The organism is Rhodococcus sp. NS-SX18 (assembly GCF_057367935.1).
Map to the genome: position 1 here is coordinate 1,307,269 of NZ_CM170633.1, position 225,481 is coordinate 1,532,749.

Consider the following 225,481-nt stretch of genomic DNA (forward strand, 5'->3'; position numbering starts at 1 on the left):
AGTACGTGCTCGTCCGCACGCTCGTCGGCGGGGCGGACGACACCGTGTCGGACGACGCGGTCGCGCCGGCGGAACTGTGTGTCGTCGGCGATGCCGACCAGTCCATCTATGCGTTCCGTGGCGCGACGATCCGCAACATCGAGGAGTTCGAACGCGACTATCCCGAGGCTCGCACGATCCTGCTCGAGCAGAACTACCGTTCCACCCAGACCATCCTCTCGGCGGCGAACGCGGTGATCGCCCGCAACACCGGGCGGCGGGAGAAGCGGCTGTGGACGGACTCCGGTGCGGGGGAGCCGATCACCGGGTACGTCGCCGACAACGAGCACGACGAGGCACAGTTCGTCGCCGCGGAGATCGACCGGCTCGTCGACGCCGGTGAAGCGAAGTTTGCCGACATCGCGGTCTTCTACCGCACCAACAATTCCTCGCGCGCCCTCGAGGACGTGTTCATCCGGCACGGCGTGCCCTACCGGGTGGTCGGCGGCGTGCGCTTCTACGAGCGCAAGGAGGTTCGTGACCTCGTCGCGTACCTGCGGGTGCTCGCCAACCCGGACGACACGGTCAGCCTGCGCCGGATTCTCAACACGCCCCGTCGCGGCATCGGTGACCGCGCGGAGGCGTGCGTGGCGGTGCACGCCGAACGCACGGGCGTCGGGTTCGGCCGAGCGCTGCGCGACGCCGCCGAGGGGACCGTGCCGCTCCTGAACTCCCGTTCGCAGAAGGCCGTCGCCGCGTTCGTCGACCTCATGGACGAACTGCGGGCGATGCTCACCGAGACCGACGCCGACGGCAACGACCTCGTCGACGTCGGCGACGTCGTCGAAGCAGTGCTCGATCGCACCGGATACCGCGCCGAGGTCGAGGCCAGCGACGACCCCCAGGACGGCACGAGGCTCGACAACCTCAACGAATTAGTCAGCGTGGCAAGAGAATTCAGTTCGGATGCGCGCAACGCCGCGGGCCTCGAGGATGAACGTGAGGTGCCGGAAGGGGAGCCCGAGCCCGGTTCGCTGGCGGCATTCCTCGAGCGGGTGTCCCTGGTAGCCGACGCCGATCAGATCCCCGAGGAGGGCGACGGGGTCGTCACTTTGATGACGCTGCACACCGCCAAGGGTCTCGAATTTCCGGTGGTATTCGTCACCGGGTGGGAGGACGGGCAGTTCCCGCACATGCGCGCCCTCGGCGACCCGGCCGAGCTCTCGGAGGAACGGCGCCTGGCCTACGTCGGACTCACCCGCGCGCGGCAGCGCCTGTATCTGAGCCGCGCGGTGCTGCGCTCGGCCTGGGGGCAGCCGGTGACCAATCCGGAATCACGCTTCCTCCAGGAGATCCCGCAGGAACTCGTGGAATGGCGCCGGGAGGATCCGGGAGTGACCGGGGGGCACGCCATCGGGGCCGGCCGCGGGCGGGGCGGCTACGGCGGGATCGGTTCCGGTTTCGGGGGTGGAACTTCCCGGTTCGGCGGCGACCGGCAGCCGAGCTCCGGGCGTTCGCGCAACAACCATCTCGTGCTCGCCGTCGGCGATCGGGTCAGTCACGACAAGTACGGCCTCGGCACGGTTCTCGAAACCCGCGGCTCCGGGCCGACCGCGACGGTGGTCGTCGACTTCGGCAGCGCCGGGAAGGTGCGGTTGATGCTCGTCGGCGGCGTGCCGATGGTCAAGCTCTGAGCCGGACGCGGCAAGGGCCCCGCACCGGCTGGTGCGGGGCCCTTGCCGCGAATGCGGTCGGCGGTCAGTCGTTCCGGATGCCGAGGGAGATGCCGCGAGTCGCGAGCCAGGGCAGCGGATCGATCTTGTCGATGCCGTTGAGGTGGACCTCGAAGTGCAGGTGCGGGCCGGTGGACTGGCCCCGGTTACCCATGGTGGCGATCTGGTCACCCGCCATGACCTGCTGACCGACCGTCACCATGGACTGATCGATGTGGCCGTAGACGGTGACGGTGCCGTCGGCGTGGCGCAGACGCACCCACATGCCGAACCCGGACGCCGGACCGGAGTCGATGACGGTGCCGTCGGCGACTGCGAGGATCGGGGTCCCGATGGGGCCGGCGATGTCCACACCGGCGTGCAGGGTTCCCCAGCGGGCACCGTAGCTGGAGGTGAAGACGCCGGCTGCCGGCAGGACGAACAGCGGGCGACGGGCGGCGGCTTCGCGGGCGGCGCGCTCCTCGCTGAATCGCTGGCCCTTGGCGAGCAGATTGGAGAACTGCGACAGGTCGTTCGGGTCCGCGATGTTGAGGACCTGCGGGGCCTGGGAGGGGGCCGCGCTCTCGGACTCGGTCTCCGCGGCGAACTGGGCGGCCTGCGGCACCGCGGTGGCGGTGATGACGTTCGAGCCGGTGGTGTCGGCGGCGAGGGCGACCTCGGAATGCCCGGAATCCTGAGCGGGACCGCTGGTGGCCGCCTGGCCCGCGGCGACGACAGCGCCGGCGGCGACCGCGAGAACCGCGGCACGGCCCTTGAGGGCGGCGGGGGGAGTGGGAACGCGGTGGGCGCCGCCGCGACGAGGCGGGGCGGCCGGATCACCGTCGGATACCGTGGGGGCGGTGAGCGGCCGGGCCGGCTCGTCGCCGTAGAATTCGTACTCTTCGGTGGTGCTGGTGTTACGGAAATTCACAATGCTCGAGACGTCCGGATCGTCCGCAGTGCCCTCGTCGAAGTAGTGCTCCTGCGGCTGCCAGTGGCCCGGGTAGAGGCGGTCGGTCGCCCCTACGAAGTCGACATCGTCGAACTCGTAGTCGGGACGGCTGTCGGCGCGTGGAGTGCAAGTGTGCATCGACTGCCGTCCTCCGTTCGTGACCTGACCGTTACTCGGACCGAAGCGACGGTAACGAAACGATCGCAAGCGTGGCAACCTAAACGGGCAGGAAAACGGACCTTGTGACTGGCATCACAGTTTGAGCTGGGCGAATCGGGAAACATTTTCCTGGTTACGGCGCGATACCGAAGACTTACGGTGTGTCACGCCGGGATGTACCGGAACGCCGTCGTAGCGTCGGGTCGTGCCGAGTCGTCCGCCCGTACTTGTCGCCGCGCTCGTCCTGGCCGCGCTCGGAGCCACGGCGGTGGCGGTCGCCCCCATCCTTCCGGTGGTCGGCGCCGACGAGGGACCGATCGGTGCCGCTTCGGGCGCCGCAGCCCTCGTTTCCGCCGTCGCCGCGCTGGCGGTTCCCGTCGGTGCGGTGAGTCTCGCCCGCCGGCGCGGCGCCCTCGCCGCCGTCCGGGCCGCCGCGCTTCTCTCGGGCGCAGGGTTCGTCGCACTCGGCGCAGTCCTGCTCGACGTCGCGCTGTTCACCGATGCCCTGGACGCGGACCGCCTCGAGTTGTTCCGGCCCGTCACCGCCGCGGGACTCGCGGCGGGCCCCGGCGCCGGCGTCGTCCTCGCCGGTCACCTCGCCTCGGTCGTCGCCGGAGTCCTCGGGGCCGTCGCGGTCCGGCAACTCGAAGCCGCCCGCCTCCCGGTCGAGGAACGGCCCGTCGGTGCCCGTGCCGCGACGCCGGTCGCAGCCGGCGTCGCGGTAGCTGCGCTGGTCACGGCCGGCGCGCTGCTCGCCCCGCCCTTCGTGTCGAACGATCCGGTACTGCTCGGTTCCGGCGTCCTCGATGCGACGCCGGCTGCCGCGCTCGGTGCCCTGCTGGCGGCGGTCGCGGTGGTGCTGGCAGCAACGTGGGCGCTGGTGACGCCGTCGTCGGCCGCCGCGACGGGCGTGCTCGCAGGTGCGGGACTCGGTGCGCTGGCCATCCTGGGGCCGCGGCTGGCGGCAGGGCTGACCGGTGCGCGGCTGGCGCCGTCGCCCGGGGTCGCCGTCGGCGTGCTCGCCGCCGTCCTGCTCGTCGCGTCCGCGGTCGCGCTGCCTCGTCTCGTCGCGCGGTCGGACCGTGCCGCACCGCGGGTGCGCAGGGCGGTCCCGCCCGCTCCGGCGAAGCGGCATCGGCAAGCGGGTGTCGCGGGGATCGTCACCGGCGTCGTCGCGACGGTGGGGTCGCTGCTGCCGGTGCTGTCGGTGCCCGCCGGTGCGACGGCGCCCGAACTGTCTGCTGCGCGCATGCTGTTCGCGGCGGGCCTGCTCGTGCTGGCGCTGAGCTTCTGGTTGCTGCTGTCCGAGTTCGCCGCTCCGCTGCGACCCGCCGTCGCGGTGCCGGCCGCCGGGATGGTCGCCGCCGCCGGGGCGGTGCTGCAGTCCTGGGTGCTCGCCGCGGGCCTGCCCGGTGTCGGCGCCGGGCCGGGCACCTGGCTGGCCGGGGCCGCGATCCCGGGGGCGGCGGTGACGGGCGTGCTCGTCGTCCTCGCGGGAGGTGCGGAACGCGACGGCATCGACACCTCCGTCGAACGCACCGCCGGGCCCGTAAGGCGCGCGGTGGGCGCGGCTGCGGCTCTCACTGCCGGTATCGGGGTGCTGCTGCCGTTGCAGCCCGGCGCCGGCTCGGTGCTGAGCTACCCCTGGGGTTACGACGTGTGGGGGCGGGCGGTGCTGGCCGTCGCAGTGGTAGCGGCGGTGCTGGTCGCAGGGCGTGCGCGGCCGGCCCGAGGCACTGCGCTGTTGCTCGGCGCGGCGGCCTCGGTGGCCCTGTACGCGGCCTCGTGGGCGCTCGTACGGACCTCGGAGCAGGAGCCGGTGAACGGAGTCCTCACGCTGCCTGCAATCCTGGGGGTGGTGCTCCTCCTGGCTGCGGCGTGGCTCACAATCCGGGAGGAAAATCCGTGAGGTACCCCCGGGGGTCCTCACTCCGGTGACATGCGACACATACCAGGAGTGCGGGCGTTTGGTGGGACTTCCGACTAGTTACAGTCCGAACGGACCCGCTCATACCCCTCGAGCGGGCGTCAACGCAGACGAGACGGTGAGCAGATGGATCTCTTCGAATACCAGGCGAAGGAACTCTTCGCCAAGCATGGTGTGCCGACGTCGCTGGGTCGTGTGACCGACACGGCCGACGATGCCAAGGCTATCGCCGAGGAAATCGGTAAGCCTGTGATGGTCAAGGCCCAGGTCAAGACCGGTGGTCGTGGCAAGGCCGGCGGCGTGAAGTACGCCGCCACCCCCGAGGATGCGAAGACCCACGCCGAGAACATCCTCGGCCTCGACATCAAGGGTCACATCGTCAAGAAGCTGCTGGTCGCCGAGGCCAGCGACATCGCGGAGGAGTACTACATCTCCTTCCTGCTCGACCGTGCCAACCGCACCTACCTGGCCATGTGCTCGGTCGAGGGCGGCATGGAGATCGAAGAGGTCGCGGCAACCAAGCCGGAGCGTCTCGCCAAGGTGTCCGTGGACGCCGTCAAGGGTGTCGACCTCGCGTTCGCGCGCAGCATCGCCGAGCAGGGTCACCTGCCCGCCGAGGTGCTCGACGCCGCGGCCGTGACCATCCAGAAGCTGTGGGAGGTCTTCGTCGCCGAGGACGCCACCCTGGTCGAGGTCAACCCCCTCGTGCGTACCCCCGACGATCAGATCCTCGCCCTGGACGGCAAGGTCACCATCGACGAGAACGCGGGCTTCCGTCACCCCGAGCACGCCGAGCTCGAGGACAAGGACTCCACCGATCCGCTCGAGGCCAAGGCCAAGGAGCACGACCTGAACTACGTCAAGCTCGACGGCCAGGTCGGCATCATCGGTAACGGCGCGGGCCTGGTCATGTCGACCCTCGACGTCGTGGCGTACGCCGGTGAGAAGCACGGCGGCGTCAAGCCCGCCAACTTCCTCGACATCGGCGGTGGCGCCTCGGCCGAGATCATGGCCGCCGGCCTGGACGTGATCCTGAACGACTCCCAGGTCCAGAGCGTGTTCGTCAACGTCTTCGGTGGCATCACGGCGTGCGACGCCGTCGCCAACGGCATCGTCAAGGCGCTCGAGATCCTCGGCGACGAGGCCAACAAGCCGCTGGTCGTCCGTCTGGACGGCAACAATGTCGAGGCCGGCCGCAAGATCCTGGCCGACGCCAACCACCCGCTGGTCACGCTGGTCGGAACCATGGACGAGGCCGCTGACAAGGCCGCCGAGCTGGCGTACGCCGCGAAGTAAGGACACACGGAGAACATGTCTATCTTCCTCAACAAGGACTCGAAGGTCATCGTCCAGGGCATCACCGGCGGCGAGGGCACCAAGCACACCGCCCTGATGCTCAAGGCTGGGACCCAGGTCGTCGGCGGCGTCAACGCCCGCAAGGCCGGCACCACGGTGTCCCACACCGCGGCCGACGGTTCCGCCGTCGAGCTACCCGTCTTCGGCACCGTCGCGGAGGCGATGAAGGAGACCGGCGCGGACGTCTCGATCGCGTTCGTTCCCCCGAAGTTCGCCAAGGACGCCATCATCGAGGCCATCGACGCGGAGATCCCGCTGCTCGTGGTCATCACCGAGGGCATCCCGGTGCAGGACACCGCGTACGCGTGGGCCTACAACGTCGAGAAGGGCAACAAGACCCGGATCATCGGCCCCAACTGCCCCGGCATCATCACCCCCGGCGAGTCGCTCGTCGGCATCACCCCGGCCAACATCTCCGGCAAGGGCCCGGTCGGCCTGGTGTCGAAGTCCGGCACGCTGACCTACCAGATGATGTTCGAGCTGCGTGACTTCGGCTTCTCGACCGCCATCGGCATCGGCGGCGACCCGGTCATCGGCACCACCCACATCGACGCCATCGAGGCGTTCGAGAAGGACCCCGAGACCAAGCTCATCGTCATGATCGGCGAGATCGGCGGCGACGCCGAGGAGCGCGCGGCCGACTACATCAAGGCCAACGTGACCAAGCCGGTCGTCGGCTACGTCGCCGGGTTCACCGCTCCCGAGGGCAAGACCATGGGCCACGCCGGCGCCATCGTCTCCGGTTCCTCGGGCACCGCGCAGGCCAAGAAGGACGCCCTCGAGGCGGCCGGCGTGAAGGTCGGCAAGACGCCGTCCGAGACCGCCGCGCTCGCACGCGAGATCCTGCAGTCGCTCTGAGCGAAGCGGCTTCGCCGCCGGTGTGTCCTTTGGGTGGTCCAGGCAGCCCAAAGGACACACCGGCAGCTCCGCTGCCTACCCGTCGACCCATTCGGTGCCGACGGGCACGAGTTCTCCCGCACCGGCCGTCACCGAGGCGACCAGGTTCTGCAGTTCGGTCGCGTCCCGCGCCGCGACGGTGAAGACGACACGCTCCGTGTAGGACACGTCGAGCACGCTCACTCCGCGGCCCCGCAGTTCCGACTCCACGCGTCCGGCATCACCGTGCCCCACCGCCAGCGTGAACACCTCCCGCCGCTCCCGGGGCACCAGCGTCGCCGCATCGACCGCGACCGCCACCGCACCCGAATACGCCCGGACCAGTCCGCCCGCGCCGAGCTTGATGCCACCGAACCAGCGGGTGACCACCACCGCGACGTTCACCAGATCGCGGTGGTGCAGCACCTGCAGCATCGGCACCCCGGCCGTGCCCCCCGGTTCTCCGTCGTCGCTCGAGCGTTCTGCCCGGTGCGCCGGCTCGTCGCCCACCACGAAGGCCCAGCAATGATGCCGCGCATCGGGATACAGCCGCCGCTGTTCCTCGACGAAGGCGAGCGCGGCGGTGTCCGAGTCGACGCGGCGCAGCACGGCGAGGAACCGGGAGTGCTTGATCTCCGTCTCGGCGACGACGTCCGGTCCGGGCTCGAGGGTGCTGGGCATGGGCACATTCTCGCCGGTGGGGATTCGCCGGATTCGCGGGACTCCTGCCGCCCACCGTGATCGTGCCTAGGCTGGTCGCAGAGCAGCCGACGACTTCAGGAGGAGCGATGACCTACCCAGCAGGCTCGGGAACGGGCCGGTCCGACAACCCGGCAGGCCCCTCGGGGTCGTCGACCGGGGCAGGATCCGGACCCGCCACCCGAGGCGCCTCCGACAAGGTGGTGCCGCTGCTCCTGCCGATTGCCGTGGCGGTGCTGGCGGTGCTGAACTTCCTGCTCGGCCTGGCGCCGTACGTGCGCATCTCCTTCGGCACCCAGGTCGCGCTGTCGTCGTTCGACTTCGGGTTCGCGGTCGTCCCGCTGGCCTTCCTGCTCTTCGGCGGCGCGGCCGCTGCGCTGTCGCTGCTGCCGGGCCAGGATCTGCGCTCCGTCGCAGTGACGGCCTCCGCGGTCGGCTTCGTGGTGTCGCTGTTCCAGCTCTTCCACCTCCCGGACGACACCGGCATCTCCTGGGGCGGGGTGTCCATCCTCGTCCTCGGCTTCCTGCAGACCGCGCTCGCGCTCATGGCGTTGCTCTTCGGGATCGGGATCCTGGTGCCCGGCCAGCGTCGTTCGCCCGCCCAGTCGTTCGGCGGCCAGGGCGGCGGCCAGGGTTACGGCGGGCAGGCTTACGGAGCTCAGGGCTACGGAGCACAGGGTGCCGGTGCGGGGCAGGGTTACGCTCCCGGCGCGACAGCGAGCGGATACGGAACGCCGGGCTCCGGCTACCCGTCCTACCCGTCCGGGTCCTCGGCCTACCCGTCCGGGTCCTCGGCGCAGTACCCCGGCTACCAGCAGCCGCAGTATCCGTCGGGTCAGTACCCGTCGGGCCAGTACCCGTCCGGCCAGTACCCCTCCGGCCAGTACCCGTCCGGCCAGTACCCCTCGGGCCAGTACCCCTCCGGTCAGTATGCCGGGGGCCAGTACCCCGGCACCCAGTACTCGGGGGCGCAGCCGCGTGAGCACTACCCGAGCCCGGACGCCGGCGCCCAGACCGAACACCTGAGCCAGCCGCTGCGCGTCGACCGGCCCCATGCCGAGGGCCAGCACCCCGGACAGCAGGCCTACACCCCGACGGGCGCCCAGGCGTCGTACGGTGCCGGGACTCCGGGTCCGGCCGGTCGGACGGGCGAGCCCGCCGGTGGCGACGTCGACGAGCCGACGGTGCTCGCCCCCCGGGCCGCAGACACCCAGCGGGAGGACACCGACCGTCCCTCGGAGGGCGAGACCGAGCGCACGTCGGACCCGGCGCCGACGCAGGCGTTCCGTCCCGGCGACGAGCCGCGGTGACGGCTCCCGCACATCCTGCGGCGCGCCTGACCGTCCCGATCGTCGCCGGGTGACACTCTCGACACGATGACCTCGACGCTCGGCCGGTCCGACCGGCACACCACCCCGGAAGACACCTCGGTCGAACCGGAGCAGTTGCGAATCCTGCTCGGCACGGCGGCCAAGGTGCCGGCAGTGACCCTCGCGTTGATCGCCACGCTGGTGGTGACCACGATGGTGGCCGCGAGCAGCGACCTGACCGGCATCTACGCGGCCATCGCGGGAAGCTGGCTGGCCCTGCATCAGGTGACCCTGACGATCGACGGGGTATCGCTCGGGGTGCTGCCGCTGCTGCCGACGGCGGTGCTGGTGTGGCTGACCGCTCGAGCCGCACGGTCGGCCACCGACGGTGTCGTCGCGCTCGGTGGCCGTCCGCTCGACCGCCGGAACGCCTCCCGCATCGCGGTGGCCGTTCTCGCCGGTCCGACGGTGATCACGGTGGCGGCACTGATCGTGATCCAGGATGCGGCGAGTGTCCTACCCGTCGTCACCCCCAATCCGGCGTCCGCGCTGGCGTGGGTGACCGCGCTGTACCTGCTCGGGACGGGGCTCGGCATCGGTTCCCGGACCTGGCGGCCGCTGGCGTCCCGCTACGGCGTGCCGAGTTGGCTGGTCGCCGCTGTGCGACCCGCGGCCCGGACGGTGCTGGGAATGTTCGCCGCAGGCGGGGTGGTGACCGTGCTCGCGCTGCTGTGGTCGTGGACCGTGGTCGGTGAGCTGATCGGCCGCGGCGGGGGAGCGGTCGGGGCGCTCGGGCTGACGGTGCTGTCGGTGCTGTACCTGCCCAACGTGCTGATCGGGGCCGCCGCCGTGGTGACCGGCAGCACGGTGCAGTTCGGCGACGTGCACCTGAGCCTGTTCGAGGCGACCGGCGGTGACCTGCCTGCCCTGCCGGTGCTTGCCGTCATCCCACCGGGACCGGCCTCGCCGTTCTGGCCCGTGCTGCTGGCCGTCCCCGCGACGGTGGGCGCCCTCCTCGGTCGGTACGTCGCCCAGTGCCACCTCGAGGCGCGGGCCCGAGGAGAACGAGTGTCGTCCACCGACGCCGCGCTCACGGTGGTTGCTGCAGCGGCACTCGCGGGTGCGACGACCGCGCTGGCCACGTGGGCTGCCGGCGGCCCGCTGGGGGTCTTCGGCGTGGTCGGCGGAAACTGGCGGCTGGCCGGGGTGCTGGTATTCGCGTGGACGGGGCTGCTCGGCCTCGTCACCTCGCAGCTGCTGCTGTGGCGCGAGCGCCGTCTGGCCGCGGCGGACGCCGCCCGGGAGTCGGCCGCCGAGGAAAGGCTCGCCGACGAAAAGCCCGCCGACGAGGATCCCGACGACGAGCCGGCCGAGGTCGAGTCTGCCGAGGAGACTGTCGCCCCGCTCGACGGCGACGTCCGGGAGCTCGAGGCGGCACCGGCCACCGACGTGCTCGACGCCGAGATCGTCGAGGACGACCCCGAGCACGCCCCCACGGACGTCGACGACGCGCCCGTCGTCGACGGCCCGGACAACGAGGACCTCGCGGCCGAACGTCCGGATGTCGTCGACGCGGCGATCGAGGACACGGCCGACGAGCCGGCCCGCCCCGTCGAGAAGGACCGGGAGGCCGGCGCACCGCCGGAGCCCAACGGCGACCTGCCGGAGGGTGCCGCACCCCCCAAGGGCTAGGCTCTACCCGGCCGAGCCTCCGGCCGACCCCTCTCGAGTTCCAGGAGTAGAGCGCTGACTGCCTCGCGTGACCAGCTGCCGCCCACTGTGCCGGCACGGGTCGTCGTCCTCGCTTCGGGCACCGGAAGCCTGCTGCGGTCGCTGATCGACGCCACGCACACGGACGGATATCCCGCCCGGATCGTCGCCGTCGGAGTGGACCGCGAGTGTGCCGCCGAGGGGCATGCTGAGGCCGCCGGCATTCCCCACGTCCGCGTCCCGCTGCGCGAGCACCCGGACCGGGCCGCCTGGGACCGCGCCCTGACCGACGCCGTCGCCGCGCACGAGCCGGACCTGGTGGTCTCGGCCGGTTTCATGAAGATCCTGGGACCGGTCTTCCTGGACCGGTTCGGCGGCCGCATCGTCAACACCCATCCGGCGCTGCTGCCGGCGTTCCCGGGCGCACATGCCGTGCCGGACGCCCTCGCCTACGGGGTGAAGGTCACCGGGTCGACCGTGCACCTGGTCGACGCGGGTATCGACACCGGCCCCATCCTGGCGCAGGAACCCGTGCCGGTCCTCGACGACGACGACGAGGCCACCCTGCACGAACGCATCAAGGTTGTGGAGCGACGACTGCTGGCCGACGTGGTCGCCGCCGTCGCCACCCGTGGAGTTGTATCCGATGGACGAAAGGCCGTGATCCCCAGTGACCGAACGTAAGGCTGTGCGACGTGCACTCGTCAGCGTCTACGACAAGACCGGTTTGGTCGAACTGGCGGCGGGCCTGCACGAGGCGGGTGTCGCGCTGGTCTCCACCGGCTCCACTGCGGCCACCATCGCCGGCGCCGGAATCCCCGTCACCAAGGTGGAGGATCTCACCGGCTTCCCCGAGTGTCTCGAGGGGCGGGTCAAGACGCTGCACCCGCGGGTGCACGCCGGCATCCTCGCCGACACGCGCAAGCAGGACCACCTCGATCAGCTCGCCGAACTCGGCGTCGAGGCGTTCGAACTGGTCGTGGTGAACCTGTACCCGTTCACGCAGACCGTCGCCTCCGGTGCCACCCCCGACGAGTGCGTCGAGCAGATCGACATCGGCGGCCCGTCCATGGTGCGTGCCGCCGCGAAGAACCACCCGTCGGTCGCGGTGGTCGTCGACCCCGCCCGGTACGACGACGTGCTCGACGCCGTCAAGGGTGGCGGGTTCACCCTGCCACAGCGTAAAGCCCTTGCCGCCCAGGCATTCCAGCACACCGCCGCCTACGACGTAGCGGTCGCGAGCTGGATGAACGCCGGTTACGCCGCCGGGGAGGCCGACGCCGCCGAGCAGTTCCCGGCGTGGGCCGGTGCCACGTGGGAACGCGCGGCTGTGCTGCGTTACGGCGAGAACCCGCACCAGGCGGCGGCGCTCTACGTGAACGAGGCCGGCGAGCCGGGCCTGGCGCGGGCCGAGCAGTTCCACGGCAAGGAGATGTCGTACAACAACTATCAGGATGCCGACGCGGCCTGGCGTGCCGCGCACGATCACGACCGGCCGTGCGTTGCGATCATCAAGCACGCCAACCCGTGTGGGATCGCGGTCGCGGAGACCGTCGCCGAGGCGCACCGCAAGGCGCACGAGTGCGATCCGGTGAGCGCGTTCGGCGGGGTGATCGCCGTCAACCGTGAAGTGAGCGTGGCGATGGCCGAGCAGGTCGCCGAGATCTTCACCGAGGTGATCATCGCCCCCGGGTACGCGGACGGCGCTGTCGAGGTGCTCAGCCGCAAGAAGAACATTCGCATTCTGCGGGCCGACTCGCCGCAGGCGGCGCAGATCGAGCTGCGGCAGATCTCCGGCGGAATGCTGCTGCAGGAGCGCGACACCCTCGCCGCGCCGGGCGATTCGGCCGCGAACTGGGAGCTGGCCTGCGGCGAGGCCGCCGACGCCGAAACCCTCGCGGATCTCGAGTTCGCGTGGCGTGCCTGCCGGGCCGTGAAGTCCAACGCGATCCTGCTCGCCGCAGGCGGCGCCACCGTCGGTGTCGGCATGGGTCAGGTCAATCGGGTGGACTCCGCCCGGCTCGCCGTCTCCCGCGCCGGGGACCGGGTCGTCGGATCCGTCGCCGCATCCGACGCGTTCTTCCCGTTCGCGGACGGCCTGCAGGTGCTCACCGAGGCCGGTGTGCGGGCCATCGTGCAGCCGGGCGGTTCGGTGCGCGACAACGAGGTCATCGAGGCCGCTCGCGAGGCCGGCGTGACCCTGTACCTCACCGGCGCACGCCACTTCGCGCACTGAGCGACGCCGGTCGCCGCACGCACTGAGCAGCGACGCCAGTCGCCCGCACGCGCCCGTCAGGCCGCGTGCGGGTGCCCGGTCGCCGGGCGGGTGACCATCCGCGGCGTGGCGTCGCGGGCGTCGGAGATGACCAGCCGGGCGGCGCCGCGGTCGAGCAGTTCGCGGATGAGGTCCGCTGCGGCCGCAGCCTGTTCGGTGCCGACGTGGCTCAGGTCGATCGTGATGGCGTGACCGGTGAGATCGTCGGGCAGGTCCTTGGGGACGGCGCCGGTGGCGCCGAGTCGCAGTTTCATCGTGTTCTCCTCTTACTGGACAAGATCGGTATATGGGGAAAAGAAAGGGCACCCGAGGCGATGTGCCCGGGTGCCCGAGAAGGAGTCGGTCGAGTCGTCGACTCATTCCCGGGGTCGCCACTTGGCGAAGTGGAAGTGCGCGTAGGTGTGTCGGCACCAGCTGGGTACGGCAATGCGCATCGACTTCGCCGCGATGACCTTGTCGTCTCGCATCGGACCGTACCTTTCTCGTGTGTTCCTACGGGTTAACCGGACACCATACCCGAGTTACGCGAATCTGACATCTCTTGTTTTCGGCCCATCTCGGGCGGCGGGTCAGAGCTTGGCGAGCCATGCCTCGAAGCCGCGGGTGAACTCGTCCGAGAAGGGCAGGTCGGCGATGTAGTCGGCGCCGGTGGACTGCTGGTCGCCGATGTCCTTGAGTACGTGGTTGGCCCGGTGCAGGCGCAGCGACGTCAGGTTCGTGTGCACGAGCGCCGAGTCGAGGGCGTCGACGTCCTCGACCCGCACCTGGATGTCCTTCGCCGAGACGCTGGTCAGTACCGGAAGCCCGCCCTCGAGCTGGGCCGCGAGCATCCGCGGATCGAGCGAGTCCTCCTCGGCGAGGGCCTTGGCATTGGCCGAGACCAGACCGGCGTTGCGCAGCGGCTCGGGCAGGGTGTCGCTGAGGGTGCCGTCGGCGCGCAGCGATTCCACGGCCTCGGCGAGGGCCAGGCGCAGTTCGTCGGCGATCTGGATCGGGAGCTGACCGGCATCGACGACCGCGTCGAGCTGGGCGTCGATCTGGGCGGTGAGCAGGTCCAGCAGACGCACGGCCAAGGGCTCGAGCAGCGCGATGCCTGCGACGGGCGCACCGGCGTCGGCGAGGGTGAGGGCGATGAGTGCGCCCTCGCTGTGCCCGACCACGTAGAGCCGTTCGGCGTCGATGCCCGGCTGCGCGGCGAGGAACCGGAGGCCGTCCGTGGCGGCGTCGATGAACGTGGAGAAACCGAGGTCGGCGACGTCGGCGACGTCGTACGGGCCGAGGCCGGTGGCGCCGCTGCCGAGCTTGTCGTAGCGCAGGCTCGCGAAGCCGTTGCGCTCGAGCACGTCGGCGAGGTGCCGCAGGGTGCCGATCGGGCCGGGCAGCAGCGCACTGTCGCCGTTGCGATCGGTGGGACCGCTGCCGGCGAGAAGCAGCACGGCGGGGACGTTCCCGTCGCTCGCGGCGGGCACGCGCAGACTGCCGTGCAGGGTCACGTCGCCACTGGAGAAGGAGATCTCGGTGTCCGCCATGCCGTTGTGTCTATCAGAACCGGTTGTGTCCATCGGAACCGGTCAGCCCGTCCGCAGGCGGCTCAGCCGTCGATACCCGCGGTGGACGGCCCACGCGAAGCCCGCGAGGAGGGGCACGACGAGCAGCGGGACGACGAGCGCGATCAGCGACGTGACGAACGACAGTAGATCGTCGAGCAGCGACAGCGCCGGGTTGCCGAGTCCCGCGGTGGTGACCGTGCTCGCCGCACGGGTGCCGGTCTGCACCGTGCTCACCGCCATCGCGGCCGGGGCGCCGACGACGATGCCGGCGAGAGCGGCCATCGCCGGGTCGAGATCGGCGAACGCCGCCCAGGCGGCCAGCGCGCCCGCGACGGGCCGTACGACGGTGGCGACGGCCGAGAGGACGTTGTCGACGAGGGGAACGAGGTCGGCGCCGATCTCGACGACGGTGGCGATCGCCAGGGCGACGAGCGCGCCCGTCGACCCGACCCACTGCATCGACTCGTTGAGCGCGATGCCGAACAGGCCGAAGTGCACTGCGGTCCCGAGCATCAGCAGCGGGAGAAACGTGCGCAGGCCGGTGGCGGCAGCCAGTCCGAGTCCCAGCAGTGCCGCGAGGAGCCAGGTGTCCATGGCGGGAGTCTAGGGATCGGGGCCGACAACGCACCCAGGCACGGCCGGATCCGGGAAGGTCTGCCGGTCGGGGGCGGTTCCCGGGCGGGGCGCCCCCGCGGCTGCAGGTGCCGAAATCACCGAACGCTCGTACCTTGGGAGGGGTGACGTCACCCACAATCAGGCCGTCCACCGTCGGCGAGCTGCGTGCCTCGGGACACGAGCACCGCTCCGTCAAGGACGAGATCCGGCAGAACCTGCTCGCCGCCCTGCGCGACGGCATCGACCCGTGGCCGGGCATCGTCGGCTTCGACGACACCGTCGTTCCGCAACTCGAACGTGCGCTGCTCGCGGGCCACGACGTGGTGCTGCTCGGTGAACGCGGGCAGGGCAAGACCCGGTTGCTGCGCACCCTGCCCCTGCTGCTCGACGAGTGGACTCCGGTGATCGCCGGTTCCGAACTCGGCGAGCACCCTTACGACCCGATCACCCCGGCTTCGATCCGCCGCGCCGCCGAACTCGGCGACGACCTGCCCGTCGCCTGGCGGCACCGCAGCGAACGTTATGCCGAGAAGCTCGCCACTCCCGACACCTCCGTCGCCGACCTGGTCGGCGACGTCGACCCCGTCAAGGTCGCCGAGGGTCGCAGCCTCGGAGACCCCGAGACCATCCACTTCGGTCTCGTGCCGCGCGCCCACCGCGGCATCGTCGCCGTCAACGAGCTGCCCGACCTCGCCGAGCGCATCCAGGTCTCGCTCCTCAACGTCATGGAGGAGCGCGACATCCAGGTGCGCGGCTACACGCTGCGGCTCCCGCTCGACGTCCTGCTCGTCGCCAGCGCCAATCCGGAGGACTACACCAACCGCGGCCGGATCATCACCCCGCTCAAGGACCGGTTCGGCGCCGAGATCCGGACCCACTACCCGACGCAACTCGACGACGAGATCGCCGTCATCGAGCAGGAGGCTCGACTGCAGGCCCGGGTCCCGGACTTCCTGCTCGAGATCCTCGCCCGCTTCACCCGCCTGCTGCGTGAATCCACGTCGGTGGACCAGCGTTCCGGTGTGTCGGCGCGCTTCGCCGTCGCCGGCGCGGAGACCGTCGCGGCTGCGGCGATGCGTCGCGGCGCCGTGCTCGGCGAGGCCGACCCCGTCGCACGTCCCGTCGACCTCGGCACCGTCGTGGAGGTGCTGCGGGGCAAGGTCGAGTTCGAATCCGGCGAGGAGGGAAGGGAATTCGAGGTCCTCGATCATCTCCTGCGGCGGGCCACCGCGGACGCCGCCCGCACCCGGCTGGCCGGGGTCAACCTCGGCCCTCTCGTCACCGCCGTCGAGCAGGGACAGCCGGTGGTGACCGGGGAACGGATCACCGCCAAGGCGCTGCTGGACGAACTGCCCGACCTGCCCGTCCTCGACGTCGTCGCCGAGCGGCTCGGCGCGGAGGACATCGGAACGCGGGCTGCCGCCGCCGAACTGGCCCTCGAGGGCCTCTACCTCGCGCGGCGGATCGCCAAGCACGCCGACGACGACGGCGCCGCGGTGTACTCCTGATGAGCCGGGGCGCACGGTACGGGCCCTACGACGGTGGCGACCCGCTCGCTCCGCCGGTGGATCTGCGTGAGGCCCTCGCCGCTATCGGGGAGGACGTGCTGGCCGGCAGTTCGCCGCGACGTGCGCTGCGGGAACTGCTGCGTCGCGGGCACGGAACCATGCGCGGCCTGGACCGACTTGCGGCACAAGCGAACCGACGTCGCCGGGAACTACTGGACCGGACGAACCTCGACGGCACGCTGCGCGAGGTGCGCGAACTGCTCGACCGGGCCGTGCTCGAGGAACGCAAGGCCCTCGCACGCGCACTCGACGACGACGCCCGGTTCGCGGAGATGCGGATCGAGGAACTGCCCGCCTCCACCGCGCAGGCGGTGCAGGAACTCGCCGACTACGCCTGGCGCAGCCCCCAGGCCAGGGAGGACTACGACAAGATCCGTGACCTGCTCGGCCGGGAGATGCTCGACCAGCGGTTCGCCGGGATGAAGGAGGCCCTCGAAGGCGCAACCGACGAGGACCGCGAGCGGGTGAACCGCATGCTCGAGGATCTGAACGATCTGCTGGACAAGCATTCCCGCGGGGAGGACACCGAGGAGGACTTCGAGCGGTTCATGGCCGCCCACGGCGACTTCTTCCCGGAGAACCCCCGCAACGTGGAGGAACTGCTCGACTCGCTGGCCCAGCGGGCGGCGGCGGCGCAGCGCCTGCGCAACTCGCTCAGCCAGGAACAACGCGACGAACTGGACGCCCTCGCCCAGCAGGCGTTCGGGTCGCCGAGCCTGATGTCGCAGCTCGACCGCCTCGACTCGCACCTGCGAGCTGCCCGCCCCGGGGAGGACTGGACCGGGTCGGAGCGGTTCCGTGGGGAGCAGGGCATGGGCCTGGGCGAAGCGACGGGGGCGCTGCAGGACGTGGCCGAACTCGACGCGCTCGCCGAGCAGCTCTCCCAGCAGTACGCCGGCGCCTCCCTCGACGACATCGACCTCGACGCGCTGGCCCGTCAGCTCGGCGAGGAGGCCGCGGCCGATGCGCGCACGCTCGCGCAGCTCGAGAAGGAACTGCAGCGGCAGGGGTTCTTCGACCGCGGTGCCGACGGACAGTGGCGCCTGTCGCCGAAGGCGATGCGCGAACTCGGCCGGACCGCGCTGCGTGACGTCATGGACCAGCTGTCCACCCGGGGCGGGCAACGCGAGACCCGCCGGGCGGGGGCCACCGGTGAGCCCACCGGGGCGTCGCGCCCGTGGGAGTTCGGCGACACCGAGCCGTGGGACGTCGTGCGCACCCTCACCAATGCGACCCTGCGCGCTCCCGCGCGCATCCCGGTGCGGATCGATGTCACCGACGTCGAGGTCGTCGAGACGGAGCAGCGCACCCAGGCTGCGGTGGCGCTGCTGGTGGACACGTCGTTCTCGATGGTGATGGACGGCCGGTGGGTGCCGATGAAGCGCACGGCCCTGGCTCTCAACCACCTGGTCTCGACCCGGTTCCGCGGAGATGCGCTGCAGCTGATCGCGTTCGGCCGGCACGCCCGCGTCGTCACCGCCTCCGAACTCGCCGGCCTGGACGGAGTGTACGAGCAGGGCACGAACCTGCACCACGCGTTGATGCTGGCCGGCCGGCACCTGCGCCGGCATTCCAATGCCCAGCCGGTGGTGCTGGTGGTCACCGACGGTGAGCCCACCGCGCATCTCGAGGCGGACGGATACGCGGCGTTCGACTATCCACCCAGCGCCCGCACACTCGGGATGACGGTCCGGGAACTCGATCATCTCGCCCGCGTCGGGGCGCACGTGACGATCTTCCGGCTCGGCGACGATCCGGGGCTGGCGCGGATCGTCGACCGGATGGCCCGCCGGGTCGGTGGACGGGTCGTCGCGCCGGACGTCGACGGCCTTGGGGCCGCCGTCGTGGGCGACTACGTGCGGCTGCGCCGCCGCTGACCCGCCCCGTGCGCGATTCCGGTAGTGGGAACTACCGAAAGCGCGCACGGGGGGTCTAGGGGCGCAGCGCCCGCCACGTGCTGACGGCGGCGGCCGAGAGCAGTCCCGCGGTCACCAGGAACACCGAGGCGGTGCCGGCGACGCCGGCGATCGCGCCGGCCGCCAACGGCACCGACACCTGGCCGAGACGGTTGCCGGTGAGGCGCACCGCGAGCGCCGACGCCCGGTCCGCCGGTGCCACCAGTTCGACGACCCACGTCATGGTCAGCGGCTGCCCGAAACCCCAGAAGGCGCCGCAGATCGCCAGCAGTGTCCCCATCGCCCACGGGTTCGGCAGGAACGGCAGTGCCGCGACGGGCAGGGCCGTGCATGCCGTCGCCGACAGCAGCAGACGTCGCCGCGGAATCGTCCGCAGCGCCCACGGCAGGACCGCACGCGAGACGATCGACGCGACGGTGCGGGCGGTGAGCAGGGCCGACACCAGCAGCACCCCGAAGCCGAATTCCTCACCGAGCAGCGGCAGGTACGCGACGACGAGGTCGACGGACGCCAGCACGACGAGGCTGGAGAACATCGCGGGCTTCATCCCGCGCGTGCCCAGCATCGACAGCACGGACTGCGGGGGCGCGTCGCCCGGAGTGCGACCGGAGCCGGGCGGTTCGCGCAGGCCGACGACGAACGGCAGGGCCGCCGCGGCGAGGACCGTCATCACCAGCAACGCCGGGGTGGTCTCGACGGTGTCCCCGTTGCTCGCCGCAGCGATCATGCCGGCGAGCGGCACCCCGATCGCCTGGCCCACCGACACTCCCAGGGTGATGCCCGCAAAACCGCGGTCGAGTTCACCCGGCGGCGACAGGATCGACACGAACGCCTGTCCGGACACCGTCACCAGAAGCTGACCCAGACCCAGGACGGTGTTGCCGAGACCGAGGATCCACAGGTCCGGGCTGAGTGCGATGATCAGCGCACCGGCCACCGACACCACGACACCGCCCCGGAGAATCCCGGCCGCGTGCCGGCGGTCGACGGCCCGGCCGAGCTGTACCGCCAGTACCAGCGGGACGAGAGCGAACAGGGCCGTCACTACGCCGATCACGGCCGCGTCGCCGCCGAGGGCGAGCACGCGGTAGGAGACGAGGACGCGCACCGACTGGAACGTCGCGTGCAGCAGTGCCGTCGCCGTGCACAGGAGCAGCAGCCAGTGCCGGGGGGTGCGGGACATCGCTCAGCCCTCCGTCACGATCCGGCCGGCCAGCGGTGCCTGCAGCGTCAGCTCGAGTACACCGGTGACGGCGATCATGATGCACGCCCGGTCCACCGCCTCGGGCAGGGTGCCGCCACGCAGCGCCACCGTGACGGCGGTGTCGGACTCGGTGACGGTGGCGTCGACCCCGAAACACGCGGGTGTGCCGGTCTCGAAGTGGACGGCGATGCGGTCGTCGTCCACGCGGGTCCACGAGCGTACCGGGATCGGGTGCGGCTCGACGAGGTCGTCGCGGGCGGTGAAGACCGTCGCACCCGCCGGCGTCGGTTCCTCCGGTAGCACGGGGACGTCGGCGCCACCCCGACCGCACGCGCCCGCCAGGACGCAGCACCCGGCGAGCACCAGCAATCGCATGGGCCTCGGCCCAGTCGCGCCCGTCATGCGAGAAGTGCGGCGACGACGCCGATCGCGGGGATCGAGGCGAGCGTGGTGACCAGCGCGGCGTCGCGGGCGAGCACCATGCCGCGGCCGTAGCGGCTCGCGTAGACGAAGACGTTCTGTGCGGTCGGCAGCGTCGCGACCACGACGATCGCGAAGAGCTCGTGCCCGTCCAGGCCCATCAGGTACCGGGCCATGACGTAGGCGAGGACGGGCTGCACCACGATCTTGAGCACCGACGCGAGCGCGATGTCGCGGCGCGGGCTGGTGCCCTTCTCGAGCACCCGCACCCCCTGGAGCGACAGGCCGAATGCGAGCAGGGCACCCGGTACCGAGGCGCCGCCGAGGAGGTGGAACGGCTGCATCAGCGCGGCAGGCGGCGTCCAGCCGGCGACGGCGACGGCGAGCCCGGCCGCGCCCGCCAGCACGATCGGGTTCTTGAACGGGGCGGTGATCGTCTCCCGTCGTGACGCGCCGGGGCGCATCGTCGACAGGTCCAGCATGGTCAGGGCGATGGGGGAGAACAGCACGATCTGGAACAGCAGCAGGGGCGCGACGAACGAGGCGTCGCCGAGGACGAACACCGCGATCGGAATACCGAGGTTGGCCGAGTTGACGTAGGAGGCGGCGAGCGCGCCGATCGTCAGTTCCGGCAGCGGCCGGCGTAGCCACAGCTTCGCGAGGACGAGGTAGAGCGCCGCGACGGCGAACGCGGTGGCTGCGGCGACGTACAGGGTGGGGGAGAAGATCACCGACAGGTCGGAGGTGGCCAGCGAGTCGAACAGCAGCGCGGGGGTGGCGACGAAGAACACCATCCGGCTGAGCACGAACTGGGCCTCGGGTCCGAGCGTGCCCGTCCGGCCGAGCGCGAATCCGATCGCGATGATCACGAAGATGACGCTGAATCCCGCGATCACGCCCGACACCGATACAACCCTTCGAAAGCACACGATATGCAGGCGCTGCACGCCAGACCGAGAACCTTACCGGTGGTAACGGCACCGCTGCGCACCGGGCGGGCCGGTCCCGTGGTGCCGCCCGGCGGTGCGACGAGGTGAGCGGGAGTCCGGCAGGGCATTGCAGCCGGAAGTCTGCAATGCTGAAAAAATGCCGACCGACCCGATTGTTCATCTCCCGGCCAATGTCATCGCGCTCGCCCAGCATCCGCGCTATCAGCATGCGGACTGGACGATGTCGGAGCGGCTCGTACGGCGGCAGGAGCTGGTCCTGCAGCATCTCGGCGTCTGGAGCGACGACGGTTCCTGAGGTGTGCCGGCCCCGCTGTGCTCAGGGCGTCACGGTGGCGACGAACGTCATCCGGTCCCCGCGGTAGAGCGAGCGTCGCTGCTCGATCGGGGTGTCGTGCTGGTCGTAGGAGACCCGGTTGAGCAGCAGCATGGGTGTGCGGATGTCGGCGTCGAGGAGTGCCGCCTCGCGGGCGTCGGGCAGGGTGGTCTCGATGTACTCGACCGCGCGCGCGAAGGTGATGCCGCGCGCACGGATCGCCGCATACAGCGACGACGTGGAGTCGAAGCTGTCGGCGAGTCCCGGGAAGCGCGCGGCGGGCAGGCGGGTCCGCTCCAGTCCGACGCGGACGCCGTCGGTGAGCAGGACGCGTTCGAGTTCGAGCACGGGATCGCCGACGGCGATCGCGAGTACCGCGGCGAGGTCGGGGTCGGCCGCGAGGTCGGTCCAGCCGACGAGTAGGCGCCCCGCGCTGCGGCCCTCCGCGAGCGCGGCCTCGGTGTAGGAGCCGATGATCAGCGGTTGCAGGATCTTCGGTTTCGCGACGACCGTGCCCCGGCCCCGGCGTTCGATGCGCCCGTCGACGAGAAGCTCGCGCAGTGCCTGACGGACGGTCTCCCGGGCCACGTCGAACCGGGTGGCGAGTTCGCGCTCGGAGGGCACCGGGTCGCCGACGGAGAGCTCGTCGAGCAGGGCGTCGACTCGGTGCCGCACGATCTGATGCTTGGGGACCCGGGTCTCGCGGGCGGTTGCCGTCACACTCGAAGCGTACCGGATTCTGGTCTATACCAATCGTTCACCGCCCGTTCGCCTGACGTCCCCTCATTGGTCTAGACCATCGGTCAGGCTCGGGGCATGCGAATCCTGATCATCGGCGGCGGCATCCTGGGAACCGCCCACGCCGACGCCGCCGTCCGCCGCGGGCACGACGTCGTTCACCTCGAACGTGAACCGGAAGCCCGCGGCGCCACCGTCCGCAACTTCGGTCTCGTGTGGGTCTCCGGGCGCACCGAGAGCGAACTGACCGCCACCCTGCGCTCCCGCGAACTGTGGGCCGACCTCGGCGCCCGCGTCCCCGGCATCGGTTTCCGGGCGAACGGGTCGATCACCCTCCTTCGCAGCGACGCCGAGGTGGCCGTCGCCCGGGAGGCGGCCGGCCGCGCCGACGCCCGCCAGCGGGGCTTCACCCTGCTCGAGCCCGAGGCGGTCCGCCGGCTCAATCCCGCCCTGCGCGGCAAGTTCGTCGCCGGCCTGCACTGCAGCACCGACGCCGCCGTCGAATCCCGTGTCGCCCTGCCCGCGATCCGGTGGCATCTGACCACTTCCGGGCGCTACAGCTTCCGCCCCGGGACCGAGGCCCGCACCGTGACCCGCACCGCCCACGGGACGGTGCAGGTGCGCGACGACCACGGCACCGTCCACGAGACCGACCTCGTGCTCGTGTGCCCCGGAGCGACCCTGTCCGGTCTCGCCCGCGAACTCGGCGGCGACCTGCCCCTGCGCCGCGTGCGCCTGCAAATGATGCAGACCGCCCCGCTGGGGGAGACGCTCACCACGTCCGTTGCCGACGGCGACAGCCTGCGGTACTATCCGGGCTTCGCCGGGGCCGCCCTGGAGGAGCTGAAGGCGCGCGAACCGCAGGCGCTCACCGCCGAGCAGCACCGCATGCAGCTGCTGTGTGTGCAGCGCCTGGACGGCGGGCTCACGCTCGGCGACACCCACGAGTACGACGAACCGTTCGCCTTCGACGTCGACGAGTCACCGTACGAGCACCTCGTCACCGTCACCGAGGAGCTGCTCGGGCACCGGCTCCCCCCGGTCGTGCGGCGCTGGGCCGGGGTCTACAGCCAGTGCCTGGATCCCACCGAACTCGTCCACCGTGCCCGGGTCGACGACGACGTCTGGATCGTCGCCGGGCCGGGCGGCCGCGGCATGACCCTCGGCCCCTACCTCGGCGAGCAGACCGCCGACCTCCTGAACCTCTGAACGAACCCTCCCGCAACGATTCCGGAGCAACCATGACTGTCATCCGCCTGGCCGTGCTCGACATGGCCGGCACCACTGTCGCCGACGGAGGCCTCGTCCTGCGCGCCTTCGACGCGGCCGCCACCAGCGTCGGACTACCCGCCGACGGACCCGAACGCGACGCCGCCCGGCGCTACGTCCTCGACACCATGGGCCAGTCGAAGATCGTCGTCTTCCGCGCCCTGTTCGGGAGCGAGGAACGGGCCCACGCCGCCAACGAAGCCTTCGAACGTGCCTACGAACGCTTCGTCGGCGCCGGCGACGTCACCGCGATCCCCGGTGCGGAGGAAGCGATCACCCGTCTCCGCGACGGCGGCATCAAGGTCGCGCTCACCACAGGATTCAGCCGCAGCACCCAGGACCGTCTGCTCGCGGCGCTCGGGTGGCAGGACCTTGCGGACCTCGCCCTGGTTCCGGCCGACGCCGGACGCGGCCGGCCCTACCCCGACATGATCCTCGCGGCCCTGCTGCGGACCGGGACCGACGATGTCCGCGACGTCGCCGTCGTCGGCGACACCGCGGGTGATGTCCTCTCCGGTCGCCGCGCCGGGGCGTCCGTCGTCGCCGGAACCCGCACCGGCGCACACGACGAGGCGATCCTGCGCGACGCAGGCGCCACCCACGTCCTCGACTCCGTCGCCGACCTGCCCGATCTCCTCCTTTCCGTCTGACCCGACACCCCGAGGATCCTCATGCACTCCCCCCTGTTCCGCCGCGCCACCGCGGCCACCGCCCTCGCTGCCGGGCTCGCCGTCACGCTGACCGCCTGCGGCGGCTCCGACCCCGACGCCGTCAACGCTCGAGGATTTCCCGAAACGCTCACCCTCGCCGCGATTCCGGCCGAGAACTCGGCCGATCTGCAGGCGAGCTACGATCCGCTCATCGCGCTGCTCGAGCAGGAGACCGGCTCGGAGGTCGAGTTCATCCAGGCCTCCGACTACGCCGGTGTGGTCGAGGGCATTATCGCCGGCAACGTCGACCTCGCATTCTTCGGTCCGTTCGCGTACGTCGTCGCCGGCGTCAACGGCGCCGACGTCACCCCGCTCGGGGCAGTCGTGCAGGAGGCCGGCGGCGAGGCCGGCTACCGGTCCTACGGTCTGACCCGCGCCGACAACGCCGACATCAACCGCATCGAGGATTTCGGGGGCAAGAGCGTCTGCTTCGTCGACCCCGGATCGACCTCCGGATTCCTCTACCCCACAGCGGGTCTCATCGAAGCGGGCGTCATCGCCTCCGGAACCGAGCAGGCCGTCGCCGCAGGGGTGGAGCCGGTGTACGCCGGCGGCCACGACGCATCCGCGCTCGCCGTCGCCGCCGGCGACTGCGACGCCGGTTTCGCGTTCGACACGATGGTCGACGAGACCATGATCGCCAGCGGCGACCTGAAGGAAGGCGAGCTGAAGAAGGTCTGGGAGTCCGAGACGATCGCAGGCTCGCTGTTCGTCGCGAACAACTCCCTCGGCGCAGACACCGTCGATCGGCTCCGCACGGTCTTCGTCGACAAGGCCAACGCCGACTACATGCGCGCCCAGGGCTTCTGTGCGGGCGAGTGCCGGATCACCGACGAGCGTGCATGGGGCGTCGTTCCCGCCACCGACGCGGACTACGACGGCGTCCGCGAGGTCTGCACGCTGACCGAATCCGACAAGTGCAAGGGCTGACATGACCACCGACCATCCCGTCGCCGGTGACGACGTCGTCGTCTCCGCTCGTCGCGTCGTCAAGAAGTTCGGCGACACCGTCGCACTCGGCGGCGTCGACCTCGAGGTCCGCCGCAGCGAACTCGTCGTGCTGCTGGGCCTGTCGGGTTCCGGCAAATCGACGCTACTGCGCTGTCTCAACGGCCTGCACCCGACCACCGACGGCGCGGTCACCGTGAACGGCACCCGCGTCGATCTCGCCTCCCGCGCCGAACTGCGTGCCCTGCGGCGCGACGTCGGCTTCGTCTTCCAGCACTTCAACCTCGTCGGCCGGCTCAGCTGTCTCGAGAACGTCCTGATCGGCGGCGTCGGCCGGCTGCGCCTGCCGCGCTACGGAAAATCGACATACCCGAAGCGGATGCGCACCGAGGCGCTCGCCCACCTCGATCGGGTGGGATTGGCGGAACTCGCCGACCGTCGCGCCGATACGCTCTCCGGCGGTCAGCAGCAGCGAGTCGCGATCGCCCGCACCCTCATGCAGCAGCCCACGGTGCTGCTCGCCGACGAACCCGTCGCCTCCCTGGATCCGGAGAACGCCGGTGTCGTCATGGATCTGCTCTTCCGGGTCTGCATGGAGGACAAGCTCACCGTGCTGTGCACGCTGCACCAGGTGGATCTCGCCCTCGGCTGGGCGCACCGCGTGATCGGCCTGCGCGGCGGCGAGAAGGTGCTCGATCGCCCGGCCGTGGGACTTTCCCGGGAGGACGCCATGGAGATCTATCGGCGAGTCGACCCAGCCGACGCGACGATCGCAACGGCCGCGACATCATGACCGTGCTCGAAGCGCCACCGGCGCCGACCCGGCCCGCCCCGGCGTCGGAGTCGGTGGCGCGTCGCCGGATACTGGTGGGCTGCTCGGCTGCCGCCCTACTCCTGACGCTGGTGTCCGCCTGGTACATCGACTTCGCCCCGGCCACTCTCGTCGACGGTGTCGATGCGGTCGCCGATCTGCTCGAGCGGATGCTGCCGCCCACGGTCGACGACCCCGGCCGCATCTGGACACTCGCGCTCGACACGCTGCTGATGGCGGTGCTGGGTACCGTCCTCGCGGCGGTGGCGTCGGTGCCCCTGGCCTTCCTTGCGGCGCGCAACACCAGCCCGCATCCCGTGGTGTACACGATCTCCCGCGGCGTCATCACGTTCTGCCGGGCCGTGCCCGACCTGCTGTTCGCGGTGCTGCTGGTGCGTGCTCTCGGCATCGGCGTGCTCCCGGGGGTGCTCGCCCTGGCGCTGCACTCGATCGGCATGCTCGGCAAGCTGTTCGCCGACGCGATCGAGCAGACCGACCCCGGACCTCGAGAGGCGGTGCGCGCCACCGGCGTCGGATACGTCCGGGAGATGATCAACGCTGTCGTACCGCAGGTGGTGCCCGCGTGGACCGGCACGTTCGTCTACCGCATCGACATCAACCTGCGTACCTCCGTCGTCCTCGGTTTCGTCGGCGCCGGCGGCATCGGCTTCGCGCTGCAGGACGCTCTGCGCGGCCTGGTGTACCCCCGGGCACTGGGCATCGTCTGTGTGATTCTGGTGATCATCGCCGCGATGGAGGTCGTCGCGATCGTCGTCCGGCGTGCCCTGCTCGCCCCGGCACGTCCCGATCCCCGGCGCGAGCGCGCATCCCGGCTCCTCTTCTCCGGAATCGTGCTCGGGGCGAGCCTCGGCGCCCTGATCGTCCTGCGCATCGATCCACGCACACTGTTCACGTGGCCCGCAGCGGCGTTCGACGTGTTCGGTCGGTTGCTGCCACCGGACTTCGGTGCGGTGGGGGACGCGCTCGTCGATGCGGTGCTGCAGACCCTCGCGATCGGTGTCGTCGCCACGGCCGTCGGTGCAGTACTGTCGCTACCGTTCGGAATCCTGGCCGCGCGCAACGTCTCTCCGACTCCGGCACTCTACTGGTTCGCCCGCACGGTGATTCTCGTCGTCCGCGCCGTACCCGAACTCGTCCTCGCGGTGATCTTCGTGGCGGCCATCGGGCTCGGTCCGGTAGCAGGGGCGTGCGCACTCGCACTCGGCTCGATCGGATTCCTCGGCAAACTCGTGGCGGACGCGGTCGAGGAGATCGATCCCGGACCGATCGAAGCCGTGCGTGCGACCGGGGGCGGATGGTGGAAATCGTTGCTGTCCGCGGTGATTCCGCAAGCGCTTCCGTCGATCATCGGCTCGGGCCTGTACCTGCTCGACGTCAACATCCGCACCTCGACGATCCTCGGCATCGTCGGTGCCGGCGGCGTCGGCTTCCTGCTGTTCGAGGCGATCCGCACGCTGAACTTCGAATTCGCCGGTGCGATCGTGCTCATCGTGTTCGCCGTCGTCTTCGTGATCGAAAGGGTGTCGGGATGGATCCGGTCGCTGGTGGTCTGACCCGCGCAGCCGTGTGGACGGGCGCCGGCGTCGACATGCGCGACGTCGCCGTCCCGCGTCTCGGTGCCCGCGAACTGCTGGTACGGGTCCGGCTCGCGACCGTGTGCGGCAGCGACCTGCACACCGTCACCGGACGGCGACCCGGGCCGCGGCCGTCGGTGCTGGGCCACGAAGCCGTCGGCGACGTCGTCGCCGCCGGCCCCGGTGCGGGGACCGTCGTCGGCGCGCGGATCGTATGGACCGTCACGGCCTCGTGCGGTGCGTGCGACAGGTGTGAGTCCGGACGGAGCGCCAAGTGCCGGTCCCTCCGCAAGGTGGGGCACGAACCTTTCGACGGCGCATGGGCGTTGTCCGGCGCCTACGCCCGCTACATCGTGCTGCCGGCCGGGGTGGGCGTGGTCCGGGTGCCGGACCGGGTGCCGGACGTCGTCGCGGCCCCGGCGGCATGTGCGACGGCGACGGCGGTCGCCGCCGTCGAGGCGGCCGGTGACGTCGCCGGCCGGCGGGTCCTGGTGTGCGGCGCGGGCATGCTCGGGGTCACGGCGATCGCGTTGTGCGCGGAGGCCGGTGCCGACGTGCGCGTCGCCGACCCGGATGCGGAGCGGATCGCGGTGGCCGAGCGGTTCGGGGGCGTCGGCGACGAGGGCGGCCCGGTCGACGTCGCGCTCGACTTCTCGGGATCCGCCGCCGCGGTAGGGGAGTGCCTGCACCGGCTCGACGTCGGGGGTCGTCTCGTCCTGGCCGGCTCCGTGATGCCAGGCCCTTCGGTGTCCCTCGACCCCGAAGCCGTCGTGCGGGGCTGGCTCACCGTCACCGGAGTCCACAACTACGAGCCTGCCCACCTGCACCGGGCGGTCGAGTTCCTGGCCCGCACGGCCGGCACCTACCCGTGGGACGAACTCGTCGCCGAACCGGTCCGCCTGGACGATCTCGCGAAGGCCCTGCGCCGGCCCGACGCTCCCGCCCTGCGCACGTCCGTCGCTCCGTGAGTGCACACTTCTCGTGACGACACGCCGGGCGCCGGCGCGGCCGTACGGGAGGGAACCGAGGGCACGGCGACCTGTGGACAACTCGCGTGAGTGTGCACATCTCGGGACGACACGCCGAGCAGTGGCACGAGAACTGCGCACTCGGTGGTCCACGAAATGCGGCGAGGGCCGCGCGGGCACGTGCCCGCGCGGCCCTCGCCGCGAGTGGAGCTCTACTTGCTGGTGGTGGTGAAGGGCAGCAGGGCCATCTCGCGGGCGTTCTTCACCGCGGTGGCCACCTGCCGCTGCTGCTGGGGGGTCAGGCCGGTCACGCGACGGCTGCGGATCTTGCCGCGATCGGAGATGAACGTGCGGAGCAGGTTCACGTCCTTGTAGTCGACGTACTCGATCTTCGCCGCGAACAGCGGGTTCTTCTTGGGCTTGCGACCCTCCACGGCACGCGACTTCTTCGACGGGCCCCTCTTGACTGCCATGACTCGCTCCTCACCAGCTCGACTTGTGGACGCCGGGCAGCTCGCCGCGGTGCGCGAGTTCCCTCACGCGCACGCGTGAGAGCCCGAACTTCCGCAGGTGGCCGCGCGGACGTCCATCCGCAGCGTCTCGATTGCGCAATCGTACCGGACTGGCGTCGCGCGGCAGACGCTGCAGGGCCGTCTGTGCGGCGAGGCGCTGCGCGGCGGTGCTCGACGGGCGCCGCACGATCTCCTTCAGTTCCGCGCGACGTTCCGCGTAGCGGGCGACGACGAGCGCCCGCTGTTCGTTGCGCGCGATCTTCGACTTCTTGGCCATGGCCTACTTCTCCTCGCGGAAGTCGATGTGGCGGCGCAGCACGGGATCGTACTTGCGCAGGACGAGCCGGTCGGGATCGTTGCGCCGGTTCTTGCGGGTGACGTACGTGTACCCGGTGCCGCCGGTGGAGCGGAGCTTGACGATGGGGCGGATCTCGTTGCGGGCCACTAGAGCTTCTCTCCTCGGGCGCGGAGCCGGGCGACGACGGCTTCGATGCCGTCGCGGTCGACGGTCTTGATGCCCTTCGCGGAGAGCGTCAGGGTGACGCGGCGTCCCTCGGAGGGCAGGTAGTAGGTCTTGCGCTGGATGTTCGGGTCCCAGCGCCGGTTGGTGCGGACGTGGGAGTGGGAGACGGATTTCCCGAAGCCGGGCTTGCGTCCGGTCACCTGGCAGTGCGCCGACACGGCGGGCTCCCTTCTGTCGGCGCCCTCAGGGCGTAACGACAATCGTTTTCGACAAATGGCCCGTGCGACTGTACGCTCTCTTCGAGCTAATGACAATCGTTACCGAAAGGGATTCCGGTGGACACCAGAACGCCGCTGATCGTCGTCGCCGGCCGGCGCGGACCCACCGAACGGACCGCGCGGGCCCTGCTGCGTCCGGGGACCGTCGTGGTGCACCACGACCTCGACCACATCGGTGAGGGCGTCGTGCGCCGCACCCTCACCACCGAGCACGATCACCGCCTCGACGTGCTCGAACTCGCCCACGGCTGCGTCTCCTGCACCCTCCGCGAGGATCTGCTCCCGCTGCTGCGGCGCCTGCATTCCCGCAGCAACGTCGATCGCATCGTCCTGCTGCTCGACCCCCGGCTCGAGCCCGAGGCCCTGTGCTGGGCCGTCGAGCACGTCGTCGTCTCCGGCGTCGTCGGGCAACTCGACGGACCCGCCGCCCGCGACGTGCGGATCGAGGCCACCGTCACCTGCATCGACGCTGCCACCTGGCTCGCCGACGCCACCGGCGACGAGGAACTCGACGACGACCGCACCGTCGCCCAGCTCGTCGTGGGCCAGGTCGAATTCGCCGACGCTCTCGTCGTCCGGCCCGGCGCCGACGGCTGGCACCAGGCGAAGCTGCATGCGGTGCTCGCGCGGCTCGCGCCCGATGCCCCCGTCGCGTGGGGCGAGGACGTCGACGTCGAACACCTGCTCCGGCAGATACCCTCCGGGGCGCGGCGCGGGGTGGTCTCCGACGCCCACTCGCCGCTGCTGCGCGGCGAGCCACCGCTCGGCGAGGACTGCGGCGTCCGGCTGCTCGAGTTCGGTGCCCGCCGACCCTTCCATCCGCAGCGCCTGCACGAGGCGATCGACGTCCTCCTCGACGGCGTGGTCCGGGCTCGCGGCCGGGCCTGGGTCGCGACGCAGCCCGACACCGCGCTGCTGATCGAGTCCGCCGGGGAGGGGCTGCGCGTCGCCCACGCCGGACCGTGGCTCGCCGCGATGACTCCCGAGCAGCAGCAACGAGTCTCCGGCGAACGGCGCGCCATGGCGGCGCTGCGCTGGGACGACACCTACGGAGACCGCGACACCTCGATGGTGATCCTCACCCACGACGCCGACCCCGACGAGATTCGTCGCGCCCTGGAGTGGGCGCTGCTCACCGACGAGGAGTTCGCCGACCCGGCGGCCTGGCCGACGTGGGACGACCCGTTCGGCGACTACCACGAAGACCCGTGCGACGACCTCCCGGCGCCCACCGCCGACGCCGCACCGACAGAAGGAGAAGGACGAGCATGAAGCCCGGCATCCACCCCGACTACCACCCCGTGGTGTTCCAGGACGCGAACACCGGATCGGCGTTCCTCACCCGCTCCACCGTCACCGCCGACCGCACGGTCGAATGGTCCGACGGCAACACCTACCCGCTGATCGTCGTCGACGTCACCAGCGAGTCCCATCCCTTCTGGACGGGAACCGCTCGCGTGCTCGACGCGGCCGGCCGCGTCGAGAAGTTCGAACGCAAGTACGGCACGCGCCGTCGCCCCTGACCGACCCCCGGAGGAGAACCACCATGGCAGTACCCAAGCGCCGGATGTCCCGGTCCAACACCCGCAGCCGCCGCTCGCAGTGGAACGCGCAGGTCCCGGCCCTGGTGCCGGTCACCGTCGCCGGTGTCACCCATCGCGTTCCGCGACGCCTCGTCAAGTCCGTGCAGCTCGGGGTGATCGACCCGAACGACGTGTGACGCCCGGCGAGGGAACCGCAGCGCCCTGCGGTTCCCTCGCCGGACACGCCGTCGTCCTCTCAGACACCTCTCAGCGGTCGGGTCCACACTGGAAGCCATGCGCATTCTGGTGGTCGACGACGACCGGGCGGTGCGGGAGTCCCTGCGCCGATCACTGAGCTTCAACGGATACAGCGTCGAGCTCGCGACGGACGGGCAGGACGCCCTCGAACAGGTCGCGGCCGAACGGCCCGACGCGATGGTCCTCGACGTGATGATGCCGCGGGTCGACGGCCTCGAGGTGTGCCGACGATTGCGCAGCACCGGCGACGACCTCCCGATCCTCGTACTCACCGCCCGGGATTCCGTCTCCGAACGCGTAGCCGGCCTGGACGCCGGCGCCGACGACTACCTGCCCAAGCCGTTCGCGCTCGAGGAGCTGCTCGCCCGGCTGCGCGCGCTGCTCCGCCGCGCCTCACCCGACCCGACCGAGTCGGAGGAGACGCTGCGCTTCGCGGACCTGACCCTGAACCCCTCCACCCGTGAGGTCACTCGCGGTGCCCGGTCGATCAGTCTCACCCGCACCGAGTTCGCTCTCATGGAAATGCTCATGGCGAACCCCCGCCGCGTCCTGAGCCGCAGCCGGATCCTCGAGGAGGTGTGGGGCTACGACTTTCCCACCTCGGGCAATGCCCTCGAGGTCTACGTCGGGTACCTGCGCCGCAAGACCGAGGCCGAGGGTGAGCCGCGCCTGATCCACACGGTCCGCGGCGTCGGCTACGTCCTGCGGGAAACCCCGCCGTGACCCGGCGCGAAGGCGCCGACCCGGATGCCGGGCGCCCGATGCGGCCCCCGCTGCTGCTGACCCGGTCGGTGCCGCTGCGCCGTCGTGTCACGCTGCTGGCGGCCGGCGCGGTGGCGATCGCCGTCGCAGTGACCTCCATCGCGGCGTACGCGGTGGTCGCGCGCGCTCTCTACTCCGACGTCGACAAGCAGTTGCGGGCGCGCGCCGCCGCACTCGTCGAGAGCAGCACCCTGATCACCTACGACCCCCGCTACATCGGTGGCGCCCAGCTCTACAGTTCCGATATCAGCGTGGCGCTCGTCTATCCCGACCTGGGTCAGTACGTGCCGCCCGGATCCTCCGTCCCGATCGGCAACGCCGAACTCGCCGTCGCCAAGGGTGAACGGGAGTCGTCGCTGCGCACCGTCGGGCATCAGCGGGTGCTCGCGCAGCGCATCCCGGACGGCAGCACCATCGTCATCGCGCAGCGACTGCAGCCCACCGCGGACATCCTGAAACGGCTCGCGAGCGTGCTGTTCGTCGTCGGCGGATGCGGAGTGGTGCTCGCCGCGGCCGCCGGTGCGACGGTCGGGCGCACCGGCCTGCGCCCCGTCGCGCGTCTCACCGCGGCGGCCGAGCGGGTCGCCCGCACCGACGACCTGCGGCCGATCCGCGTGACCGGGCACGACGAGCTGGCCCGCCTCACCGAGAGCTTCAACACGATGCTGCGCGCGCTCGCCGAGTCGCGCGAGCGGCAGAGCCGGCTCGTCGCCGACGCCGGCCACGAGCTGCGCACCCCGCTGACGTCGCTGCGCACGAACATGGAGCTGCTCATCGCGGCGAGCCGGCCCGACGCGCCGAACCTGCCCGAGGAGGACATGGCGGAACTGCGCGCCGACGTGGTGGCGCAGATCGAGGAGCTGTCCACCCTCGTAGGGGACCTGGTCGACCTCGCCCGCGAGGACGCACCCGAGACGGTGTTCGAGCCCGTCGACATCTCCGAGGTCGTCGAGCGCAGCCTCGAACGTGCCCGGCGCCGCCGCTCCGACATCGACTTCACGGCTCACACGGAACCGTGGTTCGTCTACGGCGACCAGGCCGCGCTCTCGCGGGCGGTGCTCAACGTCCTCGACAACGCCGCCAAGTGGAGTCCCGCCGACGCCGAGGTGCTGGTGTCGATGCACCAGCTCGGGCCCGGCCTGATGGAACTGACCGTCGACGACGCCGGGCCCGGCATCCCCGAGGAGGACCGCGAGCTGGTGTTCGAGCGGTTCTACCGTTCGACCGCGTCGCGGTCGATGCCCGGATCCGGCCTGGGCCTCGCGATCGTGCGGCAGGTGGTGATGAAGCACGGCGGCACCATCGCGGTCGACGCCTCGTCGCGCGGGGGTGCCCTCGTCCGGATCGTGCTGCCCGGCGCGCCGCACCTCGAACACCCGGCGGATTGACAGGAAAATCGGCGCCGGGTCTAAGCGGACTCTCAGCCGCCGCGGGCATGCTGGAAGCCGACGAGCCACCGACCGTGTACACGAAAGCGATGAGATGAGCGAGGACCCCACCCAGGGTGGCGGCCACCGAGAGCCCCACCAGCCGACACCACCCCAGCCGAACCCCTACCAGGCTCCCGCCGGTCCCGGATACGGGTACACCGCGCCATTCGGCGCCCCGAGCCAGCCCGCGCCGAGCCCCCAGGGCTCACCCCGGTCCGCGCGTGGCCTGCTCGCCCTCGGTGCCGTCGCGTTGGCACTGGTCAGCGGCGGCATCGGCGGCGCGGTCGGCGCGTGGACCACGCAACAGTCGACGGGCGGCACGTCCGTCACCAATGCTCTCGACGCGCCGAGGCAGTCCACGACGACGGTCGCCGCCGCGCCCGCGGGCTCGGTGCAGGCCGTCGCGCAGAAGGTCGTGCCCAGCGTCGTGCGCATCGAGGTGGTCGGCCGCACGGCACAGGGCGAGGGCTCGGGGGTGATCCTGTCCTCCGACGGCCTGATCCTCACCAACAACCACGTCGTCGCCGGCGGCGGCGCCGGCGCGCAGCTCACCGCATACTTCTCCGACGGAAGTTCCGCCCCGGCCACCGTCGTGGGGACCGATCCGATCTCCGACATCGCCGTGATCCGGGCCGAGGGCCGCACCGACCTCACGCCGATCGAGCTCGGCGATTCCGCCGCCGTGCAAGTCGGTCAGCAGGTCGTCGCGGTCGGCTCACCGCTCGGGCTCGAGAGCACGGTGACGACCGGGATCGTCTCGGCCCTCGACCGGCCGGTGTCGACCAGCGGGGAGACCGGGAATCAGAACACCGTCATCGACGCGCTGCAGACCGACGCCGCGATCAACCCCGGCAACTCCGGTGGCGCGCTCGTGGACATGGACGGCCGGCTGATCGGCATCAACACGGCCATCGCCACCGCCGGTGGACAGTCCGGATCCATCGGTCTCGGCTTCGCCATCCCGGTCGATCAGGCCCGTCGCATCGCCGACCAGCTCGTCGACACCGGGAAGGCCACCCACGCCATCATCGGCGTGCAGGTGCCGTCGCAGAGCGATGTGCGTGGCGCACGGGTCATGGAGGTCACCGCGGGCGGCCCGGCGGAACGGGCCGGAATTCCGAGCGGCGTGATCATCACCAAGGTCGACGACCGGCTCGTCACGGACGGGGACTCCCTGATCGCGGCCGTGCGCTCGTACGCGCCCGGCGATACCGTGCGCATCACCTACACCGACGCCCAGGGTGGCGGCGAGAAGACCGTCGAGGTGCAGCTCGCGGAGGCGGAGGCGGGTGGCCGATGAGAGCAGAATCGACCGCCGGGTTCATTCTCGGACATACAGCTCGTTCGACGGACAGGGGAACTACGGTGGGCATCATGGAATTCGAAACCCCCAGGACCGGACGAGCCCTCGTGGTGATCGTGGACGACCGGGTAGCGCACGGCGACAACCCGGACTCCGCCGGACCGTTGGTGACCGAACTGCTCGCGGAGGCGGGGTTCGCCGTCGACGGTGTCGTCACCGTGTCGGCCGACGAGGTGGAGATCCGCAATGCCCTCAACACCGCCGTCATCGGCGGCGTGGACCTGGTGATCTCCGTCGGTGGGACCGGGGTGTCGCCGCGCGACGTGACGCCGGACGCCACGTCCGACGTGCTCGACCGAGAGCTCCAGGGGATCGGCGAGGCGTTGCGCTCGTCCGGTTTCTCCGCCGGCGCGATGGATGCCGGGCTGTCCCGCGGTCTGGTCGGCCTGTCCGGGTCCACGTTGGTCGCCAATCTGGCTTCGTCGCGCGCCGCCATCCGTGACGGCATGGCCACGCTGCTACCGCTCGCCTCGCACGTGATCGAGGAACTGTCGCGAGTGGAGGGGTAGTCATCACCGGGACGAACGAGAACGCGGCCGGTGCGTCTCCGGACGACGCACCGCAGCGCGACGACGTGAGCCGGACCCGGATCGACCGGGCCCGGCTCCGCCGCGTCTTCGGTGACGTGCTTCCCGAGACGACTCGCGACGAGCGTTCGCCGGGCGACGAGTCGTCGGACTCGGACGAATGGCTGCGTCGGCAGGTCCCGCCTCACCATGGTGGCGGCGTGTGATCTACCCCACTTCCAGTTGTTTCCTGAGGGGAGGTCGTTCATTGTTCGGCCGACCGTTCGAAATCTCTTCGTAACCCTTCCGCTCGGCGTTTCGCCTTGATCATCTCCGCCTTTTCGGGTGAGGTCGATCACCGTCGCACCCGCCGGATGCACTGCCTCACACCCGGTTTGCGGGTGTCACCTGTGGGTATGCACGAATGTAGATAAGCCGAACCTAAGATTTGACATCGCGCGGGCTCTGTGTGCCGCTGCAAGTGCCTGTCACCGGTTGTTTCACTGAGCCGAAACATTTCCGTCGGAGGGCGACTCCGCGCGCCGACGTAGCCGTTGCTGGGGTTCGAGATCACGGTCTAGTCTCTGTCGTGGTTCGCTGAGGTCAAGATCAACGGCACATGTCGAGGTCTTCATCACGAATCGGAAACGCAACCGTGCGGATGACGCACACGTCGCACCGGCGGGCGGGTGCCCGCCGGTGTTCGTGGTGTGGCATGCCTCGCGGGCGACAGGGCAGTTGTCGGACGCGTGTGCGTGACCCGGCACGCAGAGAATGGATGAGGCATTCATGAAGATGCAGACGCGACGCGGTGTGAAGGCCGCCCGCAACGTCACGGTGGCCGCCGCCGCCGTGTTCGGCCTGGTTCTGGGATCGACCGGGACCGCCGGCGCTGTGGTCGACGACCAGAACCGGATCGTGTCGGACGGTCACGAGGTCATCGTGACCCAGGAGGACACCTTCATCCAGGGTGTTCCCCCGATCGGCGGGAGCCCGCTCAGCCGTGAGTGGTTCCACAACGGCCGTGGCATCGCCAATATCGTCGGCCCCGACGCCGCAGACTTCGAGGGCTCGACCTTCCAGTTCGGCTACCAGTTCGCGTGGTCGGGCAGCCTGGACGGCTCGATCGGGGTCGCGTGGGCAAGCCCGCAGCTCGAACTCGAGGCCACCCGCGGCGTAGAGAACGTCGACCAGTTCGATCCGCTCTGGAACACCAGCACCCGTGATGCTCCTTACGAGGACGGCAACGGTCGGACGGTTCAACCGGGTGACTACGTCGACTATGAGGGGAACCTCCTAGAGGAGGAGGACCGGGTCCCCGCGACGGACAGCGGTGCCGCAAATGGCAATCCGCTCTACATTCCGAACGGTGAAACCAGCCCCGCCCCCTACGCGGAAGACGTGCTGACGACCTCGGGTCTGCTGCCCCAGGTCACTGCAGCCATCGAGCTGACCCCGGCCCCGGGCATCGAGGAGCTCGTCGTCGCCGAGGGCGAGTTCGACGGCGATTACAAGCACGTGCAGTTCGCCAACGTCCACGGCGCCGCCACCGGCGTCCTCGGTGCGGTCTCGGTCCGCCCCTTCGTCCGCGTGATCACCGCGAACGGCGACAACGTCACCACCTACGGCAAGGTCTGGACGATCTAGTCCTGCTCCGCCCCACCCCGCAGTAATCCCCACCAAGAAATACGGAGAAATCATGGGAATCAAGTCGCGTGGCTTCAAGGCCGCACGTAACGCCGCGGTGTCCGGTGCCGCTGTCCTGGGCCTGGTCCTCGGTGCGACCGGCTCCGCGCAGGCTGCGGTCGACGATCAGAACCGGATCGTCTCGACGGACGGCTACGAGGTCGTCGTGACCCAGGAGGACACCCACATCCATGGCGTGCCGGCCCTGGGTGGCAGCCCCTTCAACCGTGAGTGGTTCCACAACGGCCGCGGCACCGCGAACCTCGTCGGTGCGGACGCCGCCGACGCCGAGGGCACCACCTTCCAGTTCGGCTACCAGTTCGCGTGGGCCGGCAGCATCGACGGCGCCATCGGCGTCACCTACTCGACCCCCGGCCTCGAGCTCGAGCTCTCGGCGAAGGACGGTCCCACCGCCACCGTGACCGACATCCTCCCGCAGGCCTACGCCGAGCTCGAGCTGACCCCGGCTCCGGGCATCGAGGAGCTCGTCGTCGCCGAGGGCGAGTTCGACGGTGATTTCAAGTCCGTCCAGTTCTCCAACGTCCACGGCACCGCCTCCGGCGTCATCGGCGCCGTCCAGGTCCGTCCGTTCGTCCGCGCGATCACCGCGAACGGCGACAACGTGACCACCTACGGCAAGCCCTGGACCGTCTGACACGACGTCCCGGCCGCAGGCTGAACACGGGTTGGGTCCGCTCGGAATTCCGAGTGGGCCCAACCCTTTTCGTTGTCCGGTGCAGTTCGTGCCTATCGCTCTTGCTCTTCGAGGCTCGGCTTGGCGTGTGCACCGCTCTGACCGGTCTGCGCCTCGAGGATGTCGCGGATCTGGATGAGCAGATCTTCGGCACTCGCCTTGGTGTCGTCCTTCTCGGTGGCAAACCGCTTCTTGGCGGCGTTCGCCGGGACGATCAGCACGAAGTAGACGACGGCGGCGATGATGAGGAAGTTGATGATCGCCGACACCACGGCGCCGAAGTTGAGGAAGGTCTCGGGGTTGTCGGGCAGGATCTGGACGCCCCAGCCCATCTCGTTGTCCCCACCGATCGCCGCGATGAGCGGTTCGATGATGTAGCTGGTGAAGGCGGTGACGATGGCCGTGAACGCGGTGCCGACGACGACCGCGACGGCGAGGTCGAGCACGTTTCCGCGGAGCAGGAAGTCCTTGAAGCCCTTCAGCATGGTGCGTCTCCTAGACAGGTGTTGTCGTCATGCCTCGCAGTCGCACCATAAACCAGCGGGTGTGGCGTTCAACCCGAAATGCGGGGACGTCGTTCGGCTCAGTGCAAGGTCACCGTCAGTGCGCTGACGAGTGAGGCCGCGGCCACGGCTGTCGCAGGCTCGGGCGGCAGCGCGAGCAGCACCACCTTCTCTCCGCGAGTGTTCGTCTCGTCCGTTCCCTGAGCCAGCACGACCGTCGCCCCCGTTGCCAGCACCCGCACCTCCGGTGCCGAGGGGGCAGAGGCGCCGGCGACGGTCAGGACGTCGACGAGGTCGCCCTCGCGGAGCAGATCCCCGACGCCGGGGTCGGCCAGGCGGACGGGCACCACGCGGGCTGCGCTGTCGCCGGTCGTGGCCGCCGCGAGCCGCGGTCCGAGCATCCGTACCCCGACGAGGACCTCGCCGGCGGGCACCGGGCCGGCCAGGGTGTGGCCGAGGGCCTCGGCGGGCTCGGTAAGGGCCCCGGACGGGAGTTGGGAGGCGTCACGTTCGGTGACGGTGACGTCGTCGGCGGTGAGGGTCTGTCCGGGCCGCAGGTCGCGGGCGGCGACGACCGTGCGGGTCCGGTCGTCCGACGCTCCGCCGGTGACGGCGGAGACCGCCGCGACACCGACGAGGCCGGCCGCGATCGCGCGGCGCACGGCGACGGAGCGCGCCCAGCCGGGCCGCGTCAGCGCCGTGAGCCGGTCGGCCAGGGTGGGGTCGAGCGGATTGCGCAGGGGCGGGAACGAGAACGGGCCGGCGGGCATGGCCCGAACCCTAGGGGTCGGGTCGTACCCGCCGGCCCGTCGAAGCGCCGATCAGGGGCGGAGTGTGGATGAATCGTCCGCTTGTGGATGAACGGTGTCAGCTCGCGGCTGCGGCCGGTGCCGAGGTGCTCGACGACGCGCTGCTCGACGACGTGCTCGAGGAGGACGTGCTCGACGATGCGGCCGGCGACGAGTCGGACTTGGCCGGCTCGCTGGCGGTGCTGCCTCCGCTGCGGGAATCGGTGCGGTAGAAACCACTGCCCTTGAAGACGATGCCGACCGAATTGAACAGCTTGCGCAGCTTGCCCGAGCACTCGTTGCATTCCGTCAGGGCGTCGTCGGTGAACGACTGCACGATGTCGAATCGGTTGTCGCAGGACGTACAGGCATAGGAGTAAGTGGGCACCGGTGGATCCTCCGCGAGTTGGTTGGCGACCGCAGCGTTAGCACTCTACAGCCGACAGTGCCAACATCGCTACCGGGGCTCCCTATTCCCCGACCCGGTCGACCCGTTCAGCGGCACCAGGCCGCGGCCGGGCGTCAGGGCCCAGCCCATCCGGATGTCGTGGGGATCCTCCGGCAGTTCGGGTACGAGTTCCTCGTCCCGGACCACTGCCACGAGGACGGCGTCGGCGGCCGCGAGATGCAGCGTCCGGTCGTAGAAGCCGGCCCCGCGACCGAGCCGCACGCCGCGTTCGTCCACTGCGAGCGCCGGCACCAGCACGGTATGCGCGCGGCGCACCTCCTCCGGACCCAGGGCCGGTCCGGTGGGTTCGAGCAGGCCGTACCCGGCTGGGGCGAGTGCGCCGGCTCCGGTGTACTGCGCCCAGTCCAGGGTGCTGTCCGCACGGGTGAGCGGCAGCAGCACCCGGTTTCCGGCCTCGCAGAGAGCATCGAGCAGGGACAGCGCGCCGGGCTCGGACCCGACCGGGACGTAGGCGCACACCGTCGCCCGGGCGGGGGCCAGGGACCGTACCGCCGCGGCGAGGGCGGCGTCCTCACCGCGGCGCTCCTCGTCGTTACGGGCCCGTCGCGCGGCAACGATTCGGGCCCGCCATTGTGGCTTGGAGAGTGCGCTCATATCCGTCACCTTAGGATCTGACCTATCTACCGGGTGGTAGCCGAAAGTTAGGGTGGGATCTATGACGAACAATGCGACCGGTGCAGCGGGCCATTTCCGCACGGCAGTGGTTCCCGCGGCGGGCCTCGGTACGCGCTTTCTGCCGGCGACCAAAACCGTGCCGAAGGAACTCCTCCCGGTGGTGGACACGCCGGGAATCGAGCTCGTGGCGGGGGAGGCTGCGGACTCGGGTGCCGAGCGACTGGTGATCGTGACGGCGCCGGGCAAGGACGGCGTCGTCGCCCATTTCGTCGAGGACCTGGTTCTCGAGTCGAAGCTGAAGGAGAGCGGCAAGTACCACCTGCTCGAGAAGGTCCGCAAGGCGCCGGGGCTGCTCGAAGTGGAGTCGGTGGTGCAGGAGCAGCCGCTCGGACTCGGGCACGCCGTCGCGTGCGCCGAGGCCGCCCTCGATCCCGACGAGGACTCCGTCGCCGTGCTCCTGCCGGACGACCTCGTGTTGCCGCGCGGAGTCCTCGAGACCATGCAGCGGGTGCGGGCCAAGCGCGGCGGCACGGTCCTGTGCGCGATCGACGTGCCCAAGGACCAGGTGAGCGCCTACGGTGTCTTCGACGTCGAAGAGGTACCCGACGCCGTGAACCCGGACGTGCTGAAGGTCGTGGGCATGGTCGAGAAGCCGGCGCCCGAGAATGCGCCGTCCACGTTCGCCGCCGCCGGTCGTTATCTGCTCGACCGGGCGATCTTCGACGCGCTGCGCCGGATCACTCCCGGAGCGGGTGGCGAACTGCAGCTCACCGACGCGATCGCCCTGCTCATCGAGGAGGGTCACCCCGTGCACGTGGTGGTGCATCGCGGCACTCGACACGACCTCGGAAATCCCGGCGGCTATCTGCGCGCTGCGGTTGACTCTGCGTTGAACAGCGAGGAGTACGGCCCCTCCCTGCGGGAGTGGCTGGTCGAGCGCCTGAAGCACTGACGGCGCGTCAGGTCGGGAGGACGAGAAGCGGTATGCGGTCGGTCGAGGATCAACAGGCCAGGGTCACGGCGGCAGCGGTGGCGCCCCGGCCGGTCCGGGTCGCCATTTCCGAGGCGCAGGGCCTGCTCTGCGCGGAGGAGGTGGTCACCGAGCGGCCCCTGCCCGGCTTCGACCAGGCCGCGATCGACGGCTACGCGGTGCGCAGCGTCGACGTCCAGGGTGCGGGCACCGACGCGGTCGGCGACGACGGCGAACCGATCGAGTTGACGCTGCCCGTGGTGGGGGAGGTCTCGGCCGGTTCGCGTCAGCCGATCCGGCTGCAGCCGCGGCAGGCCGTGCGGGTGGATACCGGGGCGCCGCTGCCGACCCTCGCCGACGCCGTCCTGCCGCTCGACCGCACCGACGGTGGCCGTGCACGTATCAAGGTCCTGCATCCCGTCCGGTCGGGCGAGTACGTCCGACGGGCGGGCGACGACGTCCAGCCTGGCGATGTCGCGGTCCGGGCCGGCACGATCATCGGAGCCGCCCAGGTGGGGCTGCTTGCGGCGGTCGGCCGCGACAAGGTGCTGGTCCATCCGCGTCCCCGGCTCTCGGTGATCTCCATCGGCGGCGAACTCGTCGACGTGGACCGCACCCCGGGTCCCGGCCAGGTGTACGACGTCAACTCGTATGCACTGGCGGCGGCCGCCCGCGACGCAGGCGCGGACGTCAACCGCGTGGGGATCGCCAGCACCGACCCGAAGCGCCTGCGGGAGGTCGTCGAGGGCCAGCTGATCCGGTCCGAGATCGTCGTGATCGCGGGGGCCGTCGGCGGTGGGGCGCTCGAGGAGGTGCGCGAGGCGCTGGCGGATCTCGGCAAGCTCGAGGTGGAGCGGGTGGCGATGCACCCCGGCTCGGTGCAGGGGTTCGGCCAGCTCGGCCGCGACGAGGTGCCCACCTTCCTGCTCCCGGGGAATCCGGTCAGCGCGCTCGTCGTGTTCGAGGTGATGGTGCGGCCGCTGATCCGGATCGCGCTCGGCCGCCGGCAGCCGATGCGACGCGTCGTCACCGCCCGCACCGTCGCGCCGATCACTTCGATCCCGGACCGCAAGGGATTCCTGCGGGGGCAGCTGATGCGCGACGAGGCGACGGGCGAGTACATGGTCCAGGCGCTCGGTGGTGCGGCGGGCGCGTCGTCGCACCTGCTGGCGACCCTGGCCGAGGCGAACTGCCTGGTGCTGATCGATCCGGAGGTGACCGAGGTGCGCACCGGCGATCCGGTGGACGTCGCCTTCCTCGGACAGCGCGGCTGATGAGCCGTCATCCGGGATGGCCGGCGGAGCTGGGTCCGCTGCGGGTCGCCGGCGGACTGGTCGCGGTGCGGCCGATCCGGTTGCGCGATGCGGCGGCGTGGAGCCGGCTGCGGATCCGGGACCGGGCGCACCTCGAGCCGTGGGAGCCCACCGGGGACGTGCCGTGGGAGATGCGTCATCACATCACCGTGTGGCCGGGGCTGTACCGCAGCCTGCGGGCGGAGGCCCGCCGGGGCCACATGCTGCCGATGGCGATCGAGCTCGACGGCGAATTCTGTGGCCAGATCACCGTGGGCAACGTCGTGCGCGGTGCGTTGCGGTCGGCGTGGATCGGGTACTGGGTCGCCAAACACGTCAACGGTCTGGGGGTGGCCACGGCGGCGGTGGCGCTGGGGCTGGACCACTGCTTCGGCCCGGCGGGGCTGCACCGGGTCGAGGCCACGGTGCGGCCGGAGAACGTCGCGAGCCGCGCGGTCCTCCGCAACGTGGGTTTCCGCGAGGAGGGCCTGCTGCGGCGCTACCTCGACGTCGACGGGCGCTTCCGTGACCATCTGCTGGTGGCGATGACGGTCGAGGAGGTTCCCGGCAGCGTGTCCGATGTGCTGATCCGGGGCGGTCGCGCCAGCTGGGCCTAACGCCTGTAACGCAGATTACGTGTACCGGTGCGTAGAAATACCCACACGTGGGTATATGCGTGTGACTAGAGTGAAGAGAGTGTCACATGATTCGCGTGACTCGTGTGACAGCTGTAGTCATCTGAGTCGGCGTTTCTGTCCTGGTGACGGCCTGCGGGCCGCTAACCTGACGGGGTCAGTGGCGTCGACGGACTGGTAGGCGACGACTGGGAGGAGGGCCACCGAATGCCGAACTCGCTCCTGTGGATCGGGTTGGTCGCCGTGTGGTTGTTCGTTCTGGTGCCGATGCTGGTCACGAAGCGCCCCCGTATCCGTCAGACGACCGACGCCGCACTCGCAACCCGGGTTCTGCACCGAGGTGACGACGAGCCACTCGCCCCGCGCGGGCCGGCCGCAGGTCATCGCCGCGATCCCCACTGGCGTCCGAGTCGGGATTCCGCCCGTTCCACTGCCGGCGACGACTCCGGTCGCGTCCGCACGATGGACGACCGCAGACACCGCCACCCAGCGGAGGACCGCATGGACACACAGCTCGACACCGACCACGACACCGACTTCGACGACCGTCCCGAACGCGCTCCCGCCCGGGAGTTCGTGCCTCAGCGCCGCGGACGCGGCGGATTCGATCCCCAGGCCGACGCCATGGCCCGGGCCGCGCGCTACGAGTTCCGGCAGCGCACCGTGCTCGGCCTGCTGTTCGCCGCGATCATGACCGCCGCCCTCGCCCTCGTCCTCTCGTCGGCGCTGTGGTGGCTGTGCGCGGTGGCGACGGCCGCCCTCGCCGGCTACCTGATCTACCTTCGTCGTCAGGTGCGCGTCGAACAGGAGATCCGCCGTCGTCGCATGGCCCGCCTGAACCGCTCGCGCCTGGGCGTCGAGTCGCACAGCGACGACGAGTTACGCCTCGTCCCGGCGCGGCTGCGCCGTCCCGGCGCGGTCGTGCTCGAGGCCGACGACGAGGACCCGGTGTTCGAGCACCTGGACCACTACTCGGACGACGAACCCGTCTACGAGACGTACGAACCCCGCTACGACGCCGACGACTACCCGGTGCGCCGGGCATCCGGCGAGTAGTCACCGACCCGTCCGGGAGAGGGGGCGCATTCAGCGCGCGGTGACGATATGTGCCACGAGAGGCGCCGACACCGAGCCTTCCGGGTCGGTGAACCGGGCCAGCACCGATCGGGCCTCCGATCTGATCGCCTCGTACGTTCCGGCGTCGATCCGCTCGATCAACGGGCTGCCCTCGATCTCCGTCGCCACCATCGCATCCACGGACGGGAACCGCGCGCTTCCGGTGTGCGTGGTGAACCGATCGACGGTGAGTCCGGCGTCGCGGAACCATCCCCTCAGTTCGTCGCGGTCCCCACAACTCCAGTAGGTGCCCAGGAGAGACGCCGCGGGCGGGCCGGCGTGCCGGACCGCGACGTCGACGAAGTCCCGGTATGCCGGCTGCTCGTCCAGCGCGGCCGGCACACACACGGCGACTACCGCCGTCGCCACGCGCCGCATCTCGCGCAGTGCCCGTACACGATCGGGAAAGAACATCAGCGCCATCTGGCACAGCGCCGCGTCGAACGAACCGTCCGCGAACGGCAGCGCTCCGGCGTCACCCCGGTGCCATTCGAGGTCGGGACGCAACCGATGTGCCACCGCCAGCATGGCCTCACTGGCATCGACACCGACCACCCGTCCCGACGGGCCGACCCGGTCGGCGGCTACGCGCGCAACGATCCCGGTTCCGCACGCCACGTCCAGCACCCGCGCGCCCGTCGTGATCGCAGCCTGGTCCAGCAGCCGTGGCGCCCACTGCGCGAAGATCGCGGGTACGAAGCGTGACTCGTACACCTCCGCGGCCGCCGGTGAGATCCCGAAGTTCTCGGTTGCGTTCGTCATGCACCCAGGGTGGCGCCGCGCCCGGGTGCGGCGCATCGGGCAAGTGACCCATCTTCCCCGTGGGAGGCGGCATACGCGGCGGCCTCCGAGCGGTTCCGCACGCCGAGCTTGCGGAGGATGTGGCTCACGTGGTGTGCCACCGTCTTGCGGGAGACGAACAGCCGGCCGGCGATTTCCGGATTCGTCAAGCCCACCGCGAGCAGGTCCAGTACTTCGCGTTCGCGAGCGGTGAGGCCGCGGTCGAGGTCCGGGCCGGTGCGAGTGGTGGCGCGGATGCGGGGGCCGCGCACCCCGAGACGCCGCAACAAGGCCGCGGAGCGGTCCGCGGCGGCGACGGCTCCGAGTTCCTGGAAGATCGTCACCGCCGTTCGCCCGCGTGCGGCCGCGAGGACGGGATCGTCGTTGACCGCCGACTCGGCCAGTTCGAGCAGGCATCGGGCCTCCTCGAACGGCGCCGCGCAGTCCGCCCAGCGAGCAGCGGCCGTCTCGAACGCATCGACCGCGGCCGCCACGCGGCCCTGCGCTGCGGCAACCAGCCCCGACACCTCCACCACCTCGGGACCGTCGGGGTCGAGCGCCGCCGCGGTGGTCGTCGCCGCGTTCAGGTCGCCCATGGCCGCCTGGGCCCGGGCACACAGCAGGGACGGGGTGCTGCGACGTTCGAGCAGCCGCCGGGCGGTCGCGGGATCGCCGTCGGCGAGGGCGACCTCGGCGCGGGCAGTGTCCAGCTCTGCGGTCGGGCGGCGGGATCGGTCCAGCATCGCCCGGGCCTCGTCGAACCGCCCCTGCCGGACCCGGAGCGTGGCGAGGGCCGCGACGGCGCGTGCGTGGACGGCGGGGCAGATCTTCTCGTCGAGCGTGAGAACCGCCGTCAGGAGCCGGTCCGCCTCCGCCCAACGGCCCGCGGTGAGCAGCAATGCCCCGTAGAGGGTGCGGCAATCGACGTACAGGAAGGGACACCCCCATCGGGAGGTGAAGTCCTCGGCGACACGGCACCACTCGCCGGCGCGACGGGTGTCGCCGGCGAGCGCACACGCGCCGAGCATGTCGCAGCAGACGAACACGACGGTGTCGAATCGGCGGTCGGCATCGCTCAGGGCGGCCGCCGCGGCCTCGTCCAGCAACGAGAATCCGGGTTCCCGGTCGCCCCGGGCCACAGCCACGTGACCGGACTGGGCGAGTGCCACCAGTTCGAGGTCGCGGTCGCCGCATCGATGTGCGGCCTCCAGGGCGCGCGACGCCCACGGCCCGGCCGCCGCGGCGTCCGGAAGCAGGCGATGGGCGTGTGTCACCCACACCAGGGCGTGCAACGCGCCCGGTGCGCCCTCGGGCAGCAGGCGCTGCGCCCGGCGGACCCAACCGTGGGCCGCCGACCGATTGCCGAAATCGGACGTGTTGCTGATGCTCAGCCACGCCGCGCTGCGAACCGCACTCTCTCGGTCGCCGCTCCGGAGGGCCGTCGTGTAGGCCCTGCGATAGGCGGCGACGCTGTCGTCGAGGCGCCCGAGCCACCACGACGCCTCGCCGATGCCGAGCCACGCCGCCGGATTGTCGGTCGCGGCCGCCACCGACGTCAGGTCGGCCAGCGCAGCGGCCCACCGACCCTCCCGCAGGGCCTGTTCCCCGCGGAGGCGCACTGCATCCACAGGTCGATTGTCCGCCGCCGTGACCTGTGCCGATACCGCAATTTCGTCTCCGGCTCGCTGGTTTGCTACAGTTTGCGGGCGGTTCCGAACGGAACTCGCGGGGCTGTGGCGCAGTTGGTAGCGCGCTTCGTTCGCATCGAAGAGGTCAGGGGTTCGATTCCCCTCAGCTCCACCACCGAAGGGCGTCTCCCAGGCCGGGAGGCGCCCTTCGTCGTCGATGTCGTGTGGCCGATTGCGGGCCAACCGTCGCCCGGTCGGGGACACTGTGTGACATGGAACACAGGATGAGTGACGACGAGTTGCGGCGCGCTATTCGAGTGCTCCGCGAACGTGCCGACAGCGCCCGCAGCGAAGGCCGCGACGCCGACGCCGACGGCATCGAGGAGACGATCCGCAAGTACCAGGAGGAAATGGCCCAGCGCCTCTGACCCCCCGCGGGCGCGAGGACGAGCGCACCTTGCACCACGGCGCCTGCACGGCGCCGCGGCATTTCGCGCCGCGCTAAGGTGGCCCGCAGACGACGAGAGCGGGGGCGGGCATGGCGATCAAGGACCTGCGGGGCAGGAAGTTCCTCGTGACCGGAGCGGCCAGCGGTATCGGCCGGGCGCTGGCCCTGGCCGCCGCCGCGGAAGGCGCCGAACTGGTGCTCACCGACCTCGCCGCCGACGGTCTCGACGACACGGTCCGCACCGTGCGCGAACGCGGGGGTTCGGTGCTGCACGCCGCGGCACTCGACGTCTCCGACTACGACGCCGTCTCCGCCTTCGCTGCCGACGTCCACCAGCGCGCCGGTGCCCTCGACGTCGTCGCCAACGTCGCCGGAACGTCGGTGTGGGGCACGGTCGACGCGCTCGAGCACCGGCACTGGAAGCAGATGGTCGACGTCAACCTCATGGGCCCGATCCACGTCATCGAGAACTTCGTGCCGACGATGATCGAGGCCGGTCGCGGGGGACATCTCGTCAACGTCTCCTCCGCGGCGGGACTGCTGGCCCTGCCGTGGCACGCGGCGTACAGCGCGAGCAAGTTCGGTCTGCGCGGCGTGTCCGAGGTGCTGCGGTTCGACCTGCACCGCCATCGCATCGGGGTCTCGCTCGTCGTACCCGGCGCGGTACGCACCCCGCTGGTGAACTCCGTGCAGATCGTCGGTGTCGATCGCGACCATCCGGCCGCCCGCAAGCTCACCGCCCGGTTCGAGCGGCACGCCGCGTCGCCGGAGAAGGTCGCCGGGTGCATCCTCGCCGGCATCCGGAAGAATCGCTTCCTGGTGTACACGTCGTTCGACGTGCGCTTCGGCTACTGGTGGGCCCGCAAGTTCGCCCCGCCGTACAACCTGGTGATGCAACTGGCCAACAACTACTTCTCCCGCACCCTCGAGGCGGTCCGCACCCGCCGGTGACGCTCAGGCGGAGGTCTTGTCGAGTGCGAACTCGCGCATCCGCGATCCCGCTCGCAGCGCTTCCCGATCGTGCGTGACCATCACGACGGCGACGTCGCGCTCACGCGCCGTCCGTTCGAGCAGTTCGACGATCTCGCGGCTGCGGTCGGCATCCAGCGCCGACGTCGGTTCGTCGACCAGCAGGACCGCCGGATCGTTGACGAGACTGCGGGCGATCGCGACCCGCTGCCGCTGCCCGCCGGAGAGCTGGTGGGGGCGGCGGTCGGTCTGCTGCGTCAGCCCCACCGCGGCGAGCAGGTCGCGCGCGCGGGCCCGGTCGATCCGGCGCCCGCTCAGGTGCGCGACCAGCGTGAGCTGCTCCATGGCGGTCAGCGAGGGCAGCAGGTTCGCCTGCTGGAACACGAAGCCGATCCGGTCCCGCCGCAGCCGGGTCCGCGTCGCCGCGTCGAGTCCCGTGGTGTCCACGCCGTCGAGGACGACGCGGCCGGAATCGGGCGCGGTGAGCAGTCCCGCGACGGCGAGCAGGCTCGACTTGCCGGATCCGGACGGGCCGGTGACGGCGACCGTCTCGCCGGGCTCGGCGTGGAAGTCCAGGCCGTCGAGGACGCGCAGCGTGGCGTCGCCGTCGGGATAGGTGAGGACGATGTCGGTGAGCCGAACGCTCATGGTGGGTGCCTTTCTCGAACGGGATCGGTGTCTCGACAGCTCTGTGTCTCGACAGTTCGGTGTCTCTACAGATCAGGGGGCCGCGGCGAGCGCGGTCAGCGGGTCGACGGAGCCGATCCGGGCGACGGCCGCAGCCGCACCGAGGAGACCGAGCCCGACCAGGGCGACGAACGGCAGCACGGTCGTCGCCGCGCTCAACGTGAACGGAACGACGGTGGCAGCGGCCGCCCCCGCGGCCGTAGCGGCGACGGTGCCCAGCCCGGTGCCGAGCACGAGCACCACGGCCGCCTGTCCGAGGGCGTCGCGCAGCAGGTAGGAGGTGGACGCGCCGATCGCGCGCAGCACCGCGATGTCGCGGCTGCGCTGGACCGTCCACACCGTGAAGAACGCCCCCACCACCAGGGCGCCCACGACGAGCAGCATGGCCTGCATCAGCAGCAGCGACCCGCGTTCGGAGGTGTACGAGCCGATGGTGTCCAGGGTCGCGGACGTATCGAGCACACTCGCGCCGGTCGCGGCCGCGACTGCGGCCGCGTCGAACCCGGGCCCGGTCCGCAGCGCGATCACCGTCCCGTCGGCGCCGGCCGTCGCGGGCAGTTCGCGCCAGGTGCCGAGGTCGAGCCACACGACCGGCTGATGGCTGTAGTAGGAGTCCTCGACGAGGGTGGCGACGGTGACCTCTCGCCCGCCGACGGTCAGGATCGTGCCCGACGACCAGCCGTTGTCGTCGGCGAGTTGCGCATCGACGACCGCCGTCGCCGGGCGCAGGTCCGTCGGCGCCGCGAAGGAACCGGGAGCGGCTCCGAACAGAGCCGCCGCCACCTCGCGCCCGCCCGACCCGACGCGTCCGGGAACGACCCCGAGCACGGCGGTGTCGGTGACGCCGGGTTGCGCGGCGAGGGCGGCGCGCTGCGCGTCCGTGACGGTGGACTCGCCGAACGACAGGTCGGACGGCTCGGTGCCGCCGCCGTCGAGCGCGAAGTGCTCGGCGCCGACACCGCGGATCGCGGCGATCGACTGGTTGCCCAGGCCCGCGGTGAGGCCGGAGAGCATGACGACGAGGAACGAGACCAGGACGAGCACCGCCGTCATGACGGCGAAGCGCCCCGTGGCGAAGCGCAGATCGCGCAGTGCGAGGAACATGGGTTCCACCGTGCCCGGTGCGGAGATGCCGCCGCATCGCTCGGCGGATGGGTTCGCGGATCAATCGAAAGTAGGAGGCGGCGGCGTGGTCGGCGGTGTTAGCGTCGGTGCAATGCAGACCGTCCGACCGCACCCTCCCGAGGGGACGGTCCCGGTGCTGCGTGCGATGCAGCTGGGCCAGCACGCGCTGTTCGTGCTGCTACTGCTCGTCGGTGCGCTGCGCGGTGGCGGCTCGGCGGGGGTGCTGGTCCTCGCGGGCGCCGAATTCGCCTGGTACGTCTCGGGACTGTGGTTCGCCCGGCGCGGATCCCGCGGCGGAATCTGGCTGGCGGTGCTGCTGGCCGGCTGGCTGGCGCTGGTGTCGCTCGCGCCGGATTTCGTGTGGCTCGCCTTCGCGCTGTTCTTCCTGTGCTTCCACCTGCTGCCCACCGTCGCCGCGATCGCGGCCACCGCGGCGTTGACGGCCGTCGCGATCGTCGCGAGCGTGGGACACGGCACCGCCAACCCGACGGCCGCCGTGCTCGGACCGCTGTTCGGTGCACTGGTGGCGTCCGGCACGGCCCTGATCTACCGCCAGCTCGTGCGCGACGCGGAGCAACGCGACGCGCTGCTCACCGAACTCACCGAGGCGCACCGCGAACTGCTCGACGCCCAGGACGAGCTGGTGCGGTTGCAGCGGGAGACCGGTGCCACCGCCGAACGGGCTCGCCTCGCCCGCGACATCCACGACACGCTGGCCCAGGGGTTCTCGTCGATCCTGCTGCTCGCCCGCGCCGGGCTGCGCAGCGGCGGCGACACGGCGGCGTTGCTCGGCCGGATCGAGGAGACCGCGGGGCGCAATCTCGTCGAGGCCCGTCGGGTCGTGGACAAGCTGCGTCCCTCCGAACTCGACGACGCGCCGCTGGCAGCAGCCCTCGGCCGCATCCTGGACCGGATGCGCGGCGACACCGACATCGACGCCGAGCTGCGTGTGGACGGTGAACCGTTGCCACTGCCCACGGGATTCGACGTGGCGTTGCTGCGGGTGGCGCAGAGCGCGCTGGCGAACGTCCGGTTGCACGCGCGGGCGCGTCGCGTGCGGGTGACCCTCGCCTACACCCCGGACGAGGTCCGGCTCGACGTGGTCGACGACGGAACCGGGTTCGAGGTCGACGCGGCCGGTGCGGGCGGGGGCTTCGGGCTCACCGCCATGCGGGACCGGCTCGCCGAACTCGGCGGCGCGGTCGTCGTCGAGTCGGCGCCCGGCGACGGAACCGCCGTGGCCGCAACGCTGCCCGTGCGGATGCTGTCGTGATCCGGGTACTGCTCGTCGACGACCATCCCGTCGTGCGGGCCGGCCTGCGTGCGCTGCTCGCGTCGGAGCCCGGCCTCGAGGTGGTGGCGGAGGCTGCGTCCGGGCGGGAGGCCGTCGCGCAGAACGCCGCCCACCGCCCCGACGTGGTGCTGATGGATCTGCGGCTCGGACCCGGGATGGACGGGGCGAACGCGACAGCCGAACTCGCTGCCGCGCCGGATCCGCCGAAGGTGCTCGTGCTGACTACGTACGACACCGACTCCGACATCCTGCGCGCCGTCGAGGCGGGGGCGGCCGGTTATCTACTCAAGGACGCCGACCCGGCCGTGCTCGTCGACGCGGTGACCCGGGCCGCGCGGGGCGAAACCGTGCTGGATCCCGGTGTGGCGCAACGTCTTTACCGCAGCATGCAGACACCTCGGGTGGAGTTGAGCGCCCGCGAGATCGAGGTGCTCGCCGCGGTGGCGCGCGGCCTGTCCAATCGGGCCGTCGCCAAGGAACTGTTCGTGAGCGAAGCCACCGTCAAGTCCCATCTGGTGCATGCGTTCTCGAAGCTGGGTGTGGACTCGCGCACCGCGGCTGTCGCGGCGGCGCGCGAGCGCGGCCTGCTCTGAGGGTCAGCCGGCGCGTCGCAGTGTCGCGTGCAAGTGGTGGGTGAGCGGGGTCTGCGCGTGCGCCATCCACAGGTCGTAGGTCAGTTCGTCGCCGTCGAGGACGAAGCGCCGCCGCAGCTCGTGCACCGGCTTGGCGTGCGGCGAGCGCTCGAGGTGGACGGGGGTGAAGTCGAGGACGCCGTGGGTGAGCCGGGAGCGCTGGATCTCGACGAATCCGGTCGGCTGGGAGACCAGCAGCTCCACGTCGTGGTCGGCGAGACGGAGGTAGCCGTTCTCGGTGTGCATCGGCTGACCGGTGCCGGGGTTCTTCGTGCGGCTGACGTACATCAGGAACGGCTTCCCCGGGACGGCGGTGAACTCGATGGTCTCGTCGTAGGTGAAGCCCTCGATGGTGGGGTAGTGGCCGTCGCCACCACCCACCCAGCGGCCGGCGAAGTCGGCGAGTTCCCCGAGCGGGTCGGTGTCGGTCATGAATGTCTCCTCGGTCGTCGGGCACCGCCGATCCTGCCACCGCAGGTGGGCGCCGGGTGGGGTTCGCGGAGTTTCGGCGCACCGTGAAGCGGGCCGCGGCATTACGGTCTATTCATGAACGCTCAGCTGGGTGTGGATTCCGAGGTGGGGGCACTGAAAGCGGTGCTCATGCACCGGCCGGGCGCGGAACTCGAACGCCTGACTCCCCGCAACAACGACCAGTTGCTGTTCGACGCGCTGCCGTGGGTGGCGCGGGCGCAGGAGGAACACGATGCGTTCGTCGAGCTGCTGCGCGGGCGGGGTGTGGAGGTGCTGCTCCTGTCCGACCTGCTCACCGAGACCCTGGAGGTCAGCGGCGCCGCTCGCGTCCAGGGGGTGGCGTCCGCGGTGGACCCGCGCCGGCTCGGGCACGGGCTGGCGCACGAACTCGCCGCCCACCTGCGCGCGATGTCCGCTGCGGACCTCACCCGCGTCCTGGTCGCGGGCATGACGTTCGACGAACTGCCGGCCGCGGGACTCGGGGCCGCGCCGTCGCTGGTGCGGTTGATGCATCACGGAGCCGACTTCGTGATCGAGCCCCTGCCGAACCTGCTGTTCACCCGCGACTCGTCGTTCTGGATCGGCCCCCGGGTCGCGATCCCCACCCTGGCCCTGCCGGCCCGGCGCCGGGAGGCAGCGCTCACCGACCTGATCTACGCGTTCCACCCGCGGTTCCTGGGGGTGCGGCGGGCCTACGAATCGCACACGGCGCCGGTCGAGGGCGGCGACGTGCTGCTGCTCGCGCCGGGAGTCGTGGCCGTGGGCGTGGGGGAGCGCACGACACCGGCGGGTGCGGAGGCGCTGGCCCGGAGCGTCTTCGAGGACGGTCTCGCGCATACCGTGCTGGCGGTGCCGATCGCGCAGCAGCGGGCCTCGATGCACCTGGACACCGTGTGCACGATGGTGGACGTCGACGCCGTGGTGATGTACCCCGCGGTGCGGGAGACGTTGCAGGCCTTCACTCTCCACCGGGAGAACGGTGACGTCCGGATCGGTGGGCCGCGCGGGTTCCTCGAGGCGGCCGCCGACGCGATGGGGATCGAGAAGCTCCGCGTCATCGACACCGGCCTCGACCCGGTCGTCGCCGAACGGGAACAGTGGGACGACGGCAACAACACCCTGGCCCTCGCGCCCGGCGTGGTGGTGGCCTACGAACGCAATCTCGAGACCAACACGCGCCTCGAGGACGCGGGCATCGAGGTGCTGCGCATCGCCGGGTCCGAGCTGGGCTCCGGACGCGGCGGGCCGCGTTGCATGTCCTGCCCGCTCGCCCGCGGCTGACCGACCGCGGGCGAGCCCGGGATCTAGAGGATCTCGTGCACCTTCTCGACGGGCCGGGCCAGGACGGTGCCCTTGTCGGTGACCACGATCGGCCGCTCGATGAGGATCGGATGGGCCACCATCGCGTCGAGCAACTCGTCCTCGGAGGCGTCCGCCAAGTTCAGCTCGCCGAACAGCGACTCCTTCCGCCGGATCGCCTGGCTCGGGACCAGGCCGGCGTCGTCGAGCAGCTTGCGCAGCCCGTCGCGCGACGGCGGGGTCTCGAGGTACTTGACGACGGTCGGTTCGAGGCCCGCCTCCTGCAACACCTTCAGGGTGTTGCGGGACGTGCTGCACCGGGGGTTGTGGTAGATCGTCGCGGTCGTTGCCATGGCCACATTCTGCCGTGCCGTGGGGTCGGGTGCGGCGGGCACCGCAGCGCATTCGGGCACGGTCGGCCGGCACTGTTAGCCTCGACGCACCATCAGCCCACCTGAGGACGTCCCGATGCTCGACATCGTCATCGACCCCGGCTCGCCGGTCCCGCCGTACGAGCAGTTGCGCCAGCGGATCGTCACGATGGTGCGGCGCGACGAACTGATCGCCGGCACCAAGCTGCCCACCGTCCGCGGGCTGGCCGAACACCTCGGCATCGCCCCGAACACCGTGGCCAAGACCTACCGTGAGCTCGAGCAGCTCGGCATCATCGAGACCCGGGGCCGGGCGGGGACGTTCGTCGCGGAGTCCGGTGACCCGACCCGCACGCTCGCCCAGCGCGCCGCCACCGGCTACGTCCGCGAACTGCGCACCCTCGGCATGTCCGACGACGAGGTGCTCGAGTTCGTCGTTGCGGCGCTGCGGGGTGCGTGACCCGTCCGATTCCCGCCGGCGCGGTGACGGTTGCGCTCCGCAAGGAAGTGGACGAGGTTTACATCATGGGCCTTTCGGACGAACCGACGGATCCGCACGACGCGCCGCGCGGCCGGCTCGTTTCGGTTCGCCCCGGGGGGCCGCGCCGACGGCCCCCACCGGTGATCGATCAGGCCGTGTTCGTCCCGACAGCCCTGATCGTGGTGTCGATCGTCGTCTGGGGACTGCTCGCACCGGACAATTTCGCCGCCGTGACGGGGGCGGTACTGGACTGGCTGGTTGTCAACCTGGGGTGGCTCTTCGTGCTCACCGCGTCGGGTTTCGTGGTCTTCTCGATCTGGCTGGCCCTGAGCCGGTTCGGGCGGATCCCGCTCGGCAAGGACGACGACGTACCGGAGTTCCGCACCGTCAGCTGGATCGCCATGATGTTCAGCGCCGGTATGGGCATCGGCCTGATGTTCTTCGGTGTCGCCGAACCCCTGGCCCATTTCGTGACACCGCCGCCGGGCACAGCCGGGGGCGTGGGACCGGCGATGGCGACGACAATGTTCCACTGGAGCCTGCACCCCTGGTCGATCTATGCCGTGGTGGGTCTGGCCATTGCCTACGGCACCTACCGCAAGGGGCGCAAGCAGCTGATCAGTTCCGCCTTCCTGCCGCTGCTCGGCCGCCGCGCCGAGGGGCCCGTCGGGAAGGTCATCGACATCCTCGCCCTGTTCGCCACGCTGTTCGGCACTGCCGCCTCGCTCGGCCTCGGGGCCCTGCAGATCGGGTCCGGCTTCGCGGCGACCGGTTGGCTCGAGGAGACGGGGGTGCTGCTGCTGGTGGCGATCATCGCGCTGCTCACAGCAGCCTTCGTCGCTTCCGCGGTGTCCGGTGTGGCTCGTGGCATCCAGTGGCTGTCCAACATCAACATGGTGCTCGCGCTCGCGCTCGCCGCGTTCGTCTTCGTGGTCGGCCCCACCGTGCTGATCCTGAATCTCCTACCCACCACCCTCGGCGCCTATGCCGCCGATCTGGCCCGGATGTCCGCTCGTACCGCGGCTTCGAGCCCCGAGGTCGCCGAGTGGCTCTCCGCGTGGACCGTCTTCTACTGGGCATGGTGGATCTCGTGGACGCCGTTCGTCGGGATGTTCCTGGCCCGAATCAGCCGTGGCCGCACGGTCCGCCAGTTCGTCGTAGGGGTCATCCTCGTTCCCAGCACAGTGAGCCTGGTGTGGTTCGCGGTGTTCGGTGGTGCGGCCATCGGCGAGCAACGCGACGGCCTCGGCCTGGCCGACGTCGGCACGACCGAGGCGCAGTTGTTCGGCATGCTCGACAATCTGCCGCTGTTCACGATCTCCGCTGCCGTCGTGATGGTGCTCGTGGCCATCTTCTTCGTCTCGGGGGCCGACGCCGCATCGATCGTGATGGGCACCTTGTCCCAGCGCGGCACGCTCTCCCCGCACCGTCGGGTCGTGGTGTTCTGGGGCGTGCTCACCGGTGGTGTCGCCGCCCTGCTCCTGTGGACCGGCGGTGCCGATGCCCTCACCGCCTTGCAGACCATGACGATCATCGCGGCGGCGCCGTTCGTGCTCGTCATGGTGGGTCTGTGTGTGTCCTTGTACCGGGATCTGTCGCGGGATCCACTGGTGTCCCCGCGCGGTCGGCGGTTGCTGCGGCGCGCCGAGTACCGGTCCCCGGCGCGGAAGAGAACGGACGTCGAATGAGTAGTGCCGTACCGGCGCGGATCGCGTTCGCGGTCGAGGCCATGGATCCGCAACCGGGCAGCGACGTGCTCGAGATCGGCTGCGGCGGGGGCGTCGCGCTCGCACTCGTGTGCGAGCGGCTGCGCCGCCACGGCTGCGTCGTCGGGGTGGACCGCTCGGCGACGCAGATCGACCGGGCCCGTCGTCGCAACCGGGACGGCCTCGAGGCCGGGCTCGCCGAGCTGCGCATCGGCGAGTTTCCCGGCGTCGACCTGCCCGGGTCGTTCGACCTCGTCTTCGCCGTCAACGTCCCCAGCTTCCGCAGCGACGACCCGGCCGCGCCGACGGCTGTCGCGTCGCTGCTGCGGCCCACCGGCGAGCTCTGGGTGTTCGACGAACCGCCTCCGGGACTGGCCGTCGGACCGGTGTCTATGCGGATCAGCGCGCTGCTCTCTCGCTGCGGCTACGCGATCGTCGACATCGTCGAGAGCGGCCGGACCGTCGGCGTGCGGGCCGCGCCCGCGGACGTCACCGCCAGCTCGGCAGCCACAGCTGCTGCTGCCACGTCTCCACGGTGATCGGCGCGGCCGTCAGGATCGGCCACAGCCACACGAAATTCGCCACCACCAGGCCGACGTAGAGGCACACGACCAGCAGACCGGTCGAACGCCGTTCGGCCGAGGCCCGCGGCGAGCCGAGCACGTCGCCGAGCACCAGCGTCAACCCCATGATCAGGAACGGCGCGAGCGGGACCGCATAGAAGTAGTACATCTGCCGGTCGAGCGTGGCGAACCACGGCAGCACCGTCGCCGCGTAGCCGGTGAGCACCGCGGCCCACCGCCAGTCCCGCCGCACCAGCAGCTGCCACCCGCCCCACACGAGCATCGGCAACGCCAGCCACCACATCGCCGGGGTGCCCACCAGCATGACGGCCTTGACGCACTGCTCACCGCCGCACCCGCGGATCTGCTCGCCGTCCGCGAAGTAGTACAGCATCGGACGCAAACCCATCGGCCACGTCCACGGCTTGGACTCCCACGGATGCACGTTGCCGGCCGAGTTCGTCAGACCCGAATGGAAGTCGAGCACGGAGGCGCTGTAGTACCACAGCGAGCGCAGCGCGTCCGGCACGAACGAGAACGCCCCGTCCGTGCCGATCTGCCGGCCCACCGCATGCCGGTACACCCCGGTCTCGCCGGCGAACCACGCCCAGAACGTCGCCAGGTACACGCCCAGCGGCACCACCACGAGCGCGTAGAGGGCCGGCCCGACGTCGCGCAGACCGGTCCCGAGCCACGGCCGCTGCACGCCGTAGGCGCGGCGCGCGGCGACGTCGAACGCCACCGACATCAACCCGAAGAACGCGATCAGATACAGCCCCGACCACTTGGTGCCCACCGCCAGACCCAGCAGCACACCGGCCCCGAAGCGCCACCACCGCACGCCCAGCCGGGGACCCCACACCGTGTCGGCGATGCGTCCCTCGGCGTGCACGCGCGCCATCCGGGCCCGCACCTCGTCCCGGTCGACGATCAGGCACCCGAACGCGGCGACCGCGAACAGCGCCAGGAAGATGTCCAGCATCCCGAGGCGCGACGAGACGAAGGTGACGCCGTCGGCGATCAGGAGGATCCCCGCCAGACCGCCGAGCAGGGTCGAGCGGGTCAGCCGCCGCACGATCCGCACCACGAGCAGGACCAGCACCGTCCCGGCGACGGCGGCCGAGAACCGCCACCCCCAACCGTTGTAACCGAACAGCGCCTCGCCGAGCGCGATGAGTTGCTTGCCCACCGGCGGGTGCACGACGAGGCCGTACCCGGGATTGTCCTCGATCCAGCCGCCGGTGAGCACCTGCCAGCCCTGCGGGGCGTAGTGCTTCTCGTCGAACACCGGCGTCTTCGCGTCGGTGGGGTAGTGCAGCATCGTGAACCGGGTGATCGCTGCGATCGCGGTGACGAACAGTGTCACCACCCAGCCCCGGCCACGGTCGACCGGACCGAAGTCGGGTACGGGCACCGTCGGACCCGGGCTGTGCATCCGGCGACGGTCCGATGCCTCGGCAGGGCGCTCGTCCGTCACGGTCACGTCCCGATCGTAGGCTGAGACGCATGCAGCCAGACAATCCGGGACAGGGCCGGCTCGTGCTCGCCGCCACCCCCATGGGCGACATCGGCGACGCCTCGAAACGGCTCTGCGACGCGCTCGGCACCGCCGACGTCGTCGCGGCCGAGGACACCCGTCGCACCCGGTCGCTCGCCGCCGCGCTGGGGGTCACCGTCACCGGACGGGTGGTCAGCTTCTACGACCAGGTGGAGTCCGCCCGGACCCCGGCGCTGGTCGCCGACATCGCGGTGGGGCGGACGGTGCTGCTGGTCACCGATGCCGGAATGCCGTCCGTCAGCGACCCCGGCTACCGGCTGGTGGCGGCGTGCGTCGCGGCCGGGCTCCCCGTCACGTGCCTGCCCGGACCCTCCGCAGTGACCACCGCTCTCGCGCTGTCCGGGCTGCCGGTCGAGAGGTTCTGCTTCGAAGGCTTCCCGCCGCGCAAGGCCGGCGCCCGCCGCGCGTGGCTGCAGACCTTGACCGCCGAGCCGCGCGCGGTGGTGTTCTTCGAGGCCCCGCACCGCCTCGCCGCGTGCCTCGCCGACGCGGTCGACGTGCTCGGCGGGCAGCGGCGCGCCGCGGTGTGCCGGGAACTGACCAAGACCTACGAGGAGGTACGCCGCGGCACGCTGGCGGAGTTGGCGCAGTGGGCCGCCGAGAGTGCCCGCGGCGAGATCACCGTCGTGCTCGAGGGCGCTTCGGCGCAGGTGGCGGAACCTGCCGACCTGGTCGACGCGGTCGAACAGCTCGTGGCGGACGGAGTGCGGCTGAAGGACGCGTGCGCCCAGGTCGCGACCGCCGGGGTGTCCAAACGCGAACTGTACGACGCGGTACTGGCCGCGCGGCAGGACGAGTCGTCGTCGTAGACTCTGCCCCTTACCGCGCAGCAGGAGGTACGGATGGAGTCGGTGAACGAATTCCTCGTCGAGGTCGCGTCGGTGGTGTGGGGCCCGTACATGCTCATACCGCTGCTGCTGGGCACCGGCGTGATCCTGACGGTGCGGCTGCGGGGGGTGCAGTTCCGCAAGCTGTGGCCGGCCCTGCGGCTGGGGCTGATCATCCGCAAGGACCCGGACGCCACCGAAGGTGACATCTCCCAGTACCAGGCACTGACGACCGCCCTGGCCGCCACCGTGGGCGTCGGCAACATCGCCGGCGTCGCCACCGCCATCTACTTCGGCGGGCCGGGAGCCCTGTTCTGGATGTGGATCACCGGCCTCGTCGGCATGGCCAGCAAGTACTCCGAGGCGTTCCTCGGAGTCAAGTACCGCGTCACCGACGCCAAGGGCGAGCAGTCCGGCGGCCCGCAGTACTACCTGGCCCGTGCCATCCCCAACAAGTTCGGTCTGGTGCTGAGCCTGATGTTCGCGGTGTTCGCGGTGCTCGCCAGCTTCGGCATCGGCAACATGACGCAGGCCAACACCGTCGCCACCCAGATGGACTCCACGTTCGGGGTGCCCACCTGGCTGTCCGGCGTCGTCATGACGGTGCTCGCCGCCGCGGTGCTGCTCGGCGGCATCAAGTCCATCGGCAAGGTCACCGCCGGGTTCGTGCCCGCGATGATCCTGCTGTACGTCGGCGCCGGGATCATCGTCCTCGCGGTCAACATCACCGACATCCCCGAGGCGTTCGCCCTGGTGTTCTCCGACGCGTTCACCGGCACCGCCGCAACGGGTGGCTTCATCGGCTCGGTGTTCATGATCGCCCTGCGCTACGGAGTGGCCCGCGGCATCTTCTCCAACGAGTCCGGCATGGGCAGCGCCGCTATCGCCGCCGCCGCGGCGCAGACCACCCACCCGGTCCGGCAGGGCCTGGTGTCGATGACCCAGACCTTCATCGACACGATCATCGTCGTGACCTTCACGGGCATGGTCATCATCACCACGGGCGCGTGGAAGTCCGGTGAGCAGGGCGCGGCGATGACCTCGCTCGCGTTCTCGGACGGTCTCGGCGGTGACTGGGGCAGCTGGATCGTCACGATCTCCGTGGTCTTCTTCGCCTTCTCGACGATCCTCGGCTGGTCGTACTACGGCGACCGCTGCGTCGAGCGTCTCGTCGGCCGGGGCGGCGTGCTCCCGTACCGGGCGGTCTTCGTGCTGGTCGTCTACATCGGCGCCACCACCGAACTCGAAGTGGTGTGGAACTTCTCCGATGTGATGAACGGTCTGATGGCACTGCCCAACCTGGTCGGGCTGCTCATCCTGTCGGGCCTCATCGCCCGCGAGACGAAGGAGTACCTCGCCCGGGATCCGTACCTGCTCGGCGAGAAGGACAGCCGCACGCCGACGCGGTAGCCGCGTTCGGGCGCTACGGGGCGGCCGTGGAGAGCGCCAGGATCAGCAGTACGGCCACCGCGACGATCAGGGCCGCGACCAGAGTGGGTGGGACCCCGTGGACGATCCGGTCGACGAGCTTGTACACGATCCCTCGGTTCGGGTCGGGGGCTGCCATCCCTCCGCATCGGGCGGAACCACCCCTCGTCGGGTTCCGGCCGGTGCGGAGGTGCAGCGCTTCGCGGGGGTATCCCGCTCGGAGACCACTCTGTCGGGTACTTCCGGGGCGACCAACCGGTTCGCTGCCCGCTCGCGCTATCATCCCAGGTCAGGGCCGGTGAGGAATTTTTCCGCAGCGGACATCAGGTGGCGCGGAACAGGAGGATGCCGGAGATGGAACCGGCCGACGAGCGGACCGCGGCGGAGCCCCGGCAGCTGTTCGCCGACCAGCTCCGGACGCTGTTCGCGGCGGCGGGACGCCCCGCCCTCAAGAAGGTCGCCTCCGAGGCCTCGGGCGTCGCTCGTTCCGTAGGCAGCGAGCGCACCGTCTCCGTGCAGCGGATCAGCGACTGGCGATCCGGTGCCCGGGTACCCGCCACATTCGAGACGGTCCGTCCGGTCCTGGTGGTGCTGATCCGCTCCGCCCGGGCCCTGCACGCGCAGCCGCCCACGCCCGGCCTCTACTCGATCAAGCAGTGGGAGCGGTGGTGGGAACACGCCCGGGGACCTGCCGGGCGGGCCCGGGTGGAGTCCACCGAGCCGCCCGCCGCGGCACTGCCCCCCGGCGTGCGGCCCTACCGGGGCCTCGAGACGTACCGCGATCGGGACGCGCAGCTGTTCTTCGGCCGGACCCGGAGCGTGCGCGAACTCGCCGAGACCGTCGTCGCCGCCCACGGTCACGGCATCGTGGTGGTGACCGGTGCCTCCGGCGTCGGCAAGTCCTCCCTCGTGCAGGCCGGCCTGGTCCCGGAACTGTGCCGTGACCACCGCTGGCGGCCGGTGGTCCTGACCCCGGGACCGCACCCGGTGGCGCAGCTCGTCGAATGCGTACCCGAACTCGCCGACATCTCGAATGCGGACGAGCCGGCCGCGGTGGCTCGGCTGCGCGCCGCCGCCGCCGCCCGAGAGGGCAGCGCGGGCCTGCTGATCGTCGTCGACCAGATCGAGGAGCTGTTCACCCACTGCGAGGATGCGGCCGAACGCTCGGCATTCCTGGCGCTGCTCGAGCGGGCCGCGACCGTCGGCGACGGCGATACACCAATCTCGGTGGTGGCCACGCTGCGATCGGACTTCTACGAGCGAGCGGTGACCTATCCCGTGCTGGCCCGGGCGCTGGAGCGGCACAGCAAGACGGTCCAGCCCCTGACCCGGGACGACCTGGTCGAGGTGATCACCGCGCCGGCGCGGCTACTCGGCCTGCGGTTCGAGCCGGGCCTGGTCGAACTGATCCTGCACGACCTCGGTGTACTGACCGACGACGACGTCGGCGGGGCCGAACTGCCCCTGCTGTCGCATCTGCTCGACGCCCTGTGGGAACGCCGGCGCGGCGGTCACCTGACCGTAGCCGGGTACCGCGCTACCGGCGGGGTGCGCGGATCGATCGCGGCGGGCGCGGAACGTGCGTGGGGAGAGCTCGACGACCGTGGCCGCCGACTCGCGCGCGCGATGCTCGTCCATCTCGTCTACGTGACCGGCACCGGCACCGACGTGAAGATCCGGCGCCCACTGGATCGGCTGCTCGCCGTCGCCGGAGACGACGCCGAGGCGGGGCGCCGGGTGATCGACCACTTCGTCACCGCCCGCGTCCTCGTCGTCGACGACGGCAGCGTCGAGCTGGTCCACGACACGGTGATCGACGCCTGGCCGCGCCTGAAGTCGTGGATCCGGGCCGACCGTTCGTACGCCGCGCTACGCCAGCAGATCGAGGCGGACGCGGCGAGCTGGGTCGCGGCCCGCCGGCACGCGGACCTGCTGTACCAGCGGGGCCGGATGGACCTCGTCGCCGAGCACGAGGACCGGGAGCTCGTGGGGCAGACCCCGGCCGGCGGCGTCGAGGCCGCGCTCAGCCCGACCGCGGTGGCTTTCCTCCAGGAGTCGCGGCGGCAGATCCGTCGCCGGACCCGCGTCCGCAACGGGGCCGTCGCCGCCCTCGTGCTCTCCACCGTCGTCGCGGTGGTGATGGGGACGCTGGCCTGGGCGGGCAAGAGCCGCGCCGAGGCCGAGCGCAGCGCCGCCCAGTTCCAGCAGGTCGTCGCGCTCGCCGACTCCATGCGGGAGCGGGACCCGTCCACCGCGGCCCATCTGGCGCTCGCGGCGTGGCGCCTGCGTCCGGACAGCGAGGTCGCGTACTCGCGGCTCGTCGCGACCGAGCAGATGCCGCTGGCCCTGCCACTGGACGGCCACCGCGGTCCCGTCTACGGGCTGGCGATCGCCCCGGACGGTACGACCCTGGCCTCGGCGAGCGACGACGGCAGCGTGCGGCTGTGGGATCTGTCCGACCGGGCCGCTCCGCGGCCGCTCGGTGCGCTGGTGTCCGACGAGCCCGGGTATCTGGCCTCGGTCTCCTTCAGCCCGGACGGCACCCTGCTCGCGGCCGGCGGGGCGTCAGGCGCGGTATGGATCTGGGACGTCACCGACCGGGACCGGCCCGTCGCGCTGCTCACCGCCGAGGTGTTCGTGCCGGAGGTCGTCCACAACGTGCGCTTCGGTCCGGACGGCCGGTCGCTCGCGGTGCCGTACGACAACGGATCGGTCGTGCTCGTCGACACGAGCGGGCCCCGGACGCGGGGATTTCCCCGCACCGTCCTGCCCGCGCACGGCGCGGCGGTGCGGACCGTGGCGTTCCACCCCGGCGGCACCGTGCTGGCCACGTCGAGCGACGATCGGTCGGTGCGGTTGTGGGATGTGACCGACCCGGCCGCCGCCGTACCTCTCGGTGCTGCGCTGACCGGTTTCCGCGACGTGGCGCACTCCGTCGCGTTCGCCCCCGACGGCCGGACCCTCGCGGTCAGCAGCGACGACGGCGTCCTCACGATGTTCGACATCACGGATCCGGCGGCGGTGCACCCGACCGGACCACCCGTGCAGGCGCACACCGGCGGGGTGTGGACCGTCGCGTTCGCACCCGACGGCCGCACCCTCGCGAGCGCATCGTGGGACGGAACCGCGAAGCTGTGGGCGCTCGACCCGAGGACGCGGACGATCGACGAGATGCGACCGGCTCTCGCAGGCAACGGCGGTGGCGTCCCCGCGCTCGCGTTCACCCCCGACGGCACCGCGCTGGTCACCGGCGGCCACGACGGCAACATCCGGATCTGGACGCTGCCACGCGGACGCGTCGCGGTCGCGGACTCTGCGCTGACGCTGCCGGCGATCAACCGCGCCGGTTCGGTCGTCGCCACGGGCGGGTACAACTCCGCCGTGCCGCTGTGGCGGATCGACTCCGACGGGCGCTGGGCGCCGCTCGGTCTCGTGCATCGTCCCCGGCCGGTGGGCGGTGCGGTGACCACCGCGTTGTCGCCCTCCGCCGCGACTCTGGTCACCGCTTCGACGACCGACGGCGAGATCCACCTGTGGGATGTCCGCGACCCTGCGGCCCCGCGGCTGTGGGCGGACCCGATCGTGACCGAGACCCGGTTCACGTCCGAACTCGCCTTCGGTCCTGGGGGCACCACCCTCGTCACCGGCCACGACGACCACTCCCTCGTGCTGTGGGACGTGTCGGATCCGGCTCGTCCGGTGAGCCGGGGAGCACCACTGCGGGGCCCGACGAATCTCGTGCGGGCGGCCGCGTTCACGCCGGACGGCCGGCACCTGGTCGCGACCAGTGCGGACGGCTCGCTCTACGCGTGGGACGTCACCGATCCGTCCGCCCCCGTCGCGGTGCCGGTGTCGGACGGTCACACCGGCGGCGTCAACGCCCTCGCGTTCAGCGCCGACGGCAACGTCCTCGCCACCGGCGGCGACGACCACACCGTCCGCGTATGGGACCGAGGACCCGACGGATCGTTCACCGTCCGGCCCGACGCGCTGCGCGGGCACACCGGCACCGTCTACTCGGTGTCCGTCACCCCGAACGGCAGCGAGGTGGTCAGCGGCGGTGACGACGGCACGGTGCGGCTGTGGCACGTCGCCGATCCGGAGCGCATGCACCCGGTGGGCGGTCCGATCACCGAGATGGGTGTCGGGCGGTGGCAGGTCGGCTTCCTGCCGGACAGCAACGCCGTGATCGCGGGAGGCGGCGACGGAATGGTGCGCACCTGGAGCCTGGACGTCGAGTCGATCGTCGCGCGGATCTGCGCCTCGACGACGGGCCGGATCACCGAGATGTTGCCACAGTCCGATCTGCCGGTGGCGGGCCGGACGGTGTGCGAGGGCTGAGCGCCAGGATGCTGGCGGCCTTGTCGAGGCACTCCTGCCATTCGGCATCCGGATCGGAATCGATGGTGATGCCGCCGCCGACGCCGAGCCCGCACGAGCCCGGCGTGTCCGCGTCCCCGCGACCGAACTCGACGGTGCGAATCGCCACGTTCAGTTCCACCCCGGCGACAGGACTGGCCATGCCCACCGTGCCGCAGTACATGCCTCGCGGGTACGGCTCCCAGACCTGCAGGAACTCCCGCGCCCGGAGCTTGGGGCAGCCGGTCACCGACGCCGGCGGGAATGCTGCCTCGAGCAACCGCACGGTGTCCACCCCGGCCCGCAACGAGGCCGCGACGGTGGACACCAGGTGCCAGACCCCGGGGGCCGGGTGCACCCCGAGCAGTTCCGGCACGGTGACGCTCCCGGTCTCGGCTACCCGCCCGAGGTCGTTGCGCACGAGGTCCACGATCATCACGTTCTCCGCGACGTCCTTGACGGACGCGCGCAACAGGGCCGGATCGGCGCCGATCGGGAGCGTGCCCTTGATCGGGCTCGATGTGACCCGGTGGTCGTGGCGCGCGAGGAACAACTCCGGTGACAGGGACGCGACCGCACCCCAGTCGCCCGCGACGTACGCGGCCCGGGCCGGTGCGGTGCGCTCGATCCCGTCGGCGAAGAAGTGCAGCGGACTGCCCGACCAGGCACCGGTGAAGCGAGTGCACACGCACGCCTGGTAGACCTCGCCGGCCCGGATCGCCTCGAGGCACTGCTGCACGCCGCGACGGTGGGCGTCGCGATCGGGCGCGGTCCAGTCGATGCGCCACGGTGCCCGCGCGGCGGTTTCGGGCGCCTCGCGGACGACGGCGGCGAGCCCGGCCGGGCACGCCGCGTCGGTGAGGCTCTCGTACCACCAGCAGCCGTCGTGGTCGAGCCGCAGCACGGTGTCCGTCCATCCTCCGGTCGCACGCGGCAGCGCCGGGTGGGTGGGCGCGCGGTCCGGATACGCGAGACAGCCGATCCACCCTCCACCGACGACCGGTTTGTCACGGCCCGGTTCGTCACGGCCCCGGGCCGAGCGGCTCCGCAGGACGAAGGCGTCGGTCGGCGGGGTGGCGACGGCACGGACGTGGGGCGCGAGGACCGCCGCCGCGCCGAACCACGTTCCGGTCAGTGCGGCCGGTGGAGGGGTGCCTGCCGCCTCGGCCCGGGCGCCCAGCAGTCGCAGCACCTGCGCCGGACTGCCCCCGGGACCGAGTCGTTCCATCCGCATGGGCACAGCTTCCCACGCGGCCCCGGGACGGACCGAATCCCGCCGGGCGGTCAGCGGACGAGCGGCATCACCCGCTCCGCCGCACCGAGCTTGTCCGGGTTCCGCACCACATACAGGCCGGTGACCAGGCCCGCGTCCATCTCGACCAGCATGACCAGATCGAGTCGCTCGCCCGAGTACACGGCCAGCGCGGGCAGGCCGTTGAACGCGGCGAACTCCACTCGCATGTCGGGCAGCGGCCTGCGGCTCAGGCCGCTCAGCACGCGTGCGACCTTCCGCGCTCCGGACACCGGAACCCGCGCGGCCGTCACCTTGCCGCCACCGTCGGCGACGTAGACGACATCCGGCGCGAGTACCGCCATGAGTGCCTCCACATCGCCGCCGGCAGCGGCGGACAGCAACTCCGCCACTACCCGGCGCGCCTGCTCGTCGGACGCGACGTACCGCCGGCGTCGCGCCTGTACGTGGCTGCGGGCGCGGTGCGCGATCTGCCGCACCGTCGCCTCCTGCCTGCCGACGGCCGCGGCGATCTGGGCGTGGTCGAAGCCGAACACCTCGCGCAGCACGAACACTGCCCGTTCGAGCGGGCCGAGGGTCTCGAGCACCAGCATCATCGCCATCGACACCGATTCGGCGAGCAGCACGTCCTCGGCGGCATCGGGGGCGGTCCGCACCGGTTCGGGCAGCCACGGCCCGACGTAGTCCTCCCGGCGCCGCTGCGCCGTGCGCAGCGAGTTCAGCGCCTGCCGGGTGACCACGCGGCTCAGATAGGCTCGCGGGTTCGCCACCTCGTCGAGCTCCACCTCGGCCCAGCGCAGGTAGCTGTCCTGCAGGATGTCCTCGCTGTCGGCGACGCTGCCGGTGATCTCGTACGCGATGCCGAACAGCAGGCCCCGATGCCGGGTGAACAGTTCGTCGTGCGTCGTCTCGCCGGGTGTCATGTCGCCGGGTGTCATCGACGGACCGCGAGCGGCTCGGGCGTGGGTGCCGGTCCCTTCGGGAACGGGTAGCTGTGTCCTCGCGCCTGTCGTCGCAACATCCACACCGTCCCGCGCACCACCGTCTCCTTGCCGAACGCCCCCAACGTACCGCGCAACGCGAAGCTGCGGGCCGTGTCGTCCGGGCGGGTGCGCTGCACGACGCCGGAGGCGCGACCCAGCGAGATGCACTGCGCCGCGAACCCCAGCGACAGCGGCTGCGGATCCGTGCCCGTCAGCAGCGCCCAGGTGGTGTCGGCGCCGTGGGCGCCGAGCGGCAGCGCCGCCTGGCAGCTCATCCGGATGTGATCCTGACCGTCGACGGTCACGGCGTCGCCCACGCCCACGACGTTCGCTCCGTCCGCGCTCCGCAGGGTCGCGTCGACCCGCAGCCGGCCGGCGTCGTCGACCGGCAGGCCACTGCGCCGGGCCAGGTCGGGCACCGTGAAGCCGCCTGCCCAGATCGTGAGTTCGGCCGGTATCGCGTCGCCGTCGGCGAGCAGCACCGCGTCGTCCTCGACGGCGACGACCCGGCCCGGCCGGATCCGGACGCCGAGCCGTCGCAGCCGCGCGGCGACGAACCGCCGGGTGGCCCCGGGCAGATGGGCGACGGGATCCCCGACGAGGGTGCAGGTCAGGCGGGGATGTGCCTCGGCGATCTCGGCGGCCGTTTCGACGCCGGTGAGTCCGCCCCCGACGATCACCACGTCCGCCCCGTCCTGGAGTTCCCCGAGCGCGGCGGCCGTGTCCAGGGCGCGTTCGAACTCGGCCGTCGAGTGCAGCCGGTCGGCGCCCGGGATCGCAGGCGCGGCGGCGCCACTGCCGACGGCGTAGACGGCGATGCGGAACGGAAGCGCCGTCCCGTCCGCGAGCAGCACCCGATCCCTACCGATGTGCACCGCGGTGCCGAGTTGCACGGCTGCCGCCGGATGCAGCACGTCGGCGAGGTCGTGCGTGGCCCCGCCGGAGCCGGCCGCGAGCTGATGCAGCCGCACCCTCTCGACGAACACCGGTCGCGGCGCGACGACTGTCACCGATACCTCCGGATGCGCGGCGAGCAGACGGTTCGCTGCCATCACTCCCGCGTACCCGGCTCCGAGTACCACCACGTCGGTTGCCATCCTGACCACCCCTTCTGTTGTCGGCGATGTCCGCGGTCGTAGATGGGACACCGGCCGGCCCGGAAACGTGACAGGCGGTGGCGGTGCTCACCCGGGTGGGGGCGCGAGGAAGGCGGTCTCGGCGGCGTCGCGGCCGGCGAACCACCCCTCGGCATCGACGCTGCGCGTGCGGGTCGACCGGGTCGTCGGAAACAGCCGGCGGAACTCCGCGTCCACGGCCTCGGAGCGACGGGCCAGCAGCGGCGCGAGTTGCGTGACGGACATACTCGCGTCGGCCGCGGCGGCCGCGGTGGCACCTGCGTCGGCCTGCCGTAACCGTTCGCCGATCCGGTATGCGTACCCGGTCAGGAAGGCACGGCGGAACGCCGTGGCCGCACCGCCGGTGCGGCCCTCTGGTCCGGCGGCGCGTACGGCCCGGGCGGCCTGCACCGACAGCGACGCGAACAGCACCTCGACCTGCTGCAGGTCGACCTCGGCCCCGACGATCGTGGCGATTCCGACCTTGGTGAACCACACCGTGCGCGTGCGGTTCGCGTTCCCGATCGCGGTGAGCAGCAGCACCTTCTCCTTCGCGTACGGATTGTCGACGTGCACGCGGCGCCCGCGCGTGGTGTCCGCGCCGGCGCGGGTGACCAGGGCCGTGCCGATCGCGTACCGGGTCATCAGTTCCTGGGCCTTGGCGGTGAGGGTCTCGGCCTCCTCCGGATAGTCCGTGGACTCGGCCTTCGCCAGGAGGCCGCGGATCCGTGCGAGCACCCTCGGATCCGGCGTCGCGGCCTCGCCGGCCGCAGGCGCCGGTCGCAGCGGCGGCCACTGCGAGGGCAGCGGCAGGAGTGGGGCGAACTGCGGCAGGTACTTCCAGGCGAACGCCAGCCCCATCACCTGGAAGCGGGACAGGCCGGGCAGCTCGCGCAGCAGTTCCGCGCCCAACCGTCGTGCGGGTGCATCGGGTGGCACCCGGTCGGCGATCCGCGCGGCCGAGGGGCAGCGCTGCGCGACCGCGCCGAGTTGGCGCACCCAGTCGAGGGGTGCCCGCTCGGCCGCGTCACTGCGGCGGGCGTCGAACAGCACCGCCGCGGCCGCCAGCGGAACGTCCGTGGTGTCACCGGAGCGGGCCGTCACGTGCAGCACGTCGACCGGTTGCCAGCCGCGCTCGTACGCGGCGCCCAGTTCGTCGAGAAGCGGCCGGATCCCGAGGTGGAAGGCCTCCTCGGATGCGCCGGACCCGCCAGCCGCCTGTCGAAAGTGTGTTCTATCTCGCCCCATGCGCGGAGTGTGCACGAGGCCACCGACAGGCGGCGTGACGCGCTACTCGTACCGCGGGAACACCGGGGCCGGAGCCGGCAACTGCGTGCCCGGCGCGAGGCGCGTGGCGATGTCCGCGAACTGCCGCGCCTGCGGATCCTGCCCCACCAGATCCAGGATCTTCGCGGCGGAGTCCGGCATCACCGGCTGCACGAGCAGGCCGACGATCCGCACGACCTCGAGCGTCACGTACAGCACCGTGGCCATCCGGGCCGGGTCGGTCTTGCGCAGCACCCACGGCGCCTGGGCGGAGAAGTACCGGTTCGTCTCGCCGAGGACGTGCCAGATCGACTCGAGGGCCAGGTGCAACGCCTGCACGTCGAACTCGGCGCGGACCTTGTCGAGCAGCGCGTCCGCCTGCGCGAGCAGCGCTCGGTCGTCCTCGGTGAACTCACCGGGCTCCGGCACCACACCGTCGAGGTTCTTGGCGACCATCGTCAGCGAGCGCTGCGCCAGGTTGCCGAGTTCGTTCGCCAGGTCCGCGTTGATGCGGGTCACGATCGCCTCGTGGCTGTAGCTGCCGTCCTGGCCGTAGGAGATCTCCCGCAGCAGGAAGAAGCGCAGCGGATCGAGACCGTACTGTTCGACCATCTCGAGCGGGTCGACGACGTTGCCGACCGACTTGGACATCTTCTCGCCCTTGTTGAACAGGAAGCCGTGCACGAACACCCGCTCGGGCAGCTCGATCCCGGCCGACATCAAGAACGCCGGCCAGTACACGGTGTGGAAGCGGGTGATGTCCTTGCCGATGATGTGCAGGTTCGCGGGCCAGTAGCGGCGGAACGACTCCGACCCGGTGTCGGGGAAACCCGCACCGGTCAGGTAGTTGGTGAGCGCGTCGACCCACACGTACATCACGTGATCGGGATGGTCCGGCACCGGCACGCCCCAGTCGAAGGTGGTGCGGGAGATCGACAGATCCTTCAGTCCGCCCGAGACGAAGCTGACGATCTCGTTGCGCCGGGTGGCAGGCGCGATGAAGTCCGGCCGTTCCTCGTACAGCTTCAGCAGCTTGTCCTGATACGCCGAGAGCCGGAAGAAGTACGTCGACTCCTCCGTCCACTCCACGGGGGTCCCGGACTCGGTCGCGATACGCGAGCCGTCCTCGAGCGCGGTCGTCTCGGCCTCCGCGTAGAACGCCTCGTCGCGAACGGAGTACCACCCCGAGTAGGTGTCGAGGTAGATGTCGCCGTTGTCGGCCATCCGCTGCCAGATCGCCTTGCTCGCCTCGAGGTGGTCGGCGTCCGTGGTGCGGATGAACCGGTCGAAGGAGATGTTCAGCGACTTGTCCATAGCCTCGAACACGCCGGAGTTGCGGGCCGCGAGGTCCCGCACGTCCAGGCCCTCCTTCGCCGCCGTCTGCTGCATCTTCAGGCCGTGCTCGTCGGTGCCGGTCAGGAAGTACACGTCGAAGCCGTCGAGACGCTTGAACCGGGCGATCGCGTCCGAGGAGATGTACTCGTAGGCGTGGCCGATGTGCGGTGCGCCGTTCGGATAAGCGATCGCGGTCGTCAGATAGAACGGCGGGCGGGAGGCGGCAGGAGCAGTCATGGTGCGTCCACTTTATAGGTAGATAGTGTATGGGCCGTGAGCCGAACCCGTCCCGCACCCGAGCCTCCGCAGCCGCTCTCGCCGCTCGTCGACGCCCACACGCACCTCGACGCGTGCGGCGCCCACGATGCCGAGTCGGTGGCGGCCGTCCTCGACCGGGCGGCGGCGGTGGGCGTCGGACGCGTCGTCACCGTCGCCGACGACATCGCCGCAGCCCGCTTCGCCGTCGACGCCGCGCACTGGGACGCACGGGTCTACGCCGCCGTGGCGCTCCACCCCACCCGGGCGAACGCGCTCGACGACGCCACGCGCGCCGAGATCGAGAAGCTGGCCGCCGACCCCCGCGTCGTTGCGGTGGGGGAGACCGGCCTCGACCTGTACTGGCCCGGCAAGCTCGACGGCTGCGCCGACCCGCTCGAGCAGGAGGACGCGTTTCGCTGGCACATCGACCTGGCCAAACGGCTCGGCAAGACCCTGATGATCCACAATCGTGACGCCGATGCCGAGTTGCTGCGCGTGCTGCACGACGAGGGCGCGCCGGAGACGGTGATCTTCCACTGCTTCTCGTCGGATGCGGAGATGGCGCGGGCCTGCGTCGACGCCGGCTACCTGCTCAGCTTCTCCGGGACGGTGAGCTTCAAGAATGCGAAGGCGCTGCGTGCCGCCGCCCCGTTGGTGCCGCCCGAGCTGGTACTCGTGGAGACCGATGCTCCCTTCCTGACGCCCCATCCGTTCCGCGGGGCCCCCAACGAGCCGTACTGCCTGCCCTACACGGTGCGGGCGCTGGCGGAGGTGCGCGGCGCGGACCCGGCCGAGCTGGCCGCTACGACCACCGCGAATGCCGAACGGGTCTACGGACTTTCGTAACGGTGTCCCCGTTCCGAGGCGGCCGGGGCGGGTGGCCGGGACAATGGGTGGCATGCACAGTTTCGTCTACAACGCTCAGCCGTCACGGGTGGTCTTCGGTCCGGGAACCGCGGCGCGGGTCGCCGACGAGGTGCGCCGCCTCGATCGCTCGCGGGTCCTGCTGCTCGGCGGCGAACACGTCCGTCCGCAGGCCGAGCTGGTCGAGAAGGCCCTCGGGAGCCTACAGGTCGCCCGGTTCGACGGGGCCGTCATGCACACCCCCGTGGCGGTCACCGAGAAGGTGCTGGGCCTGGTCTCCGAGCACGACATCGACGCCGTCGTCGCCGTGGGCGGAGGGTCGACGACGGGGCTGTCGAAGGCGATCGCGGTGCGCACCGGTGTGGACCAGGTGATCCTGCCGACCACCTACGCCGGATCCGAGGTGACTCCCGTCCTCGGGGAGACCGCGGACGGTGTGAAGACCACGCACTCGTCGCCGGCCATCCTGCCCGAGACCGTCATCTACGACGTCGAGTTCACCCTGTCGATGCCGATCCCGATGGCACTGACCAGCGCGATCAACGCGATGGCGCATGCCGTGGAGGCGTTGTACGCCGAGCACGCCAACCCGATCATCGACACGCTGGCGCTCGAGGCGATCCGCGCGATCGCCCGGGGTGTGCCGGTCCTGGGTGCCGACGCCGCGGACCGGGAGGGACGCTCGGACCTGCTGCTCGCGGCGTGGCTGGCCGGCACGTGCCTGAGCGCGGGGGGAATGGGCTTGCACCACAAGCTGTGCCACGTCCTGGGCGGCAGTTTCGACCTGCCGCACGCGGCGACGCACACCGTGGTGCTGCCGCACGTGATGGCGTTCAACGCGCCGTCGGTGCCGGCCGTGATGAGCCGCATCGCCGATGCCCTCGGCACGCCCACCGCTCCGGCCGGGGTCTTCGACCTGGTGGCGGCCGCGGGTGGCCCGACGACGCTCGCCGAACTGGGGATGTCCGAGGGGGACCTCGACGAGGCGGCACACCTGGCCACCGAACGGCAGTACCCCAACCCGCGCGAGGTGACCCGGGTGGGGGTGCGGCGCCTGCTGGGCGATGCCTATGCCGGGATCCGCCCCGAGTGAGGGTGCCCCTCGGTGGCATTGGTGAGGGTGCCCCTCGGTGGCATTGGTGAGGGTGCCCCTCGGTGGCATTGGTGAGGGTGCCCCTCGGGGCCCTGTCCAGGCGCTTCCTCAGTGGGTGGGGGGATTGCGGCGTGGCCGGATCCGGGCGTTGGGCAGCGCCGGTGCGGGTAGCCGCGCCACCTTCCCGGTGTAGCCCTCGACCCGGCCGAAGCGTTCTCCCTCGCGCTGCCACTCGTCGCGGAACGCGGCGATCTCGTCGTGGCTGCGACCGACGAAGTTCCACCACATGACGATCTCCTCCCCGAACGGAGTACCGCCGAGCAACACGGCGCGTGCGGGTTCGTCGGTGAGATTCGTCAGCGCGAGCGTGGAGACCCCGGTGCCGACGTAGCCGAGCGCGGAACGGGTCAGGACGGTGCCGGCGAGCCGGACGCTGCCGGTGTCGACGAGCAGGCCGTGCTCGAACTCGGGATCGACGGCCAGTTCGACGCTGGCGCCCGGGTCGAGTGTGATCTCGGCGCCGAGCAGAGGGGTGAAGGTGGGCACGGGCGACGTGGATCCGGCGAGGGAGCCGAGGAAGACGGCGACGGTCGCGCCCGCGATCCGGACCGGTTCGGGCACGTAGTGCCGGAAGTCACGAGGGGCGTCGCGGTGCGCGTCGGGCAGGGCCACCCACAGCTGGACGCCGTGCAGGACCGTCGTGGCGGGCGTGGAGACCTCCGAATGGGCGATGCCGTGGCCGCCCGTCATGAGATTGAGTTCGCCGGGACGGACGAACGCGTGCTTGCCGAGGCTGTCGCGGTGCTCGATCTCGCCGGCGAACAGCCAGCTCACCGTCTGCAGGCCGGTGTGCGGGTGCGGCGCGACGTCCATTCCGCCGGTGGCGGCGACGTCGTCGGGCCCGTAGTGGTCGGCGAAGCACCAGGCTCCGACGAGAGACCGGGCTCGCTGCGGCAGCGTGCGGCGGACCGGCATCGCGCGCGGGCCGCCGAGCGGAACCTCACGGGAAGTGACGATCTGCACGCGGGTGGGTGCCGGCTCGGATTCGCAGACGATCTCGGTGGGCTCGGCGTCGACGTTGCTCATCTACAAGACCTTGCTTCCGTACATCTCGCCGAGGGGATCGGCGATGAGTTCGATGCGGGCACCGTCGGGGTCGCGGAAGTACAGGGAGACCTCGCTGTGTTCGACGAGGTCGACGCCGGCCTCGGTCAGTTTGGTGCGCAAGTGTTCCCAGCGGCTCGGCTCGACGCTGATCGCGATGTGGTGCAGCCCGCCGAGGACCTCCTGGTAGGGGCCGACGTCGAGTCCGGGAAAGTCGAAGAAGGCCAGCAGGTTTCCGTTTCCGATGTCGAAGAAGAAGTGCGACGAACCGGGGTAGTCGCGGTTCTCGATCAACTCGGTGAGCGGGAATTCGAGCACGTCCTGGTAGAAGCGCACCGTGCGCTCGACGTCGCTGCTGACGAGTGCGGTGTGGTGCAACCCGCGCGCCGACGACGCGGGTCGTTCGCCGACGGGCCGGAGGTATCGGGTGCGGAGTTCTTCCCGCAGCGTCGCGGAGCGGCGGCTGCGTTCCTCTTCCACGCTGGTGCTCACGATGGGGCTCCTTCGACCGGTGGTTGCGCCTTCGACGAGAAGCATACCCCGTGTGATTGATCAATCAACTATTTTTGGACCGGGACGGCTAAGTTGAACCTTCAACCTTGCGTCGCTACCGTAGGGGCGGCTTCGATCGAAGGACGAGCCCCCACCGCCCGCACCGAAAGGTCACCCCCATGAACAACCCCGCCCTGCGCAACGTCGGGCTGCTCGTTGCCCGAGTGGTCCTCGGGATCGTCTTCCTGGCCCACGGGCTGCAGAAGGTGAACCAGGGATACTCCGCCACCAAGGCCGGATTCGAGGGCATGGACGTGCCCGTGCCCGCACTGTCCGCCTTCTACGCCACGTGGGTGGAGACACTCGGTGGCATCGCCCTGATCATCGGTCTGCTCGTGCCGATCTTCGGTGTCCTGCTGCTGGTGAACATGCTCGGTGCGTTCTTCTTCGTCCACATCGGCAACGGCATCTACGTCACCGACGGCGGATGGGAGCTCGTCGGGGCGCTCGGCGCGGGTGCGCTGGTGCTCGCCGTCGTCGGCGCCGGCGCCTACAGCGCCGACGCCCTGCTCGCCCGCCGGGTGCGGTTCCTGCAGACCGCGTAGCCGTGGGTGAGGCCCGGCGCCCGGGAACCGGGCGCCGGCCTCAGAGCACCTTCGCGAGGAAGTCGCGGGTCCGTTCCTGGCGGGGGCTCCCGAACAGTTCCTTCGGCGTGCCCTCCTCGAGGACGTACCCGTCGGCCATGAACAGCACCCGGTCGGCAACCTCCCGGGCGAAACCCATCTCGTGCGTGACCACGACCATGGTCATGCCCTCGGCCGCCAGGTCGCGCAGCACCTGCAGCACCTCGCCCACCATCTCCGGGTCGAGGGCGCTGGTCGCCTCGTCGAACAGCATGATGTCCGGATTCATGGCCAGCGCCCGTGCAATCGCGACGCGCTGCTTCTGCCCGCCGGACAGGTTGGCCGGCTTCGCGTCGGCCTTCTCGCTCAGCCCCACCCGGTCGAGCAGGGCGAGCCCCCGCGCCCGTGCCTCCTCCTTGGTCGCCCGCTTCGTCAGCACCGGCGCGAGCACGATGTTCTCGAGGGCCGTCATGTGCGGGAAGAGATTGAAGTGCTGGAACACCATCCCGATATGGCGGCGCACCCGGTCGATGTCGATCTTCCGGTCGGCGAGGTCGAACCCGTGCACCACCACCGAACCGGCGCTGATGTCCTCGAGCCGGTTCAGGCACCGCAGGAACGTCGACTTGCCCGAACCGGAGGGGCCGATCACGCACACCACCTCGCCGGCGAGGATGTCGACATCGATGCCCTTGAGCACCTCGTTCTCGCCGAACGACTTCTTCAGGCCGCGCACGCGGATCTTCACCTCGCGACCGTCCTCGAGCGGCTGGGCCGCGGCTGCCTCGGTCAACGGTTGATCCTTTTCTCGAGTCGGTCCGACAATTTGGTCAGCGCCATGATGACGACGAAGTAGATCACCCCGATGATCAGCCACATCTGGAACGACTGGAAGTTGCGGGCGATGATGATCCGCCCGGTCTGGGTGAGCTCGGCGATGCCGATCACCGACAGGATCGAGGTGTCCTTCAGCGTGATCACGAACTGATTGATGTACGACGGGATCATGGTGCGCACCGCCTGGGGCATGACCACCTTGCGCATCGCGGGCAGGTAGCCGATGCCGAGGCTGCGGGCGGCCTCCATCTGCCCCTTGTCCACGGACAGGATGCCGCCACGCACGATCTCGGCCATGTACGCGCCCGCGTTGAGCGAGAGCGTGATGATGCCCGCGGTGAACGCCGACATCTGGAATCCGGCCGCGGCCGGGATGCCGAAGTAGATGAAGAAGGCCTGCACCAGCAGCGGGGTGCCGCGGAAGACGTCGACGTAGGCGGTGCCGATCCCGCGCAGAACGATGTTGCGTGAGACCCGCATGAGGCCGAACAGCGCGCCGAGCACCAGCGCGATCGCTATCGAGACGACCGACAGCACGAGGGTCAGCCACAGCCCCTCGAGCAGCAGTTGCCAGGTGCTGCGGAGCAGGCCGGGGATGGAGTTGTCGGCCTGCACGGCGCCCTCGCCGAGGTAACTCTCCACGATCTCGTCGTAGCGGCCGTTGTCCCGCAGATTCTGCAGGCCCGCGTTGAACGCGGTGAGCAGCTCGGGATTGCGGCCCTTGTTCACCGCGAACCCGTAGTTCGCACCGGCCTCCTTCTCCGTGACCGTCTTCAGCCCGTTGCCCTGGGCGATGCCGTACGCCAGCACCGGGTAGTCGTCGAAGACCGCGACCGAGTTCCCGGTGCGGACCTCGTCGTACATGCTCGCCGAGTCGGCGAAGTAGACCGTGGTGAACCCGTACTCGCCCTTGATGGACTCGGCGAACGCGGCGCCCTCGGTGCCGTTCTTGACCGCGACGCGCTTGCCTGCCAGATCGGCGTACGACGCGACCTCGTCGTTGCCGGCGAGGACCGCCATCTGCACGCCGGACTCGAAGTAGGGATCCGAGAAGTCGAAGACCTGCTTGCGCTCCTCCGTGATCGACATGCCCGCGATCACGCCGTCGGCCTGGTCGGCCTGCACCGCCTGCAGGGCGGCATCGAAGCCCAGCGGACGAACCTCCACGGTGAAGCCCTGGTCCTCCGCGATCTCCCGGATCAGGTCCATGTCGATGCCGACGAAGTCGCCCTGCTCGTTCTGGAATTCGAAGGGTGCAAAGGTCACGTCGGTGGCGATGACGTAGGTGCGGCCGGCGGCGGGGGACTGCGCCAGGGCCGCCGGGGTGGCAGCGAGCAGCAGCGCGCCGAGCATGCCGAGCAGGGTCAGCGGCGCCGCACTCCGCCGCGCCGGAGGACGGTGAATTCGGTCACCCAAAGTAATCCCACCTCTGTAATTCGCGCGTCGTGCGGCGCGTTTTCCCGAGCGTCGAATCGACGCTAGCCCGCACCTTCGGCCGCGGCCCGCTATTGATCGAAAATTACGAATCGTCACCTGTCTCGTTACCGAGAAACTGCAGTTAGAAGCGGTGCAGTTGCCGTATCAATGCCGATTCGTTACCGTGCCGTGATCGAAGTTGTCGACAGTGCAGGAATAGCCGTGTCACCTTTCACCAAGATCAACAGAGCGAAATCGCCGACGCTGTACGTGGTCGTCGCCGCGCTCTTTCTCACCCTGGCGGCCGGCGGAATCGCCGCGCTGATCCAGCACAAGGAACTCACCCTCGACGTGGACGGTGAGCACATCGCGCTCAGCACCATGAGCTCCGAGGTCGGTGACGTCCTCGCCGGCGCCGGCTACCCGGTCGGCGAGCACGACGTGGTGGCCCCGGCCGTCGACGCCGAGGTCTCGGACGGGGACACGGTGGTGCTGCGGCGGGCCCGTGAGGTGGCGTTGAGTGTCGACGGTGTCGAGCGCACGGTGTGGACGACGGCGTCGACGGTGGACGAGGCGCTGGCACAGTTCGAGCTGGCCGCGGATGTGTACACCTCGGCGTCGCGGTCGCACCGGTTGCCGCTCGAAGGTGCCGAGCTCGACGTGGTGAGCCCGAAGACGGTGCGGTTGCTCGACGGTGGCGCTCCGGCCGTGGAGGTGCGGATGGCGGCACCGACGGTCGGGGAGTTCCTGTCCGCGCACGGTGTGGCGCTCGAGCAGGCCGATTCGGTGGTGCCCCCGGTCGACGCGGCGCTGACCGAGGGTCTCGAGATCCGCGTCACCCGCGACCGCATCGAGACCCGCATCGAGAACCAGCCGGTTCCGGCCCCCGAGCAGCGCGTCGACGACCCGAACATGCCCCAGGGCGAGACTGCCGTCGACACCCCGGGTGCTCCCGGTGAGCGCACCGTGACCCTCGATGTGCACACGATCGACGGCGTCGAGGTCGGCCGCACCGAGAAGGCCTCGACGACCCTCCGCGAGCCGGCCCCGGCCGTCGTCCGCGTCGGCACCAAGCCCGCGCCGGCCGTGCCAGCTTCCGGCCGCGCCTCCACCTGGGACGCCCTCGCGCAGTGCGAGGCCACCGGCAACTGGGCCATCAACACCGGTAACGGCTTCTACGGCGGCCTGCAGTTCACCCAGCAGACCTGGGCCGCGTTCGGCGGCACCGAGTACGCGCCGCGCGCCGACCTGGCCAGCCGCGAGCAGCAGATCGCCGTCGCCGAAAAGGTCCAGGCCGCGCAGGGCTGGGGAGCCTGGCCGTCGTGCACCAGCAAGATGGGCCTGCGGTAGGAATTCCGGCTCGTGTCCTCGGTGACGAGGATCGATGACTCACGTTCCGTGCTGTCGCACGTCGTCGTCGCGGCGCTTCCGGTGACATTCGTCGCCGGGAGTGCCGCGACGACGCTCGTCCGGCGCGAGACCGTGACGATCGACGGGGAACAGCACACCCAGAGCCGGGGAGCGTGGCCGTCCTACTCGTCCCGCCCCGGCGTGCGCTAGGTTCGGCACGTGCCAGACCACTCATCCGGCGATCCCGGCTCGGCCCCCCGCGACGGTTCCGACGTGACCGCTCGCGACGGTTCCGACGGGACCGCTCGCGGTCGTGCCGCCCTGCTCGGCCCCGCCGAGGTGCGAGCCCTCGCGGAGGAGTTCGGAGTCCGGCCGACGAAACAACTCGGCCAGAACTTCGTGCACGATGCCAACACGGTGCGCCGCATCGTCGCCGTCGCCGGTGTCGGCCGCGACGACGTGGTCCTCGAAGTGGGCCCGGGCCTCGGCTCGCTGACGCTCGCCCTGCTCGACGTGGTCGACCGCGTCGTCGCCGTCGAGATCGATCCCAGGCTCGCCGAGCGGCTGCCCGCGACGGTCGCCGACCGCGCACCCGATCTCGCCGACCGACTCGACGTCGTCCTGAAGGACGCCATGCGGGTGCAGCCCGCCGACCTGCCGGTCGCCCCGACTGCGCTCGTCGCGAACCTGCCCTACAACGTCGCGGTCCCCGTCCTGCTGCACCTGTTCGCCGAATTCGACTCGTTGCGTACCGCTCTGGTGATGGTGCAGGCCGAGGTGGCCGACCGGCTCGCCGCCCGGCCCGGCAGCCGCGTATACGGCGTGCCCAGTGTCAAGGCCGGGTTCTTCGGTTACGTCCGTCGTGCCGGCTCGGTCGGCCGGGCCGTGTTCTGGCCGGTGCCCCAGGTGGAATCGGGACTGGTGCGCATCGACCGCTACACCGAGCCGCCGTGGCCCACGGACGAAGCGCACCGCCGCAAGGTGTTCGCCGTCGTCGATGCCGCCTTCGCGCAGCGTCGCAAGACACTGCGCGCAGCCCTGAGCGGCTGGGCCGGCTCGGCCGCCGAAGCCGAGCGGCGCCTGCTCGCCGCCGGGATCGATCCGTCGACGCGGGGTGAGAAGCTCGACGCCGCCGCCTTCGTGCGGATTGCCGGCACGTCGTGACGGCGCTGCGCAGACCGGTTCCCACGCAACGCTTGGCAGACGGGCGGATCTGTGCTCTACTGGTACACGGTCGTTAGGTAGTGTGTTCGTGGTTTACCCCTCGCACATTTTCTAGTTGCGAGCGGATGCGAAATTCCCACGGAATCCTTCTCAGCCGTCGAGTGACAGGCCCGGGCGACGTCGTGTCGTTCGACGAAACGTGAAGGCCTCGAGGCTTTCCGAGATGTATGAGGTTGAAAATGGTTGAAGGTACCGTGAAGTGGTTCAACGGCGAGAAGGGCTTCGGCTTCATTGCCCCCGCCGACGGCTCCGCGGACGTCTTCGTGCACTTCTCCGAGATCCAGGGTCGCGGCTTCCGCACCCTCGAGGAGAACCAGCGCGTGAGCTTCGAGGTCGGCCAGGGTCAGAAGGGCCCGCAGGCCACCGGCGTCACCGTCATCGGCTGACGTAGCTCGCTGCGCGTTCTTCCGGACGCGTGCATTCCCCGACGACCTCGTGAGGTCGTCGCGGAAGAGCCGCCGGCAGAGGTGTGACAGGCAATGAAGAGGGACCGGTCCGAACGGGCCGGTCCCTCTTCGTGTCCCGATCCGACTCGTGCTCCCTGAAAAAGGGCCCGGCACAATGCAGTTTCGTGTCCCCTGCGGCGATCTCGCTAGCGGTGCGGGCGCCGATGTGATCTACTTGCACACGGTCGTTAGGTTGTGTTCGTGGTTCACCCCTCGCACATTTCTGGTTGCGAGCGGATGCGATAGCCCACACGGAATCGTTTTCTACCGTCGAGTGACAGACCCGAGCGGCGAGGTGTCGCTCGACGAGTGGGGAAGCCCGGCGCTTCCCGAATCTTCTTAGGAATGAACATGGTTGAAGGTACCGTGAAGTGGTTCAACGGCGAGAAGGGCTTCGGCTTCATTGCCCCCGCCGACGGCTCCGCGGACGTCTTCGTGCACTTCTCCGAGATCCAGGGCGGCGGCTTCCGCACCCTCGAGGAGAACCAGCGCGTGAGCTTCGAGGTCGGCCAGGGCCAGAAGGGCCCGCAGGCCACCGGCGTCACCGTCATCGGCTGACCCACCTGCCTCACCGACCGAATGTCACACGCACTCGATCGAATCGAACCGGTGTGACATTCGGTCACCCGCACGCGCCGGCTCAGTCGCTTCCCGCGACGGAGCCGGCGCGTTCGTATCGACGGGCGAGCAGCTCGTGGCGCCGGCCTGCCTGCAGGCACGCGTCCCGCAGCTCCGGCGGATCCAGCACGGTGAAGTCGACGTCGAACTCCGCGAGCCAGCTCGCGATCGACCCGAGCGACGTGCCGCCGAGCGCGACCGCGCAGTGATTCTCGTCCACCGGTTCGAGGGTTCCCCACTGCTCGTCGACCATCGGCACGATCGCGTCGAACGGGGCGTGCAGCAGCACGCGGGCCCGCGTCCGGACGATGCCGCGGGCGATGCCCCGGCTCACGAACTCCGCCGCCCCGCCGGGCGGCAGCTCGCGCGGGACGAACCGGGGACCGGTGGGGATCTTCGGCTCCATCCGGTCGACCCGGAACGACCGCCAGTCCTGCCGATGCAGATCCCACGCCACCAGATACCAGCGTGCGCCCGACCGCACCAGCCGGTACGGCTCCACCTCCCGCCGCGAGCAGCCGCCGTCGTGCGCGCGATAGTCGAACCGCAGTCGCTCGTGTGCGTGGCACACCCCGGCGACGCCGGACAGCAGCGCCGCGTCGACCGCGGACGCGGCGGGCGCCCGCTCGACGACCTCGACCCGCAGCGCCTCGAGCCGGTGCCGCAGCCGCGACGGCATCACGTGCCGCAACTTGGCGAGGGCACGAGCCGACGCCTCGCCGATGCCCGTCACCGATCCGGTCGCCTCCGACTGCAGAGCGACGGCCACCGCGACGACCTCCTCGTCGTCGAGCAGCAGCGGTGGCATCTCCGCGCCCGCGCCGAGGCGGTACCCGCCGCCGACCCCGACGGTGGCGTCCACCGGGTAACCGAGGTCGCGGAGTTTGTCCACGTCCCGCCGCACCGTACGGGTCGTGATCTGCAGGCGGTCCGCCAGTTCGGCACCCGACCAGTCCCGCCGGGTCTGCAGCAGCGACAGCAGGCGCAACAGGCGAGCGGACGTTTCGCGCATGGTCCGAGCATGCCAGCGAACGAGGACAGCTGCCGTCCGCATTCGGAGCCGCACGGGTGCGTAAGCTGTATATCCGTGCTGTCCGTCGTCCCGAGCCCCGTCACCGTGCGAGCACCGTCCAAGGTGAACCTGCATCTCGCGGTCGGTGACCTGCGCGAGGACGGGTACCACGAGCTGCGCACGGTCTTCCACGCGCTGTCCCTGAGCGACGAGGTGTCGGTCGTGCGAGCCGACGCGTTGAGCCTGCGGGTGCGCGGAGCCGACGCCGCGGCCGTCCCCGCCGACGCCACCAATCTCGCCTGGCGGGCCGCGACCCTGCTGGCCGAACGCGCCGGGCGCGCACCCGAGGTCGCCATCACGATCGACAAGGGCATCCCCGTGGCCGGCGGGATGGCCGGGGGCAGCGCCGACGCCGCTGCCACCCTGGTCGCACTCGACGCCCTGTGGGGACTCGGCCTCGCCCGCGACGACCTGGACGACCTCGCGGCGGAACTGGGCAGTGACGTGCCGTTCTGCCTGCACGGTGGCACCGCCATCGGCACCGGCCGCGGTGAGCAGCTGGTGCCGGTCCTCTCCCGCGGCACCTTCCACTGGGTGCTGGCCCTCGCGAAGGGCGGTCTGTCGACCCCGGTGGTGTTCCGCGAACTCGACCGTCTGCGCGCCGAAGGTTCCCCGCCCCGGGTCCGCGGCCTCGACGACCTGCTGCAGGCCCTCGCTGCCGGCGACCCGCACGCGCTGGCACCGCTGCTGGGCAACGACCTGCAGTCCGCGGCCCTCTCGCTCGCGCCTGCACTGCGGCGCACCCTGCGGGCGGGCGTGGAGGCCGGCGCGCTGGCCGGCATCGTCTCCGGGTCCGGGCCCACCTGCGCGTTCCTGTGCGCCGACTCGGCCGCGGCGGTGACGGTGAGCGCCGAACTGGCCGGGGCCGGTGTGTGCCGGACGGTGCGCGTGGCCTCCGGCCCGGTCCCCGGCGCACGCGTCGTCGACAACTCCCACCCCTGATCTCGGAAGGCATTGCTCCGCGTGGCGAATCTGATCAACCTCGAACAGGTCTCGAAGTCCTTCGGCATCAAACCGCTGCTGGACTCGGTGTCGCTCGGTGTGCAGGAGGGTGAGCGCATCGGCGTCGTCGGCCTGAACGGCGGCGGCAAGACCACCCTCCTCGAGGTCCTCACCGGCCTCGAGGAGCCCGATTCGGGCCGGGTCAGCCGGGTCGGCGGGCTGCGCATGGCGGTCGTCACCCAGCGCGGCGTCCTGCCGGCCGGCTCCACGGTCGGGCAGGTCGTGCTGGGACCGCTGGGGGTGGCCGAGCACGAATGGGCCGGCGACGCCCGGATCCGTTCCGTTCTCGCGGGTATCGGTGTCGACCGGCTCGGACTCGACGCGCTCGTCGACGGGCTCTCCGGCGGCGAACGTCGGCGCGTCGCGCTGGCCGCCGCGCTCGTGCAGGACCTCGACCTGCTCGTCCTCGACGAGCCCACCAACCATCTCGACGTCGAGGGTGTGCAGTGGCTTGCCGAGCACCTGCTCTCCCGGCGCAGCGCCCTCGTCGTCGTCACCCACGACCGGTGGTTCCTCGACACCGTCGCGACCCGCACGTGGGAGGTCGTCAACGGTCAGGTGGAAAGCTACGAGGGCGGATACAACGACTGGATCTTCGCGCGTGCCGAGCGGGCCCGGCAGGCCGACGCGATGGAGGAACGGCGCCGCAACCTCGCGCGCAAGGAACTCGCCTGGCTGCGGCGCGGGGCCCCGGCCCGCACCTCGAAGCCGCGCTACCGCATCGAGGCGGCGGAATCGCTGATCGCGAACGTGCCGCCACCGCGGGACACGGTGGCGCTGGCGTCGTTCGCCAAACGCCGTCTGGGCCGGGTGGTCATCGAACTCGAGGACGCGACACTGACCACCCCCGACGGTCGCGAGCTGGTGCACGACCTGACGTGGCGGCTCGGCCCGGGGGAGCGGATCGGCCTGGTGGGTGTGAACGGCTCCGGCAAGACGACGCTGCTGCGCACCCTCGCCGGGGAGATCGAACCGGCGTCCGGCCGTCGCATCCAGGGCAAGACCGTCGAGATCGGCTGGCTGCGGCAGGAACTCGACGACCTGCCCACCGACCTGCGGGTGCTCGACGCGGTGAAGGACGTGGCCGAACGGATCACGCTGGGCGACAAGGAGATCTCGGCCGGTCAGCTCGCCGAACGGCTCGGGTTCACCCCGGCGCGGCAGCGCACACCCGTCGGCGACCTCTCCGGTGGCGAGCGTCGACGGCTGCAGCTGACCCGGGTGCTCATGGCCGAGCCGAACGTGCTGCTGCTCGACGAGCCCACCAACGACCTGGACATCGACACCCTGCAGCAACTCGAGGACCTGCTGGACGGGTGGGCGGGCACCCTGGTGGTCATCTCGCACGACCGCTATCTGATCGAGCGGATCTGCGACTCGACGTGGGCACTGTTCGGCGACGGCAGGCTCACCAACCTGCCGGGCGGGATCGACGAGTACCTGCGCCGTCGCGCGGCGATCGGTGACGGGGACATCCCGTCGTCGGCCTCCACGGTGGCGAAGACGTCGATACCCGAACAGGATGCGGAACAACCGAAGCGCGACGGTGCCGCCGAGCGGGCCGCCCGCAAGGAGCTGGCGCGGCTCGAACGGAGCGTGGCGAAGCTGACCGAGCGGGAGGAGAAGCTGCACCACGACCTCGCCGACGCGGCCACCGATCCCGATCGCCTGCAGAAGCTCGACGCCGAGCTGCGCAGCGTGGTCGCCGAAAAGGAAGCAGCCGAGGAGCAGTGGATGGAGCTCGCCGAAGGGTTGTAGAGCGGTGTGTCCTTTGGGCGGCGGTAGCAGCCCAAAGGACACACCGGCGGCGGAGCCGCCCGCTCTCGCGCATGCAGCCGAGGCCGCCGAAGAGCTGCACCGATTCCGTCACAGCGTGGTCGCACGCCTTGACGGCGGTCGCTCACCCTGGAACTGCTGCGCGATCTGCGCGAATTCGCTGTTCTCCTCGCGGGCCTGGTTCGCGGCGGGCACCCGCACGTCGTCGGAGAACAGCTCGGCGGTGTCCGAGCACAGCCAGCCATCTTGTCGAGCTTGCGTGAGACCGTGAATCCCGGTGTGCCGGTGGGCACGACGATCAGTGAGATGCCCGCGGCGCCCGGTCCGCCGGTGCGGACGGCGGTGGTGACGAAATCGGCGCGGGTACCGGAGGTGATGTACAACTTCGCGCCGTCGATCACGTACTCGTCGCCCTCGCGACGGGCGGTGGTCCGGATGCCCGCGACGTCGGCACCCCCGCCGGGCTCGGTGATGCCCAGGGACCCGATCGTCCGGCCCTCGAGTGCGGGACGGGCGAACCGCTCGATCAGGTCCCGGTTCCCGGACGCGACGATGTGCAAGGTGGCGATGCCGTGGTTGAACAACGCGGAGATCAGGCCCGACGAGCCGCCCGCGAGGACGATCTCCTCGAGGATCGCGAGCATGTCGAGCGGGTTGCCGCCGGAACCGCCGTGCTCCTCCGCGACCGAGGCGCCGAGCAGCCCGGCCTCGGCCGCCTTGCGGTGCAGTTCACGGGGGACGACGCCGTCGCGCTCCCAGGTGTCCAGGTGCGGCACGATCTCCTTGCGGGTGAAGTCCGCGGTGAGACGGCGCAGCGCGGTCCGCTCGGGAGTGTCCCAGGTTTCCCGGTCCAGTGCCGTGGTCATCGTCCGCTCCAGACGGGTGCGCGCTTCTCGAGAAAGGCCGTGACGCCCTCGACCGTGTCGGCGCTGGTGGTCAGCCGGGCCAGGGCGGCTTCGGTCGCCTCCCAGTCCGGTTCCTCGGACGGGACGGCGCCGTCGACGATGCCGCGGGCGATCGTCTTGCTCGCCTGCACGGCCAGGGGTGCCCCGGCGGCGACGAGGTCGGCGAGCTCGAGCGCGGTGGTGAGGACGTCGGTCCGGGAAACGACGCGGTTGACCAGGCCCCAGCGCAGAGCATCGGCGGCGGAGATCGGCTTGCCGGTGAGCACGAGTTCCATCGCGACGGACCGCGGGATGGCCTGCACGATGCGGAACACCCCGCCGGCGCCGGCGATGAGGCCGCGGTGGACCTCGGGCAACCCGAATTCGGCGGTGTCGGCGGCGACGACGAGGTCGCTCGCGAGGGCGAGTTCGGTGCCGCCGCCGAGTGCGGTGCCGTTGACCGCCGCGACGATCGGCTTGGCGATGGGGTGTCTGACGACGCCGGCGAACCCCCAGTGCGCGGTCTCGGGCGGGGTGACCCCGCCCGGTCCGGCGGTCCCGAGGGCCTTCAGGTCGGCGCCGCCGCAGAACACCCGGTCTCCGGCGCCGGTGAGGACGACGACGCGCACGTCCGGGTCCTGGTCGGCGCGTTCCCACGCCTCGCCGAGGCCGGTGTGCACCTCGGCGTCGATGCTGTTGGCGGCCCCGGGCCGGTTGATGGTGACGAGCAGCGTGTGGCCGCGCTGCTCGACCAGGACGACGGGCTCGGTCATGCGGGGGTCTCCTCCGTGACGGGATCGGTCAGGGTGACGGTCAGGGCGCCGCCGCGGTCGACGACGTGGACGGTGCGGCCCACGATGTCCGCACCCGCCGCGAGCACCTGTGCGCCGGCGGCGTCGGTGTAGCCGGAGACTCGACGGCCGTCGGGGGTGGTGCCCACCAGGAACCCGATCGCCGGGTGGCCGTCGCGTCCGTATTCCGCGGTTGCCGTGTGGACCTCGACGTCACCGCTGTAGTCGACGACGGGCTCGGGTCCGGTGGCGGGCAGCACGCGGGGCTCGGGATCGCCGACGTACCCGCGGGTGTGCGGTGCGGCGGCGAGCACGACGGTGTGCTGGTAGGTCAGGTAGCCGCCGTTGCCGTGGACGAGGGCGATCTCGCCGTCGGTGCGCAGCCGGCGGGTGACGGCGACGAGGGAGTGCAGCGTGTAGCTGTTGAGCGGTCCGCCGAAGAAGGAGTGGCCGCCGGTGACGCTCGGGACGGTCTCGCGGGTCAGGCCGAGGTGTTCGACGAGCAGCTTCGGCACCACCGGGAAGCAGCTGTAGGCGTCGACGATGTCCAGGTCGGCCGGCCGCAGATCGGTGCGCTCGAGGGTCCGGGCGAGGGCGTCGGCGAGTGCCGCGGACCGGCCGAAGCCGGCGCGGGCGAGGATGTCGGCCGGTTCCGTCGCGCCGGCCCCGCCCCACACGTACACGATCCGGTCCTCGGCGACGCCGAGTTCGCGGGCGGTGGCGAGGGAGGTGACGACGACGGCGGCCGCCTGGTCGACGAACGGCATCGCGTTGAGCAGCAGCGGGTACGGGGCGGTGACCATCCGGTTGCGCGGGCCCACGGTGGTGATGTCCTCGGCGGTGCGCAGATCGGGGTTCCAGGCGGCGGGGTTGCGTCCGGCGATCTCGGAGAACGCGGCGTACAGCTGCGCGGACCAGGCCAGCGATTCGTCGTGGGAGTGCCCGAGTTCGTGGCTGAGCCGGGTCTCGAACAGCGGGTAGACGCGGGTGGGGGCGAGCATCCCGGCGCGTTGCATGGCGGGGCTGCCGAGGTCGTCCGGGTCGAAGGCGGGCGGTCCGCCGGGCGCGGTGGTCCAGCCCAGCGTGGCCGGGTCCGTGCCGGTCTTCGTCGCGGCGGTGACCGAGGCCTGGGATTCGCCGCCGACGAGGAGCGCGACCCCGATCGTGCCGATGGCGATCTCGTGGCCGATGCGGTCGAGCAGCGCTGCCGGCCAGTGCCCACCGAGGGGACTGGTGTGGGTGCGGGTCGCCGCGGCGCCGAGGCGGGCGGCGAGGAGCGCGGGCAGGTCGTCGTACGCCCAGCTCGCGGTCTTGACGGCATACACGGCGTCGATGTGCCGCGCGATGTCGTCGACGCCGGTGTCGGCGAGAGCCGCCCCGGCGGCGTCGTGGATGAGGTCGAGCGGTTCGCGGGGGTCGGCGGAGGCGCCGGCGCGTCCGGAGCGCAGATCGCCGACGCCGACGACGACGGGTGTTCGGGCAGGGTCGGTCATCTGCGGCCTCGAAGGGGTCGGGGAAACGGTCACCCGCACAGTAATACGGACTGATTCAGTCTGTAAATGGGGTTCCGGGTCTGGCACACTGCACACCGTGACCGAGCCGATCGTGCGTCGCCGTGGCCGACCCCGCGATGCCGACCTCGAGGATCGCGTCTACGACGCGGTGATCGAGGTCTACTCCGAGACGAGCTGGCGCGGCTTCACCCTCGACGCGGTCGGCCGGCGCGCCCGGGTGGGACGGGCGGCGCTGTACCGCCGCTGGGCCACCAAGGACGAACTGCTCGTGCAGGCGCTCGAGGCGCGCAGCCCGCTGCCGGTGCCGATCGACACCGGGGCGTTGCGCTCGGACCTGGTCGAACTGGTCACCCAACTCCTGCGCGGCTACCGCACGACGCCCGGACTGGTGAGCCTGCGCGTCGCGCTCGACGCACGCGTGCACCCGGACCTGTTGGCCCACCTGACCACCACGCTCAACCGCAGCCGCCTCGTCGCGGCCCGCACCATCGTGTTGCGGGCGGTCGAACGCGGCGAGCTGCCGCGGGAGGTCTCGGTGACGCTGCTGCTCGAGATGGTCACCGGTGCGGCGCTCAGTCACGTGCTGTTCTCCCTCGCGGGACCCGCGGCGGACGACGACGCCTACGCCCGCACGCTCGTCGACGCCGCGATCCGCGCACTGATCGCGAAACGGGAACACGATCCAGGTCCCGTGACCTAACTGCAATCCAATTGCCCCGCGAGCCGCCGGAATCGATACCCCCCGAGGGGGATCCCGGCTAGCCTGGCTGACAGGCCCTGTGGTGGGAGGCGCGAGAATGGACCTGCAGGCGATACGTGAGATCGAGCGGCTGAAGTACCGTTACGCGCGGGCGCTCGACACGAAGTCGTGGATCGAACTGGCCGACACCATGGTTCCCGAGGCCACCGCCGTCTACGGCGAACATCTGAGTTTCGAATCGCGCGACGCGTTCCTGAACTTCCTCGAGAACACCCTCGGGTCCCATGTCATCACCGAACACCACTGCGGCCACCCCGAGATCGACGTCGAGGGGGACACCGCCACGGGGGTCTGGTTCCTCGCCGACACGGTGGTGGTGCCCGAGGACGGGCTCGTGATGCGCGGGTCCGCCTACTATCACGACCGCTACGTGCGCGGCACGGACGGGCTCTGGCGTATCTCCCACACCGGATACGAAAGAAACTGGGAGACAGTCACATCTGTTGCCGACATGCCCAGCTTCCGGCTCACCTCGAACCGGTGGTCGCTGCTGCAGCAGCCGCCCCGCGCGTCCTGAACCGAGCGAGAACTCGCGCCGGCCGAGAGGAGGGGACCCCGCCCGATGACCGCGACCGACACCGAAGTCTTCCCCCGGGCCGGCGCGCTCCCGTACCTCATCGTGGGACGCGCCCGCAGTGCCATCGACTGGTACCGGCAGGTGTTCGGCGCGAGGCTGGCGGGAGACCCCGTGGTGCTCGAGGACGGCCGGATCGGCCACGCCGAGTTGGTCTTTCCCACGGGAATGGTCTATCTGGCGGAGGAGTTCCCCGAGATGGGCCTGTCCGCGCCCGAGGCCGGCGCGACGTCGGTGAGCCTGATGCTCCCGGTCGACGACACCGACGCCGTGCTCACCAAGGCCCGCGACGCCGGGGGCACCGTCGAGCGCTGGATCGCCGAGAGCCACGGCCACCGCAACGCCACGCTGCTCGATCCGTTCGGGCACCGATGGCTGCTCGTCGGTCCACTGACCGGCCGTCGGCAGGATGCCGCCGCCGGTACCGGCCGGTAGGCACGGTGCGCCGCGCAGACACGTGCGCAACCGGGGCTCCCACATGATCGGTTGCCGGGGCAGCGGCCCGGTAGGCTCCGGCGCGTGACCGACACCTTCATCCGCACCCGCGTCGCCAACGGCATCGGCGAGGTAGTGCTCGACCGGCCGGTGGCCCTCAACGCCCTGGACTCGTCGATGATCCGCGACATGTACGAGGCCCTGCTGGCATGGCGCGACGACCCGGAGATCACCGCGGTACTGGTCACCAGTGCATCCGACCGGGCGTTCTGCGCCGGCGGCGACATCAAGTCGGTCCGGGACGCCGCCGTGGCCGGCGACACCGACGCGGTCCGGGACTACTTCGCGAACGAGTACCGGCTCGACGAACTGGTCGCCACCTACCCCAAGCCGTATCTCGCGCTCGTCGACGGAGTCACGATGGGCGGCGGGCTGGGCATCTCGGTGCACGGCGCGGTGCGCGTCGTGACGGAGCGAGCGGTGCTGGCAATGCCGGAGACGGCGATCGGCTTCGTCCCCGACGTCGGCGCCAGTCATTTCCTGCCGCGACTGCGCGGCACCACCGCCCGTTGCGACGCCGTCGGACTGTACCTGGCGCTGACCGGCGCCCGCGCCGACGCGGGCGATGCCATCGCCGTCGGCCTCGCGACGCACTTCGTTCCCGGTGACCGGATCGACGCCCTCGCCGACCGGATCCGCGAGGGCCACTGGCAGCCGGCGCTCGACGAGTTCGCCGAGGCGGCTCCCGCGTCGGTGATCGCCGATCGATACCCGGACATCGACGCGGTGTTCGGCGACGGCACCGTCGCCGACATCGTCGAGCGCCTGTCCGGCAACCACGACCTCGACGAGACGTGGGCCGTCACCACCCGGGCAGCGCTCGGTGCGGCATCCCCGACGAGTCTCTGGGCCACCGCGGAGCTGCTGCGCCGCGGCGCCGAGAGCCCGCTGCGCGAGTGCTTCGCGCGGGAACTCGAGGTCGCGGTCCGCATCACCGCCGAGCCGGACTTCGCCGAGGGGGTGCGCGCGGTGCTCGTCGACAAGGACGGCGACCCGTCCTGGTCGCCGCGGGGGATCGGCGACGTGGACCCGGCCCTCGTCGCGGGACTGTTCCGGGAGTAGACGCTCGGCCGGCCGGCCATCCGCGCACGAAATGTTCAGCCGCACACGTTGTTTCGGGTGCGTCTGACGAGGGGGCGCGCGGATGCGGACGTCAGGGCGCGGTGCGCCGCGGGGCGAGCAGATCGACGACGATCTCCTGCCCGCCCAGCACGGCGCGGATCTCCGGATTCTCGAATCCGCCCGCGACGAGATACTCACCCAGCAGGGTGAGCAGTTCGTCGGTCTCGACCGTCGGATCCGATGCGCGGGAACGCTGCGCACGGGCGGCGAGCTCGGTGTGCGCCAGTCGCGCCGCGATCCGCACGGATGCCACTCCCATCGAGTTGCGGCGCGACGCGGCGGTCGGCGTGCTGTGCCCGGCAACGCCGTCGCTGCCGTCGAAGCTCGGCAGCAGCGACGGGTCGCTGCCGTTACCGCCGGCCTCGTCGACGTCCGCCGCGTGACTTCCCGTCGAGTGCAGGGAAGACGCTCCGTTGCCGGTCAGGGTTCCCGGCAGGGGATAGACGAAGGTGCCTGCCCGCTTGGGTCCGGGCGACTCGTCCGCCGGCTCGGAACGGCCGCGCAGCGGCGTGCCGTCGGTCGATACGGCCGAGTCGTCGTCCATGAACGCTCCTGAGATCCGCGAGCCCGGGTCGGCTCGACGGCACAGCAAGCTACCAGGAACACCGGCGCCACGCACAGCAACACCGGCCCCACGCCCACCACGGGTGTCACTGGTCGGCGGCGGCCACCAGCGGCTCGAGGGTGAGCTCGGGCAGTTCCTTCCGCAGGTACTGCAGCCGCCACTTGTCGCTCACCAGCGCCAGCAGGACACCGTCGGAGCGGGTGAACACTTCGACGCCGCGCTGCCGGTTCAGCTCGTCCACCGAGGCCGCATCGGTGCGACGGGCCAGCGCGTAGCCCAGCGGCTCCATCCGCGGCTCGACGTTGTATTCGGCCTTCATCCGGGCCGCCACCACCTCGAACTGCATGGGACCGACGGCGGCCATCACCGGGGACGCGTCCCCGCGGATGTCGTTGCGCAGGATCTGTACCACGCCCTCGGAGTCGAGCTGATCGACGGCCTTGCGGAACTGCTTGTACTTCGAGGCGCTCTCGGCGCGCAGGATCGAGAAATGTTCGGGCGCGAACGACGGGATCGGCGGGAACTCCACCTTCCGGTCCACGTACAGGGTGTGCCCGGGGGCGAGGGCCGTGGCGTTGACGAGCCCGACCACGTCGCCGGGATACGCGTTCTCCACCGTGGACCGTTCCCGGCCGAACACCGTCAGCGCGTACTTGGTGGCGAACGGCTTACCCGTCTGCGCATGGGTGACGACCATGCCGCGCTCGAACACCCCGGACACCACCCGCATGAACGCCAGGCGGTCGCGGTGTGCGGTGTCCATCCCCGCCTGCACCTTGAACACCACGGCACTGAACGGGTCGTCGACGTTGCGGGGAGTGTCGTTCACGTCGAGCCGGGCGCGCGGCGGCGGCGCCAGCGCAACGAGCGTGTCGAGGATCTGCCGGACGCCGAAGTTGAGCATGGCCGACGCGAAGATCACCGGCGACGTCTGCCCGGCCAGGAACATCTCCTGGTCGTGGTCCTGCCCGCTGGCCGACAGCAGCTCCGACTCCTCCACCGCCTCGGTCCACGTCTCGCCCTCCCGTTCCTCGGCCTCCCCGGGGGAGAGCCGGTCCTCGGGGGCGATCCGCGCGCCGCCGGCGGTGCGGGTGAACTTGACGTACTCGACGGGCGCGCCGTCCTCCCCGCGCCGCAGCAGGCCCCGGAAGTCCCCGGCGATGCCGACGGGCCAGAACAGGGGAGTGGGGGTCAGGCCGATGCGCTCGTCGATCTCGTCGAGCAGCTCCAGCGGGGTCCGGCCGGGCCGGTCCCACTTGTTGATCACGGTGATGACCGGGATGCCCCGGTGACGGCACACCTGGAACAGCTTGAGGGTCTGCGGCTCGAGGCCCTTGGCGGCGTCGATCAGCATCACCGCCGCGTCCACGGCGGTGAGCACCCGGTAGGTGTCCTCGGAGAAGTCGGAGTGACCGGGTGTGTCGACGAGGTTGATCACGTTGACGACGTCGTCGTCGGACTCCTCGGAGCGGTAGTTGAACTGCAGCGCCGTGGAGCTGACGGAGATGCCGCGGGCCTTCTCCATTTCCATCCAGTCGGACACCGTGGACTTGCGCCCGGCCTTGCCGTGCACCGCACCGGCCTCGGCGATGACCTTCGCATGCAGGGCCAGCGCCTCGGTCAGCGTGGACTTGCCGGCGTCCGGATGGGAGATCACCGCGAAGGTGCGGCGGCGACCCGCTTCCGCGAGCACTTCCTTCGACGACACGGCGGTGGTGCCGGCGTCGTTGCCGGTGGAAACGGGCGGGGTAGTCAACGCGGAAGTACCTCTCGAAGCGGATGTGCGGCTCGTCGATGCGCGCGGGCGGCTCCCGCATCGCAGACAACTCGTCCATGTTACTCGGCAATCGAATGTCGATTTCCGTGAGATTCGGTCACATTCTCCGAAGAGACTCCCTCTCGGGACGGATCGGGGGCACCCTGGGCAACGTCGTACCCGGTGCCCGGGGTCGTATCGACGTGAGGAGTGGTTCGTGAGCAGATTCACCGACGAGATGTACGAGACCGCGGATCGGTCCCCGCACGGTCTGGTCACCGGCGAGCCCGACGCCCCCCGGCGGCAGAGCTGGGGGCAGATTCACGAGCAGGCCCGGCGCATGGCCGGTGCCCTCGCCGCGGCCGGCATCGGTCACGGCGACGCCGTGGGCATCCTCGCGGGGAATCCGGTGGACATCGCACCCGCCTGTCAGGCGGTGTGGATGCGCGGCGCCTCGGTGACGATGCTGCACCAGCCCACACCGCGCACCGACCTGGCGCTGTGGGCACGCGACACCGAGGTCGTCATCGGCATGATCGGCGCCCGCGCAGTGGTGCTCGGCGCGCCGTTCGAGATCGCCGCGCCGCTCCTGACCGAGCGGGGAATCCCCGTCGTCACGATCGCCGAGATGGATGCCGGCACGCCGGTCGACCCGCTGCCCACCGACGAGCAGGACATCGCGCTGCAGCAGCTGACCTCCGGGTCCACGGGGTCCCCGAAGGCCGTGCAGATCACGCACGAGAACTTCTACGTCAACGCGTACGCGATGATCGAGCGGATCAAGTTCTCCCTCGACGACGACGTGATGGTCAGCTGGCTGCCGCTGTTCCACGACATGGGGATGGTCGGATTCCTGAGCGTGCCCATGCAGGTCGGCGCCGAGGTCGTCTCCGTGACCCCGCTCGACTTCCTGCGCTCCCCGCTGCTGTGGGCAGAGCTGATGAGCAAGTACCGCGGAACCGTGACGGCCGCACCGAACTTCGCGTACTCACTTCTGGCGCGCAAGCTCGCGCAGGCCCCCGACGGCGCCGTCGACCTGTCGTCGGTGCGGTGGATGTGGAACGGCGCCGAACCGGTCGATCCGGACACCATGGAGGCCCTCGCCGCCGCCGGCGCCCGATTCGGCCTCGATCCGGCGGCGCTCGCGCCGGTCTACGGCATGGCCGAGACCACCCTGGCGGTCTCCGTGCCGGATCCGGGACGCGGGCAAATTCTCGATCTCGTCGACCCCGACCTGCTCGAGGCCGGTGGGATGGCGGTTCCGTCGACCCGGTCCAACGCCCGGCGGCTGCCCACCCTCGGGCATCTCGTGCCCGGACTCGAGGGCCGCGTCGTCGGGGAGGACGGGCAGGTACTGCCGCCCCGCGGCGTCGGCATCATCCAGCTGCGCGGCAAGGCCGTCACCCACGGATACCTCACCGTCGACGGTCCGGTGCCCGCGCAGGACCCGCAGGGCTGGTTCGACACCGGCGACGTCGGCTACTTCACCGAGGACGGTCTGGTCGTGGTGTGCGGGCGCGTCAAGGACGTCATCATCATGGGCGGCCGCAACGTCTATCCCACCGACATCGAACGGGCCGCGTGCAGCGTCGACGGCGTGCGCCCCGGCAACGCCGTCGCGATCCGGCTCGATTCCGGCGAGAAACGGGAGTCCTTCGCCGTCGCTGTCGAGACCAACCGGATCGACGACCCGGAAGAGGTGCGCCGCATCGAACACGACGTCGTGCACGCGGTCGTCGCGGAGGTGGGGGTGCGGCCGCGCACCGTCGCGGTGCTCGGTCCGGGAAGCATCCCGAAGACGTCGTCGGGAAAGCTGCGGCGTGGCAGCTCCGTCCATCTGCTGGGCGGGTAGCGCCGTGCTGTCCTTCCGGACCTCGCCCGGTCCGGAAGGACACCACGTCAATGGACCCGGTTCTGGGCCTCCTCCAGGCCGACCCGCAGCAACAACTCCACCGCGTCCGCGGCCTGCTCGCGGATCAGGTCGAGTTCCTTGCGTTCGGTCGAGGAGAACGGTTTGAGCACGTAGTCGGCCGGGTCCATGCGGCCCGGTGGGCGGCCGATCCCGACCCTGGTACGCAGGTAGAGCTTGGTGCCGAGGGCACTCGAGATCGACCGCAGCCCGTTGTGGCCGTTCTCCCCGCCGCCGAGCTTGAGCCGGACCGTGCCGAAGTCCAGATCCAGTTCGTCGTGCACGACCACGATGTCGGCGGGCTCGACCGAGAAGAAGCGCGCGAGACCCGCGACGGGTCCGCCCGAGAGATTCATGTAGGTGCGCGGCTTGGCGATGATCACCTGCCGGCCGTCGAGGCGGGCCTGGACGATCTCGGCGTTGCTGCGCTTGTGCGCGCTGAACTTCCCGCCGACCCGGGCGGCGAGCGTGTCGGCCACCATGAAGCCGATGTTGTGGCGGGTCTTCTCGTACTGCGGGCCGGGATTGCCCAGCCCGACGACGAGTGCGGTGGCGTCGCTCACCTGGCGGTGTCCTTCCGTTGCGGCGGGTAGTGCTACGACGACGGCGCGTCACCCCGTGGGGATGACGCGCCGCTCGCCCATGTCACGCGGAGCCGGTGACGGCTCAGGCCTCTTCGGACTCGGCGGCCTCACCCTCCGCGGATTCGCCCTCCATTGCGGCAGCGGTCGGTGCGGCAACCACGTTCACCAACAGCAGCTCCGGATCGTCCTGCAGGGTGGCGCCCGTGGGCAGCTGGACGTCGGCGGCGGTGATCTGGGTGCCGGCCTCGGCGTCCTCGATCGAAACCTCGATCTGCTCGGGCAGGTTCAGGGCGTCCGCCTCGAGCTTGACGGTGCTGATCTCGTTGACGACCAGGGTGCCGGACGCGGCCTCGCCGGTGACGACGAGGGGGACCTCGACGGTGACCTTCTCGCCCTTCTTCACGACGAGCAGGTCGGCGTGCTCGATGTAGTTGCGGATCGGGTGGACGACGACCGACTTGGTCAGCGCCAGCTCCTCCGAGCCGTCGACCTCGAGGGTCAGCACGGCGTTGGTGCCGTGGGCGCGCAGCACGGCCGCGAACTCACGGGCCGGGAGCGACAGGTGCTTGGGATCCGTGCCGTGGCCGTACAGGACGGCGGGCACCTGACCGTCGCGGCGGGCGCGGCGGGCGGCACCCTTGCCGAACTCGGTGCGGACGACGGCGGCGAGACGGTTTTCGTCGGACATGCTGAATGGCTCCTACGCGTATGGCTCGAACTGGGGCGGTCTTCCCGGCGAGGGGCGACGCGCGCGGCCAGGAGCGTGGGCACGCTCGAGCGGAGCCGCAGCCGCGTCGATCACGGTGAGCCAGCGATTTCGCGGTTCACCCTCGCCGAGACAACTCGATCGACTCTACCGGATCCGCCCGAGCGGGTCGAATGCCCCCTGCGCTCAGCCGCCCGCGGCGGCGATGCCCGCCCGCCGGCCGAAGAAACTGCCGTCGCCGAGGGAGACGCCGCTGCAGTACCCCCACGCCGACAGTCCGGCCGCCGCCCGTCCCGCCGCGTACAGCCCGGGAATCGGGGCACCGTCGACGTGCAGGACCTCCGCGTGCAGGCTCGTACGCAGGCCGCCGAGCGTGAACCCGCCGGTCATGCCGCGCAGGTCGATCGCCGCGACGGGCGATCCGATCGGCTTCACCCATTCGCGCTTCTTGCCCAGCAGCGGGTCCGCGCCCCGTTCGGCGTGCAGGTTGTACACCTCCACCGTGGACTGCAGCGCCCGCTCGGGCAGACCCATCTCGGCCTCGAGCTCCGCGACGGTCTCGCACACCCACTTCGGCTGGTGGCGCAGCTGCGGCGACGACGTCGGGGCGGCGACCCCCGCCTCGTACGACTCCTCGTCGATGACGAGGAACGCCTCGTTGTCGTTCTTCAGCAGGGTCAGCTGCCCGATGCGGCCCGGGTAGGTGTCCTCGGGCACGTACCGCTGGCCGCGACCGTTGACGAGAATGCCCCGCGCGATCAGCTGCGGATCGCAGAAGAACGCCACCTCGGTGGCGTCCATGTGGGCCAGGTCGGCGCCGAGCGCCTGCGCCATCCGGATCGCGCGACCGTCGTGTTCCTCGATCGACGCGGCGGGACGACCCACCAGGTGCGGGGCGTAGGCCCGCACCATGTCGTCGTTGTAGGCGAAGCTGCCCGTGGCGAGGACGACCCCGCGGCGGGCCCGGATGGCCAGATCGGTGCCGTACCGCTTGGCCAAGACCCCGACCACCCGGCCGGACGCATCGGTGACGAGGGTCTGCACCCGGACGTCGTACTCGGCGCGGACCCCGAGGGCGGCGGCCTTCTCGGCGAGCGGCTTCACGAGCATGTAGCCGCCGCCCTGCTCACCGGTCCGCTTGTCGCTCATCTGCGGCACGTGGCCGCGCGGCGCGGGCCGGGCGACGGTGGCGTACGGCGCCGAGTTCTCCCCGCCGGTGTACTGCAGGCCGGCGTCGGTGGGGGGCTCCCAGCCGGGCTCGCCCCAGAATTCGTGCTTGAACGGCACACCGCAGTCGACGAGCCAGTCGAAGTGCTCGACGGAGCCGGCACAGTAGGCGGCGATCTTCTCCTCGTCCACGCCCGGTCCGAGTGCCGCAGTGAGGAACGCGCGCATGTCGTCCACCGAGTCCTCGAATCCGCAGGCCTTCTGCACGGCCGTGCCGCCGCCGAGGTAGACGAATCCGCCCGCGAGGGCGGCCGCGCCGCCCCACCCGCCGGTGCGTTCGAGCACCAGCACGTCGGCTCCGGCGTCGGCAGCGCCGACGGCCGCGCAGACCCCGGCGATGCCGTACCCGGCGATCACGACGTCGGCTTCGAAATCCCAGGCGGAGATCCGGTCGACGGGAACAGGACGGACGGGGTTGGTCTCGGTCATCGCGATCCTCTCGGGGTGTGGCGGGGATTCGCACACCTTGACCGCGCGAGCTGCCGGACGGAACCGATCGTCCCGGTTGCCGGGACGGTCAGGACCGGGTCAGCGCCCGCACGGCCGCCAGGAACCGGTCCACGTCGGCGGGGGAGACGAAGTAGTGCGGTGAGGCGCGCACCACCGACTCGAGCCGTCGCGCCGACATCTCGAGCAGCGTCGACCCGCGCCCGCTGACCGTGACCGTGATCGCCTCGGCGGCCAGCGCCTCCCGCAGTCGCGGCGGCTCCCAGCCGTCGACGGTGAACGAGACGATGCCGCTGTGCTCCTTCCCGAGGTCGCGCACGGCCACGCCGGGGATCCGGCCCAGCCCGTCGCGCAGGTGCTCGGCGCGGTAGGCGACCGCCTCGGTCACCGCGTCGACCCCGAGGTCGAGCAGGTAGTCGACGGCGGCGCCGAGACCGAGGCGGGCGGCGACATTCGTCTCCCACAGCTCGAATCGCGTCGCGTCGTCGGCGAGCCGGTACTCGTCCGGAGCGGTCCACTGCGCGCTGTGCAGATCGATGACGGCCGGTTCGAGCTCGGTCACCAGCCGAGGGCGGACGTACAGGAAGCCCGTGCCGCGGGGTCCGCGCAGCCACTTGCGGCCGGTCGCGGAGAGCGCGTCGACATCGAACTCGGGCACGCTCACCGGTAGCTGGCCGACGGACTGGCACGCGTCGAGCAGCACCAGCGCGCCGACCTCGTGCGCCGCGTCCGCGACCTCCCGCACCGGGTTGACGAGCCCGCCGTTGGTGGGGGCGTGCACGACGGACACCAGCTTGACCCGCTCGTCGAGCGTACGGGTGAGGGCGTCGACATCGATGCGGCCGAGCGCGTCTGTCGGCATCGTCTCCACCGTCGCGCCGGTCGCCCGGGCGCGTTGCAGCGCGGAGACGGCATTGCTGGCGTATTCGGAACGAGTGAGCAGGATCCGGTCGCCCGCGCGCAGCGGCACCGAGTAGAAGAAACTCGCCCACGCCCGGGTAGCGCTCTCGACCAGTGCGATCGACGGCGCCTGCGCACCGATCAGCCGCGCGATCGAGGTCTTCACCGCGGCGAGGTCGTCGGCGCGTTCCGCGGCGGCGACGTACCCGCCGACCTCGGCCTCACGCCGCAGGTGGGCGACGGTCGTCTCCAGCACCGGTGTCGGCGGCAGCGACGAGCCCGCGCTGTCGAGGAAGACCCGGTCGAAGCAGCCGGGCGTGTCCCGACGGGCGCGCTGCAGGTCGAGCATCGAGGACGCACCTTTCGTTCATATCTTCGTGCTTGGAATGTATACGTGAGCGAATCGAAATCCCTGCAACGCCGGCTCGGCACCGGCGACGCCGTCGCCATCGGGCTCGGCGCGATGATCGGGGCGGGCGTGTTCTCGGCGTTCGCGCCGGCCGCGGCCGCCGCCGGCGCGGGCCTGCTCGTCGGCCTGGCCCTCGCCGCGGTCGTGGCGTACTGCAATGCCACGGCGTCGGCACAGCTCGCCGCGCAGTACCCGACGTCCGGCGGCACCTACGTGTACGGGCGGGAACGGCTCGGACCGTGGTGGGGTTTCGTGGCGGGCTGGGGCTTCGTGATCGGCAAGACCGCCAGTTGCGCGGCGATGGCCACGACCTTCGCGTCCTACGTCGTGCCGGAACCGTGGCGGCGGCCCGTCGCCGTCGCCGCGGTCCTCGCCCTGACCGCCGTGAACTACCGCGGCATCACCCGCACTGCCCGGCTCGCGCGCATCATCGTGGCGCTGGTGCTCGTCGCGCTCGCCGCGGCGGTCACGGCGAGCTGGGCCGGTCCCGGGGCGCAACCTGCCGATCCGTTCGGCCCCGTCGGCGGCGTGTACGGGGTGCTGCAGGCGGCCGGTCTGCTGTTCTTCGCGTTCGCGGGCTATGCGCGGATCGCGACCCTCGGTGAGGAGGTGCGCGACCCGCGCCGGACCATCCCGCGTGCGATCGTCGGTGCCCTCGGATTCGTGGTGCTGCTCTACGCCGTCGTCGGGGTAACCCTGCTCGCATGCCTCGGTCCGGACCGGCTCGCATCGAGCAGCGCGCCGCTGCTCGACGCGGTCCGCGCTGGTGGCTGGTCGTGGGCGGTGCCCGTCGTGGTCGCCGGGGCCGCGGCCGCATCGCTGGGGGCTCTGCTCGCCCTCGTCACGGGCGTCGGCCGCACCGCGCTCGCGATGGCGCGGCACGGTGATCTGCCGCGGCCGCTCGCCGCGGTACATCCGCGATTCGCGGTGCCGTACCGGGCCGAACTCGTCGTCGCCGCGGTGGTGTGCGTGCTCGTCGCGACCGTCGATCTGCGCGGAGTGATCGGATTCTCATCCTTCGGTGTTCTCGTGTACTACCTCGTCGCGAACCTGGCCGCCTTCACCCAGCGGGACGAGCACCGGCGTTATCCCCGGTTCCTGCAGGTCATCGGGACCGTGGGATGCATCGTCCTGGTGCTGACGCTGCCGCCGAGCGCGGTCGTGGCCGGCGTCGCGGTGCTCGCGGCCGGTGTCGTCGTCCGCGCGACGCGCCGGGCCACGGCGTGAGCGTTCAGCCGCCTCCTGTCACCGGTTGACGTTAGGCTCGTCCGTGAGCTGGCCCACAGGCGAGGGAGGGGCGGACCGAGTGGTGATCACAGTCGACCCGGCGGTGCCGCGCGCAGACGCCGGCATCGCCTCACGAACCGCCGCCGAGCTGCATGTGCGCCGGGTGAGTTTCCGTTTCGGGCCGCCCCGGCTGATCGGCGTGGAACTGGAATGGCTCACCGCCCGGGCCGACGGCACCCGCGCCCGGCCGGAGTTGCAGGCCGTCCTCGAGGCCCTCGGTCCGCACGCCCCCCGGCAGCTGGCTCCCGGCTCCTCGGCGCGGCCGTTGCCGTCGGGCAGCGCCGTGACCCTCGAGCCGGGCGGGCAGGTGGAACTGTCGAGCGTGCCCTGTGTCTCGGCGCGGCAGGTCTGCGACCGTCTGACCGCCGACGCCCGCATGTTGCGTGCATTGCTGGCCCGCCGGTCGGTGGACCTGATCGACGGGGCGGCCGACGGACTGCGCCCACCGCAACGGCTGCTGCGCACTCCCCGCTACAGCGCGATGGAACTGCGGTTCGACCAGATCGGGCCGCTGGGCCGGCTGATGATGAACAGCACCGCCGCCACCCAGGTGAGCGTCGACGCCGGCGCCGACGACGACGAGCTGGCCGGCCGGTGGCGGGTACTGCACGCCGTCGGACCGGCGCTGGTGGCCGCGTTCGCGTGCTCGCCTTCACTGCGGGGCGCACCGGACGGGAACTGGGCATCGCAGCGGATGCGCACCTGGCTGGCGCTGGACGCCGACCGCACCACCCCCGTGCCCGATCCGGCGCGCTACCCGGCGTGGGCGCTCGACGCGCCCCTGCTGTGTGTGCGCGCGACCGGCGGGGACTGGCATGCGCCGCCCGGCGCGTCGTTCGCGGACTGGCTCAGCGGCGATCTGGACGACGAGATCGGGCGCCGGCCCACCGTCGCCGACCTGGACTACCACCTGACCACCCTGTTCCCGCCGGTGCGTCCCGCCGGGCATCTCGAGGTCCGGTACATCGACGCGCAGCCGGGGGCCCTGTGGCAGGTCCCGGTCGCCGCGGTCGAGGCACTGCTCACCTCGCCGGCGGTCATGGACGAGGCCCTGGCCGTCGCCGCCCCCGTCGTGGACCGCTGGCAGGAGGCGGCGGAGTTCGGACTCGCGGATCTCGAGATCCGGGCCGCGGCGGTCGGACTGCTCGCGCTCGCCGCGGAGGCGTCGCCGGACATGCGGTTCACCGCGGCGCTGGACGCGGCGGCGGAGCGGTGCTGCCGCGGTCGCACCCCGGAGGTCCAGGATCGGTGAGCGATCTGCACGCCCGGCTCGACCGGGACCTCGCGCGAGCGCGGGCGCGAGTGCTCGCGCTGACCGACGTCGACGACGCGGAACTCACGGCCCAGCATTCACCGCTGATGAGTCCTCTCGTATGGGACCTCGCGCACATCGCCAACCAGGAGGAACGCTGGCTGCTCCGGGCGGCCGGCGGTCACGCCGGTGTGCGCCCGGACGTCGACGACCTCTACGACGCCTTCCGCCATCCGCGGGCGGACCGCCCGGCGCTGCCGCTGCTCGGGCCGCAGGCGGCTCGCGACTACGCGGCGGAGGTTCGCGCGCACACGGCGGACGTGCTGGCGCAGTGCAGCTTCGACACCGACCTCACCCGCGAGGGTTTCGTGTTCGCGATGAGTGTCCAGCACGAGGTGCAGCACGCGGAGACGATGCTCGCGACACACCAGCTTCGGGCCGGGCCCCCCGTGCTCGACGCCGCGCCGGCGCCGCGGCGCGCCGAACCACCGGCCGCGGCGGAGGTGCTGATCCCGGGCGGTGAGTTCGAGATGGGGACGTCGACGGATCCGTGGGCGTTGGACAACGAGCGGTCCGCCCACCGGGTGTACTTGCCGGCGTTCGCGATCGACACGGTGCCGGTCACCAACGGGCGCTACCTCGAGTTCCTCGCCGACGGCGGCTACGCCCGCCGGGAACTGTGGAGCCCGGAGGGGTGGCTGCACCGCGAGCAGGCGGGACTCGAGGCTCCCCAGTTCTGGACCCGCGACGACTCGGGCACGTGGTGGCGTCGCCGGTTCGGGGCGACGGTGCCGCTCGACCCGGACGAGCCCGTCGTGCACGTGTGCTTCCACGAGGCCGAGGCCTTCGCCCGCTGGGCCGGACGCCGGTTGCCCAGCGAGGCCGAATGGGAGAAGGCCGCGCGCTGGGACCCGCTGACCGGGGAGAGCCGGCGCTACCCGTGGGGCGACGAGGAACCGACCGAGGCCCACGCCAACCTCGGTCAGCGCCATCTCGAGCCGGCCGTCGCCGGTGCGTACCCGGCGGGTGCGTCGCGCCTCGGGGTCCACCAGCTGATCGGCGACGTGTGGGAATGGACGGCGTCCGGGTTCGAGCCGTACCCCGGATTCGCCCCCTTCCCGTACCGGGAGTATTCGGAGGTGTTCTTCGGCGGCGACTTCCGGGTGCTGCGCGGCGGCTCCTTCGGCACCGACCCGGCGGCCTGCCGCGGCACCTTCCGCAACTGGGACCTGCCGATCCGACGGCAGATCTTCGCCGGCTTCCGCTGCGCGCGGGACGTGCCGGATGTGTAGACACCTGGGATATCTCGGTCCGGTCCGCTCGGTGAGTTCCCTGGTGACCGAGGGACCCCGGTCGCTGGTGCGCCAGTCGTGGGCGCCGAAGGACATGCGTGGTGGCGGCACGATCAACGCCGACGGGTTCGGGGTGGCATGGTGGGGTGCGGACGGCTTCGGCCGCTATCGGAACCCCGCTCCGATCTGGTCCGATCCCTTTGTCACCGAAGGACTTTCGCATATCGGCGCCGGGGCCGTCATGGCGTCGCTGCGTTCGGCGACGGAAGGCATGCCGGTGGAGCGCTCGGCCTGCGCTCCGTTCACCCGCGACGGCTGGGCGTTCAGCCTCAACGGCGTGGTCCGCGGCTGGCCCGGGTCGCTCGTCTCGCTGGCCGAGCGGCTGCCGGTGGCCGAACTGCTGCGACTCGAGTCGCCCACCGACGCTGCCGCGCTGTGGGTGCTGTTGTATTCGCGGCTGCGTTCCTCGCGGCCCGAGCAGGCGTTGATGCGACTCGTGCACGAGGTGCTCGACGTCGCCCCGGGCTCGCGGTTGAACTTGTTGCTGGGCAACGGTTCCGGACTGTGGGCGACGGCCTGGTACCACTCGCTGTGGACCCTCGTCGACGAAGACGTCGCCGTGGTGTCCTCGGAACCGTACGACGACGATCCGCGCTGGCGCCAGGTGCCGGACCGGCACCTGGTCAGCGCCCGACCGGGGCACCTCATCGTGTCCCCCATGGAGGTGGCCGTCTCATGACGGTGGATGTGTACCTGACGCCGGAGCAGCTCGACGAGTCGCTGCGGGCCGACGCGCGCCGCGGGCTGACGTCGTCGCCGAAGTGGCTCTCGCCGACGTGGCTCTACGACGAGCGCGGCGGCGAGCTCTTCGAACAGATAACCCGGCTGCCGGAGTACTATCCCACTCGCACCGAACGAGCTCTGCTGCAACAGCATTCGGCGGAGCTCGCCGACGAGGCACGGCCGGAGATGCTCGTCGAGCTCGGATCGGGTTCCTCCGAGAAGACGGAGATACTGCTCGATGCGCTGCGACCGTACATCCATACGTACGTACCGCAGGACGTGTCCGAGGTCGCCCTGCAGTCCGCGGTGACCCGGCTCTGCGCCGAATACCCGGACCTGACCGTGCGGGGCGTCGTCGGCGACTTCACCGGCTCGCTCACGCACCTGCCCGGCGGCGGACGCCGCCTGATCGCCTTCCTCGGCGGCACCATCGGCAACCTGGCGCCCGCGGAGCGCACCGCGTTCCTCACCGACCTCGCCGCGGTGCTCGAGCCGGGGGAGTGGTTACTGCTCGGAATAGGTCTCGTCACCGATCCCGACGTGCTCGTGCCGGCCTACGACGACGCCGCCGGGGTCACCGCGGAGTTCGACCGCAACGTGCTGAACGTGCTCAATGCCCGGCTCGGCGCGGACTTCGAACCCGGCAAGTTCCGGCACGTCGCCGTGTGGGACCCGATCAACGAGTGGATCGAGATGCGGCTCGAGGCCACCGAGCCCATGACCGTCCGGATTCCCGGCCTGGACCTCGAGATCTCGTTCGCGGCGGGCGAGCAGCTGCGCACCGAGATCTCCGCCAAGTTCCGGCTCGACGGCATGGGCCGCGAACTGACCGAGGCCGGGTTCGTCGTACGGCGCGAGTGGATCGATCCCGACGGCAGGTTCGCGCTGATCGGCGCGAGCCGCAGCTGACCCACACGGTCCCGGCCGCCGACGCGAGGCCGGTTGGACAGCACGGTCCCGGCCGCGCGAGGCTGGCAGGCGTGACGTCCACCCGGCCCGTGCTGACCACCCCCGTCCTGCTGTTGATGGCGACGGCCACCGGCCTGTGCGTGGGCGGCAACTACTTCAACCAGCCCCTGCTCGAGTCGATCGCCGTCGCCCTGGGCACTTCCCACTCCGCCGCCGCGGCCACCGTCACCGTCGCTCAGGTCTCCTACGGCCTCGGGCTGCTGTTCCTGGTGCCGCTCGGCGACATGTTCGACAAGCGCCGCCTCACGGTGGGGCTCATGCTCGCCGCCGCGGCCGGCCAGGCGCTGAGCGGTTTCGCCCCGACCATCGCGGTGCTGGCCGTCGGCACGGCGATCGCGGGGCTGTTCTCGGTGGCCGCGCAGGTGCTGGTGCCGTTCGCCGCCACCCTGGCCGAACCGGAGCGCAGCGGGCAGGCTGTCGGAACGGTGATGAGCGGCCTGGTGCTCGGCATCCTGCTCGCCCGCAGCGTCGCCGGGTTGCTCGCCGGTATCGGCGGATGGGCCACCGTCTACCGGGTGAGCGCCGCCGCGATGGTCGTGGTCGCGCTGGCCCTGTGGCGAGCGCTGCCGACGTCGCGGCCCGCCGAGCGCATCGGTTACGGGACCACGCTGCGCTCGCTCGGCACCCTCGTGCGCACCCAGCCGCGGCTGCGGACCCGGTCGCTGCTCGGCGCCCTGTCGTTCGCGTCCGTGAGCGCCCTGTTCTCCACGATGGCGTTCCTGCTGGCAGGCGAACCCTACGGATTCGACGAGGTGCAGATCGGCCTGGTGGGCCTGGCGGGGGTCGCCGGCGCGGTGATGGCGAACCTCACCGGCCGCCTCGCCGACCGTGGACTCGCGCAGCTCGCCTCCGGTGCGGGGGCGGCGGTGCTCGTCCTGTCCTGGGCCGCGCTGGCGGCCGGCGCCCACTCGCTGGCGTGGTTCCTGATCGGGATGGTCGCGATCGACCTGGCGTTGCAGGCCGTCCACATCAGCAACCAGAACATCGTCTACGCGCTGGCGCCCGCGGCCCGTTCCCGCATCAACGCGGTGTACATGACGACGTACTTCATCGGGGCCGCGGCCGGTTCGGCGCTCGGCGCGCTCGCGTGGACGAGCGCCGGCTGGACCGGGGTGTGCGTGTTCGGTGTCGCGGCGGCCGTCGCCACCGCCCTGGTGTGGCTGGTGGATCTGCGGGTCGCGCGACGAGCCGTCGCCGTGCCGGCCTGACGCGCTAGCGGAGGGCGGGCTGCGCGACGGACCGTCGCGCGAGGACGGGAAGGATCACCAGCGAGACCGCCGCACCGGTCAGCGCCAGCGCCGGGAACCCCGCCGCCGCGACGACGAGGCCGGAACTCAGACCGCCGCCGGCCCCTGCCAGCGCGACGAACAGGTCCGCGGTGCCCTGCGTGGCCGCGCGGGACTCGAGCGGCACCGCATCGGTGACGAGCGCGGTGCCGCTCACCAGGCCCAGGCTCCACCCGAAACCGAGCAGGCCCAGCGCGAACGCGAGGGCGGGCACCGACTGCGGCGGGGCCAGTGCCGCCGACACCCCGGCGGCCAGCAGGACGAGTCCCGCGGCGGCCGCGACCCGGTAGGGCCCGACCCGGTCCACGAGCATCCCCGAGATCGGGGACGGCAGGAACATCGCCGCGACGTGGATCGCGATGACCACGCCCGTCGCCCCGACGTCGTGTCCGTGGTCGCGCATGTGGATCGGGGTCATCGTCATCACCGCCACCATCACGAGCTGGGTCACGATCATCACCACCACCCCGGCGGTCACCGCGGGCGACCACTGCCGGGCCACGGCCGGCCGCTCGCCGTCCGGCGCCGGCTCCGCGCCGGCCGCGCGACTGCGGGCGAGCAGGAGCGGGTCCGGGCGCAACAGGACCCACAGGACGGCGGCGGCGAGCCCGTAGGCGACGCCGGAGAGCACGAACGGCCCGGACAGCCGGGGGATGCCCCACGATTCGGCGGCATCACCCATGACGGCGGTCAGGTTCGGGCCGACCACCGCCCCGAGGGTCGTCGCCACCAGAACCGTGCTCACGGCGCGCCCCCGGCGCTCCGGAGCGGCCAGGTCGGCCCCGGCATAGCGCGCCTGCAGGCTCGTCGCGGTGCCCGCTCCGTAGACGAACAGGGCCGCGAACAGCAGCACCGCGGTGTCGAGCGCCGCGGCGGCCACCACCCCCGCGCTGCCGATCGCGCCGGTGGCGTACCCGAACGTCAGGCCGCCGCGGCGCCCGGCGCGCTGCGAGATCCGCCCCACGGCGACGGCCGCGGCCGCCGACCCGATCGTGAACAACGCGCTCGGCACCCCGGCGAGACTCGTGCTGCCCAGCATGTCCTGCGCGAGGAGCGCGCCGACGGTCACGCCGGCCGCCAGGCCTGCGCCGCTGAGGATCTGCGCGGCCACGAGAACGGTCAGGACGCGGCGCTGTTCCGGGATCGGTTCGGTCACAGCCGGGACGGTACGCCGGTAACGTCGGCGGTGACACCTCGGTGAGGAGACACGGTGACCGATCCGGAGCAGCTCGAGAACGAGAACGCGCGCGTCTCGCGGATCTTCGACGAGATGTCGAAGAACTACGACCGCGGCATGAGCCTGGTCGAGAGGCTGATACTCGGCCCGGCCCGGCACTGGGCGGCCGCGCAGGCCCGCGGCCGTGTCGTCGAACTCGCCGTCGGCACCGGCCTCAACCTGCCGCTCTACGGACCCGAGGTCGACCACGTCGTCGGTGTCGACATCTCGCCGAGGATGCTCGAACTCGCCCGGACGAAGGCCGCCGCCGACCCGCGCGTCGAGCTGCGCGAGGGCGACGTACAGGCCCTCGACCTGCCCGATGCGAGCGCCGACACCGTGCTCTCGACCTTCACCTTCTGCACCGTGCCCGACCCGGCCCGCGCCGCGGCCCAGGCGTACCGCGTGCTCGTCCCCGGCGGCCGGATCGTGCTCGCCGAGCACGGCCCGTCGACGAACCGGGTGCTGCGCGCCCTGCAGCGCGGCATCGAGCCGCTCAGCATCCGCTTCGGCGCCGACCACCTGCTCCGCGACCCCGCGCCCTATCTCACCGAAGCCGGGTTCGTCGTCGACGACGTGCACCGCACCGGTCGGATGGGCATCGTGTTCCGGGTGCTCGCCCACAAGCCGGCGTGACCGTCCCCGGGCCCGGGCGAAGGTGCCGTTGCGTCGGTCCGAGGGGTGAGCGATACCTCCGCGCGGGTCGGCGGGGCGGTACCGGCCGACCGGTCTAGAGATCACTGCTGACGGGCAGCAACCGCAGCTCGCGTGCGCGGGTGATCGCCTCGACCCGCGTGTGTGCTCCGAGCTTGCGGTAGATGCTGCGCAGCTGTGTCTTGACCGTGTTGGGGGAGACGAACAGGAGGCGGGCGATCTCGCTCTGCGGGCATCCGTCGGCCAGTAGCGCGAGCACCTGCTGCTCCCGCGGGGACAACTCGACCCGTGCGACCTCGTCCGGGAACACCGTCCCGACGGGACCGCCCGGCACCGCAATTCCGCTGCACTCCTCGAGTTCGCGCCGGTGCCGGTCCGGCACGGTGGTGAACGCGCGCCGATTGCCCAGCGTCCGCGCCAGGGTGCAGGCGCGCTCCCAGCACACGGCTGCGGCCCGCGGATTACCCAGGTCCAGCTGGGCGGCGGCCTCGAGCAGCAGCGCCTCGAGGTGGGCCCGCGGGAAGCCACAGTCCGGCCAGGACACTCGCGCGAGCTTCTTGACGGCCCGGCCGGGATTCCCGCCCAGGAGATCCACCCGTGCGTCCGGCACGACGAGGATCGGATGGTGCCGGGGCTCGAGATCCGCCACGGCGCGCGCCAGGTTGCCGTTGCCGAGAGCCAGGTGCAGGTCGATCTCCGTCGCGGTGAGCAGCGTCCGGGAGAACGCGCCGTCGCCGTGCCGGTGGGCGTGGCCGGCCACGGTGTGGTGCAACCACGTCAGGCCCGCGTACGCCTCCACGGTGAGCAGGGCGTGCTGAGCGTGGGCGTAGGCGACGAATCCCCACAGCTCCTCCCGGTCGCTGGGCGCGCCGAGCAGGTCGATCATCGCCTCGGCCGCTCCGACGTCGAGGGCGTCGAGATGGGTCAGCGCCGCGGCGACCCGGCCGCCGACCTTGACGAGTTCGCCGAAGAGCCCGTCGGACGGTTCCGCCGTCGCCTCCCGGGCGAGCCACCGGCGGGCGCGCGGCACGTCGCCGACCAGGGCCCAGTTCAGCGCGGAACTGCCGGCGGCGTTCTGGACGATGTAGGGAGTGTCCGCGGCGACGCCGCCCCGGTAGGCCAGCTCGAACTGCCGGTTGGATTCGGCCAGGTCCGCGACGAGCTGGAAGGTGATCGCCCATTGGACGCGCAGCAGCGGCAGCTGCGGGGTGATGTTGTCCGGCTGGTGCACGAGCATGCTCTGCACCAGCGGTTCGAGCCGCCGAGTGCAGGCGGCGCCCTGGACGAAGTCGCCGGCGACACGCAGCGCGAGCGACTGCACCGTCGCCAGGTGCAGGACGTTCGCGGCGTCCGGCCCGGCGCCGAGCGTGTGCAGGTCGTCGGGCTCGCTCGGCAGCGACGCCCGCAGGATGGGATGGTCGGCGAGCATCTGCACGAACAGCGCCCGCCCGGCGAGCACCGCCGGGTGGTCCTGCAGGAAGTCCTCGGGAATCGTCCGCAGCACGAGGATGAGCTCCTCGAGATGCTCGGCGACCATCTGGCCCCAGCTGCGTTCGACGATGCCCGCGGCCATCGTCCACTTGCGGGCCTCGGCCGCATACATCGCGGCCGGCGCCGGCCGGCCCGCGTCGTGATGGCGGCGCGCGAGCAGGGTCATCAGCTCGTCGGCTCGTCCGGGTTCCTCCTGCCGGGCCTGGTCGAGCACCGCGAGCCGCAGGGCCGACGGCCACACCCACGTCCGTGTCTCGGCTGCCTCGTCGACGACGAGCAGGCCCCGCGCTTCGAGACGGTCGAGAAGCCCGGCCGCGTCCGGCCGGCCGGTGAGCTCGGCGGCGAGTTCCGCGTCGAGAGCACGGGCGGCGACCACGCACAGCGCGAACGAGCGCTCTTCGGCGGTCAGCGAGTCGAGCAGAACCGATGCGGAGCCGGCGATGGCGGCGGCCAGCTCGGGCGACGGCCGGCCCTCCTGGTCGACCGGGGAGCCCCGGTGCAGCCGCGCGACGTTCAGCGCGCCCGAGATCAACTGCGGCAACCCGCCCAGCGCGCGGCACAGGTCGCCGTATTCGTCGGCTCCGAGCTCCACCCCGGCGGCGCGGAAGAACTCCGCAGTCTCCCGCGGCGTGAACCGCAGATCGTGAGCGGAGACGAACGTGCAGTCCACGCCTGCCGTGGCTACGGCCGACGTCGTGGCGCTGCCCCGCACGCAGACGGCGACGTCGACGGACGGGCAGCGGTCGAGCAGGTGCCGGATCGCCGGCAGCAGGTCGTCGAGCGCGGTGGCGGGGAACCCGTCGAGGACGAGCAGGGTCGGCGCCGGGCGGGACCGGAGGACCTCGGCGAGCCGTTCGGCCGGGTCACCGGGTGCGACGTGTTCGCCCAGCACCGTGCAGGCGTCGGACCAGATGCGTTCCGGGGTCGCGTCGTTCGCCACCAGCACCCACGCGATGTCGCGTTCGGGTGCGCCGCCCCGGTGCAGCCACGTGGCCAGGAGTGTGCTCTTGCCGAATCCGTCCGGGGCGTGGACCACCGTGAGCGCGGACCCGCGGCCGAGCATGTCGAACAGGCGAGGGCGGGGCAGGGCGGTGGCCAGCGTCCGCCACGTCGGCACCCCGGTTCGGACAGCGCCGGGGACACTCACGGCAACTCCTCTCGCTCGCTCGGTCGACGCACGCCGGCATGTGCGGTCTCCACCGTTGTCCCGGTGTCCCCGACAGACCCCTCGGCACGGGCAGACTACCCGGTCTCTTCCGGGCCGAGCGGAGGGATGTCCGGTTTGCGCAGTCCGACCAGGCACTACAGACGACGAGGGGAGGTTGTCGACTGCGGCACCCGGACGGTGCCGCGACAACCTCCCCTCGGGGGCGAGAGTTCGTTCCTACCTCGTCGCGCTGAGCCGCGCCTTCTCCAGGGCGGCCAGGGTGCGCAGGATGGTGGCCTTCTGCTTCTCGAGGTCGCCGCGGCGGGCGCGGGCGGCGAGGCCGGACTGGTCGGCGACGAGCGCGAGCTGCGCATCGACTGCGGAGAGCTGATCGAGCAGCGCGAGGGCGCGGTTCTGGATCTCGTCGACGTCGACGCCGCCGGTGCGTACGGGCGCCGGGTCGGCGGCGCGCTGCGACGGGCGCACCGAGGAGGTGCGCGGGGTGGCAGGGCGGCGCACGTTCTCGGCGACGACGGCGGCGGCGCGGGGGCGCAGGGCCTTGCGCACGAGGGCGGGATCGGGTTGCTCGGCGAGCCGGATGTCGTTGAGGACGCGACGCGAGTCGCGAGCGGCCTTGCGGTGCTCGTACTCCTCTTCGTCGTCCGACTGCAGTGTGCCGCCGATGGGGCGCAGACCGTACATGCCGACGAACTTGCGGGCCTCGTCGATGATGGATTCGTGGGTGCGGCAAGTGCCACAACGGGGTTCGTTACGGAACGGCTCGACGGACTCGGTGTCGCCGCACCAGACGCAGGCTCCGGGTTTCCACCGTCGGACGGTCTCGAGTTTCGCGTTTTCGGTGGGGGCCTCGAGGGTTCGCGCGTCGATCACGAGGAGCCACCTTAGGTGAAGGTCGGCGGGGTCCGCTCGGGTGGGTCCGGCGCGACCTGCGACAGGAGGATGTCGACGTGACGAAGATCATGCCGACGCCGGGTGTACGGGCGGCAAACTCTTGTGCCGCAGCACTTTCCGTACCGATCGGTACGGCACGGAAACCCTCGGATCGTCCGCGATGCGAACGCTTTTCAGGTGGCGGTTGCGGCGGTCAGCCACTCCACGAGCGGCCGGACGTCGCGCCAGGCGGTGCGCACCTCGTCGAGGGTGCGCGGGGTGTCGATCCACTCGGGCGAGGGGTGTGTCCGCGCGGCGGTGAGGGACTTGTGCCGTAGCAGGTCGAGGCGGGGGTGGTCCTCGGCAACACCGCGCGGACGGGTCTTCAGCCGCTCACCACCGATCTCGTACCCGGCCCGGTGCAGCCGCCGCACGAGCGGTTCGAGTCGCGGGCCGCGGCGCGTATCGTCCACGGCAGCACGGAATGCGGCAACCTGGGCGGACGAGCCCCGGTAGAAGCCGCCGGCGACCCGCAGCCCGGCCGCGTCGATCTGCACGTAGAAGCCGACGCCGGGTCCGGTCTGCACGAAACCGCCCTGATGGGTCTTGTACGGCGACTTGTCCGCACTGAAGCGCACGTCGCGGTGCGGGCGAAACGCCTTGCCCGCTCCGAACTCCGGTTCGAGTTCCGCGAGCAGCGCAAGCATCGGGCCGCGCACGCAGTCGTCGTAGACGGCCTTGTGCGCGGCCCAGAACGGCTTGCTGTTGTCCGCCTCGAGATCCTCGTAGAAGTCGAGGGCGGCAACGGGGAAGCCGGTGAACATGCCGGTGTCCTTTCGGTCCGGTGACGGTCCGAAGGTACACCGCGCCTTCCGCGGCTACGCGGAACCGTTGAACAGCGACGTCACCGAGCCGTTCTCGAACACCTCCTGGATGGTGCGCGCGAGCAGCGGTGCGATCGACAGAACGGTGAGCGTCGGGAAACGCTTCTCGTCGTCGATCGGCAGCGTGTTGGTGACGATGACCTCCTTGGCACCGCAGGACGCGAGGCGCTCGGAGGCCGGATGCGAGAGCACGCCGTGGGTGGCGGCGATGACGACGTCGCCCGCGCCGGCCTCCTTCAGGATCTTCACGGCGCCGGCGATGGTGCCGCCGGTGTCGATCATGTCGTCGATGAGGATGCAGGTGCGTCCCTCGACCTCACCGACGACCCGGTTGGACTTGACCTGGTTCGGCACGAGTGGGTCGCGGGTCTTGTGGATGAACGCCAGCGGGGCACCGCCGAGGGTGTCGGCCCACTTCTCCGCGACGCGGACGCGACCGGAGTCGGGGGAGACCACGGCGATGTTCTCGACGCCGTACTTGTCGCGGATGTACTCGGCGAGCTGGCCCTGGGCGTGCATGTGGTCGACGGGGCCGTCGAAGAAGCCCTGGATCTGGTCGGTGTGCAGGTCGACGGTGATGATGCGGTCCGCGCCGGCGGTCTTGAGCAGGTCGGCGATCAGGCGGGCGGAGATGGGCTCACGGCCGCGGTGCTTCTTGTCCTGGCGGGCGTACGGGTAGAACGGCAGGACTGCGGTGATGCGCTTGGCCGACCCGCGCTTGAGCGCATCGATCATGATGAGCTGTTCCATCACCCACTGGTTGAGTGGGAACGGGTGACTCTGCAGCACGAACGCGTCGGAGCCGCGGACGGACTCCTCGAACCGCACGAAGATCTCGCCGTTGGCGAAGTCCCGCGCGGTCTGCGGGGTGACCTGGACGTCGAGCTCCTTCGCCACCTGCTCCGCCAGCTCGGGGTGGGCCCGGCCGGAGAAGAGCATCAAGTTCTTCTGGTTGTCGATCCAATTGGAGGTCACTGGTCCTGGCCGTCCTTTTGCCGTTCGATCTCTTGCTGCTGCCGTGCTGCAGACGCTGCCTCGGCGGCGGGGGTCCCGGGGCGGTTCCGCTGGACCCAGCCTTCAATATTGCGCTGTGGCGCACCCGACACCGCAAGCGCCCCCGGTGGAACGTTGCGGCGCAGGACCGTGCCGGCGCCGGTGTAGGCGCCGTCGCCGACCGTCACGGGCGCCACGAACATGGTGTCCGATCCGGTCCGGACGTGGGATCCGACGACCGTGCGCGACTTGTGCACGCCGTCGTAGTTGACGAACACGCTCGAAGCGCCGATGTTCGAATGCTCGCCGATGGTGGCGTCGCCGACGTAGGTCAGGTGCGGCACCTTCGAGTGCGGGCCGATCTCGGCGTTCTTCGTCTCCACGAAGGTCCCGATCTTGCCGGATTCGCCGAGGTCGGTGCCCGGACGCAGGTAGGCGAACGGCCCGACGGTCGCCCCGTCGCCGATCACGGAGTCCGAACCGTGGGTGCGCACCACCGACGCACCGGCACCGACCCGCACGTTCGTCAGCGTGGTGTCCGGACCGATCACCGCGTCCTCGTCGACCACGGTCCGGCCGTGCAGCTGCACCCCGGGGTGCAGGGTCACGTCCCGGGCGAGGACGACGTCCACGTCCACCCACGTGCTGGCCGGGTCGACGACGGTCACCCCCGCGCGCATCCAGTGCTCGAGGGTGCGCCGGTTCAGCTGCGCCGCGAGCGCGGCGAGCTGCACCCGGTCGTTCGCGCCCGCAACCTTCGTCGCGTCGGCGAGCTGGGCGGCGAACACTGCCCGACCGTCCTGGCGAGCGATCGTGACCACGTCCGTCAGGTACAGCTCGCCCTGGGCGTTGTGGGCCCGCAGCCGCGTCAGTGCGCTGCGGAGGAACTCCGCGTCGAAGGCGTAGATGCCGGCATTGACCTCGTCGATGGCGGCCTGCTCGGCGTCGGCGTCGGCCTCCTCGACGATCTCGCGGATCTCACCGTGGCCGTTCCGGACGATGCGGCCGTACCCGGTGGGATCGTCGGCGAGGAACGTCAGGACCGTCACCGCGGACTGCGTCGGCTCGGCGAGGTGCTCGGCTTCGAGTGCCTCGAGGGTGTGGCCGTCGAGCAGCGGGACGTCGGCATTGGTGACGACGACCACGCCGGAGAAGTCGCCGGGCAGGGCGTCGAGCCCGCACTGCACCGCATGCCCGGTGCCGAGTTGCCGATCCTGGACCGCGATGGTCACCTTGCGGTCGAGCGTCTCGGCGATATCCGCGGTGGCGGCGGAGACGCGCTCACGCTCGTGCCCGACGACCACCACGAGGTGGCTCGGGTCCAGCTCCGCGGCCGCGTGCAGCGAATGGGCGAGCATCGTGCGACCCCCGAGGGTATGCAGCACCTTCGGGGTCTTGGACCGCATTCGCGTACCCGCTCCGGCCGCCAGGACGACAACTGCGGTCTGCACTTGCATGAAGCTCCCTCGACGTTCGACATGCGCAGGTTCGGCACCGGCAGGGGAGCTCACGGGCCCCGACTGCCCTGCTCCGCCGCCAGGACTCGAACCTGAACTATCTGAACCAAAATCAGAGGTGCTGCCGATTACACCACGGCGGACTGCCGCATTCCCGGCGCCGACGCCCCGGTCATGCGTCTGTGATCCTCGCATGCCGCCACGCCCGGAGTCGAACGCGGGGCCGGGCGCGTCGTCGTCACGGATAGGCTGAGCGCAACCCGCCGCGCGTCGTCCCCGGGGTTTTTTCCGGTGGCCCGGGGTCCGGCCGGGGCCGGAAAGGATGTATTACGTGTCGAAGCCGTCGCAGAACCACGCCGACCGCAGCCCGCGGGTCCGGATGACGGGTACCCAACGCCGCGAACAGCTCATCGAGATCGGGCGGGCAATCTTCGCCGAGCGTGGCTACGAGGCGGCGTCGATCGAGGAGATCGCCCAGCGGGCTCAGGTCTCCAAACCGGTGGTCTACGAGCACTTCGGCGGCAAGGAGGGGCTGTACGCCGTCGTCGTGGACCGGGAGATGTCGACCCTGATGTCGATGATCAGCGCGAGTCTGACGCAGAACCGCTCGCGCATCCGGGTCGAGCGGGTGGCGCTGGCCCTGCTCACCTACGTCGAGGAACGCACCGACGGCTTCCGCATCCTCGTGCGCGACTCCCCGGTCACCGCGGAGGAGGGCACGTACTCGTCCCTGTTGAACGAGGCGGTGCGGCAGGTGGCGCACATCCTCGCCGGCGACTTCTCCCGCCGGGGCTTCGACCCGGACCTGGCTCCGCTCTACGCGCAGGCGCTGGTGGGCATGGTCGCGACGACCGCGACGTGGTGGCTGGACGAGCGCAGCCCGTCGAAGGAGGTCGTGGCCGCCCACCTGGTGAACCTGTGCTGGAACGGACTCACGCACCTCGAGGCGGATCCGCAGCTCGGGACTGCCTGAGGGGGCGGCGCAGTCCCCCGATCGTCCCTCTACCAGGTGGTATCGTTGCGCAGCCGACTCGAGAAGGGATGCGAGGTGATCGCGGTGATCAACCGAGCGGCGATCGGAGCCGATCGCCCGGGTCGTCCCCTGCGTACGAGTCTGTCCGGGAGGCCGTGAATGGCTCGGCAGGTCCGCGCGGAAGTCACCCGCGAATCCGTGGTCCGTGGCGCCGCGGAGATCTTCATGAACCTCGGCTACGCCAACGCCAGCCTCAACGAGATCATCCATGAGTCCGGGGTCACCAAGGGTGCGCTGTACTTCCATTTCGCCTCCAAGGAAGAGCTCGCCCGCGGTGTCGTCGACGCGGGCTTCGCTCGCCTCGCCGAGGCCGCGGTGGCGACCATCAACGACCGCACTCCGGCCCTCGAGACACTGATCGAGCTGTCCGTCCTCACCGTCGACCTGTCCCGGAACGATCCGGTGGTCCGGGCGATGTTCCGCTTGGCCGTGGAGATCGGGGACTACCGGGGCACCGGCGACCGCTTGTTCGACACCTGGCTGGCGACGATGCGCGACCTCGCGAAGCGCGCCCTGGCCGAAGGTGACCTGAACGAGGACGTGGACCCCGACATGGTCGGTCTGTTCCTCCTGCAGGTGCTCACCGGCGTACGCATGGTCGCGGCGGCGCTCGACTGTCGTGACGCCCTCGTCGAATACCTCGAGAACGCGTGGGGACTGATGTTGCCGGCCCTGGTACCGCCCGCCAAGGCTGAGTACTTCAAGCAGTTCGCCTCGCGCCGGCTCCGGGTCTGATCCCGGCGGCAATCGTTGCGCCGGCCGCCACCGCCTGACACGATCGCCGCCGTGACCCTGGGACCCTTCGACGCGGCTGCGGCCGGTGCGGCACTCGCCCGCGCCCTCGACGAGTCCGGAGCCGACGCCGCGGTGACCATCGTCCCGGTGCCCGCGCTGCTGACCACCGCCCAGGCGGCGGACGTGCTCGGTGTCGGCCGGGCGTACGTGGCCCGTCTCGTCGACGACGGCACCCTGCCCTCCCGGTTCCACGGCCTGCACCGACGCATCCGCCGCGCCGACGTCCTGGCCTGTGCCGAGCGCACGGCCGAGGCCCGGAGCCGGGCTCTGGACGCCGTCGCGGATCTGAGCCGGCGCGACGGTCTGTACGACGACGACTTCTGAGGGGGAACGATCGTGCCGATCCGGGCGGTCCTCGACGCACCGGCACTGACGCCGCCGCGCGTGCGCGACGTGCTCCTCGCCCTGGCCGAGGACGCGCTGTACCGGCCCTACTGGAGCGACGGCATCGTCGCCGAGGTGGAGCGCAGGCTGCCGGCGCACATGTCGCGCCCGGCGCGGGACTTCCTGTTCGCCGAACTCGACACAGCCTTCCCCGAGGCACGGGTGACCTGGCCCGCCACGGTGCTGCGCGAGGTGCCGTACGTCAGCGATCCCCGCGACGCACACTTGACGGCGGTGGCGCTGTTCGCGCAGGCCGACGTCGTCGTCACCACCGACGCCGCTCTCGCGCGCTCGCTCGAGCGGTCCGGGGTCGAGCCGCAGACACCCGACGCCTTCGTCGCGTACGTCCTCGACGCCGATCCCCGGCGGTCCGTGCGCGTGCTGCACCGGATGGCGCGACGGCGGTGGCTCGGGCCCGGCGAGGAGCTCGCCGACGCCGCCCTGCGGTCGCGGCTGGCCGCGTGGGCGCGTGCAGCGCTCGGCGACAACAGCGCCGACCTGCTGGCGGCGGACCCGCCCTGACCGTGCCGCTCGCGGCGGTGCGTCCGGTGCCGCTCGCGGCGGTGCGTCCGGTGCCGCTCGCGGCGGTGCGTCCGGTGCCGCCCGCGGCAGTGGTCCTGGCCGCTCGAACCGGACACCGCATAGACTCGGACGGTCCTCTTCTCGAACCCCAGGAGCGCCCTTCCCGTGTCCGACGTGTCCGTCACCCCCCTGTCCGGATTGGCGCGGATCGCGCTGGCCGACGCTCAGCTCGAGCGTGTGGCCGCCCTCGCCGGGACCGCCGGACAGGCCCTGGTGGCCCCGCCCGCGGCCCGGCCGTTCGTCGCCGCCGCGCTCGCCGCGAAGACACCGCTGCTCGTCGTGACCGCGACCGGCCGTGAAGCGGACGATCTCACGGCGGAGCTGCGCGAGATGCTCGGCGACGTCGTTGCGCAGTTCCCCTCGTGGGAGACGCTGCCGCACGAGCGGCTCTCGCCCAGTGCCGACACCGTCGGACGCCGGTTGCAGGTGCTGCGCCGGCTCGCGCACCCCGAGGACCGCGACTACGGCCCCGAGTTGCGGGTGATCGTCGCGACCGTGCGTTCGCTGGTGCAGCCGATGGCTCCCGGTCTGGGCGACATCGCGCCCGTCACCCTGCGCGTCGGCGCGGAGCACGACTTCGACGAGCTGATCGAGCGGCTCGTCGAGCTGGCCTACACCCGTGCCGACATGGTCGGCAAGCGCGGCGAGTTCGCCGTGCGCGGCGGCATCCTCGACGTCTTCCCGCCGATAGCGGACCACCCGGTGCGGGTCGAGTTCTGGGGTGACGAGGTCACCGAGCTGCGCCCGTTCTCCGTCGCCGACCAGCGGTCCATCCCCGAACTCGAGGTGAGCACCCTCATCGCCCCGCCCTGCCGGGAACTGCTGCTGACCGAGCAGGTCAAGGAACGCGCGGCGCGACTCGCCCAGGACAACCCGGCCGACGCGGCGCTGGTGGAGATGCTCGACAAGATGGCCTCCGGCATCCCGGTCGAGGGCATGGAGGCGCTGCTGCCGGTGCTGCAGACCGGCGAGCTGCAGTTGCTGACCGACGTCGTGCCGGACGGTACGCACGTGCTGCTGTGCGATCCGGAGAAGGTCCGGACCCGCGCGGCGGACCTGATGCGTACCGGCCAGGAGTTCCTCGAGGCGTCGTGGACCGCGGCCTCGCTCGGCGGGGCCGCGCCGCTGGACACCGCGAACATGAAGGGTGTGGATCTGGCCGCCTCCGCGTACCGGCCGCTGACCGGGGTGCGGGAGACGGCGGAAGCCGCGGGCCGGCCGTGGTGGACGCTGAGCCCGCTGGCGTCGGGCGCCGACACCGAGGTCGTGCTCGACGTGCAGTCGGCGCCGGAGGTGCGCGGTTCCGAGGAACTGCTGACGATGCTCTTCGCGAACCTGCGCGCACACGTCACCACCGGCGGGCGGGCGGCGATCGTCGTCGCAGGTGCCGGCACCGGGCAGCGGGTGCTCGAGCGGCTGCAGGAGAACGACGTACCCGCAGCGCGGCTCGATCCGGAGGCCGAACCGGTTCGCGGCACGGTCGGGGTGCTGTGCGGCGCGCTGCACGACGGCCTGGTGCTGCCGGGCGACGGCGCAGACGTGCCCGGACTGGTGCTCGTCACCGAGTCCGACCTCACGGGCAACCGGGTGACCGCCGCCGAGGGTCGGCGCACGCCGGTCAAGCGTCGCAACCAGGTGGATCCGCTGGCGCTCACTGCCGGTGACATGGTGGTCCACGACCAGCACGGCATCGGCCGGTTCGTGGAGATGGTGGAGCGGACCGTGGGCGGTGCCCGTCGCGAGTACCTGGTCATCGAGTACGCGCCGGGTAAACGCGGGCAGCCGGGGGACCGGCTGTTCGTGCCGATGGAGTCCCTCGACCAGCTCTCCCGCTACGTCGGCGGCGAGATGCCTGCCTTGAGCAAGCTCGGCGGTTCCGACTGGGCCAACACGAAACGCAAGGCGCGCAAGGCTGTCCGCGAGATCGCGGGAGAGCTGGTGCAGTTGTACGCGGCCCGTCAGGCCGCCCCGGGGCACGCGTTCGCGCCGGACACCCCGTGGCAGAAGGAGATGGAGGACGCGTTCGCGTTCACCGAGACCCAGGATCAGCTCACCGTCATCTCCGAGGTCAAGGCCGACATGGAGAAGGCGGTCCCGATGGATCGCGTCGTCATCGGCGATGTCGGCTACGGCAAGACCGAGATCGCGGTGCGTGCCGCGTTCAAGGCCGTACAGGACGGCAAGCAGGTCGCGGTGCTGGTGCCCACCACGCTGCTGGCGCAGCAGCATCTGCAGACCTTCACCGAACGGATGGCGTCGTTCCCCGTCACCGTCAAGGGTCTGAGCCGCTTCACCGACTCTGCCGACGCGAAGGAGACGATCGCCGCCCTCGCCGACGGTGAGGTCGACATCGTCGTCGGGACCCACCGGCTGCTGCAGACCGGCGTGCGGTGGAAGGACCTCGGCCTCGTGATCGTCGACGAGGAGCAGCGATTCGGCGTCGAACACAAGGAGCACATCAAGGCCCTGCGCACGCACGTCGACGTGCTGACCATGTCCGCGACGCCGATTCCGCGCACCCTGGAGATGAGCATGGCCGGCATCCGGGAGATGTCGACGATTCTCACCCCGCCCGAGGAGCGGCATCCGGTGCTCACCTACGTGGGCGCCTACGCGGACAAGCAGGTCGCCGCAGCCATCCGCCGCGAGCTGCTGCGCGACGGACAGGTGTTCTACGTGCACAACCGGGTGAGCTCGATCGACAAGGCCGCCAAGCGAATTCGTGACCTCGTCCCCGAGGCTCGGGTCGCGGTGGCGCACGGGCAGATGAACGAGGACACCCTCGAGAAGACCGTGCAGGGCTTCTGGGAGCGTCAGTACGACGTTCTGGTGTGTACCACCATCGTCGAGACGGGCCTCGACATCTCCAACGCCAACACCCTCATCGTCGAGCGCGCCGACTCGCTGGGGTTGTCGCAGTTGCACCAGCTGCGCGGACGCGTCGGTCGTTCCCGCGAGCGGGGTTACGCGTACTTCCTGTACCCGCCGGAGAAGCCGCTGACCGAGACGGCATACGACCGGCTCGCCACGATCTCCCAGAACTCCGATCTCGGCGCGGGCATGGCCGTGGCCATGAAGGACCTCGAGATCCGCGGCGCGGGAAACGTTCTGGGCGCGGAGCAGTCCGGTCACGTCGCCGGCGTCGGATTCGATCTGTACGTGCGGCTCGTCGGCGAGGCGGTGGAGGCGTTCCGGGCCGCCGCGGACGGCCGTCCCGTCGCCACGGACGAGGCCGCCAAGGAGGTGCGGGTGGATCTTCCGGTCGACGCCCACATCCCGCCGGACTACGTGACATCCGACCGGCTGCGGCTCGAGGCCTACCGCAAGCTTGCCGCGGCGCACGACGACGACGCGATCGCCGCGGTGGTCGAGGAACTCGTCGACCGCTACGGTCCGCTGTCCGAGGAGGTCGGCCGGCTCGTGTCGGTGGCCAAGCTGCGCCTGCTGTGCCGCGAGTACGACCTCGAGGAGGTCGCGGTCTCCGGCACCCAGTTGAAGATCTCGCCGATGCACCTGCCGGATTCGAAGCAGATGCGGCTCAAGCGTCTCTATCCGGCGGCGCAGTACCGCGCCACGAGCGGCATCGTGCAGCTGCCGTTGCCGCGAACCGGTGGCGTGGGTTCCGAGCGGGTGCGCGACGTCGAGCTGCTGCAGTACATCGCGGACTTCCTGCTCGCCCTGGACGGCAAGGCGCAGGGATCGGTTGACGTGTGTGTGCCGACCGCCGCGAGCGTGTGACCGGGGCGAGCGCAGCGACGGGGATTGTGACCGGGGCGAGCGCAGCGACGGGGATTGTGACCGGGGCGAGCGAAGCGACGGGGGAAGTCACCGGGGCGAGCGCAGCGACGGGGGAAGTCACCGGAGCGAGCGTAGCGACGGGGGAAGTCACCGGGGCGAGCGCAGCGACGGGGAAAGTGAGGCGACGGCGGTGACGGTGATTCTGCTCGACCCGTACCGGCCCGGATCGGTGCCCCTCGAAGCGGTGCCGCTGCTGACCGGGCCGCTCGACTGCACCGACGACGTGCCGGCAGAGGTGCGCGAAACCCTCGGTGCCACCGTGGGATCCGGGGCCGAGACGCTGATCGCCGTCGACGCGGGGCACGAGGCAGTACGCGAACGGGTACGGTGGGGAGAGCGGGTGATCGCCGCCCCGCCCGCTCCGGGGGAACGCCTGCTGCGTGCCGTGGACGTGATGGACCGCCTGTGGGGATTCGGTGGCTGGGAGGTCACCCAGACGCACGACTCGTTGCGCCGCTACCTGCTCGAGGAGACGTACGAGCTGCTGGACGCGATCGAGGAGGGCGACCCGCACGGTCTGCGCGAGGAACTCGGAGACCTGCTGCTCCAGGTGCTGTTCCATTCGCGAATCGCCGAGGAGTCCGGAACCGATCCGTTCACGGTCGACGACGTCGCCGACACGCTCGTCGCCAAGCTCGCGTCGCGCAGCCCGCACCTGACAAACGGTCACACCGGCCCGATCGACGTGGCCGAGCAGGAGGCGGCGTGGGAGGTGGCGAAAGCAGCGGAGAAGGCGCGGCCCTCCTGCCTGGACGGCATCGCGACGGCACAGCCGGCGTTGGCCCTGACCGACAAGGTGATCGCCCGCGCCACCCGGGCCGGACTCCCCGCGCATCTCGTCCCGCCCGAACTCCGGACGGTGCACGTCACCGGCGACGGTGGCGCGGAGGACGCGCTGCGCAGCGCGACGCTGCAGTTCGTCGCGACGGTGCGCGCGACCGAGAAGGCCGCTCACGCCGACGGCGTGCCGTACGGCGGTCTCGATGCGGATACATGGGTGCGTTACTGGGAGAAGTGAGTCCCGACCGGCGCTTCTCCGAGCCGCCGCGGCTCCGCACGGGCACGCAGTGCCGGGGCGACGGGGCGGCCGTGCAGGAAGCCGGTGACCCCGCCCGCGTCGAGGGCCCGCCGGTACACCGCAAGAGCGCCGCGCGCTGCCTCCACGGTCTCCTCGAGGTCGGCGTCGGTGTGGGCCGCCGAGATCACGAACGACTGTCCGAGCACACCCCGGACGAGCATCTCCTGCAGGAACAGCGTGCGAAATTCCTGCGAGGGCAGCAGATTCGGGTCACGGGTGACGAAGATCAGGCAGGACGGGCGTCCGACCACCTGGACGTAGCGGCCCACGCCGAGATCCGTGGCCGCGGCATTGACGGCGTCGGCCAGCCTGCGACCGGCTGCTTCCATCCGGCCGATGGGATCTTCGGTCGCGTAGGCACGCACCACCGCACGAAAGGCGGCCAGTCCGCCGGACTCCGGTCCGTGCGTGGTCGACAGGAGGAACACCCGGTCACCGTCGGTGCGCAGGCCGCCGAGTTCCATGAACTCGCGCCGGCCCGCGAGCGCGGCGACGGGGAAGCCGTTCCCCATCGCCTTGCCCCAGCACGACAGGTCCGGCCGGACGCCGTACACGCCCTGCGCCCCGTGCTCGGACCAGCGGAATCCGGTGATCATCTCGTCGAAGATCAACAGGGCACCGTGCCGGTCGCACAGGCGGCGCACGCCGGGCAGGAAGCCGGGATCGGGCTCGGCGAGGGCGGTGGCGGCCTCGAGGATCACGCATGCGGTCGGCCTGGCCGACAGGGCCTGTTGGAGCGAGTCGAGGTCGTTGTACCGGAACCGGTGGGTGTGCTCGGTGACCTCCTCGGGGATTCCCGCCTTCATCGGGGTGGTGCCGATGAACCAGTCGTCGACGGAGAAGAACGGCTGGTCGCACGCCACCACGTGCCGACGGCCGGTGACGGCCCGCGCCAGGCGCACGGCCGCGGTCGTGGCGTCGGAGCCGTTCTTGGCGAACTTCACCATGTCGGCGCCGGGCACCAGAGCGAGGAAGTCCTCGGCCGCGGCGAGTTCGAGGGTCGTGGGCCGGCTGAAGTTGGTGCCGTCGGCGATCGCGGCGGCGACGGCATCGACGACGGGGCGGTAGCCGTGCCCGAGCGTCACCGAGCGCAGGCCCATCCCGTACTCGACGTAGCTGTTCCCGTCGGCGTCCCACACGCGGGCACCCGCCCCGCGCTCGAGGACGGGTGCCATGAATTCCGGATACTGGTCGGAGCCCCGGGCATACGTGTGCGCACCGCCGGGCACGATCTCGTGGAGCCGGGCCTGGAGTTTCGTGGATCGGACGAACGAGGGTGGAGAAGAGTGCGGCACTGTCGGCTCCCTTCGACGACGACGCCTGGAGCGAGGGGCGGACACGAGAGGAAGTGGGAGGCTCCGAGGGTACACAGGTATGAGGCAGCGTCATCATTCTCGGTAGGAGTACGCGCGATCGCAACCTTCTCCGGTGTTCCCCAACAACTTCGGGGTTCAATCGGTAGGCCTTGTGCGGTATCGTAAACGGTAACGACCCTCCGCCCTGAACATTTCTACCCGATGGAACGAACAGCCGTCGAGTAGGACGACGCCGCGATCGAACTGTGCTCGATCCGATGGGAGCTTGCGGATGGTGAAGATTCCGCTCGGTCTGTCTGCCGGTGGGGAGCCTCCCATCCGGGTCCTGATCGACAACGGCGAATACTGGCTCAACAACAAAGGTGACCTGGCGTTACTCGATGTCACCGTGCGCCGGATCCGGGCGCGCTGGCCCGACGCCCGCATCGGCGTCCTGACCTACGCACCCGGTCTGCTACGAGCATTCGAGCCCGCTGCCGAGCCGGTCGGGTACCGGCGTGGAGCCCACTGGTCGAGGCTGGGACGGTCTTCTCAGCTGCCGGCACGGTTGGGACCTGCGGTTGTCGGACGAGTCTCGGAAGTGTGGTGGTCCCTGACCAATCCCCCGAGGCGGCAGTTGCGCAAACTGCCCGACTCGGTGCGTCATCCGCTGACACGGACGAAAGAGTGGCGCAGCCACGACCGTGACAGGAACACGGTGAATCGCGCTGCTCGTATTCCGGAGGCGGCGAAGACAGCGTCGCTGATCGTTGCGATGGGCGGAGGCTACCTCGCTGACGTCGACACATACCAGGCAACGCGCACCCTGGATCTGCTCGAATATGCCTGTGAAAAGGGGATTCCCACCGCCGCGCTAGGTCAGGGGATCGGCCCGATCGACGATCCGGTTCTCTTCGCTCGGGCCGCGAAGGTGCTGCCGCGGGTCGATGTCATCGCGTTGCGGGAGGATGTGTGCGGTCCGGACCTGCTGGCGAGGATGGGAGTACCGGACGAGCGGATATACATTACCGGAGACGACGCCGTGGAGCTCGGATATGACGCCGGCCGGCCTGAGATGGGCTCCGATCTCGGCGTTTGTCTGCGTATTGCAGACTATTCGCCCGTGGGGGCTCAGGCTCGGACGAGTGTGCGCCGGTCCGTGCAGGAGTTCGCTCTCGGGGTCGGTGCCACACTCGTGCCACTGATCGTTTCGGAGTACGAGTCGGAGGACCGCCGATCGACGCTGCCGCTGCTCGAGGGTTATCCGTCGGTGGCCGCGCCCCTGGATCGCTACGCACGTGCCCGAGATCTCGCTGCTGCAGTCGGACGGTGCCGGGTTCTGGTCACCGGCGCGTACCATGTGGCTGTTTTTGCTCTGTCTCAAGGTATTCCGGTCGTCGGCCTGTCGTCGTCGAAGTACTACGACGGCAAGTTGGGTGGGTTGAGGGCGATGTTCGGCGGCGGTCTCGAGTTGATTCACCTCGATGCCCACGATCTCGACGACCGGCTTTCCAAGTCGATCCGGGAACTGTGGGACGCGGCTCCGCAACTACGTCCGGTACTACGGGAGCGGGCGCGGGCTCAGGTCGCGGCAAGTCGTGAAGCCTACGAGCGGATGTTCGGTCTGGTCGAACGGGCTTCCGGTGCATCCGCACAGTCCATGCTCGATCGGCAGTCGAGCGTTTGATTCGCGGCCGAGTGCACGAGTGCAGGTGTACCGAGAGCGCAGACAATATCGCGAGCGCAGGTAATCTCGCAAGGGCCCATCCGAACCTGAAGGCTCCGAACCTGAATGCGCGAGGCCGCTCCCGGCCCATCGGCATGGGTGCAGTTTCCCTGCACTACAGTCGATTCCCGCCCTACAGGAACCTGGCCTAGAGCAGTACCCGACCTGCAGCAGTACCTGACCTACGGCCTGACCTACGGTCCTGACCTAGGGACCCGGTCGGTAAACGGGCCTGGTCCGGGGCGAGCCGTTCGGTGTCTTCTCATCCGGGACGGCGCATACGTGCGGTTTCGGCCTCATGTGTGCCGGCCTCGTGTGTGTCCGCCACCACGGGTGTGTCCGACGCTGCGACCTGCTCGAGTTGCGCGCGGAGCAGTTGCTGTTGCTGCCACATCTCCGACGTGATCGCCCAGAGGTCGTGATCTCGGCGCAGTCCGCCGACGTCGAGATAGCTGGACATGGTGCCCTCGCGTCGGCACCCGAGAAGCTGCACCGTACGTGCTGCCGCCACATTCTCCGTGCAGATGGCAGCCGAGATCCGGCGCAGCCCGAGAGTGCCGAAGAGGTAACTCATCGCCAAGCCGCCTACTGCGAGGCCGATACCCGCGCGGGCGAATCGAGAGTCGATCCAGACGCTCGTCTGAGCGGTCAGGGCCGCGGGATCGATGCATTCGAAATTGCACTGCCCCGCGAATCTTCCGTCGATCTCGACCACCAGGGGTAGAGCAGTGCCGGACCGTTCGGCCCGGCGGCGTGCGAGACACTCGCCCACCCACACGGTGACGGTATGGCGGCGGTCCCAGTCGTCCGTGGCGGTCAGCCAGTAGGGCTCGATGAGCCGCTGGTCCCGAAGGCGGATCTCTCTCCAAGCCGTTGCGTCGCCCAAGCGTGGACTACGCAAAGCCACAGTGTGCCCGGCTACCCGGACCGGCCCGAGGAACAGTCGCTTCTGCCGGATCCGACGAGGGTGGGCAAGGTGCCGCATCGACCTCAGGTGGAATCGGCAGGCGGCGATCACGATCGTGATCGCTGTCCGTGGAGGGTCCACATCTGCTCCTCTCGCCCCGACGTACCGCCCCTGCAAACTTACGACCCGTATTCGACTTATAAAGATACTCTAAGTTGGTTTTATCGGGTAGATTCTTACCCGAGTCGGGAATGGCCTTCATGAACTCGGAGCGTCGAAGCGCTCCCCGGTGCTGCGGAGGGGCTGTGGACAGCACACTCAATGATCGGATTCGCCACCTCGCCCGCTACTGGCCCATCGTGGTGCTGGCGACGCTGCTGGCAGTGGGGGGAGCAGTGTGGACGACAGGGCAGAGTGCTACGGAGTACACGGGCCGTTCGGCCTTGATCGTGTCGTCCCAGAATCGCGCGCCGGAACAGGACGCGGTTCTCGTGCAGGGCTACGTGGATCTGTTCAACGACTCCTCGTATCAGGAGCAATTGCGTGTCGTCGGGAGCCTTCCCGCAGACACGTCCTTCTCCGCTCGCACTGCGGCGGCCGGACCGATCCTGTTCGTCGAGGCTACGGCGGGAGACGCGGAGACCGCTGCAGAGGCGGCCCGCATCATGGCCGGAACGTTTCGTGACGATGTCAACTCCGTGCGCGACCGGGGGCGGGAAGGATCCCTCGAGGAATTGCGCCAGCGACTCGACGAAGAGCGATCACGGCCGGGAATCGCCGACAACGTGGCGCTCGCTCAGCTGCAGGCGCAGATCAGCGAGCTCGAACTCGACGCGACCAACCAGATCCAGGATCTGCAGCTGAATGCCGGCGTCTCGGAGGACTCGCCATCCCTCTTCCGGAACGTGGCACTCGGTCTACTGGGGGGAATGGTGCTCGGAGTACTCGTGGCGCTCGCACTCGATTCCGTCATGCGGCGGATCAGCACCACCCAGGATGTTCGGGAGCGCCTCGGTATCGAGTCGCTCGGGGTCGTCCCGGCCGGCGGTTCGACCTCGGCGGATCGAGCACGTCAGCTCGCGTTCCACAACCTCGTGAACACCCTCGCCGCCGGCGAGGTTCGCGGGCTCCGCACCGTCGCCCTGACGTCGCCGACCGGAGGCGAGGTGACAGGACAAGTCGCTCGCCAGGTGGCCCGACGCTGGAGTCGATCCGGCGCCCGTATCGTCGTGATTCCTCAGAACGTGACGTCGTCGACCGTTGCCGGCGCCGGTGCAGAGGCACCCGGCGATGGACTCCGGGTACTGAGCATGCGGGATACGACCGGTGAGTCTGTGCCGCTGTCCGGCAAACGGCTCGAGGCACTGCTGCAGCAGCTCCGCGGTGAAGCCGACGTCGTACTGTTCGACCTCGCGCCGGTCACCGAGGACGCCGACGCTCAGATCTTCTGCGCGGCGGCACAGAAAACTGTCCTGGTACTCGACCGGCGCCGCGCACGCCAGCCGGACGCGGCAGAGGCCGTCCGATTGCTCACTCAGGTGGACGCCCACCTCCTCGGAGCGGTCGTCGTGGATCCGCGCGGCGATACTTCTGCGCCGTACCCGCCTGCGGAAGAGATCTCCTGGTCCGCTGCTGTGCACAATCACCATGACCTCGGCCGTACCCCTGCGCAGACTCCAGGAATGCGCCCATGACGACGGCAGCGCACCCGGCCACCCGCGGACCGGCGTCGACCGAGCGTCTGCTGCCCCGATCCTTCACAGCCGTCCACCTCGTCCTGATCGCGGCTGCGACGGCGACAGTCCTCGCGATCGCTGCTGTCGCGACCGGGTTTCCAGCGAAGTTCCCAGTGCTGCTGCTCCTCGCGGCAGTTGCAGGCGCGATGGTTGCCGCCGGTCTCCGCTCGCCCGTCGTCGCGCTGTTCCTGCTCCTGTTGACGACGTTTCTCCGGGTGGCGCTGCCGCCGATCCTGCCGGTGGATCCGTTCGTACTTGCCTATGCGGGGGTGATTGCCGCACTCGGGATCTGGATGTACACCACATCAGCAGCCGACGCGCGCGTCGGCGCAGTCGAGGCAGCGATGGCGCTGTACGTGGTATGGAACATCGGTTCGATGCTCGCGACGCACCGATACCTTGCGACCGTTCCCGTGACCGGGGCGTCGCTGTCCGTCGCGCGCTTCGTTCTGACCGGTGTCCTGATCCCCTTCACTGCGTATCTCGTGGGCAGATACGTCTTCGTGCGGGTGTCGGCGATTCGAGCACTGCTGTGGATCGTCGCAGTGCTGGCAGCGTACTCGGCAGCAGTGAGCATCATGCAGTTCCTCGGCCCCAAGGCTCTCGTATGGCCGCGGTACATAGTGACGGCTCCGATCTGGGAGGGACGCGCTGTCGGGATCTTCAATCAACCGGTCGTCAACGGTATGGTGCTCATTCTCGGTTTCGCTGTCGCGCTCGTGCTGTCGTCGGAACGCACAGAGCCGCGCTTTCGCCGGCTCTGTGCTGCCGTCATCGCGGTCGCGTGCGCCTACGGTGTGTACTTCACGCATACCCGTGCGGTGTGGCTCGGTCTTGCGCTCGTGATCGTCGCCGGAATGCTGTGGGCACGAGGATTCCGAACCGGATTCGTACTTGCGGCAACCACGGCGGTGATCGCCATCGCCACGAACTGGCAACGGTTCACCGGAACCGATCGTTCGGCCGGGGGCGTCGGCTCACCGGCCGAAGTGCAGGACCGGCTCAACACCGCCGGCACCGCCCTGTGGGCGATAGGGCAGAAGCCGCTGACGGGTTGGGGGATAGGCAGATTCACCGCCGTCAACACCTACCACCACAAGCAGTGGTCGCCGGAGGTGCCGTGGATTCGCGGCTTCGCAATCTCCTCCCACTTCAACGAGCTCGGCATCGCGGCCGAACTCGGGCTGATCGGCCTGGGGCTGTGGATTGCCGTCGTCGTCCTGCTCGCGGTGCGGCTGTTCCGGGCGTATCGGATTCTGCCCGAATACGGACTCGACGGCCGCCGGACGGCCCTTCTGGGCCTGCTGGGACTGATGGTAATGGCGATCACCGGATTGACGGTCGATCTGCGATTCTTCGACTTTCCGAACGCTGCCGTAATGGTGCTGGTAGGGGTCGCGATCGGATGCGCCGACCGGTACACAGCCGAGGCCGGGAGCGTGAAGCGATGACGCGGCGCCATGTCGTGTGGGCGTCGACGAGCATGACCACCCGCGGTGGAGTGGGGAGTTTCGTGCGCACCATGCACGACACGCCGCTGTGGGACCGGTGGGACATCGAACACGTGAGTACGCACCGAAACGGATCCAAGCCCGCCCGGATCGGTGCATTCGCGAATGGCCTCGTCGTCTTCCTTCGTGCGCTGGTCAACGATCGTCCCGACGTGGTGCACCTGCACACGTCGATAGCGGGCAGCTTCATCCGGAAGGCGACGTTGGCCTGGGTCGCGTCCGTCTTCCGAGTGCCGGTCGTGCTGCATGTGCACGGTTCCTCGTTCGACAGATTTCACGATCGCGCGCCCTTCCCGATCCGACTGCTCATCCGTTCGACACTCGCGCGCGCTGCGGTCGTGGTCGCCTTGGGGGAGCGCTGGCGACAACGATTGCAGAAGATTGCACCCGATGCCCGGGTCGTAGTTGTCCCGAATGCGGTCCGACCTGCAACCAGAGTCGACCAGTCCAGCCGGAACGGACCCCTGCACGTGCTGTTCCTCGGCGAGATCGGCGACCGCAAGGGCACATTCACGCTGCTGGAGGCCTGGGCTCGGATTGCGGAAGGGACGACCTCCGCGCACGCACGGTTGACCGTCGCCGGTGACGGAGAAGTAGGGCGCGCGCGTGAACGGGTCCGTGCACTGGCGTTGACGGACACGGTCGCGCTGCCCGGCTGGGTTCCGCCGGAGGCGGTGCCCCAGTTGCTCGACAGTGCGCACGTACTGGTACTGCCCTCGCGTGACGAGGGCCAGCCGATGGCAATTCTCGAGGGCATGGCGCGAGGATTGTGTGTCGTAGCCAGCACGGCAGGCGGAATTCCGGACCTCGTCGACGACTCGTGTGGGGTTCTGATCCCCGCCGACGACACGACTGCTCTGGCCGCAGCCCTCGAACGGGTGCTGTGCGACGAGTTGCTGCGCACCAGGCTGGGCCTCGCGGCCTGGGAGAGAATCCGTTCCGACTTCGATGTGGACGTGGTGTGGCGTCGATTCGACGACCTGTACGAGGAGCTCCGACGATGAGCACGCAACAGCCGGTGAGAGTGATGTTCGTGGTCCCCGACCTGCGGATCGGCGGCGCAGAACGGCACGCGGTGACGCTTCTGCCGCGGCTCGACCCCGACCGGTTCACGGCTCGGTTGATCTGCATCGGGAGCGAAGGGGAACTCTTCGGCGAGCTCCAGGCACAAGGAATTTCCGCCCATGCGCTGCACAGGAGCAAGAGGCAGGCTTTACGGGCGCTCGTCGAGCTCCGCCGGGAGATGCGTCTATTCGCGCCGGACGTAGTGGTGACTCGTGGATACAGCGCCGAGAGTCTCGGCAGGATCGCGGCCGTGTGGGCGCGGGTGCCGCACTTGTCGGTGTGGGTGCACAACTGCGGCGACATCGACCCACGCAGTCGATGGCGTCGAATCTGCGACAAGGTGCTGCAACCGTTCACCGACATGTTCCTGGGCGTGGCACGCGCGCAGACGAGGTACCTCACCGAGGATCTCGGAATCCCGCAGCGCAAGATCCGGGTCGTTCACAATGGAGTCGAGCCGCACGAATTCATCCCGTCACCGAATCGGGATGTCGCAGTTGCACTAGGAATCCCATCGCACGAACCGATCGTGGGAATCGTCGCCGCCCTGCGTCCGGAGAAGGATCACCGCACACTCCTGCGCGCGGCCCGCCGCGTTCTCGCAGAGGTACCCGAGACGCGGTTTCTCGTGGTCGGTGACGGCCCCGAGCGTGCTCGTCTCGAACGGTTCGCGCGTGAACTCGGGATCGCGGACCGCGTCGTGTTCACCGGAGCTCGATCGGACGTCAGGGACGTCCTGCGGGCCCTGGACATCTTCGCCCTCACGTCCTCCACCGTCGAGTGCTTCCCGATAGCGCTGCTCGAGGCGATGGCCACCGCACGTCCTGCGGTGTGCACCGACGTCGGCGGCGTCTCCGAATTGCTCGATGAGGGCACCACCGGGATCCTGGTGCCGCCGGCAAATCCGGAAGCGCTGGCCGAGGCGCTGCTCACCCTCTTGCGTTCGCCGGATCTGAGGTGGCGATTCGGGCAGGCAGCCCGTGCGCGGGTGGAGTCTTCCTTCACCCTGACGCAGAGTGTCGCCGAGAGTGAACGTGCGTTGGAGGAGGCCGCCGGTCCACCCCGGAGTCCGGTCCGGCTCACCCTCGTGCTCGACCGCACCTTCGTCGGTGGAATCGAGACCGTGATGCTCGACGTGTTCCGGCGTCTCGACAGACGTCTGGTCCTACCGCGCCTGGTCTGCCTGCACGAGGCCGGGCCGCTTGCCGACGACTACCGGGACGCCGGCATCCAGGTCGAAGTGCTGGACCGGCGAAACCGTTGGGACCTGACGACGCTGCCCAAGTTGATCGACACGCTGCGCCGGGACCGGACCGATGCGGTGCTCGTCACGCATCATCACCGCGCCGCCCTGGCTCTCGGCCGGATCGCCGCACATGCGGCCGGGGTGCGGGCGGATCTCGTTGCCGTTCACGACATGGATCTCGTATCGCAAGGCGGCAGATGCCTTCCGCGATGGACCGTCGCCTCGCTGTGGCTTGCCGACGCCATGATTCTCCTCGGGCACAGCCAGCGGGACTATCTGCACGCGCACGAGGGCGTCGGCAGATCCCGGTGGAGCCGAACCTCGGAGGTCGTCATACCCAACGGCATCGCGGTGGGGGACCCCCCGACCGGAGAAGACAGGGTGCGCGCGCGGCAGGCGCTCGACCTCGGTCCTGAGGACTTCGTCGTCGCCGTCGTGGCCCGGCTCAGCGCGCAGAAGGCGCACCACGTGCTGTTCGAGGCATTTTCCAAGGCACTTCCGCTGCTGCGTCCGGCACGTCTGGTGGTGGTCGGGGACGGCGAGCGAATGGAAGAATTGATCTGCCTGGCAGAGAAACTCGGTATCGCAGATCGTGTGCTCTTCGTAGGGACTCGTCGGGACGTCGCCGTTCTGCTTCCGGGATTCGACGTGACCTGCCTTTCCTCGGTGCACGAGGCGATGCCGCTCGCGGTACTGGAGTCGATGGCTGCCGCAGTTCCTGTGGTCGCGACCGACTGTGGATGCCTGAGTGATCTGATCACCGACGGCGCGGAAGGATATCTGGTGCCGGTCGGTGACGTGGAGGGACTGGCAGATGGTCTACTCGCATTGTCTCGGGACCCCGAACTGCGAGTGCAGATGGGTAAGCGCGCCAGAATGCGTGTGGAGCAGAACTTCCGGATCGAGGACACGGCGCGCGCATATGAGCAGCTTCTCGTCGAGACCCTGGGAGGGCAGCGATGAAGAGACACATTCTGGTGCTGGTGGAGAACCTCTCGGTGCCGTTCGACCGTCGGGTATGGCAAGAGAGCCGGTCGCTGGCCGAGGCGGGATACCAGGTGACGGTGATCTGCCCGATGGGCGGTGGGCAGGATCGGGAGCCGGAGGTCACGATCGAGGGTGTTCGGATCCTCCGCTATCCTCTCCGCGCCGCCACCGGAGGGCCGGCCGGTTATCTCAGGGAGTACACCGCGGCCCTGTGGCACACCACCCGGCTGGCGCTGAAAGTGCGGCGCGAAGGCCGCGTCGACGCGGTGCACGCGTGCAACCCCCCGGACCTGCTGTTCGTCGTGGCACTCGTTCTGCGTCCGGGCGGAGCGCGATTTGTATTCGATCACCACGATCTCGTGCCGGAGTTGTTCCAGTCGCGCTTTCCCGGGGGCGGACGCATATTGTACCTTGCGACGAGGCTGCTCGAACGGCTGACGTTCGCGGTATCGGATGCAGTCATTGCAACCAACGACAGTTACCGCCGGATCGCGATCGGGCGTGGACATGTGGCGCCGGACCGGGTCACCGTGGTGCGCAGTGCGCCCGATCTCGAACGATTCGTGCGGCGCGCTCCCGATCCGGAGTTGCGCAGGGGAAAGCGTTATCTCCTCGCGTATCTCGGCGTCATGGGACCGCAGGACGGAATCGACTATCTCCTGCGTGCCGTGGCATATCTGCACCGGGACCTCGGCCGGGACGATGTGCACTGCATCTGCATGGGTGCCGGGGACGAATTCGAGGCCATGCAGGCGCTCGCTCGTGACCTCGGCCTCGACGACGTCGTCGAGTTCACAGGCCGGGTGCCGGACGAGTTCGTGCAACGCTGTCTGTCCACCGCGGACGTGTGCCTCGCGCCGGATCCGCGCAATCCGCTCAACGACCTCTCGACGATGAACAAGATCGTCGAGTACATGGCGATCGGCCGGCCGGTGGTGTCGTTCGACCTCGTCGAGGCCCGTGTCTCGGCCGGCGACGCTGCGCTCTACGCGCCGGCGAACGACGAGAAGGCCTTCGCACGAGCGGTCGACATCCTGTTGAGGGACGACGAGTTGCGTGCCCGGATGGGGGCACTCGGCCGATCGCGGGTGGAGCAGGAACTGTCGTGGCGGACGTCGCGAGAAAACCTTCTTCGATGTTACGGGGCGTTGTTCCGCGACGACGTTGCACTTCCGCAGGTCGCGGGGTGAGTCATTGGCTGTTGCGCAACAGGACCACACCGCTGTACGAACGTATCGTCACACGATCCGTAGTGCTTCCGTCGTTGGTTTCCGGGTCGGCGGTGCCGGTCAGGTGCCGGAACGTCCCGCCCAGCGCTACGGTCGCCGGCTCGTCGCTGCTGTTGACGAGCACGATGCCGTGGTCGAAGTCGCGGCGGAAGACATTCGGTGCAACCATCCCGATTCCTGCAGTTCCGGAATACTGCGCCTCGACATGTGCGAGCGTCGGATTCGGGGCTATCGGGTCGCCGAGGTATCCGCTGCCGAGCCCACCGCCGTCCATCTCGTCGATGTATGCGGGTTCGCCGTAGTCAGATCCCATGGGCGCCCAGTAGCCGTCCTGCAGAAGTGTGGCTGTCAGGAAGAACCGTGCACGGGTGAGTTCGCGTTCGGAGCTGGGTTGGGGACCGAGTTTGTTGATGGTCATGGCCAGTCCCGGTTCCCGATGATCGCCCCGCGCGGTGAGACGAATGTACTGCTCGATGTCGAAGCGGGGATCACGCTCGGCACGAGGGTCGGCGAAGTTCTCCCATGCCCGCCCGTCGAGTTGTCGATCGCGCAGGGTTCTGTCTCCGTTGGCGACGAGCAGGGCAGTGGGCATGCGGTCGCGCATGATGCGTTCGGCCTCTTCGATTCCCCTGCCCCACGGCATGTCCTCGCCGTAGATCTGCGCGTCGGCCTCATCCGTGCCGTTCCGGTCGATATCCCATCGGTCGGAATCGGCGCTGTAGATTCGGTCGCCCCACACGTCCAGGAAGATGCCGTCCCAGACCCCCTCCGACCACACCGTGTCGACCACCCAGTCGGCCGCGTATCTGCCGAAGGACAATCCGTCCACTCTCGGTCCCTGGTCGGTGAGGTTCGACATCGACGTGTCGGGCCATTCGCTGACCACCGTGCCGTCCGCGCGCTTCGCCAGCCACTCGTCGGGGAACTGGCTCTCTCCGTGAGAATCGAACTGCCAGAGACGATATCGATTGCGCCAGTACTCCTCGGAACCGAGCCGGTCGGGATGGTCGATCAAGTTGACATAGGCGAGGAGGCGCGTTCGCGGGTTTGCTGCCCGGACGTCGTCGAAGAAGTCCCGCGGCATTCGGTGGCCCCACTCGTTGTCGATGACGACGACGTCGTACTGGGCGAGTTCTTGCGCGGTCGGCAGATCGTGCTGGAACAGGAAGTACGTGGCTGTTCTGGGGAACGTGAGGAGGCCTGCGTCGGACGGCACGGGCGGCGGGACGCCGTCGGATGTACTGCATCCCGCGACCGATGCCAGGAGGGCGACGGCGAGGGTCACACACGAACGCTGTACGCGGCGTTGCCACATGGTCGAACCGATCACATGTTCAGACTTCCACGGGGGGTGGCGGTTGTCATCCGTCCGGCGCAGACTGATTTCGAGCGGAGACATGATGAACCTCGGTTGGTATGCACACAGATTGGGTTCGATGAGTGCCCCGGAGGTGGTCTGGCGCCTGCGTGGCGTCGGACGTACTTATCGGTCCGGCGGCAGGTACGGAGTCCCCACGGATTCCGAACTGCTCGGATCCGGTCACCGAACCTGGAGTGATGCCCTGTCGGCATTCCGCGAAGGGGCAGGGGGGGCGTTGCTGTTCGGGAAGACCCGAGCCGAGGAGATCGCGGATCGGCTCCCTCTCCAAGTCGAGGCGCTGATCCGGGCTGCAGAGCGGACATGTGAAAATCGATTCGAGTTCTTCGCCGATCCGGAGGTCCGGCTGGACACCCCGATCGACTGGTGGTCCGATCCGCTTCGAGGTGTGCAGTGGCCGTCGAAACCAGCTCACCGGATCGATCACCGCAGGGGACCGGGTGACCCGAAGTGGATCTGGGAACTGAACCGGCTGCAGCACCTTCCGTGGCTGGCATCGGCTCGGATGTTCACCGGCGAAGAGCGTTTCGCTACTGTTGCGTTGTCCCAGCTCGATTCCTGGATAGTCCGGAATCCACCGGGATGGGGTATCGCATGGCGCGGTGCGTTCGAGGCGGGTATCCGCTCGATCTCGGTCGCACTGACACTGGACGGACTGCGTGACGCCCAGGCATTGACGGAGGCGCGATTCGCCCGGGCCGTACGGATGCTTGCGGCCGGTGCGGAACGCTGTCTGCAGGATCGTTCGCGGTTCAGTTCGGCCAACAACCATCTTGTGGGAGAACTGGCAGGGCCGGCGATCGTAGCTCTGCTCCTACCGGAGCTGCGCCATGCCGCGCGGTGGGAGGCGGACGCGGTCGCGGCACTGGCCGTGGAAGCTGACCGGCAGATTCTGCCGGACGGCGCGGGTGCCGAGCAGACACTGGGTTATCAGGTCTTCGTCGTGGAGTTGCTGACCGTCGTCGCTGCTGTGCTGTTTCGCAGATACGGTCACGCGCCGGACCGCCTGACTGCCGCAATCTTCCGCAGCAGGGAGTATCTCGAGGCAGTGATCGGTGAGTGTGACCCGGAGCCGCACTACGGCGACGACGACCAGGGATTCGCGGTACGGCTCGGTCCGGAACCACGCCGAACGGTCAGAGAACATCTCGGAATCGTGGATGCTTTCTTGGCTGACAGGCCGGCCGGCGCGGTGGAATCTCCGGAGTCGCTGACGGCGGCGTGGTTGTCGTCAGCGCGTCCTGTGAAGGTCCGGGAGCAGATCACCCTGCGAACGACGGCAGCGGGTTCCGCCTTCGCGCCGGACGGGGGTATGGCAGTGCTGCGGTCCGGCCCACGGACGATTCTCATGGATGTGGGGGCACTCGGATACCTGTCGATTGCCGCGCACGGCCACTCGGATGCGTTGGCGATGAGTCTGAACTTCGCCGGGGAGTCGCTGATCGGGGACCCGGGGACGGGGAGCTACTACCGGAATCCGGAATGGCGCGAGGCCCACAGGAGTACGCGCGCTCATGCGACGGCGTGTGTGGACGGGCTCGACCAGTCCGTACGCGGCGGTCCCTTCCTGTGGATGCGGCATGCGCAGGTCCGGGTTCGTGAGATCGATCTTCTCGGTGGCATCGTCGACGCCGAACACGACGGCTACCGAAGACTTCCGGCGCCTGTTGTCCACCGTCGCCGTGTGATGGCACCACCGACGCTGAAGTCGGTGCTCGTGTTGGACCTGTTCACCGGCCGCGGCCGACACGACGTGCATGTGTCCTGGCCGATGGCCCCCGATCTCGAGGTCGAGCCCGCCGGTGCCGGCCACCGGGCTCGGCGGCGCGGCGTACCGGTGCTGGAACTCGCATATGCGGTCAGCGGCGGGGTCGTGACGACGGAGGCCGTTCGCGGGGACGATGACAGCGCGCTCGGTTGGTGGTCGCGTGAGCTCGAGCACCGCGTGCCCGCGTGGGCGCCGAGCGTCCGCTGCCATGCCGATCTGCCCTTTGTGTGCGCCACGGTGCTCCTTCCGTTTCCTGAGTCCCGTGCACCCGGACCGCATGCGGTGCTGCCGGCTCGGTCGATAGCCGATCTTCGCGTCGACGTCGAGGAAGGCCGGGTGCAAGTGGAGTGGATCGACCTGGACGGTCCACATCGGGTTGCCTTCGAGATGGATCGCGTAAGGACTTAAACCAACCTCAAGTCTGTTATATGCTCGATTGCGAGGTTGACGGTCTGATCTGGGCGGTGAAAACGTGGAATCAGTCAAGTTGGATCATCGGATAGACGCGACGCGCTCGAAGCTCAGCGTCTTCGGTCTCGGGTACGTCGGATGTGTCTCCGCAGCATGCCTCGCGAGCCGGGGTCACTCGGTCGTCGGTTTGGACGTCGATCCCAGGAAGCTCCGATGTCTTTCTCGCGGTGAGGCGCCGGTGGTCGAACGACGGATCGCCGACATCACCGCCGAAGCTGTAGCGAGCGGGCGGCTGACCGTGAGCGACGACCCCGTCCGCGCCGTGTGCGAGACCGATATGTCCATAGTCTGCGTCGGTACCCCCTCGGGGGCCGGTGGTGGCCTGTCCACCGAGTACCTCGAACGGGTCACCGACATCATCGGGGCGGGGTTGGCGGCGAAGGACTCCTGGCATGTGGTGGTCTATCGCAGCACGATGGTTCCCGGCACTTGTGAAAGCCTGCTCGTGCCTCGTCTCGAGGCGGCGTCGGGAGGAAAGCGTGCCGGCATCGATTTCGGCGTGTGCGTGAATCCGGAGTTCCTCCGTGAGGGGAGTAGCGTCGAGGACTTCTTCGATCCGCCCAAGACTGTCGTGGGCGAGAGCGATCCCCGGAGTGGGATGCAGGTCATGGCACTCTACGAAGATTTCGGGGGATCCCGATTCAGAGTTCGGCCGGCCGTGGCCGAGATGGTCAAATACGTGGACAACAGCTTCCACGCGCTGAAGGTGGACTTCGGTAACGAGATCGGTGCGATCTGCGGAGCGCTGGGACTCGACTCGCACGCCGTGATGGAGATCTTCGTGTCGGACACGAAGCTCAACATCAGCCCCGCGTATCTCATGCCCGGTTTCGCGTTCGGTGGTTCCTGCCTGCCCAAGGACGTACGAGCTCTCGTCCATACCGCGCGCCGACACGACGTCGAGGTGCCTGTGCTCTCGAATGTGTTGACCTCGAACGAAGTCCACCTCCGCCGCGTAGTCGATCTGGTGCTGTCGCTCGATCGACACCGGATCGGGCTGTTCGGGCTGTCGTTCAAGCAGGGCACGGACGACCTAAGGGAGAGCCCGATGGTGGAGCTCGCCGAACGGTTGATCGGCAAGGGATTCGATCTCAAGATCTACGACGCCGACGTGGCACTGTCGCGGTTGACGGGATCCAATCAGGCATTCCTCGACCATCGCCTGCCGCACATCGGATCTGCACTGACCGACGATCCCGACGAGGTCCTGTCGCACGGTGAGGTACTCATCGCGGGTTCTCGTGACGAACGGGCCGTCGCTGCTCTCGACCGAGCCGGCGCCGACCATGTGATCGTGGACCTGGTCCGCCTGCCTCACGCCGAGGACCGGCGGCGACGTGGAGGCTACGTGGGAACGGGCTGGTAGCCGTGGACGCCGAGTCCCCAGAGCCGTTCTTCAGTATCCTCACGACCGCGTACCGTACCGAGCAGTATCTTCCCGAGGCGATCGAGTCCGTCCTGTCCCAGACCCGTGGCGACTGGGAGTTGATCGTGGTCGACAACGGGTACTCGGACGACATCGCGCGGATTGTCGGCACATACGCCGACGACCACCGGATCGGATTGATCCGACAGGCCAATCGGGGTTACGGCGGCGGAGTCACGGCGGCTGCAGGGACGGCCCGCGGCCGTGTGCTCACAGTGCTCGACAGCGACGACCTGCTGCGGCCCGACTTCTGCGAACGCGTGGGGGCCGTCTTCGAGGCGGAACCACATGTCGCCGCGGTCGGCTGCGACGCGACGCTGTTCGGTTTCGGCGACGGCACCGAACGCGGGTACCTGAGAAGTATCGGTTACCGCAACCGGAAACGTCACGTGGATGTGCCACTGACGTTTTCGGATGTGCTCGGAGGGATCGTGCCCTACTACAGCGGCGCTGTCCGGCGCGACGTGTGGAATGCTGTCGGCGGCTACACGGCCCCCGCCGGTGTCGAGGAGGACGTCCTGCTGTGGTTGCGCATCACGGCCGCAGGCTGGGACGTGCGATTGCTGGACGACCGATTGGCGCGGTGCCGGGTGCGAGCGGACTCGTCCTCGCGCGATCCGTCCCGGGTGGAAGCCTTCGACGAGCGACTGCAGGCGACGTTCCTGTCTCTAGCCGGGGGGCCGGTCCAACGTCGTGCCGTGGACCCGACGTTGCGGCGCTTGCGGTACCACCAGTCCCTCCGCCGGGCTCGGTGGGCATTGCTCGAGGGAGACGTGCGCTCGGCTCGCCGCGCCGCGCGCACCGCGTTCGGCCAGAAGCCGAGTCTCCGAGCTGCCACTGTGGTCTCGGCACTGGCTGTCGCGCCGGGCGCGCTTCGGCGCGTCCATCCCCTCAAGCAGCACCTCTCGGGCACTGTGCGGCGATACGGCGTCGCGGGTGCCCGGATCGTCCGCCCCGTCCGGGGATCCGGGTGACCATGTCGAAGCCTACGGAACGCCCGGAGTCCGCCGAGGCCCCTCCTGTCGGACCGCTCGCGGGACGCTTGCGGCGTGGAGCGGCAATGGCTGCGGCGGGGCTCGTCCTCGTCCAGGGAATCACCTTCGTGCAGACTCTGGTCCTTGCACGTCTGCTCACCCCGGAAATCGTGGGTGTGTTCGCGGCGGCAACGGTACTGACGACATTCCTCGTGGTATTCACCCATGGGACCTTGGCCCAGGCGCTGATCCAACGCGAGAACGAGGTCGACGACGCCGTCACCACCGTGTTCTGGGTGACCCTCGCGACGGGATCCCTCATGGCAGTCGGGGTCCTGACAGCTGCACCGATGATCGGGTGGTTGTTCCACAGCGACGAAGTGGCGACAGTGGCAGCGGTGATGTCCGGGTCGGTGCTGTTGACGGCTGCTACGAGTGTGCCCGATGCCGTCATGCAGCGACGGTTCCAGTTCAGTCGCCGGGTCGTCGTCGATCCGGCAGTCGGCCTGACCTACGCGGTGGTCTCGATTGCATGCGCAGCCCAGGGGCTGGGGGTGTGGGCGCTTGCGATAGGTTCGTACGCATCGTTGGCCGTATGGATTGCAGCGAGCTGGTCGCTCTCGCACTGTAATCCGTTCCGCGGACACTTCTCGGTACGGCTGTGGCGCGAGCTCGCCGTGTTCTCCTTCCCCCTCCTGCTGGACGGTATGGCTGCACGTGCGCAGGAAGCCGTCGAGCTGACCATCATCGGTCGAGGTCTCGACGAAGCGGCTCTGGGCAACTACCGCTACGGACGTCGAATCGCCTTGATCCCGTCCATGGCGATCGTCCAGGTGTGCTCGTATGTCCTGTTTCCGGCCTTCTCCAGGATCGCCTCGGACGTCGAACGGTTCCGGGCGGCATTCCTGCGGTCTCTCCGATGGATATGGCGGGTGACAGTGCCGGTGGCGGCATTGACAGCTGCGCTGGGCGAGTCAGCTGTCGTGTTGTTGCTCGGTGAACCTTGGCGCGGCGCCGGCGTCGCATTGGCGTCGATGGCCGGAATAGGCATCGGAGTGGCGATGACCTCGGTCAGTGCGGAGTCCCTCAAGGGTGCCGGGCGATCCGTGCGGATGAACTGGATGACGGGGGCGGGGATACTCTCCGGCATCCCGTTGCTCCTCCTGCTTCTTCCGCTCGGGCTGTCCGGAGTAGGGCTGGCTGTCTCCGGAACGGCAGTTGTCGTCGGGGTCACGGGACTCGCCGTGACGCGCTCGGTAGTAGGGGTGACCGGACGCGACATGCTGCGGGTAATGTGGTCGCCTGTCGCGGCGTCCGTCCCGATGTTCTTCGCCGTCATGTACTTCGAACGATCGGGAGGGAGTCCCGACGAACTGTCGCTCGTCGCAGGTATCGGCCGGCTCGTCCTCGAGGTTCTGGTCTTCGGTCTCGGGTATCTCCTCGTCACGAGGTTGGTCGCCCCGGCAGATTTCGCCGAGATCCGGGCGGCGGGGGTGTCGCTGATCGCTCGTCTCCGGGGACGGACATGCACGAGAGCGTGACGAGCGCTCGGGCGAGACGGATCCGGATCGGACGGCGGTTGTCGTTCGTCGTCTTCGTGCTCCTGGTGGTGGTCGCCGGAGGCATCCCCCTGTACGTAGCACCCGCTCAGGATCACCTCCTCCCGGCAGACGCAATCGTTGTGCTGGGTGGCCCGGGAGAGGAGCGCTACGCCTACGGGATCGAGCTCGCGAACAGGGGTCTCGCGGCACACGTCGCGCTGTCGGATCCCAGCGGCGGTGAGGACGATCGGCTCACGGGTCTGTGTGCGGAGCCGTCGATTCCGACGGTGACCTGCTTCGCACCCCGTCCTCCGACGACATCCGGGGAAGCGCGAGCGATTCGTGACCTGGCCGCTCGGGAGCATTGGCGGAAGATCATCGTGATCACGTTCCTGCCGCATCTGTCACGTGCGGGATTCATCATCCGGCGCTGTTTCGCCGGCGATGTACTGATGATCGCCAGTCCGGACGGGCTCTCCCCTGGGGAATGGGCATGGCAGTATCTGTATCAGACCGCCGGTTACGCGCGTGCGTTGATAAATCCTCCTTGCTGAAACGCCTGTGCGTACCCGTCGAGCGGTACCCAGCGGCCCTCCAGTTCCCGATAACGCTCGCGCACCTCGGGAAGTAGATCCGGCAAGGTGAGCAGAACCCGGTCGGGCTCCGCCATCATCATTTCCTCCGGCGCGACGATCGGCACGTCGGTTCCCGGCATGCGCCGGCCCTGCTTGGCCGGTGAGGCATCTGCCACAGCGGTGACGAGGCGCCGATCAAGCCCGGCGCGTGCGAAGAGCGCTACCGCCCGGGACGCAGCCCCGTAGGCGAAGATCCGTCGCCGTCGGCGTGCCGACGATTCGAGCCAGGCGCGCAGCGCGCGGGACTGCGTGTCCGCTGCCCTCTGCAACCGGCGTACCGACGACACGTCCGTGACACCGATCGCCGTCTCCTTCTCGAGGATGTTCCGGGTCTCCGCCGCCGGCACGGCACGCGGCGTCCGCCGTGCCGCGACCAGCACGGTGCCGCCGTACAGTTCGAACTCGCGGGCATACACAACGTACAGACCCACCTCGGCTAGCAGCGCGCGCAGTGCGGTCAGTGAGTAGTACGCATAGTGCCCGTGCCGGAGTGCCGTCCACTGGCCCCCCGAGACGATCGTGGCCAACGAATGGAACTGCAGCAGCAGCACGCCGCCGGGGGCGACAGCCGATGCGCGCTCGCGAAACGCCGCGCGCTGGTCGGGAGCGTGCATGATGCCGAACGAGTCGAGCACCACCGAGGCCGCGGCGCCCGCCGCAGCTACCCGGAAGCCGTGTTCGGTGAGCAACGGAAGCCAGGTACCGCCGTGCGGGCTGCCGAACTCGGCTACCGTCCGGCCGACGAGGAGACCTTCCGAGGCCGCAGCACGTACGGCGGCGGCGGCCTGGTCGCGCAGCGCCTGCGGTTCGACTCCACGAGGCTCGTCGGGCACCGAGTCGTCCTCGGCGAGCTGTGCGAGCCCACAGTCGCGGCACAGGTTCATCGCGAGCGGGTGCGCTGTCTCGTCGGCCGTGACGGGAGTGTCGACGGCAGGGAAGCAGTCCGCTGCGGGCATCGGGCCGAGGTCGACGACGCGCTCGACGTCCGGGCTCCCGCATCCTCGGCAGGTGCTCACAGCGCTCTCCTTCCGCCGCAACGGTGCACGGTTCGGCCACGCGGTCGGCGTCGATGCGCGACGATGGGCCGATGCGGGTGGAAACGACGGAACTGGCGGATGTGGTCGTCCTGCGCCCGGAGCCGTTCCGGGACGATCGGGGACTGTTCACCCGCACATTCGACGCCCAGGTGTTCGACGACCACCTCGGCGCGAGCGGAGTGCGCGCCGCCGATTTCGTCCAGGACTCGCAGTCGCGTTCGAAACGCGGCGTTGTACGCGGTATGCACGGACGGTCCGGACGGGGCGAGGCCAAGCTCGTGCGGTGCGCGCACGGCGCGATCCACGATGTGCTGGTCGACATCCGGCGAAGTTCGCACACGTTCGGCCGCCACAGCGCCTTCCTCCTGGACGACGTGGAGTTCGCCCATCTCTATGTGCCGCCAGGCTTTCTGCACGGGTTTCAGGCCCTCACCGAGGTGGCGGACGTGTGCTACCGCATCGACCGGCCGCACGACCCGGTGGAGGATCTGGCGGTCCGGTACGACGACGCCGACCTCGCGATCGGATGGCCCCTCCCGGTGACGGTGCTCAGCGCCCGGGATGCGGCAGCGGGGCCGTGGTCCGCCCTGGCGGCTGGCCTCTGACTGCCCGGACGCCGGCATCCTCACCGCCGCCCGGCGCCGGAGTGCTCGAAGCGCATCGTGCTGTCGAGCACCCCGGCCTCCTGGAGACGCTTCAGGTGGGCGAGCCGGACGAACCGGTTCGAGAAGCCCTCGCGCGTCAACCCGTACTGGAGGTAGCGGGCATACAGTTCGGCTGCCCCGTCGGCCACGGTCCACTGCGGCAGATAGTCGTCGAACGCCTTGCGGATCGCGCTGAAATCGACCCGGTACGAGCGCGGGTCGGCACCGGTCTCGCCGGTGATCACGACCTCCGCGCCCGGGGCGACATCGGCGACGGTCCGGGCGATCTGGGCGACGGTCACATTGTTGGCCTCCATGCCCACGTTGAACGCGGCGCAGTGGATCCGGTCGATCGGCGCGACCAGCGCGTGCGCGAACGCCTCGGCGATGTCCTGCGCGTGTACCAACGGCCGCCACGGCGTGCCGTCGGAGAGCACACGCACCTGGCCGGTCAGCACCGCGGTGCCGACGAGGTTGTTCAGGACGATGTCGGCTCGCAGGCGCGGGGAGAATCCGAACGCGGTGGCATTGCGGAGGAAGACAGGCGAGAAACCGGAGTCGGCGAGGGCGGTCACGTCGTCCTCGACCCGCACCTTGCTTTCCGCATACGGCGTCAGCGGGCGCAGGGGCGCGTTCTCGTCGACTGCGTCCTCGCCGGCCGCGCCGTAGACGGAGCAGGTGGAGGCATAGAGGAATCTCCGCACCCCGGCTGCCTTGGCGCAGCGTGCGAGCCGTACCGACGCCTGATGGTTGATCGCATACGTGATGTCCGGATCGAGCGCTCCGAGGGGATCGTTGGACAAGGCGGCAAGGTGGACCACCGCGTCGAATCCGGTCAGGTGCGACGCGGTGACGTCACGGAGATCGAGCCGGATCGTGGACGGTTCCTCCGGTGCGGGCCCGAGGACGCAGTCCGCGAAGAGACCGGAATCGAGTCCGGTGACGACGTGACCGTGGGCACGCAGGACCGGCACCATGACGGAGCCCAGATATCCCTGATGGCCAGTGACGAGGACGCGCATGGCATGCCTTTCAGAAGTGGACTGTGGCCTTCTCGACTACGAACGCTTCGGCGTGCGGGCGACGGCACTGCACGCCGCGCAGCCGCGACAGACCGAGGAAGGCCTGTTCGTCGAACCAGTCGTGGTCGAGCTGAGAGGGGTAGTGCTTGAGCAGGATCCGGACCTTCTCCTCGGCCACCTTGCGGGTCAGGGGGTGGTAGAGCACCGGGTGGGGTGTGTCGGCCTCCCACTTGAGAATCTCGTATCCGAGCACGAGGTGGTCGCGGAAGACGGTGGGGACGAGTTCGGCGAGCAACCGGTGGTCCTGATGTGCGTCACCGCGCTGCGGTGCGAACACCACGTCGGGTTCGCAGGTGTGCCGGAAGGATTCGAGGGCGGTCTTGATCGCGTCCCAGTACGCGGGGGCGCGGCCGTCCGGAACGTCGAGGACCGTGAGTTCGACGTCCGCCCCGGGGCACAGTGCCGCGAGCGCGTGGCGTTCCTCGATCTCGCGTCGCGAGTCTTCACCCGACAGGACGAAGGCGCGTACCCGCAGGGGTTGTGTCGCCCGGCCGGTCAGGGTGAGCAGTGTGCCGCCGATGCCGATCGCGATGTCGTCGCAGTGGGCTCCGAGCACCGCGACCTCCCCGATGTCGCGGGCGTGCAGTTCGATCACGACGTCACCGTCGCACGGGCGCTCTCCCACACGGTCCACGGATGGATGCCGCGGGCGTAGTTGTCGTCCAGCTCGGCGCGTTCCTTGAACGTGTCGGCCGGTTTCCAGAACCCGTCGTGCCGGTAGCCGTACAGCCGGCCCTGCCCGGCGAGGGTGCCGCAGACGTCGGCGACGAGGTCGCCGCCGGGTGGGAGCAGATCGAAGATCTCCTGACTGAGTACGAAGTACCCGCCGTTCTCCCAGATCGGGAAGCGGCTGACCGGGACGATCTCCTTGATCTCACCGTTCTCGGCGACATCGACGCAGTGGAACGACGACTGTGGGGGGACGACGAGCATCGACGCCGTCGCGCCGGACCGGTGGTAGCGCTCGATCATCACGTCGAGGGGAGCGTCGGTCAGGACGTCCGCATAGTTGGCGAGGAAGTACCGGTCCCCGTCCAGGTGGTCACGCACGCGGCGCAGGCGCTCGCCGATCGCGGATTCGAGGCCGGTGTCGACGAACGTGATCGACCAGTCGCTGATGTCGGTGTTGAGCAACTCGACCCGGTTGTCGTGGAGGACGAAGTCGTTGGACTGTTCTTCGTGGTAGTCGAGGAAGAAGTCCTTGATCTTGGCCGCTCCGTAGCCGAGGCACAGGATGAACTCGGTGTGGCCGTAGTGGGCGTAGTACTTCATGATGTGCCAGAGCAAGGGCCGTGGGCCCACCATCTGCATGGGCTTGGGAATCTCGTCGGTACGGTCGTTGCGCATGCGCATGCCGTAGCCGCCGCAGAACAGGACGACTTTCATACCGTGATCCTCCTGACGAAATCGGCGGGGCCGATGGTGGTGTGCAGTTCGGGCAGCGGGAATACGAGCCGGCCGCCCCAGGCGGAGATGTACTGCAATTGGGTCGTCAGTTCCGCCGCCAGGTTCCACGGCAGGGCGACGACCACGTCGGGCCGGTCCTTCTCGATCTGTTCCGGCGGGAGGATCGGGATCCGGGCGCCGGGTGTGTAACGCCCGTGCTTGTACGGATTGCGGTCGACGGTGTAGGCCATCAGGTCCGGCCGGATTCCGCAGTAGTTGAGCAAGGTGTTTCCCTTGCCCGGGGCGCCGTAGCCGACGACGGACAGGCCCTGGTTGTAGCAGTCGAGGAGGAATCGCAGCAGGGTTCGGCGGACGGAACGGGCGCGGGCTTCGAGTTCGCGGTAACCCGCCGTCGTGTGCAGACCGGCCCGGCGCTCCTCCTCGAGCACGGCTTCCACCTGTGTTCCGGGAGAGCTCGCGACCTCGTCCGGCCGGGCCCAGAGCCGGATCGATCCGCCGTGTGTGCCGAGCAGTTCGACGTCGACGACCGACAGGCCACCGGTGGCCAACGCCCGCATCGCCGACAGCACTGTGTAGTACTGGAAGTGCTCGTGGTAGACGGTGTCGAACTGTGCTTCGCGCACTAGGTTCAGCGCGTGGTGCACCTCGATGGAGATCCAGCCGTCGTCGGCGACGAGGGTGCGCAGCGATCGGGTGAATCCCAGCAGGTCCGGGATGTGGGCGTAGACGTTGTTCGCCACGACCAGGTCGGCAGGCCCGTACTCCTCGCGGATGTCCTCGGCGAGTCCTTCGTCGAGGAACGCGGTGACGGTGGGGACACCGATCGCGCGCGCCGCGGCGCCGACGTTCACCGACGGTTCGATGCCCAGACACGGGATGCCGGCCGCGACAGCGTGCCGCAACAGGTAGCCGTCGTTGCTGGCGACCTCCACGATCGAGGAGTCCGGTCCGAGTTGCAGTTTGCGGACGGCGGCTTCGACGAACTGTCGGGCGTGGTCGACCCACGAGTCGGAGAACGACGAGTAGTAGGCGTATTCGGTGAAGGTGTCCTCGGGGGTGATCAGCGCCGGGATCTGCAGCAGCAGGCAGTCCTCACACAACCGCAGATGCAGGGGATAGGTGGTTTCGGGCAGGTCGAGTTCGTCCGCGGCCAGGAAGCGTTCGCACGGTGGCGTGGCACCGAGATCGAGCACGCTGAGGAGCCGCTCCGATTCGCACAGTCGGCACTTCATTGATCACACCCCTCGGGCAGTCGGCCGGGGACCGCGCTTGCGAGATTTTGCAACATCGGGTCCGACTCAACTAGATAACCATACTGAGAGATCGAACGGTAGCCTTAAACAAACCTCAATATTGTTTTGGCGGCTGTTTGGCGCCGATCGGTAGACACACCTAGACTCGGGACTATTCACTCCCCCGCTCGTGGGTCGGGCACGCCGGGGGCGAGGCGTACTGTGAGGTCCTGGGGAGGTCTCCCGATGTCGTTTCAGATCGTTCAGCGCGAACGGACTCTCGTCGCCGGTCTGCCCGTGCGCAGCCCGCGCCGGGCTCTCGGCAAGGTTCGCGACCGCGCGCTCGACCGGGCTTGGTCGGCGGTGCTGAAGCAGGAGCTCGGCGGTCCGCTGGCCTCCGCCTATACCGATCACGCTGTCGACATCGACTCCTACTACACCCAGACGGTCGGGTATCAGTGCGAGTCGCTGGACCAGGTGACGGAGGGGCACATAGTTGCCTGCCTGCCGGCCGGGACGTACGCGAAGTTCTCCTCGACCGGTACTTTCCCCGGCGTCTTCATCGATCTGTGGGACCAGATCCGTGCGGCCGAGGAGGCCGGCGAGATCGTCCGATCCTTCACCGGTGATTTCGAGTTCTATCCGCACGCGTACCGCATCGACATGTACGTGTCGATCGTGACCTCGGAAAAGGCTGGTGTGCAATGAGTTTCGAACTCACCAAACTGCACGGCCACTATGTGGGCGGCCTCGTTCTGCCGGGACTCGAACCGGGATCGACCGGCCAGCAGTCCGAACTGCTGGCCTTCACGGAGGATCGCATCCGCGCGCGCGGCGTCGGCGAGGTGCTCGTGGTCTACATCTGCCATCCCGAGGTCGGATGGAATGCGGTAATCGGCAGTCGTTGCGAGGGCCTGAGCGAGCTGACGATCGGGGACTCGCTGGTACGGGTCCCCGCCGGGTACTTCGCCCGCTTCGTGCCGGACGGAGAGCATTCCGATCCCGTCGACGACGTGTGGCACCAGGTGGAGATCGCCGAGAAGGAGGGGCTGATCGAGCGGGCACACCGGGAGGAGGTGGCAGTCATCGGACCGTCGGGACTGACGGAACTCTACATATCTCTGGCTTGAACGCTGTTGTGTGCTTCGAACACCGTTCTTCGGCGTGAACACTGTGGGGAGCACCCGGATACTGCATACTCGATCCATACAGCCACATATACGATCCGCACCGTCCCGGGTCGGGGATTTCGACCGCGAGGAGCGCGAGGATCCGATGTGGTCCGCCGGGTGACTCCGACCGGGGTCTCCCGCAAAGTCGGGAGGCCGACCGTGGATCGAGCAGTGCGCGCCGCATCGCACTCGGTGCGGGAGCGAGTCTCGACCTACCGGGATCAGGCCTCCGGATATTCGTTCGTCGCAGCCGCACCGAGTGCGGCGCCGGATCTGTGGAACGAATACATTGCCCGGGCGTTGGGCGCTTATCGTCGATTCGGCGTCGAATCCGCACTGGAATACGAAAGTGTGCGAAGCGGGGAGAGCACGGCAATATTCTGCGCGGGGCTCGATCGAAGGGGGGTCGTCGTGGGCGGGGTGCGGGCCCAGGGGCCTTACCAGAACGCGGACGAGTCCCACGCCTTGACCGAATGGAGCGCGCCGGAGCACGTCGACCATCTCCGCCGCATGATCGAGAGCCGAATCCCGTTCGGTCTGATCGAAGCCAAGGCGGCGTGGGTGTCCGAGGATGTGCCCAAGCGCCGAGAACTCACGCTTGCCGTGGCGCGCATGGGCGCGAAGTTCATGGGCCTGCTCGACTCGCGATACATGATGGCCACCGCCGCCGACAACCTGCTGGATCTGTGGAAGACCTGCGGGGGTGTGGTCGACCCGAGCATGCCGGCCACCCCGTACCCGGACGCCCGCTATCGGACCCGGCTCATGTGGTGGGACCGTCTGCGCACCGATCCGTTCGGCGACGAACTCCGACGAGAAGTGGGTGGGATCCGCTTCGACGGGGAGCCGATGTGAACGCCGACGGCGAGACCGGATGGACGCCCTCCGTGTTTGCGGAGGACCGGCCGCAGGACATGGAGGAGCTTCGACGTCTCCGCTCCGAACCCGGGCTCGTCGTCGTCGACCGTCTCGCCGATCAGGTGAGAGGACTGCGCGAGGTGCTCCCGCGGCCGGAGAGCGACCTGCTCGACGAGCCGGCGCGGTGGGTCCATTACCCCTGGCATCGGACCGTCGTCCGCGTACTCGGCCCGAACTCGTTCCGGCGGTTACGGCTGGATCGTAACCGGAACAAGGTGACGTCGGCCGAACAGGATCGGCTGCAGGAAGTGACGGTCGGAATCGTCGGTTTGAGTGTCGGCTTCTCGGTTGCGCAGGCGCTGGTGCTCGACGGAGTGTGCGGAGAACTGCGACTCGCAGACTTCGATCCGATCGAGTTGTCGAATCTCAATCGGCTGCCGGCTTCCCTCGTCGATCTGGGCACGAACAAAGCGGTCGTGGCCGCGCGACGACTCGCGGAACTGGATCCGTACCTGCCCCTGTCGGTGTGGCCCGATGGAGTGGGGCCGGAAACGATCAGCGAGTTCGTGGACGGACTCGACATCGTGGTGGACGAGTGCGACTCGCTGGACGTGAAGGTCGCGTTGCGTGCGGAAGCGGCCCGGCGGGCGGTACCGCTGGTGATGGAGACGAGTGACCGGGGACTGATCGACGTCGAACGCTTCGATCTGCAGCAGGGGCGGCCGTTCCACGGTCTGCTGGGAGAGATCGACCCGGAGCGGCTCGCCGCGTTGTCGGGCCGGGAGAAGATTCCGTACGCGCTGCGCCTGCTCGGACCGGAGCGGATCTCGGCCCGGATGGCCGCTTCCCTCCTGGAGGTGGAGCAGACGCTGGCCACCTGGCCTCAACTGGGCAGCGAGGTGATGCTCGGCGGCGCGACGGTCGCCGCGGTCGTGCGACGGCTGGGGCTCGGGCAACCGCTGAACTCGGGACGCGGCCGTGTGGATGTCGAAGCCTGCCTCGACGCCCTGACCCTCCCGGCGGATCCCGGAAACCGGCCGGGTGCGGATGCACCCCCGCCCCCGGAATCGGACGATCCGATCGACCGGGTACTGCACGCCGCGAGCAGAGCCCCCTCGGGCGGCAACAGCCAGCCGTGGTCCGTCACGGCCGGCGGCGGAACCCTCGAGATCGACATCGCGGACGACTTCGTGCCGACCGCGATCGACATCCACGCCCGAGGCAGCTACGTCGCGCTCGGCGCGGCCCTGCAGAACGCGCGCATCGCCGCCGCGGCACACCGGATACTCGGTGCGGTCCGGGTGCTCGAACGGGACGCCGGTGAGCCGCCGCGCAAGGTGCTCGCGACGATGCAGTTCTCCGACGGAACGGACTCGGTCCTGGCCGCCCAGTACGAGATGATGCTCGCCCGCGGAACCAATCGGCAGCCCGGCGACGGATCGCCACTTTCCGACGCCGAGACGGCTGCCCTCCACCGGGCAGCCGAACAGGAGGGGGGCCGGATCAGGATCGTCACGGGCGCCGATCGCCTCGCCGAGGCCGCGGAGCTGCTCGCAGAATCGGACAGGATCCGCTACCTGACTCCCGTTCTGCGGCGCGAGATGCTCTCGGAACTGCGGTGGCCGGATTCGGAGGACATCGACAGCGGCATCGACGTCCGGACACTCGGGATGGACGACGCGGAGCGCACGATGCTCGACCTGGCGCTTCGAAACGATGTGCTCGATCAACTCGGGGAGTGGGACCTGGGGCACGGGCTGGGGCGGCTGACCGGAATGCGGGTGCGGAGCAGTTCGGCACTCGTGGCGGTCTTCGCGGCGGGTCCACGGCCCGCCGACTACGTCCGTGCGGGGATGGCAGCCGAGAGCGTGTGGATTTGCGCCCACAGTCTGGGGCTTGCGGTCCAGCCTGCTTCACCGGTGTTCCTCTACGCCGAGGACGACACCGACCTCGTCCGGCTCTCGGAGGTCCGGTTCGGCGCGCTCGGAAAGCTGCAGTCGACGCTCGACGACGCGTTCGACCGGCCGGCCGACCTGCGCTTCGCCCTCCTGCTCCGGGTGGCGCGGGCGCGACCGGAACGGATTCGCAGTGCGCGTCGCTCGGATAGAGTTCGAAAACATCCCTGATCCGGTCCGCTCGCGTCGAATGTGCTGTTCCCAAGGGGTTTGAGATGGCGGAGAAGAGCTTCGAGAACATCGTCACCCGGGTGGCTTCCCACCTCATGCCGGCGGACGCCGTGTCTCATCACTCGGTGATCGAACGGGTGCTCCAGGAGCTCGTCGAGCACTTCGAGGTCGACACCTGCTTTCTTCGCTACAACGATCACGAGATCCACGCGACGGTCCTCGTCGCCGAGTGGCCGCCGCGGGAATTCGTGCCGGACCCGGACCCTCTGGGAGTGGTGCACTTCCGGGACGCCGACCCGATCTTCGCCATGACGGAGACCATGAAGGAACCGGCCGTCACCCGCCCGGGACAGTCGGGGGACGAATACGCCGACCGGGTGCGCGCGGGTTCGGGGGTGCCCGAGGTCTCGGTCGCGGCGGTGCCGCTGATCTCCGGGAGCGTCACCACCGGCACCCTGGGCTTCATCAAGGCCGGTGATCGCGACTGGAGCGAGGACGAAATCAACACCTTGATGATGATCGCGGCTCTGCTGGCGCAGGTGCAGGCCCGTGTCCGCGCCGAACAGGACCTGCGCGACGCGGCCTATCACGACGATCTCACCGGCCTCGCGAGCCGGCGCGCCCTCCTCGAACACCTCGAGGAGCGGCTGAAGCGGGGGCAGCCGGGGCCGGTCGCCGTCCTGTTTCTCGACCTGGACCGGCTCAAGCCGCTCAACGACTTCCTCGGTCACGCCGCCGTCGACGTGTTCCTGTGCCGTACCGCACAGCGATTGTCGCGCGTGTGTGATCCGAAGGACATGGTGGCACGCCTCGGCGGTGACGAGTTCGTCGTCGTGCTCGACGGGCCGGTGTCGCTGGAGGCGGCCCGGGAACGCGCCGAGGCGCTGCGGTGGGCGGTCGGGATGTCGGTGCAGCTGGGCAGTCAGGTCGTAGGCCGCGGGGGCAGCCTCGGCGTTGCCGTCGGCGAGCCCGGACGGATCACGCCGGTGGCGCTGCTCGGCCGGGTCGACGAGGCGATGCTGATGGCCAAGAGCAAGGGTGGCAACAGTGTCGTCGCATACACCGAGGACATGCGAGGCGCGAGCGAGCGCCGCAACCTCATCGAGCTGAGCCTGCGGACGTCGATCGACGACGAGCATCTCACCCTGGACTATCAACCCGAGTTCGACCTGCGTGACGGCAGCATTCTCGGTGTCGAGGCCCTGGTGCGATGGAATCATCCGGTGCTGGGCAAGCTGCAGCCGGCCGAGTTCATCGAGGTGGCCGAGTCGACGAACCTGGCGGGCGAGCTCGGAGGCTGGGTGCTGCGAACGGCGTGCGGGCAGTTGGCGGAGTGGCGACGGCGTATTCCGGGACTGAACATTCGGATGAGTGTGAACGTCTCGCCCGTGCAGCTGGTGAGCCTCGATTTCGTGGAGACGGTGGAGAGCGCACTCGAGGAGTTCGGCCTCGGCAGCTCGTGCCTGTGCCTGGAGATCACCGAGTATGTGGTCGTCAGCGATCTCGAACGTTCGCGCAAGACGCTCCGGCGGCTCGAGCGTCTGGGCGTGTGCTGCGCGATCGACGACTTCGGAACCGGGTACAGCTCACTTGCCCACCTGAAGTCGCTGCCGGTCCACACGCTCAAGATCGACAAGGCGTTCGTGCTGAACCTTCAGCGCAGCGAGAGCGACCGAGTCATCGTCGAGTCGATCATGGGACTCGCTTCGGCATTCGGCTTGGAGGTGGTGGCCGAGGGTCTCGAGTCGGTTTCGGCAGCGACCAAGCTTCTGGACATGGGATGCCGGCGCGCGCAGGGCTTTCTCCTGAGTCGGCCGAAGCCGCCCGAGCAGATCGAGGAAGTATTGCGCCGCGGAAGAATCGACCTTCCGTGGAAGGTGCCGATCCCCCTGCATGAATGAACCACCGGTCCGTTATTGTGTCTAAAACAATCTCCAGGTAGGTTTTAAGGGGTCCGAGGCTCCTCGACTCCGAAATGGGGATGACTCCGATGCGGAACCGCGAGATGAACACCCCCGTTGCCGGTGCGGGTGGCGCCACAGTCCGGACCACGGTGGACCACGCGGGCGCCACGCGGTCGGATGCGGGGCGGAGCCTGCCTGGACTCTGCGCCCCGAATCCTGTTCCGAGGCCCCGGTGGGAGCGCCGGTATGCCGTTCTGGTGTTCTGCTGCGACCTGTTCTGCATCCTGGTGGCCGACCTGGCAATCACCTTCGGCTATCACACACCGGAGATTCCCACGGGGCAGACGCTCGCCGTCGTCGCCGTGGTCCCGGTCGCTGCGATGTCGAGCCTCGCGATCCAGAGGGCTTGGGACGTCAGGGTTCTGGGAGCCGGCGTCGAGGAGCTGCGCCGAGTCGGCCGGGCGTACGTGCTCGCCACGGCGACGTTGGCCGTGGCCGGCTACGCGTGGGGGACCGCGAGCGGTCAGTCCTGGGTCTTCGGCGCACTACCGCTGGCCGCCGTCGCGACGCTCGGTGCCCGCCTGCTGCTGCGTCGCTTCGTGCGCAGCCGCCGGCGGCGGGGACGCTTCGTGCGATCGGTCCTGATCGCGGGTGACACGCTGGAGGTGCACGAGCTGCTTGCCCGAGCGGAGGAGTTCCGCGATGCGGGGTGGCAGATGGACGGAATCTGCCTGCCGGTCACGAAGTCGGACGAGGCGCTCCCGCTCGCCGTCGACGACGTGCCGGTGCTGGGAACCGAGGACGACATCGTCGGAATCGCCCAGTTGCATGAGTTCCAGGCGGTCGCCCTGTTGCCGTCGAGCGGCTGGACTCATTCGAAGACCCGCAGACTCAGCTGGGATCTGGAGCGTACGGGTGCCGATCTGCTGATGGCTCCGGTCCTCATGGACCTGGTGGGGCCGCGTCTGCACATGGCACCGCTCGCCGGGCTGCCGCTGCTCCAGCTCAGCGCTCCTCGCTACGTCGGCCCGGCCTGGGTGGTGAAGAACATCTTCGACCGGGTCGCCGCCCTCGCGATCGTGGTGCTGCTGGCGCCGCTCCTGTTGGCCATTGCCCTGGCCATTCGGGTCACGAGCCCAGGTCCCGTGCTCTTCCGGCAGACCCGCGTCGGCAGGGACGGGCGCACGTTCACGATGTTCAAGTTCCGCAGCATGGTGGTCGATGCGGAGGACCGCCTCGCAGAGCTGGCCGACCGCAGCGACGGCAACGGGATCCTGTTCAAGATGCGGGAGGATCCCCGGATCACGCGGGTGGGCCGCGTCATCCGCCGGTACTCGCTCGACGAGCTGCCGCAGTTGTTCAACGTGGTCACCGGCGACATGTCGCTGGTCGGCCCACGACCTCCGCTCGAGTGCGAAGTGGCGTGCTACGGCGAGGACGGCGCGCGCCGACGGTTGTTCGTGAAGCCGGGGCTGACCGGGTTGTGGCAGGTCAGCGGCCGGAGCAACCTGAGCTGGGAGGAGTCGGTGCGGGCCGACCTGCGGTACGTCGAGAACTGGACCTTCGCGCTCGATCTGTCGATCCTGCGCAGGACCCTGCGTGCCGTGCTGCACAGCGACGGCGCTTACTGAGCCCCCGCGACGCGCCCCTTTCACTCCGTCTCGTTCACGCGTCGAAGAGCGCCTGCCCCCAGTGCTCGCCCGGCGCCGGCCCGGCCGGGCACGCGAACACCGCCGATCCCACATGCTGGATGTACTCGTTGAGTGCGTCCCGCCGTGCCAGTTCGCGCTGCATCGGCACGAACTGCTCGAGCGGGTTGCGGCAGAACGCGATGAAGAACAGTCCCGCGTCCAGGTGGCCGAATCCGTCGGAACCGTCGGTGAAGTTGTATCCCCGGCGCAGGATTTTCAGTCCGCCCAGGTGCTGGGCCGACGCGAGCCGCACGTGCGCGTCGACGGGGACGAACGGCCCATCGGGCCCCTTGGACTCGAGATCGAGTTCGTCGAACTCGCCGGTCTTCCCGAGCGGAGCACCCTCACGCTTGGTGCGGCCGATCACCTGTTCCTGTTCCTGCAGCACTGCCCGGTCCCACTGCTCGATGAGCATGCGGATCCGTCGCGCCACCAGGTAGGTGCCGCCGGCCAGCCAGGGCTGGTCGTCGTCGGCGTCGACCCAGACCGATTCGGCGAGCGCCGCGGGATCCTCGGCCTTGAGATTGTTGGTTCCGTCCTTGAACCCGAACAGGTTCCGCGGTGTCTGCTGCGACGTGGAAGTCGACGAGGTGCGGCCGAAGCCGAGTTGCGACCAGCGCACCGACGCGGTGCCGAACGCGACCCGAGCCAGATTGCGGACGGCGTGCACCGCGACCTGTGGATCGTTGGCGCACGCCTGGATCGCGATGTCGCCGCCGCTGCGCGCGGGATCGAGGTTGTCCGCCGGGAAGTGTGGAAGATCCTGCAGCGCAGCAGGTTTGCGAGCGGACAATCCGAACCGCTCGAAGAACGACGGTCCGAACCCGATGGTCAGGGTCAGCTGGGAGGCGTCGAGGTCCAGGGCCTCGCCGGTGTCGGTGGGCGGATGGTAGGGGCCCTCGCCGGTGGCGCCGTCCTCGGTGGCCTCGCGCCCGGCGGTCATCCGCTCGGCCATCTCCGTCCACGTCCTCAGCAGCGTGATCATCTCGTCCCGGTCGTCGGTGGTGACGTCGAAGGCGACGAAGTGCATGCGGTCCTGGGCGGGGGTGACGATCCCGGCCTGATGCGCACCCCGGAACGGGACGGTGCCGGCGTGGCCGGCGTCCGTGCCGGGGGCGGTGACCCGGCCGACCACCGCGCCCGCCCCGGCGAGCGCGGCGCCGGCGCCGACGGCACCGAACAGGCGCCGGCGGGAGATGCCCGCGCGGGACGCGGGTGCGGAGGTCGGCGTCTCGCTCATGCGCCCCCTGCCCCCGCGACGACGCCCTGCACCTTGCTCACCTCGGCCGAGAGTGCGTCGAGCAGGCGGGAGAGCTCCTGGCGCTGCGACTCGGTGACCGTGTCGTAGGAGACGAAGCCGTCACCCTGCCGATACTGCGCGAGCACGGCGTCCAGATCGGCGAAGCGGGTGTCGATGGCCTGCGCCAGCTGCGGGTCGTTCGCGTCGAGGATCGGGCGCAGAGCCGCGACCGCGGCCTGGGAGCCGTCCACGTTGCCCTGGAAGTCCCACAGGTCGGTGTGCGAGAAGATGTCCTCCTCACCGGTGATCTTCGAGGTCGAGACCTCGTCGAGCAGACCCTGCGCGTTGCCGGCGATCTTGGTCGGATCGACCGTGTAGTCGTCGGCATTCACCAGGTCGGCCAGCTCCTGGACGTCGGCGGCGAGTCGATCGGCGATCGCAGTCGTGTCGGACTGGGCGCCCTGCACCCACAGGTCCTTCTCGAGCCGGTGGAAGCCGGTCCACGCCTGACCGGGCTCGAGGTCGGCCTCGCGCAGGTCGATCCGGGGATCGAGGTCGCCGAAGCTCTCCGCCTCGGGTTCGATCCGTTCGAAGTAGGTGCGGCTGATCGGGAACAGCCGCTTGGCCTCGTCGACGTCACCCGCCTTCACGGCGGCGACGAATTCGCCGGTGGCGGAGACGAGCGCCTCGGTCTGGCTGCGGATGTACCGGCGGTAACCGTCCCCGGCCTCGGCGAGCTTGCCGTCGGCGTCGGTGGCGGCCTTGGAATCACCCGTGACCACGAATTCCTGCCGGATGCCGTCCCCGACCATCCCGGGGCGGCAGGACAGTTCGTAGGTGCCGGCCTCGGGCAGGTTCACGATCAGCTGCCGGGTGAGTCCTGGGCCGATGTTCTCGATCTCGCCCATCACCCGGTCGCCGGCGGCGAACACGTAGAACTCGGTGACCGTGGTTCCGTTGTTCGTGATCCTGAAGGAGGAGTGCCCGGTCGTGCCCTTCGCCGCCGCCACCTCGCATGCGTTGTCGGTGGCGGTGACGGCGATCGAGTCGTCGGCTGCGGTCGACTTCTCGGTGCAGCCCGCCAGAGCGAGGGGCAGGGCCGCTGCCGCCGCGAGGGCGTACGTGGATCGGCGCATGTGATCGGTGCCTTTCGAACAGGAGGGGTCAGGCGGCGACGGCGGGTTCGGCCGTGCGCGCCGGCGCGACGGGACGCAGGAACAGGGACAGGACGACGGCGAGGTAGCTCACCCACGCGACGGCCTGCAGGATCGTGGGATCCGGGCGGAGGTTGAGGATGCCGGCCAGCACGGTTCCGTACCAGCTGCCGGCGTCGTAGTGGGCTGAGGCGTCGAAGGCGAGAGTGGAGCCGCCGGGCAGGACGCCGCCGATCTGGAGGGCGCGCAGGCCGTAGGCCAGGATGCCGGCGGCGACCACGACCAGGAAGACACCCGTGTACCGGAAGAAGCGGGCCATGTCGATCCGGATCGCCCCGAGGTACATCAGGACCGTGAGGACGGCGGCCACGCCGAGCCCGAGGAGCAGGCCGACGAGCGGCCACGCGCTGCCGGCGGTGTTCTCGGCGTACCCGACCATCAGCAGCGCGGTTTCCAGGCCTTCACGCCCGACCGCGAAGAACGACAGGGTCAGTACCGCGGCCGGTCCTGCGAGCAGTGCCTTCTCCATCCCGGCGCGCAGATCGCCCGAGATCGACCGCGATGCGGTGCGCATCCATAGCACCATGGCGGTCACGATCACCACCGCGACGAGCGAGGCGAGACCCGCGGCGACTTCGGCGGCGAGCCCGGTGAGGGTGGTGGTGCCGAGATGGATGATCGCGAATGTCGCGGCCACCATGGCGACGGCAGTGCCGACGCCGAGCCGTACCCACCGCAGTGCATCGCGGCGCTCGGACTTGACGAGGAAGGCGACGAGGATCATCACGACGATGCCTGCTTCGAGGCCTTCGCGCAGGCCGATGAGACCCGAACCCATCAGCTGGGTGGCGATCGAAGGCGCCCCGGAACTCGCGGCAAGCACTGACATGGACACGACTCCAAAAGTTAGGTGAGGCGAACCTCTATTAGGTGATGCAAGCCGAAAACATACACCCGGCGAGAGCGCCGTCGAAAGGGACCTTGGTCTCTTTACCTGCGCTTTGCCGGCGATATGGATGATGGGAACCATGCCCCCTGCCACCTCGCCGCGACGCTCACCGTGGCCGCGCGTCCTGTTCGGCGCGGTCGCTGCGACGATCCTCGTGGTCGTCGGGGTTGCGGTCTGGAGCCCACGCGAGCCGCGCATCCCGATCCCCGACGGCGTCCCGCCCGTACCCGGCACCGCCGTCCCGGCGATCGACGTCGACGCCCCCGGCCGCACGGCCGACCAGTTGCGGGACTGGGCCGCGCCGCAGGCCGAGGCACTCGGCATCCCTCGCACCGCCCTCGAGGCATACGGTCACGCCGCCGCCGTGCTCGCCGCAGCGCGCCCCGACTGCGGTCTCGCCTGGACGACCCTCGCCGGCATCGCAAGCGTCGAGAGCCGGCACGGCCGGTACAACGGCGCCGCCATCGCCCCGGACGGCCGCGTCGACCCGCCGATCCGCGGTGTGCCCCTCGACGGCGGACCCGGACTGGCCGAGATCCGCGACACCGACGGGGGGCGCCTCGACGGTGATCCCGTTCTCGACCGGGCCGTCGGGCCCATGCAGTTCATTCCCGAGACCTGGTCCCGTTGGGGTGTGGACGCGAACGGCGACGGCATCGCCGATCCCGACAACATCGACGACGCAGCCCTGTCCGCCGGCCGCTATCTGTGCGACCGCGGAGGCGACCTCACCACTGCCGAGGGGTGGACGCGCGCTCTCATGGCCTACAACCTTTCGGGTGAGTACCTCGCTCTGGTACGCGACCGCGCCGCCGCGTACGGGGTGGGTCGCCGGCCCTGACGCGACCGTCCGATCCGTCCGCCTCGCCACCGGGCAACCCGCCGGTGGCCGCCACCGCGGGGCGCGCCGTGCTTCGGGCGCAGGTCGGGGCGGTTAGGCTGTCCCCAGCGTGCAGACCCCGCAGCGTGAAGTCCATCGAAGGAGAATCAGCCAGTGGCCATCATTGAGCAGGTAGGAGCCCGCGAGATCCTCGATTCGCGTGGTAACCCCACGGTCGAGGTCGAGGTGCTGCTCGACGACGGAAGTTTCGCCCGCGCTGCGGTGCCGTCCGGTGCTTCCACCGGTGAGCACGAGGCCGTCGAGCTGCGCGACGGCGGCGAGCGCTACCTGGGCAAGGGCGTCGAGCAGGCCGTCGAGGGCGTCCTCGGCGAGATCGCCCCGGCGATCATCGGTCTCGACGCGACCGAACAGCGCACCGTCGACCAGGCGCTCCTCGACACCGACGGCACCCCCGACAAGGGCCGGCTCGGAGCCAACGCGCTCCTCGGTGCCTCCCTCGCCGTCGCCAAGGCCGCGGCCGAGTCCTCCGGGCTCGAGCTGTTCCGCTACCTCGGCGGCCCGAACGCCCACATCCTGCCCGTGCCGATGATGAACATCCTCAACGGCGGCGCCCACGCCGACACCGGCGTCGACGTGCAGGAGTTCATGGTCGCCCCGATCGGCGCGCCCACCTTCAAGGAGTCCCTGCGCTGGGGTGCCGAGGTGTACCACTCGCTCAAGTCCGTGCTCAAGAGCCGCGGCCTGGCCACCGGCCTCGGTGACGAGGGTGGATTCGCGCCCGACGTCGCCGGCACCAAGGAGGCCCTCGACCTCATCAGCGAGGCCGTCGCCAAGACCGGTCTGAAGCTCGGAACGGATGTCGCGCTCGCGCTCGACGTCGCCGCCACCGAGTTCTACACCGCGGGCACCGGCTACAAGTTCGAGGGCAAGGACCGCACCGCGGACGAGCTCGCCGACTTCTACGACGAGCTGCTCTCCGCATACCCGCTCGTGTCCATCGAGGACCCGCTGAGCGAGGACGACTGGGACGGCTGGGTCGCGCTGACCGACAAGATCGGCAACAAGGTGCAGCTGGTCGGCGACGACCTCTTCGTCACCAACCCCGAGCGCCTCGAGGAAGGCATCGTCAAGGGCGCGGCCAACGCGCTGCTCGTGAAGGTGAACCAGATCGGCACCCTCACCGAGACCCTCGACGCGGTCGATCTCGCGCACCGCAACGGGTACAAGTCGATGATGAGCCACCGCTCCGGCGAGACCGAGGACACCACCATCGCGGACCTCGCCGTCGCCGTGGGCAGCGGCCAGATCAAGACCGGTGCTCCGGCCCGCTCCGAGCGCGTCGCCAAGTACAACCAGCTGCTGCGCATCGAGGAGTCGCTCGGCGACGCCGCCCGGTACGCCGGCGAACTGGCGTTCCCGCGCTTCAACATCGAGGGCTGAGCGCACCCGCATGAGCCAGCGCGGTAGGTCCCGGCCCGGCGCCCGGCGCACCCGCACCGAGGGTGCGCCGGGCGCTCGGCGGCCCAGCCGGGCCCGCCCGGCCGGACCGACCGCCTCGACGGAACCGCCCGCCGACGCCTCCGGTGCCCGCACCGGAGGCACCGGGGGCCGGGCCCGGCCCACCCGGGTCGGGACGCCGCGCGAGTCCCGGGCCGCCCGCACCGAGCGCACCTTCTTCGGCCTGTCCACCGGCCGTGCCGTCGTCCTCGCCCTCGTGGTGTGCGGGCTCGCCCTGACCCTCGCGGTTCCGCTGCGCACGTACGTCAGCCAGCGGTCCGAGGCCGAGCGGGTCGCCGCGGAACGGGCGCAGCTCGAGCAGGAGATCGCGGCGCTGCGCGAACAGAAGGCACAGATCGAGGACCCCGCCTGGATCCGCGCCCAGGCCCGCGAACGCCTGCGGTTCGTCATGCCCGGCGAGACCCCTTACCAGGTGCAGCTGCCCGGCGACTACCAGGAACCGGTCGCCGAGCAAGCCGAGGAACTGCCTTCCACGGGCGCCTGGTACAGCGACCTGTGGCAGTCGGTGTCCGTGCCCGCGCCAGAACCCGAACCCGCCCCGGTGCCGCGGCAGATGCCGGTGGCGCCCCCAGAACCAGGAGAACCGACCGGGTGACCGATCCCGTCGCACAGGAAGACCTCGACGCCGTCGCCGCCCAGCTCGGGCGCGCTCCGCGTGGCGTTCTCGCCATCGCCTACCGCTGCCCGGACGGCGCCCCCGGCGTGGTGAAGACCGCACCCAAGCTGCCCGACGGCACGCCGTTCCCGACGCTGTTCTACCTCACCGATCCGCGGCTCACCGCCGAGGCCAGCCGGCAGGAATCCGGTGGGGTCATGAAGGAGATGACCGAGCGGATCGCCGCCGACCCGGAGATCGCGGCCGCGTACCGCCGTGCCCACGAGTCCTACCTCGCCGAACGCGACGCCATCGAATCGCTCGGCACCGACTTCAGCGGCGGCGGCATGCCCGACCGCGTCAAGTGCCTGCACGTACTCATCGCACATTCCCTCGCCAAAGGACCCGGGGTGAACCCGTTCGGCGACGAAGCCGTCGCCCTCGCCGCCGACGCCGGCCTGCGCGGCACCGCGATCCCCGCCGACTGGCCCACCTACGCCGAACTGCGCGGGCAGGGCGAGTGACCGCGGGTACCCGCCGCGTCGCGGCGATCGACTGCGGCACCAACTCCATCCGCCTGCTCATCGCCGATCTCGACGACGACGGCCGGCTCACCGACGTCACCCGGTTGATGCGGGTCGTGCGGCTCGGCCAGGGCGTCGACGCGACCGGCCGGCTCGCCCCCGAGGCGATCGAACGCACCCGTGTCGCCCTCGTCGAATACGCCGGCCTCATCCGCGAGACCGGGGCGCAGGCGGCGCGAATGGTCGCCACCTCCGCCACCCGCGACGCCGCCAACCGGGACGACTTCTTCGCCATGACCCGCGAGGTCCTCGGCGCGGTGATCGCCGGTGCCGAGGCCGAGGTCATCTCCGGCGACGAGGAAGCGCGGCTGTCCTTCACCGGCGCCGTGGGCGAACTCGACCCGGCACGCGGGCCGTTCGTCGTCGTCGACCTCGGCGGCGGTTCCACCGAGGTGGTGCTCGGCGACGTGGACGGCGTGCATGCCGCCTACTCCACCGACATCGGGTGCGTGCGCCTGACCGAGCGGTGCCTGCACGACGACCCGCCCACGGCCGAGCAGGTCGCCGCGGCGCGCACGTTCGCGGGGGAGAAGATCACCGAAGCGCTCGCCCACGTGCCGGTGGAGCAGGCCCGCACCTGGGTCGGCGTCGCCGGCACCATGACCACGATCGCGGCGCTCGCGAACGGGCTCGAGGAATACGACCCCGAGCGGGTGCACCTGTCCACCGTCGGCTTCGACCGGCTGCGCCAGGTGTGCGACGGCCTGCTCGCCGCCACCCACGACGAACGCGCCGCGCTCGGCCCGATGCACCCCGGACGGGTCGACGTCATCGGGGGCGGAGCCGTCGTCACGACCGTGCTGGCCGACGAACTCGCTCGTCGCGCGGGCATCGGCGAGCTGGTCGTGAGCGAGCACGACATCCTCGACGGGATCGCACTGTCGATCGCGTAGGCAGCCGCGGCACTCAGCCGCTCCGCGTCCAGCCGTACGCGCTGACGATCGTCTCCGCGGATGACTGGGCGCGACGCGGCTGCGGGCCCCGAGGCGCCACGCTCTACTCTCTTCATGCGCCCCCATAGCCCAATTGGCAGAGGCAGCGGACTTAAAATCCGCCGAGTGTCGGTTCGAGTCCGACTGGGGGCACCACAACCCAACCAGCTGTGAGCCGACCCGACCGGCGCGTTCGATACGGCTTCCAGACCGCCCCGCGTGGGGCCGAGGGCGATGGTCGTGACGGGCATCACTGGCAGCCGCGACTTCCGCCCCTACAATGCCCTGTGTGCTTACCGAACCAAACGATCGCCTGGGCGCGTCCGTCCGGAGGGGTGCAGTGCGGCTCGGCATCGTGTGGGGGTCGCTGGCCCTCGCAACCGGAGTCTCACCCCTCGCCGCCGCGGATCCGGGTACCGTCGACGAACAGGTCCGCGCCTCCGCGCCGGAGTTCGCTCCGATTCCAGGGATGGCAGCCTCCCCGCTCGTGGCCACCGCCGACGAGGGGGTCGAGGGCATCCGCCGCGCACCGGCTCCGCTGGTCCTGCGTGCGGCCGACGACTTCGATCGTCCGGACGGTCCGCTCGGCCCGAACTGGATCACCCACGGGGGCGGCACCCTGAAGATCGTGAACGGTCATCTCGACGGCCGGGGGACTCCGTCGACCCCGCTGAGTCTCGCGTTCTGGAGTGAGCCGATGCCGAGCGAGACGCAGGTGATGCGGTGTGTGGTCCGCTGGAACGGACGCGACCCGGAGCACTCGTCGATCGGTCCGGTGGTGCGTGCCAATCCCGGTGTCGACACCGGTGTGCAGTTCGCGTTCACCGAGAGCATGATGGCGTTGTACTACGAGGATCCTTCCAGCCCGAACGGATTCGCTCCCGCCGCGGGGACGCCGCAGTACGCGTCCACGTCGAAGTTCCCCGAAGGCGCGGTCGTCGAGCTGCGTGCCGACGGGAACCGGTACACGGCCAGGGTCAATGGCAGGATCGTGCTGCAGGGGACCGTGGAGGCCGACCAGATCCCGTTCACCAATCGGTACGTCGGCACGGTCATCCAGGACGACAGCCGGGAACGGGGCGGTGGACAGCCCCCCGCTCAGCTCGACGATTGCCGGGCGTTGACTCCCTGACGGGGCCCGTCGAGCAGAGACCCGGCGGAAGCGGCGAACCGCTCACGGCATCCGGGAGGGTTCGGCAGGACACGTCGTCAGGCGGGGAGAACCGACGACACGCCACCGATCCAGTTGCCGTCGGGTAGTTCGATCGCTCTTCCCACCCGGCACGGGGTCCGCGATGACGATACGTTCGGAACATGTCGAACGAATCCGAAAGTGCCGTTCTGTCCCTCACGACGCCGGTCACGATGAGTATCGTCCGGGCCTTCCTCGCGGGCGCTCCCGAAGACGCCACGCTGGAACTCGACTCTTCCGATCCCGGAGAGCCGAAGCTTCTGCTGACCTGGGCGAAGCGTCAGAAGGGGTGATCCACGGCCGGGACGGTCCCGACCGGTCGGGTCAGGGCCGCTCCCGGTTCTCCCGTTTCTCCCAGTCGTGCCCGACCTGTTCCTCCAGCGTCCATTCCGGGGCTCCCGACCGCGGGTGGGTGTGCGCCCATGCGAGGGCTTCGTCCTGGGTCTCGAACGACTGCTGGTCGATGACGGCACCGTCTCGGTCCACAATCCGAAAGTGCTTCACACCCGGAATCGTTCCAGGCGAACATTCCCTTCGGGCCGCATTCGGCCGAATACGACGCCCGGAACGCAGGGGAGGGGTGGCACGACGGCCGCCGGCGAGCCTTCCGCCGCAGCCTCAGCGCAGCGTTCCGCCCGAGGCCAGCAGCAACAGCACTGTCGCCGAGACGACGACCGCGACGACGACGGCGACGATCGCCACCATGCCGCGCGGGGCCTCGGGGTCACCGAAGAGCGGTTCGTCCTTGTTCCACTTCCACGGGCAGCGCACAGCTACAGGAAACCGGATGTCCGGTATGTCTGCAAGGCGTAGTCCCGCCGGCGGTTACGAGCAGAGACGTTTCCTGATGCAGTCGTCCAGCTCGGCCGACATGATGTGATAGGCCTCCGCGATGTGCTCGGGTGGGATTCTCTGCGTGACAACCTCTTTCGGGTCGAGGTAACCGTTACGGATGTGCTCGGACAAGCGTGGCGATTGACGCTCGACCGGGCACTGGTTCATCCGCAGCGTCAGTCCTCATGGCGCCTCCGAACTTCACGGCGCTGAACGTCGGGCCGTACGCGCCCATCACCGGGATCGTCCCGCCCTTGCGAACCGCGTCCATCGCCCAGTTCAGGGTTGTACATCTCGGCGTGCGCGAACGTGCGCGCCTTCGCGAGTCGGTAGTCGAGGTGATCGATCACGATTACGCGTCCGGCTGTGAACCACAGGGTGTCCGATCCGCCCTCCGAGAGTCCTCGTGTGCCGAGCGGACTAACTCTTCGTCGCCTCGACCACTCGCTCGGCCACCGCCCGCGACGACGCCGGGTTCTGCCCGGTGTAGAGGCTGCGGTCGACGACCACGTGTGATTCCCATGCCGGCCCCGCGTCGAATCGGGCGCCGCTCTCGCGGAGGCGGTCCTCGAGCAGCCACGGCGCCTTCTCGGCGAGCCCGGCCTGCGTCTCCTCCTCGTTGGTGAAGCCGGTCATCCGGTACCCGTCGAAGAGCCAGCCGCCGTCGGCACCTCGTGCGGGCAACAACGCTGCGGGAGCATGGCATACGACGGAGACGAGCTTGCCGGCGGCCATGAACTCCGCGAGCAGCCTGCCGAACGGTTCGGACACGGCGAGGTCCTCCATCGGGCCGTGCCCGCCCGGGACGAACACGAGGTCGTAGTCCTCGGCGCGCACGTCCTCGAGTACGGCGGGCGAGTCGAGGACCGGCTTCAGCTCCGTGAGGGTCCGCCGCAGCTCGTCACTGCGGTCCTCGCCGCCGGCGGCGTCGGGTGCGAGGCTGGCCTCGTCCACGACCGGGCTGCGGCCGCCCGGCGTGGCGAACGTGAGACGGAAGCCGGCATCGGTGAACACCCGGTACGGCTCGATCAGTTCCTCGGCCCAGAATCCCGTCGGGTGTTGCGTCCCGTCGGCGAGCGTCCAGTGATCGGCTCCTGTCACGACGAACAGCACCTCGGTCATGATCAATCCTTCCGGTCGGGAACGGGTCGTGGGGCGACCCACAGGGTGCGTTCCCGTTCCCGGCCGGTTCCAATCGTCGTTCCGGGCATCGCCCGGAATGACGAACGCCCCGGCACGGAGCCGGGGCGTTCGCGTGGCCGGGTCTTCCCCTCCGGCCGTGGTCCACTGTACGCGACCGGGCGGCGGTCCGGCCGCACGGGGCATCCGTTGCGAGGGCGGCGCCGGGATCGTCTGGCGGGCATGCCATCCCGCAGTCCGAAACCGATTTCCCGCAGTGCGGAACGACGCGGACGGCGATCAGGCCCGGGCGGAGAAGATGGCGTTGTAGTCGTACGGGCCGCTCGGCGGCTGCGAGGTCGCGACGGGCTCGGTGCTGCCCTCGTCGCCGGGAGTGGTGGGCTCGACGAAGAGCGGCGTCTGGAACTCGGTTTCGTTGTGCATGATGTCCTTTCGGGCCGGCGAGCCGTGTCGGGCGGCGTAGCTGTGGTACCCCGACGCTGCCGCCGCTACACCCGCACCCGGTATGCGGGTACGGCAGTTCCGGGGCAGGGCTCGGTGGGTGGTGCTCGACCGAAATCACGCTGTACTCGCCCGACCGGAAGCGATCGACCGAGACGTGTCGTCGATGCCCTCACCCTACACGCCGCTGGATGGCCGATGCGTTACGCGCACGGAACCGGTGCGTGACGTGTCGCGGCGTGCGGCGCGGCGAGGTGGGGCAAAGCCTTGTTCGTCCTGTTCGGTCGCGTCTACGGTGAGTTCGGACCGCGTGTACGACACTCCGAATCGGAGGCCGCTATGAAGGCCGGCAAGATCGTCATGTTCGTGGTGGGTGTTCTGCTGTCGATGCTCGGACTGGCCCTGCTCGCCGCCGCCGGCGTGCTCGGCTGGGGGTACTTCGTCCAGCGCGACGACGGCTGGTTCACCGCTCCGACCGAGCGTTTCCGCACCGACTCGAGCGCCCTCGTCTCCGAACGCATCGACCTGGTCTTCGACGACACGCCCACCGGTTTCGGCGCCGAGGACTTCGGCCGGCTCAGATTGCGTGCGGCATCGGAGGATCCCGGACAGCCGGTGTTCGTCGGCATCGGCCCGCAGCGGGAGGTCGACGCCTTCCTGTCCGGGGTCGCACACGCCGAACTCACCGACGTCCGGTTCGAGCCGTTCCGCGCCGAGTACCGCGAGATCCCCGGCGACGACCCCGCCCAGGTTCCCGGTGACGAGGACTTCTGGGCCGCGTCGGCTGCCGGACCCGGGACACAGGAATTGCGCTGGGACTTCCAGGAAGGGGTGTGGTCGATCCTCGTGATGAACGCCGACGCCACCCCGGGCGTCGTCGTGGACCTGCAGGCGGGCGCCCAGTTCCCGTTCCTGGGACCCCTCGCGCTGTGGCTGCTCGTCAGTGCTCTCGTCCTGCTCGTGATCGGGGTTCCGCTGCTCGTCCTCGGCGCGGTGGGGCTCGGCCGGCACGGTCCGCCCTCGGCGCACGCTCCGCCGCCGGCCGCCGTCGCCCCGGGCACCTACCCGGTGATGTTGCGCGGCGACCCGGACTCGCCGTCGCGCTGGCTGTGGCTCGTGAAGTGGCTCTTGGCGATCCCGCACTACATCGTGCTCTTCTTCCTCGCGATCGCGCACTTCGTCACGACCGTCGTCGCGGGCTTCGCGATCCTGTTCACCGGCCGCTACCCGCGGGCGCTGTTCGACTTCAACGTCGGCGTGATGCGGTGGTGGTGGCGGGTGGGGTTCTACACCTACTCGGCGCTGGGCACCGACCGGTATCCGCCCTTCAGCCTGCATCGCACGGACTACCCCGCCGACTTCGACGTCCCCTATCCGGAACGTCTCTCCCGGGGACTGGTGCTGGTCAAGTGGTGGCTGCTCGCCGTCCCGCACTACCTGATCCTCGCCGTGCTCGTCGGAGGCGGGGCCACCGCGACCTCAGGCGACTGGGACGACGCGGCGTGGACCTACTCGTGGTCCCTGCTCGGCATTCTCGTGCTCGTCGCGGCGATCGCCCTGCTGTTCACCGCCCGCTACCCGAGCGGGGTGTTCGATCTCGTCGTGGGCATCAACCGCTGGCGTTTCCGGGTGTGGGCCTACGCGGCGCTGCTGCGCGACGAGTACCCGCCGTTCCGGCTCGACCAGGGCCCCCGGGAACTGCACGAGTACGCGCCGCCGGCCGGGCCGCGCGACGACCTCTCACCGGAACCCGGTCGAACGCAGATTCCGCTGTCGAAGGAGCAGTACGGCGACGCGACCTCCGGGGAGCAGGCACGGCCGGGGGAGGGACGCTGACGGCCCCGGACACGAGCCGTGGCCCCGTCGACGGGGTCGACGGGGCCACGCTCGTGCTTGCGCGCCGCGGCGCTACTTCTTGAACGAGTCCTTGACCTTGCCGGCGGCATCGGAGATCTTGTCGCCCGCCTGCTTCAGACCGCTCGACGCCTGGTCGCCCCGGCCCTCGGCCTCGAGGTCGCGGTCGCCGGTCGCGCGGCCGGCGCCTTCCTTGGCCTGACCGGTGACGTCCTCGGCCTTGTGCTTGGCCTTGTCGATGAAATCAGCCACTTCATCCTCCTTCGTCCGTGGTCACTTCCATCCCCGGATACCCCGGCCCCGGCCATGCCAATCCTGGGGGCTCGGGTTTGAGTGCCGGATCGCCGGGGAAAGCCCCCGGCATGGCTACATACCGAGTGATCGACCCCAAGGGCGAAGTGGTGGCGACCAAGGACATCGAGAGCGCGGACGACGCGCACGCCTGGTTCGTGGACTCCAAGGCCGACAACAGCGAACTGGGCTGGCGTATGGAGGTCAGGGTCGAGGGCGACGACGACTGGCGGTTCTTCGACGACTCCGAAGGAACCACGTAGCCGAGCAGACACGTGCCGTACCCGGCGTCCGTCACAACCAGTTGCGTTGCTTGAACACGATGTAGAGGGTTCCCGCGGACGCGGCGATGACCGCGGTGCTCGACAGCACCCCGCTCCACTGCCCGAAGCCGGGGTACGGCACGTTCTGTCCGTACCACCCTGTCACCGCGGTGGGCACGGCGATGATCGCGGCCCACCCCGTGAGCTTCTTCATCACCGTGTTCAGCTGCGCGTCCTGCAGCGACAGGTTCGTTTCGAAGACCGTGGTGACCATGTCACGCAGGGATTCGGTCCATTCCGTCGCGCGGATGACGTGGTCGTACAGGTCGCTGTACCAGCCGTCGAGTTCGACGGAGTTGCCCCGCTCGGCCCGGTGCCGCATCACCGCGGCGACCACCTCGCGCATCGGCAGGACGACACGGCGCAACTGGACGAGTTCCTTGCGTACCCGGTAGGTGCGACGCTGGAGCGAGCGTATGTGCGCACGCTCGTCGAACAGCCCGTCCTCGAGTTCCTCGATCGCGTCGTCGAGGCCCTGGATGGCCTCGAACTGGCCGTCGACGACGACGTCGAGCAGCCCGTGCAGCAGCGCGGCGGTGCCGTGCCGCAGCAGGTCGGCGTTGTCGTCCCAGCGCCGCACCATCTCCTCGACGTCGAATCCGGTACCCCGGTGCACCGTGACCAGGCCGCGTGGGACCACGAACACCGAGACCCGCGTGGTCTCGAGCCGGGACCCGAGCGTGTCGGCCGGCTCGCTCCCGTACGCCAGCGACGTGGCGTAGACGGTCAGGAAGGTGTGCGTGGAGTAGCGGGTGACTTTCGTGCGTTCCCCGTGCGCCACCACGTCCTCGACGGCGTGCGGATCGAATGCCAGCTCCTCCGCGATGTCGGTCAGCTCGCGGTGCGTCGGATCGTGCAGATCCACCCACACCAGGGCGGTCTCGTCCCGGAGGTAGTCGGAGACGTCCGCCAGCGGGTAGTTCTCGGCGACGAGCCGTCCGTCGCGCCAGAGCCTGGTGCGGACGTGGTCGGGGACGGCAGCGGTCACGCTCGCAGTCTGCCCTACCCCGGGCCGACCCGGGCTCACAGCGCGACGCGCGCGCCGCCCGCCTCCGCCAGCCGCACCATCTCGTCGAGGAAGGCCTCGTCCACGGCCGGCCAGTCCGGGGGCCACAACAGGGTGCGCAGCCGATCGCGCAGCAGGGGCAGGAGCGGCACCACATGAACTCCGCCGTCGACGAGGTAGCGGAGCATGCCCAGGCGCCCGCACGTCGCTACGGCGGGGGCGAGCACGTGCTGGGCCTCCTCGATCCGTCCGGCGGCGTGCAGGCACGCCACCAGCAGCCGCGCCGCCTGCAGTTCGGCGCGATGGCGGCCGCGTCCGGAGACGCGGCGGTGCCACAGCCGGGCCCACTCGCATGCCTCGGCGGCGTCCTCGGGCCTGCCGCTGCCGTAGAGCAGCCGGATGGCGGTGGCGTCCTCCACCTGAGCGGTGATCTCGGCGACACCGTCGGGGTCGGGGGCATCGGAATCGGGCATCTGTCGCGGGGCGGGCTGCGGCCCCGGCAGACCGAGCCGCACGCGTTCGTTGACCACCCGGGCACGCAGTCGCGGCAACCGATAGTCGTCGGCGGCCCGCGCTCCCTCGTCGAGCAGTGCCGCCGCGGCGGCGCGGTCACCGCGCAGGGCCTTGAGCCGCGCGGCCGTGACGAATCGGGCGATCATGAAGTCCGGTACGCCGCCCTCGGTTCCGAGCTCGTGACTTTCGTCGAGCAGGGCCTCGGCCTCGGTGATCCGGCCCTGTTCGTAGAGCAGCTCCCCGAGCATGGCGGCGGCCAGCCGCGCGGCGTGGGTGTGGATGCCGCCCACTTTGCGCGCGGCCCGCAGTCCCGCACGGAAATGGCTCTCGGCCGCGGCGACGTCGAGCTGCTCGTTGGCCGCGATGCCGAGCAGGCACTGCCCGTACACGCGGCTGAACGGGCCGTTGGAGGCACGGTGGTACGGCTCGGCCCACCGCTGCCGTCGCCGGGCGGACTCGAAGTCGAACCGGTAGATGTCCACGAAGGTCGCCACGTTCGCCGCGACGGACACCACCCACGGACGGAAGGCATCCGGATCGTCCAGGCACGGCGCGACCTTGCCCGCCACGTCGGCGATGCGGTCGGTGGAGACTGCGACGACACCCTCGACGACGTCGGCCTCGACCTGCAGGACCGCGATGTCCTCCGCCGCCGCATTGCAGCAGCTGAAACAGCCCCGCGCCGCCGCGAGTGCGGTGCGCGTCTGGTCGGCTCGCTGCAGCAACGCGTTCGCCCACGCCACCGTCATCTGCAGCCGCGGGTGCGTGGCCACCACGCGGGGCGGTAGCTTCGCGACCAGCGCCAGCAGGGTCGTCATGTGGGAGTGCTCGATCAGGAACATCCCGTCGGCGGCGATGATGTCGACGGCGAGTTCCTGGTCGTCGGCGCTGAGCGCGTGGTCCACGGCCTCACGCAACATGTGCTGGTGTGCGAACCATTGCGCAGCGGCACGATGGAGCGGCTCCACGCGTTCGGGATGATCACGCTCGAGCCGGCGGCGCAGGAAATCCGCGAAGAGCCGGTGGTAGCGGAACCAGCTGCCCTCGTCGTCGACCCGGCGCAGGAACAGATCCCGGGCCTCGATCTGCTCGAGCATCGCCTGTCCGTGCAGGTCGCCAGTGAGCGCGGTGGCGAGGCTGCCGGTGATCTCGTCGGTGACGGACGTCGCGAGCAGGAACTCGTATACCTCCGGCTCGAGGGTGTCGAGCACGTTGTCTGCGAGGAACTCGCCGATGGCGCGGTGGCGGCCCGAGAGGTTCTCGATCAGGTCGGTCGGATCCTCGCAGTCGCGCAGGGACAAGGACACCAGTTGCAGCGCGGCGACCCAGCCGTCGGTGACTTCGGTCAGGCCCCGGATGTCCTCGGGACCGAGGTCGAGGCCGCTCACGTCGCGTAGGAAGCCCTCGGCTTCCTCGGCGTCGAACCGCAGAGCGTCCGAGTCGATCTCGACGAGTTCGTCGAGGACCCGCATCCGGCTGAGCGGCAACCCGGCCCGGCTTCGGCTGGTCACCACGAGCTGCAGGTGATGACACCCTCGGTCGAGGAGGAAGTCCAGTGCCGCGACGGTTCCCGGTGCGGTGACGAGGTGCCAGTCCTCGATCACCAAGGCCATCGGGGTCTCCTCGCGATGGATTTCGTCGATGAGGGTGGACAGGACGTACCGTTCGGCGTCGTCGCCGTGGGCCTCGAGCACCTGCCGCAGCTGGCGGGCGAACTGCGGACGCACCTGCCGGAATGCCTCGATCAGATGGGTGAGGAACCACACCACGTCGTTGTCGTCCCGGTCGACCGCGAGCCAGGCCACCGCGACGCCCTCGGCGGTGAGGACCTCCCGCCACTGTGCGGCCAGCGTCGACTTCCCGAATCCGGTCGGGGCATGGATCGCGACGAGGCGGCGGCGGCGGGCGAGGCGCAACCGGTCGATGAGGTGGGTGCGCTGGACCAGCGGTCGGCTGGCGGCGTGCGGGCGGAACCGGGTCACCGGCACCGGCGGCGTGGTGATCGCGGTGGGCGTGAGGTGGGGTCCGGTGGTGTGCGGGGTTCCCGGGACGGGCAGCGGCCCGAGTCCGTCCGGATCCGCGGGCAGCGCCATCTCGTCCACGTCGCAGCCGCCCCGCTCCTGGGCCCGCTGCAGCAACTCCCCGAACTCCGCGGCGGACTGCGGGCGGGCATCCGGATCGGTGGCCATGCCGCGTTCCAGGGCAGAGCACACCTCCTCGGGGACACCGGTGCCCCGCAGGTCCGGGACCGGTTCGGTGGTGATCCGCAGGAACTGCGTGACCACCTGTTCCCCGCGTCGCCGCTCGAAGGCCGCATGCCCGGTCAGTGCGCAGAACAGGGTCGCGGCCAGACCGTAGACGTCGGCGGCCGGGGTCGGCGGCGCGCCGGCCAGGATCTCCGGCGCGGTGAAGGCGGGGGAGCCCGTGATCGCGCCCGACGAGGTGCGGAAGCCGTCCGCGATGCGGGCGATGCCGAAGTCGGTGAGCTGCGGTTCGCCGTACTGGGTGAGCAGGATGTTCGCGGGCTTGACGTCGCGGTGCAGCACGTCGGTCCGGTGCGCCGTCTCGAGCGCCCCGGCGAGTTTGACGCCGATGCGCAGCACGTCCGGCCAGGGCAGCGGCCCGTAGCGGCGGATGCGCGCCTCGAGCGAGTCGTGGGGATGGTAGTGCATGACCAGGTAGGGCCGGCCACTGCTGGTGGTGCCGACCTGCAGGACGGTGACGATGTGCGGATGCCCGGAGAGCCGGCCCATCGCGCGTTGCTCGCGGAGGAACCGGTCGAGGTTGTCGGCGTCGAGCGGTGCGGTGAGCACCTTCACCGCGACGGTGCGCTCGAGCGCCGTCTCCCGGCACCGGTACACCACCCCGAAACCACCACGGCCGATCTCGGTTGCGTCGGCGAACCCCGCGAGGCGCAGATCCTCGACGGTCTCGTCCTCCGCCGCGGCGGCGTGGGAGACCGTGGCTCGCTGGGTGGCGAGGGGATCGTTCTCGGCCATCGGGGCACTCACCTCACGTGGATTCCTCCAGGATAGTCCCGGGTGTGGCGGGCACGACACGGATGGATCGCCGGTTCTCCATTACCGTTGTCCGGCCGGGGCTCCCGGCAACGACGGCCGGATCTTCCGGGAAACGACACTGCGATCGGAATTGGGAAACGATGAAGAAGACTCTCGCGGCGCTGTTCGGTACGGGTGCGGTGCTGCTCGCGGCGGCCTGCGGATCGTCCGGTGACTCCGGCTCCGCAGCCGAGGGGACCACCGAGTCCACCACCGCCGCGCCGAGCACGAGCCAGGTCACCGGAAGCACCGGCATCGAGCTGGGCCAGAGCTATGACGAGATCTGCAGTGCCATGGTGCCGTACTTCGACCAGCTCGAATCCTGGGGGCAGGACCGCACCCAGGCCGCCGCCTCCGTCGCCGACGCGCAGAAGTCGCTGCCGGGGTGGGCGGAGCTGAGCGAGGAGCAGCAGGCCGACACCCTGCGCGCCATCGAGAACGCCGGCAAGGGGCAGTGCTGACCGGCGACCCCGCTGCCGGCGACGAGCTGTTCGCCCGGTTGCGGCGCCTCCCCGATGTGGAGGCGCCCAATCTGGTGGCCGTCGACGCCGCCGACAGGTTGATTCTCGACGAGGCCGGCGCCGCGCTCGCCGCGGCGCCGGCCGGGACCGTCGCGGTGATCGACGACCACTACGGAGCCCTCACCCTCGGCGTCGCCGTGCGGCACTCCGCGTCAGGGATCCGGGTTCACCAGGACTCGGTGGTGGGGGAGCGGGCCCTGGCCGCGAACGCCGCCCGCGAAGGACTGACCGATCGTTACACCACGCACGACCTCGGTAGCGATCTGCTCACCGGGGCCCGGGTGGTGCTGCTGCAGTTGCCGCGGTCGCTCGCCGCGCTCACCGAGATCGCCGAGACCGTCGCCCGGTACGCCGACCCCGGCGTCACGGTGTTCGCCGGTGGCCGCGACAAACACATCACGCCCGCGATGAACGAGGTATTGGCCCGCTGCTTCACGGAGGTACGCGCCTCCCGCGGCCGGCAGAAGTCGCGGGTGCTCACCGCCCGCGGCCCGATCGCGACCGAGCCGACCTACCCGGTGACCGGCACGGTGCCCGAGGCCGGGCTGACCGTCGTCGCGCACGGAGCGGCGTTCGCCGGCCCTCGCCTGGACATCGGCACCCGCTTCCTGCTGGACTTCGTGCCCCGGCTGCCGCGTGACGCGAGGACCGCCGTCGACCTCGGCTGCGGCACGGGCATCCTGGCCGTCGCCGCGGCCCGGCAGTTCCCCGGCCTGCGGGTGACCGCCACCGACCAGTCCGCTGCGGCGGTCGCCTCGGCCGCCGCCACCGCCGCCGCGAACGACGTCGCCGACCGGGTCGAGGTACTGCGCGACGACGTCGCCGGGACGCTGCCGGATGCCTCCGTGGACGTGGTGCTGTGCAATCCGCCGTTCCACGTCGGCGCCGCGGTGCACACCGGTGCCGCCGTGAAAATGTTCGACGCGGCGGCCCGGCTGCTGCGTCCGGGCGGTGAACTGTGGGCCGTCTACAACACCCACCTGAACTACCGTGGGATCCTGCAGCGGACGATCGGCCGCACGGAAGTTGCAGGACGCAACCGTAAGTTCACCGTGACCAGGTCCGTGCGCACCCGGTAGAGTCCGGTTTGTCCGTGCTCGGCTCGGGTCCGGGAACCCCCGGCGTCCGCGGATCGTTGAACGGACAGAACCGACCACCAGAAGGGATGTGCACGGTGCGCACCACCAGTAACCCGGTGTTCCGCAACCTGCCCAAGCAAGAGGGCGGCGGATACGCCACGTTCGGCTCTGCGACGGCGGGCGCCGCGCAGGTCACCCAGCAATTCGGCCAGCCGCAGTACGCGCCGACGGATCCGTGGGCCCGGCCCACCACCGAGCGGTCGATGACGATCGACGACGTCGTCACCAAGACCGGCATCACACTCGGTGTGCTGGCGGTCTCCGCGCTGATCTCCTACGTCCTCGTCAACGGCAACGTGAACCTCGCCGCGCCGTTCGTCATCGGCGGCGGTCTCATCGGCCTGGTCCTGGTCCTCGTGGCCACCTTCGGCCGCAAGATGGACAACCCGGCCATCGTCCTGGCCTATGCCGTGGCCGAGGGCTTCTTCCTCGGCGCGCTCTCGTTCATGTTCACCGACATCACCTTCGGTGGCGCCGGTGGCGGAACCCTGATCGTCCAGGCGGTGCTCGGCACGTTCGGCGTGTTCTTCGGCATGCTCGTCGTCTACCGCACCGGGGCGATCCGCGTGACCCCGCGCCTGACCCGCATGATCATCGGCGCCCTGATCGGCGTCCTCGTCCTGGCGCTGGGCAACCTCGTCGCGAGCTTCTTCATCGACGGCGGCCTCGGCCTGCGCGACGGCGGCACCCTGGCGATCGTCTTCAGCCTCGTCTGCATCGGCATCGCCGCGTTCAGCTTCCTGCTGGACTTCGACGCCGCCGATCAGCTCATCCGCGCCCAGGCGCCGGAGAAGGCCGCATGGGGCGTCGCCTTCGGTCTGACCGTCACCCTGGTCTGGCTGTACATCGAGATCCTGCGCCTGCTGTCGTACTTCCAGAACGACTAGCCCAGCTCTCCGGCCACCGTGCCGACCGCGGGCCCCGGGAACACCCGTTCCCGGGGCCCGCGGCGTGTCCGGGGCAGCCACAGCCGCGCGGCCGCCGACGTCTGCGGCGGCACCGGCACCGGGCCGCCGGACCAGAGACCGAGCCCGGCGGCCAGCACCGGCAGCAGGTGACCGGCTGCAAGCTCGTATCCCGCGGCCGAGGGATGAAATCCGTCCGCGGAGAACAGGTGGTCGGGCGCGGACAGGAACTCGGGCGTCAGCAGGTCGGCCAGCGGCACCGGCTGCCCGCCGGCCGCGCGCGTCGCCGCGGCCTGCGCGCGGGCCAGTTGCCGCCCCCACGTCCGTACCACGGTGCGCAGCGGCTGGGGAATCGCACCGACCACCCCCAGATCGGGACACGTACCGACGACGACGACGGCGCCGCTCGTGCGCAGACGCCGCACCGCCGAGCCCAGTCGCTGTGCCGAGCGGTGCAGCGACAGTTTCGCGGTCACGTCGTTGGCCCCGACCAGGATCACGGCCGCGTCGGGCGGCGGACCCGCCACGTACATCGCGTCGACCTGCCCGGCCAGTCCCCGCGACGTGGCGCCGGCGATGGCCTTCGTACCGAGCCGGACGCTGCGGCCCGACTCGTCGGCCAGCGCCCTGGCCAGCAGCACTCCCGGCACCTCCGCCGCGCTCGCGCAGCCCAGGCCGGCCGCCGTCGAATCCCCGAAGATCATCAGGTGCAGGTCGAACGGCACGCCGCGGCGCCACGGCACCGGGGACTGCGCTCCGGGCAGGTACACCCCGTCCGCCTCGGGCGGCTTCGCCCAGGTACGGCCGATGACACCTCTCGCTACCGTCGCCTGGCGCATCAGGTACGTGTACGTGAGCCAGGAGGCGCCGCCGGCGCCGGAGCCGGCGGCGACGGCCGTCGCGCCGGCCAACGCCGCGGTGCGCCACGAGGTTCGGGGCACGGGAGATCACCTTTCCGAGCAGACGGCCCTGGAGTTGCAGACGGCCCTGAGGTTGCCGTGTCCAGTGTGCGTCGAATCCGCCGCTCGAGCAGCCGGAACGCCGTCGGGTACCGGCATCTGAGACCATGGAGGAATGCGCATCGCGGATTCCGTCGTCGACCTCATCGGAAACACCCCGCTGGTCAAGCTCAACTCGGTGACGACACCGGGTTCGGGCGTGGTCGCGGCAAAGATCGAGTACCTCAACCCGGGCGGCAGCTCGAAGGACCGCATCGCCGTCAAGATGGTCGATGCCGCCGAGAAGTCCGGTGCACTGAAGCCGGGCGGCACCATCGTCGAACCGACGTCCGGCAACACCGGAATCGGTCTCGCGCTCGTCGCCCAGCAGCGCGGCTACAAGTGCGTGTTCGTGTGCCCCGACAAGGTCAGCGAGGACAAGCGCAACGTGCTGCGCGCGTACGGTGCCGAGGTCGTGGTGTGCCCGACCGCGGTGCCCCCGGAGCACCCCGACAGCTACTACACCGTCTCCGATCGTCTCGCCCGTGAACTGCCGGGTGGCTGGAAGCCGGACCAGTACTCCAACCCGGCCGGTCCGGAGAGCCACTACGAGACCACCGGCCCGGAGATCTGGCGCGACACGGACGGCAAGGTGACCCATTTCGTCGCCGGCGTCGGCACCGGTGGCACCATCACCGGCACCGGCCGCTACCTCAAGGAGGTCTCGGGCGGCAAGGTCAAGGTGATCGGCGCCGACCCGGAGGGCTCCGTGTACTCCGGCGGCACCGGCCGTCCGTACCTCGTCGAGGGCGTCGGCGAGGACTTCTGGCCCAGCGCCTACGACCCGTCGATCCCCGACGAGATCATTGCCGTCTCCGACGCCGACTCGTTCGACATGACCCGCCGGCTCGCCCGCGAGGAGGGCCTGCTCGTCGGCGGGTCGTGCGGCATGGCCGTCGTCGCCGCCCTGCGGGTCGCCGAGCGTGAGGGGCCGGACGCCCTCGTCGTGGTGCTGCTGCCCGACGGTGGCCGCGGCTACATGTCGAAGATCTTCAACGACAAGTGGATGGCCTCGTACGGCTTCCTGCGGGCCCCGCTCGACGGCAAGCCCGACGATTCGACCGTCGGCGACGTCCTGCGCAGCAAGTCCGGCGAGCTGCCCGCGCTGGTGCACACGCATCCGTCCGAGACGGTCCGCGACGCCATCGAGATCCTGCGCGAATACGGTGTCTCGCAGATGCCGGTCGTGGGCGCCGAGCCGCCCGTCACCGCCGGTGAGGTCGCGGGCAGCGTCAGCGAGCGGGAACTGCTCAGCGCCGTCTTCGAGGGCCGCGCGCGGCTGGCCGACCCCGTCGCGAAGCACATGAGCCCGACCCTGCCGCTGATCGGGGTCGGCGAGTCGATCGCCGCCGCCACGAAGGCGTTCGGCGATACCGACGCGCTGCTGGTCATCGACGACGGCAAGCCCGTGGGCGTGATCACCCGCCACGACCTGCTCGGGTTCATCAGCGCCGGTTCGTAACGGCTGCGGCGGCGGGCCGGGGAGCCTTCCCCGGCCCGCCGTCCTTCCGTCCCGCGGCTAGGCTGAGCCGCATGAGTGAGCAGCGCAGCCACGGATTCTCCACCCGAGCGATCCACGCCGGATACGATCCCGACCCGGCCACCGGTGCCGTCAACGTCCCCATCTATGCGAGTTCGACGTTCGCGCAGGACGGCGTCGGTGGGATGCGCGGCGGCTTCGAGTACGCCCGCACCGGCAACCCCACTCGCAAGCCGCTCGAGGCGAATCTCGCCGCCATCGAGGCGGGAACGTTCGGCCGGGCCTTCAGTTCCGGGATGGCCGCCACCGACTGCCTGCTGCGTTCGGTGCTGCGTCCCGGGGATCATCTCGTCATCCCCAACGACGCCTACGGTGGCACCTTCCGGCTGATCGACAAGGTGTTCACGCAGTGGGGCATCGAGTACACGCCGGCGCCGATCTCCGACGTCGACGCCGTGCGCGAGGCGATGCGGCCCACCACCAAGCTGGTGTGGGTCGAGACCCCGACGAACCCCCTGCTCAACATCGGCGACATCGCGGCACTCGCCGACGTCGCGCACAGCGGTGGGGCGAAGATCGTCGTCGACAACACGTTCGCGTCGCCGTACCTGCAGCAGCCGCTCACACTGGGTGCCGACGTTGCGCTGCACTCGACCACCAAGTACCTCGGCGGCCACTCCGACGTCGTCGGTGGTGCGCTGGTGACGAACGACGAGGAGTTGGACGCGAAGTTTGCGTTCCTGCAGAACGGCGCAGGTGCCGTCCCGGGTCCGTTCGACGCGTACCTGACGATGCGCGGCATCAAGACGCTGGCCCTGCGCATGGAACGGCACAGCGACAACGCCGAGAAGATCGTCGAGCTGCTCGACGGGCATCCCGCCGTCACCCGGGTGATCTACCCCGGCCACGAGTCGCACCCGGATCACGCCGTCGCCTCGAAACAGATGCGCCGGTTCGGCGGCATGATCTCGCTGCGTCTGGCCGGGGGCAAGCAGGCCGCCCTCGACTTCTGCGCGCGCACCGAGATCTTCACCCTCGCGGAGTCCCTCGGAGGTGTCGAGTCGCTGATCGAGCACCCGGGCGCGATGACGCACGCCTCGACGGCGGGGTCGCTGCTCGAGGTTCCGGACGATCTGGTGCGCCTGTCGGTGGGTATCGAGGATGCCGCCGACCTCGTCGCGGACGTGGAACAGGCGCTCACGGCCTGACCCGGATGCCGCTCGCGCGTCCGTGCGCGAGCGGCGCCGTCCCTGTTGCTGTAACTTCAAGTCCCGTGTGTGGCGCGTCACAGGACAAGAACTAGAACGCGTTCTCGCATATATATGATATGGATGTAACGAACCGCATCGGTGATCGAGATCACACAGTACGGTGAAGTCGTTCGTCAAGGGATGGGGAGTTCGCGAATGTCAGTTGACCCGTCGGCGGTGATTGTGGCGGTAGCCACTGCGGCGAGTGCCCTGGTACAGGGAGCGGACATCCCGGAGCATCTTCAGGAACAGGTGACGCAGGTCATCGAGTCGTTCCAGGCATCCGCCGAAGCCGCTGCCGCGGCCACGGATCAGCAGGTCACCGACCTCGTCGCGGCGCTGCCCGAACCGATGCGCCCGGCCGCGGAGCAGGCCGTGGCGGACACGACCTCGGCCGCGAAGGACGCGTTGATGCCGCATCTGCCGCCGGAGGCGGCCGCGGTACTCGAACCGCCGGCCGAGAATCCGGTGCAGGCCGTGCTCGAACAGGCGCCGTCGGTGCTGGCCCCGGCCGCGCCGGCGGGACGGCCGTCGGTGTTCGGCGCCCCCGCCCCCGGCGCTGCGACGGGCAGCGGTGCGTGGGGGTCGGCACCGGGCGGGGTGGGAACCGGCGGGGCGGCGGTGACGTTGCCGTCGATCCCGGCGATCCTGCCGGGCACGAACCTGGCGCCGATCGGGGCGATCGCGGTGTTCGCGCCGTGGCTGCGCAAGGCCGGGAAGCTGTGCGAGGGCGTCGGGGCGCCGGTGCTGGCGGCGTTGTATTCGGCGGAGAACGGATTCCGGTACGGGCCGGGCGCTCCGGTCTCGCCGGTGGGCGCGAAGGGGCCGGGGCAATTCATGCCGGGTACCTGGGATGCCTACGGCAAGGACGCCGACGGGGACGGGCGGGCCGACGTGCTCGGCATCGCCGATCCGGTGATGGCGTCCGGGAATCTGTTGTGCGACAACTACCGGCAGATCGAGCAGTGGAAGGCACAGGGGGTGGTGCGCGGCGACACCCTCGACCTCACGCTCGCGGCGTACAACGCGGGCCTCGGGGCCGTGCGCCGATCCGGGGGTATGCCGTCCGGCCTGCCGGACTACGAGAACCAGACCAAGCCGTACGTGGCGAAGATCCGGGCGACCGAGATGGTGTTCGCGCGGTTGCTCTCACCGTTCTTCGGGCTCGGGCTGCCGGGGATGACCGAGACCGGTAACCGGGTGGTGGATCTGGCGTTCCGGTACCTGGGGCTGCCGTACGTGTGGGGCGGCGGCAACATCAACGGTCCCTCCGGCGGCGGGTTCGACTGTTCGGGCCTGACGTCGTACGCGGTGTACGCGGCGACGGGGATGACGTTGCCGCGTACGTCGCAGACGCAGTGGCGGGTCGGCACCGAAATCCCGATCGAGCTGGCCCGGCCGGGGGATCTGGTGTTCGGCAACTGGCAGTCCGACGGGCCCGGGCACGTGGGCATCTACATCGGCGGCGGCCAGATGGTGCATGCCCCGACGTTCGGAGACGTGGTGCGCGTCGGCGCGGTCTTCCCCGGCATGAAGGCCCGCCGTCTGATCTGAGGTGCCGTACGCGAGAAGGGTCCGACCGGAGGCACCGGTCGGACCCTTCTCGCGTGTCGGTCGAGCCGCGCGACGGCTCGCCGCCGATCAGCTGTGGTACGGCTCCGCGCTGACGAGCGTCACCTTCATGGTGCTGCCGTTGGGAAGCGTGTACTCGCGGGTCTCGCCGACCTTCGCGTCGATCAGGGCACCGCCCAGCGGGGAGCTGGGGGAGTAGATCTCGATCTCGTTGCCCCGGGCGCCCTCCTCGCGGGTGGCGATGAGGAACGTCTCCTTGTCGCTTTCGTCGCCGTCGTAGTAGACCGTGACGACCGAGCCGGGCAGCGCGACGCCGGACTGCGTGGGCGCGACACCGACCTTCGCGTTGTTCAGCAGTTCCTGCAGCTGACGAATCCGGGCCTCTTGCTGACCCTGCTCCTCGCGAGCGGCGTGGTATCCACCGTTCTCCTTGAGGTCGCCCTCCTCGCGGCGCTCGTTGATCTCGGCCGCGATGACGGGACGATTCGCGATGAGCTGGTCGAGTTCTGCCTTGAGTCGGTCGTACGACTCCTGTGTCAGCCAGGTCACCTGGGTCTCGGTCATCCTCGATCACTTCCTTCGGGTTGGAGCTCCCGGCTCCGTCGACTGGTCGCCGCAACTCGCAGCGACGACGGCAACGCGGATCCCTCGAACGTTCCCCCCAAGCCAGTGGCGAACAGGACCGCACTGCTTCCTATGCAGCAATACACGGCCCCAAAGGGTGGAACCGTGTATCAGGCAATTCTAGCACCAACGTGGTCGCGACCACGGAATCCGCAGCGTGCGGTCAGTGCGCGCGCAGGTATTCGGGCACGTCGAAGCTGCAGCCGTACATGTCCGCCATGCCCGGCCGTTGCGACGTGATCACCGGCGCGTCCATCAGCAGGGTGCCGGATTCGGACGACGGGATCAGCACCTCGCGCCGGCCCGTCTCGGATCCGTCCTTCGACCGCGAGCGGATGATGCACACCGCCTCCTGCGAAGGGTCCTTCCGCGTCACGGTGAACTGCACCTGCACGGTCGAGTCGTCGACGACGGTGTAGGTGACGACCTCGCTCTCGATGTCCGGGGTGCCGAACTTCTGGTAGAGCAGGAACGCCGCGAGCACCCCGGCGACGAGCCCGACGGCGACCAGGGCCCACAGCCAGGTGCGGCGGGATCCGCCCGTCGCCGGGTAGCGGCCGGTCGGGTAGCGGTCGGTCGGGGTGGTGTCGGTCATCACACTTACTTTCGTGCGCCCGCGGGCGCAGCGGGGGCGTGGCTGACGAGGGACGTGTCAGGTGGAACTATAGGGGAGGAACCCAGGACGCCGGCCCGCAGTGCCGGTGGTCCGGGTAGCGACGATGCAGCCGACGGCGAGGTGGAGGAAAGACGTGAGCGGACTACGGCTCATGGCCGTGCATGCCCATCCCGATGACGAGTCGAGCAAGGGTGCCGCCACGACGGCCCGCTATGCCGCGGAAGGGCACGAGGTGCTGGTGGTCACCCTGACCGGGGGTGAACGCGGCGACATCCTCAACCCCGCGATGGACATCCCCGGGATCCGGGACCGCATGCCCGAGGTCCGGCGCGAGGAGATGGCCGAGGCCGCCCGCATCCTGGGGGTGCAGCAGCGGTGGCTCGGGTTCGTCGACTCGGGGCTGCCGGAGGGTGACCCGAAGCCCCCGCTGCCCGAGGGCTGCTTCGCGCTGGTGCCCCTCGAGGAACCCACCCGCAAGCTCGTCGAGGTGATCCGGGAGTTCCGGCCGCACGTGATGACCACCTACGACGAGAACGGCGGCTACCCGCACCCCGACCACATCCGGTGCCACGAGGTCTCCGTCGCGGCGTACGAAGCGGCCGGCGACCCCGACCGCTTCCCCGAGGCCGGACCGGCGTGGAAGGTGCAGAAGCTGTACTACTCGCACGGGTTCATCCGCAAGCGCCTCGAGTTGTTCCGCGAGGAGTACGAGCGGCGGGGCGAGCCGTTCCCTATGGAGGAGTGGCTCAAGCGGTGGCGCACCGAGCAGGGCGACATCATGGCGCGGGTGACCACGCAGATCACCTGCAGCGACTACTTCCCCAAGCGTGACGACGCGCTGCGCGCCCATGCGACGCAGATCGATCCCAACGGCTCCTTCTTCGCCGTGCCGCTGGACATCCAGCAGAAGGTGTGGCCGACGGAAGAATTCGAGTTGGCCAAGACCCGCGTGCACACGGCGATCCCCGAAACGGATCTGTTCGCGGGCATCGAGGACGGACAGGTGAGATGACGGTAGGCATGCTGGCGGCCGAGGTCCTGGCCCAGGACCCCACCGGCCCCGAATTCGGCAAGGCGTCGCCGCTCGGTCTCGCACTGATCGTGATCCTGCTCGTGGCGACCGCCCTGCTGATCCGCTCGATGAACAAGCGGCTCGGCAAACTGCCCGAGACGTTCGAACCCGAGCATCCGGAGCCGGACCAGGCCGCCGACGAGGGGACCGATCGCGGGGCGGCGGAAAACCCTCGCGGAGCCGCGCAGAACCCTCGCGGAGCCGCGCAGAACCCTCGCGGAGCCGCGCAGAACCACAGGCCCGACCACCCCCAGCCCCCGATGGCCGCGAACTGACGGACGCGTCGTGACACCCCCGGAGCCCGCGGCGCCCGAGACCCGTCACCGGAACACTCTCGGTGAGGCGACCAGCCCCTACCTGCGGCAGCATGCCGACAACCCCGTGCACTGGCACCAATGGGGCGAGGAGGCGCTGACCTGGGCCCGCGAGCGGGACGTGCCGGTCCTGCTCTCCGTGGGGTATGCGGCGTGCCACTGGTGCCACGTGATGGCACACGAGTCGTTCGAGGACGAGGCCACCGCCGCGCTGATGAACGAGCACTTCGTGTGCATCAAGGTGGACCGGGAGGAACGCCCGGACATCGACGCGATCTACATGAACGCCACCGTCGCGATGACCGGGCAGGGCGGCTGGCCGATGACGTGCTTCCTCACCCCGGACGGCGCTCCGTTCTACTGCGGCACCTACTACCCGAAGCTGCCGCGCGGCGGGATGCCGTCGTTCACCCAGCTGCTCGAGGCGATCGCCGAGACCTGGCGCAACCGTCGCGCCGACGTGCACCGCTCCGCCGTCGCGATCGTCTCGGAACTGCGCCGCGGCAGCGGCGGCCTCGCGCCCGGCGAGCGGCCGGTGGACGCCGCGCTGCTCGACGCCGCCGACGCCTCCGTCGCCGCCGACGAGGACGCGGTGCACGGCGGGTTCGGAGGCGCCCCGAAGTTTCCGCCGTCCGCGCTGCTCGAGGGCCTGTTGCGCGGATACGAGCGCAGCGGGAACCCGGCCGTGCTGTCCCTCGTCGAACGGACGGCCGAGGCGATGGCGCGCGGTGGCATCTACGACCAGCTGGCCGGGGGTTTCGCCCGCTACAGCGTCGACGCCGGGTGGGTGGTTCCGCACTTCGAGAAGATGCTCTACGACAACGCGCTGCTGCTGCGGATGTACGCGCATCTCGCGCGTCGGACAGCGGCGCCCTGGGCGCGACGGGTCACCGAGGAGACCGTCGAGTTTCTGCTGCGGGACCTGCGCACCGCCGGACGGTGCTTCGCCTCCGCGCTCGACGCCGACACCGACGGGGTCGAGGGCCTGACCTACGTGTGGACGCCCGGGCAACTGGCCGACGTCCTCGGTGACGACGATGCGCAGTGGGCGGCCGAGCTGTTCACCGTCACCGACGCCGGCACCTTCGAACACGGCGCGTCGGTGTTGCAGCTGCGTGCCGAACCGGACGACGCCGAACGCTACGAGCGGGTACGGGCCGAGCTGTTCGCCGCCCGGCTGCAGCGTCCGCAGCCCGGCCGCGACGACAAGGTCGTCACGGCGTGGAACGGTTTCGCGATCACCGCGCTGGCCGAGGCCGGTGCCGCGTTCGGCCGCGCCGACTGGGTCGAGGCGGCCGTCGACTGCGCGCGGACACTGCTCGAGCTGCACCTGGTGGACGGACGGCTCCGGCGCGCCTCCCTCGGCGGCACGGTCGGTGTCCCGGCAGGCGTGCTCGAGGACTACGGAGCCCTCGTCACCGCCCTGCTCGCGGTGTACCAGGCGACGGGCGACGCCGCGTGGCTCGACCCGGCCCGGGAGCTCGCCGACGTCGCCCTGAACCACTTCCAGGATCCGGCACGGCCCGGAAGCTGGTTCGACACCGCCGACGATGCCGAAACCCTGGTGGCGCGGCCGCGGGATCCGATCGACGGCGCCACCCCGTCGGGGGCGGCGCTGATCTGCGAGGCCCTGCTCACCCTCGCCGCGGTGGTGCCCGAGGACCCGCGGTACGCGGACGTGGCGGACGCGTCGCTGCGGTCGGCGGTGGTGCTGCTCGAACGGGCGCCGCGCTCGGCCGGACACTGGCTCGCCGTCGCCGAGGCGGCGGTGCGCGGACCCGTCCAGGTGGCGACGGTCGGCGGCGGCGAGCTGCTCACCGTCGCGCGGCAGGCAGCTCCCGGCGGCGCCGTCGTGGTCGGCGGGGACCCGGACTCGTCACCGTTGCTGGCCGGCCGACCGCTGGTCGACGGACGCCCGGCAGCCTACGTGTGCCGCGGATACGTGTGCGACCGGCCCGTCACGACGGCGGCCGAACTGCGTGCGGCGCTCTCGGCGTGAGCGATCGGGGTCTCAGTCGGCGCGGGACGAGGCCAGCAGAGCCGGCAGGGGAGCATCGATGCTGTTGTCGTCGAACGCCTCGAGCACGGCGCGGGCGATCGCGCGCTGCACGGCCCACTGCTTGCCGGCACGGGTGCGCACGGTGATCCGCAGCGTCACCGATTCGGGGGTGACGGAGTTGACGCCGAGCATCTCGGGCGGCTCGAGGACGTCGCGGGCCAGGTCGTCGCGTTCGACCGTCTCGAGCGCGGCGCGCAGCGCCACCTCGCACGCCCGGTGGACGTTGGCGGCGTGGGCGATGGGGGCGTCGACGACGGCGACGGCGTAACCCTGGCTCATGTTGCCCACGCGCAGGATCTCGCCGTTGCGGCAGTACCAGAGGGTGCCGCTGATGTCGCGGACGGTGGTGACCCGCAGGCCGACCGATTCCACGGTGCCGACCGCGTCGCCCAGGTCGACGACGTCGCCGACGCCGTACTGGTCCTCGAGCAGCATGAACATTCCGGAGATGAAGTCACGCACCAGGTTCTGCGCACCGAAACCGAGGGCCACGCCGACGATGCCGGCGGACGCGATGAACGGTGCGACGTTCAGTCCGAGGGTGCCCAGTATCTGCAGGACGCACCAGACGAGCAGCACGACGGAGACACCGGACTTGAGCACCGAGCCGATCGTCTCGGCGCGCTGCGTGCGCCGCTCGTTGACCAGCACACCCGGCAGGCCCTTCGGGGCGCGTTCCTGGAAGGGGCGGAGCAGGCCGGGCTTGCTGCTCTGGTGCCGCGGCTTCGTCATCCGGTCGATGAACCGGTGCAGCACGAACCTCAGGATGAGCGCCACCAGGACGTATCCCGCGATCGCCAGCGGCCGCTCGACGAGCCACTCACGGTTGGTGTCGGTCAATTCGAATGCCAGTCGCTGAACAATCATCCCGGCCGAGTCTACGGATCCGTGACGTGGCTGCCACCGATGTGATCTTTGTCCGATCGGGTTTACCCGAACACCACCAGCCACACGGCGACGGCATGGCAGAGGGCGGCCAGCACCGTCGCCGCATGGAAGAACTCGTGGTAGCCGAAGACGTGCGGCCACGGGTCGGGCCACTTCGTGGCGTAGAGGATCGCGCCGATGCTGTAGAGGATTCCCCCGACCAGCAGCAGCACCATGGGGACGATGCCCGCCTCGTCGGTCAGCTGGCCGGCGACGGGGACGATCGCCCAGCCGAGCAGCAGGTACAGCGGGACGCCCACCCAGCGTGGCGCGGTGGGCCAGAGCATCTTCAGGGCCACGCCGGCGAGGGCCCCGGTCCACACCACCGTCAGCAGCATGCGACCGGTTTCCGGGGGCAGTGCCAGCGTGGCGAACGGGGTGTAGCTACCGGCGATGAACAGGAAGATCATCGAATGGTCCGCGCGTTTCATCCACGTGCGCGCTCGCGGGTCGTGCCAGTGGACCCGGTGGTAGAGGGCGCTCACGCCGAACACGCCGCAGACGGTGAGGCTGTAGATCACCGTCGACCAGCCCGCGGGTGGATCGGCCACGGTCTGCGACAGGATCACCAGCGCGGTGCCGGCCACCACGGCCACACCGAATGCCCACAGATGGATCCAGCCGCGCATCCGCGGTTTCACGGGCAGTTCGTCGATCCCGAATACCGTCATCGCCGGGCCTCCCTTCGATACCGAAGAGTAACCTACGCTTCCGTAACTTGCCTGCCGTAGCCGGACCCCGGGATGGGAGGAGTCACACTCGGAGGCCGCACCCGACCGCCGCCGCGACCCGAGGCCACCGTGAGCGTAATGTGACCCGCGTGGTGATCTCGGGGTGAACGCGCGCGGCCTGCTGTATCAGCTCTACGAACGACGGCTGCTGAGCAAGCTGGACGGCGCGCCGCACCCCCGGCACGTCGCCGTGATGTGCGACGGCAACCGTCGCTGGGCCCGCGAGAACGGGTTCACCGACGTCAGTCACGGACACCGGATGGGTGCCCTCAAGATCGCCGAACTGCTCAGCTGGTGCGATGCCGCCGGCATCGAGCGGGCCACCATCTACCTGCTCTCCACGGAGAACCTGCGGCGTGAGCCCGAGGAGCTCGAGGCCCTGCTCGAGATCATCACCGACGTCGTCGAGGAGATCTCCGGTCCGGAGCAGAACTGGAGCGTCAAGATCGTCGGCACGCTCGACCTGCTGCCGGACGAACTGAGCCGGCGCCTGAGCGAGGCCGCCGAGCGCACGCAGGGCCGCACCGGCACCCACGTCAACGTCGCGGTCGGCTACGGCGGCCGGCAGGAGATCGCCGACGCCGTGCAGGCCCTGCTGCGAGCCAAGCAGCGCGAGGGGCTCGACGGCGAGGGTCTGGTCGAGGCCGTCACGGTCGAGGCCATCAGTGATCATCTCTACACCTCGGGACAGCCCGACCCCGACCTCGTGATCCGGACCTCCGGCGAGCAACGGCTCTCGGGCTTCCTGCTGTGGCAGAGCGCGTACTCCGAGATCTGGTTCACCGAGGCCTACTGGCCGGAGTTCCGTCGCGTCGACTTCCTGCGCGCCCTGCGCGACTTCGCGGCGCGGCACCGCCGCTTCGGCGCCTAGCCACCGGTGCGTCCTTTGGGCTGTCCCCGCAGCCCAAAGGACGCACCGGCGGCGCAGCCGCCTACAGTTTGCGCAGGCGCAGACGGTTGATCGAATGGTCGGAGTCCTTGCGCAGGACCAGCGTTGCGCGCGGCCGCGTCGGCAGGATGTTCTCCACCAGGTTCGGCCGGTTGATCGAGTGCCAGATCTCCTTCGCGGCGCCCACGGCGTCGCGGTCCGACAGGTTCGCGTAGTGGTGGAAATGCGCCTCGGGATCGGAGAACGCCGTCTTGCGGAGCGCGAGAAACCGCTCCACATACCATTTCTCGATGTCCTCGAGGCGAGCGTCGACGTAGATCGAGAAGTCGAACAGGTCCGACACCATCAGCCTCGGACCGGTCTGCAGGACGTTCAGGCCCTCGATGATGAGGATGTCCGGTTGCCGCACCACGTGATATTGGCCCGGGATGATGTCGTAGGAGATGTGCGAGTACACCGGGGCCGCCACCTCCGCGGCGCCGGATTTGACCTCGGTGACGAACCGGAGCAGTTTGCGCCGGTCGTAACTCTCCGGAAACCCCTTGCGATGCATGATGTTCCGTCGCATCAGCTCCCGGGACGAGTACAGGAAGCCGTCGGTGGTCACCAGGTCCACCCGAGGATGGTGTTCCCAGCGCGCCAGCAGTGCCTGCAGCACGCGGGCTGTGGTCGACTTGCCGACCGCGACCGAGCCGGCCACTCCGATCACGAACGGCACCTGCTGGTCCGGATGCTTCTCGCCGAGGAACGTTGCGGTCGCGGCGAACAGGCGCTGTCGTGCGGCGACCTGCAGATGGATGAGACGGGCCAGCGGAAGGTACACCTCCGCCACCTCCGCCAGATCGATCTGCTCGCCGAGGCCCCGCAGGCCGCGCAGTTCCTCCTCGGTCAGCACCAGCGGCGTCGACTTGCGCAGCGTCCGCCACTGCTTGCGGTCGAACTCGACGTACGGACTCGGCTCGCTCAGACGCGCCACCGGCACACTCCCGACTCGACGGGCCCGGCGGCACACGCCGGGGATGGCTCGCAGCGAAGGATGTCCATATCGGCCGATTGTGCTCGCTGACACATCCGCTCGCTGCGCGGGGTCCGGTTTCCGGGGTCGCCGACGGGCCGTGGACCGGTTCGGGGTACTAGGGTGCGAGGGCATGGACCCGGACTCGCTGGTGTGTGAATACCTCCTGCTCGGCTTGGCGTTCGACCGGCTCGAGGAGGGTTTCGTCGACGCCTTCACCGGTGACCCGGACCTGCGTCGCCGTGTGGAGAACGCGCCGGCTCCGGATCCTCGTGACTTGTCCCACATCGCGCGCAGGTTGCGGGCCGAGCTGCCTGGGACGGGACTCTCCGGCGAGCGCACCCGCTTCCTCGACGTGCACCTGCGCGCCCTCGACTGCTCGGCCCGCAAGTTCGCCGGTGAGGACATCGCCTTCGTCGAAGAGGTCGAGGCCTACTTCGACGTGCGTATCGACATGGGCGACGAGGATGCGTACCGCGACGCCCACCGGCGGATCGACGCGCTGCTGCCCGGCAGCGGTCCGCTCGCCGAGCGGCTGCAGGCCCACCGCAAGTCCGAGGTCGTTCCCGCCGACCGCCTCGCCGAGTGCGTGGACGCCTTCTCGAGCGCCCTGCGCGACAAGGTCCGCGCGGTGTTCCCGCTACCCGAGACCGAGACCGTCGAATACGAGGTGGTCGGCGACAAGCCGTGGTCGGGGTTCAACTACTACCTGGGCCACTACCGCTCCCGCGTCGCGATCAACTCCGATCTCGACCAGCACATGTCGCACCTGCCTCGGCTGATCGCGCACGAGTCCTATCCCGGCCACCACACCGAACACTGTCGCAAGGAGGCCGGACTCGTCGCCGGGGGGCACGACGAACAGACCCTCTTCGTCGTGAACACCCCGCAGTGCCTCATGGCCGAGGGGCTGGCGGACCTCGCGCTCGAGACGATCGTCGGACCGGGCTGGGGGAAGTGGGCCCAGGACATCTACGCCGACCTGGGCCTGCGGTTCGACGGTGAGCTCGCCGAGCAGCTGCACGAGGCGTCCGCCGGGCTGCTGAGCGTCCGCCAGGACGCCGCCCTGCTCCTGCACGACCGGGGGCGCACCGGCGACGAGGTCGTCGCCTTCCTGGAGCGCTGGTCCCTGTCTAGCCCGGAGCGGGCCCGGCAGTCGCTCCGCTTCCTGTCGTCGCCGTTGTGGCGCGCCTACATCAGCACCTACGTCGAGGGGTACCGCCTGCTCGGCGGCTGGCTGGCGCAGGCACCGGCAGGGGCGGAACGCGTCGAACGGTTCCGTCGCCTGCTCGACGAACCCCTGGTGCCCAGTGTCCTGCGGTGACGAGGAGTCGTGACCTGCGCCGTCGCCCGAGGGGACCGGGTTCCTGGACCGGGGGTGGGGTTCGTAGACTGGTAGGTGAATTCCCGCCGTCCCCAGCTTGGAGAAACCTCGATGACCGTTGTGCCCGGCACCGACGTCAACACCGCCTCGCTCGCAGATCTGGACCCCGAGCTGGCGCAGGCCATGGCCGGCGAGCTGTCGCGCCAGCGTGACACGCTCGAGATGATCGCGTCGGAGAACTTCGTGCCGCGCGCGGTGCTCCAGGCGCAGGGCAGCGTGCTCACCAACAAGTACGCCGAGGGATACCCGGGACGCCGCTACTACGGCGGCTGCGAGAACGTCGACATCGTCGAGGACCTCGCCCGCACCCGCGCCAAGGAGCTGTTCGGCGCCGAGTTCGCGAACGTCCAGCCCCACTCCGGGGCGCAGGCCAATGCGGCCGTGCTGATGGCGCTGATGAACCCGGGCGAGAAGCTGCTGGGGCTCGACCTCGCCCACGGCGGGCACCTGACCCACGGCATGAAGCTGAACTTCTCCGGCAAGCTGTACGACGTCGCCTCCTATGGGGTCAGCAAGGAGGACCACCGCGTCGACATGGACGAGGTCCGCTCGATCGCGCTGACCGAGAAGCCGAAGGTCATCGTCGCCGGATGGTCCGCGTACCCGCGGCACGAGGACTTCGCCGCGTTCCGCTCCATCGCCGACGAGGTCGGTGCCTATCTGTGGGTCGACATGGCGCACTTCGCCGGCCTCGTCGCTGCGGGCCTGCACCCGTCGCCGGTGCCGTACGCGGACGTCGTGTCCACCACCGTCCACAAGACCCTCGGTGGCCCGCGCTCGGGTCTGATCCTCGCAAAGCAGGAGTGGGCGAAGAAGATCAACTCCGCGGTGTTCCCGGGCCAGCAGGGCGGCCCGCTCATGCACGTCATCGCCGCGAAGGCCGCCGCGCTGAAGATCGCCGCGAGCGAGGAGTTCAAGGACCGGCAGCGCCGTACCGTCTCCGGCGCGAAGATCCTCGCCGAGCGACTGATGCAGTCCGACGTCACCGACAAGGGCATCACCGTGTTGACCGGCGGCACCGATGTGCACCTCGTCCTCGTCGACCTGCGCAATTCGCAGCTCGACGGCCAGCAGGGCGAGGACCTGCTGCACGAGATCGGCATCACCGTCAACCGCAACGCGGTGCCGTTCGACCCGCGTCCCCCGATGGTCACCTCCGGCCTGCGTATCGGCACCCCGGCGCTGGCCACCCGCGGCTTCGGCGACGAGCAGTTCACCGAGGTCGCCGACATCATCGCGGCCGCACTGACGGGCGCGTCCGACGCCGCGACGCTGCGCGGCCGGGTGAGCGCGCTCGCCGCCGCCGCTCCGCTGTACCAGGGTCTCGAGGACTGGAAACTGATCTAGGGGCGGCCCCCGGCCCGTGCCGGAATTGCCACGTTTACCCAATCTTCACCGACACGCCTCTTCGCTCGTCGAGCGAACGGGGCGTGTCGGCGTTAGCGTCGAGGGTGTAGACGGCGCAGTTGCCGGCTACGCGGGAGGTCCTGATCGTGACTGTGTCAGACAGAGCGAGGGGCCGGCACCCGGCCCTCGTGTCCTTCGTGGACACCAGGTTCGACCGGCCCATCGAACGAAGTCTGTGTGGTGCTACACAGGCCTAGGAGCCTCACGTGACTGCAACACGCTCCGTCCCCGCCCGCCGCTCCGGTAGGACCCCGGCGAAGAAACCCGATGTACGCACCTACGTGCTGGACACCTCCGTGTTGCTCTCCGATCCGTGGGCGGTGACCCGCTTCGCCGAGCACGAAGTGGTGCTACCCCTCGTCGTGATCGGCGAACTCGAAGGCAAGCGGCACCACCATGAACTGGGTTGGTTCGCGAGGGAATCGCTGCGGCTGCTCGACGACCTGCGCCTGCAGTACGGGCGGCTCGATCAGCCCATCCCCATCGGGGACGCGGGAGGTACCCTGCACGTCGAGCTCAACCACACCGACCCGCAGGTGCTGCCGGCCGGATTCCGCACGGACACCAACGATTCCCGGATCCTGGCGTGCGCGCTGAACCTCGCCGGCGACGGGCACGACGTGGTGCTGGTCAGCAAGGACATCCCGCTCCGGGTCAAGGCCGGCGCCGTCGGGCTGAGCGCCGACGAGTACCACGCCCAGGACGTGGTGACGTCGGGCTGGACCGGCATGACCGAACTCGAGGTGGACCGGACGCTGATCGACGACCTGTTCGCCGAAGGCATCGTCGACCTCGACACCGCGAGGGATCTGCCGTGCCACACCGGGATCCGTCTGCTGGGCGGCTCGTCCAGCGCCCTGGGCCGGGTCACGCCGGACAAGCGGGTGCAGCTGGTGCGCGGAGACCGGGAGGCGTTCGGGTTGCACGGGCGTTCCGCGGAACAACGAGTGGCGCTGGACCTGCTGCTCGACGAGTCCGTCGGCATCGTCTCGCTCGGCGGCAAGGCGGGCACGGGCAAGTCGGCACTGGCACTGACCGCGGGCCTCGAGGCCGTGCTGGAGCGTCGCACCCAGCGCAAGGTCGTGGTGTTCCGTCCGCTGTACGCCGTCGGAGGGCAGGAACTGGGCTATCTTCCCGGTAGCGAGAGCGAGAAGATGGGGCCGTGGGCGCAGGCCGTGTTCGACACCCTCGACGGTCTCGCCAGCCCGGAGGTCATGGACGAGGTCATCAGCCGGGGCATGCTGGAAGTGCTTCCGCTGACCCATATCCGGGGCAGGTCGCTGCACGACTCGTTCGTGATCGTCGACGAGGCGCAGTCCCTCGAGCGCAACGTGCTGCTCACCGTGCTCTCCCGCCTCGGCGCCGGCTCACGGGTGGTGCTCACCCACGACGTCGCCCAGCGCGACAACCTGCGGGTGGGCCGTTACGACGGCGTCGCGGCCGTGATCGAGAAGCTCAAGGGACATCCGCTTTTCGCGCATGTCACCTTGACCCGCAGTGAGCGTTCGCCGATCGCGGCGCTGGTGACGGAGATGCTCGAGGAGTTCGCCCCCGGCGCCTGAGGCCGAATGTCGTGGGCCGAATGTCGTGGGCCGAATGTCACATCGCGTCGATGACATCGACGCGATGTGACATTCGGTCGTCACCACCACCCCAGCGCCATTCGTACCGCCACCGCGGCGGGCGGGGTCAGTCCTGCTCGGAGCGCGGACCGAGCTCGGCCTCGAGGACTTCCTGGACGACGCGCATCGCGGCCAGGCCGGCTGGGGCGCCGCAGTAGGCGCCCGCGTGGACGACCGCCTCGACGATCTCGGTGCGGCTCAATCCGTTCCGCAGGGCGCCGCGCACGTGCCCGCGCAGTTCGTTCTCCGCGCGCAGCGCGATCAGCATGCCGAGGTTGAGCAGGCTGCGGCTGCGACGGTCGAGTCCCGGCCGGGTCCACACCGAGCCCCACACGTGCTCGGTGACGAACTCCTGCATCTCCTCGGCGTCGGTGCCGCGGGCGCGGTCGAAGGCTCGCTCGACGAAGTCGGCGCCCATCACCTCGCTGCGGACCCGAACTCCGGCCTCGAACGCGGGCGTCCGGTCGGCGTCGGTCATCGTCGTGCTCCCTGCGTCGTCGCCGTCGAACGGTTCGGCGGCCGGGGAGATTCTACGACCGGCGCAGCACCGCTCGGAGCACGCCCGCACCCGCGGCGCCGACGAGTGTGCCGACGTTGTAGTGGTCGTCCCACACCGTGATCTTCCCGTCGCGCAGCTCGAAGGTGCCGCACACCCAGAAGCGGACGGACACCGGGCCGAAGCGCAGGACGTCGGTGCGCTCGGTGAGCACCACGTCTCCGGTCGCGGCGATGTGGTGGACGACGACGTCGAAGCCCAGCGACGGCCGGCGCAGGCCCTCGAGGATGCGCCGCACCCGGGGCACGCCCCGCACGGTCGGCAGCGACGTGTTGTGCCAGGCGATGTCCGGGTCGAGGAGGGCGGTGGCTCGTTCCACGTCCTCGGCCACCATCGCGTCGAGGAACTCGCGGACGACGGCGACGGACTTCGCGTCCGCGGTGATCTCGGATTCGGTCATGATGCTCCTGTTCGGGTGAAGGTTCCCAGACCGTCATCGTTCCAGTACTCGAACGTGACGCTGTCCGGGGTGAAGGTGGCGGTGGAGATCGTCCCGTCCGGGGCGTTCTCCCCGCCTTCGACCGGGAAGGTGAACACGTCGCCGTCCCAGTGGTCGAGCCGGTAGGTCTGTCGGGCGGGACCGATGGTGAGCACCAGGGTGCCCTCGCGTTCGTCGATCCGTGCGGGACCGTAGTACTCGCTGGTGTAGTCGCCGGTGTACTGCCCGAGCGGACGGGCCGGGGTGGGGTTCGTCGGGGCGGTGCGCCCGACGAGCGAGCCCTTCGGGTCGTCGAACGTGGCGAAGCGCTGCTCGTACAGGTCGATCCAGTCCTCCCGGATCTCCCCGAACTGCACGAGATCGGTGAACTCGGCGGCGAGGGTTTCCGGCACGCCGATCGGGGCGGCGTTGGTGAGCGCGACGATCGCGACGTCCGCCGACGGGATCGCGGTGAACGCGGTCGCGGCGCCCAGCGCGAACGCCCCGGAGTGACTCAGCGTCACGCGCCCGGCGGGACTCGTGCCCACGTTGAACCCGTACCCGTAGAACCCCGCCCGGCTGTCGACGGTACCCGGTGGGCTCGACACGGCCTGCGGGGACACCGCCGGGAGCAGGGCGTCCGCGTCGACGATGCGCCGGCCCTGGTAGTCGCCGTCGCCGAGCAGCATCGTCAGCCACCGCGCGACATCGGTGACCGAGGCGCTCACTCCGCCGGCCGGGGACTGCGCGTCGGGATCGCGAACCGCGCGCGCGACGTACGCGCCGTCGACGAGCTGATGGCCGACGGCCCGGTTGGGCCGGTTCTGGAAGTCCTCGAATCGTGAACTGGTGGAGGTCATTCCGAGAGGCTCGTACAGCACCCGCTGCGACAGTTCCGCCCACTCGGCGCCGGACGCGTCGGCGACCGCCTGCGCCGCGGCCGTGAGCCCGAAGTTGGTGTACTCGTACGAATCACGGAACGGCCCGAGGGGCAGTAGGCGGAACCGGTCGAACACCTGCTCGCGGTCGAAACCGAGGTCCTCTAGCTCGTCGCCGGCGTGGTCGGGAAGTCCGGAACGATGGGCGTAGAGATCGCCGACGGTCACCCGGCTCGTCACATACGGGTCCGCGAGCGCGAATCCCGGCAGACGTTCGACCACCGGAGTGTCCCAGCCGATCACGCCTTCGCCGACCTGGTGGGCGACGACGGTGGCGCCGAGCGGCTTGGACATCGACGCCAGCTGGAAGACGGTGTCGGCGTCCACCGCGCCGTCGCGGCCGGCCTCGCGCACACCGAACCCCTCCGCGTACACGATCTCACCGCGGTGCACGACCGCCACGGCCATCCCGGGGATGCCGGTCCGGTCCATCAGCTCCCGGGCGAGTTCGTCGAGGCGGGCGACGGCGTCGTCGACCTGTCCGTCCGGGATGTCGATGCCGGCGACCTGCGGGGGAGAGAGGGACTGGGCGCCCGGCGAGGGCGGCGGCGAGGACGGCGGGGAATCGGCGGTGTCGACCGAGACGCAGGCGGCCGACAGGGTCGCCACGAGAGCAAGGGCGGCGCCGATCCGGCGACGACGGGGTGCGCGCATGTCACGGCCTTTCTCGTCCGTCGCATGGTAAGCCCCCCGGCTCAGCGTGCGGAAGACTCTCGAAGCCGCGGGTCCCGCGACGACGATCGTTGTGCAACCGTGACGTCCGAGCCCGGGGCCGGAGCCACCGCGACGACCAGCGTGGACGCAACGGTGCGGCACGGGGCCGTGGGCAGGTCCCGGACGGAAACCGCCCGGGGCCCGGGGTCACTCGCTAGCGTCGAGACACCGGTGCCCGATTTCCGAGGAGGACGTCATGAACAGAAGAGCCCGTCGCACCGCCACCGTGGCCGCGGCCGCCGCGGCCGCGGGACTGGTCCTGGCCGGCTGCAGCAGCGACGACGGCACCGGCGCCGAGGACGCCGTCGCCAGTGTCACCAGTGCTGCGGAGTCGGCAGTCGAGCGCGCGACGTCCGCCGCGGAGTCTGCGGTCGAGGGCACGACCGGGACCGAGAACACGGAACCTGGCGCCTCCGTCGAGGAGACGACGACGCTGCCGGGTGCGGGCGGCGGCGAGTACACCATCAGCGGGCCGATTCTGGCGAAGTACAACGAGATCGGCGGTGCCGACAGTCCGCTGGGGGCACCGACCGCGGATCAGGAGGACGTCGGCGACGGCTACGTCGCGGAGTTCGAAGGCGGCATCATCGCCTGGAGCCCCGACACCGACGCGCACGTGGTGTGGGGCGAGATCCGCACCGCCTGGGAGGCCCAGGGCGGTGCGGGTGGCGAACTCGGATTCCCGATCAGCGACGAGCGGCCCATCCCGAACGGGCTCGAGAGCGAGTTCGAGATGGGCACCATCACCTACGTCGACGGCGCGACGCAGGTGATCCCGAAGTAGCCCGTCCGGACGCGGCCCGTCACGGCTGGAAGACGAGCCGGCCCACGGTGTGCCCGTCCCCGAGACGGGCCACACCGTCGGCGACGTCGTCGAGGGCGAGCCGTTCGCTGATCAGCGGCCGGATGGCGCCGTCGTCGGCGAGGCGGCACAGTTCCTCGTGGCAGGCCTCGATCGCGGCCCGGTTGTACTGCCGGTACAGGCCCCAGTGCAGGCCGATGATCGAGTAGTTCTTGATGAGTGCGTGGTTCAGCGCCGGTTGCGGGATGGTGCCTCCGGCGAACCCGATCACCAGGATGCGGCCCTCGAACGCGATGCACTTGGTGGAGCGGGTGTAGGAGTCGCCGCCGACGGGGTCGTAGATCACGTCCGCACCGCGACCTGCGGTGACGTCCTTGACGACCTCGACGAAGTCTTCGCGGTGCCGGTCGACGACGATGTCGGCGCCGAGAGCCCGGCAGTAGTCCGCCTTCTCGGCGCCGCCCACGACACCGATCACGGTGGCGCCGGCGGCCTTGCCGAGCTGTACTGCGGCGCTGCCGACGCCGCCGGCCGCAGCGTGCACGAGCAGGGTCTCCCCGGCCCGCAGCTGTGTGCGCCGGTGCAGGGCGAACCACGACGTCTGGTAGCCGATCGACAACGCCGACGCCTCGGCGTCGTCGAGGGAGCCCGGGGCGCGGTAGGCGTCTTCCTCCGGGACCACGGCGAGTTCGGCGAATGCCCCGAAGGGGAACTCGGGATTGCCGACGATCCGGTCGCCGACACCGAAGCGGCTGACGCCCTCGCCGACCGCGACGACTGTCCCGGCCAGTTCGACGCCGGGGGTGAAGGGCAGTTCCGGCTTCATCTGGTACTGCCCCCGGCACAGCAGCACGTCGGGGAAGTTCGCCGGCGCCGCGGCGACGCGTACCACGAGCCGTCCGGCGCCCGCCTCCGGATCGGGGACGTCGAGGAGCTGCAGCGCTTCCTTGGGCTCGCCGACTTCGTGAATTCGCCAGGCCTTCATGGGATTACCTTTCCATCGGGTTCGGTGTGCGGGGTGCGCTCACGGGGCGACGGCGACGCCGGCCTCCGCTGCGGCGGCGGTGCCGAGCATCGCGCCGCCGTCGACGACGAGGGTCTCGCCGGTGATCCAGCTCGCGGCGTCGGAGGCGAGGAAGGCCACCGCCGAGTCGATGTCGGCCGGCTCGCCGATCCTGCCGAGCGGCAGTGCCGCCTCGAGCCGGTCCTCGTGGTCCTTCCAGAGGGCTTCGGCGAGACGGGTGCGCACGACACCCGGGGCGACGGCGTTGACCCGCACCCGCGGCGCGAGTTCCAGGGCGAGCTGGCGGGTGAGGTGGATCAGTGCCGCCTTCGAGGCGTTGTACAGGCCGATGTTCGTCTCGGGCGCCATCCCGCCGATGGAGGCGGTGTTGACCACCGCCCCTCCGTGCTCGCCCATCCACGCCTGCACGGCCAGTGAGGTCCACAGCACCGGACCCCACAGGTTGACGTCGAAGGTCTTGGCGAAGCGTGCGTGGTCCTGGGCGAGCACCGGACCGAACGCGGGGTTGGTGCCGGCGTTGTTGACCAGGATGTCCAGGCGACCGAACCGCTCGACGGTGAGGTCGACGCACCGCCGGGCTGCGTCCTCGTCGACCGCATGTGCGCCGACGCCTAGTGCCGTGCCGCGCACTCCGGCCGCGGTGAGCTGGGCGGCCGCGGCGTCGGCCGCGTCCTGCTTGCGGGAGGTGAGCACCACGTTCGCGCCGGCTGCCGCGAGGTCCCGGGCGACGGCCAGCCCGATTCCGCGGGAGGCGCCGGTGACGATCGCGGTGCGGCCGGTCAGATCGAGTCCGGTCATCGTCAGCCCACCGTCACCTTGTGGCCGTTGAGCGCGGCGGCGGGGGCGGGGCGGTACTTGCGCAGTTCGGCGACGGCGATGGAACGCTTGTGCACCTCGTCGGGGCCGTCGGCCAGGCGCAGGGTGCGCATGTGCGCGTACATCATCGCGAGCGGGAAGTCGTCGGTGACGCCTCCGCCGCCGTGCACCTGGATGGCGCGGTCGATGATCTTCAGCGCCATCGCCGGGGCGGCGACCTTGATCGCGGCGATCTCCATCCGGGCCTGCTTGTTGCCGACGGTGTCCATCAGATGGGCGGCCTTGAGGGTGAGCAGCCTGGTCATCTCGATCTCGATCCGGGCCTCGGCGATCCAGTCCTGGACGTTGGCGCGCTCGCTGACGGGCTGACCGAACGTGACCCGGCTCGATGCGCGCCGGCACAGCAGTTCGAGGGCCCGCTCGGCCATGCCGATGGCGCGCATGCAGTGGTGGATGCGGCCGGGGCCGAGACGGGCCTGGCTGATCGCGAAGCCCTCGCCCTCACCGGCGAGCACGTCCTTGCTCGGCACCCGTACGTTCTCGAAGGTGATCTCGGCGTGGCCCTCGCGGTCGGCGTAACCGAAGACCGGAAGGTTGCGCACGACGGTCACTCCGGGAGCGTCGATGGGTACCACCATCATCGACTGCTGGCGGTGCGGGGCCGCCGTGGGGTCGGTCTTGCCCATGACGATGAGTACCTTGCAGTTCTTGTGCATCGCGTTGGAGGCGAACCACTTTCGTCCGTTGAGGACGTACTCGTCGCCGTCCCGGACCATGGACAGCTCGATGTTGGTGGCGTCGGAGCTGGCGACGGCGGGTTCGGTCATCGCGAACGCCGAGGCCATCGTGCCGTCGAGCAGCGGGCGCAGGTACTTCTCCTTGTGCTCGTCGGTCCCGAAGAGGGTGAGCACCTCCATGTTGCCCGTGTCGGGCGCGTTGCAATTGCACGCCTCGGAGGCGATGTGGCTGCGGCCCATGATCTCGGCGAGGGGCGCGTACTCGAGGTTGGTCAGGCCCGGACCCCAGTCGGGGTGGGGGTGGAAGAGGTTCCACAGGCCGCGCCGGCGGGCCTCGGCCTTGAGTTCCTCGAGGATCGGGGGCTGGAAGTGCGGGTCCCCGGAGGCGCGCATCTGCTCCTCGTACACCGCCTCGGCGGGGTAGACGTGCTCGTCCATGAAGGCGAGGAGGGTGTCGCGGTACTGCACGGTGCGCTCGGACATTTCGTAGACCGACATGGTCACTCCTGGCGGAAGGGGAGGGGCAGGGCTGGGGATCGCCCGTCGTCGAGGTGCGTCGCGAACAGGATGGTGACGGACGTCTCCTTCTCTGTATAGTTGAACGCGGTTTCAACTTCAAGTTTTGATTCGGCGCGAGTCGCTCCGGCCGCGCGGAGAGGAAGCATCCATGACCGACGACATCAGCACCCTGCCCGTACGACCCACGGGCCTCGACGACCTCCAGGACCTGGTGGGACGGGACATCGGACCGACGGACTGGGTGACCGTGACCCAGGAGCTCGTCAACGCCTTCGCCGAGGTCACCGACGACCACCAGTGGATCCATGTCGATCCCGAACGCGCCGCGACGAGTCCGCTGGGGACGACGATCGCGCACGGTCTGCTCGTGCTCTCGCTGGGGCCGGGCCTGTCCTACAAGCTCATGAGCTTCGACGGGTTCGCCCACGGGCTCAACTACGGCTACGACAAGGTGCGCTTCGTCTCGCCGCTGCCGGTCGGTTCCCGGATCCGGATGCGCATGCAGGTGCTCGGGGCAGAGGCCGCCGGTGGCGGCATCCAGATCCGGACGCTGCAGACGTTCGAGCGGGAGGGGCAGGAGAAGCCGGTCGCGGTGGCCGAATCGCTCGCCCGCGTCGTCGCCTGAGCGGAGTACGGCACAGATGCTGCCGGCCTCCACGAGCGATCGTGGAGGCCGGCAGCACCCGTTCGGTTACCGTGCGTGGGCGATGCCCGGGACGGCCTTCGGGTCGCGGCGCACCGCCGCGGGGTTCGTCTCCTTCAGCATCCACGCCGAGAACAACGTGAGGGTGCCCATGAGGGCCACGAACACCGAGACCAGGGTCGTCGTGCCGGTGTTGGCGATCAGGGCGGTCATGATGAACGGCGTGCCACCGCTGACGGTGACGGCGGCGAGCTGGTAGGCGAGCGACGCGCCGGAGAGCCGGACGTTCGGCTCGAAGAGCTCGCCCAGGTACGCCGCCAGCGGGCCGTAGGTCATGGACTGGAAGATCGAGCCGACCGTGACGGCCACCGCGAACAGAGCGAGGTTCGCGGTATTGACGAGCCAGAAGTAGGGGAATGCCCACAGCACGAGTGCCGCAGCCCCGATCATGATCATCGGCCGGCGTCCGACACGGTCCGAGATCCACCCCGACCACAGGATGAACCCGAGGCCCACCAGCGAGCTGGCCAGCGAGATGGCCAGGATCGAATTGCGGTTCATGCCGAGTTCGGTCGTGCCGTAGCTCAGGACACCGGCGATGCTGATGTAGAACAGCGAGTTCGTCGCGGCGAGCAGTCCGCAGCCCAGCAGGATCTTGCGCCAGTGGGTGCGGATCGCCTCGGCGAGCGGGGCCTGGACGACCTGCTGTTCGGGCCGCTTGGCCGCGACTTCGGCCTGCAGTTCCCGGAATTCGGGGGTGTCCTCCACCCTGGTCTGGATGTAGAGGACGACGGGGAACAGCGCGGCACTGGCGAGGAACGGGATCCGCCAGCCCCAGTCGAGGAACACCTCGTTCGACATCGCGGCCGTCGCCGTGAGGAATGCGACGTTGCCCAGGATGACGCCGCAGGGCACACCCATCTGCCCGAACGTGCCGGCGAAACCTCGACGTTTGGGATCGGCGGACTCGGTGAGCAGCAGGACGATTCCACCCCACTGCCCGCCACAGGCGATGCCCTGCAGGAAACGGAGCGTCACCAGCAGGATCGGGGCGAGAACGCCGATGGCGGCGGCGGAGGGCAGGCAGCCGATCAGGAACGTCGCCAGGCCCATGAGCAGCAGGCAGACCACGACGACGGGTTTGCGGCCGTAGCGGTCACCGAAGTGCCCGGCCACGAGTCCGCCGATGGGCCGGGCGACGAACCCGGCCCAGAAGGTGCTGAAGGACAACAGCGTTCCCATCAGGGGCGAGCTGTCGGGGAAGAACACGTGCGGGAACACCAGCGCCGCGGCGGTGCCGTACAGAAAAAAGTCGTACCACTCGATCGAGCTGCCGATGAGCCCGGCGGCGAGCAGCTTACGATGGGCGCGCGTGTGGTGCGACGTGCCGGCGGTCGTGATGCCGGTCGGACTCACGGATGGCGATGTCACAGATCAATTCCTCCGGTCGGACGGGCCGAGAAACAGCACTCAAACATGAATTCGGGTTCAGGCTGTGGTGCTAGTCTGGGGCATCGGTCATGTGATGTCAATCACGAGCCGGCCTCCCCCCAATATGTCTCTCGACGAAGGGAAACCACTCATGGCCAGTGTTCTCGACCCCGTCCTCGCCCACGCGGACGCGGCGCCGGAACGCATCGCCCTGCGCACGCGGGACGGGCAGCGAAGCTATCGCCGGCTGCGCGACGACGCGCTGCGCTACGGCGCGCTGCTCCGCAGTCGCGGCGTCGCCGCCGGCGACCGGGTACTCCTGCTCGCCCCGTCCGTACCCGAGTTCGTGGTGGCCTACCTCGGTATTCAAGCGGTCGGTGCCGTGGTGGTGCCGGTGAACACCATGTCCACCGCAGCCGAACTGCGCTACGCGCTCGAGGACTCGCGGGCCGTGCTCGCGATCGCCTGGCATGCCGCCTCCGGCTCGGTGACCGAGGCCGCGAACAGCCTCGGTGTGCCGTGGCTGTCGCTGGAGCCGGGCGCGGCGGTCGAGGAGGGGCCCGTCGACCCCGTCGACCGTGCCGACGGTGACATCGCGGCGGTGCTGTACACGTCGGGCACCACTGGCCGCCCGAAGGGGGCTCAGCTCACCGTCTCGAATCTGCTGTCGGCAGGTCGCATTTCGTGCAGATTGTCCGGATCGGGACCCGAGGATCGAGTCGGGACCGGACTGCCGCTGTTCCACATCTTCGGCCAGGCCTCGGTGATGATGTCGGCCTTCACCGCCGGGGCCTCCCTGTCCCTGCTGTCCCCGTTCGATCCGGCGGCGATGCTCGACCTCGTCGTCCGGGACCGGCTGACGGTGGTGTGCGGGGTGCCGACCATGTGGAACGCAATGCTGCATGCCGAATCGCCATACGGGCCAGCAGATTTCGAGGGACTCCGACTGGCGGTGTCCGGGGGAGCGTCGCTTCCGGGGGAAGTGGCCCGCGACTTCGAGCACCGCTTCGGCTGCACCATCCGGGAGGGCTACGGCCTGACCGAGACCACGGCCATGGCGACCTTCTCGTGGGGGGACGTCCCGGCACGCATCGGGTACAGCGGCACCGCGGCCCCGGACATCGAGGTCGAGGTCTACGGGCCGGACGGCGCCGCGTGCGGCCCCGGCGAGGTGGGCGAGGTGTTCGTCCGCGGACCCGTCGTCATGGCCGGGTACTGGCAGCGACCGGCCGACACCGCGGCCGTGCTCGACGACGAGGGCTGGTTCCGCACCGGCGATCTCGGGGAGTTCGACGAGCAGGGCCGGTTGCGCATCGTCGACCGGGTCAAGGACCTCGTCATCCGGGGCGGCTACAACGTGTATCCCAGCGAGGTCGAGGAGGTGCTCTACGAGCATCCGGACGTGGTCGAGGCGGCCGTGGTGGGCGTGCCGGACCGTCACTACGGCGAGGAGATCGCCGCGGTGGTCGTGCTGCGCGACGGCGCCGGCGCCGACGCCGACGCCGAGGGCATCGTGCGCTGGTGCCGGGAACGGTTGTCCGCCTACAAGGCGCCTCGCATCGTCCGCTTCGTGGACGCCCTGCCGAAGGGGGCGTCCGGGAAGATCCTCAAGCGGGCCATCGACCGGGACGAGTTGTCCCGGTTCGTCGTTCGCCGCTCCGAGCCGGCGGTGTGACCGGTGCCGTCCGTGGCCGGGTGCCGTGCCCGGCCACGGACGGCGCGCCGGGCTCAGTACGTATCGCGACGTTCGAAGATCTCGCGCGGGTTGTCGATCAGCATCCGATCGATGTCCGCCTCGCTCACCCCGGCCTCCCGCAGCGCGGGCAGCACGTCGTTGTGCAGGTGCATGTAGCTCCATCGCGGCGTCGCCACGGCGAGCATCTGCGGGTCGAGCCAGTCGTTGAGGGTGGCGTAGTCCTGCGAGAGCAGCATCCGGCCGGCGTAGCCGCGTTCGACCAGCGCCGCGATGGTCTTCACCCGCTGCTCGAAGCCGAGATAGACGTCCACGCCGCAGCGATCCATGCCGATGTACGAGCCGGCGTCCATCAGCGACGTCAGGTAGCCGATGTCGTCGGAATCGCCGCTGTGGCCGACGATCACGCGCGAGAGGTCGACACCCTCCTCGGTGAACAGGCGCTGCATCACCCGTCCCGACTCGGAGTGGGCGTGGGTGTGCACCGTGATCGGCACGCCGGTGCGTCGGTGGGCGACCGCCACGGCCCGGGCCGTGCGCGCGACTCCCGCCGTCAGGCCCGGGGCGTCGATGGCGCACTTGAGCATTCCCGCGCGCACGCCGGAGTCGAGGATGCCCTCTTCGATGTCGCGGACGAAGAAGTCCACCATCGGTTCCGGGCCGCCGAACAGGGTGTCGGGGCCGCGGTAGTGGAAGTAGTGCGGCAGGTCCATGTAGGTGTAGAGACCGGTGGCCACGACGATGTTCATGTCGGTGGCCTCGGCGACCCGTCGGATGAGGTCGATGTTGCGGCCGGTGCCGACCACGGTGAGGTCGACGAACGTGTCGAAACCGGCCGCGTGCACCTCCCGGACGCGAGTGATCGCCTCGGCGACCGCCGCGTCCAGGTCGACGCCGATGTCCCAGTTGCCGTGCAGTTCGGGGGAGAGGACGAACAGGTGCTCGTGCATCAGTGTCCGGCCGAGGCTGCCGCTGTCGACGGTGCCGGTGACGGTGGGGACGGTGGTCATGACGTCTCGCTTCCTACGACCTGAATGAGAATTCAGTTTCGTATCAGATCACGATGAGACGCGCATCACAAGACCCCGAGGCTCGTCAGTCCCGCGGCTGGACCCGCGTCATCGCGAGCACGTCGAGCCTCCGATCCAGCTCCTCTTCACTCAGGCCGTCACCGATCAGGCCCCGGTCGATGACCGCCTGCCGGATGGTCTTCTTCTCCCGCAGCGCCTCTTTCGCGACCGCAGCGGCCTCCTCGTACCCGATCGCCGAGTTCAGCGGCGTCACGATCGAGGGCGACGATTCCGCGAGGGTACGCAGATGTTCGGTGTTCGCCACGAGCCCGTCGACGCACCGCTCGGCGAACAGGCGCGAGACGTTCGCCAGCAGGCGCAGCGACTCGAGCAGATTGCGGGCCATCATCGGGATGTAGACGTTGAGTTCGAACGCACCCGCGGCACCACCCCACGCCACAGCCGCGTCGTTGCCCACGACCTGCGCCGCCACCTGGGTCACCGCCTCGGGCAGCACCGGGTTCACCTTTCCCGGCATGATCGAGCTGCCGGGCTGCAGATCCGGCAGCTGGATCTCGGCGAGACCTGTCAGCGGCCCGGACCCCATCCACCGGATGTCGTTGGCGATCTTCGTCAGCGAGACCGCAATGGTCCGCAACGCCCCGGACGCCTCGACGAGACCGTCCCGGGCGGCCTGCGCCTCGAAGCTGTTCTTCGCCGGGGTCAGCGCCTCCACCCCGGTCGCCCGCACCAGTTCGGCGACGACGCGGGGACCGAACCCCTCGGGTGCGTTCAGGCCCGTCCCGACGGCCGTGCCCCCGATGGCGAGCTCACCCAGCCGCGGCAGGGTCGCCTGCACTCGCTCGATGCCGGCCTCGATCTGCCGGGCGTAGCCACCGAACTCCTGGCCGAGTGTGACCGGCACGGCATCCATCAGGTGCGTCCGCCCGGACTTGACGACCAGTTTCCACTCCTCCGCCTTCGCGGCGAGCGAGGCCCGCAGCTGATCGAGGGCCGGGACGAGATCCTTCACCGCCGACTCGGTGGCGGCGACATGTGTCGCAGTCGGGAAGGTGTCGTTCGACGACTGCGACATGTTGACGTGATCGTTGGGATGTACCGTCACCCCGCGCTGGGCGGCGATGCTCGCGATGACCTCGTTCGCATTCATGTTCGAGCTCGTGCCCGAACCGGTCTGGAACACGTCGATGGGGAACTGGTCGTCGTGCAGGCCCTCGGCGATCTCGGTGGCGGCGGCGACGATCGCATCGGCCTTCTCCGCGTCGAGCACACCCAGATCCTTGTTGACCTGGGCGCACGCCGCCTTGAGCAGACCCATCGCGCGGATCTGGGTGCGCTCGAGGCCGCGACCGGAGATCGGGAAGTTCTCCACGGCCCGCTGGGTCTGAGCGCGCCACAGGGCGTCAGCCGGGACTCGGACCTCGCCCATGGTGTCGTGTTCGATTCGGAACTGCTGCTCGGAATTGTCGGCCATGGCTTCACAGTAGGCGGCGCGAGCGGCAGCGGCGCCCCTTCGGACAGGCAGAGATCCGAAAGGGCGCCACGACCGCGGACCGGGTCACGGCAGGGGAGGAACGGCCCCCGCGACGCCGTGGAAATCGATCGAGGTGAATTCGCTGAGCTTCTTCAGCCGGTGGTACGCCTCGACCATCCGGACGGTGCCGGACTTGCTGCGCATCACGATCGACTGCGTCGTCGCGCCGCCGCCGTAGTAGCGGACACCCTTCACCAGCTCACCGTCGGTGACGCCGGTCGCGCAGAAGAAGATGTTCTCGCCCTTGACCAGATCGGTGGTGGTCAGCACGCGGCCCGGCTCGTGGCCCGCGTCGATCGCCTTCTGCCGCTCCTCGTCGTCCTTCGGCGCCAGGCGACCCTGCAGCGCGCCGCCCATGCACCGCATCGCGGCCGCGGCGATGATGCCCTCCGGGGTGCCGCCGATGCCCAGCAGCATGTCGACACCCGAACCCGGGCGTGCCGCGGCGATCGCGCCGGCGACGTCACCGTCGGAGATCAGCCGGATGCGCGCGCCGGTCGCGCGCACATCGCTGATGAGCTGCGCGTGCCGGGGACGGTCCAGGATCGTGACGGTGATGTCGGAGATCTCCGAGTGCTTCGCCTTCGCGACACGGCTGATGTTCTCGGCGACCGGTGCGGTGATGTCGATGACGTCCGCGGCCTCCGGGCCGACAGCGATCTTGTCCATGTAGAACACGGCGGACGGGTCGAACATGGCGCCGCGCTCGGCGACGGCGAGCACCGCGATGGAGCCGGGCGCGCCCTTCGCCATCAAGGTGGTGCCGTCGATCGGGTCGACCGCCACGTCGCACAGCGGCCCGTCGCCGTTGCCGACCTCCTCGCCGTTGTAGAGCATGGGCGCCTCGTCCTTCTCGCCCTCGCCGATCACGACGACGCCGCGCATGGACACCGAGCTGACCATGTGACGCATGGCGTCGACGGCGGCGCCGTCGCCGCCTTCCTTGTCGCCGCGGCCTACCCAGCGGCCCGCAGCCATCGCCGCGGCCTCGGTGACACGCACCAGCTCGAGGGCGAGATTGCGGTCCGGGGCCTGGCGGCGGGTCGGGGTGCTGGCCGTCATGGGCTACTGCCTCCTGGTGCGGTCGGTCGACGTGGACGCCGACGCGGGACGGCCGTCGAACAGGCGACCGTCGGGTTCCGATGGTTTCGAGTGGTAATTCTCTCATCACCGCCCCGTGAGCGGGGCTCGGACCCGGCCACGTGCGGGTATCGGTGCCGGCGGCTGTCAGACTGGAGACGTGGCCCCCCAGAAACCCCGCATTCTCCACGACACGCGCGACATGGCGTGGTCGCTGATTCCGCTGCTGCTGATCATGGTCGTCATCGCCGCCATCGCCAGCCAGTGCTCCTTCAGCCCCGGCGGCCCCACCGCGGGGCCTGTGCCCAGCTTCGACGTCGACGCGGGCCTGAAGTACGACGCACGCGAGCTGGACTTCCCGATCCGGCAGCCGAAGGTGCCGGAGGACTGGCAGGCGAACTCCGGCAGCCGCAGCATTATCACCGGCGAACAGGGCGGCGACTCGAGCACCGTCGGGTTCATCACCCCGGCCGGCCGGTACGTGCGGTTCACCCAGTCGAACGCGGGGGAGGACGAGCTGGTGCGGTTCGTCGCCGGGGAGCCGCGCACCGCAACCGGGGCGCAGGACATCGCCGGCCGCGACTGGGTGGTCTACGGCGGGCAGGGCGTCGAACCGCTGTGGGTGTCCGACTACGGCGACGTTCGGATCCTCGTCGGTGGTTCCGGCGACGAGGCCGAGTTCCGCGAACTCGCGGCCGCTGCGGGCGCAGCCGAGCCGCTACAGCCCTGACGGGCGAGGCCGCTCACTCCTCGTCGTCGTCCAACTCGTCGTCGTCCACCTCGTCGTCGCTGTGCGCCAGCGCGGCCTCGACACGCTGCCGGGCGCCGGCGAGATGCTCCTCGCAGCGACGCGCGAGCGCCTCGCCCCGCTCCCACAGCGTCAGCGACTCGTCCAGGTCCAGGCCACCCTGTTCGAGCATCTTGACCACGTTGACGAGCTCGTCGCGTGCCCGCTCGTAGCCGAACTCCGCAACGTCGTCGTTCGGGCCGCTCACGGGTGTGTCCTTCGTCTCGCTCATCCGCTCCTCGTCACTTCTCTCGTCCGATGACGGCCGCGCGCACCGCACCGTCGGCAACCCGTACCCGCAGCTGGGTGCCGGGCGGTGCGTCGTCGACCGACCGCAACACCTCCGCGTCCCCGTCCGGGACCATCCGCTGCACCACCGCGTAGCCGCGGGCCAGGGTGGCGGCGGGTCCGAGCGTCCCGAGCCGCGCCCCGAGATGTTCGATCCGGGTGGCCTCGGCGGCGATCGCACGGCCCACATCGCGCCGGGCGCACTGCCGCAGCCGCTCGATCTCCTCGCTCCGCCTGTCGACGGTGCGCAGCGGGTCGGCGAGCACCGGTCGGCTGCGCAGCTGTTCGATCACGTGTTCCTCCCTGCGCACCCAGTTGCGCAGCGCCGCGGCCGCCCGCGCCCGCAGCTCGTCCACCAGGTCCTGCTCGGCCACCGCGTCCGGCACGATCCGTTTCGCCGCGTCCGTGGGGGTGGCCGCCCGCAGATCGGCGACGTAGTCGGAAAGTGGACTGTCGGGTTCGTGCCCGATGGCGCTGACCACCGGCGTCGTGCACCGGACGATCGCGCGGCACAGCGCCTCGTCGGAGAACGGCAGCAGATCCTCCACGCTGCCGCCGCCGCGCGCGAGCACGATCACGTCGACGGACGGGTCCGTGTCGAGTTCCTCGAGCGCATCGAGGATCTGCGGGACCGCGGTGGGCCCCTGGACGGCGGTGTTGCGAATCTCGAATCGGACGGCCGGCCACCGGCGCTGCGCGACGCTGAGCACGTCCCGCTCGGCGGCGCTCGCCCGACCGGTGATCAGACCGATCCGGTGCGGCAGGAACGGCAGTGGCCGTTTGAGCCGCGGGTCGAACAGCCCCTCGGCCGCAAGCAGTGCGCGTAGCCGCTCGATTCGAGCGAGGAGTTCGCCGATTCCGACGGCACGGATCTCGGTGACCCGCAGGGCCAGGGTGCCGCGGCCGGTCCAGAAGGACAGCTTGCCGAACATCACCACCCGGCTGCCCTCGGTGAGCGGCACGGGGGAGTTCTGCACCAGCTGTGGCGAGCACGTCACCGACAGCGACATGTCCGCCGACGGATCCCGCAGCGTGAGGAAGGCGGTGCGGGTGCCGGGACGCACGTTGAGCTGGGTGATCTGTCCCTCCACCCAGACCGAGCCGAGTCGGTCGATCCAGCCGGCGACCTTCTGCGAGACGGTCCGGACCGGCCACGGATGCTCCGCGGAGTTGGACGGGGTGGCCGTGGGCGCGGAGGTCACTTGGTGCTTGCGTTCGCGATCCGGTTGGACAGCATGGTCTCGAACGGGTCGCGCGCGCGGGTGGCGCTTTCGTACTCGAGCAGCGCCCGCAGGTCCTCGACCGACAGGGTGCGCATCCGCGCTCGCAGCTGTGCCAGGGTCAGCGACGGGTAGTCGAGCAGCTCGACGATCTCGGGAAGCTCGGCCCCGGCCGCGCTCCCGGCGGCAGTCTTCTTCGCCGCCTTCTTCGCAGGTGCCTTCGCGGACTTCTTCGCGGGCGCCTTCGCGGACGTGTCACCCTCGCCGCCGGCCGCGGTCGTGCCGGCACTGATCTTGGCGGCGGTGGACTCGGCGGTCGACTCCGCTCCGGCGCGGGGCCCGGACCCCTCCGTCCCGGCGTCGGCCGACGTGCCCGCCTCGGGGCCGGCCGAGACCGGGACCGCCGCCTCGGTGGCTGGTGGCATCGAGTAGAGAGCGAAGCGTCCCGGCGTCGCGGCGGTCGACGGCTCGGCAGTGCCCACCGGCTCGGCGTCCTCGTCGAAGGTGGCCCACGACGGCGCCTCGGCGGGCGCAGCGCCGAGCAGCTCGAACAACTGGTCACCCTTGATCGCGAGCGACGTCATCGTCTGCTGGATCCGCATCGTCGTCTGAAGGATCTGGCTGACCGTGGTCATCGGCAGGGCGACCGCCGTGGACGGCAGCTTGAGGGTCTCTTCGTACGCGGTGACGGCCAGCCCGGCCGCCACCCGCGCCATGAACGGTGGACGGATCATGTGAAACAGACTGCCTCACGTGCCGCCCGATTGGTAGCCGAGGAGGGCCGGCCCCGCGGACGGCCCGTACCCTGGAGACATGTCTGCGCCTGTTCCCCTCGAAGTCGGAATCACTCGGTCGGCCGGTTCACCGGCTGCCGGCAAGCGCGTCCTGCTCGCCGAGCCGCGCGGGTACTGCGCCGGTGTCGACCGAGCCGTCGAAACGGTGGAGAAGGCACTCGAGAAGCACGGTGCCCCCATCTACGTCCGCAAGGAGATCGTCCACAACCGTCACGTGGTCGAGACCCTCGCCGAGCGCGGGGTGGTCTTCGTCGACGAGACCGACGAGGTACCGGAGGGCGCGGTACTCGTGTTCTCGGCCCACGGTGTCTCCCCCGCGGTGCACGCCTCCGCCGCCGAACGCAACCTGCGCACCATCGACGCCACGTGCCCCCTGGTGACGAAGGTGCACCAGGAGGCGAAGCGCTTCGCTCGCGACGACTACGACATCCTGCTCATCGGGCACGAAGGCCACGAGGAGGTGGAGGGCACCGCCGGCGAGGCCCCCGACCACGTCCAGCTCGTCGACGGTCCGGATGCGGTCGACCAGGTCACCGTGCGCGACGAGGCGAAGGTCATCTGGCTCTCGCAGACCACCCTCAGCGTCGACGAGACCATGGAGACGGTCCAGCGGCTGCGCGAGAAGTTCCCGCTGCTGCAGGATCCCCCGAGCGACGACATCTGCTACGCCACCCAGAATCGGCAGGTGGCGGTCAAGGCGATGGCGCCCGAATGCGACCTGGTCATCGTCGTGGGGTCCCGCAATTCGTCGAACTCGGTCCGGCTCGTGGAGGTGGCTCTCGGGGCCGGTGCCCGGGCTGCGCATCTCGTCGACTACGCCCGCGAGGTCGACCCGACCTGGCTCGAAGGAGTCCGCACCGTCGGAATCACCTCCGGCGCGTCGGTGCCGGAGGTCCTCGTGCGCGGCGTGATCGATCTGCTCGCCGAGCACGGTTTCGCCGACGTGCAGTCGGTCACCACAGCCAACGAAACCCTGGTGTTCGCGCTGCCCCGCGAACTTCGCTCCGCGCGTCGCGCGTGATCCGGAGCGGGCTCGGTCAGTCCTCGTACCGGTCCCGGTAGCGCACTCGGGGCTGCCGGTATTCGGGGGTATCCGGGCCAGGAGACCGACGACGGGTGGGCGGGGGCACTTCTTCCCGCTCGTAGGGCCGGTCGGGGCGGGACCGGTGATCGCCGCGACGGTCGTAGTCCCGGCGGGTCTCGGCGGCCCGTCGCGGGGCCGGTTCCGCCCGGCGTGAGGCCGGTTCGGCGCGGTGTGGGGCCGGTTCGGCTCGCCGGGGCCGGTAGGCGACATCAGGTGCCGCGGGTGGCTCGCTTGCGCCCCGACGTGCCGTTTCCGGGGCCGGAGCGGTGGAGCGGCGCCGCACCACCGGGTTGTCGCGCGTGTCCGCAACCTGTCGCACGCTGGCCTTGGTGGAGGCCGGGGGCCGGGCGGCCGCACGGGCGCGACGTCCACGCGCCGGCTTCGTAGCCCCGGCACCGTCGCGGTCCTGCTGCGAGCCGCGTGACGGGGTCCCGGCGGCGCGGGCGCCCCGCCGGCGCGGACGGGCCGGGGCCGGTACCTGCGACCGGCTCAGGAAGATCCGCAGCCCGCCGACGACCAGGACCGCCACCGTGGCGGTGAGCATCACCGGGAACCGGTTCACCAGCGGATACGCCACGTTGAGCGCCAGGTCCTTCAGGCCCCCACCACCGGATTCGACGAGGAACTCCTGCGCGATCGGGACGGCGACAAGGAGCAGTAGCGGCGGCTGCGCCATCGCGGTGAACAGCGCCCGATGCTGCACGGCCGCTACCGCCGCGACGCATCCGAGCACGTAGAACGCGGAGAACGCCGAGCCGAGCTCGTTTCCGCGTGCCGCATCGATGAGGAAGCCGAGCAGGGTCGAGCCCGCCGCGACGAGGACCGCGCCCCACCACGGGACGCCAGGCACAGTGGGCGCCACCGACCGCATGTCGAGCGGCACCGCCGAGCGAGCACGTTGCGTTGCAGACACATGTCGACACTAGACCCATCGGGTCAACTTGCTTCGTCGACAGGACCGTCGGACTCGGAGTTGTCCGTCGGACTCACGCGGCGCGGCCACGCATCGACCGGTCGCACCTCCGGGTGTTCGCCGTCGAAGATCTCCAGTTCGCTCAGCTTGCGGGCCGTCACCCCGACCCGGGACTCCATCGACGCGACGGTCAGGTTGAACGAGTCGACGGCCTTGCCCAGCTGGGACCCGAGCCGGTCGAGGTGCCCGCCGACGACCCCGATCCGCTGATACAGCTCCCGGCCGAGCTGGTGGATCGTCGCGGCCTCCTTCGACAGGGCCTCCTGGCGCCAGGTGTGCGCGATGGTGCGCAGCAGCGCCACCAGGGTGGTGGGGGTGGCCAGGATCACGTTCCGCGCGAACGCGTACTCGAGCAGGTCCGAATCCGCGGCCAGCGCCGCATCGAGGAACGGGTCGCCGGGAACGAACAGCACCACGAACTCGGGCGTCGGATCGAACGATTCCCAGTAGGCCTTCGCCGAGAGCTGGTCGACGTGCGTGCGTACCTGACGGGCATGCCGCACCAGGTGCTGATCGCGTCGAGCAACGTCCTCCTCCTGGGCGGCGTCGAGATAGGCGGCGAACGGCACCTTCGCATCCACGACGATCTGCTTGCCACCGGCGAGATACACCAGCAGATCCGGGCGGACCCCGTCCTTGGTGACCTGGGTGTCGAAGTCGCAGTGCCGCACCATTCCGGCGAGCTCGACCACGCGTTCGAGCTGGATCTCGCCCCATCGTCCGCGCACCTGTGGGGCGCGCAGGGCCGTCACCAGCTGCTGCGTCTGCGTGGAGAGCAGCTGCGAGGCGCGGTGCATGCCTTCGACCTGCTCGGTGAGACCGGCGTACGCGTGTACCCGGTTGCGCTCGACGTGCTCCACCTGCCGGGCGAGCGCCCCCACCGCCTCCTGCAACGGTCCGACGAGACGTGAGACCTGTTCGCCGATCGCGCCCGAATGGCGGCGCGCGGAGTCCTCGCTCACGGCGCCGAGCGCCTGCCGCAGCTGCCCTTCGTTCTCACGCAGAGCCGCGAGTTGGGCCTCCGCCCGCGCGGCGCGGTCGCCGCTGCGGGCGGCGTGCAGCAGCCAGCCGACAACTCCGCCGAGCGCGAGGGCGGCAAGCAACGCCAGTGCCGTGAGTGCCGTCATGGTGCGCATGATGCCCGAGTGGACCGACACGCTCACCCGGACCGGGCGACGGCGTGTCGGTGCGCTGCTCTACGGTCTGACGGCATGCGGATCCTGCACACCTCGGACTGGCACATCGGCCGCACCTTCCACGGTGTGGATCTGTTGTCCGACCAGGCCCAGGCCCTCGCCGCCCTCGCCGACCTCGTCGCCGAGCGGCGGGTCGACGTCGTGGTGGTGGCCGGGGACGTCTACGACCGCTCCATCCCGAGTGCCGACGCCGTCGCGGTGTGCAACGCGGGGCTCGAGGCGATCCGCGCGGCCGGTGCCGTCATCGTCGCGACGTCCGGCAACCACGACTCTCCCGTCCGCCTGGGCGCCGGCGCGGCGTTCGCCGCCGAGGGCGGGTTGCACCTGATCACCCGGGTCTCCCAGATCGACCGGCCCGTCCTGCTCGACGACGCCCACGGCACCGTCGCCTTCTACGGCATCCCCTACCTGGAGCCGGAGATCACCCGCGCCGAGCTGGGTGTGCCCGAGGCCCGCTCGCACGCGGAGATTCTCGGGGCGGCGATGGACCGGGTCCGCGCCGACGCGCGTGCCCGCGACATCCGCGCCGTGGTTCTCGCGCACGCCTTCGTCGTCGGCGCCGAGGCGTCCGGTTCCGAGCGGTCCATCTCGGTCGGCGGCGTCGAGACCGTCCCGGCGTCGGCGTTCGACGGCGTCGACTACGTCGCTCTCGGTCACCTCCACTCCCCGCAGACCGTCGCCGAGCACGTCCGCTACTCCGGTTCGCCCCTGCCGTACTCGTTCGGGGAGCGCACCCACAGCAAAGCCGTGTGGCTCGTCGAGCTGGATGCGGCCGGGCGGGCGGACGTCGAGCGCGTCGACCTGCCTGTCGTGCGGGGCCTGAGTCGTCTCACCGGCGTCCTCGACGATCTGCTCACCGACGACGCGCACGCCGCGGCGGAGGACCACTACGTCTCGGCCGTTCTCACCGACGCCGTGCGGCCCCTCGATGCGATGCGCCGGCTGCAGTCCCGTTTCCCCCGGGCCGTCCACGTCGAGTGGGAACCGCCCGCCGCGACCTCGACCGTCACCTATCGGCAGAAGGTGCGCGGCCGGACCGACCTCGACATCACCCGAGGATTCCTCACCGACGTGCGGTCCGAGCCGTCCGCGCGGGAGCTGCGCTGGGTACAGCAGGCGCTGCGCGACGTCGACCGCGCCGCGGGTGTCGGGACCGAGCAGACCGCCGCACCGGGGGAGGCGTCCGCGTGAGGCTGCACCAGCTGGAGGTCACCGCGTTCGGGCCGTTCGCCGACACCGTGCGGGTGGACTTCGACGAGCTCGGCGCCGACGGACTGTTCCTGCTGCACGGCCGCACCGGCGCCGGCAAGACCTCCATCCTCGATGCGGTGGCGTTCGCCCTGTACGGCACGGTGCCCGGGGCCCGCGCCGACGGGCGCCGGCTGCTGTCGGATCACGCCCCCGCCGGCACCGCACCCCAGGTCGGTCTCGAGGCGACCATCGCCGGCCGGCGGCTGCGGATCGTGCGCAGTCCCGACTACGAGCGGCCGAAGCTGCGCGGTACCGGGACCGTCAAGCAGAACGCCAAGGCGAGCCTGACCTGGCTCGACGGTTCGGGTGAGCACCTCTCGCGGCTGCCCGACATCGCGGAGGCCGTCCGGCGGCTGCTGGGGATGAGCGCCGAGCAGTTCTTCCAGGTCGTGCTGCTGCCCCAGGGCGAGTTCGCGAAGTTCCTGCGCGCCGACAGCGAGGACCGCGGCAAGCTGCTCGAGCGGCTGTTCGACACCACTCGATTCGGTTCCGTCGAGCGCTGGTTCAAGGACCGCCGCAGCGCCGCCGCCACCCGCCTCGAAGAACAGCAGCGCGCCGTCGACCTGCTCCTCGCCAAGGTCAGCGCCGCAGCCGGCCTCGAGGCGGGAGCGGACGCCGAACCGGTCGTGTGGGCGCACCGGCTGCTCGACGACGGCGCCGAGAACCGGGATCTCGCGCTGGCGGCACTCGACCGAGCGCGTGCCGACGACACCCGCGACCGGGCGGCCCTCGCGGAGGCGACCGAGCTGCGACGGTGCCAGGAACGCCGCGCCCGCGCGGTCGCCGAGCTCGCCGAGCTGGATGCCGCGGCCGACGAGCTGCAGTCCCTGACCGCAGAACTCGAGACGGCGCGGCGGGCGGCGTCGGTCGTCGAGATCGCGCGCGACGCGCGCCGCGCCGCCGAAGCCGCCGCCACCGCCCATGCCGCCGCGGTGGACGCCGCCGTGCCCTTGGCCGCCGACCGGGAGGGGCAGGCCCTCGTCGCGGAGCTCGACGGTTCCCCCGCCGACACCGACCGCGGACTGATCCGGCCCCACGAGCAGCGGTGGTCCGCGGAGGTGGTCCGCCTCGACGGCCTGCTCGAGCAGGAGGAGCGCCTGATCCGGCTCGAGACCGACCGCGTCGCTCTGCAACGGCAGCGCCGCGACCTGGTTGTGCGCGCCGAGCGGATCGCCGTGGACCTGGACCAACTTCCGAACCGCCGCGATGCCGCGGAGCAGGCCGCGCGCGCGTCCGAGCAGGCCGCCGCCACCCTGCCCCGACTCGAGGCCGAACTCACGCGGACCAGCGACGCCCTCGCCGCCGCCACCGAGCTCCGGGACCTGGTCCCGCAGCTGCAACGGCTCGAGGACGAGGTCGCCGCCCGCCGCGACGCGCATCTCGACGCGCGCACTGCCCTGCTCGACGTGCGTGAGCGCCGGATCGCCGGGATGGCCGCCGAGTTGGCCACCGATCTGGTCGACGGGCATCCGTGTGTGGTGTGCGGCGCCACCGCCCACCCGTCCCCGGCCCGGCTGGCCCCGGACACCGCGACCAAGACGGACGAGGACGCGGCCCGGGACGCCGAGCAGCGCGCCGCCACGGCACTGACGCGGGCGCAGGCGGCCGTCGCGGATGTCGCCAACACCGTCGCGGTGCTACGGCAGCGCTGCGGCGACGCCGGTCTCGACGAACTCACCGAAGCGCGGGCCGCGGCCGCCGCCGCGCACGCTGCGACGGCGGCCACCGCAGCCGAATGCGAGCACCGTCGCGGCGAGATCGTCCGGCTGCGCCAACTCGACGCCGACCTGCGCGAGCAGGCACGCGCGGTGGATGTCGAGGCCGCCCAGGCCGCGCACCGCGAGGAGAGCGCCGCCGCGGAAGCCGACGAGATCCGTGCCCGCATCACTGTGGCAGCCGGAGGCGAAGACTCCCTCGCCACCCGCCGACATCGGATCGCGGCGCTCGCCGCCGCCGCGGCGAACCTGCTCGACGCCCGGGTTCGGGCCGCGAACGCGGCGACGAGTGCGCGCGAACGTGCCCGGGAGGCGGCCGCAGCCGCGGAACGGGCGGGATTCGGGAGCATCGAGCAGGCCCTGGCAGCCGTCCGTCCCGAGGCGCGCCTGCGTGAGATCGACCAGGCGCTGCGCGCGGCGGCCGACCGGCGCGCGGCGGCGCAGGGCGTGCTCGACGACCCGGACACGGCCCGGGTCGGCGACGACCCGGTGGACCTCGCGGAACCGGAGGCCGCGGTCGCGCGGAGCGCGGCCGCGCTGGCCGCGGCCGTCTCCACAGCCTCCGAGGCCGAGCGCCGCCACGCCGACATCGAGAAGTTCGCGACGCGCCTCGAAGACGAGTACGCGAAGCTGGTGCCGCTGCGGGACGAGCAGGCCGAACTCGCGGCCCTCGCCGAAGTCGTCGCGGGCACCGGGCAGAATGCGCGCAAGATGTCGCTGCGCTCGTACGTGCTCGCGGCTCGCCTCGAGGAGGTCGCCGAATCGGCGTCGGTGCGGTTGCGGCGCATGTCCGGTGGCCGCTACGAATTCGTGCACTCCGATGCGGCAGGCACGCACGGCAAGCGCGGTGGCCTCGGGCTCGACATCCACGACGAGTACACCGGTGTCGTGCGGTCGACGAAGACCCTCTCGGGCGGTGAGTCGTTCCAGGCGTCGCTGGCGCTGGCGCTCGGGCTCGCCGACGTCGTCGCCGCCGAATCCGGGGGGCTGGTGCTCGACACGATGTTCATCGACGAGGGGTTCGGCACGCTCGACGCCGACGCGCTCGACGCGGTCATGGGCGTGCTCGACGAGCTGCGCGCCGGCGGCCGGGTGGTCGGCGTGGTCAGCCACGTCGACGAGATGCGTCAGCGTATCCCCAGCCGCCTGCACGTCGTGCGCGGCCGCACCGGGTCCACGGTGGAGATCGCCGGCTGAGCCCGACCGATCAGGCCGGGCCGGGCTCGGCCGGTGCCGGCGGCAGTGCCGGGGTCTCCTCGGTGGTCTCGAGTTCGTCCGTCGTAGCGCTGCGTTCGTCGATCTGCTCACCGACGTAGCGCAGCACCACCGCGGCGACGGCCGCGACGGGAACGGCCAGGAACGCACCGATGATGCCGAACAGCGACGATCCTGCGGTGACGGCGAGCAGCACCACCACCGCGTGCAGGTGCATGCTGCGCGATTGCAGCACGGGCTGGAGCACGTTCCCCTCGAGCTGCTGCACCGCAATGATGATGACGAGAACGATGACGGCGGTGGTCAGCCCGTTCGCGACGAGCGCCACGAGAACGGCGAGCGCTCCGGCGACGAAGGCACCGACGATCGGGATGAACCCGCCGATGAAAGTGAGGATCGCCAGCACGGGCGCCAGCGGCACCCCGAGGATGACCAGACCCAGGCCGATGAAGAACGCGTCGATGAAACTGACGAGCGCCTGCGTGCGGATGAACCCGCCGAGGGTGTTCCACATCCGGATCAGCACCTCTTCCAGGTGCCGCCCGGCACGACCGCCACCGACGGCGTGCACCCACGGGATGAACCGCGGGCCGTCCTTGATGAAGAAGAACACCAGGACGAGGACCAGGCCGATCGTCACCAGCAGGGAACCGGCCGTGCTGACGCCGGTGAACACGCCGCTGGCGATGGTCGCGCCGCTCTCCTGGACCTTGTCGATCACCACCTGGGTCGCGTTCTCGAGCTGCTCGTCCTTCAGGTTGAACGGCGGGCCCTGCACCCAGTCCAGCACCTTGTTGATGCCGTCGGTGGTCTTGTTCGCGAGTTCCGGTGCCTGCGCCACCACCGACGGGACGATGCCCGCGATGATGCCGCCGACGATCGCGAAGAACAGGAACAGCGTCAGGCCGGCCGCGGCCGCCGGCGGCACGCCGCGCCGCATCATGCCGCGGGTGGGCGGCCACAGCATGGTGGCGACGACGATCGCCAGTGCCACGGGCAGGACGATCACCCACATCTTCTCGATGATCCAGCCGATGACCAGCGCGCCCGCCGCGATTACGACCAGCGCCGCCGACCACTTCGCCAGCGCCAACCCGCCGGAGGCGATCAGCGTGGTGCGGTCCGGTTTCGGTGCCGGTGGCTTCCGCTCGGTGCTCTGCACATCGCTCAACGGACGGTCCTTCCGATGCTCTCGACGCCGCGGATCGGGCTCGTCTGCAATCTACGGGAACCGCGGCTCGCAGGGCGGTTCACCGGCGCGAACACCACGGAACGTGGCAGGCTTCCGGCCATGAAGAAGATCACCGCCGTGCTGGCCGCGAGTGCCGCGGCCGTCGTGCTCGTGTCCTGCAGTTCCGGTGACGACGCGTCGAACGAGTCCGACGCGGCGCGCACGACGATCGGCGGGGCCGCCTCGAGCCTGGCCTCGGCCGCGTCGAGCGTCGCCGAGCGGGCGCGCGGCGCCTTCGACGAGGCTAAGCTCGCGACGTTCGTCGCCGCGTTCCGCACCGGCTACCCCAACCTCGCCGCCGACCGCGACGACGCCTCCATCGAGGCGATCGTCATCGAGACGTGCCCGCTGATCGACTCCGGTGCGAGCGATCAGGAGGTGATCGCCAAGGTCGGCGAGCTGGCCCAGAACGGGGACACCGCGGCCACCGAGGAGCAGGCCGGCCGGATCTCGCAACTCGTCCGTGTCGCCTGCTGACGACCCGGCGGGGGTCGGGCCCGGGTCCGCGACGCGCTGGCAGTCCGAGCGCAGCGCCGACGATTCCCGCGCCTACATCGAGCGGTTCGCCGAACTCGCGCACGCCGGGACGGACCTGCACGGCGAGGCCCGGTTCGTCGACGTGCTCGTCCCGCGCGGCGCGCGGATCCTCGATGCCGGCTGCGGCACGGGCCGCGTCGGACTCGAGCTGGCCCGGCGGGGCCATCGGGTGACCGCGGTCGATCTCGACCCGGTGCTCGTGGAGGAGGCCCGGTCGCACCCGGAGCTGACCGTGCATCTCGCCGACCTGGCGCAGCTGGATCTGCCGGGTCCGAGGTTCGATGCGGTGGTTTCGGCCGGCAACGTGATGGTGTTCCTCGCGCCCGGCTCCGAGCGGGCCGTGCTCGGGCGGATCGCCGCACACCTGCGCCCGGACGGAGTGTTCGTCGCCGGGTTCACCACCGGCACGGCATATCGTCCGTCGCAGTTCGCCGCGGATCTCGCGGCCGTCGGCCTGGTACTCGAGCAGCGTTTCGCCACCTGGGACCTGCGACCGTGGCGCGACGACGCCGAGTGGCTGGTGGCCGTCGCGCGCCGTGCGGTTGGCGGGGGCTCGACCGCGACCCCGTAGAATATCGATTCCGTGAGCCTAACCCTCGGAATCGTCGGTCTTCCCAACGTCGGAAAGTCGACGCTGTTCAACGCGCTGACCAAGAACGAAGTGCTTGCCGCGAACTACCCGTTCGCCACCATCGAGCCGAACGTCGGCGTCGTCGAGCTGCCCGATCCGCGGCTGGAGCGGCTCGCCGAGATCTTCGGGTCGCAGCGCATCCTGCCCGCGACGGTGTCGTTCGTCGACATCGCCGGCATCGTCAAGGGCGCCTCCGAGGGCGCCGGCCTCGGCAACAAGTTCCTCGCCAACATCCGCGAGGCCGACGCCATCTGCCAGGTCGTGCGGGTGTTCGCCGACGACGACGTCGTCCACGTCGACGGCCGTGTCGATCCGCTCGCGGACATCGAGATCATCGAGACGGAGCTGATCCTCGCCGACCTGCAGACTCTGGAGAAGGCCCTGCCGCGCCTCGAGAAGGAGGCGAAGAAGAACAAGGAACTCAAGCCGCAGTTCGACGAGGCCGTCAAGGCCCAGGGCGTGCTGAACGAGGGCAAGACCCTGTTCGCGGCGAAGGACTCGCTCGACTTCGGTCTGCTGCGCGAGCTGAACATGATGACGACCAAGCCGTTCCTCTACGTGTTCAACGCGGACGAATCGGTGCTCACCGACGAGGCGAAGCAGCAGGAGCTCCGTGCGTCCGTCGCGCCGGCCGACTGTGTGTTCCTCGACGCGAAGGTCGAATCCGAGCTGATCGAACTCGAGGCCGACGAGGCTCAGGAGCTGCTCGAGTCCATCGGTCAGACCGAGCCGGGTCTGCACTCGCTCGCCCGCGTCGGCTTCCACACCCTCGGCCTGCAGACCTACCTCACCGCCGGACCGAAAGAGGCCCGGGCCTGGACCATCCCGCAGGGCGCGACCGCCCCGCAGGCCGCCGGTGTCATTCACTCCGACTTCGAGCGGGGCTTCATCAAGGCCGAGGTCGTCTCCTTCGAGGATCTCGACTCGGCCGGGTCGATGGCCGAGGCGAAGGCCCGCGGCAAGGTCCGCATGGAGGGCAAGGACTACGTGATGGCGGACGGCGACGTCGTGGAATTCCGCTTCAACGTCTAGAGGCCACGGCATCGGTGACACCGGTGATTGCTGTGGTCTTCACCGGGTTGCCGATCGCGAAGCCACCGAACCCGACACGCACGGCGCTCAGCGCCTCGGCACGGGTGCCTCGCCCAGGGTCCGGCGGGTGACGAACCTCCGCGGCGTCCCCGACAGCGGATCTCTGAACTCCAGCTCTCGCGCGAGCAATTGGAGTGGGAGGGAATGATCGTCCGGGGCTTCGGGCAGTAGGTCGGGATACCAACGGTCGCCCAGGATCCCGGCGCCGAGCGCTGCCAGATGCACCCGCAACTGGTGCATCCGTCCGGTGCGTGGACGCAGAACCGTATGCAGCACAGCACGTCCGGAGGCGCTCACGCCGGTTCCGCGCACCTCGACCGTCGTCTCGGCGTTGGGTTCACGGAAGTTGTCGACGACCACCCGTAACTCGCCGCGTCGCGCCTCGATGTGGTTGCGGTAGACGAAGGGCAGGGCCCGCCCGGTAAGCGCCGGTGCGTCCGGGTCCCACCCGGGCGGTCGCGCCGACACCGCCTCGTAAACCTTGAAGACCCGCCGCTTTTCGAACAGCGACTGGTACGCGCCACGCGTCGCGGGACGGGCCGAGAACATCACCAGGCCGGCGGTCGGCCGGTCCAGTCGATGGATCGGCGTCAGGTCCGGGTTGTCGAGGCGGGTCCGCAACCGGACGAGCGCGGACTCGCGCAGGTATCGCCCGCCGGGGGTGGTCGGGAGGAAGTGCGGCTTGTCGATCACGACGAGGTCGTCGTCGACATGCAGGATCTCCTCGTGGAACGGCATCGGTTCCTCCACCGGCAGATCGCGGTAGTACCAGACGAACCGATGCGTGCCCAGCGCGGTGCCGCGACCGATGGGACTGCCGTCGGCGCCCACGATCTCGCCGGCGTCGAACCGCCGGTACAGGTCGTCGGCGTCCAGGTGGTCGAACCTCGCGACGACGTACGCGGCGATCGTTGCCCACGGTCCGGACGTCGGGACTCGCAGGCGCGTGGGTCCGACCCCGTTCTTGACGGGGAGCGGGGAGGGCATCGGCACGCCCGTCATCATCCCACCGCCTGCCGGTCGGTCCGTGCCGCGGGTCGGGCCGAGACGTGGGCGGCACTGCCTGGCTCACACGCGATCGCCGGGCCCCGCGACGCGGAACCTGGCGATCTGGTGTGACGGTCGATCAGTGGAGCCCGACGACCTCCTGGGCGATGGCGGCCAGGCGGGTCTGGGCGGCCGACACGACACCGTGCCGGTTCTTGTGGGCCTCCTCGTACGCGACGATCGCGCGCACGTCGGCCGGTTCGGTCAGTTCCTTGACCTCGGCGACCGCCTGGGAGACATTGAGGCTGTCGTAGTCGGCGATCGGAAGTTCCTCGGCGGAGAGGATGCCGGTGGCGCTGCGCGCCGTGTGGATCGCCTGGGCAGTTCCGTCCGCACCTTCGCGGCGGGTGATCCGTTCGGCGGTCTCGAGCGCCGCGTCCCGGCTGGCCGTCAGGGTCTTGGTGGCGACGTCACCGGCATGCGCGCCACGGGCCAGCAATGAACCCAGGGCGGGTCGCGTGGAGCGGGCGGCGTCGATCGCGCGGTCGATGCCGCGCGTGGACCACATCACCGGGATGTTGACGATCCGCACCGCCGCGCCGGCGGCCGCCTGCAGCGGGGTCCGTCGCAGCGCGGCGGGCCCGCCGAGGGCATCCTCGGCCAGAACGGTCGTCAACCACTCCACAGTTGCGCTGTGGGCGGTGATCAGACGATCGGCCAGGCCGACGACCGCGGGGGTCTGGGCGGCCGTGGCGAGGGCCTTGAGATAGCGGGCGCGGTCGAGAAGCTGGTGCTCGAGCGCGAGGTCGCCCAGGAGCGCCTCGTCGAACGGCTGGGCCTGTTCGACCATGGCCTTCACCGCGGCGCCGGCGCGGCCGACGAACGGTCCGATGACGTCGGGCAGGCCGCCCAGTTCGCGGATGGTGCGCTCGATGGCCTCGGCGCGGTCGCGGCCGTTGGCGGCGTTCTCGGTCAGTTCGCGGCGGACGGCCTCGGTGCGGGCCTGGGCGATCCGGGTCTCGGCGACCTGGATCTCGGTGTTGGTCAGGTCGAGCAGTGCTCGCAACTGGGTGAGCAGCGTGGCGGTGTCGGTCTTGGTCATCGTGCGTTCGCTCCTTCGGTCGATGTCATCGATGGGGCTCACCGACGTGACACGAATCGGCTACCCGACCCCTACCGGCGGGTAACGCGATGTGAGGGAGAACACACTCGAAGGGCGCATGACCTGCGGGGTGTCCGGGTCATGCGCCGACGGCAGGGACGGCGAACGGTAGAGCGGCCTATCAGTCCACGCGCGACAGCACCGCGACCAGGAACCCGGACTCGTCGGTGAACGGGCGCAGATCCCAGGTCGAGAGCTTCAGATCCACCGCGAGACCGTTGGCCGCGGCGTCGGCGAAGAACTGCGGGAACTCGTAGCCCCGCTCCGCGCCGAATCCCACGAC

General features: G+C 70.2%; 211 protein-coding genes, 3 tRNA genes and 2 pseudogenes (2 of these 216 running past the window's edge). 121 read left to right on the forward strand and 95 right to left on the reverse strand.

Annotated features, from left to right (window positions below; genetic code table 11):
• Nucleotides 1-1,673 carry the 3' portion of a DNA helicase PcrA gene (gene pcrA, locus AC2IPW_RS06120; RefSeq protein ID WP_486376504.1) on the forward strand. 760 nt of this gene lie to the left of the window's left edge, so 1,673 of the gene's 2,433 nt are visible here — the last part of the coding sequence; its start codon lies beyond the left edge, outside the window; its stop codon occupies nt 1,671-1,673.
• Nucleotides 1,674-1,737: 64 nt separating this feature from the next.
• On the opposite strand, the gene AC2IPW_RS06125 is transcribed toward pcrA, so the two are convergent.
• Nucleotides 1,738-2,781, reverse strand: coding sequence for a M23 family metallopeptidase (locus tag AC2IPW_RS06125; RefSeq protein WP_416062920.1), 1,044 nt, complete (start codon nt 2,779-2,781; stop codon nt 1,738-1,740).
• Nucleotides 2,782-3,007: 226 nt separating this feature from the next.
• On the opposite strand from AC2IPW_RS06125, the gene AC2IPW_RS06130 reads away from it, so the two are divergent.
• The 3 genes from AC2IPW_RS06130 to sucD all read left to right on the forward strand — a co-directional run bounded on the left by AC2IPW_RS06130 (nt 3,008) and on the right by sucD (nt 6,943).
• Nucleotides 3,008-4,711, forward strand: coding sequence for a hypothetical protein (locus AC2IPW_RS06130; RefSeq protein WP_486376505.1), 1,704 nt, complete (start codon nt 3,008-3,010; stop codon nt 4,709-4,711).
• Nucleotides 4,712-4,855: 144 nt separating this feature from the next.
• A complete protein-coding gene (gene sucC, locus AC2IPW_RS06135) occupies nt 4,856-6,025 on the forward strand; it encodes an ADP-forming succinate--CoA ligase subunit beta (RefSeq protein ID WP_003937756.1) in 1,170 nt (389 codons plus the stop codon).
• A 15-nt stretch (nt 6,026-6,040) separates the two neighbouring features.
• Nucleotides 6,041-6,943, forward strand: coding sequence for a succinate--CoA ligase subunit alpha (sucD, locus tag AC2IPW_RS06140; protein ID WP_003937757.1), 903 nt, complete (start codon nt 6,041-6,043; stop codon nt 6,941-6,943).
• Between the two features lie 75 nt (nt 6,944-7,018).
• Here sucD and AC2IPW_RS06145 read toward each other — a convergent pair whose 3' ends face one another.
• Nucleotides 7,019-7,642 (reverse strand): IMPACT family protein, encoded by a 624-nt coding sequence (locus AC2IPW_RS06145; protein ID WP_416062922.1) that lies wholly within the window; start codon nt 7,640-7,642, stop codon nt 7,019-7,021.
• 107 nt (nt 7,643-7,749) lie between these two features.
• Between AC2IPW_RS06145 and AC2IPW_RS06150 the strand changes: the two genes are divergently transcribed.
• The 4 genes from AC2IPW_RS06150 (at nt 7,750) to purH (ending at nt 12,916) form a co-directional block, all read left to right on the forward strand.
• A complete protein-coding gene (locus tag AC2IPW_RS06150) occupies nt 7,750-8,970 on the forward strand; it encodes a DUF5336 domain-containing protein (protein WP_486376506.1) in 1,221 nt (406 codons plus the stop codon).
• A gap of 66 nt (nt 8,971-9,036) precedes the next feature.
• Complete coding sequence (locus AC2IPW_RS06155; protein WP_486376507.1) at nt 9,037-10,662, forward strand: cell division protein PerM; 1,626 nt, start codon at nt 9,037-9,039, stop codon at nt 10,660-10,662.
• A gap of 87 nt (nt 10,663-10,749) precedes the next feature.
• Nucleotides 10,750-11,364, forward strand: a complete 615-nt coding sequence (gene purN, locus AC2IPW_RS06160; RefSeq protein ID WP_371382830.1) for a phosphoribosylglycinamide formyltransferase — start codon at nt 10,750-10,752, stop codon at nt 11,362-11,364.
• The gene (gene purH, locus AC2IPW_RS06165; protein ID WP_416062925.1) at nt 11,351-12,916 is read left to right on the forward strand and encodes a bifunctional phosphoribosylaminoimidazolecarboxamide formyltransferase/IMP cyclohydrolase; all 1,566 of its coding nucleotides are present in this window, start codon (nt 11,351-11,353) and stop codon (nt 12,914-12,916) included. The genes purN and purH overlap by 14 nt, the downstream gene beginning before the upstream one ends.
• 56 nt (nt 12,917-12,972) lie before the next feature.
• Here the strand turns inward: purH and AC2IPW_RS06170 are convergent, their stop codons facing one another.
• The 3 genes from AC2IPW_RS06170 to AC2IPW_RS06180 form a co-directional block, all read right to left on the reverse strand.
• The gene (locus tag AC2IPW_RS06170; protein WP_003937763.1) at nt 12,973-13,209 is read right to left on the reverse strand and encodes a hypothetical protein; all 237 of its coding nucleotides are present in this window, start codon (nt 13,207-13,209) and stop codon (nt 12,973-12,975) included.
• Nucleotides 13,210-13,524: 315 nt separating this feature from the next.
• Entirely contained in the window at nt 13,525-14,484 is a 960-nt protein-coding gene (locus AC2IPW_RS06175; protein ID WP_486376508.1) for an alpha/beta hydrolase family protein, read from the reverse strand.
• A 42-nt stretch (nt 14,485-14,526) separates the two neighbouring features.
• Nucleotides 14,527-15,099 carry a DUF4126 domain-containing protein gene (locus tag AC2IPW_RS06180; protein WP_003937765.1) on the reverse strand — a complete coding sequence of 191 codons (573 nt, stop codon included), beginning with the start codon at nt 15,097-15,099 and terminating at the stop codon, nt 14,527-14,529.
• A 143-nt stretch (nt 15,100-15,242) separates the two neighbouring features.
• On the opposite strand from AC2IPW_RS06180, the gene AC2IPW_RS06185 reads away from it, so the two are divergent.
• Both AC2IPW_RS06185 and AC2IPW_RS06190 read left to right on the forward strand, forming a co-directional pair.
• On the forward strand, nt 15,243-16,628 hold the full coding sequence (locus AC2IPW_RS06185; RefSeq protein WP_371382828.1) for a sigma 54-interacting transcriptional regulator: 1,386 nt from the start codon (nt 15,243-15,245) through the stop codon (nt 16,626-16,628).
• Nucleotides 16,628-18,565: a vWA domain-containing protein gene (locus AC2IPW_RS06190; protein ID WP_486376509.1), complete on the forward strand. Its 1,938-nt coding sequence runs from the start codon at nt 16,628-16,630 to the stop codon at nt 18,563-18,565. The genes AC2IPW_RS06185 and AC2IPW_RS06190 overlap by 1 nt, the downstream gene beginning before the upstream one ends.
• 55 nt (nt 18,566-18,620) lie before the next feature.
• Here the strand turns inward: AC2IPW_RS06190 and AC2IPW_RS06195 are convergent, their stop codons facing one another.
• The 3 genes from AC2IPW_RS06195 to AC2IPW_RS06205 are packed head-to-tail and all read right to left on the reverse strand — an operon-like array spanning nt 18,621 to nt 21,133.
• A complete protein-coding gene (locus AC2IPW_RS06195) occupies nt 18,621-19,787 on the reverse strand; it encodes an MFS transporter (protein WP_003937768.1) in 1,167 nt (388 codons plus the stop codon).
• Nucleotides 19,788-19,790: 3 nt separating this feature from the next.
• Nucleotides 19,791-20,183 carry a hypothetical protein gene (locus AC2IPW_RS06200; protein WP_003937769.1) on the reverse strand — a complete coding sequence of 131 codons (393 nt, stop codon included), beginning with the start codon at nt 20,181-20,183 and terminating at the stop codon, nt 19,791-19,793.
• A gap of 23 nt (nt 20,184-20,206) precedes the next feature.
• The gene (locus AC2IPW_RS06205; RefSeq protein ID WP_416062927.1) at nt 20,207-21,133 is read right to left on the reverse strand and encodes an AEC family transporter; all 927 of its coding nucleotides are present in this window, start codon (nt 21,131-21,133) and stop codon (nt 20,207-20,209) included.
• 181 nt (nt 21,134-21,314) lie between these two features.
• On the opposite strand from AC2IPW_RS06205, the gene AC2IPW_RS06210 reads away from it, so the two are divergent.
• Nucleotides 21,315-21,473 (forward strand): hypothetical protein, encoded by a 159-nt coding sequence (locus AC2IPW_RS06210; RefSeq protein ID WP_289379364.1) that lies wholly within the window; start codon nt 21,315-21,317, stop codon nt 21,471-21,473.
• A 21-nt stretch (nt 21,474-21,494) separates the two neighbouring features.
• Here AC2IPW_RS06210 and AC2IPW_RS06215 read toward each other — a convergent pair whose 3' ends face one another.
• On the reverse strand, nt 21,495-22,211 hold the full coding sequence (locus AC2IPW_RS06215; RefSeq protein WP_003937771.1) for a GntR family transcriptional regulator: 717 nt from the start codon (nt 22,209-22,211) through the stop codon (nt 21,495-21,497).
• Between the two features lie 96 nt (nt 22,212-22,307).
• On the opposite strand from AC2IPW_RS06215, the gene AC2IPW_RS06220 reads away from it, so the two are divergent.
• The 6 genes from AC2IPW_RS06220 to AC2IPW_RS06245 are packed head-to-tail and all read left to right on the forward strand — an operon-like array spanning nt 22,308 to nt 28,530.
• On the forward strand, nt 22,308-23,438 hold the full coding sequence (locus tag AC2IPW_RS06220) for a TIGR03364 family FAD-dependent oxidoreductase (protein ID WP_371382822.1): 1,131 nt from the start codon (nt 22,308-22,310) through the stop codon (nt 23,436-23,438).
• A gap of 32 nt (nt 23,439-23,470) precedes the next feature.
• On the forward strand, nt 23,471-24,148 hold the full coding sequence (locus AC2IPW_RS06225; protein ID WP_289379366.1) for a phosphonatase-like hydrolase: 678 nt from the start codon (nt 23,471-23,473) through the stop codon (nt 24,146-24,148).
• A gap of 21 nt (nt 24,149-24,169) precedes the next feature.
• Nucleotides 24,170-25,138: a phosphate/phosphite/phosphonate ABC transporter substrate-binding protein gene (locus AC2IPW_RS06230; protein WP_371382821.1), complete on the forward strand. Its 969-nt coding sequence runs from the start codon at nt 24,170-24,172 to the stop codon at nt 25,136-25,138.
• A gap of 1 nt (nt 25,139) precedes the next feature.
• Nucleotides 25,140-25,949, forward strand: a complete 810-nt coding sequence (gene phnC / locus AC2IPW_RS06235) for a phosphonate ABC transporter ATP-binding protein (RefSeq protein WP_003937775.1) — start codon at nt 25,140-25,142, stop codon at nt 25,947-25,949.
• Nucleotides 25,946-27,541: a phosphonate ABC transporter, permease protein PhnE gene (phnE, locus tag AC2IPW_RS06240; RefSeq protein ID WP_416062928.1), complete on the forward strand. Its 1,596-nt coding sequence runs from the start codon at nt 25,946-25,948 to the stop codon at nt 27,539-27,541. Before phnC ends, phnE begins: the two co-directional genes overlap by 4 nt.
• Nucleotides 27,517-28,530: a zinc-binding dehydrogenase gene (locus tag AC2IPW_RS06245; protein WP_416062929.1), complete on the forward strand. Its 1,014-nt coding sequence runs from the start codon at nt 27,517-27,519 to the stop codon at nt 28,528-28,530. The genes phnE and AC2IPW_RS06245 overlap by 25 nt, the downstream gene beginning before the upstream one ends.
• A 212-nt stretch (nt 28,531-28,742) precedes the next feature.
• On the opposite strand, the gene rpsR is transcribed toward AC2IPW_RS06245, so the two are convergent.
• The 4 genes from rpsR to rpmB are packed head-to-tail and all read right to left on the reverse strand — an operon-like array spanning nt 28,743 to nt 29,723.
• Entirely contained in the window at nt 28,743-29,003 is a 261-nt protein-coding gene (gene rpsR, locus AC2IPW_RS06250) for a 30S ribosomal protein S18 (RefSeq protein ID WP_003937779.1), read from the reverse strand.
• A 10-nt stretch (nt 29,004-29,013) separates the two neighbouring features.
• Complete coding sequence (rpsN, locus tag AC2IPW_RS06255) at nt 29,014-29,319, reverse strand: 30S ribosomal protein S14 (RefSeq protein WP_003937780.1); 306 nt, start codon at nt 29,317-29,319, stop codon at nt 29,014-29,016.
• Nucleotides 29,320-29,322: 3 nt separating this feature from the next.
• Nucleotides 29,323-29,487, reverse strand: a complete 165-nt coding sequence (gene rpmG / locus AC2IPW_RS06260; RefSeq protein ID WP_003937781.1) for a 50S ribosomal protein L33 — start codon at nt 29,485-29,487, stop codon at nt 29,323-29,325.
• Nucleotides 29,487-29,723 carry a 50S ribosomal protein L28 gene (gene rpmB, locus AC2IPW_RS06265; RefSeq protein WP_003937782.1) on the reverse strand — a complete coding sequence of 79 codons (237 nt, stop codon included), beginning with the start codon at nt 29,721-29,723 and terminating at the stop codon, nt 29,487-29,489. The genes rpmG and rpmB overlap by 1 nt, the downstream gene beginning before the upstream one ends.
• Nucleotides 29,724-29,840: 117 nt before the next feature.
• On the opposite strand from rpmB, the gene mrf reads away from it, so the two are divergent.
• From mrf to AC2IPW_RS06310, 9 genes are all read left to right on the forward strand, one after another.
• Nucleotides 29,841-31,055, forward strand: a complete 1,215-nt coding sequence (gene mrf, locus AC2IPW_RS06270) for a ribosome hibernation factor-recruiting GTPase MRF (protein ID WP_450120311.1) — start codon at nt 29,841-29,843, stop codon at nt 31,053-31,055.
• Entirely contained in the window at nt 31,052-31,306 is a 255-nt protein-coding gene (locus tag AC2IPW_RS06275) for a type B 50S ribosomal protein L31 (RefSeq protein WP_003937784.1), read from the forward strand. Before mrf ends, AC2IPW_RS06275 begins: the two co-directional genes overlap by 4 nt.
• A 23-nt stretch (nt 31,307-31,329) precedes the next feature.
• Nucleotides 31,330-31,503 (forward strand): 50S ribosomal protein L32, encoded by a 174-nt coding sequence (rpmF, locus tag AC2IPW_RS06280; RefSeq protein ID WP_416062932.1) that lies wholly within the window; start codon nt 31,330-31,332, stop codon nt 31,501-31,503.
• A 97-nt stretch (nt 31,504-31,600) separates the two neighbouring features.
• Complete coding sequence (locus tag AC2IPW_RS06285; RefSeq protein ID WP_003937786.1) at nt 31,601-32,287, forward strand: response regulator transcription factor; 687 nt, start codon at nt 31,601-31,603, stop codon at nt 32,285-32,287.
• Between the two features lie 38 nt (nt 32,288-32,325).
• The gene (locus AC2IPW_RS06290) at nt 32,326-33,714 is read left to right on the forward strand and encodes a HAMP domain-containing sensor histidine kinase (protein WP_235157445.1); all 1,389 of its coding nucleotides are present in this window, start codon (nt 32,326-32,328) and stop codon (nt 33,712-33,714) included.
• Between the two features lie 94 nt (nt 33,715-33,808).
• On the forward strand, nt 33,809-35,056 hold the full coding sequence (locus AC2IPW_RS06295; RefSeq protein ID WP_416062933.1) for a S1C family serine protease: 1,248 nt from the start codon (nt 33,809-33,811) through the stop codon (nt 35,054-35,056).
• A 74-nt stretch (nt 35,057-35,130) separates the two neighbouring features.
• Nucleotides 35,131-35,628 (forward strand): MogA/MoaB family molybdenum cofactor biosynthesis protein, encoded by a 498-nt coding sequence (locus AC2IPW_RS06300; protein WP_026137469.1) that lies wholly within the window; start codon nt 35,131-35,133, stop codon nt 35,626-35,628.
• A 786-nt stretch (nt 35,629-36,414) separates the two neighbouring features.
• Entirely contained in the window at nt 36,415-37,272 is an 858-nt protein-coding gene (locus tag AC2IPW_RS06305; protein WP_289379374.1) for an MspA family porin, read from the forward strand.
• A 52-nt stretch (nt 37,273-37,324) separates the two neighbouring features.
• The gene (locus AC2IPW_RS06310) at nt 37,325-37,966 is read left to right on the forward strand and encodes an MspA family porin (RefSeq protein WP_416062934.1); all 642 of its coding nucleotides are present in this window, start codon (nt 37,325-37,327) and stop codon (nt 37,964-37,966) included.
• Between the two features lie 92 nt (nt 37,967-38,058).
• On the opposite strand, the gene mscL is transcribed toward AC2IPW_RS06310, so the two are convergent.
• From mscL to AC2IPW_RS06330, 4 genes are all read right to left on the reverse strand, one after another.
• Nucleotides 38,059-38,490, reverse strand: coding sequence for a large conductance mechanosensitive channel protein MscL (gene mscL / locus AC2IPW_RS06315; RefSeq protein WP_003937793.1), 432 nt, complete (start codon nt 38,488-38,490; stop codon nt 38,059-38,061).
• A 98-nt stretch (nt 38,491-38,588) separates the two neighbouring features.
• A complete protein-coding gene (locus tag AC2IPW_RS06320; RefSeq protein WP_450120312.1) occupies nt 38,589-39,278 on the reverse strand; it encodes an SAF domain-containing protein in 690 nt (229 codons plus the stop codon).
• 97 nt (nt 39,279-39,375) lie between these two features.
• Nucleotides 39,376-39,684: an FmdB family zinc ribbon protein gene (locus AC2IPW_RS06325; RefSeq protein WP_416062936.1), complete on the reverse strand. Its 309-nt coding sequence runs from the start codon at nt 39,682-39,684 to the stop codon at nt 39,376-39,378.
• A 69-nt stretch (nt 39,685-39,753) separates the two neighbouring features.
• A complete protein-coding gene (locus AC2IPW_RS06330) occupies nt 39,754-40,359 on the reverse strand; it encodes a 5-formyltetrahydrofolate cyclo-ligase (protein WP_450120313.1) in 606 nt (201 codons plus the stop codon).
• Between the two features lie 61 nt (nt 40,360-40,420).
• On the opposite strand from AC2IPW_RS06330, the gene AC2IPW_RS06335 reads away from it, so the two are divergent.
• From AC2IPW_RS06335 to sepX, 4 genes are all read left to right on the forward strand, one after another.
• A complete protein-coding gene (locus tag AC2IPW_RS06335; protein WP_003937797.1) occupies nt 40,421-41,332 on the forward strand; it encodes a UTP--glucose-1-phosphate uridylyltransferase in 912 nt (303 codons plus the stop codon).
• A gap of 32 nt (nt 41,333-41,364) precedes the next feature.
• Nucleotides 41,365-42,624, forward strand: coding sequence for a molybdotransferase-like divisome protein Glp (glp, locus tag AC2IPW_RS06340; protein ID WP_003937798.1), 1,260 nt, complete (start codon nt 41,365-41,367; stop codon nt 42,622-42,624).
• On the forward strand, nt 42,624-43,259 hold the full coding sequence (locus AC2IPW_RS06345; protein WP_003937799.1) for a GNAT family N-acetyltransferase: 636 nt from the start codon (nt 42,624-42,626) through the stop codon (nt 43,257-43,259). Before glp ends, AC2IPW_RS06345 begins: the two co-directional genes overlap by 1 nt.
• A gap of 225 nt (nt 43,260-43,484) precedes the next feature.
• Nucleotides 43,485-44,333 (forward strand): divisome protein SepX/GlpR, encoded by an 849-nt coding sequence (sepX, locus tag AC2IPW_RS06350; RefSeq protein WP_486376510.1) that lies wholly within the window; start codon nt 43,485-43,487, stop codon nt 44,331-44,333.
• A gap of 30 nt (nt 44,334-44,363) precedes the next feature.
• Here the strand turns inward: sepX and AC2IPW_RS06355 are convergent, their stop codons facing one another.
• Together AC2IPW_RS06355 and AC2IPW_RS06360 are read right to left on the reverse strand one after the other, a co-directional pair.
• The gene (locus AC2IPW_RS06355) at nt 44,364-45,155 is read right to left on the reverse strand and encodes a class I SAM-dependent methyltransferase (RefSeq protein ID WP_486376511.1); all 792 of its coding nucleotides are present in this window, start codon (nt 45,153-45,155) and stop codon (nt 44,364-44,366) included.
• On the reverse strand, nt 45,152-46,801 hold the full coding sequence (locus AC2IPW_RS06360; RefSeq protein ID WP_486376512.1) for a LuxR C-terminal-related transcriptional regulator: 1,650 nt from the start codon (nt 46,799-46,801) through the stop codon (nt 45,152-45,154). The genes AC2IPW_RS06355 and AC2IPW_RS06360 overlap by 4 nt, the downstream gene beginning before the upstream one ends.
• Nucleotides 46,802-46,900: 99 nt before the next feature.
• Between AC2IPW_RS06360 and AC2IPW_RS06365 the strand changes: the two genes are divergently transcribed.
• The 3 genes from AC2IPW_RS06365 (at nt 46,901) to AC2IPW_RS06375 (ending at nt 48,200) form a co-directional block, all read left to right on the forward strand.
• Nucleotides 46,901-46,976: transfer RNA gene (locus AC2IPW_RS06365), tRNA-Ala, on the forward strand.
• A gap of 109 nt (nt 46,977-47,085) precedes the next feature.
• The gene (locus AC2IPW_RS06370) at nt 47,086-47,229 is read left to right on the forward strand and encodes a hypothetical protein (protein ID WP_155621893.1); all 144 of its coding nucleotides are present in this window, start codon (nt 47,086-47,088) and stop codon (nt 47,227-47,229) included.
• Between the two features lie 110 nt (nt 47,230-47,339).
• Complete coding sequence (locus AC2IPW_RS06375; RefSeq protein WP_486376513.1) at nt 47,340-48,200, forward strand: SDR family oxidoreductase; 861 nt, start codon at nt 47,340-47,342, stop codon at nt 48,198-48,200.
• Nucleotides 48,201-48,203: 3 nt separating this feature from the next.
• Here AC2IPW_RS06375 and AC2IPW_RS06380 read toward each other — a convergent pair whose 3' ends face one another.
• Together AC2IPW_RS06380 and AC2IPW_RS06385 are read right to left on the reverse strand one after the other, a co-directional pair.
• A complete protein-coding gene (locus AC2IPW_RS06380) occupies nt 48,204-48,866 on the reverse strand; it encodes an ABC transporter ATP-binding protein (RefSeq protein WP_416062941.1) in 663 nt (220 codons plus the stop codon).
• 72 nt (nt 48,867-48,938) lie between these two features.
• The gene (locus tag AC2IPW_RS06385) at nt 48,939-50,009 is read right to left on the reverse strand and encodes an FtsX-like permease family protein (RefSeq protein WP_486376514.1); all 1,071 of its coding nucleotides are present in this window, start codon (nt 50,007-50,009) and stop codon (nt 48,939-48,941) included.
• A gap of 112 nt (nt 50,010-50,121) precedes the next feature.
• Between AC2IPW_RS06385 and AC2IPW_RS06390 the strand changes: the two genes are divergently transcribed.
• Both AC2IPW_RS06390 and AC2IPW_RS06395 read left to right on the forward strand, forming a co-directional pair.
• The gene (locus AC2IPW_RS06390; protein WP_416062943.1) at nt 50,122-51,303 is read left to right on the forward strand and encodes a sensor histidine kinase; all 1,182 of its coding nucleotides are present in this window, start codon (nt 50,122-50,124) and stop codon (nt 51,301-51,303) included.
• Nucleotides 51,300-51,917: a response regulator gene (locus AC2IPW_RS06395; RefSeq protein ID WP_003937807.1), complete on the forward strand. Its 618-nt coding sequence runs from the start codon at nt 51,300-51,302 to the stop codon at nt 51,915-51,917. The genes AC2IPW_RS06390 and AC2IPW_RS06395 overlap by 4 nt, the downstream gene beginning before the upstream one ends.
• A gap of 3 nt (nt 51,918-51,920) precedes the next feature.
• Here AC2IPW_RS06395 and AC2IPW_RS06400 read toward each other — a convergent pair whose 3' ends face one another.
• Complete coding sequence (locus AC2IPW_RS06400) at nt 51,921-52,388, reverse strand: heme-binding beta-barrel domain-containing protein (RefSeq protein WP_486376515.1); 468 nt, start codon at nt 52,386-52,388, stop codon at nt 51,921-51,923.
• A 114-nt stretch (nt 52,389-52,502) separates the two neighbouring features.
• Between AC2IPW_RS06400 and arcA the strand changes: the two genes are divergently transcribed.
• The gene (gene arcA, locus AC2IPW_RS06405; RefSeq protein ID WP_416062945.1) at nt 52,503-53,708 is read left to right on the forward strand and encodes an arginine deiminase; all 1,206 of its coding nucleotides are present in this window, start codon (nt 52,503-52,505) and stop codon (nt 53,706-53,708) included.
• 23 nt (nt 53,709-53,731) lie between these two features.
• Here arcA and arsC read toward each other — a convergent pair whose 3' ends face one another.
• A complete protein-coding gene (gene arsC, locus AC2IPW_RS06410; protein WP_003937810.1) occupies nt 53,732-54,079 on the reverse strand; it encodes an arsenate reductase (glutaredoxin) in 348 nt (115 codons plus the stop codon).
• Nucleotides 54,080-54,194: 115 nt separating this feature from the next.
• On the opposite strand from arsC, the gene AC2IPW_RS06415 reads away from it, so the two are divergent.
• The 3 genes from AC2IPW_RS06415 (at nt 54,195) to AC2IPW_RS06425 (ending at nt 56,823) form a co-directional block, all read left to right on the forward strand.
• Nucleotides 54,195-54,557 (forward strand): GntR family transcriptional regulator, encoded by a 363-nt coding sequence (locus tag AC2IPW_RS06415; protein WP_003937811.1) that lies wholly within the window; start codon nt 54,195-54,197, stop codon nt 54,555-54,557.
• Between the two features lie 65 nt (nt 54,558-54,622).
• Nucleotides 54,623-56,266 carry a BCCT family transporter gene (locus tag AC2IPW_RS06420; protein ID WP_486376516.1) on the forward strand — a complete coding sequence of 548 codons (1,644 nt, stop codon included), beginning with the start codon at nt 54,623-54,625 and terminating at the stop codon, nt 56,264-56,266.
• On the forward strand, nt 56,263-56,823 hold the full coding sequence (locus AC2IPW_RS06425) for an SAM-dependent methyltransferase (protein WP_416062948.1): 561 nt from the start codon (nt 56,263-56,265) through the stop codon (nt 56,821-56,823). The genes AC2IPW_RS06420 and AC2IPW_RS06425 overlap by 4 nt, the downstream gene beginning before the upstream one ends.
• Here the strand turns inward: AC2IPW_RS06425 and AC2IPW_RS06430 are convergent.
• A complete protein-coding gene (locus AC2IPW_RS06430) occupies nt 56,774-58,282 on the reverse strand; it encodes a dolichyl-phosphate-mannose--protein mannosyltransferase (RefSeq protein WP_486376975.1) in 1,509 nt (502 codons plus the stop codon). The genes AC2IPW_RS06425 and AC2IPW_RS06430 overlap by 50 nt on opposite strands.
• Nucleotides 58,283-58,353: 71 nt before the next feature.
• Here AC2IPW_RS06430 and rsmI point away from each other — a divergent pair, with 71 nt between their 5' ends.
• Complete coding sequence (gene rsmI / locus AC2IPW_RS06435) at nt 58,354-59,214, forward strand: 16S rRNA (cytidine(1402)-2'-O)-methyltransferase (protein ID WP_486376517.1); 861 nt, start codon at nt 58,354-58,356, stop codon at nt 59,212-59,214.
• Between the two features lie 33 nt (nt 59,215-59,247).
• Nucleotides 59,248-60,642 carry an alanine/glycine:cation symporter family protein gene (locus tag AC2IPW_RS06440; protein ID WP_054371896.1) on the forward strand — a complete coding sequence of 465 codons (1,395 nt, stop codon included), beginning with the start codon at nt 59,248-59,250 and terminating at the stop codon, nt 60,640-60,642.
• Nucleotides 60,643-60,655: 13 nt separating this feature from the next.
• Here AC2IPW_RS06440 and AC2IPW_RS06445 read toward each other — a convergent pair whose 3' ends face one another.
• Complete coding sequence (locus AC2IPW_RS06445; RefSeq protein ID WP_416062950.1) at nt 60,656-60,799, reverse strand: hypothetical protein; 144 nt, start codon at nt 60,797-60,799, stop codon at nt 60,656-60,658.
• A 215-nt stretch (nt 60,800-61,014) separates the two neighbouring features.
• Here AC2IPW_RS06445 and AC2IPW_RS06450 point away from each other — a divergent pair, with 215 nt between their 5' ends.
• Nucleotides 61,015-65,001: an nSTAND1 domain-containing NTPase gene (locus AC2IPW_RS06450; RefSeq protein WP_486376518.1), complete on the forward strand. Its 3,987-nt coding sequence runs from the start codon at nt 61,015-61,017 to the stop codon at nt 64,999-65,001.
• Here the strand turns inward: AC2IPW_RS06450 and AC2IPW_RS06455 are convergent.
• The 5 genes from AC2IPW_RS06455 to metG form a co-directional block, all read right to left on the reverse strand.
• On the reverse strand, nt 64,940-66,253 hold the full coding sequence (locus AC2IPW_RS06455; protein WP_486376519.1) for an aminodeoxychorismate synthase component I: 1,314 nt from the start codon (nt 66,251-66,253) through the stop codon (nt 64,940-64,942). The genes AC2IPW_RS06450 and AC2IPW_RS06455 overlap by 62 nt on opposite strands.
• A gap of 50 nt (nt 66,254-66,303) precedes the next feature.
• On the reverse strand, nt 66,304-67,209 hold the full coding sequence (locus AC2IPW_RS06460) for an RNA polymerase sigma-70 factor (RefSeq protein ID WP_450120318.1): 906 nt from the start codon (nt 67,207-67,209) through the stop codon (nt 66,304-66,306).
• Nucleotides 67,206-68,351, reverse strand: coding sequence for an NAD(P)/FAD-dependent oxidoreductase (locus AC2IPW_RS06465; protein ID WP_486376520.1), 1,146 nt, complete (start codon nt 68,349-68,351; stop codon nt 67,206-67,208). Before AC2IPW_RS06465 ends, AC2IPW_RS06460 begins: the two co-directional genes overlap by 4 nt.
• Before the next feature lie 87 nt (nt 68,352-68,438).
• The gene (locus AC2IPW_RS06470) at nt 68,439-69,617 is read right to left on the reverse strand and encodes a DUF2786 domain-containing protein (RefSeq protein WP_081608762.1); all 1,179 of its coding nucleotides are present in this window, start codon (nt 69,615-69,617) and stop codon (nt 68,439-68,441) included.
• A 42-nt stretch (nt 69,618-69,659) separates the two neighbouring features.
• Nucleotides 69,660-71,207 carry a methionine--tRNA ligase gene (metG, locus tag AC2IPW_RS06475; RefSeq protein WP_486376521.1) on the reverse strand — a complete coding sequence of 516 codons (1,548 nt, stop codon included), beginning with the start codon at nt 71,205-71,207 and terminating at the stop codon, nt 69,660-69,662.
• 36 nt (nt 71,208-71,243) lie between these two features.
• Here metG and AC2IPW_RS06480 point away from each other — a divergent pair, with 36 nt between their 5' ends.
• Both AC2IPW_RS06480 and AC2IPW_RS06485 read left to right on the forward strand, forming a co-directional pair.
• A complete protein-coding gene (locus AC2IPW_RS06480; RefSeq protein WP_003937822.1) occupies nt 71,244-72,074 on the forward strand; it encodes a TatD family hydrolase in 831 nt (276 codons plus the stop codon).
• A gap of 52 nt (nt 72,075-72,126) precedes the next feature.
• The gene (locus tag AC2IPW_RS06485) at nt 72,127-73,185 is read left to right on the forward strand and encodes a maleylacetate reductase (protein WP_029539910.1); all 1,059 of its coding nucleotides are present in this window, start codon (nt 72,127-72,129) and stop codon (nt 73,183-73,185) included.
• A gap of 108 nt (nt 73,186-73,293) precedes the next feature.
• Here AC2IPW_RS06485 and AC2IPW_RS06490 read toward each other — a convergent pair whose 3' ends face one another.
• Nucleotides 73,294-74,271, reverse strand: coding sequence for a pirin family protein (locus AC2IPW_RS06490; protein ID WP_003937824.1), 978 nt, complete (start codon nt 74,269-74,271; stop codon nt 73,294-73,296).
• The gene (locus tag AC2IPW_RS06495) at nt 74,272-74,781 is read right to left on the reverse strand and encodes a VOC family protein (RefSeq protein ID WP_003937825.1); all 510 of its coding nucleotides are present in this window, start codon (nt 74,779-74,781) and stop codon (nt 74,272-74,274) included.
• 179 nt (nt 74,782-74,960) lie between these two features.
• On the opposite strand from AC2IPW_RS06495, the gene AC2IPW_RS06500 reads away from it, so the two are divergent.
• Nucleotides 74,961-75,386, forward strand: a complete 426-nt coding sequence (locus tag AC2IPW_RS06500) for a DoxX family protein (protein ID WP_486376522.1) — start codon at nt 74,961-74,963, stop codon at nt 75,384-75,386.
• Between the two features lie 40 nt (nt 75,387-75,426).
• On the opposite strand, the gene AC2IPW_RS06505 is transcribed toward AC2IPW_RS06500, so the two are convergent.
• Entirely contained in the window at nt 75,427-76,197 is a 771-nt protein-coding gene (locus AC2IPW_RS06505) for an amino acid ABC transporter ATP-binding protein (protein ID WP_003937827.1), read from the reverse strand.
• A complete protein-coding gene (locus AC2IPW_RS06510) occupies nt 76,194-77,594 on the reverse strand; it encodes an amino acid ABC transporter substrate-binding protein/permease (RefSeq protein WP_231386008.1) in 1,401 nt (466 codons plus the stop codon). Before AC2IPW_RS06510 ends, AC2IPW_RS06505 begins: the two co-directional genes overlap by 4 nt.
• 285 nt (nt 77,595-77,879) lie before the next feature.
• Here AC2IPW_RS06510 and AC2IPW_RS06515 point away from each other — a divergent pair, with 285 nt between their 5' ends.
• From AC2IPW_RS06515 to AC2IPW_RS06535, 5 genes are all read left to right on the forward strand, one after another.
• A complete protein-coding gene (locus tag AC2IPW_RS06515) occupies nt 77,880-79,007 on the forward strand; it encodes a resuscitation-promoting factor (RefSeq protein WP_416062962.1) in 1,128 nt (375 codons plus the stop codon).
• 48 nt (nt 79,008-79,055) lie between these two features.
• Nucleotides 79,056-79,217, forward strand: coding sequence for a hypothetical protein (locus tag AC2IPW_RS06520; RefSeq protein ID WP_486376523.1), 162 nt, complete (start codon nt 79,056-79,058; stop codon nt 79,215-79,217).
• Between the two features lie 63 nt (nt 79,218-79,280).
• Nucleotides 79,281-80,171, forward strand: coding sequence for a 16S rRNA (adenine(1518)-N(6)/adenine(1519)-N(6))-dimethyltransferase RsmA (gene rsmA / locus AC2IPW_RS06525; RefSeq protein ID WP_486376524.1), 891 nt, complete (start codon nt 79,281-79,283; stop codon nt 80,169-80,171).
• 239 nt (nt 80,172-80,410) lie between these two features.
• Entirely contained in the window at nt 80,411-80,617 is a 207-nt protein-coding gene (locus AC2IPW_RS06530) for a cold-shock protein (protein WP_003937832.1), read from the forward strand.
• A gap of 411 nt (nt 80,618-81,028) precedes the next feature.
• On the forward strand, nt 81,029-81,235 hold the full coding sequence (locus AC2IPW_RS06535; protein ID WP_003937833.1) for a cold-shock protein: 207 nt from the start codon (nt 81,029-81,031) through the stop codon (nt 81,233-81,235).
• A gap of 82 nt (nt 81,236-81,317) precedes the next feature.
• On the opposite strand, the gene AC2IPW_RS06540 is transcribed toward AC2IPW_RS06535, so the two are convergent.
• Nucleotides 81,318-82,307 (reverse strand): helix-turn-helix transcriptional regulator, encoded by a 990-nt coding sequence (locus AC2IPW_RS06540; RefSeq protein ID WP_486376525.1) that lies wholly within the window; start codon nt 82,305-82,307, stop codon nt 81,318-81,320.
• Between the two features lie 75 nt (nt 82,308-82,382).
• On the opposite strand from AC2IPW_RS06540, the gene AC2IPW_RS06545 reads away from it, so the two are divergent.
• Both AC2IPW_RS06545 and AC2IPW_RS06550 read left to right on the forward strand, forming a co-directional pair.
• Entirely contained in the window at nt 82,383-83,309 is a 927-nt protein-coding gene (locus AC2IPW_RS06545; protein ID WP_054371883.1) for a 4-(cytidine 5'-diphospho)-2-C-methyl-D-erythritol kinase, read from the forward strand.
• Nucleotides 83,310-83,330: 21 nt separating this feature from the next.
• Nucleotides 83,331-85,127, forward strand: coding sequence for an ABC-F family ATP-binding cassette domain-containing protein (locus AC2IPW_RS06550; protein WP_486376526.1), 1,797 nt, complete (start codon nt 83,331-83,333; stop codon nt 85,125-85,127).
• 138 nt (nt 85,128-85,265) lie between these two features.
• On the opposite strand, the pseudogene AC2IPW_RS06555 reads toward AC2IPW_RS06550, so the two are convergent.
• The 3 genes and pseudogenes from AC2IPW_RS06555 to AC2IPW_RS06565 all read right to left on the reverse strand — a co-directional run.
• A pseudogene (locus AC2IPW_RS06555) lies at nt 85,266-86,011 on the reverse strand (acyl-CoA dehydrogenase family protein); the annotation flags it as partial.
• A complete protein-coding gene (locus AC2IPW_RS06560; protein ID WP_486376527.1) occupies nt 86,008-86,802 on the reverse strand; it encodes an enoyl-CoA hydratase-related protein in 795 nt (264 codons plus the stop codon). The pseudogene AC2IPW_RS06555 and the gene AC2IPW_RS06560, both read right to left, overlap by 4 nt.
• Nucleotides 86,799-88,313, reverse strand: coding sequence for an acetyl-CoA acetyltransferase (locus AC2IPW_RS06565; RefSeq protein ID WP_486376528.1), 1,515 nt, complete (start codon nt 88,311-88,313; stop codon nt 86,799-86,801). Before AC2IPW_RS06565 ends, AC2IPW_RS06560 begins: the two co-directional genes overlap by 4 nt.
• Before the next feature lie 97 nt (nt 88,314-88,410).
• Between AC2IPW_RS06565 and AC2IPW_RS06570 the strand changes: the two genes are divergently transcribed.
• From AC2IPW_RS06570 to AC2IPW_RS06585, 4 genes are all read left to right on the forward strand, one after another.
• Entirely contained in the window at nt 88,411-89,034 is a 624-nt protein-coding gene (locus AC2IPW_RS06570; RefSeq protein ID WP_054371879.1) for a TetR/AcrR family transcriptional regulator, read from the forward strand.
• A 97-nt stretch (nt 89,035-89,131) separates the two neighbouring features.
• Entirely contained in the window at nt 89,132-89,611 is a 480-nt protein-coding gene (locus tag AC2IPW_RS06575) for a nuclear transport factor 2 family protein (RefSeq protein WP_003937841.1), read from the forward strand.
• A 45-nt stretch (nt 89,612-89,656) separates the two neighbouring features.
• Nucleotides 89,657-90,103 (forward strand): VOC family protein, encoded by a 447-nt coding sequence (locus tag AC2IPW_RS06580; RefSeq protein ID WP_054371878.1) that lies wholly within the window; start codon nt 89,657-89,659, stop codon nt 90,101-90,103.
• 84 nt (nt 90,104-90,187) lie between these two features.
• A complete protein-coding gene (locus AC2IPW_RS06585; RefSeq protein WP_486376529.1) occupies nt 90,188-91,225 on the forward strand; it encodes an enoyl-CoA hydratase/isomerase family protein in 1,038 nt (345 codons plus the stop codon).
• A 91-nt stretch (nt 91,226-91,316) separates the two neighbouring features.
• Here AC2IPW_RS06585 and AC2IPW_RS06590 read toward each other — a convergent pair whose 3' ends face one another.
• Both AC2IPW_RS06590 and AC2IPW_RS06595 read right to left on the reverse strand, forming a co-directional pair.
• Complete coding sequence (locus AC2IPW_RS06590; RefSeq protein ID WP_486376530.1) at nt 91,317-91,829, reverse strand: hypothetical protein; 513 nt, start codon at nt 91,827-91,829, stop codon at nt 91,317-91,319.
• 106 nt (nt 91,830-91,935) lie between these two features.
• Entirely contained in the window at nt 91,936-93,606 is a 1,671-nt protein-coding gene (locus AC2IPW_RS06595) for a peptide chain release factor 3 (protein WP_003937846.1), read from the reverse strand.
• Between the two features lie 217 nt (nt 93,607-93,823).
• Between AC2IPW_RS06595 and AC2IPW_RS06600 the strand changes: the two genes are divergently transcribed.
• Nucleotides 93,824-95,458, forward strand: a complete 1,635-nt coding sequence (locus AC2IPW_RS06600; RefSeq protein ID WP_054371875.1) for a fatty acyl-AMP ligase — start codon at nt 93,824-93,826, stop codon at nt 95,456-95,458.
• 47 nt (nt 95,459-95,505) lie between these two features.
• Here AC2IPW_RS06600 and pth read toward each other — a convergent pair whose 3' ends face one another.
• The 4 genes from pth to AC2IPW_RS06620 form a co-directional block, all read right to left on the reverse strand.
• Complete coding sequence (pth, locus tag AC2IPW_RS06605; RefSeq protein ID WP_003937848.1) at nt 95,506-96,078, reverse strand: aminoacyl-tRNA hydrolase; 573 nt, start codon at nt 96,076-96,078, stop codon at nt 95,506-95,508.
• A gap of 103 nt (nt 96,079-96,181) precedes the next feature.
• Nucleotides 96,182-96,787, reverse strand: coding sequence for a 50S ribosomal protein L25/general stress protein Ctc (locus AC2IPW_RS06610; protein ID WP_289377330.1), 606 nt, complete (start codon nt 96,785-96,787; stop codon nt 96,182-96,184).
• Nucleotides 96,788-96,991: 204 nt separating this feature from the next.
• Nucleotides 96,992-98,461, reverse strand: coding sequence for an FAD-dependent oxidoreductase (locus AC2IPW_RS06615; RefSeq protein WP_486376531.1), 1,470 nt, complete (start codon nt 98,459-98,461; stop codon nt 96,992-96,994).
• An 88-nt stretch (nt 98,462-98,549) separates the two neighbouring features.
• The gene (locus AC2IPW_RS06620; RefSeq protein ID WP_486376532.1) at nt 98,550-99,728 is read right to left on the reverse strand and encodes an aminotransferase class V-fold PLP-dependent enzyme; all 1,179 of its coding nucleotides are present in this window, start codon (nt 99,726-99,728) and stop codon (nt 98,550-98,552) included.
• A gap of 45 nt (nt 99,729-99,773) precedes the next feature.
• Here AC2IPW_RS06620 and AC2IPW_RS06625 point away from each other — a divergent pair, with 45 nt between their 5' ends.
• The 6 genes from AC2IPW_RS06625 (at nt 99,774) to AC2IPW_RS06650 (ending at nt 106,579) form a co-directional block, all read left to right on the forward strand.
• Nucleotides 99,774-101,015 (forward strand): APC family permease, encoded by a 1,242-nt coding sequence (locus tag AC2IPW_RS06625; protein WP_486376533.1) that lies wholly within the window; start codon nt 99,774-99,776, stop codon nt 101,013-101,015.
• A gap of 79 nt (nt 101,016-101,094) precedes the next feature.
• Nucleotides 101,095-102,327 (forward strand): ergothioneine biosynthesis glutamate--cysteine ligase EgtA, encoded by a 1,233-nt coding sequence (gene egtA / locus AC2IPW_RS06630; protein ID WP_416062976.1) that lies wholly within the window; start codon nt 101,095-101,097, stop codon nt 102,325-102,327.
• Complete coding sequence (gene egtB / locus AC2IPW_RS06635) at nt 102,324-103,619, forward strand: ergothioneine biosynthesis protein EgtB (protein ID WP_486376534.1); 1,296 nt, start codon at nt 102,324-102,326, stop codon at nt 103,617-103,619. Before egtA ends, egtB begins: the two co-directional genes overlap by 4 nt.
• Nucleotides 103,612-104,358 (forward strand): ergothioneine biosynthesis protein EgtC, encoded by a 747-nt coding sequence (egtC, locus tag AC2IPW_RS06640; protein ID WP_040783192.1) that lies wholly within the window; start codon nt 103,612-103,614, stop codon nt 104,356-104,358. The genes egtB and egtC overlap by 8 nt, the downstream gene beginning before the upstream one ends.
• Nucleotides 104,355-105,311 carry an L-histidine N(alpha)-methyltransferase gene (gene egtD / locus AC2IPW_RS06645; protein ID WP_289377323.1) on the forward strand — a complete coding sequence of 319 codons (957 nt, stop codon included), beginning with the start codon at nt 104,355-104,357 and terminating at the stop codon, nt 105,309-105,311. The genes egtC and egtD overlap by 4 nt, the downstream gene beginning before the upstream one ends.
• A 71-nt stretch (nt 105,312-105,382) precedes the next feature.
• Nucleotides 105,383-106,579, forward strand: coding sequence for an MFS transporter (locus AC2IPW_RS06650; protein ID WP_081005119.1), 1,197 nt, complete (start codon nt 105,383-105,385; stop codon nt 106,577-106,579).
• A 4-nt stretch (nt 106,580-106,583) separates the two neighbouring features.
• Here the strand turns inward: AC2IPW_RS06650 and AC2IPW_RS06655 are convergent, their stop codons facing one another.
• Nucleotides 106,584-107,813, reverse strand: a complete 1,230-nt coding sequence (locus AC2IPW_RS06655; protein ID WP_486376535.1) for an MFS transporter — start codon at nt 107,811-107,813, stop codon at nt 106,584-106,586.
• Between the two features lie 54 nt (nt 107,814-107,867).
• On the opposite strand from AC2IPW_RS06655, the gene AC2IPW_RS06660 reads away from it, so the two are divergent.
• Entirely contained in the window at nt 107,868-108,509 is a 642-nt protein-coding gene (locus tag AC2IPW_RS06660; RefSeq protein ID WP_003937859.1) for a class I SAM-dependent methyltransferase, read from the forward strand.
• A gap of 94 nt (nt 108,510-108,603) precedes the next feature.
• Here the strand turns inward: AC2IPW_RS06660 and AC2IPW_RS06665 are convergent, their stop codons facing one another.
• From AC2IPW_RS06665 to AC2IPW_RS06690, 6 genes are all read right to left on the reverse strand, one after another.
• Nucleotides 108,604-111,165, reverse strand: a complete 2,562-nt coding sequence (locus AC2IPW_RS06665; protein WP_486376536.1) for a helix-turn-helix domain-containing protein — start codon at nt 111,163-111,165, stop codon at nt 108,604-108,606.
• A 237-nt stretch (nt 111,166-111,402) separates the two neighbouring features.
• A complete protein-coding gene (locus tag AC2IPW_RS06670; RefSeq protein ID WP_054371866.1) occupies nt 111,403-112,056 on the reverse strand; it encodes a hypothetical protein in 654 nt (217 codons plus the stop codon).
• A 194-nt stretch (nt 112,057-112,250) separates the two neighbouring features.
• Nucleotides 112,251-112,880, reverse strand: coding sequence for a DUF2461 domain-containing protein (locus AC2IPW_RS06675; RefSeq protein WP_054371865.1), 630 nt, complete (start codon nt 112,878-112,880; stop codon nt 112,251-112,253).
• A gap of 54 nt (nt 112,881-112,934) precedes the next feature.
• Nucleotides 112,935-113,915, reverse strand: a complete 981-nt coding sequence (locus AC2IPW_RS06680) for a ribose-phosphate diphosphokinase (RefSeq protein WP_003937863.1) — start codon at nt 113,913-113,915, stop codon at nt 112,935-112,937.
• Nucleotides 113,912-115,390, reverse strand: a complete 1,479-nt coding sequence (gene glmU / locus AC2IPW_RS06685; RefSeq protein ID WP_486376537.1) for a bifunctional UDP-N-acetylglucosamine diphosphorylase/glucosamine-1-phosphate N-acetyltransferase GlmU — start codon at nt 115,388-115,390, stop codon at nt 113,912-113,914. The genes AC2IPW_RS06680 and glmU overlap by 4 nt, the downstream gene beginning before the upstream one ends.
• Before the next feature lie 71 nt (nt 115,391-115,461).
• Nucleotides 115,462-115,533 (reverse strand) — tRNA-Gln (locus tag AC2IPW_RS06690).
• Nucleotides 115,534-115,769: 236 nt separating this feature from the next.
• On the opposite strand from AC2IPW_RS06690, the gene AC2IPW_RS06695 reads away from it, so the two are divergent.
• From AC2IPW_RS06695 to AC2IPW_RS06720, 6 genes are all read left to right on the forward strand, one after another.
• On the forward strand, nt 115,770-116,363 hold the full coding sequence (locus AC2IPW_RS06695; protein WP_003937865.1) for a TetR/AcrR family transcriptional regulator: 594 nt from the start codon (nt 115,770-115,772) through the stop codon (nt 116,361-116,363).
• 159 nt (nt 116,364-116,522) lie between these two features.
• A complete protein-coding gene (locus AC2IPW_RS06700) occupies nt 116,523-117,158 on the forward strand; it encodes a ScbR family autoregulator-binding transcription factor (RefSeq protein ID WP_486376538.1) in 636 nt (211 codons plus the stop codon).
• 51 nt (nt 117,159-117,209) lie between these two features.
• A complete protein-coding gene (locus AC2IPW_RS06705; RefSeq protein WP_003937867.1) occupies nt 117,210-117,542 on the forward strand; it encodes a helix-turn-helix domain-containing protein in 333 nt (110 codons plus the stop codon).
• 12 nt (nt 117,543-117,554) lie between these two features.
• Nucleotides 117,555-118,124 (forward strand): PIN domain-containing protein, encoded by a 570-nt coding sequence (locus AC2IPW_RS06710; RefSeq protein ID WP_289377315.1) that lies wholly within the window; start codon nt 117,555-117,557, stop codon nt 118,122-118,124.
• A 165-nt stretch (nt 118,125-118,289) separates the two neighbouring features.
• Nucleotides 118,290-121,922 carry a transcription-repair coupling factor gene (mfd, locus tag AC2IPW_RS06715; RefSeq protein WP_486376539.1) on the forward strand — a complete coding sequence of 1,211 codons (3,633 nt, stop codon included), beginning with the start codon at nt 118,290-118,292 and terminating at the stop codon, nt 121,920-121,922.
• Between the two features lie 190 nt (nt 121,923-122,112).
• A complete protein-coding gene (locus AC2IPW_RS06720) occupies nt 122,113-123,000 on the forward strand; it encodes a nucleoside triphosphate pyrophosphohydrolase (RefSeq protein ID WP_486376540.1) in 888 nt (295 codons plus the stop codon).
• Here AC2IPW_RS06720 and AC2IPW_RS06725 read toward each other — a convergent pair.
• Complete coding sequence (locus tag AC2IPW_RS06725; protein ID WP_486376541.1) at nt 122,985-124,355, reverse strand: glutamate-1-semialdehyde 2,1-aminomutase; 1,371 nt, start codon at nt 124,353-124,355, stop codon at nt 122,985-122,987. The genes AC2IPW_RS06720 and AC2IPW_RS06725 overlap by 16 nt on opposite strands.
• A 292-nt stretch (nt 124,356-124,647) precedes the next feature.
• On the opposite strand from AC2IPW_RS06725, the gene AC2IPW_RS06730 reads away from it, so the two are divergent.
• Nucleotides 124,648-126,042, forward strand: a complete 1,395-nt coding sequence (locus tag AC2IPW_RS06730; RefSeq protein ID WP_003937872.1) for a polysaccharide pyruvyl transferase family protein — start codon at nt 124,648-124,650, stop codon at nt 126,040-126,042.
• Between the two features lie 301 nt (nt 126,043-126,343).
• Here the strand turns inward: AC2IPW_RS06730 and AC2IPW_RS06735 are convergent, their stop codons facing one another.
• Complete coding sequence (locus AC2IPW_RS06735) at nt 126,344-127,066, reverse strand: GNAT family N-acetyltransferase (RefSeq protein WP_371384258.1); 723 nt, start codon at nt 127,064-127,066, stop codon at nt 126,344-126,346.
• Nucleotides 127,067-127,293: 227 nt separating this feature from the next.
• On the opposite strand from AC2IPW_RS06735, the gene AC2IPW_RS06740 reads away from it, so the two are divergent.
• Genes AC2IPW_RS06740 through AC2IPW_RS06760 form a run of 5 tightly spaced genes read left to right on the forward strand, consistent with a single transcriptional unit; the run spans nt 127,294 to nt 134,723 of the window.
• Nucleotides 127,294-128,682 (forward strand): hypothetical protein, encoded by a 1,389-nt coding sequence (locus AC2IPW_RS06740; RefSeq protein WP_486376542.1) that lies wholly within the window; start codon nt 127,294-127,296, stop codon nt 128,680-128,682.
• Nucleotides 128,679-130,175 (forward strand): O-antigen ligase family protein, encoded by a 1,497-nt coding sequence (locus AC2IPW_RS06745; RefSeq protein ID WP_486376543.1) that lies wholly within the window; start codon nt 128,679-128,681, stop codon nt 130,173-130,175. Before AC2IPW_RS06740 ends, AC2IPW_RS06745 begins: the two co-directional genes overlap by 4 nt.
• Nucleotides 130,172-131,239, forward strand: a complete 1,068-nt coding sequence (locus AC2IPW_RS06750; RefSeq protein WP_100246230.1) for a glycosyltransferase family 4 protein — start codon at nt 130,172-130,174, stop codon at nt 131,237-131,239. Before AC2IPW_RS06745 ends, AC2IPW_RS06750 begins: the two co-directional genes overlap by 4 nt.
• Nucleotides 131,236-133,509 (forward strand): glycosyltransferase, encoded by a 2,274-nt coding sequence (locus tag AC2IPW_RS06755; RefSeq protein ID WP_486376544.1) that lies wholly within the window; start codon nt 131,236-131,238, stop codon nt 133,507-133,509. Before AC2IPW_RS06750 ends, AC2IPW_RS06755 begins: the two co-directional genes overlap by 4 nt.
• Nucleotides 133,506-134,723: a glycosyltransferase family 4 protein gene (locus AC2IPW_RS06760; RefSeq protein WP_450120933.1), complete on the forward strand. Its 1,218-nt coding sequence runs from the start codon at nt 133,506-133,508 to the stop codon at nt 134,721-134,723. Before AC2IPW_RS06755 ends, AC2IPW_RS06760 begins: the two co-directional genes overlap by 4 nt.
• A gap of 1 nt (nt 134,724) precedes the next feature.
• Here AC2IPW_RS06760 and AC2IPW_RS06765 read toward each other — a convergent pair whose 3' ends face one another.
• Nucleotides 134,725-136,047 (reverse strand): putative glycoside hydrolase, encoded by a 1,323-nt coding sequence (locus tag AC2IPW_RS06765; RefSeq protein ID WP_235157134.1) that lies wholly within the window; start codon nt 136,045-136,047, stop codon nt 134,725-134,727.
• Between the two features lie 151 nt (nt 136,048-136,198).
• On the opposite strand from AC2IPW_RS06765, the gene AC2IPW_RS06770 reads away from it, so the two are divergent.
• The 5 genes from AC2IPW_RS06770 (at nt 136,199) to AC2IPW_RS06790 (ending at nt 142,874) form a co-directional block, all read left to right on the forward strand.
• Nucleotides 136,199-138,316 (forward strand): heparinase II/III family protein, encoded by a 2,118-nt coding sequence (locus tag AC2IPW_RS06770; RefSeq protein WP_486376976.1) that lies wholly within the window; start codon nt 136,199-136,201, stop codon nt 138,314-138,316.
• A 64-nt stretch (nt 138,317-138,380) separates the two neighbouring features.
• On the forward strand, nt 138,381-139,745 hold the full coding sequence (locus tag AC2IPW_RS06775) for a nucleotide sugar dehydrogenase (protein WP_235157133.1): 1,365 nt from the start codon (nt 138,381-138,383) through the stop codon (nt 139,743-139,745).
• Between the two features lie 2 nt (nt 139,746-139,747).
• A complete protein-coding gene (locus AC2IPW_RS06780; protein ID WP_486376545.1) occupies nt 139,748-140,779 on the forward strand; it encodes a glycosyltransferase family 2 protein in 1,032 nt (343 codons plus the stop codon).
• 2 nt (nt 140,780-140,781) lie between these two features.
• Nucleotides 140,782-142,320 carry an oligosaccharide flippase family protein gene (locus tag AC2IPW_RS06785; RefSeq protein WP_267966309.1) on the forward strand — a complete coding sequence of 513 codons (1,539 nt, stop codon included), beginning with the start codon at nt 140,782-140,784 and terminating at the stop codon, nt 142,318-142,320.
• Nucleotides 142,305-142,874: a YdcF family protein gene (locus AC2IPW_RS06790; RefSeq protein WP_082061347.1), complete on the forward strand. Its 570-nt coding sequence runs from the start codon at nt 142,305-142,307 to the stop codon at nt 142,872-142,874. The genes AC2IPW_RS06785 and AC2IPW_RS06790 overlap by 16 nt, the downstream gene beginning before the upstream one ends.
• Here the strand turns inward: AC2IPW_RS06790 and AC2IPW_RS06795 are convergent.
• On the reverse strand, nt 142,841-143,971 hold the full coding sequence (locus AC2IPW_RS06795; protein ID WP_040274509.1) for a class I SAM-dependent methyltransferase: 1,131 nt from the start codon (nt 143,969-143,971) through the stop codon (nt 142,841-142,843). The two genes, AC2IPW_RS06790 and AC2IPW_RS06795, sit on opposite strands and share 34 nt — an antisense overlap.
• Nucleotides 143,972-144,042: 71 nt before the next feature.
• On the opposite strand from AC2IPW_RS06795, the gene rfbC reads away from it, so the two are divergent.
• On the forward strand, nt 144,043-144,597 hold the full coding sequence (gene rfbC, locus AC2IPW_RS06800) for a dTDP-4-dehydrorhamnose 3,5-epimerase (protein ID WP_416062993.1): 555 nt from the start codon (nt 144,043-144,045) through the stop codon (nt 144,595-144,597).
• A 20-nt stretch (nt 144,598-144,617) separates the two neighbouring features.
• Here rfbC and AC2IPW_RS06805 read toward each other — a convergent pair whose 3' ends face one another.
• From AC2IPW_RS06805 to AC2IPW_RS06820, 4 genes are read right to left on the reverse strand one after another with little or no spacing between them, the layout of a single operon-like run.
• Nucleotides 144,618-145,658 carry an NAD-dependent epimerase/dehydratase family protein gene (locus AC2IPW_RS06805; protein ID WP_416062994.1) on the reverse strand — a complete coding sequence of 347 codons (1,041 nt, stop codon included), beginning with the start codon at nt 145,656-145,658 and terminating at the stop codon, nt 144,618-144,620.
• A gap of 10 nt (nt 145,659-145,668) precedes the next feature.
• Entirely contained in the window at nt 145,669-146,313 is a 645-nt protein-coding gene (locus tag AC2IPW_RS06810; RefSeq protein WP_003935119.1) for a PIG-L deacetylase family protein, read from the reverse strand.
• Nucleotides 146,310-147,104: a glycosyltransferase family protein gene (locus tag AC2IPW_RS06815; protein ID WP_371384237.1), complete on the reverse strand. Its 795-nt coding sequence runs from the start codon at nt 147,102-147,104 to the stop codon at nt 146,310-146,312. The genes AC2IPW_RS06810 and AC2IPW_RS06815 overlap by 4 nt, the downstream gene beginning before the upstream one ends.
• On the reverse strand, nt 147,101-148,357 hold the full coding sequence (locus tag AC2IPW_RS06820; RefSeq protein WP_486376546.1) for a methyltransferase domain-containing protein: 1,257 nt from the start codon (nt 148,355-148,357) through the stop codon (nt 147,101-147,103). Before AC2IPW_RS06820 ends, AC2IPW_RS06815 begins: the two co-directional genes overlap by 4 nt.
• A 246-nt stretch (nt 148,358-148,603) precedes the next feature.
• On the opposite strand from AC2IPW_RS06820, the gene AC2IPW_RS06825 reads away from it, so the two are divergent.
• The 6 genes from AC2IPW_RS06825 to AC2IPW_RS06850 all read left to right on the forward strand — a co-directional run bounded on the left by AC2IPW_RS06825 (nt 148,604) and on the right by AC2IPW_RS06850 (nt 156,048).
• Nucleotides 148,604-149,065 (forward strand): effector binding domain-containing protein, encoded by a 462-nt coding sequence (locus AC2IPW_RS06825; protein WP_040274513.1) that lies wholly within the window; start codon nt 148,604-148,606, stop codon nt 149,063-149,065.
• Nucleotides 149,062-149,487: a hypothetical protein gene (locus AC2IPW_RS06830; protein ID WP_416062996.1), complete on the forward strand. Its 426-nt coding sequence runs from the start codon at nt 149,062-149,064 to the stop codon at nt 149,485-149,487. The genes AC2IPW_RS06825 and AC2IPW_RS06830 overlap by 4 nt, the downstream gene beginning before the upstream one ends.
• A gap of 552 nt (nt 149,488-150,039) precedes the next feature.
• Nucleotides 150,040-150,384 (forward strand): hypothetical protein, encoded by a 345-nt coding sequence (locus AC2IPW_RS06835; protein WP_371384240.1) that lies wholly within the window; start codon nt 150,040-150,042, stop codon nt 150,382-150,384.
• Nucleotides 150,381-152,513 carry an Rv1355c family protein gene (locus AC2IPW_RS06840; RefSeq protein ID WP_416062998.1) on the forward strand — a complete coding sequence of 711 codons (2,133 nt, stop codon included), beginning with the start codon at nt 150,381-150,383 and terminating at the stop codon, nt 152,511-152,513. Before AC2IPW_RS06835 ends, AC2IPW_RS06840 begins: the two co-directional genes overlap by 4 nt.
• A gap of 44 nt (nt 152,514-152,557) precedes the next feature.
• Nucleotides 152,558-154,414: a putative bifunctional diguanylate cyclase/phosphodiesterase gene (locus AC2IPW_RS06845; RefSeq protein ID WP_003935112.1), complete on the forward strand. Its 1,857-nt coding sequence runs from the start codon at nt 152,558-152,560 to the stop codon at nt 154,412-154,414.
• Between the two features lie 260 nt (nt 154,415-154,674).
• Nucleotides 154,675-156,048 (forward strand): sugar transferase, encoded by a 1,374-nt coding sequence (locus tag AC2IPW_RS06850; protein ID WP_416063000.1) that lies wholly within the window; start codon nt 154,675-154,677, stop codon nt 156,046-156,048.
• Between the two features lie 34 nt (nt 156,049-156,082).
• Here AC2IPW_RS06850 and efeB read toward each other — a convergent pair whose 3' ends face one another.
• From efeB to efeU, 3 genes are read right to left on the reverse strand one after another with little or no spacing between them, the layout of a single operon-like run.
• Complete coding sequence (gene efeB / locus AC2IPW_RS06855) at nt 156,083-157,348, reverse strand: iron uptake transporter deferrochelatase/peroxidase subunit (RefSeq protein ID WP_486376547.1); 1,266 nt, start codon at nt 157,346-157,348, stop codon at nt 156,083-156,085.
• Complete coding sequence (gene efeO, locus AC2IPW_RS06860; protein ID WP_301914885.1) at nt 157,345-158,484, reverse strand: iron uptake system protein EfeO; 1,140 nt, start codon at nt 158,482-158,484, stop codon at nt 157,345-157,347. Before efeO ends, efeB begins: the two co-directional genes overlap by 4 nt.
• A 28-nt stretch (nt 158,485-158,512) precedes the next feature.
• The gene (efeU, locus tag AC2IPW_RS06865; protein ID WP_010592912.1) at nt 158,513-159,391 is read right to left on the reverse strand and encodes an iron uptake transporter permease EfeU; all 879 of its coding nucleotides are present in this window, start codon (nt 159,389-159,391) and stop codon (nt 158,513-158,515) included.
• A 139-nt stretch (nt 159,392-159,530) separates the two neighbouring features.
• Between efeU and AC2IPW_RS06870 the strand changes: the two genes are divergently transcribed.
• From AC2IPW_RS06870 to AC2IPW_RS06905, 8 genes are all read left to right on the forward strand, one after another.
• Nucleotides 159,531-160,292: a lytic transglycosylase domain-containing protein gene (locus AC2IPW_RS06870; RefSeq protein ID WP_486376548.1), complete on the forward strand. Its 762-nt coding sequence runs from the start codon at nt 159,531-159,533 to the stop codon at nt 160,290-160,292.
• A gap of 153 nt (nt 160,293-160,445) precedes the next feature.
• Entirely contained in the window at nt 160,446-161,732 is a 1,287-nt protein-coding gene (gene eno, locus AC2IPW_RS06875) for a phosphopyruvate hydratase (RefSeq protein ID WP_003935106.1), read from the forward strand.
• 10 nt (nt 161,733-161,742) lie between these two features.
• Nucleotides 161,743-162,405, forward strand: coding sequence for an FtsB family cell division protein (locus AC2IPW_RS06880; protein WP_486376549.1), 663 nt, complete (start codon nt 161,743-161,745; stop codon nt 162,403-162,405).
• Nucleotides 162,402-162,929 (forward strand): DUF501 domain-containing protein, encoded by a 528-nt coding sequence (locus AC2IPW_RS06885; protein ID WP_289377283.1) that lies wholly within the window; start codon nt 162,402-162,404, stop codon nt 162,927-162,929. The genes AC2IPW_RS06880 and AC2IPW_RS06885 overlap by 4 nt, the downstream gene beginning before the upstream one ends.
• Entirely contained in the window at nt 162,926-163,882 is a 957-nt protein-coding gene (locus AC2IPW_RS06890) for a Ppx/GppA phosphatase family protein (protein WP_003935103.1), read from the forward strand. Before AC2IPW_RS06885 ends, AC2IPW_RS06890 begins: the two co-directional genes overlap by 4 nt.
• 118 nt (nt 163,883-164,000) lie before the next feature.
• Nucleotides 164,001-164,077 (forward strand) — tRNA-Leu (locus AC2IPW_RS06895).
• 133 nt (nt 164,078-164,210) lie between these two features.
• Nucleotides 164,211-165,053, forward strand: a complete 843-nt coding sequence (locus AC2IPW_RS06900) for a hypothetical protein (protein WP_486376550.1) — start codon at nt 164,211-164,213, stop codon at nt 165,051-165,053.
• 182 nt (nt 165,054-165,235) lie between these two features.
• Nucleotides 165,236-165,406 (forward strand): hypothetical protein, encoded by a 171-nt coding sequence (locus AC2IPW_RS06905; protein WP_162919285.1) that lies wholly within the window; start codon nt 165,236-165,238, stop codon nt 165,404-165,406.
• 31 nt (nt 165,407-165,437) lie between these two features.
• Here the strand turns inward: AC2IPW_RS06905 and AC2IPW_RS06910 are convergent, their stop codons facing one another.
• The 5 genes and pseudogenes from AC2IPW_RS06910 to AC2IPW_RS06930 form a co-directional block, all read right to left on the reverse strand.
• Nucleotides 165,438-165,599, reverse strand: coding sequence for a hypothetical protein (locus AC2IPW_RS06910; RefSeq protein ID WP_486376551.1), 162 nt, complete (start codon nt 165,597-165,599; stop codon nt 165,438-165,440).
• A 132-nt stretch (nt 165,600-165,731) separates the two neighbouring features.
• Nucleotides 165,732-165,884, reverse strand: a complete 153-nt coding sequence (locus AC2IPW_RS06915) for a hypothetical protein (RefSeq protein ID WP_156525151.1) — start codon at nt 165,882-165,884, stop codon at nt 165,732-165,734.
• 54 nt (nt 165,885-165,938) lie between these two features.
• Nucleotides 165,939-166,312 (reverse strand): annotated as a pseudogene (locus AC2IPW_RS06920) (glutathione-dependent formaldehyde dehydrogenase); the annotation flags it as partial.
• Between the two features lie 55 nt (nt 166,313-166,367).
• Nucleotides 166,368-167,069 carry a type 1 glutamine amidotransferase domain-containing protein gene (locus AC2IPW_RS06925; RefSeq protein WP_371384248.1) on the reverse strand — a complete coding sequence of 234 codons (702 nt, stop codon included), beginning with the start codon at nt 167,067-167,069 and terminating at the stop codon, nt 166,368-166,370.
• 297 nt (nt 167,070-167,366) lie between these two features.
• The gene (locus tag AC2IPW_RS06930) at nt 167,367-167,510 is read right to left on the reverse strand and encodes a hypothetical protein (protein WP_169833332.1); all 144 of its coding nucleotides are present in this window, start codon (nt 167,508-167,510) and stop codon (nt 167,367-167,369) included.
• A 357-nt stretch (nt 167,511-167,867) separates the two neighbouring features.
• Between AC2IPW_RS06930 and AC2IPW_RS06935 the strand changes: the two genes are divergently transcribed.
• On the forward strand, nt 167,868-169,364 hold the full coding sequence (locus AC2IPW_RS06935) for a DUF4389 domain-containing protein (protein WP_486376552.1): 1,497 nt from the start codon (nt 167,868-167,870) through the stop codon (nt 169,362-169,364).
• 72 nt (nt 169,365-169,436) lie between these two features.
• Here AC2IPW_RS06935 and AC2IPW_RS06940 read toward each other — a convergent pair whose 3' ends face one another.
• Nucleotides 169,437-169,634 carry a CsbD family protein gene (locus AC2IPW_RS06940; RefSeq protein ID WP_003935098.1) on the reverse strand — a complete coding sequence of 66 codons (198 nt, stop codon included), beginning with the start codon at nt 169,632-169,634 and terminating at the stop codon, nt 169,437-169,439.
• 110 nt (nt 169,635-169,744) lie between these two features.
• Here AC2IPW_RS06940 and AC2IPW_RS06945 point away from each other — a divergent pair, with 110 nt between their 5' ends.
• Nucleotides 169,745-169,936 (forward strand): hypothetical protein, encoded by a 192-nt coding sequence (locus AC2IPW_RS06945; RefSeq protein WP_010592900.1) that lies wholly within the window; start codon nt 169,745-169,747, stop codon nt 169,934-169,936.
• Between the two features lie 31 nt (nt 169,937-169,967).
• On the opposite strand, the gene AC2IPW_RS06950 is transcribed toward AC2IPW_RS06945, so the two are convergent.
• Together AC2IPW_RS06950 and AC2IPW_RS06955 are read right to left on the reverse strand one after the other, a co-directional pair.
• Nucleotides 169,968-170,984 (reverse strand): magnesium transporter CorA family protein, encoded by a 1,017-nt coding sequence (locus AC2IPW_RS06950; protein WP_416063010.1) that lies wholly within the window; start codon nt 170,982-170,984, stop codon nt 169,968-169,970.
• 35 nt (nt 170,985-171,019) lie between these two features.
• Entirely contained in the window at nt 171,020-174,514 is a 3,495-nt protein-coding gene (locus AC2IPW_RS06955; protein ID WP_486376977.1) for a protein kinase domain-containing protein, read from the reverse strand.
• Between the two features lie 161 nt (nt 174,515-174,675).
• Between AC2IPW_RS06955 and AC2IPW_RS06960 the strand changes: the two genes are divergently transcribed.
• The 3 genes from AC2IPW_RS06960 (at nt 174,676) to AC2IPW_RS06970 (ending at nt 177,121) form a co-directional block, all read left to right on the forward strand.
• Complete coding sequence (locus AC2IPW_RS06960) at nt 174,676-175,035, forward strand: hypothetical protein (RefSeq protein WP_003935094.1); 360 nt, start codon at nt 174,676-174,678, stop codon at nt 175,033-175,035.
• Nucleotides 175,029-176,174 carry a class I SAM-dependent methyltransferase gene (locus AC2IPW_RS06965; RefSeq protein WP_059174839.1) on the forward strand — a complete coding sequence of 382 codons (1,146 nt, stop codon included), beginning with the start codon at nt 175,029-175,031 and terminating at the stop codon, nt 176,172-176,174. The genes AC2IPW_RS06960 and AC2IPW_RS06965 overlap by 7 nt, the downstream gene beginning before the upstream one ends.
• Before the next feature lie 95 nt (nt 176,175-176,269).
• Nucleotides 176,270-177,121: a Bax inhibitor-1/YccA family protein gene (locus AC2IPW_RS06970; RefSeq protein WP_193788829.1), complete on the forward strand. Its 852-nt coding sequence runs from the start codon at nt 176,270-176,272 to the stop codon at nt 177,119-177,121.
• Here AC2IPW_RS06970 and AC2IPW_RS06975 read toward each other — a convergent pair.
• A complete protein-coding gene (locus tag AC2IPW_RS06975; RefSeq protein WP_040274553.1) occupies nt 177,118-178,080 on the reverse strand; it encodes an SGNH/GDSL hydrolase family protein in 963 nt (320 codons plus the stop codon). The genes AC2IPW_RS06970 and AC2IPW_RS06975 overlap by 4 nt on opposite strands.
• Nucleotides 178,081-178,213: 133 nt before the next feature.
• On the opposite strand from AC2IPW_RS06975, the gene AC2IPW_RS06980 reads away from it, so the two are divergent.
• From AC2IPW_RS06980 to AC2IPW_RS06990, 3 genes are all read left to right on the forward strand, one after another.
• On the forward strand, nt 178,214-179,599 hold the full coding sequence (locus AC2IPW_RS06980) for a cystathionine beta-synthase (protein WP_040274555.1): 1,386 nt from the start codon (nt 178,214-178,216) through the stop codon (nt 179,597-179,599).
• Between the two features lie 71 nt (nt 179,600-179,670).
• The gene (locus AC2IPW_RS06985) at nt 179,671-180,825 is read left to right on the forward strand and encodes a cystathionine gamma-synthase (protein WP_003935087.1); all 1,155 of its coding nucleotides are present in this window, start codon (nt 179,671-179,673) and stop codon (nt 180,823-180,825) included.
• A 198-nt stretch (nt 180,826-181,023) separates the two neighbouring features.
• The gene (locus AC2IPW_RS06990) at nt 181,024-182,421 is read left to right on the forward strand and encodes an NlpC/P60 family protein (RefSeq protein ID WP_486376553.1); all 1,398 of its coding nucleotides are present in this window, start codon (nt 181,024-181,026) and stop codon (nt 182,419-182,421) included.
• A gap of 87 nt (nt 182,422-182,508) precedes the next feature.
• Here AC2IPW_RS06990 and greA read toward each other — a convergent pair whose 3' ends face one another.
• Complete coding sequence (gene greA / locus AC2IPW_RS06995) at nt 182,509-183,003, reverse strand: transcription elongation factor GreA (RefSeq protein ID WP_003935085.1); 495 nt, start codon at nt 183,001-183,003, stop codon at nt 182,509-182,511.
• A 223-nt stretch (nt 183,004-183,226) separates the two neighbouring features.
• A complete protein-coding gene (locus AC2IPW_RS07000; RefSeq protein WP_416063013.1) occupies nt 183,227-183,658 on the reverse strand; it encodes a DUF4307 domain-containing protein in 432 nt (143 codons plus the stop codon).
• Between the two features lie 154 nt (nt 183,659-183,812).
• On the opposite strand from AC2IPW_RS07000, the gene mca reads away from it, so the two are divergent.
• Genes mca through AC2IPW_RS07015 form a run of 3 tightly spaced genes read left to right on the forward strand, consistent with a single transcriptional unit; the run spans nt 183,813 to nt 187,064 of the window.
• Entirely contained in the window at nt 183,813-184,691 is an 879-nt protein-coding gene (gene mca, locus AC2IPW_RS07005; protein ID WP_003935083.1) for a mycothiol conjugate amidase Mca, read from the forward strand.
• Nucleotides 184,692-184,699: 8 nt separating this feature from the next.
• On the forward strand, nt 184,700-185,026 hold the full coding sequence (locus AC2IPW_RS07010) for a hypothetical protein (RefSeq protein ID WP_450121072.1): 327 nt from the start codon (nt 184,700-184,702) through the stop codon (nt 185,024-185,026).
• Nucleotides 185,027-185,036: 10 nt separating this feature from the next.
• Complete coding sequence (locus AC2IPW_RS07015; protein WP_302069015.1) at nt 185,037-187,064, forward strand: thioredoxin domain-containing protein; 2,028 nt, start codon at nt 185,037-185,039, stop codon at nt 187,062-187,064.
• A gap of 12 nt (nt 187,065-187,076) precedes the next feature.
• Here AC2IPW_RS07015 and AC2IPW_RS07020 read toward each other — a convergent pair whose 3' ends face one another.
• Together AC2IPW_RS07020 and trhA are read right to left on the reverse strand one after the other, a co-directional pair.
• Nucleotides 187,077-187,991, reverse strand: a complete 915-nt coding sequence (locus AC2IPW_RS07020) for a mechanosensitive ion channel family protein (RefSeq protein WP_203011513.1) — start codon at nt 187,989-187,991, stop codon at nt 187,077-187,079.
• Nucleotides 187,992-188,053: 62 nt separating this feature from the next.
• Nucleotides 188,054-188,722: a PAQR family membrane homeostasis protein TrhA gene (gene trhA, locus AC2IPW_RS07025; RefSeq protein ID WP_486376554.1), complete on the reverse strand. Its 669-nt coding sequence runs from the start codon at nt 188,720-188,722 to the stop codon at nt 188,054-188,056.
• Between the two features lie 163 nt (nt 188,723-188,885).
• Between trhA and AC2IPW_RS07030 the strand changes: the two genes are divergently transcribed.
• Complete coding sequence (locus tag AC2IPW_RS07030; RefSeq protein ID WP_289379901.1) at nt 188,886-189,653, forward strand: isoprenyl transferase; 768 nt, start codon at nt 188,886-188,888, stop codon at nt 189,651-189,653.
• Between the two features lie 61 nt (nt 189,654-189,714).
• Here the strand turns inward: AC2IPW_RS07030 and coaA are convergent, their stop codons facing one another.
• The gene (gene coaA, locus AC2IPW_RS07035; RefSeq protein WP_003935077.1) at nt 189,715-190,647 is read right to left on the reverse strand and encodes a type I pantothenate kinase; all 933 of its coding nucleotides are present in this window, start codon (nt 190,645-190,647) and stop codon (nt 189,715-189,717) included.
• Between the two features lie 172 nt (nt 190,648-190,819).
• Between coaA and AC2IPW_RS07040 the strand changes: the two genes are divergently transcribed.
• From AC2IPW_RS07040 to phoH2, 3 genes are all read left to right on the forward strand, one after another.
• A complete protein-coding gene (locus tag AC2IPW_RS07040) occupies nt 190,820-192,010 on the forward strand; it encodes a DUF885 domain-containing protein (RefSeq protein WP_486376555.1) in 1,191 nt (396 codons plus the stop codon).
• Nucleotides 192,011-192,121: 111 nt separating this feature from the next.
• Nucleotides 192,122-193,417 carry a serine hydroxymethyltransferase gene (gene glyA, locus AC2IPW_RS07045; protein ID WP_450121065.1) on the forward strand — a complete coding sequence of 432 codons (1,296 nt, stop codon included), beginning with the start codon at nt 192,122-192,124 and terminating at the stop codon, nt 193,415-193,417.
• A gap of 266 nt (nt 193,418-193,683) precedes the next feature.
• Nucleotides 193,684-195,039, forward strand: coding sequence for an RNA 5'-3' helicase PhoH2 (gene phoH2, locus AC2IPW_RS07050; protein ID WP_371384254.1), 1,356 nt, complete (start codon nt 193,684-193,686; stop codon nt 195,037-195,039).
• A 127-nt stretch (nt 195,040-195,166) separates the two neighbouring features.
• On the opposite strand, the gene AC2IPW_RS07055 is transcribed toward phoH2, so the two are convergent.
• Genes AC2IPW_RS07055 through AC2IPW_RS07065 form a run of 3 tightly spaced genes read right to left on the reverse strand, consistent with a single transcriptional unit; the run spans nt 195,167 to nt 197,665 of the window.
• Nucleotides 195,167-195,577 (reverse strand): carboxymuconolactone decarboxylase family protein, encoded by a 411-nt coding sequence (locus tag AC2IPW_RS07055; protein ID WP_486376556.1) that lies wholly within the window; start codon nt 195,575-195,577, stop codon nt 195,167-195,169.
• Between the two features lie 52 nt (nt 195,578-195,629).
• Nucleotides 195,630-196,055, reverse strand: a complete 426-nt coding sequence (locus AC2IPW_RS07060) for a limonene-1,2-epoxide hydrolase family protein (RefSeq protein ID WP_289379910.1) — start codon at nt 196,053-196,055, stop codon at nt 195,630-195,632.
• Nucleotides 196,052-197,665, reverse strand: coding sequence for a serine hydrolase (locus tag AC2IPW_RS07065; protein WP_486376557.1), 1,614 nt, complete (start codon nt 197,663-197,665; stop codon nt 196,052-196,054). Before AC2IPW_RS07065 ends, AC2IPW_RS07060 begins: the two co-directional genes overlap by 4 nt.
• 256 nt (nt 197,666-197,921) lie before the next feature.
• On the opposite strand from AC2IPW_RS07065, the gene AC2IPW_RS07070 reads away from it, so the two are divergent.
• On the forward strand, nt 197,922-198,509 hold the full coding sequence (locus AC2IPW_RS07070; RefSeq protein ID WP_486376558.1) for an LGFP repeat-containing protein: 588 nt from the start codon (nt 197,922-197,924) through the stop codon (nt 198,507-198,509).
• A 19-nt stretch (nt 198,510-198,528) separates the two neighbouring features.
• Here AC2IPW_RS07070 and AC2IPW_RS07075 read toward each other — a convergent pair whose 3' ends face one another.
• Genes AC2IPW_RS07075 through AC2IPW_RS07085 form a run of 3 tightly spaced genes read right to left on the reverse strand, consistent with a single transcriptional unit; the run spans nt 198,529 to nt 201,602 of the window.
• Nucleotides 198,529-199,512, reverse strand: coding sequence for an NADPH:quinone oxidoreductase family protein (locus AC2IPW_RS07075; protein WP_289379915.1), 984 nt, complete (start codon nt 199,510-199,512; stop codon nt 198,529-198,531).
• Between the two features lie 39 nt (nt 199,513-199,551).
• Nucleotides 199,552-200,349, reverse strand: a complete 798-nt coding sequence (locus AC2IPW_RS07080) for an SDR family oxidoreductase (protein WP_486376559.1) — start codon at nt 200,347-200,349, stop codon at nt 199,552-199,554.
• A gap of 2 nt (nt 200,350-200,351) precedes the next feature.
• Nucleotides 200,352-201,602: an acyl-CoA dehydrogenase family protein gene (locus tag AC2IPW_RS07085; protein ID WP_486376560.1), complete on the reverse strand. Its 1,251-nt coding sequence runs from the start codon at nt 201,600-201,602 to the stop codon at nt 200,352-200,354.
• Between the two features lie 169 nt (nt 201,603-201,771).
• Between AC2IPW_RS07085 and AC2IPW_RS07090 the strand changes: the two genes are divergently transcribed.
• Nucleotides 201,772-202,248 (forward strand): MaoC family dehydratase, encoded by a 477-nt coding sequence (locus tag AC2IPW_RS07090; RefSeq protein ID WP_003935066.1) that lies wholly within the window; start codon nt 201,772-201,774, stop codon nt 202,246-202,248.
• A 66-nt stretch (nt 202,249-202,314) separates the two neighbouring features.
• Here AC2IPW_RS07090 and AC2IPW_RS07095 read toward each other — a convergent pair whose 3' ends face one another.
• Entirely contained in the window at nt 202,315-203,682 is a 1,368-nt protein-coding gene (locus tag AC2IPW_RS07095) for an MFS transporter (protein ID WP_486376978.1), read from the reverse strand.
• Between the two features lie 166 nt (nt 203,683-203,848).
• Here AC2IPW_RS07095 and AC2IPW_RS07100 point away from each other — a divergent pair, with 166 nt between their 5' ends.
• The gene (locus tag AC2IPW_RS07100) at nt 203,849-205,372 is read left to right on the forward strand and encodes a class I adenylate-forming enzyme family protein (RefSeq protein WP_486376561.1); all 1,524 of its coding nucleotides are present in this window, start codon (nt 203,849-203,851) and stop codon (nt 205,370-205,372) included.
• A 53-nt stretch (nt 205,373-205,425) separates the two neighbouring features.
• On the opposite strand, the gene AC2IPW_RS07105 is transcribed toward AC2IPW_RS07100, so the two are convergent.
• The 3 genes from AC2IPW_RS07105 to glpX form a co-directional block, all read right to left on the reverse strand.
• Nucleotides 205,426-206,400, reverse strand: coding sequence for a phosphotriesterase family protein (locus AC2IPW_RS07105; protein WP_302069013.1), 975 nt, complete (start codon nt 206,398-206,400; stop codon nt 205,426-205,428).
• 85 nt (nt 206,401-206,485) lie between these two features.
• A complete protein-coding gene (locus AC2IPW_RS07110) occupies nt 206,486-207,895 on the reverse strand; it encodes a class II fumarate hydratase (protein WP_486376562.1) in 1,410 nt (469 codons plus the stop codon).
• Between the two features lie 84 nt (nt 207,896-207,979).
• Nucleotides 207,980-209,017: a class II fructose-bisphosphatase gene (glpX, locus tag AC2IPW_RS07115; protein ID WP_003935061.1), complete on the reverse strand. Its 1,038-nt coding sequence runs from the start codon at nt 209,015-209,017 to the stop codon at nt 207,980-207,982.
• A gap of 178 nt (nt 209,018-209,195) precedes the next feature.
• Between glpX and AC2IPW_RS07120 the strand changes: the two genes are divergently transcribed.
• Entirely contained in the window at nt 209,196-209,765 is a 570-nt protein-coding gene (locus tag AC2IPW_RS07120) for a DUF4245 domain-containing protein (protein ID WP_486376563.1), read from the forward strand.
• Nucleotides 209,766-209,778: 13 nt separating this feature from the next.
• On the opposite strand, the gene AC2IPW_RS07125 is transcribed toward AC2IPW_RS07120, so the two are convergent.
• From AC2IPW_RS07125 to AC2IPW_RS07135, 3 genes are read right to left on the reverse strand one after another with little or no spacing between them, the layout of a single operon-like run.
• Nucleotides 209,779-210,054, reverse strand: coding sequence for an exodeoxyribonuclease VII small subunit (locus AC2IPW_RS07125; protein ID WP_486376564.1), 276 nt, complete (start codon nt 210,052-210,054; stop codon nt 209,779-209,781).
• A 10-nt stretch (nt 210,055-210,064) separates the two neighbouring features.
• Nucleotides 210,065-211,312, reverse strand: a complete 1,248-nt coding sequence (xseA, locus tag AC2IPW_RS07130; protein ID WP_486376565.1) for an exodeoxyribonuclease VII large subunit — start codon at nt 211,310-211,312, stop codon at nt 210,065-210,067.
• On the reverse strand, nt 211,309-212,064 hold the full coding sequence (locus AC2IPW_RS07135) for a lipid droplet-associated protein (RefSeq protein ID WP_486376566.1): 756 nt from the start codon (nt 212,062-212,064) through the stop codon (nt 211,309-211,311). Before AC2IPW_RS07135 ends, xseA begins: the two co-directional genes overlap by 4 nt.
• A gap of 79 nt (nt 212,065-212,143) precedes the next feature.
• On the opposite strand from AC2IPW_RS07135, the gene AC2IPW_RS07140 reads away from it, so the two are divergent.
• Complete coding sequence (locus AC2IPW_RS07140; protein ID WP_371384464.1) at nt 212,144-213,145, forward strand: 4-hydroxy-3-methylbut-2-enyl diphosphate reductase; 1,002 nt, start codon at nt 212,144-212,146, stop codon at nt 213,143-213,145.
• A gap of 16 nt (nt 213,146-213,161) precedes the next feature.
• Here the strand turns inward: AC2IPW_RS07140 and AC2IPW_RS07145 are convergent, their stop codons facing one another.
• Nucleotides 213,162-214,121 carry a DUF6542 domain-containing protein gene (locus AC2IPW_RS07145; RefSeq protein WP_486376567.1) on the reverse strand — a complete coding sequence of 320 codons (960 nt, stop codon included), beginning with the start codon at nt 214,119-214,121 and terminating at the stop codon, nt 213,162-213,164.
• Between the two features lie 23 nt (nt 214,122-214,144).
• On the reverse strand, nt 214,145-215,308 hold the full coding sequence (locus tag AC2IPW_RS07150) for a DNA recombination protein RmuC (RefSeq protein WP_040781409.1): 1,164 nt from the start codon (nt 215,306-215,308) through the stop codon (nt 214,145-214,147).
• A gap of 84 nt (nt 215,309-215,392) precedes the next feature.
• Between AC2IPW_RS07150 and AC2IPW_RS07155 the strand changes: the two genes are divergently transcribed.
• Nucleotides 215,393-216,568 carry a metallophosphoesterase family protein gene (locus AC2IPW_RS07155; protein ID WP_416063025.1) on the forward strand — a complete coding sequence of 392 codons (1,176 nt, stop codon included), beginning with the start codon at nt 215,393-215,395 and terminating at the stop codon, nt 216,566-216,568.
• Nucleotides 216,565-219,540, forward strand: a complete 2,976-nt coding sequence (locus AC2IPW_RS07160) for an AAA family ATPase (protein ID WP_486376568.1) — start codon at nt 216,565-216,567, stop codon at nt 219,538-219,540. Before AC2IPW_RS07155 ends, AC2IPW_RS07160 begins: the two co-directional genes overlap by 4 nt.
• Before the next feature lie 10 nt (nt 219,541-219,550).
• Here the strand turns inward: AC2IPW_RS07160 and AC2IPW_RS07165 are convergent, their stop codons facing one another.
• Complete coding sequence (locus AC2IPW_RS07165; RefSeq protein ID WP_371384494.1) at nt 219,551-220,720, reverse strand: AI-2E family transporter; 1,170 nt, start codon at nt 220,718-220,720, stop codon at nt 219,551-219,553.
• Between the two features lie 129 nt (nt 220,721-220,849).
• Here AC2IPW_RS07165 and AC2IPW_RS07170 point away from each other — a divergent pair, with 129 nt between their 5' ends.
• The 3 genes from AC2IPW_RS07170 to ychF are packed head-to-tail and all read left to right on the forward strand — an operon-like array spanning nt 220,850 to nt 222,989.
• Nucleotides 220,850-221,266 (forward strand): hypothetical protein, encoded by a 417-nt coding sequence (locus tag AC2IPW_RS07170; RefSeq protein ID WP_371384495.1) that lies wholly within the window; start codon nt 220,850-220,852, stop codon nt 221,264-221,266.
• Entirely contained in the window at nt 221,253-221,897 is a 645-nt protein-coding gene (locus tag AC2IPW_RS07175; RefSeq protein WP_486376569.1) for a class I SAM-dependent methyltransferase, read from the forward strand. The genes AC2IPW_RS07170 and AC2IPW_RS07175 overlap by 14 nt, the downstream gene beginning before the upstream one ends.
• Before the next feature lie 12 nt (nt 221,898-221,909).
• Nucleotides 221,910-222,989, forward strand: coding sequence for a redox-regulated ATPase YchF (ychF, locus tag AC2IPW_RS07180; RefSeq protein WP_003935048.1), 1,080 nt, complete (start codon nt 221,910-221,912; stop codon nt 222,987-222,989).
• Between the two features lie 87 nt (nt 222,990-223,076).
• On the opposite strand, the gene AC2IPW_RS07185 is transcribed toward ychF, so the two are convergent.
• The 3 genes from AC2IPW_RS07185 to AC2IPW_RS07195 all read right to left on the reverse strand — a co-directional run.
• On the reverse strand, nt 223,077-224,054 hold the full coding sequence (locus AC2IPW_RS07185; protein ID WP_054373427.1) for a pseudouridine synthase: 978 nt from the start codon (nt 224,052-224,054) through the stop codon (nt 223,077-223,079).
• A gap of 121 nt (nt 224,055-224,175) precedes the next feature.
• Nucleotides 224,176-225,138, reverse strand: a complete 963-nt coding sequence (locus tag AC2IPW_RS07190) for a ferritin-like domain-containing protein (RefSeq protein WP_486376570.1) — start codon at nt 225,136-225,138, stop codon at nt 224,176-224,178.
• 181 nt (nt 225,139-225,319) lie between these two features.
• Nucleotides 225,320-225,481, reverse strand: the 3' end of a protein-coding gene (locus AC2IPW_RS07195; RefSeq protein ID WP_486376571.1) for a class I SAM-dependent methyltransferase. 453 nt of this gene lie beyond the right edge of the window; the window shows 162 of its 615 coding nt (coding positions 454-615); the start codon falls outside the window, past its right edge; it ends in the stop codon at nt 225,320-225,322.

Excerpts from the sequence above, each read along its gene's own strand:
- AC2IPW_RS07185 (WP_054373427.1), bottom strand. The coding sequence starts at position 224,054 with ATGATGACGGGCGTGCCGATGCCCTCCCCGCTCCCCGTCAAGAACGGG.
- AC2IPW_RS06295 (WP_416062933.1), top strand. The coding sequence starts at position 33,809 with ATGAGCGAGGACCCCACCCAGGGTGGCGGCCACCGAGAGCCCCACCAG.
- sepX (WP_486376510.1), top strand. The coding sequence starts at position 43,485 with ATGCCGAACTCGCTCCTGTGGATCGGGTTGGTCGCCGTGTGGTTGTTC.
- AC2IPW_RS06925 (WP_371384248.1), bottom strand. The coding sequence starts at position 167,069 with ATGACCGAGGTGCTGTTCGTCGTGACAGGAGCCGATCACTGGACGCTC.
- AC2IPW_RS06320 (WP_450120312.1), bottom strand. The coding sequence starts at position 39,278 with ATGCCCGCCGGCCCGTTCTCGTTCCCGCCCCTGCGCAATCCGCTCGAC.
- AC2IPW_RS06150 (WP_486376506.1), top strand. The coding sequence starts at position 7,750 with ATGACCTACCCAGCAGGCTCGGGAACGGGCCGGTCCGACAACCCGGCA.
- AC2IPW_RS06440 (WP_054371896.1), top strand. The coding sequence starts at position 59,248 with ATGGAGTCGGTGAACGAATTCCTCGTCGAGGTCGCGTCGGTGGTGTGG.
- phnE (WP_416062928.1), top strand. The coding sequence starts at position 25,946 with ATGACCGTGCTCGAAGCGCCACCGGCGCCGACCCGGCCCGCCCCGGCG.
- AC2IPW_RS06210 (WP_289379364.1), top strand. The coding sequence starts at position 21,315 with ATGCCGACCGACCCGATTGTTCATCTCCCGGCCAATGTCATCGCGCTC.
- AC2IPW_RS07020 (WP_203011513.1), bottom strand. The coding sequence starts at position 187,991 with ATGATTGTTCAGCGACTGGCATTCGAATTGACCGACACCAACCGTGAG.
- AC2IPW_RS06155 (WP_486376507.1), top strand. The coding sequence starts at position 9,037 with ATGACCTCGACGCTCGGCCGGTCCGACCGGCACACCACCCCGGAAGAC.
- AC2IPW_RS06845 (WP_003935112.1), top strand. The coding sequence starts at position 152,558 with ATGGCGGAGAAGAGCTTCGAGAACATCGTCACCCGGGTGGCTTCCCAC.
- AC2IPW_RS06335 (WP_003937797.1), top strand. The coding sequence starts at position 40,421 with ATGACGAACAATGCGACCGGTGCAGCGGGCCATTTCCGCACGGCAGTG.
- AC2IPW_RS06580 (WP_054371878.1), top strand. The coding sequence starts at position 89,657 with ATGACCGCGACCGACACCGAAGTCTTCCCCCGGGCCGGCGCGCTCCCG.
- AC2IPW_RS06815 (WP_371384237.1), bottom strand. The coding sequence starts at position 147,104 with ATGAAAGTCGTCCTGTTCTGCGGCGGCTACGGCATGCGCATGCGCAAC.
- efeB (WP_486376547.1), bottom strand. The coding sequence starts at position 157,348 with ATGAGCGAGACGCCGACCTCCGCACCCGCGTCCCGCGCGGGCATCTCC.
- AC2IPW_RS07170 (WP_371384495.1), top strand. The coding sequence starts at position 220,850 with ATGAAGAAGATCACCGCCGTGCTGGCCGCGAGTGCCGCGGCCGTCGTG.
- AC2IPW_RS06990 (WP_486376553.1), top strand. The coding sequence starts at position 181,024 with ATGTCAGTTGACCCGTCGGCGGTGATTGTGGCGGTAGCCACTGCGGCG.
- AC2IPW_RS06385 (WP_486376514.1), bottom strand. The coding sequence starts at position 50,009 with ATGTTCCTCGCACTGCGCGATCTGCGCTTCGCCACGGGGCGCTTCGCC.
- rfbC (WP_416062993.1), top strand. The coding sequence starts at position 144,043 with ATGCGGGTGGAAACGACGGAACTGGCGGATGTGGTCGTCCTGCGCCCG.
- AC2IPW_RS06510 (WP_231386008.1), bottom strand. The coding sequence starts at position 77,594 with ATGCTCGGCGCGCTGCTGCTCGCTGCCACCCCGGCGGCCCTGGCGCAG.
- glpX (WP_003935061.1), bottom strand. The coding sequence starts at position 209,017 with ATGACGGCCAGCACCCCGACCCGCCGCCAGGCCCCGGACCGCAATCTC.
- AC2IPW_RS06485 (WP_029539910.1), top strand. The coding sequence starts at position 72,127 with ATGCACAGTTTCGTCTACAACGCTCAGCCGTCACGGGTGGTCTTCGGT.
- AC2IPW_RS07055 (WP_486376556.1), bottom strand. The coding sequence starts at position 195,577 with ATGACCGACGCCGACCGGACGCCCGCGTTCGAGGCCGGAGTTCGGGTC.
- AC2IPW_RS06330 (WP_450120313.1), bottom strand. The coding sequence starts at position 40,359 with ATGAGCGCACTCTCCAAGCCACAATGGCGGGCCCGAATCGTTGCCGCG.
- AC2IPW_RS06465 (WP_486376520.1), bottom strand. The coding sequence starts at position 68,351 with ATGGCAACCGACGTGGTGGTACTCGGAGCCGGGTACGCGGGAGTGATG.
- AC2IPW_RS06125 (WP_416062920.1), bottom strand. The coding sequence starts at position 2,781 with ATGCACACTTGCACTCCACGCGCCGACAGCCGTCCCGACTACGAGTTC.
- rsmI (WP_486376517.1), top strand. The coding sequence starts at position 58,354 with ATGCAGCCAGACAATCCGGGACAGGGCCGGCTCGTGCTCGCCGCCACC.
- glyA (WP_450121065.1), top strand. The coding sequence starts at position 192,122 with ATGACCGTTGTGCCCGGCACCGACGTCAACACCGCCTCGCTCGCAGAT.
- AC2IPW_RS07090 (WP_003935066.1), top strand. The coding sequence starts at position 201,772 with ATGACCGACGACATCAGCACCCTGCCCGTACGACCCACGGGCCTCGAC.
- AC2IPW_RS07010 (WP_450121072.1), top strand. The coding sequence starts at position 184,700 with ATGCTGGCGGCCGAGGTCCTGGCCCAGGACCCCACCGGCCCCGAATTC.
- AC2IPW_RS06980 (WP_040274555.1), top strand. The coding sequence starts at position 178,214 with ATGCGCATCGCGGATTCCGTCGTCGACCTCATCGGAAACACCCCGCTG.
- AC2IPW_RS07105 (WP_302069013.1), bottom strand. The coding sequence starts at position 206,400 with ATGACCACCGTCCCCACCGTCACCGGCACCGTCGACAGCGGCAGCCTC.
- AC2IPW_RS06345 (WP_003937799.1), top strand. The coding sequence starts at position 42,624 with ATGAGCCGTCATCCGGGATGGCCGGCGGAGCTGGGTCCGCTGCGGGTC.
- AC2IPW_RS06425 (WP_416062948.1), top strand. The coding sequence starts at position 56,263 with ATGAGTAGTGCCGTACCGGCGCGGATCGCGTTCGCGGTCGAGGCCATG.
- efeU (WP_010592912.1), bottom strand. The coding sequence starts at position 159,391 with ATGTCAGTGCTTGCCGCGAGTTCCGGGGCGCCTTCGATCGCCACCCAG.
- AC2IPW_RS06930 (WP_169833332.1), bottom strand. The coding sequence starts at position 167,510 with ATGCACAACGAAACCGAGTTCCAGACGCCGCTCTTCGTCGAGCCCACC.
- AC2IPW_RS06805 (WP_416062994.1), bottom strand. The coding sequence starts at position 145,658 with ATGCGCGTCCTCGTCACTGGCCATCAGGGATATCTGGGCTCCGTCATG.
- rpmF (WP_416062932.1), top strand. The coding sequence starts at position 31,330 with ATGGCAGTACCCAAGCGCCGGATGTCCCGGTCCAACACCCGCAGCCGC.
- phnC (WP_003937775.1), top strand. The coding sequence starts at position 25,140 with ATGACCACCGACCATCCCGTCGCCGGTGACGACGTCGTCGTCTCCGCT.
- AC2IPW_RS06305 (WP_289379374.1), top strand. The coding sequence starts at position 36,415 with ATGAAGATGCAGACGCGACGCGGTGTGAAGGCCGCCCGCAACGTCACG.
- AC2IPW_RS06880 (WP_486376549.1), top strand. The coding sequence starts at position 161,743 with ATGAGCCAGCGCGGTAGGTCCCGGCCCGGCGCCCGGCGCACCCGCACC.
- AC2IPW_RS06750 (WP_100246230.1), top strand. The coding sequence starts at position 130,172 with ATGACGCGGCGCCATGTCGTGTGGGCGTCGACGAGCATGACCACCCGC.
- AC2IPW_RS07040 (WP_486376555.1), top strand. The coding sequence starts at position 190,820 with ATGGACCCGGACTCGCTGGTGTGTGAATACCTCCTGCTCGGCTTGGCG.
- AC2IPW_RS06225 (WP_289379366.1), top strand. The coding sequence starts at position 23,471 with ATGACTGTCATCCGCCTGGCCGTGCTCGACATGGCCGGCACCACTGTC.
- AC2IPW_RS06945 (WP_010592900.1), top strand. The coding sequence starts at position 169,745 with ATGGCTACATACCGAGTGATCGACCCCAAGGGCGAAGTGGTGGCGACC.
- AC2IPW_RS07075 (WP_289379915.1), bottom strand. The coding sequence starts at position 199,512 with ATGAAGGCCTGGCGAATTCACGAAGTCGGCGAGCCCAAGGAAGCGCTG.
- AC2IPW_RS06760 (WP_450120933.1), top strand. The coding sequence starts at position 133,506 with ATGAAGAGACACATTCTGGTGCTGGTGGAGAACCTCTCGGTGCCGTTC.
- AC2IPW_RS06175 (WP_486376508.1), bottom strand. The coding sequence starts at position 14,484 with ATGGCGGACACCGAGATCTCCTTCTCCAGTGGCGACGTGACCCTGCAC.
- AC2IPW_RS06355 (WP_486376511.1), bottom strand. The coding sequence starts at position 45,155 with ATGACGAACGCAACCGAGAACTTCGGGATCTCACCGGCGGCCGCGGAG.
- AC2IPW_RS06700 (WP_486376538.1), top strand. The coding sequence starts at position 116,523 with ATGGCTCGGCAGGTCCGCGCGGAAGTCACCCGCGAATCCGTGGTCCGT.
- AC2IPW_RS07155 (WP_416063025.1), top strand. The coding sequence starts at position 215,393 with ATGCGGATCCTGCACACCTCGGACTGGCACATCGGCCGCACCTTCCAC.
- rpsN (WP_003937780.1), bottom strand. The coding sequence starts at position 29,319 with ATGGCCAAGAAGTCGAAGATCGCGCGCAACGAACAGCGGGCGCTCGTC.
- AC2IPW_RS06390 (WP_416062943.1), top strand. The coding sequence starts at position 50,122 with ATGCAGACCGTCCGACCGCACCCTCCCGAGGGGACGGTCCCGGTGCTG.
- AC2IPW_RS07065 (WP_486376557.1), bottom strand. The coding sequence starts at position 197,665 with ATGCGCGCACCCCGTCGTCGCCGGATCGGCGCCGCCCTTGCTCTCGTG.
- AC2IPW_RS06985 (WP_003935087.1), top strand. The coding sequence starts at position 179,671 with ATGAGTGAGCAGCGCAGCCACGGATTCTCCACCCGAGCGATCCACGCC.
- AC2IPW_RS06830 (WP_416062996.1), top strand. The coding sequence starts at position 149,062 with ATGAGTTTCGAACTCACCAAACTGCACGGCCACTATGTGGGCGGCCTC.
- AC2IPW_RS07125 (WP_486376564.1), bottom strand. The coding sequence starts at position 210,054 with ATGAGCGAGACGAAGGACACACCCGTGAGCGGCCCGAACGACGACGTT.
- AC2IPW_RS06500 (WP_486376522.1), top strand. The coding sequence starts at position 74,961 with ATGAACAACCCCGCCCTGCGCAACGTCGGGCTGCTCGTTGCCCGAGTG.
- AC2IPW_RS07070 (WP_486376558.1), top strand. The coding sequence starts at position 197,922 with ATGAACAGAAGAGCCCGTCGCACCGCCACCGTGGCCGCGGCCGCCGCG.
- AC2IPW_RS07150 (WP_040781409.1), bottom strand. The coding sequence starts at position 215,308 with ATGACGGCACTCACGGCACTGGCGTTGCTTGCCGCCCTCGCGCTCGGC.
- AC2IPW_RS06735 (WP_371384258.1), bottom strand. The coding sequence starts at position 127,066 with ATGCGGCACCTTGCCCACCCTCGTCGGATCCGGCAGAAGCGACTGTTC.
- AC2IPW_RS06955 (WP_486376977.1), bottom strand. The coding sequence starts at position 174,514 with ATGGCCGAGAACGATCCCCTCGCCACCCAGCGAGCCACGGTCTCCCAC.
- AC2IPW_RS06790 (WP_082061347.1), top strand. The coding sequence starts at position 142,305 with ATGCACGAGAGCGTGACGAGCGCTCGGGCGAGACGGATCCGGATCGGA.
- AC2IPW_RS06380 (WP_416062941.1), bottom strand. The coding sequence starts at position 48,866 with ATGAGCGTTCGGCTCACCGACATCGTCCTCACCTATCCCGACGGCGAC.
- AC2IPW_RS06230 (WP_371382821.1), top strand. The coding sequence starts at position 24,170 with ATGCACTCCCCCCTGTTCCGCCGCGCCACCGCGGCCACCGCCCTCGCT.
- mscL (WP_003937793.1), bottom strand. The coding sequence starts at position 38,490 with ATGCTGAAGGGCTTCAAGGACTTCCTGCTCCGCGGAAACGTGCTCGAC.
- AC2IPW_RS06835 (WP_371384240.1), top strand. The coding sequence starts at position 150,040 with ATGATCGAGAGCCGAATCCCGTTCGGTCTGATCGAAGCCAAGGCGGCG.
- AC2IPW_RS06745 (WP_486376543.1), top strand. The coding sequence starts at position 128,679 with ATGACGACGGCAGCGCACCCGGCCACCCGCGGACCGGCGTCGACCGAG.
- AC2IPW_RS06575 (WP_003937841.1), top strand. The coding sequence starts at position 89,132 with ATGGACCTGCAGGCGATACGTGAGATCGAGCGGCTGAAGTACCGTTAC.
- AC2IPW_RS06590 (WP_486376530.1), bottom strand. The coding sequence starts at position 91,829 with ATGGACGACGACTCGGCCGTATCGACCGACGGCACGCCGCTGCGCGGC.
- AC2IPW_RS06290 (WP_235157445.1), top strand. The coding sequence starts at position 32,326 with ATGCGGCCCCCGCTGCTGCTGACCCGGTCGGTGCCGCTGCGCCGTCGT.
- AC2IPW_RS06300 (WP_026137469.1), top strand. The coding sequence starts at position 35,131 with ATGGAATTCGAAACCCCCAGGACCGGACGAGCCCTCGTGGTGATCGTG.
- AC2IPW_RS06275 (WP_003937784.1), top strand. The coding sequence starts at position 31,052 with ATGAAGCCCGGCATCCACCCCGACTACCACCCCGTGGTGTTCCAGGAC.
- AC2IPW_RS06195 (WP_003937768.1), bottom strand. The coding sequence starts at position 19,787 with ATGTCCCGCACCCCCCGGCACTGGCTGCTGCTCCTGTGCACGGCGACG.
- metG (WP_486376521.1), bottom strand. The coding sequence starts at position 71,207 with ATGACTGCTCCTGCCGCCTCCCGCCCGCCGTTCTATCTGACGACCGCG.
- AC2IPW_RS07080 (WP_486376559.1), bottom strand. The coding sequence starts at position 200,349 with ATGACCGGACTCGATCTGACCGGCCGCACCGCGATCGTCACCGGCGCC.
- glmU (WP_486376537.1), bottom strand. The coding sequence starts at position 115,390 with ATGCAAGTGCAGACCGCAGTTGTCGTCCTGGCGGCCGGAGCGGGTACG.
- AC2IPW_RS06450 (WP_486376518.1), top strand. The coding sequence starts at position 61,015 with ATGGAACCGGCCGACGAGCGGACCGCGGCGGAGCCCCGGCAGCTGTTC.
- rpsR (WP_003937779.1), bottom strand. The coding sequence starts at position 29,003 with ATGGCAGTCAAGAGGGGCCCGTCGAAGAAGTCGCGTGCCGTGGAGGGT.
- AC2IPW_RS06770 (WP_486376976.1), top strand. The coding sequence starts at position 136,199 with ATGAGTGCCCCGGAGGTGGTCTGGCGCCTGCGTGGCGTCGGACGTACT.
- sucD (WP_003937757.1), top strand. The coding sequence starts at position 6,041 with ATGTCTATCTTCCTCAACAAGGACTCGAAGGTCATCGTCCAGGGCATC.
- AC2IPW_RS06180 (WP_003937765.1), bottom strand. The coding sequence starts at position 15,099 with ATGGACACCTGGCTCCTCGCGGCACTGCTGGGACTCGGACTGGCTGCC.
- AC2IPW_RS07190 (WP_486376570.1), bottom strand. The coding sequence starts at position 225,138 with ATGACCAAGACCGACACCGCCACGCTGCTCACCCAGTTGCGAGCACTG.
- AC2IPW_RS07110 (WP_486376562.1), bottom strand. The coding sequence starts at position 207,895 with ATGGCCGACAATTCCGAGCAGCAGTTCCGAATCGAACACGACACCATG.
- AC2IPW_RS07085 (WP_486376560.1), bottom strand. The coding sequence starts at position 201,602 with ATGTCGGTCTACGAAATGTCCGAGCGCACCGTGCAGTACCGCGACACC.
- AC2IPW_RS06285 (WP_003937786.1), top strand. The coding sequence starts at position 31,601 with ATGCGCATTCTGGTGGTCGACGACGACCGGGCGGTGCGGGAGTCCCTG.
- AC2IPW_RS07135 (WP_486376566.1), bottom strand. The coding sequence starts at position 212,064 with ATGATCCGTCCACCGTTCATGGCGCGGGTGGCGGCCGGGCTGGCCGTC.
- sucC (WP_003937756.1), top strand. The coding sequence starts at position 4,856 with ATGGATCTCTTCGAATACCAGGCGAAGGAACTCTTCGCCAAGCATGGT.
- AC2IPW_RS06490 (WP_003937824.1), bottom strand. The coding sequence starts at position 74,271 with ATGAGCAACGTCGACGCCGAGCCCACCGAGATCGTCTGCGAATCCGAG.
- arsC (WP_003937810.1), bottom strand. The coding sequence starts at position 54,079 with ATGGCAACGACCGCGACGATCTACCACAACCCCCGGTGCAGCACGTCC.
- AC2IPW_RS06245 (WP_416062929.1), top strand. The coding sequence starts at position 27,517 with ATGGATCCGGTCGCTGGTGGTCTGACCCGCGCAGCCGTGTGGACGGGC.
- AC2IPW_RS06610 (WP_289377330.1), bottom strand. The coding sequence starts at position 96,787 with ATGTCCGACGAAAACCGTCTCGCCGCCGTCGTCCGCACCGAGTTCGGC.
- AC2IPW_RS06935 (WP_486376552.1), top strand. The coding sequence starts at position 167,868 with ATGAAGGCCGGCAAGATCGTCATGTTCGTGGTGGGTGTTCTGCTGTCG.
- AC2IPW_RS06615 (WP_486376531.1), bottom strand. The coding sequence starts at position 98,461 with ATGACCGAGACCAACCCCGTCCGTCCTGTTCCCGTCGACCGGATCTCC.
- AC2IPW_RS06145 (WP_416062922.1), bottom strand. The coding sequence starts at position 7,642 with ATGCCCAGCACCCTCGAGCCCGGACCGGACGTCGTCGCCGAGACGGAG.
- AC2IPW_RS06400 (WP_486376515.1), bottom strand. The coding sequence starts at position 52,388 with ATGACCGACACCGACCCGCTCGGGGAACTCGCCGACTTCGCCGGCCGC.
- AC2IPW_RS06220 (WP_371382822.1), top strand. The coding sequence starts at position 22,308 with ATGCGAATCCTGATCATCGGCGGCGGCATCCTGGGAACCGCCCACGCC.
- AC2IPW_RS06565 (WP_486376528.1), bottom strand. The coding sequence starts at position 88,313 with ATGACCGACCCTGCCCGAACACCCGTCGTCGTCGGCGTCGGCGATCTG.
- AC2IPW_RS06960 (WP_003935094.1), top strand. The coding sequence starts at position 174,676 with ATGAAGAAGACTCTCGCGGCGCTGTTCGGTACGGGTGCGGTGCTGCTC.
- AC2IPW_RS06200 (WP_003937769.1), bottom strand. The coding sequence starts at position 20,183 with ATGCGATTGCTGGTGCTCGCCGGGTGCTGCGTCCTGGCGGGCGCGTGC.
- AC2IPW_RS06560 (WP_486376527.1), bottom strand. The coding sequence starts at position 86,802 with ATGACCGAGCCCGTCGTCCTGGTCGAGCAGCGCGGCCACACGCTGCTC.
- AC2IPW_RS06370 (WP_155621893.1), top strand. The coding sequence starts at position 47,086 with ATGAGTGACGACGAGTTGCGGCGCGCTATTCGAGTGCTCCGCGAACGT.
- AC2IPW_RS06170 (WP_003937763.1), bottom strand. The coding sequence starts at position 13,209 with ATGAAACTGCGACTCGGCGCCACCGGCGCCGTCCCCAAGGACCTGCCC.
- AC2IPW_RS06470 (WP_081608762.1), bottom strand. The coding sequence starts at position 69,617 with ATGGGGCGAGATAGAACACACTTTCGACAGGCGGCTGGCGGGTCCGGC.
- AC2IPW_RS06415 (WP_003937811.1), top strand. The coding sequence starts at position 54,195 with ATGCTCGACATCGTCATCGACCCCGGCTCGCCGGTCCCGCCGTACGAG.
- efeO (WP_301914885.1), bottom strand. The coding sequence starts at position 158,484 with ATGCGCCGATCCACGTACGCCCTCGCGGCGGCAGCGGCCCTGCCCCTC.
- AC2IPW_RS06785 (WP_267966309.1), top strand. The coding sequence starts at position 140,782 with ATGTCGAAGCCTACGGAACGCCCGGAGTCCGCCGAGGCCCCTCCTGTC.
- AC2IPW_RS07100 (WP_486376561.1), top strand. The coding sequence starts at position 203,849 with ATGGCCAGTGTTCTCGACCCCGTCCTCGCCCACGCGGACGCGGCGCCG.
- glp (WP_003937798.1), top strand. The coding sequence starts at position 41,365 with ATGCGGTCGGTCGAGGATCAACAGGCCAGGGTCACGGCGGCAGCGGTG.
- AC2IPW_RS06870 (WP_486376548.1), top strand. The coding sequence starts at position 159,531 with ATGCCCCCTGCCACCTCGCCGCGACGCTCACCGTGGCCGCGCGTCCTG.
- AC2IPW_RS06620 (WP_486376532.1), bottom strand. The coding sequence starts at position 99,728 with ATGCTCGACCTGCAGCGCGCCCGTCGGGACACGCCCGGCTGCTTCGAC.
- AC2IPW_RS06535 (WP_003937833.1), top strand. The coding sequence starts at position 81,029 with ATGGTTGAAGGTACCGTGAAGTGGTTCAACGGCGAGAAGGGCTTCGGC.
- AC2IPW_RS06905 (WP_162919285.1), top strand. The coding sequence starts at position 165,236 with ATGTCGAACGAATCCGAAAGTGCCGTTCTGTCCCTCACGACGCCGGTC.
- greA (WP_003935085.1), bottom strand. The coding sequence starts at position 183,003 with ATGACCGAGACCCAGGTGACCTGGCTGACACAGGAGTCGTACGACCGA.
- egtC (WP_040783192.1), top strand. The coding sequence starts at position 103,612 with ATGTGTAGACACCTGGGATATCTCGGTCCGGTCCGCTCGGTGAGTTCC.
- AC2IPW_RS06530 (WP_003937832.1), top strand. The coding sequence starts at position 80,411 with ATGGTTGAAGGTACCGTGAAGTGGTTCAACGGCGAGAAGGGCTTCGGC.
- AC2IPW_RS06190 (WP_486376509.1), top strand. The coding sequence starts at position 16,628 with ATGAGCCGGGGCGCACGGTACGGGCCCTACGACGGTGGCGACCCGCTC.
- AC2IPW_RS06820 (WP_486376546.1), bottom strand. The coding sequence starts at position 148,357 with ATGAAGTGCCGACTGTGCGAATCGGAGCGGCTCCTCAGCGTGCTCGAT.
- AC2IPW_RS06825 (WP_040274513.1), top strand. The coding sequence starts at position 148,604 with ATGTCGTTTCAGATCGTTCAGCGCGAACGGACTCTCGTCGCCGGTCTG.
- AC2IPW_RS07000 (WP_416063013.1), bottom strand. The coding sequence starts at position 183,658 with ATGACCGACACCACCCCGACCGACCGCTACCCGACCGGCCGCTACCCG.
- AC2IPW_RS06455 (WP_486376519.1), bottom strand. The coding sequence starts at position 66,253 with ATGCGGATGGAACGACTCGGTCCCGGGGGCAGTCCGGCGCAGGTGCTG.
- AC2IPW_RS06695 (WP_003937865.1), top strand. The coding sequence starts at position 115,770 with ATGACGGGTACCCAACGCCGCGAACAGCTCATCGAGATCGGGCGGGCA.
- AC2IPW_RS07140 (WP_371384464.1), top strand. The coding sequence starts at position 212,144 with ATGTCTGCGCCTGTTCCCCTCGAAGTCGGAATCACTCGGTCGGCCGGT.
- AC2IPW_RS06540 (WP_486376525.1), bottom strand. The coding sequence starts at position 82,307 with ATGCGCGAAACGTCCGCTCGCCTGTTGCGCCTGCTGTCGCTGCTGCAG.
- AC2IPW_RS06460 (WP_450120318.1), bottom strand. The coding sequence starts at position 67,209 with ATGACACCCGGCGACATGACACCCGGCGAGACGACGCACGACGAACTG.
- AC2IPW_RS06755 (WP_486376544.1), top strand. The coding sequence starts at position 131,236 with ATGAGCACGCAACAGCCGGTGAGAGTGATGTTCGTGGTCCCCGACCTG.
- egtD (WP_289377323.1), top strand. The coding sequence starts at position 104,355 with ATGACGGTGGATGTGTACCTGACGCCGGAGCAGCTCGACGAGTCGCTG.
- arcA (WP_416062945.1), top strand. The coding sequence starts at position 52,503 with ATGAACGCTCAGCTGGGTGTGGATTCCGAGGTGGGGGCACTGAAAGCG.
- AC2IPW_RS07060 (WP_289379910.1), bottom strand. The coding sequence starts at position 196,055 with ATGACCGAATCCGAGATCACCGCGGACGCGAAGTCCGTCGCCGTCGTC.
- AC2IPW_RS06675 (WP_054371865.1), bottom strand. The coding sequence starts at position 112,880 with ATGTTCACCGGCTTCCCCGTTGCCGCCCTCGACTTCTACGAGGATCTC.
- trhA (WP_486376554.1), bottom strand. The coding sequence starts at position 188,722 with ATGACGGTATTCGGGATCGACGAACTGCCCGTGAAACCGCGGATGCGC.
- AC2IPW_RS06730 (WP_003937872.1), top strand. The coding sequence starts at position 124,648 with ATGGTGAAGATTCCGCTCGGTCTGTCTGCCGGTGGGGAGCCTCCCATC.
- AC2IPW_RS06375 (WP_486376513.1), top strand. The coding sequence starts at position 47,340 with ATGGCGATCAAGGACCTGCGGGGCAGGAAGTTCCTCGTGACCGGAGCG.
- AC2IPW_RS06430 (WP_486376975.1), bottom strand. The coding sequence starts at position 58,282 with ATGCACAGCCCGGGTCCGACGGTGCCCGTACCCGACTTCGGTCCGGTC.
- AC2IPW_RS06445 (WP_416062950.1), bottom strand. The coding sequence starts at position 60,799 with ATGGCAGCCCCCGACCCGAACCGAGGGATCGTGTACAAGCTCGTCGAC.
- AC2IPW_RS06420 (WP_486376516.1), top strand. The coding sequence starts at position 54,623 with ATGGGCCTTTCGGACGAACCGACGGATCCGCACGACGCGCCGCGCGGC.
- AC2IPW_RS06310 (WP_416062934.1), top strand. The coding sequence starts at position 37,325 with ATGGGAATCAAGTCGCGTGGCTTCAAGGCCGCACGTAACGCCGCGGTG.